At 32.5% G+C, this 230,686-nt stretch carries 203 protein-coding genes, 30 tRNA genes, 3 rRNA genes, 1 pseudogene, 2 riboswitches and 2 other annotated features (2 of these 241 only partly in view); of the genes and pseudogenes, 32 read left to right on the plus strand and 205 right to left on the minus strand.

Annotated elements, in window-relative coordinates:
• The 82 genes and pseudogenes from ACYQ39_RS05305 to ACYQ39_RS05710 form a co-directional block, all read right to left on the minus strand.
• Positions 1-368 carry the beginning of an NGG1p interacting factor NIF3 gene (locus ACYQ39_RS05305; RefSeq protein ID WP_459840937.1) on the minus strand. 583 nt of this gene lie to the left of the window's left edge, so 368 of the gene's 951 nt are visible here — the first part of the coding sequence; it begins with the start codon at positions 366-368; its stop codon lies beyond the left edge, outside the window.
• A 159-nt stretch (positions 369-527) separates the two neighbouring features.
• Positions 528-1,355, minus strand: coding sequence for a CvfB family protein (locus ACYQ39_RS05310; RefSeq protein WP_459840938.1), 828 nt, complete (start codon positions 1,353-1,355; stop codon positions 528-530).
• Positions 1,356-1,407: 52 nt separating this feature from the next.
• Positions 1,408-3,069, minus strand: coding sequence for a DNA polymerase/3'-5' exonuclease PolX (polX, locus tag ACYQ39_RS05315; RefSeq protein ID WP_459840940.1), 1,662 nt, complete (start codon positions 3,067-3,069; stop codon positions 1,408-1,410).
• An 18-nt stretch (positions 3,070-3,087) separates the two neighbouring features.
• Complete coding sequence (locus ACYQ39_RS05320) at positions 3,088-3,585, minus strand: CvpA family protein (RefSeq protein ID WP_459840942.1); 498 nt, start codon at positions 3,583-3,585, stop codon at positions 3,088-3,090.
• 23 nt (positions 3,586-3,608) lie between these two features.
• Entirely contained in the window at positions 3,609-3,956 is a 348-nt protein-coding gene (locus ACYQ39_RS05325; protein ID WP_459840943.1) for a cell division protein ZapA, read from the minus strand.
• Positions 3,957-4,096: 140 nt separating this feature from the next.
• A tRNA-Gly gene (locus tag ACYQ39_RS05330) sits at positions 4,097-4,172 on the minus strand.
• 8 nt (positions 4,173-4,180) lie between these two features.
• Positions 4,181-4,267: transfer RNA gene (locus tag ACYQ39_RS05335), tRNA-Tyr, on the minus strand.
• A gap of 121 nt (positions 4,268-4,388) precedes the next feature.
• Positions 4,389-4,464, minus strand: a tRNA-Glu gene (locus ACYQ39_RS05340).
• Between the two features lie 20 nt (positions 4,465-4,484).
• Positions 4,485-4,559: transfer RNA gene (locus ACYQ39_RS05345), tRNA-Gln, on the minus strand.
• Between the two features lie 89 nt (positions 4,560-4,648).
• A 5S ribosomal RNA gene (gene rrf / locus ACYQ39_RS05350) occupies positions 4,649-4,765 on the minus strand.
• A 43-nt stretch (positions 4,766-4,808) separates the two neighbouring features.
• Positions 4,809-7,770: ribosomal RNA gene (locus ACYQ39_RS05355) — 23S ribosomal RNA — on the minus strand.
• 115 nt (positions 7,771-7,885) lie between these two features.
• A 16S ribosomal RNA gene (locus tag ACYQ39_RS05360) occupies positions 7,886-9,421 on the minus strand.
• The 16S, 23S and 5S rRNA genes sit together here with 4 tRNA genes alongside, the layout of an rRNA operon.
• Positions 9,422-9,789: 368 nt before the next feature.
• Positions 9,790-12,189, minus strand: a complete 2,400-nt coding sequence (pheT, locus tag ACYQ39_RS05365; RefSeq protein WP_459840945.1) for a phenylalanine--tRNA ligase subunit beta — start codon at positions 12,187-12,189, stop codon at positions 9,790-9,792.
• A 14-nt stretch (positions 12,190-12,203) separates the two neighbouring features.
• Entirely contained in the window at positions 12,204-13,226 is a 1,023-nt protein-coding gene (pheS, locus tag ACYQ39_RS05370; protein WP_459840946.1) for a phenylalanine--tRNA ligase subunit alpha, read from the minus strand.
• Positions 13,227-13,591: 365 nt separating this feature from the next.
• Positions 13,592-13,825, minus strand: a binding site (T-box leader).
• 55 nt (positions 13,826-13,880) lie between these two features.
• On the minus strand, positions 13,881-14,678 hold the full coding sequence (locus tag ACYQ39_RS05375; RefSeq protein ID WP_459840948.1) for a TrmH family RNA methyltransferase: 798 nt from the start codon (positions 14,676-14,678) through the stop codon (positions 13,881-13,883).
• A 69-nt stretch (positions 14,679-14,747) separates the two neighbouring features.
• A complete protein-coding gene (locus ACYQ39_RS05380) occupies positions 14,748-15,395 on the minus strand; it encodes a potassium channel family protein (RefSeq protein ID WP_459840950.1) in 648 nt (215 codons plus the stop codon).
• Positions 15,396-15,411: 16 nt separating this feature from the next.
• Complete coding sequence (locus ACYQ39_RS05385) at positions 15,412-16,749, minus strand: TrkH family potassium uptake protein (protein ID WP_459840952.1); 1,338 nt, start codon at positions 16,747-16,749, stop codon at positions 15,412-15,414.
• Between the two features lie 240 nt (positions 16,750-16,989).
• A complete protein-coding gene (locus tag ACYQ39_RS05390) occupies positions 16,990-17,637 on the minus strand; it encodes a potassium channel family protein (RefSeq protein WP_459840954.1) in 648 nt (215 codons plus the stop codon).
• Positions 17,638-17,662: 25 nt separating this feature from the next.
• Positions 17,663-18,997 (minus strand): TrkH family potassium uptake protein, encoded by a 1,335-nt coding sequence (locus tag ACYQ39_RS05395; protein WP_459840956.1) that lies wholly within the window; start codon positions 18,995-18,997, stop codon positions 17,663-17,665.
• Between the two features lie 118 nt (positions 18,998-19,115).
• A riboswitch (cyclic di-AMP (ydaO/yuaA leader) is annotated at positions 19,116-19,340 on the minus strand.
• 152 nt (positions 19,341-19,492) lie between these two features.
• Complete coding sequence (gene rplT / locus ACYQ39_RS05400; RefSeq protein ID WP_459840957.1) at positions 19,493-19,846, minus strand: 50S ribosomal protein L20; 354 nt, start codon at positions 19,844-19,846, stop codon at positions 19,493-19,495.
• 25 nt (positions 19,847-19,871) lie between these two features.
• Positions 19,872-20,069, minus strand: a complete 198-nt coding sequence (rpmI, locus tag ACYQ39_RS05405; protein WP_459840959.1) for a 50S ribosomal protein L35 — start codon at positions 20,067-20,069, stop codon at positions 19,872-19,874.
• Positions 20,070-20,083: 14 nt separating this feature from the next.
• Positions 20,084-20,674 carry a translation initiation factor IF-3 gene (gene infC / locus ACYQ39_RS05410; protein ID WP_459840962.1) on the minus strand — a complete coding sequence of 197 codons (591 nt, stop codon included), beginning with the start codon at positions 20,672-20,674 and terminating at the stop codon, positions 20,084-20,086.
• 241 nt (positions 20,675-20,915) lie between these two features.
• Entirely contained in the window at positions 20,916-22,829 is a 1,914-nt protein-coding gene (thrS, locus tag ACYQ39_RS05415; protein ID WP_459840964.1) for a threonine--tRNA ligase, read from the minus strand.
• 72 nt (positions 22,830-22,901) lie between these two features.
• Positions 22,902-23,133, minus strand: a binding site (T-box leader).
• A 59-nt stretch (positions 23,134-23,192) separates the two neighbouring features.
• On the minus strand, positions 23,193-24,080 hold the full coding sequence (ytxC, locus tag ACYQ39_RS05420; protein ID WP_459840965.1) for a sporulation protein YtxC: 888 nt from the start codon (positions 24,078-24,080) through the stop codon (positions 23,193-23,195).
• Between the two features lie 182 nt (positions 24,081-24,262).
• Complete coding sequence (locus ACYQ39_RS05425) at positions 24,263-25,039, minus strand: inositol monophosphatase family protein (RefSeq protein WP_459840967.1); 777 nt, start codon at positions 25,037-25,039, stop codon at positions 24,263-24,265.
• Between the two features lie 27 nt (positions 25,040-25,066).
• Positions 25,067-26,038 (minus strand): ATP-dependent 6-phosphofructokinase, encoded by a 972-nt coding sequence (locus ACYQ39_RS05430; RefSeq protein ID WP_459840969.1) that lies wholly within the window; start codon positions 26,036-26,038, stop codon positions 25,067-25,069.
• A gap of 17 nt (positions 26,039-26,055) precedes the next feature.
• Positions 26,056-26,682 (minus strand): ribulose-phosphate 3-epimerase, encoded by a 627-nt coding sequence (rpe, locus tag ACYQ39_RS05435; RefSeq protein WP_459840971.1) that lies wholly within the window; start codon positions 26,680-26,682, stop codon positions 26,056-26,058.
• Between the two features lie 14 nt (positions 26,683-26,696).
• Complete coding sequence (locus ACYQ39_RS05440) at positions 26,697-26,909, minus strand: hypothetical protein (protein WP_459840973.1); 213 nt, start codon at positions 26,907-26,909, stop codon at positions 26,697-26,699.
• 26 nt (positions 26,910-26,935) lie between these two features.
• Complete coding sequence (gene rpiB / locus ACYQ39_RS05445; protein WP_459840975.1) at positions 26,936-27,370, minus strand: ribose 5-phosphate isomerase B; 435 nt, start codon at positions 27,368-27,370, stop codon at positions 26,936-26,938.
• Positions 27,371-27,605: 235 nt separating this feature from the next.
• A complete protein-coding gene (locus ACYQ39_RS05450; protein WP_459840977.1) occupies positions 27,606-28,640 on the minus strand; it encodes a zinc-binding dehydrogenase in 1,035 nt (344 codons plus the stop codon).
• Positions 28,641-28,713: 73 nt separating this feature from the next.
• The gene (locus tag ACYQ39_RS05455) at positions 28,714-29,988 is read right to left on the minus strand and encodes a PTS galactitol transporter subunit IIC (RefSeq protein WP_459840978.1); all 1,275 of its coding nucleotides are present in this window, start codon (positions 29,986-29,988) and stop codon (positions 28,714-28,716) included.
• A gap of 23 nt (positions 29,989-30,011) precedes the next feature.
• Positions 30,012-30,299, minus strand: coding sequence for a PTS sugar transporter subunit IIB (locus tag ACYQ39_RS05460; RefSeq protein ID WP_459840980.1), 288 nt, complete (start codon positions 30,297-30,299; stop codon positions 30,012-30,014).
• Positions 30,300-30,377: 78 nt separating this feature from the next.
• The gene (gene tkt / locus ACYQ39_RS05465) at positions 30,378-32,351 is read right to left on the minus strand and encodes a transketolase (protein ID WP_459840982.1); all 1,974 of its coding nucleotides are present in this window, start codon (positions 32,349-32,351) and stop codon (positions 30,378-30,380) included.
• Positions 32,352-32,368: 17 nt separating this feature from the next.
• Positions 32,369-32,842: a PTS sugar transporter subunit IIA gene (locus ACYQ39_RS05470; protein ID WP_459840983.1), complete on the minus strand. Its 474-nt coding sequence runs from the start codon at positions 32,840-32,842 to the stop codon at positions 32,369-32,371.
• A gap of 93 nt (positions 32,843-32,935) precedes the next feature.
• Positions 32,936-34,957: a BglG family transcription antiterminator gene (locus ACYQ39_RS05475; RefSeq protein ID WP_459840985.1), complete on the minus strand. Its 2,022-nt coding sequence runs from the start codon at positions 34,955-34,957 to the stop codon at positions 32,936-32,938.
• A gap of 533 nt (positions 34,958-35,490) precedes the next feature.
• Positions 35,491-36,498, minus strand: a complete 1,008-nt coding sequence (locus tag ACYQ39_RS05480; protein ID WP_459840987.1) for a DUF3231 family protein — start codon at positions 36,496-36,498, stop codon at positions 35,491-35,493.
• 368 nt (positions 36,499-36,866) lie between these two features.
• Positions 36,867-36,942 (minus strand) — tRNA-Val (locus tag ACYQ39_RS05485).
• A 46-nt stretch (positions 36,943-36,988) separates the two neighbouring features.
• Positions 36,989-37,079 (minus strand) — tRNA-Leu (locus tag ACYQ39_RS05490).
• Positions 37,080-37,151: 72 nt separating this feature from the next.
• Positions 37,152-37,227 (minus strand) — tRNA-Cys (locus ACYQ39_RS05495).
• A gap of 3 nt (positions 37,228-37,230) precedes the next feature.
• Positions 37,231-37,306 (minus strand) — tRNA-Gly (locus ACYQ39_RS05500).
• A gap of 11 nt (positions 37,307-37,317) precedes the next feature.
• A tRNA-Phe gene (locus ACYQ39_RS05505) sits at positions 37,318-37,393 on the minus strand.
• A 7-nt stretch (positions 37,394-37,400) separates the two neighbouring features.
• Positions 37,401-37,477 (minus strand) — tRNA-Asp (locus ACYQ39_RS05510).
• 78 nt (positions 37,478-37,555) lie between these two features.
• Positions 37,556-37,631, minus strand: a tRNA-Val gene (locus ACYQ39_RS05515).
• Positions 37,632-37,767: 136 nt separating this feature from the next.
• Entirely contained in the window at positions 37,768-39,204 is a 1,437-nt protein-coding gene (locus ACYQ39_RS05520) for a PepSY1/2 domain-containing protein (protein ID WP_459840988.1), read from the minus strand.
• 17 nt (positions 39,205-39,221) lie between these two features.
• Complete coding sequence (locus ACYQ39_RS05525) at positions 39,222-39,701, minus strand: cell wall hydrolase (RefSeq protein WP_459840989.1); 480 nt, start codon at positions 39,699-39,701, stop codon at positions 39,222-39,224.
• A 72-nt stretch (positions 39,702-39,773) separates the two neighbouring features.
• Complete coding sequence (locus tag ACYQ39_RS05530) at positions 39,774-40,118, minus strand: hypothetical protein (protein WP_459840990.1); 345 nt, start codon at positions 40,116-40,118, stop codon at positions 39,774-39,776.
• Positions 40,119-40,800: 682 nt separating this feature from the next.
• Complete coding sequence (locus tag ACYQ39_RS05535; RefSeq protein ID WP_459840992.1) at positions 40,801-41,847, minus strand: type I phosphomannose isomerase catalytic subunit; 1,047 nt, start codon at positions 41,845-41,847, stop codon at positions 40,801-40,803.
• A 23-nt stretch (positions 41,848-41,870) separates the two neighbouring features.
• A complete protein-coding gene (locus ACYQ39_RS05540) occupies positions 41,871-42,743 on the minus strand; it encodes an aldose 1-epimerase family protein (protein ID WP_459840994.1) in 873 nt (290 codons plus the stop codon).
• Positions 42,744-42,759: 16 nt separating this feature from the next.
• Positions 42,760-43,665 (minus strand): aldo/keto reductase, encoded by a 906-nt coding sequence (locus tag ACYQ39_RS05545; RefSeq protein ID WP_459840996.1) that lies wholly within the window; start codon positions 43,663-43,665, stop codon positions 42,760-42,762.
• Positions 43,666-43,683: 18 nt separating this feature from the next.
• Entirely contained in the window at positions 43,684-44,703 is a 1,020-nt protein-coding gene (locus tag ACYQ39_RS05550) for a LacI family DNA-binding transcriptional regulator (protein ID WP_459840998.1), read from the minus strand.
• A gap of 219 nt (positions 44,704-44,922) precedes the next feature.
• A complete protein-coding gene (locus ACYQ39_RS05555; RefSeq protein WP_459841000.1) occupies positions 44,923-47,406 on the minus strand; it encodes a glycoside hydrolase family 2 protein in 2,484 nt (827 codons plus the stop codon).
• 16 nt (positions 47,407-47,422) lie between these two features.
• Positions 47,423-49,018 carry a methyl-accepting chemotaxis protein gene (locus tag ACYQ39_RS05560; RefSeq protein WP_459841002.1) on the minus strand — a complete coding sequence of 532 codons (1,596 nt, stop codon included), beginning with the start codon at positions 49,016-49,018 and terminating at the stop codon, positions 47,423-47,425.
• Between the two features lie 9 nt (positions 49,019-49,027).
• Entirely contained in the window at positions 49,028-49,867 is an 840-nt protein-coding gene (locus ACYQ39_RS05565) for a formylglycine-generating enzyme family protein (protein ID WP_459841004.1), read from the minus strand.
• Positions 49,868-49,893: 26 nt separating this feature from the next.
• A complete protein-coding gene (locus ACYQ39_RS05570) occupies positions 49,894-51,108 on the minus strand; it encodes a glycoside hydrolase family 130 protein (RefSeq protein WP_459841005.1) in 1,215 nt (404 codons plus the stop codon).
• On the minus strand, positions 51,095-52,324 hold the full coding sequence (locus tag ACYQ39_RS05575) for an AGE family epimerase/isomerase (protein WP_459841007.1): 1,230 nt from the start codon (positions 52,322-52,324) through the stop codon (positions 51,095-51,097). The genes ACYQ39_RS05570 and ACYQ39_RS05575 overlap by 14 nt, the downstream gene beginning before the upstream one ends.
• Positions 52,325-52,353: 29 nt before the next feature.
• Positions 52,354-53,343: a glycoside hydrolase family 130 protein gene (locus tag ACYQ39_RS05580; RefSeq protein ID WP_459841009.1), complete on the minus strand. Its 990-nt coding sequence runs from the start codon at positions 53,341-53,343 to the stop codon at positions 52,354-52,356.
• A 28-nt stretch (positions 53,344-53,371) separates the two neighbouring features.
• On the minus strand, positions 53,372-54,205 hold the full coding sequence (locus tag ACYQ39_RS05585; RefSeq protein WP_459841011.1) for a carbohydrate ABC transporter permease: 834 nt from the start codon (positions 54,203-54,205) through the stop codon (positions 53,372-53,374).
• Between the two features lie 16 nt (positions 54,206-54,221).
• Positions 54,222-55,133, minus strand: a complete 912-nt coding sequence (locus tag ACYQ39_RS05590; RefSeq protein WP_459841013.1) for a carbohydrate ABC transporter permease — start codon at positions 55,131-55,133, stop codon at positions 54,222-54,224.
• Between the two features lie 66 nt (positions 55,134-55,199).
• Positions 55,200-56,504 (minus strand): ABC transporter substrate-binding protein, encoded by a 1,305-nt coding sequence (locus tag ACYQ39_RS05595; protein WP_459841015.1) that lies wholly within the window; start codon positions 56,502-56,504, stop codon positions 55,200-55,202.
• 196 nt (positions 56,505-56,700) lie between these two features.
• The gene (locus tag ACYQ39_RS05600; RefSeq protein ID WP_459841017.1) at positions 56,701-57,747 is read right to left on the minus strand and encodes a LacI family DNA-binding transcriptional regulator; all 1,047 of its coding nucleotides are present in this window, start codon (positions 57,745-57,747) and stop codon (positions 56,701-56,703) included.
• Positions 57,748-58,590: 843 nt separating this feature from the next.
• Positions 58,591-59,664, minus strand: a complete 1,074-nt coding sequence (locus tag ACYQ39_RS05605; protein ID WP_459841019.1) for a PTS fructose transporter subunit EIIC — start codon at positions 59,662-59,664, stop codon at positions 58,591-58,593.
• 87 nt (positions 59,665-59,751) lie between these two features.
• Positions 59,752-60,801: a type I phosphomannose isomerase catalytic subunit gene (locus tag ACYQ39_RS05610; RefSeq protein ID WP_459841021.1), complete on the minus strand. Its 1,050-nt coding sequence runs from the start codon at positions 60,799-60,801 to the stop codon at positions 59,752-59,754.
• Between the two features lie 79 nt (positions 60,802-60,880).
• Positions 60,881-61,924 (minus strand): annotated as a pseudogene (locus tag ACYQ39_RS05615) (PTS fructose transporter subunit EIIC); the annotation flags it as partial.
• Between the two features lie 169 nt (positions 61,925-62,093).
• Positions 62,094-62,405 (minus strand): PTS fructose-like transporter subunit IIB, encoded by a 312-nt coding sequence (locus ACYQ39_RS05620; protein WP_459841023.1) that lies wholly within the window; start codon positions 62,403-62,405, stop codon positions 62,094-62,096.
• Positions 62,406-62,429: 24 nt separating this feature from the next.
• Positions 62,430-62,882 (minus strand): PTS sugar transporter subunit IIA, encoded by a 453-nt coding sequence (locus tag ACYQ39_RS05625; protein ID WP_459841025.1) that lies wholly within the window; start codon positions 62,880-62,882, stop codon positions 62,430-62,432.
• Complete coding sequence (locus ACYQ39_RS05630) at positions 62,875-64,245, minus strand: BglG family transcription antiterminator (RefSeq protein ID WP_459841027.1); 1,371 nt, start codon at positions 64,243-64,245, stop codon at positions 62,875-62,877. Before ACYQ39_RS05630 ends, ACYQ39_RS05625 begins: the two co-directional genes overlap by 8 nt.
• Before the next feature lie 104 nt (positions 64,246-64,349).
• The gene (locus ACYQ39_RS05635; RefSeq protein WP_459841029.1) at positions 64,350-64,895 is read right to left on the minus strand and encodes a BglG family transcription antiterminator; all 546 of its coding nucleotides are present in this window, start codon (positions 64,893-64,895) and stop codon (positions 64,350-64,352) included.
• 259 nt (positions 64,896-65,154) lie between these two features.
• The gene (locus tag ACYQ39_RS05640; protein ID WP_459841031.1) at positions 65,155-65,400 is read right to left on the minus strand and encodes a hypothetical protein; all 246 of its coding nucleotides are present in this window, start codon (positions 65,398-65,400) and stop codon (positions 65,155-65,157) included.
• Positions 65,401-65,565: 165 nt separating this feature from the next.
• Entirely contained in the window at positions 65,566-65,766 is a 201-nt protein-coding gene (locus tag ACYQ39_RS05645) for a hypothetical protein (protein ID WP_459841032.1), read from the minus strand.
• Positions 65,767-65,806: 40 nt separating this feature from the next.
• The gene (locus ACYQ39_RS05650; RefSeq protein WP_459841034.1) at positions 65,807-67,384 is read right to left on the minus strand and encodes a DNA cytosine methyltransferase; all 1,578 of its coding nucleotides are present in this window, start codon (positions 67,382-67,384) and stop codon (positions 65,807-65,809) included.
• A 258-nt stretch (positions 67,385-67,642) separates the two neighbouring features.
• Positions 67,643-68,674, minus strand: coding sequence for a radical SAM protein (locus tag ACYQ39_RS05655; RefSeq protein ID WP_459841036.1), 1,032 nt, complete (start codon positions 68,672-68,674; stop codon positions 67,643-67,645).
• Positions 68,675-68,744: 70 nt separating this feature from the next.
• Positions 68,745-70,481 carry a restriction endonuclease FokI C-terminal domain-containing protein gene (locus ACYQ39_RS05660; protein WP_459841038.1) on the minus strand — a complete coding sequence of 579 codons (1,737 nt, stop codon included), beginning with the start codon at positions 70,479-70,481 and terminating at the stop codon, positions 68,745-68,747.
• Positions 70,482-70,631: 150 nt separating this feature from the next.
• Positions 70,632-70,841 carry a DUF3006 domain-containing protein gene (locus ACYQ39_RS05665; RefSeq protein ID WP_459841040.1) on the minus strand — a complete coding sequence of 70 codons (210 nt, stop codon included), beginning with the start codon at positions 70,839-70,841 and terminating at the stop codon, positions 70,632-70,634.
• 36 nt (positions 70,842-70,877) lie between these two features.
• Positions 70,878-71,231, minus strand: coding sequence for a hypothetical protein (locus tag ACYQ39_RS05670; RefSeq protein ID WP_459841042.1), 354 nt, complete (start codon positions 71,229-71,231; stop codon positions 70,878-70,880).
• 12 nt (positions 71,232-71,243) lie between these two features.
• Positions 71,244-71,753: a glycoside hydrolase family 108 protein gene (locus ACYQ39_RS05675; RefSeq protein ID WP_459841044.1), complete on the minus strand. Its 510-nt coding sequence runs from the start codon at positions 71,751-71,753 to the stop codon at positions 71,244-71,246.
• 1 nt (position 71,754) lies between these two features.
• Complete coding sequence (locus ACYQ39_RS05680) at positions 71,755-72,168, minus strand: phage holin family protein (protein ID WP_459841046.1); 414 nt, start codon at positions 72,166-72,168, stop codon at positions 71,755-71,757.
• Positions 72,169-72,724: 556 nt separating this feature from the next.
• Positions 72,725-73,717, minus strand: coding sequence for a 4-hydroxythreonine-4-phosphate dehydrogenase PdxA (gene pdxA / locus ACYQ39_RS05685; RefSeq protein ID WP_459841048.1), 993 nt, complete (start codon positions 73,715-73,717; stop codon positions 72,725-72,727).
• Between the two features lie 2 nt (positions 73,718-73,719).
• Positions 73,720-75,012, minus strand: a complete 1,293-nt coding sequence (locus tag ACYQ39_RS05690) for a four-carbon acid sugar kinase family protein (RefSeq protein WP_459841050.1) — start codon at positions 75,010-75,012, stop codon at positions 73,720-73,722.
• A 13-nt stretch (positions 75,013-75,025) separates the two neighbouring features.
• Entirely contained in the window at positions 75,026-75,991 is a 966-nt protein-coding gene (locus tag ACYQ39_RS05695; protein WP_459841052.1) for a 2-keto-3-deoxygluconate permease, read from the minus strand.
• 100 nt (positions 75,992-76,091) lie between these two features.
• Positions 76,092-77,249 (minus strand): UxaA family hydrolase, encoded by a 1,158-nt coding sequence (locus ACYQ39_RS05700; protein WP_459841054.1) that lies wholly within the window; start codon positions 77,247-77,249, stop codon positions 76,092-76,094.
• A 17-nt stretch (positions 77,250-77,266) separates the two neighbouring features.
• Positions 77,267-77,554, minus strand: a complete 288-nt coding sequence (locus tag ACYQ39_RS05705; protein ID WP_459841056.1) for a UxaA family hydrolase — start codon at positions 77,552-77,554, stop codon at positions 77,267-77,269.
• Positions 77,555-77,801: 247 nt separating this feature from the next.
• Positions 77,802-78,824, minus strand: a complete 1,023-nt coding sequence (locus ACYQ39_RS05710) for a sigma-54 interaction domain-containing protein (RefSeq protein ID WP_459841058.1) — start codon at positions 78,822-78,824, stop codon at positions 77,802-77,804.
• 303 nt (positions 78,825-79,127) lie between these two features.
• Between ACYQ39_RS05710 and ACYQ39_RS05715 the strand changes: the two genes are divergently transcribed.
• Both ACYQ39_RS05715 and ACYQ39_RS05720 read left to right on the plus strand, forming a co-directional pair.
• Positions 79,128-79,595 (plus strand): ImmA/IrrE family metallo-endopeptidase, encoded by a 468-nt coding sequence (locus ACYQ39_RS05715; protein WP_459841059.1) that lies wholly within the window; start codon positions 79,128-79,130, stop codon positions 79,593-79,595.
• Positions 79,596-79,776: 181 nt separating this feature from the next.
• Positions 79,777-80,925: a tyrosine-type recombinase/integrase gene (locus ACYQ39_RS05720; protein ID WP_459841061.1), complete on the plus strand. Its 1,149-nt coding sequence runs from the start codon at positions 79,777-79,779 to the stop codon at positions 80,923-80,925.
• Positions 80,926-81,015: 90 nt separating this feature from the next.
• On the opposite strand, the gene ACYQ39_RS05725 is transcribed toward ACYQ39_RS05720, so the two are convergent.
• The 3 genes from ACYQ39_RS05725 to selA form a co-directional block, all read right to left on the minus strand.
• Positions 81,016-81,114 (minus strand) — tRNA-Sec (locus ACYQ39_RS05725).
• A 105-nt stretch (positions 81,115-81,219) separates the two neighbouring features.
• On the minus strand, positions 81,220-83,133 hold the full coding sequence (gene selB, locus ACYQ39_RS05730; protein ID WP_459841062.1) for a selenocysteine-specific translation elongation factor: 1,914 nt from the start codon (positions 83,131-83,133) through the stop codon (positions 81,220-81,222).
• A 15-nt stretch (positions 83,134-83,148) separates the two neighbouring features.
• Positions 83,149-84,564, minus strand: coding sequence for an L-seryl-tRNA(Sec) selenium transferase (gene selA / locus ACYQ39_RS05735; RefSeq protein WP_459841064.1), 1,416 nt, complete (start codon positions 84,562-84,564; stop codon positions 83,149-83,151).
• Positions 84,565-84,828: 264 nt separating this feature from the next.
• Between selA and ACYQ39_RS05740 the strand changes: the two genes are divergently transcribed.
• The gene (locus ACYQ39_RS05740) at positions 84,829-85,497 is read left to right on the plus strand and encodes a TetR/AcrR family transcriptional regulator (RefSeq protein ID WP_459841066.1); all 669 of its coding nucleotides are present in this window, start codon (positions 84,829-84,831) and stop codon (positions 85,495-85,497) included.
• On the opposite strand, the gene ACYQ39_RS05745 is transcribed toward ACYQ39_RS05740, so the two are convergent.
• From ACYQ39_RS05745 to ACYQ39_RS05810, 14 genes are all read right to left on the minus strand, one after another.
• Complete coding sequence (locus ACYQ39_RS05745; protein WP_459841068.1) at positions 85,487-86,647, minus strand: aminotransferase class V-fold PLP-dependent enzyme; 1,161 nt, start codon at positions 86,645-86,647, stop codon at positions 85,487-85,489. The two genes, ACYQ39_RS05740 and ACYQ39_RS05745, sit on opposite strands and share 11 nt — an antisense overlap.
• Before the next feature lie 101 nt (positions 86,648-86,748).
• Complete coding sequence (yedF, locus tag ACYQ39_RS05750; RefSeq protein WP_459841070.1) at positions 86,749-87,318, minus strand: sulfurtransferase-like selenium metabolism protein YedF; 570 nt, start codon at positions 87,316-87,318, stop codon at positions 86,749-86,751.
• A gap of 261 nt (positions 87,319-87,579) precedes the next feature.
• A complete protein-coding gene (locus tag ACYQ39_RS05755) occupies positions 87,580-88,530 on the minus strand; it encodes a TDT family transporter (RefSeq protein WP_459841072.1) in 951 nt (316 codons plus the stop codon).
• A gap of 17 nt (positions 88,531-88,547) precedes the next feature.
• The gene (locus ACYQ39_RS05760; RefSeq protein WP_459841073.1) at positions 88,548-89,009 is read right to left on the minus strand and encodes a C-GCAxxG-C-C family protein; all 462 of its coding nucleotides are present in this window, start codon (positions 89,007-89,009) and stop codon (positions 88,548-88,550) included.
• Positions 89,010-89,257: 248 nt separating this feature from the next.
• Entirely contained in the window at positions 89,258-90,409 is a 1,152-nt protein-coding gene (gene grdD, locus ACYQ39_RS05765; RefSeq protein WP_459841075.1) for a glycine/sarcosine/betaine reductase complex component C subunit alpha, read from the minus strand.
• A gap of 21 nt (positions 90,410-90,430) precedes the next feature.
• The gene (gene grdC / locus ACYQ39_RS05770; RefSeq protein ID WP_459841077.1) at positions 90,431-91,966 is read right to left on the minus strand and encodes a glycine/sarcosine/betaine reductase complex component C subunit beta; all 1,536 of its coding nucleotides are present in this window, start codon (positions 91,964-91,966) and stop codon (positions 90,431-90,433) included.
• A gap of 213 nt (positions 91,967-92,179) precedes the next feature.
• Complete coding sequence (trxA, locus tag ACYQ39_RS05775; protein WP_459841079.1) at positions 92,180-92,497, minus strand: thioredoxin TrxA; 318 nt, start codon at positions 92,495-92,497, stop codon at positions 92,180-92,182.
• Between the two features lie 87 nt (positions 92,498-92,584).
• On the minus strand, positions 92,585-93,814 hold the full coding sequence (gene trxB / locus ACYQ39_RS05780; RefSeq protein WP_459841081.1) for a thioredoxin-disulfide reductase: 1,230 nt from the start codon (positions 93,812-93,814) through the stop codon (positions 92,585-92,587).
• A gap of 121 nt (positions 93,815-93,935) precedes the next feature.
• On the minus strand, positions 93,936-95,525 hold the full coding sequence (locus ACYQ39_RS05785; RefSeq protein WP_459841083.1) for a glycine betaine uptake BCCT transporter: 1,590 nt from the start codon (positions 95,523-95,525) through the stop codon (positions 93,936-93,938).
• An 82-nt stretch (positions 95,526-95,607) separates the two neighbouring features.
• Positions 95,608-96,921 carry a betaine reductase selenoprotein B gene (gene grdH / locus ACYQ39_RS05790; protein ID WP_459841085.1) on the minus strand — a complete coding sequence of 438 codons (1,314 nt, stop codon included), beginning with the start codon at positions 96,919-96,921 and terminating at the stop codon, positions 95,608-95,610.
• An 18-nt stretch (positions 96,922-96,939) separates the two neighbouring features.
• Complete coding sequence (locus tag ACYQ39_RS05795) at positions 96,940-98,274, minus strand: glycine/sarcosine/betaine reductase component B subunit (RefSeq protein WP_459841087.1); 1,335 nt, start codon at positions 98,272-98,274, stop codon at positions 96,940-96,942.
• A 238-nt stretch (positions 98,275-98,512) separates the two neighbouring features.
• Positions 98,513-98,980 (minus strand): glycine/sarcosine/betaine reductase complex selenoprotein A, encoded by a 468-nt coding sequence (grdA, locus tag ACYQ39_RS05800; RefSeq protein WP_459841089.1) that lies wholly within the window; start codon positions 98,978-98,980, stop codon positions 98,513-98,515.
• Between the two features lie 147 nt (positions 98,981-99,127).
• Positions 99,128-99,877 carry a sulfite exporter TauE/SafE family protein gene (locus ACYQ39_RS05805; protein WP_459841091.1) on the minus strand — a complete coding sequence of 250 codons (750 nt, stop codon included), beginning with the start codon at positions 99,875-99,877 and terminating at the stop codon, positions 99,128-99,130.
• Between the two features lie 131 nt (positions 99,878-100,008).
• Complete coding sequence (locus ACYQ39_RS05810; protein WP_459841093.1) at positions 100,009-100,431, minus strand: hypothetical protein; 423 nt, start codon at positions 100,429-100,431, stop codon at positions 100,009-100,011.
• A gap of 458 nt (positions 100,432-100,889) precedes the next feature.
• Between ACYQ39_RS05810 and menA the strand changes: the two genes are divergently transcribed.
• Positions 100,890-101,834, plus strand: a complete 945-nt coding sequence (gene menA, locus ACYQ39_RS05815; protein ID WP_459841095.1) for a 1,4-dihydroxy-2-naphthoate polyprenyltransferase — start codon at positions 100,890-100,892, stop codon at positions 101,832-101,834.
• Between the two features lie 229 nt (positions 101,835-102,063).
• On the opposite strand, the gene ACYQ39_RS05820 is transcribed toward menA, so the two are convergent.
• The 20 genes from ACYQ39_RS05820 to ACYQ39_RS05915 form a co-directional block, all read right to left on the minus strand.
• Positions 102,064-102,152, minus strand: a tRNA-Leu gene (locus tag ACYQ39_RS05820).
• Positions 102,153-102,193: 41 nt separating this feature from the next.
• Positions 102,194-102,874: a GntR family transcriptional regulator gene (locus tag ACYQ39_RS05825; protein ID WP_459841097.1), complete on the minus strand. Its 681-nt coding sequence runs from the start codon at positions 102,872-102,874 to the stop codon at positions 102,194-102,196.
• Positions 102,875-103,036: 162 nt separating this feature from the next.
• The gene (locus tag ACYQ39_RS05830; RefSeq protein WP_459841099.1) at positions 103,037-103,717 is read right to left on the minus strand and encodes a hypothetical protein; all 681 of its coding nucleotides are present in this window, start codon (positions 103,715-103,717) and stop codon (positions 103,037-103,039) included.
• A gap of 306 nt (positions 103,718-104,023) precedes the next feature.
• Positions 104,024-105,679, minus strand: a complete 1,656-nt coding sequence (locus ACYQ39_RS05835; RefSeq protein WP_459841101.1) for an ABC transporter substrate-binding protein — start codon at positions 105,677-105,679, stop codon at positions 104,024-104,026.
• 355 nt (positions 105,680-106,034) lie between these two features.
• Positions 106,035-107,690 (minus strand): ABC transporter substrate-binding protein, encoded by a 1,656-nt coding sequence (locus tag ACYQ39_RS05840; RefSeq protein WP_459841103.1) that lies wholly within the window; start codon positions 107,688-107,690, stop codon positions 106,035-106,037.
• 276 nt (positions 107,691-107,966) lie between these two features.
• The gene (locus tag ACYQ39_RS05845; protein ID WP_459841105.1) at positions 107,967-108,935 is read right to left on the minus strand and encodes an ABC transporter ATP-binding protein; all 969 of its coding nucleotides are present in this window, start codon (positions 108,933-108,935) and stop codon (positions 107,967-107,969) included.
• An 11-nt stretch (positions 108,936-108,946) separates the two neighbouring features.
• Positions 108,947-109,936 (minus strand): ABC transporter ATP-binding protein, encoded by a 990-nt coding sequence (locus tag ACYQ39_RS05850; protein ID WP_459841107.1) that lies wholly within the window; start codon positions 109,934-109,936, stop codon positions 108,947-108,949.
• Positions 109,937-109,952: 16 nt separating this feature from the next.
• Complete coding sequence (locus tag ACYQ39_RS05855) at positions 109,953-110,876, minus strand: ABC transporter permease (RefSeq protein WP_459841108.1); 924 nt, start codon at positions 110,874-110,876, stop codon at positions 109,953-109,955.
• Between the two features lie 21 nt (positions 110,877-110,897).
• On the minus strand, positions 110,898-111,821 hold the full coding sequence (nikB, locus tag ACYQ39_RS05860) for a nickel ABC transporter permease (RefSeq protein WP_459841110.1): 924 nt from the start codon (positions 111,819-111,821) through the stop codon (positions 110,898-110,900).
• A 285-nt stretch (positions 111,822-112,106) separates the two neighbouring features.
• Positions 112,107-112,679, minus strand: coding sequence for a lytic transglycosylase domain-containing protein (locus ACYQ39_RS05865; RefSeq protein ID WP_459841111.1), 573 nt, complete (start codon positions 112,677-112,679; stop codon positions 112,107-112,109).
• Positions 112,680-112,738: 59 nt separating this feature from the next.
• Positions 112,739-113,329: a dephospho-CoA kinase gene (gene coaE, locus ACYQ39_RS05870; RefSeq protein WP_459841113.1), complete on the minus strand. Its 591-nt coding sequence runs from the start codon at positions 113,327-113,329 to the stop codon at positions 112,739-112,741.
• A 17-nt stretch (positions 113,330-113,346) separates the two neighbouring features.
• Positions 113,347-113,997: a sporulation membrane protein YtaF gene (ytaF, locus tag ACYQ39_RS05875; RefSeq protein WP_459841115.1), complete on the minus strand. Its 651-nt coding sequence runs from the start codon at positions 113,995-113,997 to the stop codon at positions 113,347-113,349.
• A gap of 61 nt (positions 113,998-114,058) precedes the next feature.
• Positions 114,059-115,930 (minus strand): ABC transporter ATP-binding protein, encoded by a 1,872-nt coding sequence (locus ACYQ39_RS05880; RefSeq protein WP_459841116.1) that lies wholly within the window; start codon positions 115,928-115,930, stop codon positions 114,059-114,061.
• Positions 115,931-115,932: 2 nt separating this feature from the next.
• Positions 115,933-116,757 (minus strand): DNA-formamidopyrimidine glycosylase, encoded by an 825-nt coding sequence (mutM, locus tag ACYQ39_RS05885; protein WP_459841118.1) that lies wholly within the window; start codon positions 116,755-116,757, stop codon positions 115,933-115,935.
• A gap of 94 nt (positions 116,758-116,851) precedes the next feature.
• Positions 116,852-117,259 carry an acyl-CoA thioesterase gene (locus ACYQ39_RS05890; protein ID WP_459841120.1) on the minus strand — a complete coding sequence of 136 codons (408 nt, stop codon included), beginning with the start codon at positions 117,257-117,259 and terminating at the stop codon, positions 116,852-116,854.
• 20 nt (positions 117,260-117,279) lie between these two features.
• Positions 117,280-118,386: a phospholipase D-like domain-containing protein gene (locus ACYQ39_RS05895; RefSeq protein WP_459841121.1), complete on the minus strand. Its 1,107-nt coding sequence runs from the start codon at positions 118,384-118,386 to the stop codon at positions 117,280-117,282.
• Between the two features lie 76 nt (positions 118,387-118,462).
• Positions 118,463-119,812: a TldD/PmbA family protein gene (locus tag ACYQ39_RS05900; RefSeq protein ID WP_459841123.1), complete on the minus strand. Its 1,350-nt coding sequence runs from the start codon at positions 119,810-119,812 to the stop codon at positions 118,463-118,465.
• A 3-nt stretch (positions 119,813-119,815) separates the two neighbouring features.
• Entirely contained in the window at positions 119,816-121,210 is a 1,395-nt protein-coding gene (locus ACYQ39_RS05905; RefSeq protein ID WP_459841125.1) for a TldD/PmbA family protein, read from the minus strand.
• A 241-nt stretch (positions 121,211-121,451) separates the two neighbouring features.
• A complete protein-coding gene (gene polA, locus ACYQ39_RS05910; protein ID WP_459841127.1) occupies positions 121,452-124,028 on the minus strand; it encodes a DNA polymerase I in 2,577 nt (858 codons plus the stop codon).
• Positions 124,029-124,165: 137 nt separating this feature from the next.
• The gene (locus tag ACYQ39_RS05915) at positions 124,166-124,294 is read right to left on the minus strand and encodes a hypothetical protein (RefSeq protein WP_459841129.1); all 129 of its coding nucleotides are present in this window, start codon (positions 124,292-124,294) and stop codon (positions 124,166-124,168) included.
• A gap of 168 nt (positions 124,295-124,462) precedes the next feature.
• Between ACYQ39_RS05915 and ACYQ39_RS05920 the strand changes: the two genes are divergently transcribed.
• Both ACYQ39_RS05920 and ACYQ39_RS05925 read left to right on the plus strand, forming a co-directional pair.
• Positions 124,463-125,659 (plus strand): S-layer homology domain-containing protein, encoded by a 1,197-nt coding sequence (locus ACYQ39_RS05920; protein ID WP_459841131.1) that lies wholly within the window; start codon positions 124,463-124,465, stop codon positions 125,657-125,659.
• 107 nt (positions 125,660-125,766) lie between these two features.
• Positions 125,767-125,854: transfer RNA gene (locus tag ACYQ39_RS05925), tRNA-Leu, on the plus strand.
• 445 nt (positions 125,855-126,299) lie between these two features.
• Here ACYQ39_RS05925 and ACYQ39_RS05930 read toward each other — a convergent pair.
• From ACYQ39_RS05930 to ACYQ39_RS05975, 10 genes are all read right to left on the minus strand, one after another.
• A complete protein-coding gene (locus tag ACYQ39_RS05930) occupies positions 126,300-127,049 on the minus strand; it encodes a hypothetical protein (RefSeq protein WP_459841133.1) in 750 nt (249 codons plus the stop codon).
• Between the two features lie 23 nt (positions 127,050-127,072).
• Positions 127,073-128,308: a flagellin N-terminal helical domain-containing protein gene (locus ACYQ39_RS05935; protein ID WP_459841134.1), complete on the minus strand. Its 1,236-nt coding sequence runs from the start codon at positions 128,306-128,308 to the stop codon at positions 127,073-127,075.
• A gap of 130 nt (positions 128,309-128,438) precedes the next feature.
• Complete coding sequence (locus tag ACYQ39_RS05940; RefSeq protein WP_459841136.1) at positions 128,439-129,260, minus strand: ArdC-like ssDNA-binding domain-containing protein; 822 nt, start codon at positions 129,258-129,260, stop codon at positions 128,439-128,441.
• A 63-nt stretch (positions 129,261-129,323) separates the two neighbouring features.
• A complete protein-coding gene (locus tag ACYQ39_RS05945) occupies positions 129,324-129,953 on the minus strand; it encodes a Rad52/Rad22 family DNA repair protein (protein WP_459841138.1) in 630 nt (209 codons plus the stop codon).
• Positions 129,954-129,989: 36 nt separating this feature from the next.
• Complete coding sequence (locus ACYQ39_RS05950; protein WP_459841140.1) at positions 129,990-130,166, minus strand: hypothetical protein; 177 nt, start codon at positions 130,164-130,166, stop codon at positions 129,990-129,992.
• A gap of 42 nt (positions 130,167-130,208) precedes the next feature.
• The gene (locus tag ACYQ39_RS05955; RefSeq protein ID WP_459841142.1) at positions 130,209-130,415 is read right to left on the minus strand and encodes a hypothetical protein; all 207 of its coding nucleotides are present in this window, start codon (positions 130,413-130,415) and stop codon (positions 130,209-130,211) included.
• A gap of 181 nt (positions 130,416-130,596) precedes the next feature.
• On the minus strand, positions 130,597-130,851 hold the full coding sequence (locus tag ACYQ39_RS05960) for a hypothetical protein (protein WP_459841145.1): 255 nt from the start codon (positions 130,849-130,851) through the stop codon (positions 130,597-130,599).
• Positions 130,852-130,903: 52 nt separating this feature from the next.
• The gene (locus ACYQ39_RS05965) at positions 130,904-131,026 is read right to left on the minus strand and encodes a hypothetical protein (RefSeq protein WP_459841147.1); all 123 of its coding nucleotides are present in this window, start codon (positions 131,024-131,026) and stop codon (positions 130,904-130,906) included.
• Positions 131,027-131,131: 105 nt separating this feature from the next.
• Positions 131,132-131,689, minus strand: coding sequence for a hypothetical protein (locus ACYQ39_RS05970; RefSeq protein ID WP_459841149.1), 558 nt, complete (start codon positions 131,687-131,689; stop codon positions 131,132-131,134).
• 360 nt (positions 131,690-132,049) lie between these two features.
• A complete protein-coding gene (locus ACYQ39_RS05975) occupies positions 132,050-135,544 on the minus strand; it encodes a phage/plasmid primase, P4 family (protein ID WP_459841151.1) in 3,495 nt (1,164 codons plus the stop codon).
• A gap of 450 nt (positions 135,545-135,994) precedes the next feature.
• Between ACYQ39_RS05975 and ACYQ39_RS05980 the strand changes: the two genes are divergently transcribed.
• Entirely contained in the window at positions 135,995-137,002 is a 1,008-nt protein-coding gene (locus ACYQ39_RS05980) for a hypothetical protein (protein ID WP_459841153.1), read from the plus strand.
• Between the two features lie 71 nt (positions 137,003-137,073).
• Here the strand turns inward: ACYQ39_RS05980 and ACYQ39_RS05985 are convergent, their stop codons facing one another.
• The 38 genes from ACYQ39_RS05985 to dnaE form a co-directional block, all read right to left on the minus strand.
• Positions 137,074-137,379, minus strand: a complete 306-nt coding sequence (locus ACYQ39_RS05985; protein ID WP_459841155.1) for a hypothetical protein — start codon at positions 137,377-137,379, stop codon at positions 137,074-137,076.
• Positions 137,369-137,551, minus strand: a complete 183-nt coding sequence (locus ACYQ39_RS05990) for an AbrB/MazE/SpoVT family DNA-binding domain-containing protein (RefSeq protein WP_459841158.1) — start codon at positions 137,549-137,551, stop codon at positions 137,369-137,371. The genes ACYQ39_RS05985 and ACYQ39_RS05990 overlap by 11 nt, the downstream gene beginning before the upstream one ends.
• 361 nt (positions 137,552-137,912) lie before the next feature.
• Positions 137,913-139,856, minus strand: a complete 1,944-nt coding sequence (locus ACYQ39_RS05995; RefSeq protein WP_459841161.1) for an ATP-dependent DNA helicase — start codon at positions 139,854-139,856, stop codon at positions 137,913-137,915.
• A gap of 113 nt (positions 139,857-139,969) precedes the next feature.
• Positions 139,970-141,433, minus strand: coding sequence for a protease Lon-related BREX system protein BrxL (gene brxL / locus ACYQ39_RS06000; RefSeq protein WP_459841162.1), 1,464 nt, complete (start codon positions 141,431-141,433; stop codon positions 139,970-139,972).
• Positions 141,434-141,450: 17 nt separating this feature from the next.
• Entirely contained in the window at positions 141,451-143,901 is a 2,451-nt protein-coding gene (locus ACYQ39_RS06005) for a PglZ domain-containing protein (RefSeq protein ID WP_459841164.1), read from the minus strand.
• A 21-nt stretch (positions 143,902-143,922) separates the two neighbouring features.
• Complete coding sequence (gene pglX, locus ACYQ39_RS06010) at positions 143,923-147,612, minus strand: BREX-1 system adenine-specific DNA-methyltransferase PglX (RefSeq protein ID WP_459841165.1); 3,690 nt, start codon at positions 147,610-147,612, stop codon at positions 143,923-143,925.
• 10 nt (positions 147,613-147,622) lie between these two features.
• Positions 147,623-151,252: a BREX system P-loop protein BrxC gene (gene brxC, locus ACYQ39_RS06015; protein ID WP_459841167.1), complete on the minus strand. Its 3,630-nt coding sequence runs from the start codon at positions 151,250-151,252 to the stop codon at positions 147,623-147,625.
• Positions 151,249-151,836, minus strand: a complete 588-nt coding sequence (locus ACYQ39_RS06020; protein WP_459841169.1) for a hypothetical protein — start codon at positions 151,834-151,836, stop codon at positions 151,249-151,251. Before ACYQ39_RS06020 ends, brxC begins: the two co-directional genes overlap by 4 nt.
• Complete coding sequence (locus ACYQ39_RS06025; RefSeq protein ID WP_459841170.1) at positions 151,823-152,575, minus strand: BrxA family protein; 753 nt, start codon at positions 152,573-152,575, stop codon at positions 151,823-151,825. Before ACYQ39_RS06025 ends, ACYQ39_RS06020 begins: the two co-directional genes overlap by 14 nt.
• Before the next feature lie 279 nt (positions 152,576-152,854).
• Positions 152,855-153,790 carry a tyrosine-type recombinase/integrase gene (locus ACYQ39_RS06030; protein ID WP_459841172.1) on the minus strand — a complete coding sequence of 312 codons (936 nt, stop codon included), beginning with the start codon at positions 153,788-153,790 and terminating at the stop codon, positions 152,855-152,857.
• A 392-nt stretch (positions 153,791-154,182) separates the two neighbouring features.
• Positions 154,183-155,118, minus strand: coding sequence for a 4Fe-4S binding protein (locus ACYQ39_RS06035; protein ID WP_459841174.1), 936 nt, complete (start codon positions 155,116-155,118; stop codon positions 154,183-154,185).
• Positions 155,119-155,173: 55 nt separating this feature from the next.
• Positions 155,174-155,734, minus strand: coding sequence for a TetR/AcrR family transcriptional regulator (locus tag ACYQ39_RS06040; RefSeq protein WP_459841176.1), 561 nt, complete (start codon positions 155,732-155,734; stop codon positions 155,174-155,176).
• Between the two features lie 493 nt (positions 155,735-156,227).
• A complete protein-coding gene (locus tag ACYQ39_RS06045; RefSeq protein ID WP_459841178.1) occupies positions 156,228-157,652 on the minus strand; it encodes a hypothetical protein in 1,425 nt (474 codons plus the stop codon).
• A gap of 437 nt (positions 157,653-158,089) precedes the next feature.
• Positions 158,090-159,574, minus strand: coding sequence for a TrkH family potassium uptake protein (locus ACYQ39_RS06050; protein ID WP_459841179.1), 1,485 nt, complete (start codon positions 159,572-159,574; stop codon positions 158,090-158,092).
• A gap of 11 nt (positions 159,575-159,585) precedes the next feature.
• On the minus strand, positions 159,586-160,245 hold the full coding sequence (locus ACYQ39_RS06055) for a potassium channel family protein (RefSeq protein ID WP_459841181.1): 660 nt from the start codon (positions 160,243-160,245) through the stop codon (positions 159,586-159,588).
• Positions 160,242-160,655 (minus strand): potassium channel family protein, encoded by a 414-nt coding sequence (locus ACYQ39_RS06060; protein ID WP_459841183.1) that lies wholly within the window; start codon positions 160,653-160,655, stop codon positions 160,242-160,244. Before ACYQ39_RS06060 ends, ACYQ39_RS06055 begins: the two co-directional genes overlap by 4 nt.
• 20 nt (positions 160,656-160,675) lie before the next feature.
• Complete coding sequence (locus ACYQ39_RS06065) at positions 160,676-161,356, minus strand: sigma-54-dependent transcriptional regulator (protein ID WP_459841185.1); 681 nt, start codon at positions 161,354-161,356, stop codon at positions 160,676-160,678.
• Between the two features lie 20 nt (positions 161,357-161,376).
• Positions 161,377-161,739, minus strand: a complete 363-nt coding sequence (locus ACYQ39_RS06070) for a response regulator transcription factor (protein WP_459841187.1) — start codon at positions 161,737-161,739, stop codon at positions 161,377-161,379.
• Between the two features lie 13 nt (positions 161,740-161,752).
• The gene (locus ACYQ39_RS06075; RefSeq protein ID WP_459841188.1) at positions 161,753-163,600 is read right to left on the minus strand and encodes a sensor histidine kinase; all 1,848 of its coding nucleotides are present in this window, start codon (positions 163,598-163,600) and stop codon (positions 161,753-161,755) included.
• 152 nt (positions 163,601-163,752) lie between these two features.
• Positions 163,753-163,901, minus strand: a riboswitch (cyclic di-AMP (ydaO/yuaA leader).
• A gap of 97 nt (positions 163,902-163,998) precedes the next feature.
• Positions 163,999-164,469: an FxsA family protein gene (locus ACYQ39_RS06080; protein WP_459841190.1), complete on the minus strand. Its 471-nt coding sequence runs from the start codon at positions 164,467-164,469 to the stop codon at positions 163,999-164,001.
• A 70-nt stretch (positions 164,470-164,539) separates the two neighbouring features.
• Positions 164,540-166,294, minus strand: a complete 1,755-nt coding sequence (gene pyk, locus ACYQ39_RS06085) for a pyruvate kinase (RefSeq protein WP_459841192.1) — start codon at positions 166,292-166,294, stop codon at positions 164,540-164,542.
• A gap of 23 nt (positions 166,295-166,317) precedes the next feature.
• A complete protein-coding gene (gene pfkA, locus ACYQ39_RS06090; protein ID WP_459841194.1) occupies positions 166,318-167,322 on the minus strand; it encodes a 6-phosphofructokinase in 1,005 nt (334 codons plus the stop codon).
• Between the two features lie 18 nt (positions 167,323-167,340).
• Positions 167,341-168,330, minus strand: coding sequence for an acetyl-CoA carboxylase carboxyl transferase subunit alpha (accA, locus tag ACYQ39_RS06095; RefSeq protein ID WP_459841197.1), 990 nt, complete (start codon positions 168,328-168,330; stop codon positions 167,341-167,343).
• On the minus strand, positions 168,330-169,220 hold the full coding sequence (gene accD / locus ACYQ39_RS06100; RefSeq protein ID WP_459841199.1) for an acetyl-CoA carboxylase, carboxyltransferase subunit beta: 891 nt from the start codon (positions 169,218-169,220) through the stop codon (positions 168,330-168,332). The genes accA and accD overlap by 1 nt, the downstream gene beginning before the upstream one ends.
• Before the next feature lie 510 nt (positions 169,221-169,730).
• Positions 169,731-170,537 carry a tryptophan synthase subunit alpha gene (gene trpA, locus ACYQ39_RS06105; RefSeq protein WP_459841201.1) on the minus strand — a complete coding sequence of 269 codons (807 nt, stop codon included), beginning with the start codon at positions 170,535-170,537 and terminating at the stop codon, positions 169,731-169,733.
• Between the two features lie 115 nt (positions 170,538-170,652).
• A complete protein-coding gene (gene trpB / locus ACYQ39_RS06110; protein ID WP_459841660.1) occupies positions 170,653-171,834 on the minus strand; it encodes a tryptophan synthase subunit beta in 1,182 nt (393 codons plus the stop codon).
• Between the two features lie 260 nt (positions 171,835-172,094).
• Positions 172,095-172,706 (minus strand): phosphoribosylanthranilate isomerase, encoded by a 612-nt coding sequence (locus tag ACYQ39_RS06115; RefSeq protein ID WP_459841203.1) that lies wholly within the window; start codon positions 172,704-172,706, stop codon positions 172,095-172,097.
• Positions 172,707-172,870: 164 nt separating this feature from the next.
• Complete coding sequence (gene trpC, locus ACYQ39_RS06120) at positions 172,871-173,641, minus strand: indole-3-glycerol phosphate synthase TrpC (RefSeq protein WP_459841205.1); 771 nt, start codon at positions 173,639-173,641, stop codon at positions 172,871-172,873.
• A 338-nt stretch (positions 173,642-173,979) separates the two neighbouring features.
• The gene (gene trpD / locus ACYQ39_RS06125; protein WP_459841206.1) at positions 173,980-174,990 is read right to left on the minus strand and encodes an anthranilate phosphoribosyltransferase; all 1,011 of its coding nucleotides are present in this window, start codon (positions 174,988-174,990) and stop codon (positions 173,980-173,982) included.
• Positions 174,991-175,224: 234 nt separating this feature from the next.
• Complete coding sequence (locus ACYQ39_RS06130) at positions 175,225-175,800, minus strand: anthranilate synthase component II (RefSeq protein ID WP_459841208.1); 576 nt, start codon at positions 175,798-175,800, stop codon at positions 175,225-175,227.
• The gene (gene trpE / locus ACYQ39_RS06135) at positions 175,781-177,280 is read right to left on the minus strand and encodes an anthranilate synthase component I (protein WP_459841210.1); all 1,500 of its coding nucleotides are present in this window, start codon (positions 177,278-177,280) and stop codon (positions 175,781-175,783) included. The genes ACYQ39_RS06130 and trpE overlap by 20 nt, the downstream gene beginning before the upstream one ends.
• 240 nt (positions 177,281-177,520) lie before the next feature.
• Positions 177,521-177,748 (minus strand): trp RNA-binding attenuation protein MtrB, encoded by a 228-nt coding sequence (gene mtrB / locus ACYQ39_RS06140; RefSeq protein ID WP_459841662.1) that lies wholly within the window; start codon positions 177,746-177,748, stop codon positions 177,521-177,523.
• Between the two features lie 87 nt (positions 177,749-177,835).
• A complete protein-coding gene (locus ACYQ39_RS06145) occupies positions 177,836-178,612 on the minus strand; it encodes a DUF368 domain-containing protein (protein WP_459841212.1) in 777 nt (258 codons plus the stop codon).
• Between the two features lie 248 nt (positions 178,613-178,860).
• Positions 178,861-179,358, minus strand: coding sequence for a phosphatidylglycerophosphatase A family protein (locus ACYQ39_RS06150; protein WP_459841213.1), 498 nt, complete (start codon positions 179,356-179,358; stop codon positions 178,861-178,863).
• A 40-nt stretch (positions 179,359-179,398) separates the two neighbouring features.
• On the minus strand, positions 179,399-180,553 hold the full coding sequence (locus ACYQ39_RS06155) for a DUF655 domain-containing protein (RefSeq protein ID WP_459841215.1): 1,155 nt from the start codon (positions 180,551-180,553) through the stop codon (positions 179,399-179,401).
• 72 nt (positions 180,554-180,625) lie between these two features.
• Positions 180,626-181,774, minus strand: a complete 1,149-nt coding sequence (locus ACYQ39_RS06160) for an LAGLIDADG family homing endonuclease (RefSeq protein ID WP_459841217.1) — start codon at positions 181,772-181,774, stop codon at positions 180,626-180,628.
• Complete coding sequence (locus tag ACYQ39_RS06165; RefSeq protein WP_459841219.1) at positions 181,761-181,910, minus strand: ribbon-helix-helix protein, CopG family; 150 nt, start codon at positions 181,908-181,910, stop codon at positions 181,761-181,763. Before ACYQ39_RS06165 ends, ACYQ39_RS06160 begins: the two co-directional genes overlap by 14 nt.
• A 265-nt stretch (positions 181,911-182,175) precedes the next feature.
• Positions 182,176-184,422 (minus strand): DNA polymerase III subunit alpha, encoded by a 2,247-nt coding sequence (gene dnaE, locus ACYQ39_RS06170; protein WP_459841220.1) that lies wholly within the window; start codon positions 184,420-184,422, stop codon positions 182,176-182,178.
• A 194-nt stretch (positions 184,423-184,616) separates the two neighbouring features.
• On the opposite strand from dnaE, the gene ACYQ39_RS06175 reads away from it, so the two are divergent.
• Together ACYQ39_RS06175 and ACYQ39_RS06180 are read left to right on the plus strand one after the other, a co-directional pair.
• Positions 184,617-184,928 carry a YtrH family sporulation protein gene (locus tag ACYQ39_RS06175; protein WP_459841222.1) on the plus strand — a complete coding sequence of 104 codons (312 nt, stop codon included), beginning with the start codon at positions 184,617-184,619 and terminating at the stop codon, positions 184,926-184,928.
• Position 184,929: 1 nt separating this feature from the next.
• Positions 184,930-185,406 (plus strand): sporulation membrane protein YtrI, encoded by a 477-nt coding sequence (locus ACYQ39_RS06180; protein ID WP_459841223.1) that lies wholly within the window; start codon positions 184,930-184,932, stop codon positions 185,404-185,406.
• A 26-nt stretch (positions 185,407-185,432) separates the two neighbouring features.
• On the opposite strand, the gene ACYQ39_RS06185 is transcribed toward ACYQ39_RS06180, so the two are convergent.
• From ACYQ39_RS06185 to ACYQ39_RS06230, 10 genes are all read right to left on the minus strand, one after another.
• Entirely contained in the window at positions 185,433-186,617 is a 1,185-nt protein-coding gene (locus ACYQ39_RS06185) for a pyridoxal phosphate-dependent aminotransferase (protein ID WP_459841226.1), read from the minus strand.
• A 154-nt stretch (positions 186,618-186,771) separates the two neighbouring features.
• On the minus strand, positions 186,772-188,586 hold the full coding sequence (gene typA / locus ACYQ39_RS06190; protein ID WP_459841228.1) for a translational GTPase TypA: 1,815 nt from the start codon (positions 188,584-188,586) through the stop codon (positions 186,772-186,774).
• Between the two features lie 117 nt (positions 188,587-188,703).
• A complete protein-coding gene (locus ACYQ39_RS06195) occupies positions 188,704-189,756 on the minus strand; it encodes a hypothetical protein (protein WP_459841230.1) in 1,053 nt (350 codons plus the stop codon).
• A 125-nt stretch (positions 189,757-189,881) separates the two neighbouring features.
• Positions 189,882-190,643, minus strand: coding sequence for a histidinol-phosphatase HisJ family protein (locus tag ACYQ39_RS06200; protein WP_459841232.1), 762 nt, complete (start codon positions 190,641-190,643; stop codon positions 189,882-189,884).
• A gap of 84 nt (positions 190,644-190,727) precedes the next feature.
• Positions 190,728-191,129 carry a secondary thiamine-phosphate synthase enzyme YjbQ gene (locus ACYQ39_RS06205; protein WP_459841234.1) on the minus strand — a complete coding sequence of 134 codons (402 nt, stop codon included), beginning with the start codon at positions 191,127-191,129 and terminating at the stop codon, positions 190,728-190,730.
• 229 nt (positions 191,130-191,358) lie between these two features.
• Positions 191,359-193,179 carry an NADH-dependent [FeFe] hydrogenase, group A6 gene (locus ACYQ39_RS06210; RefSeq protein ID WP_459841236.1) on the minus strand — a complete coding sequence of 607 codons (1,821 nt, stop codon included), beginning with the start codon at positions 193,177-193,179 and terminating at the stop codon, positions 191,359-191,361.
• A gap of 23 nt (positions 193,180-193,202) precedes the next feature.
• Positions 193,203-195,005 (minus strand): NADH-ubiquinone oxidoreductase-F iron-sulfur binding region domain-containing protein, encoded by a 1,803-nt coding sequence (locus ACYQ39_RS06215; RefSeq protein ID WP_459841238.1) that lies wholly within the window; start codon positions 195,003-195,005, stop codon positions 193,203-193,205.
• A gap of 13 nt (positions 195,006-195,018) precedes the next feature.
• The gene (locus ACYQ39_RS06220) at positions 195,019-195,504 is read right to left on the minus strand and encodes an NADH-quinone oxidoreductase subunit NuoE family protein (protein ID WP_459841240.1); all 486 of its coding nucleotides are present in this window, start codon (positions 195,502-195,504) and stop codon (positions 195,019-195,021) included.
• Between the two features lie 224 nt (positions 195,505-195,728).
• Positions 195,729-196,646 (minus strand): UV DNA damage repair endonuclease UvsE, encoded by a 918-nt coding sequence (gene uvsE / locus ACYQ39_RS06225; protein ID WP_459841241.1) that lies wholly within the window; start codon positions 196,644-196,646, stop codon positions 195,729-195,731.
• 67 nt (positions 196,647-196,713) lie between these two features.
• Positions 196,714-197,082: a Fur family transcriptional regulator gene (locus ACYQ39_RS06230; RefSeq protein WP_459841665.1), complete on the minus strand. Its 369-nt coding sequence runs from the start codon at positions 197,080-197,082 to the stop codon at positions 196,714-196,716.
• A gap of 186 nt (positions 197,083-197,268) precedes the next feature.
• Between ACYQ39_RS06230 and ACYQ39_RS06235 the strand changes: the two genes are divergently transcribed.
• From ACYQ39_RS06235 to ACYQ39_RS06315, 17 genes are all read left to right on the plus strand, one after another.
• Positions 197,269-198,222 carry an L-lactate dehydrogenase gene (locus ACYQ39_RS06235; RefSeq protein ID WP_459841243.1) on the plus strand — a complete coding sequence of 318 codons (954 nt, stop codon included), beginning with the start codon at positions 197,269-197,271 and terminating at the stop codon, positions 198,220-198,222.
• 57 nt (positions 198,223-198,279) lie between these two features.
• A complete protein-coding gene (locus ACYQ39_RS06240) occupies positions 198,280-198,501 on the plus strand; it encodes a NifU family protein (protein ID WP_459841245.1) in 222 nt (73 codons plus the stop codon).
• A 221-nt stretch (positions 198,502-198,722) separates the two neighbouring features.
• Positions 198,723-198,799: transfer RNA gene (locus ACYQ39_RS06245), tRNA-Pro, on the plus strand.
• Between the two features lie 5 nt (positions 198,800-198,804).
• Positions 198,805-198,881, plus strand: a tRNA-Arg gene (locus ACYQ39_RS06250).
• Between the two features lie 23 nt (positions 198,882-198,904).
• Positions 198,905-198,980: transfer RNA gene (locus ACYQ39_RS06255), tRNA-Lys, on the plus strand.
• A 6-nt stretch (positions 198,981-198,986) separates the two neighbouring features.
• Positions 198,987-199,062 (plus strand) — tRNA-Glu (locus ACYQ39_RS06260).
• Between the two features lie 185 nt (positions 199,063-199,247).
• Positions 199,248-199,323, plus strand: a tRNA-Val gene (locus ACYQ39_RS06265).
• 49 nt (positions 199,324-199,372) lie between these two features.
• Positions 199,373-199,449 (plus strand) — tRNA-Asp (locus ACYQ39_RS06270).
• 4 nt (positions 199,450-199,453) lie between these two features.
• Positions 199,454-199,529, plus strand: a tRNA-Thr gene (locus ACYQ39_RS06275).
• Positions 199,530-199,545: 16 nt separating this feature from the next.
• A tRNA-Tyr gene (locus tag ACYQ39_RS06280) sits at positions 199,546-199,632 on the plus strand.
• 117 nt (positions 199,633-199,749) lie between these two features.
• A tRNA-Pro gene (locus tag ACYQ39_RS06285) sits at positions 199,750-199,826 on the plus strand.
• A 5-nt stretch (positions 199,827-199,831) separates the two neighbouring features.
• Positions 199,832-199,908, plus strand: a tRNA-Arg gene (locus tag ACYQ39_RS06290).
• A 23-nt stretch (positions 199,909-199,931) separates the two neighbouring features.
• Positions 199,932-200,007: transfer RNA gene (locus ACYQ39_RS06295), tRNA-Lys, on the plus strand.
• A 6-nt stretch (positions 200,008-200,013) separates the two neighbouring features.
• Positions 200,014-200,089, plus strand: a tRNA-Glu gene (locus ACYQ39_RS06300).
• 20 nt (positions 200,090-200,109) lie between these two features.
• A tRNA-Asp gene (locus ACYQ39_RS06305) sits at positions 200,110-200,186 on the plus strand.
• A 4-nt stretch (positions 200,187-200,190) separates the two neighbouring features.
• Positions 200,191-200,266, plus strand: a tRNA-Thr gene (locus ACYQ39_RS06310).
• A 16-nt stretch (positions 200,267-200,282) separates the two neighbouring features.
• A tRNA-Tyr gene (locus tag ACYQ39_RS06315) sits at positions 200,283-200,369 on the plus strand.
• Positions 200,370-200,427: 58 nt separating this feature from the next.
• Here the strand turns inward: ACYQ39_RS06315 and ACYQ39_RS06320 are convergent.
• From ACYQ39_RS06320 to ACYQ39_RS06355, 8 genes are all read right to left on the minus strand, one after another.
• The gene (locus ACYQ39_RS06320) at positions 200,428-200,646 is read right to left on the minus strand and encodes a thioredoxin domain-containing protein (RefSeq protein ID WP_459841246.1); all 219 of its coding nucleotides are present in this window, start codon (positions 200,644-200,646) and stop codon (positions 200,428-200,430) included.
• 51 nt (positions 200,647-200,697) lie between these two features.
• Positions 200,698-201,564 (minus strand): D-amino-acid transaminase, encoded by an 867-nt coding sequence (gene dat, locus ACYQ39_RS06325; RefSeq protein WP_459841248.1) that lies wholly within the window; start codon positions 201,562-201,564, stop codon positions 200,698-200,700.
• A gap of 16 nt (positions 201,565-201,580) precedes the next feature.
• Complete coding sequence (trmL, locus tag ACYQ39_RS06330) at positions 201,581-202,039, minus strand: tRNA (uridine(34)/cytosine(34)/5-carboxymethylaminomethyluridine(34)-2'-O)-methyltransferase TrmL (protein ID WP_459841249.1); 459 nt, start codon at positions 202,037-202,039, stop codon at positions 201,581-201,583.
• A 5-nt stretch (positions 202,040-202,044) separates the two neighbouring features.
• Positions 202,045-202,512, minus strand: coding sequence for a 2-thiouracil desulfurase family protein (locus ACYQ39_RS06335; RefSeq protein WP_459841251.1), 468 nt, complete (start codon positions 202,510-202,512; stop codon positions 202,045-202,047).
• A 31-nt stretch (positions 202,513-202,543) separates the two neighbouring features.
• Positions 202,544-202,885 carry a hypothetical protein gene (locus ACYQ39_RS06340; protein WP_459841252.1) on the minus strand — a complete coding sequence of 114 codons (342 nt, stop codon included), beginning with the start codon at positions 202,883-202,885 and terminating at the stop codon, positions 202,544-202,546.
• 93 nt (positions 202,886-202,978) lie between these two features.
• Positions 202,979-203,914, minus strand: coding sequence for a DUF362 domain-containing protein (locus ACYQ39_RS06345; protein ID WP_459841254.1), 936 nt, complete (start codon positions 203,912-203,914; stop codon positions 202,979-202,981).
• 157 nt (positions 203,915-204,071) lie between these two features.
• The gene (locus ACYQ39_RS06350) at positions 204,072-205,154 is read right to left on the minus strand and encodes an NADH:flavin oxidoreductase (RefSeq protein WP_459841256.1); all 1,083 of its coding nucleotides are present in this window, start codon (positions 205,152-205,154) and stop codon (positions 204,072-204,074) included.
• A gap of 121 nt (positions 205,155-205,275) precedes the next feature.
• Positions 205,276-205,770, minus strand: coding sequence for a superoxide dismutase family protein (locus ACYQ39_RS06355; protein WP_459841257.1), 495 nt, complete (start codon positions 205,768-205,770; stop codon positions 205,276-205,278).
• Positions 205,771-205,950: 180 nt separating this feature from the next.
• On the opposite strand from ACYQ39_RS06355, the gene ACYQ39_RS06360 reads away from it, so the two are divergent.
• Positions 205,951-206,027 (plus strand) — tRNA-Ile (locus tag ACYQ39_RS06360).
• Positions 206,028-206,193: 166 nt separating this feature from the next.
• On the opposite strand, the gene ACYQ39_RS06365 is transcribed toward ACYQ39_RS06360, so the two are convergent.
• On the minus strand, positions 206,194-206,520 hold the full coding sequence (locus ACYQ39_RS06365) for a hypothetical protein (protein WP_459841258.1): 327 nt from the start codon (positions 206,518-206,520) through the stop codon (positions 206,194-206,196).
• A 190-nt stretch (positions 206,521-206,710) separates the two neighbouring features.
• Positions 206,711-208,627, minus strand: coding sequence for a methyl-accepting chemotaxis protein (locus ACYQ39_RS06370; protein WP_459841260.1), 1,917 nt, complete (start codon positions 208,625-208,627; stop codon positions 206,711-206,713).
• A gap of 206 nt (positions 208,628-208,833) precedes the next feature.
• On the opposite strand from ACYQ39_RS06370, the gene ACYQ39_RS06375 reads away from it, so the two are divergent.
• A complete protein-coding gene (locus ACYQ39_RS06375) occupies positions 208,834-209,265 on the plus strand; it encodes a MarR family winged helix-turn-helix transcriptional regulator (RefSeq protein ID WP_459841261.1) in 432 nt (143 codons plus the stop codon).
• Between the two features lie 52 nt (positions 209,266-209,317).
• Here the strand turns inward: ACYQ39_RS06375 and ACYQ39_RS06380 are convergent, their stop codons facing one another.
• The 11 genes from ACYQ39_RS06380 to ACYQ39_RS06430 all read right to left on the minus strand — a co-directional run bounded on the left by ACYQ39_RS06380 (position 209,318) and on the right by ACYQ39_RS06430 (position 219,414).
• Positions 209,318-209,821, minus strand: a complete 504-nt coding sequence (locus tag ACYQ39_RS06380; RefSeq protein WP_459841263.1) for a flavin reductase family protein — start codon at positions 209,819-209,821, stop codon at positions 209,318-209,320.
• Positions 209,822-209,942: 121 nt separating this feature from the next.
• Positions 209,943-211,049 (minus strand): DUF362 domain-containing protein, encoded by a 1,107-nt coding sequence (locus ACYQ39_RS06385; protein WP_459841265.1) that lies wholly within the window; start codon positions 211,047-211,049, stop codon positions 209,943-209,945.
• 172 nt (positions 211,050-211,221) lie between these two features.
• Positions 211,222-211,413: a 4-oxalocrotonate tautomerase DmpI gene (gene dmpI / locus ACYQ39_RS06390; protein WP_459841267.1), complete on the minus strand. Its 192-nt coding sequence runs from the start codon at positions 211,411-211,413 to the stop codon at positions 211,222-211,224.
• A gap of 163 nt (positions 211,414-211,576) precedes the next feature.
• Positions 211,577-212,095 carry a nitroreductase family protein gene (locus ACYQ39_RS06395; RefSeq protein ID WP_459841268.1) on the minus strand — a complete coding sequence of 173 codons (519 nt, stop codon included), beginning with the start codon at positions 212,093-212,095 and terminating at the stop codon, positions 211,577-211,579.
• 200 nt (positions 212,096-212,295) lie between these two features.
• A complete protein-coding gene (bioA, locus tag ACYQ39_RS06400) occupies positions 212,296-213,654 on the minus strand; it encodes an adenosylmethionine--8-amino-7-oxononanoate transaminase (RefSeq protein WP_459841270.1) in 1,359 nt (452 codons plus the stop codon).
• Positions 213,655-214,125: 471 nt separating this feature from the next.
• Positions 214,126-214,845, minus strand: coding sequence for a dethiobiotin synthase (gene bioD / locus ACYQ39_RS06405; RefSeq protein WP_459841271.1), 720 nt, complete (start codon positions 214,843-214,845; stop codon positions 214,126-214,128).
• A 38-nt stretch (positions 214,846-214,883) separates the two neighbouring features.
• Positions 214,884-216,050, minus strand: a complete 1,167-nt coding sequence (gene bioF, locus ACYQ39_RS06410; RefSeq protein WP_459841273.1) for an 8-amino-7-oxononanoate synthase — start codon at positions 216,048-216,050, stop codon at positions 214,884-214,886.
• On the minus strand, positions 216,050-216,892 hold the full coding sequence (locus tag ACYQ39_RS06415) for a 6-carboxyhexanoate--CoA ligase (RefSeq protein ID WP_459841275.1): 843 nt from the start codon (positions 216,890-216,892) through the stop codon (positions 216,050-216,052). The genes bioF and ACYQ39_RS06415 overlap by 1 nt, the downstream gene beginning before the upstream one ends.
• Positions 216,893-217,004: 112 nt before the next feature.
• Positions 217,005-217,973: a biotin synthase BioB gene (gene bioB / locus ACYQ39_RS06420; RefSeq protein WP_459841276.1), complete on the minus strand. Its 969-nt coding sequence runs from the start codon at positions 217,971-217,973 to the stop codon at positions 217,005-217,007.
• Between the two features lie 15 nt (positions 217,974-217,988).
• The gene (bioC, locus tag ACYQ39_RS06425) at positions 217,989-218,762 is read right to left on the minus strand and encodes a malonyl-ACP O-methyltransferase BioC (protein WP_459841278.1); all 774 of its coding nucleotides are present in this window, start codon (positions 218,760-218,762) and stop codon (positions 217,989-217,991) included.
• Positions 218,752-219,414 carry an alpha/beta fold hydrolase gene (locus tag ACYQ39_RS06430; protein ID WP_459841280.1) on the minus strand — a complete coding sequence of 221 codons (663 nt, stop codon included), beginning with the start codon at positions 219,412-219,414 and terminating at the stop codon, positions 218,752-218,754. Before ACYQ39_RS06430 ends, bioC begins: the two co-directional genes overlap by 11 nt.
• A 260-nt stretch (positions 219,415-219,674) precedes the next feature.
• Between ACYQ39_RS06430 and ACYQ39_RS06435 the strand changes: the two genes are divergently transcribed.
• Positions 219,675-219,971, plus strand: coding sequence for a hypothetical protein (locus tag ACYQ39_RS06435; protein ID WP_459841282.1), 297 nt, complete (start codon positions 219,675-219,677; stop codon positions 219,969-219,971).
• On the opposite strand, the gene queG is transcribed toward ACYQ39_RS06435, so the two are convergent.
• Positions 219,949-221,082, minus strand: coding sequence for a tRNA epoxyqueuosine(34) reductase QueG (queG, locus tag ACYQ39_RS06440; protein WP_459841284.1), 1,134 nt, complete (start codon positions 221,080-221,082; stop codon positions 219,949-219,951). The genes ACYQ39_RS06435 and queG overlap by 23 nt on opposite strands.
• A 510-nt stretch (positions 221,083-221,592) precedes the next feature.
• On the opposite strand from queG, the gene ACYQ39_RS06445 reads away from it, so the two are divergent.
• On the plus strand, positions 221,593-222,762 hold the full coding sequence (locus tag ACYQ39_RS06445) for an SEC-C metal-binding domain-containing protein (protein WP_459841286.1): 1,170 nt from the start codon (positions 221,593-221,595) through the stop codon (positions 222,760-222,762).
• A gap of 39 nt (positions 222,763-222,801) precedes the next feature.
• Here the strand turns inward: ACYQ39_RS06445 and ACYQ39_RS06450 are convergent, their stop codons facing one another.
• A complete protein-coding gene (locus ACYQ39_RS06450) occupies positions 222,802-222,990 on the minus strand; it encodes a ferredoxin (RefSeq protein ID WP_459841288.1) in 189 nt (62 codons plus the stop codon).
• A 124-nt stretch (positions 222,991-223,114) separates the two neighbouring features.
• Here ACYQ39_RS06450 and ACYQ39_RS06455 point away from each other — a divergent pair, with 124 nt between their 5' ends.
• The gene (locus tag ACYQ39_RS06455; RefSeq protein WP_459841290.1) at positions 223,115-224,530 is read left to right on the plus strand and encodes an aminotransferase class V-fold PLP-dependent enzyme; all 1,416 of its coding nucleotides are present in this window, start codon (positions 223,115-223,117) and stop codon (positions 224,528-224,530) included.
• An 85-nt stretch (positions 224,531-224,615) separates the two neighbouring features.
• Here the strand turns inward: ACYQ39_RS06455 and ACYQ39_RS06460 are convergent, their stop codons facing one another.
• From ACYQ39_RS06460 to ACYQ39_RS06480, 5 genes are all read right to left on the minus strand, one after another.
• Positions 224,616-226,271: a methyl-accepting chemotaxis protein gene (locus ACYQ39_RS06460; RefSeq protein ID WP_459841292.1), complete on the minus strand. Its 1,656-nt coding sequence runs from the start codon at positions 226,269-226,271 to the stop codon at positions 224,616-224,618.
• A gap of 165 nt (positions 226,272-226,436) precedes the next feature.
• A complete protein-coding gene (locus ACYQ39_RS06465) occupies positions 226,437-226,859 on the minus strand; it encodes a CBS domain-containing protein (protein WP_459841293.1) in 423 nt (140 codons plus the stop codon).
• Positions 226,860-226,928: 69 nt separating this feature from the next.
• Positions 226,929-228,113, minus strand: a complete 1,185-nt coding sequence (locus ACYQ39_RS06470; RefSeq protein WP_459841295.1) for an MFS transporter — start codon at positions 228,111-228,113, stop codon at positions 226,929-226,931.
• Between the two features lie 27 nt (positions 228,114-228,140).
• Positions 228,141-228,989, minus strand: coding sequence for a DMT family transporter (locus ACYQ39_RS06475; RefSeq protein ID WP_459841297.1), 849 nt, complete (start codon positions 228,987-228,989; stop codon positions 228,141-228,143).
• Positions 228,990-229,007: 18 nt separating this feature from the next.
• A complete protein-coding gene (locus ACYQ39_RS06480) occupies positions 229,008-229,940 on the minus strand; it encodes an AEC family transporter (RefSeq protein ID WP_459841299.1) in 933 nt (310 codons plus the stop codon).
• Positions 229,941-230,079: 139 nt separating this feature from the next.
• On the opposite strand from ACYQ39_RS06480, the gene ACYQ39_RS06485 reads away from it, so the two are divergent.
• A protein-coding gene (locus tag ACYQ39_RS06485; RefSeq protein ID WP_459841301.1) for a hypothetical protein crosses the window boundary here: on the plus strand, positions 230,080-230,686 show its 5' portion. 344 nt of this gene lie beyond the right edge of the window; only the first 607 of its 951 coding nucleotides appear in the window; its start codon is at positions 230,080-230,082; its stop codon lies beyond the right edge, outside the window.

Here is a 230,686-nt window from a genome sequence, read left to right on the forward strand (position 1 = left end):
ATATCTTCTTGCATATGCATTACTTCATGTAAGGCTGCTAAAGCTTTTCCTTCTGGATGATGAGAGATTACAGCATCAACTTGACGACCTTTCTCAGTCAATCTATCAGCCATTAAAATCTCACTAACATCAATATCTATGCCCATTAATACTCTTTTAATTTCCTTATCTTCATCACCATATAATACTCTAGTATCAGAATAAGGATTCTCTAAACTAGCTTGATCAAAATATTCCTTCTCTTCATCAGATAATTCTTCAAACTTATTCTTACTATCTTCTAGCACCCTCTCAACTTCTTCCTTATCACGAGGGTCAACTTCCATTCCTGTTTTTACTGCTAATTGATAAATATCCTTTAACTTCATTCTAATTCCTCCTATCTTATATAAATAACCATGAGCTATCAGTAGTGAGTTATCAGTTAATTCAAACCTCTATAGGCGTATAAAACTTTATATATTGAATTCGAAGGTTTTGAATTAGCTCATAGCTCATGACACACAACTAATGACAGACTCTATTAATTAATCTTGTACTTTTATACCTTCATCAGTTATGTTAATTATTCGCTCTTTATATAGTCCACCTATTGCCTTTTTAAAAGTACCTTTACTCATCTGTAATCTATCTCTAATAACCTGTGGAGAGCTATTATCATTTAAAGCTAAAAATCCATCTTCTGCTTTAAGTTTTTTAAGAATCTTAGCCTTAGCATCTTCTACTTTACCATATCCTATCTTTCTTAAGCTAACATCTATCTTCTTATCTTCTCTAATCTTCTTAATATATCCTTTAACTTTATCTCCAATTTCTAATTTTTTATAAATATCATCCTCATATATCAAACCATAATACTGATTATTAATTATGACTTTGACACCTAAATCAGTAAACCTATAAACTAAAAGATCTACCTCATCTCCTTGACTAAGATCTATTCTATCAGTTTCTATAAATTTATCAAATTTCTCTGTAGCAAATATTCGATTAGACACTTCATCAAAAGTAACTCTTACAACATACCTCTTACCTTCTCTCATCTTATGAACCTGCTCACTATGAGGCACTAACAAGTCTTTTTCTAATCCCCAGTCTAAAAATGCTCCAATCTTATTAGCATCCTTTACTTCTAAATAGGCATAATCTCCTACTTTAGCTTTTGGCGCTAGAGTAGTTGCAATATTTCTATCTTTTGAATCTTTATAAATAAATACTTCTAAATTGTCACCTACCTTAGCTCCTTCTGGAATATATTTATTAGGCAACAATACTTCTTCCCCATCTACATCTAAATAAACTCCAAACTCTTCTGTTCTAGCTATTTCAGTTTCATTAAACTTTCCTATATCCACTTTATTGACTCCTTCTAAATTTAGTTTTATTTTTTATCTATTATTCCTTAAATCATTGTTTTAATAAATGTTTTAATTGGTTTAAATCAAGGGTATTAATTACATCTTCCTTCTCTAACCAACCTTTACGTGCTACTGCTATCCCATATTCCAAATTATCAAGCTGTTTAATCTTATGAGCATCAGTATTAACTACAAAGTTGGCCCCTAAATCTTGAGCTAATTTAACCTGCTTAGCATTTAAATCCAATCGTTTAGGGGCAGAATTAATCTCTAAAATAGTATTAGTCTCTATGGCTTTATGTACTAACTTTTCAAAATTAATATTATAGGAACTTCTCCCTACTACTAATCTACCAGTAGGATGACCTAAAATATTAACTTCAGGGTTCTCTAAAGCAATAAAAATTCGCTCCATCATCTGCTCCTGACTATCACCAAAACGACTATGTATAGAAGCAATCACAATATCTAATTCCTCTAGAATCTCATTAGAATAATCCAATTTATCAGATAAGATATCAACCTCTGCTCCTTTTAAAATCTCAATCTCTAACTCTTGATTTACCCTTTCTATCTCCGCCCATTGCTCTTTTAATCTATCATAATCTAGACCGTTAGCTACCTTTAATGACTTGGTATGATCTGTAATTGCTATATATTCATAACCTCTTCTTTCGCAAGCTTTGGCCATCTCAGCAATAGACAATCGACCATCACTCCAATTTGAATGCATATGTAAATCGCCTTTAATATCACTTTCTTTAATACTATTAGGTAATTTATCTCTTTCAGCCACAAATAGACTTTCTGTCTGATCTCTTAGTTCAGGAATAATATAAGGCAAACCACTAGAGATAAATAACTCATCTTCAGTCTTAATTTTAGCTAAATCTTCTGGTATAAACTTTTCTAGTCCTTTATTAAAGTCTAAACTACCAGTCAACCAGAACAGCTTTTTAGCAAACTGATCTTTAGTAGCAAAATATAACTTAATAACTACTCCCAATTTAGTTGAAATAGTTAATTCTTTAGAATCAGACTCTACTATTTTAGATACAATAGATAACTTTTTCAAATCATCATTTATTAAGTTTGTATTATCTGTTTCAATTAGCAAGGGAATACTATCTACTAATTCTTCATAGCGCCGTAAAGCTCCTACTTTCTCTATTTGCCGGACTCCCTTAAAATTCATTAAATAATCTATGAGTTTTTCAGCTAATCTATTAGCTGCACCTAAGTCTATGCTTCCTTGATTAGATAATAACTGTTTAGTGCTCTGTAAGATTTTTTCTTCTGTTTTAGCGCCTATACCAGAAATTTCTGTTAAAACTCCATTTTCTGCTTCTTCTTTTAACTCCTTTAGATTTGTAACATTTAATTTAGTATAAAATTTATCAATTTTACTAGGGCCTACTCCTTTAACTTGAAGTAACTGAGTTAAACTAGCAGGATATTGTTCAATCAATTCTTGATACTCATCACAACTTCCTGTAACTAAGATTTGTTCTATCTTATCTGCAATTCCTGCTCCAATCCCATCAATTGTAGTCAACTTACCCTGTTCCCATAATTTTTTAATATCCATTTCTAATTCTGAAATTTCATTACTTGCTTTCTGATAAGCTCTAATCTTATATCTACTGCTTTTATTTAGCTTTAATAAATCAGCTATTTCAGATAAGATCAAACTAACATTTAAATTATTCATCTTTCATCCTCCATGCTATTATTGAAGAAACTGATCTATTCTATCTTCTAATAAAGGATTCATTTTTAAAAACAAAGGAATAAAATAAGACTGATTCATCTGTTGCTGTAATGGCTGCCAAGATATATTATTACCTAACTTAACGAGCATTAAAATGAAAATATAAGCAATCAAACTTCCTTTTATTATGCCAAATAATGCTCCACCTAAATTATCAATAAAAGATAATAATAAAAAATCTAACATCTGATTAAGCAACTGACCTAAATAATTGACCACTCCACCAATAATTAAAATAATCAGGCCAAAAGAAAGTAAATTGGCAATATGTAAGGTAAGATCAAATTTTTGCTGTAAAAATTCTGATACAACAGCATATTGTTGAGCAGCAATATAAATTCCTAAAACAATAGCTACTATTGTCGTTATTTGTTTAATTAAACCAGAGTGATACCCTTTAAGAGAAAAAATAGTAAGTAAAATAAGTACTATTACATCAATCCAGTTAAAAGCCACTTCAATTAGTCCTCCTCTTTAATTTATTTCACTAAATCATCATATTCTGCCTTCAACTTTTCATATTTATCTTCTAATTGGTTATATTCTTCTATCTTTTTTTGATAATCACCAACTACTTGATTATATTTCTCTTGTAAATTTTGATGTTTATCCTGAGTTGTATGTAATCTATCAGCTAAATTCATAGCCCCTAAAATCATAACTCTCATTCTGGAAATAGAAGGGTTATATTCTTTTACCTTCCGTAAATGATTATCTAAAAACGAAGCAATATTACTAATATAATCAGATGATTTATTACCTTTTATAATATATTCTTCACCTAAAATATCCACTTTAACTTCTGACTTATTTTCACTATCCCCCACTATTATTACCTCCACAATACTTAAAATTCCTAATCTATTTATTAATTCCAGAGTACAATAAAAAGTCCTGCTTAATAAATAAAAGAGCTAATACTAGAAAAACCTTGTTATCATAAGATAACAAGGTTTCTGAAATCAATTGGAGCGAAAGACGGGAGTCGAACCCGCGACCTTCTCGTTGGCAACGAGGCGCTCTACCAGCTGAGCTACTTTCGCACATTTATTGGTGGAGGGGAGAGGATTCGAACCTCTGAAGGCATCGCCGGCAGATTTACAGTCTGCTCCCTTTGACCAGACTCGGGAACCCCTCCATATATTTTTATATAATTAACTTAACTAGTTACAATGATAATTATAACTTATTATCAATATAATGTCAACTTATTCTTAGCAAATGAGATAGATCCCATTTGCATTCTAATCATAAATTAATGGTACCCCCAAGGGGATTCGAACCCCTGCCGCCAGGATGAAAACCTGGTATCCTAGGCCACTAGACGATGGGGGCCTATAAGGCAATTAAGCTTTTGGCTGGGGTGGCTGGATTTGAACCAACGAGTGCAGGAGTCAAAGTCCTGTGCCTTACCACTTGGCGACACCCCATTAATAAGTTTGTCTCTTACTCAAGCCGAGAATTATTATATCTCAACTCTTCTAATTTGTCAAGAGAAAAACTTGAAAACTTCAATCAATTCTGGCGGCGACCTACTCTCCCATAGGGCTACCCCTATAGTACCATCAGCGCTGGAGGACTTAACTACTGTGTTCGAGATGGGAACAGGTGTTGCCCCTCCGCAATCACCACCAGAATTATTTATTACACTTTCAAAACTGCACAATAATAACTTTATCTAGATTAAACCCTCGTTCTATTAGTACCAGTCAGCTTAATATGTCACCACACTTATACTCCTGGCCTATCTACCTGATAGTCTATCAGGGAACTTACTGGATTATTCCATGGGATATCTAATCTTGAGATCTGCTTCACGCTTAGATGCTTTCAGCGCTTATCAGTTCCGTACTTAGCTACCCAGCAATGCCATTGGTTGACAACTGGTCCACCAGCGGTACGTCCATCCCGGTCCTCTCGTACTGGGGATAGTTTCCCTCAAATATCCTGCGCCCACGGCGGATAGGGACCGAACTGTCTCACGACGTTCTGAACCCAGCTCGCGTGCCGCTTTAATGGGCGAACAGCCCAACCCTTGGAACCTGCTCCAGCTCCAGGATGCGACGAGCCGACATCGAGGTGCCAAACCTCCCCGTCGATGTGAACTCTTGGGGGAGATAAGCCTGTTATCCCCGGGGTAACTTTTATCCGTTGAGCGACGGCAATTCCATGCTCTACCGTCGGATCACTAAGCCCGACTTTCGTCCCTGCTCGACCTGTATGTCTCGCAGTCAGGCTCCCTTCTGCCTTTACACTCTTCGTGCGATTTCCAACCGCACTGAGGGAACCTTTGGGCGACTCCGTTACTCTTTAGGAGTCGACCGCCCCAGTCAAACTGCCTGTCTGAAACTGTCCTAACACTGGGTTACAGTGCGTAGTTAGAACACCGGCACAATAAGAGTGGTATCCCATTGATGGCTCCATCGACACTAGCGCGCCGATTTCAATGCCTCCCACTTATACTGTACATAGTGTACCAAAGTTCAATATCAGACTGCAGTAAAGCTCCACGGGGTCTTTCCGTCCAGCCGCGGGTAGTCTGCATCTTCACAGACACTTCAATTTCACCGAGTCCTTCGTCGAGACAGTGCTTAGGTCGTTGCGCCATTCGTGCAGGTCGGAACTTACCCGACAAGGAATTTCGCTACCTTAGGACCGTTATAGTTACGGCCGCCGTTCACTGGGGCTTAAGTTCAATGCTTTGGATCTAAGTCCTAACATATCCCCGTGACCTTCCAGCACCGGGCAGGCGTCAGCCCCTATACTTCGACTTGCGTCTTAGCAGAGACCTGTGTTTTTGGTAAACAGTCGCCTAAGCTTCTTTGTTGCAACCTCTTCGAGCATAACTCTATTGAGGCACCCCTTCTCCCAAAGTTACGGGGCTAGTTTGCCGAGTTCCTTGACGAAGGTTCACTCGCTCGCTTTAGAATTCTCATCCAGTCCACCTGTGTCAGTTTGGGGTACGGGTACCTATCACCTTGCTAGAGGTTTTTCTTGGCAGTAGAGAATCAACTTCTTCGTTCCCGTAGGAACTCCTGATCACACTTCAAAGTTATCAATGGTCCGGATTTGCCTAAACCATCCTTCTAAGTGTTTCAACCTGTCATACCGTTGACAGGCAAGTCTATCTTCCTGCGTTACCCCTTCGCTCAAATGCTAATAGGTAGCGTCGGAATTTTGACCGACTATCCATCGCCTACGCCTTTCGGCCTCGGCTTAGGTCCCGGCTTACCCTGAGCGGACGAGCCTTGCTCAGGAAACCTTGGACTTTCAGCGAACAGGATTCTCACCTGTTTCTCGTTACTCATACCGGCATTATCGCTTCTATACAGTCCACAGCTCCTTCCGGTACTGCTTCAGTCCGTATAGAATGCTCCCCTACCATTGGATAACCAATTCGCAGTTTCGGTGGTAGACTTGAGCCCCGGATATTTTAGGCGCAAGACCACTCGACCAGTGAGCTATTACGCACTCTTTAAATGAATGGCTGCTTCTAAGCCAACATCCTGGTTGTCTAGGCAGTCTCACTTCCTTTGCCACTTAGTCTACACTTTGGGACCTTAACTGGCGATCTGGGTTGTTTCCCTCTCGACTATGAAGCTTATCCCACATAGTCTGACTCTTAAGCTTTCTGTATTAGGATTCGGAGTTTGAATGGATTCGGTAGCTTGGGTAAGCCCCTAGTCCAATCAGTGCTCTACACCCAATACAGCCGTCTTAAGGCTAGCCCTAAAGCTATTTCGGGGAGAACCAGCTATCTCCGAGTTCGATTGGCCTTTCACCCCTATCCACAGTTCATCCCATGGCTTTTCAACGCCAACGCGGTTGGGACTTCCACAGGCTGTTACACCTGCTTCATCCTGACCATGGATAGGTCACTCGGTTTCGGGTCTATGCTAAGCGACTTGCGCCCTCTTCAGACTCGCTTTCGCTACGGCTTCACCTTTTAGGCTTAACCTCTGCCACTTCACATAACTCGCCGGTTCGTTAAGCAAAAAGCACGCCATTAGGCTGATATATATACGCCCTCTGACCGCTTGTAAGCATATGGTTTCAAGGTCTATTTCACTCCCCTCTCGGGGTTCTTTTCATCTTTCCCTCACGGTACTGGTTCACTATCGGTCGCCAGATAATATTTAGCCTTAGGAGATGGTCCTCCTTACTTCCCACGAGGTTCCACGTGACTCATGGTACTCAGGTACTATCTAAGCCTCTTTTAACTTTCATCTACAGGACTATTACCTTCTGTGGTGTGGCTTTCCAACCACTTCGACTAGCTAAAAGTCAGCTTATGATACTTCATAGTAGTATCGTGATAGCCCTACGACTCTGTAATAGCAATGCCTATGAGCTTTTACACTATTACAGTTTGGGCTATTCCCCTTCCGCTCGCCGCTACTTAGGGAATCGCTTTTGCTTTCTTTTCCTAGGGTTACTAAGATGTTTCAGTTCACCCGGTTACCTTCCTAGAGTTATTTTAATTCACTCTAAGATGACATGGGTTACCATGTCAGGTACTCCCATTAGGACATCCTTGAGTCATCACTTGTTTGCAGCTCGTCAAGGCTTATCGCAGCTTGCCACGTCCGTCATCGGTTTCTGGCGCCTAGATATCCACCATACGCCCTTACTAGTTTAATCTAGACTCGGTTAATCGTTGTTATTGTGCAGTTTTCAAGGTGCAATTACGAGAGACTCAGTCTCTCAAAACTAAACAATGTAACATTCCAACTACCCTCAGCGTTTAACTCCTTAGAAAGGAGGTGATCCAGCCGCACCTTCCGGTACGGCTACCTTGTTACGACTTCACCCCCCTTATCGGGCACACCTTCGGCGCTTCTCTCACTTGGTTGAGCCAGCGACTTCTGGTGCCCCCAACTCGGGTGGTGTGACGGGCGGTGTGTACAAGGCCCGGGAACGTATTCACCGTGGCATTCTGATCCACGATTACTAGCGACTCCAGCTTCATGCAGATGAGTTGCAATCTGCAATCCGAACTGAGACTCACTTTACAGGATTGGCTCTACCTTGCGGTCTCGCTTCCTTTTGTGTAAGCCATTGTAGCACGTGTGTAGCCCAGAACATAAGGGGCATGATGACTTGACGTCATCCCCACCTTCCTCCGCGTTCTTCCGCGGCAGTCTCCTTAGAGTCCCCATCATTACATGCTGGCAACTAAGAATAAGGGTTACGCTCGTTGCGGGACTTAACCCAACATCTCACGACACGAGCTGACGACAGCCATGCACCACCTGTCATTTCTGTCCCCGAAGGGAACTTCTCTGTTAAAAGAATATCAGAAAGATGTCAAGTTCTGGTAAGGTTCTTCGCGTTGCTTCGAATTAAACCACATGCTCCGCCGCTTGTGCGGGCCCCCGTCAATTCCTTTGAGTTTCAACCTTGCGGTCGTATTCCCCAGGCGGGATACTTAAAGCGTTAACTACGGCACCGAGGGAGTTGAACCCCCAACACCTAGTATCCAGCGTTTACAGCTAGGACTACCGGGGTATCTAATCCCGTTTGATACCCTAGCTTTCGTGCCTCAGCGTCAGAGTCAGACCAGGAGACTGTTTTCACCATTGGTATTCTTCCTAATATCTACGTATTTCACCACTACACTAGGAATTCCATCTCCCTCTTCTACTCTCAAGTCTAACAGTTTCAAAGGACTTTCACTAGTTGAGCTAGTGGCTTTCACCTCTGACTTGCTAGACCGCCTGCGCACCCTTTACGCCCAGTAATTCCGGACAACGCTTGCCCCTTACGTGTTACCGCGGCTGCTGGCACGTAATTAGCCGGGGCTTTCTTTTGAGGTACCGTCATACCTAGCAGTTGTTCACTACTAAGTTGTTCTTCCCTCAAGACAGAGCTTTACGACCCTAAGGCCTTCATCACTCACGCGGCATTGCTCCGTCAGGCTTTCGCCCATTGCGGAAGATTCCCCACTGCAGCCTCCCGTAGGAGTCTGGGCCGTGTCTCAGTCCCAGTGTGGCCGATCGCCCTCTCAGGCCGGCTACCCATCGTTGCCTTGGTAAGCTGTTATCTTACCAACTAGCTAATGGGACGCAAGCTCATCTTTAAACGATAGTAATCCATCTTTCCTCTAAAAAGAGTATATCCAGTATTAGCCACCCTTTCGAGTAGTTATCCCAGATTTAAAGGTAGATAACTTACGCGTTACTCACCCGTTCGCTGCTTTACTCGTTACCCGAAGGTAACTTTCTCGCACAACTTGCATGTGTTAAGCATGCCGCCAGCGTTCGTCCTGAGCCAGGATCAAACTCTCCGAAAAAAGGAAATGAGTTTGACACTGACTTCGGAATAGTCGGATGTTACATTGTTTAGTTTTCAAAGACCGAAATCTCTGTCGCCTTTTCAAGCAACATTTACTATATTATCAAATATTTATCTTTTTGTCAAGAGGTTTTCTGGATTGTTTTTGCTTGTCCAGAAAAAACAACTCTTTCTTTCAAGCGACATTTAATATATTATCAATTGTAAGACTATTTGTCAAGAGATTTTAAAATTAATTCTTTGCTCTCTCAACAACGCAATTAACAATATATCAAATAAGCTATAAGATGTCAATAGTTTTTTATAAATTTTAAAATCTAATAAAAGAAAAGAGCACAACTTAAAAGTTATGCTCTCTTTTTTGTTCTATTCTCTGATTTTAGCTTCTAACCTCTTATCTAATTCTTCTTCTATCTTATTTTGTACTTTATTTACTTCTTTATCTGTTAAAGTTCTATCTGCTACTCTATAACTTAACGAATAAGCTAAACTTTTATATCCATCGGGAATCTGCTCTCCTTGATAAAGATCAAATAATTCAACACCTTCTAAAATTTCTTCTCCAATCTCTTTTATAACATCTTCTATCTGTTGATGAGTAACTTCTTCTTTAACAACTAAAGCAATATCTCGCATTAAAGCTGGATATTTAGGAAACTGAGTATACTTTCGTTTAGCAGTAGCTACTGTTACTATGGAATTAAAATCAATTTCAAAGACAGTTATCCGAGTTTCTAACCCATAATTCTCTTGTACATCAGGATGCACTTCACCTAGATAACCTACTTTTTGACCAGCAATTATAACTTCAGCTGTTCTACCTGGATGTAAATAGCTTACTTGAGCAGCTGAGAATTTAAAGTCTTCAATACCTAAATTAGTAAAGTAATCTTCTAAAATACCTTTTAAATAAAAGAAAGCTGGTGCATCTACTTGCCACTTATCCGGTAATTCCGTACTCATTACTGCAGCTGATAACTTTAATTCTTCTTTAGGCAACTCTTGACTGTCTTGTGGAATAAATACTTTCCCTAATTCAAATACTCTTACATCATCAACCTTTCGACTGGCATTTACAGCTATATTATCCAAGACATCAGACAATAGAGTTGTTCTCATTACTGTATGTTCTTCACTAACTGGATTATTAAGCTGAATTACATCTCTTAATGAATGATCTTTAGAAAGGTTAAGCTGATCAAAAGCTTTAGGATTAGTAAAAGAATAATTTTGAGCCTCAAATAAACCTAAGTTAGTTAAAATAGTTCGTGTCTTATCTGCTAACTTTTGGGCCAACGTCTTCTTTCCTTGCTTAACTTCAGCTTTAGAATTAGCTGGCTCAATCTCATCATAACCATATAATCTAGCTACCTCTTCTATTAAATCAATCTCCTGACTAATATCAACTCTATATGTAGGTACCTTAACTAATAAAGTAGCCCCTTGGTCCTCTACAATAAAGTGTAATCGCTCTAATAAGTTCTTAATATTAATTTTAGCTAATGGAATGCCCAATACCTTTCGTACTCTATCTGGTCTTAGTTTAATCTCTTCTTTAGCTATTGGCTCTGGATAGATATCCTTAATGCCTTTAATTACTTTACCATTTCCTAGTTGAGCAATTAATTCTGCTGCTCTATTTAATGCCAATTTAACTAGATTAACATCAACACCTCGTTCAAATCTATGAGAAGCATCACTATGGATCCCTAGTTTACTAGATGTTTTACGAACTGAACCGGCAGCAAAATTTGCTCCTTCTAAAAAGATAGTTGTAGTCTCTTCAGTTACTTCACTTTCTGCTCCCCCCATTACTCCAGCTATACAAGAAGGTTTATTAGTATCAGCAATTACTAGCATATCTGAATCTAAATCTCGTTCTTCATCATCTAAAGTAACTAAAGTCTCTTCATCTTCCACTCGCCTAACAACAATCTGTTGTTCCTCTAACTGATCATAATCAAAGGCATGTAGTGGTAGACCTAATTCCATTAAAACAAAGTTAGTTACATCAACAACATTATTAACTGGTCTAATTCCTACTGCTTCTAATCTCTTCTTTAACCATAATGGAGACTCTTTAACTTCTAAATCTGTAATTACTCGTCCAGCATAACGAGAACAAATATCTTTAGCTTCTACTTCAATATTAATCCAATCGGTGATCTCTTCTGCTATCTCTTCTACTTCAGGTTCAGGATACTTAACTTGATTACCAGTAATAGCTGCTATTTCTCTAGCCACCCCAATCATACTTAAGCAATGGCTATAGTTAGGAGTTAAATCAAATTCAATAATTATGTCATTTAGACCTAACTCTTCAACTAATTTATTACCTAATGTAGAATCCTCAGGTAGAATAAATAGTCCATCTACTCCATCATCAGGTAAGTTAAGCTCATCTGTAGAACACATCATACCACGAGATTCTACCCCTCTTAACTTAACTTCTTTAATCTCCATTCCATCAGGCATTGTAGTACCTACAGGAGCTACTGGAACTCTATCTCCTTCTTCCATATTATTAGCTCCACAGACAATCTGTAGTTCTTCTTCTCCTACATCTACCTTACAGACAGATAATTTATCTGCATTATCATGATCATTCATTTCTGAAATTTGGCCTACTATAACAGTTTCAATCTCTGCACCTTGGTATTCAATTCCTTCCACTTCCAAACCAGCCATAGTTAATTCTTGAGCTAGTTCTTCTGGCGTATAATCAAAATCAACATACTCTTGTAACCAATTATAAGAAAGTTGCATCTTATATCCTCCTTCTATTTAAATTGTTTTAAAAATCTAATATCATTTTCATATAACAATCTAATATCATCAATATCATACTTTAACATAGCAATTCGTTCTACTCCCATTCCAAAAGCAAATCCAGTATACTTTTCTGAATCAATATCAGACATTTCTAATACATTTGGATGGACCATTCCAGAACCTAAAATTTCTAACCACCCTGTATCAGAGCAGATATTACAACCTTCTCCATCACAGTTAGCACAAGAGACATCAACTTCAGCACTTGGCTCTGTAAATGGGAAATAACTTGGTCTGAATCTAACCTCTCTTTCAGCTCCAAATAACTCATGTACAGCTTTAATTAAGATTTCTTTTAGATTAGCAAAGGAGATATCTTTACCAACCATTAGCCCTTCTACCTGATGGAAAACTGGTGTGTGTGTAGCATCAATTTCATCAGAACGATAAACTCGACCTGGAGCAATAACTCTGATTGGTGGTTCTGTCTCTTCCATTGTTCTAACCTGAACAGAGGAAGTATGAGTTCTTAATAACTTATCATCACCAACATAAAAAGTATCTTGCATATCTCGAGCTGGATGATTAGCTGGGAAGTTTAAGGCTTCAAAGTTGTAATAATCAGTCTCTACTTCTGGGCCCTCAGCAATTTCAAAACCTAATCCTAAAAAGACCTCTTTAATTTCATCAAAAACTAATGTTAAAGGATGTTTAGTAGCTGATTCTGTTTCTGTTCCTGGTAGAGTTACATCAATACTTTCTTCTTTTAACTGTTCTGCTTTAACTGCTTGCTTTAGTTCTTCTTTACGTTGACCAATTACCTGTTGTAATTGACCTTTTACTTGGTTAGCTAACTTTCCAATAACTGGTCTCTGCTCTGGTGGTAGATCACCTACATTACGTAAGATCTGAGTTACTTCACCTTTCTTTCCTAGATACTTAACTCTTAAGTCATCTAACTCTTCTAAATTAGTAGCTCCCTTAATGGAAGTAGTTGCTTCTTGTTTAATATTGTTGAGTCTTTCCTCCATCTTGCAATCCTCCTTCTTTGTTATTGATCAAATATTCTAAATTGAAACTCAATTGATATATTGTGTCACCACAGGTGACACAGTCCTGTGTCGTGTGCTATGAGCTATCAGCAGATTTTCACGGAGAGTCCGTAAGACTCATAGGAATTCAAACCATTTAAATTCAAAATCCAACTCCTGATAATTCCTATGTTTTAAGATGTTGAATTGCGTCTATTTTTTTGAATTTGATTTGGCTCACGACTCACAGCAGATAGCAGACAGCTGTGACACGAAAGTGCCACTTTATCAGCAATTTAAATAATATTTAATTAAATATTATAAAAGTATTATCTCTAAATACAAAAAATCCACTTCTCCCCTCCGCTAAGGACGAAAGATAGTGGATCGCTTCCGTGGTACCACCTTAATTAGCTTAAGTAAATTTAACTTAAGCCCACTCTAACTAATAACGGCAGTCACCGGCTTAATCTACTTATTTCAATTAAGCAGCTCCAGAGTGAATTTATTTAACATTATCTTAGAGATGTTTTCAGTCTAGGACATCTCTTCCCTACAAGATAAGTGGTTAAACTACTTGACTCCTTCTTAGCTATTGTGGTTATTAATTTTAAATCAAGTATATCATAGCTCTTTGATATTAACAAGTCTAGACTAATTCATTCTTTGCCGTAAAGCCTCATAAAGGATTACTCCTGTAGCCATAGCAACATTAAGTGATTCAGCTCCACCTACTAATGGTATCTTAATCAATTCATCAGCTTCATCAATCAAATCTTGTCTTGGACCATGACCCTCATTACCTGCTACTACTGCTACTGATTGAGAATAATCAATATCATAATGGTATGTATCGCCTTGGAGATCAGCAACAACTAGCTCAATCTGATTTTCAATTAGTTTCTTCTTTAATTCTTCTAACTTGTTTTCACGATAGACAGGTAACCTAAATAAAGAACCCATAGTAGCTCTAATTGTTTTTTGATTGTAGAGACTGACAGTTCCTTTAGTAGTAATTACTCCATCAGCTCCAACTCCATCAGCAGTTCTAATAATAGTTCCTAGATTCCCAGGATCTTGTACCTGGTCTGCTATCACAAATAATTTCTGCTTACCAGTCAATAGATCAGTTAGGTTATAATCAACTTGCTTTACAATAGCTAAGATACCTTGTGGAGAAGTAGTATCAGCTACTTTTTGTAGTAAATCATCAGTAATTTGATATACTTGTGTAGAATCCCCTTCTAAATTATGTAAAAGTTCTTTACCTCTTTGATTACGTAAGAGATAATCTGAATAGAATACTTGCTTAATCTCTGTTTCTTCCTTTATTGCTTCTTCTATAATCCTAATTCCTTCTAAAACAAATTCACCTTCTTGACGCCGATATTTCTTCTTATAAAGAGAACGCAAATCTTTAATCTTACTATTAGTAAAACTAGAGATAATCACTTTTAATAACTCCTTTCTGTAGCTTAATACCAGGAGCTATTATATCACCCCCTAGCTAATAGCTCAAATCTATAATCTTCTTAATTCTTCTAAACTTTCGTTATCTCCTACTACAATTAAAGTATCATCAGGTTCAATCTTTAAGTTGGCCCGAGGAGAGACTTCAACCTTTTTACCTCGTTTAATAGCCATTACATTTACTCCAAAACGACTTCTTAACTCTAATTCTTTTAAACTTTTGTTATGCATTTCAGAATTAGGTTTCATCTCAATCACACTATAATCAGGGGCCAACTTAATATACTCTAAGATATTAGCATCGACTAAGTTATTAGCAATTCTAGCCCCCATATCACGTTCTGGATAAACTATCTTATCTGCCCCTACTTTATGTAACACCTTCCCATGTAACTGATTATTAGCTTTAACAACTACTTTGCTAACTCCAAGTTCTTTAAGTAATAAGGTAGCTAAAATATTGGATTGAATATCCTCACCTATACTAACTACTGCTATATCAAAGTCATTCACTCCTAACTCTTGTAACGCTTCTTTATTAGTAGCATCAGCTTGTACAGCATGAGTTACTTCATTACTAATCTCCTGAACTCGATTTTCGTCAACATCTACTGTCAAGACATCACAGTTTTTATCTGCTAGTACCTTAGCTACACTGGTACCAAAACGTCCTAATCCGACTACTATAAATTGTTTCATTAACTTCGCACCTCTTCTACCCAATTAATATCTCTTCTGTTGGATACTTAATCTTATCTGATTCTATCTTCTCTCCTAATGCTACTGCTAGAGTCAACGGGCCAACTCGTCCTGTAAACATTAACAGAACCACCATCAACTTACCTACTGAACTTAAAGCACTAGTAATTCCTGTAGACAGACCTACCGTCCCAAAGGCCGATACAGTTTCAAAGAAGATTTTTATAAATGAAAATTCTTCTGTAATTGTTAAACCCAAAGTAACTAAAATAACAAATAGTATTCCTACAATTGTAACTGCTAAAGCCTTATAGATAATATGTTGCGGAATGGTCCGACCAAATAATTGAGGTCGTTTTTTACCTTTAACCAATGAATAAGCAGTTAATAATAAGACACCTATAGTTGTTGTCTTTAGCCCTCCTCCAGTAGAACCAGGAGAAGCTCCTATTATCATTAACATAATGACTAAAAATAAACCTCCAGAAGTTAAATTACCAAGTGGAACTGTATTAAAACCAGCCGTTCTAGGTGTTACTCCCTGAAAGTATGCAGCTAGCAATTTGTTAGATAAAGATAAATTGCCTAATGTCTTAGGATTAGAAAACTCTAATAAAAAAATTCCACAGACTCCTACCAGAATCAAGACTATTGTAATTAATAATACTATCTTTGTATTTAGAGATAGAGAAGTAAATTCTCGCTTATGATATAAATCAGCAATTACTGCAAAACCAATCCCTCCAACAATAAATAAAGTAGTAATTACTAAATTAATATAGGGATCAGTTACAAAATCCTCTAGACTATTGCCAAAAAGATCAAATCCTGCATTACAGAAAGCAGAAATGGCATGAAAGATAGAAAAATAGACTGCTTTTCCAGTTGAAAATAAAGAATTAAATCTTAAGAATAACAAAACTGCTCCTATAAACTCAACTCCTAAAGTCAATCCAATAATATACTTGACTATCTTAATTAGCCCAGCAAGATTAAAGTGATTTATCTCTTCTTTAACGATAATCCTTTCTCTAAAAGTAATTTCTCTACCTAATAATAAGACTACTAAAGTAGAACTAGTCATTAAACCTAAGCCACCAATTTGAATTAAAAATAAGACTACTAACTGCCCAAATAATGATAAATCATGAGCCGTATTAACTACAATTAATCCTGTCACCGCCGTAGCTGAGGTAGCTGTAAATAAAGAATCTATCAAATTTAATCCCTGGCCTGAAACTGTAGCCCAAGGAAGTGATAATAAGATAGTTCCTAAAATAATCAATATTAAATAGCCTAATACCAAAAACCTGGCTGGCGACAAGGACCTAGCTATAGAAGAAATAATTCTCACCCCCAGGTTAATCGCTTGTATCTTTAATATGTACTAGATACTTTTAGATTATAACCTGAAAGTAGAATTTAATTGATATTAAGCTGTGAGCTATTAGCTATGAGTCATGTGCTACTTCAAATTCAAAATTAAAAAACAGTTCAATTTTTTTAAAACAAAGAATCTAATGAAATTTAAATTTTGAATGTAAATCTTTTGAACTTACTCATAGCTCACGACTCAAAACTCATGGCTAATATGTTAATAATGCTTAAGCTGCTTAAGACTATCTTCTTGGCCCATAACTACTAATACATCACCGGAATTGACTTTATCTGTTGCTTCTGGAGATAGATTAATATCATCATTTGATTTAATAGCCAAAACATTAACACCAAATTTACTCCGTAAATCCAAATCTTTAAGACTTTCACCACTTAACTGCTCTGAAGCAATTAATTCAGCAATACTATAATTTGGAGCCAACTCTATATAGTCTAATACATTAGCTGAAACTAAGTTATTTGCTACTCTAACACCCATATCTCGTTCAGGATAAACTACTTTATCAGCACCTACTTTACTTAATAACTTACCATGTAAATTATCTTGTGCCTTAACTACTACATGAGGTACACCTAACTCCTTTAAAACTAAAGTAGCCAAAATATTAGCATGAATATTAGAGCCAATACCTACAATAGCAATATCAAATTCATCAACTCCTAAAGTATTTAAAGCCTCTTCTGAAGTAGCATCTGCTTGCACAGCATGAGTTACTTCATTAGAAATCTCCTGTACTTTGTCTTCATCTATATCGATTGCCAATACATCATGTTCTTTATTAGCTAAGGTAGTAGCTACACTAGCTCCAAAACGTCCTAAACCTACCACTATAAACTGTTTCATTTCTCATCCTCCTTACTAAAAATCATTACCCAACTAAAATCTTCTCTTTTGGATACCTAATATTAGCCTTATGTCTCTTCTCAGCTACTGCAACTGCAATAGTTAAAGGGCCAACTCGACCAGCAAACATAGTCAGAATAATTACTATTCGACCTATAGTAGATAAATCACCAGTTACTCCAGTTGATAGACCTACTGTTCCAAAAGCTGATACCGCTTCAAAGAAGAGATCAATAAATTGTGCCTGCTCAGTAATCGTCAAAATAATAGTTACTAAAGCTACCAGAACTGAAGCAATAAAGGTAATAGATAAGGCATCAAAAATTACCTCTCTACCCAACCGCCGTTTATATACTTCTACATCATCTCTACCAGTAGCTCGTGAATATAAAACAGCAAGTAAAGCTCCAAAAGTAGTTGTCTTAATTCCACCACCTGTAGAACCAGGTGAAGCACCAATAAACATCAGAATAATTACAAAAAATATAGTTGAATTTCTTAAAGAACCTGTTGGTAAAGTATTGAACCCAGCCGTTCGAGGAGTAATAGATAAAAAGTAAGAAGATATTACCTTATCCTTTAAAGATAAATTCCCCATTGTGGCTGGATTAGAGTATTCTAAAATAAAAGACCCAATAAAACCAACTATAATTAAAACTAATGTTACACTTAAAACTAACTTAGTCTGTAAAGAAAAATTCTTAAATCTTTTACCATCATATACTTCAGCAATTACTGCAAAACCAATCCCACCTAAAATAATCAGACTAGTAATTGTGAAGTTAACTGTTATATCTCCAGTGAAATTTGCTAAACTGTTACCAAAGATATCAAAACCAGCATTATTAAAAGCTGATACTGAATGAAAAATGGCATAATAGATAGCCTTACCTAAAGGCATATCCTGCACAAACCTAGTAAATAACAACACAGCTCCTGTCCCCTCAATTGTAAAAGTAACAGCTACAACATATTTTACTAATTGTAAAATTCCCGATAGTTCAAACTGGTCTAAATCCTGTTGAATCATCAACCTATGTTTTAAGGTCACTTTTTTACCTACCAGAAAGGCAAATAGAGTAGACATACTCATAATTCCTAAACCACCAATCTGAATTAGACACATAATTACAACTTGACCAAAGACAGTAAAGAAAGATGCTGTATTCTCAACAATTAACCCTGTTACTGCTGTAGCAGAGGTAGCAGTAAAAATAGCATCTAAGAGATTCATCCCTTGACCATTTGTAGTAGCTATAGGTAATGTTAATAATAGAGCCCCTAATAAAATCACTGTTGAATATCCTAAAGACAATATTTGAGCAGAACTTAATTCATGCAGATTAAATCTTTTCTTCATCTCTCCACCTCTCTTTCAATTCAATACTATAAGAATTATTCCATTAATTGACTATATTAATACAAAAAGACTACAGCAGGTAGCTGTAGTCCCAAAAAATATAGAATAGACATACTCTCTACCCCCTCTTTACTGCCTACGAAGTTAGCTGTCGGGCTCAGGTTGAAGGGTAACCTTACCAAGTTAAGTTTAAGTCTGAGTCTAAGTTTAAATAGAATTATTAAAAATAGCTATTTACTTAAGCTTAGGCTCAATCTCAATCTTAATACTGGATTCGCCCCAAGAAAAATGGGTCCCCCGCTTCTATACCAGATAATAGTATAAAATTCGGCATCTTTAAAAGTATTCAATTTTCCAGTGCTATTATTATAACTTCTTAATTACTTATTTGTCAAGTTCTTTGTAATTTAATTGCAATTCAAGCAATATTATTCCTATTAAAAAAGCAAAAGAGCCTAAAGTAAATAACTTTAAGCCCTTTATTTATAAGAGATGTTAGATGTTTTCTTTAGCTAAGTCAACTAATTCAGCAAATCCTTCTTCATCATTAATTGCCATATCAGCTAACATTTTGCGGTTAACTTCTACACCAGCTTCTTTTAAGCCATGAATAAACCGACTATAAGGTAGGTCATGCTGTCTAGCAGCAGCATTAATTCGGCTGATCCATAACTTTCTAAAGTCTCTTTTCTTCTGCTTCCTATCACGATAAGCATAATTTAATGACTTCATTACCTGTTCTGTAGCTGGTCTATATAATTTACTCTTAGTTCCAAAATAACCTTTTGCTAATTTAAGAATCTTCTTTCTTCTTTTTCTTCTTCTATTACCTCGTTTAACCCGTGGCATAATTCATACCTCCTTGTATTAAGTTTTACTCATATGGTAATAATTCTTCTACACGTTTCTGATCATCTTCATGAACTACAGCATCTTTACCTAACTTATTCTTACGACTAGAAGTCTTTTTAGTATTTAAGTGGTTCTTAAAACCTTTTTTACGCTTAAACTTACCTTTACCAGTCTTTTTAAAGCGTTTCTTAGCACCTTTATGAGTCTTCATCTTACCCATGTTTATCCCTCCTTCTACTTCTCGCTCTTTGGTGTAATAAACATTAACATGTTTCTGCCTTCCATTGTAGGTTTCTTAGAAACCTTACCTATATCACTAACTTTTTCAGCTAATCTATCCATTAATTCATAACCAAGATCTTTATGAACAATTTCCCGACCTCTAAATCTAAGACTAACTTTAACTTTATTCTTATCATTTAAGAATCTTCTAGCCATCTTGGCTTTAACATTAAAGTCATGGTCTTCAATATTAGCACTTAGCTGAACTTCTTTAGTCTTCATTACATTTTGATTTTGCTTGGCTCTCTTAGCTTTCTTAGCCTGCTCATACTTATACTTACCATAGTCCATAATCTTACAGACAGGCGGTTTAGCTTGAGGAGCAACCTCGACTAAATCTAAATCCTTTTCATCAGCTAAACTTAAGCCTTTCTTAAGTGACATAATACCAACTTGTTCACCATCATTATCTACAATTCTTACTTCTCTAGCTCTAATTTGCTGGTTAACTCTTAAATCTTCGGCACTAATTTTACATACACCTCCTGAAATAAGAAAAAGATGACCTTTAATTAGGCCATCCGCAGTAAAAAAATTAGACATACATACCCCTAGGTATATAAGCTAATTATATTAACCTAAGCTTCTTTGTCTCAGGTGAGAAGCGGATGACTTCTGCTTTATTGTCCTTACTTAGTATAACATATCACTATATAGCAGTCAAGAGAAAAGTTATTAGCTATGAGCCTAGAGCTAATTCAATTTCTTTAAGACAAAACTAAATTTTAAATTTATAGGTTTTGAATTAGCTCACGACACATGACACACAACTCACCACTCACTACTACTCTTTATTCTTAATCTCTTCTACAATATCTGCTTTAAATTGATCAGCATCAACTGCTCCCATATCTCCTTCTCGACGGTGTCGAACTGATACTGTTTCATCTTCTATCTCATTGTCACCTACAATTAACATGTAAGGAATCTGTTGCATCTGAGCTTCTCTAATCTTATAGCCCATCTTTTCTTTTCTAGCATCAACTTCTACTCTAACTCCAGCAGCCTCTAACTCTTCTTTAAGATCATAAGCATAATCTAAGTGATCATCAGTAATTGGAATAATTTCTGCTTGAACTGGCGCCAACCATGTTGGGAATGCACCAGCATAATGTTCAATTAAGATACCCATAAATCGTTCTATACTACCAAGGATAGCTCTATGGATCATTACTGGACGATGCTCATCTCCATCTTCTCCAATATAAGTTAAGTCAAAACGCTCTGGCATCTGGAAATCAAGCTGGATTGTTCCACACTGCCAAGTTCGACCCAAGCTATCTTCAAGCTGAAAGTCAATCTTTGGCCCATAAAAAGCTCCATCTCCTTCATTGACTACATAATCTAATTCATTGTCTTCAATTGCTTCTCTTAAAGCATTAGTAGCTTTGGCCCATAATTCATCAGAACCCATTGATTTATCAGGTCTAGTACTTAATTCCACACTATAATCAAAGTCAAAAGCACTATAAAGCTTATCAACTAACTTAATAACTCCATTCAACTCTTCTTTAATCTGAGTTGGTAGACAATAAATATGGGCATCATCTTGGGTAAAGTTTCTTACTCGCATTAAACCATGCAAAGTTCCAGATAACTCATGGCGATGTACTAATCCTAACTCACCCATTCTAACTGGTAGATCGCGATAGCTATGCATCTTATCATTATAGACTAAGATAGAACCTGGACAGTTCATAGGCTTAATAGCATAGTTTTCTTCATCTATTTCAGTAAAGTACATATCATCACCATAGTGATCCCAGTGTCCAGACTGCTCCCATAGCTGTTGATTTAAAATAACTGGTGTTTTAATCTCGTCATATCCTGCTTTACGATGCTCTTCTTTCCAGAAGTCAATTAATTGGTTTCTAACTACCATACCTTTAGGATGGAAGAATGGAAATCCTGGCCCTTCATCCTGTAAGCTAAATAGATCTAACTCCTGTCCTATCTTTCTATGGTCGCGTTTCTTAGCTTCTTCTAATTTATTTAAATGATCCTCTAATTCAGCCTTTTTATAGAAGGCAGTAGCATAAACTCTCTGTAACATCTTATTATTTTCATCACCACGCCAATAAGCTCCAGCAACATTTAATAGTTTAAAGGCATTTGTCTTTAATTTACCAGTAGAAGGTAAGTGTGGTCCTCGACATAAGTCAATAAAGTCTCCTTGTTTATAAAAGCTGACTGTATCATCATCTAACTCTTCAATTAATTCAACTTTATACTCTTCACCTTCTTCTTTCATCATAGCAATAGCTTCTTCTTTAGCTATCTCTGTACGTTCAATCTCATAATCTGATGTAATGATTTCTTTCATTTCAGATTCAATCTTCTCAAAGTCATTTTCAGAGACTTTAGTATCTAAATCGAAATCATAATAGAAACCATCATCAATAGTTGGCCCGATAGCTAATTTCACATCATCATATACTCTCTTTACTGCTTGAGCTAAAATATGAGCAGCAGTGTGGCGATAAACCTCTAATCCCTCTTCAGAATCAATAGTTATAATTGCTAACTCAACATCTTCATTTAATTCATAACTGATATCAACTGCTTGTCCATCTACCTTTCCTGCTACAGCAGCTTTTCCTAACCTTGGCCCGATATCAAAGGCCACTTCCCTAATAGTAGTCCCTATTTCATATTTACGACTAGATCCATCAGGTAAAGTTATTTTTACTTTACTCATTATTTTGGCCTCCCTTTTATAACCTATGATTTATTATTAACTACAAAAACTAAAAAACCCTCCCTCTCCAAACATAGAGACGAAGGGTTCGCGGTTCCACTCTAATTAAATCTATACTAAAGATAATATAGATATCACTTAAGTAAGATAACGGCTTATACCGGACTCCTCTACTTAGTATAACTATTCAAGGGCCAACTCAGAGGCGGTCTTCAATTAACTATCCTTAGGAGACTTCCAGTTTATAGCCTCCATTCCCTAATAAGAATAAAATTAACCTACTCTTCCTCATCAACGTTGTTGTCATATTAACTTATCATAATTATACTTTCCAACTAAATTAATGTCAAGCTAGTTTTAAAATTATTCTAACTCACTAAAATCACTTAATTCACAATACTGACACCCCAAACAGATTGAAAGTCGATCAGTAAAAACACTTTCCAAAGTTTTAACTACAGATATAGGCTCTTTAAAGTGAAGAATAATCTCCTCAGGTGCAATAGTAATCAAAGAACTGATTAATAAATCTTCAGAGGCTAATTCTTCATCTACCATTTGGAGAATATATTCATCTAAAAAGATATTATCCAATACAATTCCATTATGATCTAATAATTGAAAATTATCATCTTCAATCTTAACTACATTAACTATTTTATTCTTAGGAGCTTGATCATCAATAAAGTTTTTTAGAAGATGAACAAATTCCTTATATTCTTTTTCAACTAAATAATCTTCTACTGCTCCATCAATAGCCACCTCTAACTCAGTTAAATAATTTTTAAGCCGAAATCTAACAAATCCTTCTAAAATAATTTCAGTTTCTAACTCTAAATAATCAATAATTTCTAAAAAGATTCTATTTTTACGCTGAATTTTAGAGACTACTTCTTCATTATCTTGACTGACTAAAAAATTAAGTCTATCATAAGCTGTTTCTAAAACTTGATCTTCTTCTTTAGTAGAGAAATATTTATGTTCATTATACAAAATCTTCCTTAACAAGTTGTCCTCTAGAGAATTAATTATTACATCAGACAAAACATTAGCAATATATTCTTTAAATAGATCAAGTAAATATTCTTCTTTTCTCCCATTATACTGACATTTAAATATTACTGTATCAGATTGGTTTATTTCATCTATTTCAATATCAATCCCATCCTCTTGCAAAAACTGCAATTCAAAAAAGAGTCTTTCTCTCAAAGCATCAGCATAGTTATTAGTACCAATACTTATTACAGACATCCCTCCCCCTCCCCTTTAAGCACAATCTATAATATTATATGTAACTTTAAAAACTTATATACTATTAAAAAAAGGGAAGAAAAATAAAAAACACCCAGATTAGTCCTAGGTGTTTGAAATATTATCTATTATATTATTACAATATTTCACAAATTACTTCTTAAAAAATTTAATTTAAGTTATCATTTTAATTCTAATTCATCTGATATTAAATTTACTATATTATTATTACCAGCTAAAATTGTTATCTCTGTTTCTGTTTCTTTATCTCGAGTGATAACTTTTCCTCCTGCTTCTTTTACAATCAAGTTACCTGCAGCCATATCCCAAATCTTCACCTTTATCTCCCAATATCCATCAAAAGCACCAGTTGCTACACTACATAAATCAAGAGCTGCACTTCCTGTCCTTCTTACTCCTCTAATTTTAGGAACTAACTTGCTAAAATAATCAATATTATTATCAGAACTACTTGCTCGATCATAAGGAAAACCAGTTACTAATAAAGCCTCTCTCAAACAATCAGTAGTTGCTACATTTATTCTTTCTCCATTTAAATATGCCCCTTCTCCTTTAATTGCTGAATATAAAAGAGCTAATTTGGGAGCATAAACAACTCCTAAGATTATTTCTCCTTTAAATTGTAAAGCTATAGAAATACTAAACATAAAAAATCCATTAGCATAATTAGTAGTTCCATCAATTGGGTCTATAATCCATCTATAATTAGAATTTTGTTCTTCTCTTCCACTTTCTTCTGAAAGAATTGAATGTTCTGGATAATTATTTTTTATTTTCTCAAGAATTAATTTTTCTGATAGCCCATCAACTTCAGTTACCAAATCAATCTCATCATCTTTTGTATTAACTTTTAAATTAGAGTTCATTTTTTCAACTTGTATTTTACCAATTTCTCTACACCAATTTTTAACCTGTTCTAAAACTTCTTTTAAGTCCAATAATATCCCCCTTATCTAATTATAGCTTTAATAGCTCAGTCTTTCACTCAATTCAAAAAAATCAGAGTTCCACTCCCTATTATTACTATTGACAATAGATAAATCTATAGCATTAAATTCATTATTTTTTACTCCTACTAAATTATTAATTTCACCTCTTATTAACTGTTCTACTGCTTTAACACCTAATTTACTTGCTAAAACCCTATCAAAAGCAGTGGGCTTCCCCCCTCGTTGCTGATGACCTAATAAAACTGGTTTTACTTCAAAGCCTAATCTCTTTTCTAATTCATTACTTACATCATCAATATCTCCTGCTCCTTCAGACATTAAAATAATAGAATAATTTTTCCCTCTCTTAAACTTTTCTTTTAATTTATTAACCATTTCAATATAAGTAATAAATTCTTCTGGAACTAAAGCTAGATCAATACTACTAGCTAGAGATGACATCATAGCAATTTCACCACAATCTCGACCCATTACCTCAATCAGAAAAACACGAGGATTATCTGCTACTAAAGAAGTTGCTGTATCTAGGATATTATCAACTGCATTAATAACTATACTACAAGCAGTATCAAAACCAATAGAATAATCAGTATCTGCAACATCATTATCAATGGTAGCTGGAATTCCTATTGTTTTTATGCCTGCTTTAGCAAATTTTTCTGCACCTTTTAAAGATCCATTCCCACCAATTACAATTAATCCATCTAATCCTAACTGATTGACATTATTTACAGCTTTCTCAAATCCTGATTTATTTTTAATGTCTTCTGTCCTACCTGATTTAAGAATCGTTCCTCCTCTATGAATAATATTTTCTACATCAGAAATTTTTAATTTTCTATACCTCTTTTCTAATAAACCAATATATCCATATTCGATTCCTATAACTTCTAAGTCATGATAAATTCCAGTTTTAACAATTGCTCGAATGGCTCCATTCATCCCTGGAGCATCTCCGCCACTTGTTAAAACTCCAATTTTCTCCATTCTTCTTCCTCCTTAATTTATCTTAACTTTCTAATAGCTTGACATCTATCACGAGCTTTAAATATAGCCGAGCCAGATACTAAAATATTAGCTCCAGCTTTAACTACCTTATTTGCTATACCCCCAGGTTTAATTCCACCATCAACTTCCAAATTACTATTATTAATTTTCTCTCTTAACTGTTTAATTTTTGGTAGCATTTCTACAATAAAATCTTGTCCTCCAAATCCTGGATTAACAGTCATAACTAATACCATATCTAGTTCATCCAAAACATATTCAATCTCCGATAATGAAGTTGCCGGATTTAACGCTACTGCTGCTTTAATCCCTTGTTCCTTAATCTTTTGAATTGTTCGATGTAAGTGACAACAAGTTTCAGCATGAACTGTAATTATATCTGCCCCTGCTTTGACAAAGGGATAAATATACTGGTCAGGATTTTCAATCATTAAATGAACATCTAATACTTGATCTGTTTTATTTTGAATTGAATCTAATACTATTGGCCCTATAGTAATATTAGGGACAAATTGACCATCCATAATATCAATATGCAAATAATCGGCTTCCTTAACTGTCTTTATCTCTTTTACTAATTGACTAAAATCTGATGATAAAATTGATGCTGCTACTTGAACCATTTTATTTATTCCTCCTAACAATAATTTAATTCTTCTTCAGAAAATGGCTTAGAATCATTATCTTTTTCTTTTTTATTACTAAAATGAGTTAGTAATTTCTTTATTATAACTAATCCTACTACAAGTCCATTAATAATAAATTGATGTTCAAGATAGAAATCTGCCATTGCTCTACCATGAGGTCCTAGGGCTGCTCTTACCATATTTCTAGTAAAACTATCATACATGATTTACACCACCTTTATATTTTAATTTATTCATATTCTTCAATAAAGTTTAATCTTCTTTGGTGTCTTCCCCCATCAAAATCCGTAGTTAACCAAACTTTCGTTATTTCTTTAGCTATTTCCGGGCCAACAACTCTATCTCCCATACATAATATATTTGAATTATTATGAGCACGAGTAGCTTTTGCAGAAAATATATTATGAACTAATGATGCTTTAATTCCTTTTACTTTATTAGCCATAATAGACATTCCAATACCTGTCCCACAGATTAAAATCCCTCTGTCTACTTTTCCATTAGCAACTTTTTCTGCTACTTCTTTAGCAATTGGCCCGTAATCTATTGATTCTTCATTATAAGCTCCTAAATCTTGATAGTCTACTTCTAGTTTTTCCAATACTGTTTTCACTTCTTGTTTTAGTTTAAAACCTCCATGGTCACTTCCAATAGCTATTTTCATATTTTTCCTCCTTAAATATAAAAAACAATCTTTTAATGCTTTAACTTAAATGTTATAATTATTTTGAGTCGCCCCTTTCTAGTAATTTTAATGGTTGGTTGCCTAATATAATACTAGAAAATGAGCGACTTTTCTTTCCTCTTTTTTTGAATTAAATAAAAATTATCAAGGAGTAATAGCACTTGTAATTATTTCTTATATTTTCTTATACTATTAACTTCCTGTCTTATTTAAGTTATTCAATTGGCTTTAAAACAACTTTTATTGCCTCACTATTTTCAATAGCTTCATATGCCTTATCCCATTCATCAATATTAAATTGGTGAGTTACTAGGGATTTTGTATCAACCGCTCCACTATTCATTAATTCTAATGAAGCAGGCCAACAACTAGGTTTTTGACTTCTAGAACCTATAACTTCTATTTCCTTTTGAACAATATCATCAAAATTAACTTTAACTTTATCTTCTGGAAAAATACCTAATTGTACAAATTCTGATTTCTTTCTTAATATATCTAGTCCCATATTACAAGCTGGAACAGCTCCACTACATTCAATTACTACATCAGCCCCATAACCTTTAGTTCTATCTGCTATTACCTCATTAATATCTTCCTGTTCAAGATTAACTATTCTATCAATTCCTAATTCTTCTGCTTTCTTTAATCTATCCTTATCTGCATCTAATCCTGCAATAATAACCTCTGCTCCACAAGTCTTTGCAACTTGAGCTGCCAGCAATCCAATAGGACCTGGCCCTAAAATTGCCACTACATCTCCTTCTTTAATATCTGCTTTCTCTTTAACTGCATGATAAGCACAAGCTAGAGGTTCAGTCAGTGCTGCAGAAATATAATCAACATTCTCAGGTAACTTATGCACACTTTCCTTTCTTGCTATAACATATTTAGCAAAACCTCCATCTTGTTGGCTCCCTAACCCTTTTCTATTTGAACACAAGTTATAATCTTTACTTTTACAATATCTACATTCCCCACAAATATAGAATGTTGTTTCACTAGTAACCTGATCTCCAACTTCAAATTCAGTTACACTCTTCCCTACTTCAACAACTTCACCCGCAAATTCATGTCCCAGAGTTAATGGAGTGGCCACATTATAATTACCCTTATAAGTTTCTAAATCTGTACCACAAACTCCAGCAGCCTTTACTAAAATCTTTATCTGATCAGGCTTTAAACTAGGCTCTTCAACGTCCACTACCTCTAGATTGCCAAACCCTAATTCCTTCTTTTGCAATGCCTTCATATTATACACACTCCTTAACTTATAATTATCAATCTACTTATTTAAATTATTTTAATAATAAAAGGCTTGGTTTTTAAAATAATGCCCAAATCTTATAAATTACCCATTGAATTAAATTACCAGCTTGATCAATTGCAGTAATTAAAGTAGCATTTTGTGCTTCTTTAGGTAAATTAACACTAGCTTCTTGAGCCATCTGAGTAAATTCAGGTGCTAAATCAGTTGCCATATATAAAGACATAGTAATTACTACAACCCCAGAAATTACAGAGTGGAAGATATTACCCTCCGCAGCAGCTACAATTAAACTAACTACAAAAGGAATTGTTGCTAAATCTCCAAATGGTAATACCTGATTCCCTGGCAAAATCACTGCTAGTGCTACAGTAATTGGCACTAAGATTAAAGCAGTAGCAATTACTGACGGATGTCCAATTGATACAGCAGCATCTAAACCAATATAAATATCATCAGCATCTTCAAATTTTTCATTTAAAAAGTCACGAGCAGATTCAGAAACAGGATTTAAACCATCCATTAAGATTCCTACCATTTTAGGCATTAAATACATAACTGCCCCCATTGAAATACCAGTATTAATAATCTTACCTGGAGCATAACCTGCTAAGACAGCCAATATAGCTCCTAAGACTATTCCAATAAACATTGGTTCACCGAAAATTCCAAATTTTTCTTTAACAGTTTTTGTATCTAACTCTATGTCTTTGATCACAGGAATCTTCTGACATAATTTCACTAATGGAATTCCAATTGGAACGTAAGAAACAGTACTTCCAGTTGGAATTGATACACCTGGTAGATCAAAATATTCTTCTAAATAAGGTGCTGTATAATCTGCTATCTTTAATACAATAATTTCAAAGATAACAGATGCTATTACAGCTTGCAAAATACTACCAGTAGTTGCATAAACCATCCCTCCCATAAAAGCAAAATGCCAGTAATTCCAAATATCAACATCCATTGTTTTAGTAGTTTTAGTTACTAACATAATTATATTAACAGCTATTCCTACTGGTATAATTAATCCTGCTATAGGAGATCCCCAAGCAATACTAGCAGAAGTTGGCCAACCAGTATCAATAGCATTTAATTGTAAACCAAATCTTTCTACCATTCCCTTAGCAGCAGGACCTAAATTGCTAACTAACAAATCAACTACTAAGAAAATTCCTACAAATCCAATACCAATTGTTAAACCAGATTTTAATGCTTTAGATGGTTTTTGCCCAAAGAATAATCCTAAAAAGAAAATAGCAACTGGTAAAATAACTGTAGGACCTAGACCAAGAAAAGCCTGCATCATTTGCGTTAGTTGATCTAACATTCTATTACCCCCTATAGTTAATATTATTTGTTTAAGACATCTAGAATTTCTTGAGTCGTTTCTTCTATTCCCACACCTGTTAGAAAATTCTTACCATTAATCACTGGAAATGGATAGTCATCTTCATCTACAACTGTAGTACTAACTAATAAATCTAATTCACCTTCGTCAGTAGGAACCTCCACAATTTTACCCTTACGAATTTTAGCGTCAATACCATTCTTCTCACAAATTTCTTCTACCTTTCCAGTTACGACTGTTGAAGTAGCAACTCCGGCTCCACAAGCCACCATTATTTTTTTCTTAGCCATTAGTATTACCTCCTTGATATTTTATTAAATCTAAACCCTTATATATTATTATAATTCTTATATGGTTTATTATCTTTATCAGTCAAGCTTACTAAGAATATTATTAGCAATTTCATTTGCAGATAAACCAAGCTCTTTAGCAACCTCTGATCCTGGTCCACTAGCTCCAAATCTATTTATATCAATTAAACAATCCTTATCTCTTAATAATTGATACCAGCCTTGACCTACCCCAGCTTCAATTGCTACTCTTAGACCATCCATTGAACCTAATATTTCATTAATATATCTTTGATCTTGATTAGTAAACTCTTCCCTATCTGGTACAGATATCAATCTAGTCTTCTTATTATTCTCTTGAAGTAATTCTGATACTTCATAAGCTAAAGATACTTCACTACCACTTGCTAGTAGTACAACATCTGCATCTTTTTTGCCACTTACTACATAACCACCTTTATAAAAGTAAGGTTCTTGCTCTTTCTCTATATGAGATAAACCTTGTCTGGTTAAGACAATGGCTGTTGGCCCTTCTGTTCTTTCCATAGCTTGCACCCAAGCAGCTTTAGTTTCTTCTTCATCTGCTGGTCTAATTACTTTTAAATTAGGAATTAATCTTAAAGACTCTGTCTGCTCTATTGGCTGATGAGTTGGCCCGTCTTCTCCTACATAAATAGAATCATGAGTTAAAACATAAGTTATTGGTTGTTTCATCAAAGCTGCCATTCGCATTGCTGGTCGCATATAATCACTAAAGATATGGAATGTTGCTACAAATGGTCTTAATCCTCCATGAAGAGAAATTCCATTAGCAATAGCTGCCATAGCATGTTCTCTAACTCCAAATCTAAAGTTACGACCATTATAATTATTCTTTTGGATTTCACCATAGTGCTCAAGATAAGTTCTATTAGATGGGGCTAAATCTGCTGATCCTCCTACTAAATATGGCACCTTGTCAGCTATTTTTCGCAATGTAGCTCCAGAAGCATCTCGAGTAGCAGTTGGTGTTTCAATTTCTACCTCTTCTAACATCTCTCTTAAGTTTTCAGGAAGTTCTAAATTATACGCTTCATCCCACTCAGCTTTCAATTCAGGATAGTTGTTGGCCCATTCTTCAAATTCCCTTTGCCATTCTTTATTTGATTGCTTAAATTTTTCTAATTTATTAGTAGTGAATTCTTTAACTTCTTCTGAAACATAAAATTTTTCATCTGTTGGCAGACCAATATTTTCTTTTAATCCTTTAATTTCTTCTTCACCTAACGGTGCTCCATGAGCTGAACTACTATCTTGCTTAGTAGGAGCCCCATAAGCAATATGAGTATTAGCAATTATAAGAGTTGGTTTTTCTATTTCTTGTTTCCCATCTGCTAAAGCTGCTTTAATTTCATCTATATTATGCCCATCAACATTCTCAATAACATGCCAACCACAAGCTTTAAATCTATCAGCTACTGATTCAGTAAATGTAATATCTGTATTACCAGCAATTGAAATATCATTATCATCATAAATAGCAATTAATTTATTTAAACCTAAATGCCCTGCTAAAGAGGCAGCCTCTTGAACAATCCCTTCCATCATACAACCATCGCCAAGCAGAGTGTATGTATAATGATCTACAATCTGATATTCATCTGTATTATATCTTTCTGCCATCATCTCTTCTGTTACAGCCATTCCAACTGCATTAGCAAACCCTTGGCCTAATGGCCCAGTAGTAGTTTCAATACCTGGTGTATGACCATATTCAGGATGTCCAGGAGTTCTAGAATCTAATTGTCTAAACTCCTTTAAATCATCTAAGCTTAAATCATAACCTGTTAAATGTAACAATGAATACAGTAACATTGAGCCATGTCCTGCGGATAAAACAAATCGGTCTCGATTAGCCCAGTCTGGATTCTCTGGATTATGCTTCATAATTTCACTAAAAAGTACACTTCCTATTTCTGCACATCCAATAGGTAAACCTGGATGACCAGAATTAGCCTTTTCAATTGCATCTGCTGATAGACCTCTAATAGTATTAGCTAACTTTTTTAACATTTTAATCCTCCTTAAATTTATTTTTTAACTTCCAAGCTTTTTACTACATTATTCTCTAAAAGATTCACTATTTCAGTATCATCTTTCGCTGTTAATAAAAGTTTTATTTTTTCTTCATCTTGCATTAATTGCAACAGATTTTGTAAAATAGTTGTTTGCTTAGATCTATCTTTGACTGACAATAAGAAAATAACCTCAACTTCATATTCCTTTTTTGAATCTTCCATACCATTAAATTTAACACCATTCTCTAAAGTTGCCACTGCAATAGCAGATTCATTCACATGGCGAGATTCTGTATGTGGAATTGCAAAATTAATATACTTCCCTTGTAAGCCCGTAGGAAATTCTTCCTCTCTTTTTATCACTGCTTCATAAAAACTTTCTTTTATAATCCCTTTTTTCAATAATAAATTACTTAATGAACAAATCACTTCTTCTTTGGTTTGAACCTGAGGATTTATTTTTACTAAATCAGAATCAACAATCATTATTTCACCTCCTTATTATAAAATTTTATTTTCTTATATTTTCATAATATTATGAAAACTTATAAGTGAAATAAATATTTCAGTATAACCTTTTTATGAATGGCTTAATATTACATTTATTATATTTTCTTCTTGCTCAGCATCTTTAATTTTTGCTAGTAATTCTTCATTTTCAATAATTATTTGAAAATGCTTAAAAAACTGTTTAGCTGCTCCCTCACTTTTAAGAGCAAGTAAAAATACTGTATCTACAACATCATTTTCCCATTGTATCGGCTTGGCTAAAGTAGCTACAGCTACTACAGAATCCAAAACATAATCATCTTCTCCATGTGGAATTGCTACCCCATTCTTCATCTCTGTAGAAGTCAGATCCTCTCTCGCTAAAGCAGATTCAATAAAACCAGAACTAATATATCCTTGTTTCATAACTTGTTCAGATAAAAATTTAATAACCTTTTCTTTACAATCAAGTTCTAAATCAATGTATATTAAATCATCATTAAATAACTTATTATTCTCAGTGTATGATACATTTAACCCTAACTCTTCTTTTTGTTTTTTCTCTATTACCCCATTAACTCTACTTTTAATTAACTCAATATCATTTTTAGTTCCTAAAGGGCCAATCTTTATTACTGGTTTAGAACAATTAGATAAGGGAATAGTACTAATAATAACATCTATATTTTTAAGACTTTCATCATTTAATTTATGGGCTGACATAATACCTACTATTTCAATTCCAGATAATCTTTGCTCCAACCTAGTTGCTACTAATTGAGAAGTCCCAACTCCACTACCACAAACAATCATAGCATTAACTTTATTTTTTATTCTTTCTAAAGCAGCTCCTAAATGTAAAGCAAGATAACCTACTTCTTCTTCAGTAACTGTAACATTTAAATGTTTTTCAAATACAATACTAGAAGCCCAAGCTGCTCCAAAAACATTAGGATAATTATTCTTAATTCTATCTAATAATGGATTTCTAAGACTTAACCCATATCTTAAACGATTTATAGCCGAACGTAAATGTAAAACCAATCCTAACAGTAACTGTGAGTCATTTCTTAGATTAACATCTAAAATTTCTTCTGCTATATCAATAATATCCTCTGCTATATCAAGAACTTTAGGGTCAGCATCATTTAAAACATCTTGTAAATTTTGAGTGTTTATATTTTGTTGTAATTTAGCTCCTAAAATGTGTAAAGAAATATACCCTATTTCAGCCTCAGGAATTTTAATTTCTAAATTATTTTCTATTTTTTCTGCTATAAATCTAGCTACTTTAAATTCTTCTTTCTGTTTTAAATTACTTAATTGTTCCTGATCCATTTCTATATCTTTATTCTTACTTAATCTTTCCATACTAATGGCAATATGGATTATCAAACCAACAAAAGCATCATCAGTAAATAAGAATTTTAATTCTTCTTCTGCTTTAGCTAAGATTTCTTCAATTCTTCTAAAATTAATACTATTAAATAATTCTTTTAATTGATTGTAAGTTTTATTATCTATCCTACTATCAGGATGTAAACTTGTAGTCTTATCTAATATTTCTTTTAACTCTTCGTTATCTTTAAGATCAGCTAATAAATCTGCTACTGCTTTTCTCCAATCCTTTTCTTCACCTCGAATTTGGATACCATAATATCTCTTTCTTTCTAATAACAAATTATATTCACTTAACCATTTTTCTACTTCCTCTAAATCATTATAAATAGTAGTTCTACTAACATATAGTTCATCAGCTAATGATTTCATGGTATATCTTCGATCTTTTAATAAACGTTTTAAAATAAACTTTTGTCTCTGTAATGGGGATAAAGGATTATTATATTCAATTAATTTTTCAACCTTTTGTTTTAATTCTATCCTTCGATTATCACCAATTTCTAACCAAACTCCTACTCTTGGCTTTTTTACTAAATTTATCTCTCTATCTTCTAACCAATTTTCTAACTTATTTAAGTCATTTCTAATTGTTCTGTTAGAAACATTAAATTCTTCAGCTAATTCTTTAGTAACTACTGGATCTCTTTTTTCAAGCAAAATAGATAGAATATTTATACTTCTTTCATTAGCTAAACCTAATATTTTCTTCACCCCTTTATTAAGTATTACCAAAGACTAATTATCAATCTTCAATTATAGCTTACCATACAACCTATTACTATAAAAACAATAGTTAGTTCCACTTTAATCCGGAAATTTAATACTTTCCTCTTTTACCTCTACTATTTAGCATTAGGCTTATCATGCTATTTTAAGTATGGAAGTTCTTATATATTGCCTGTTATTAATATTTTACTAAAGACCAATTCTCAATCTTCAATTACATCTTACTATATAACCTATTATTATAAAAACAACACTTAGTTCCACTTTAATCCGGAAGTTTAACACTTTTCTTTTTCATTTCTACCTCTTAATTTTAAATAATTTTTAATTCATTAACATTTTAAACAAAAATGGTGATCTACCGGATCCTGCGTTTTTGCAGGTTGTAGATCACCATTGAAAATGGAATGAAAACTGTCGTATTTTTTTATAGGATACATGATTATTGACTTTTATAGTGATGTATCCGTTAGATTATGTTGTTAGAAGTTAGCCTGTAACACTTTATTATCTTCTAATTAGTCACCACTTTTTCCTACTTTATACATAGGTATAGGACGTGACCATCCCTTTAGTTTACCATACTTCACTAACTGATTATATAATTTAACTTCTTTCTTTAAAAAATTAATATACATATTACGAATACGATCATTAGTAACATTTTGCTTAAAACCATTAGCATGTAAATTTAACATATTTGAAATACTTGTGAAAACCTCACGAAAGATAAGTTCATCCTCTATTGGTTCAGAATTTATTTTAGCTTTGACACTTTTAGCCGGTCTCATTGGTAAAGGAATTCCAAAATAATTCATTTCCTTTTCAAGAGTATTAATCTGATTTTCTAAGGTACTCTGTAAACCTTTTTTTAATATATACTTGAAATCTGAATCATCGGTTTGATTATGAAAAATTTGCGTAATACCAACTGCATCATATCTTGCTGTAAGGTGATCAAAAAGATGAAATACTTCTCCAGAATCAATTTGTTCATTGGTTCCTTTAGGTAGATTAGGATATTGAGGAGGAATCCCCATCCAACCTTTAGTTTTCAAATATTTAATTACTTTATCATATAATGAAATTGTATCATTCAAAAACTTTTTAAATAATTTTCTAACACTTTCATTTGTAGTTGAAGTTCTAATAGATCTTATATGTAAATCAAGATCTACTTGAATAATCTCTAAAACCTTGATTGCTATAAGACGATCACTTAATACCTCAGTATTTACTGTTGTCCGAACACTTTTTGGCGGTCTATTGGGTAAAGATATCTTATACTTATTAAGCTTAGTTTCAAGCTTATTTATTTGCTCTTCAAATATATTGGATAGAATACTTTGAGTAATAAGCTCAAAATCTAAATCGTGAATAAAACTTTCGTATATCTGTATCTCCTCAATTACATCATATCTAGTTCTAAGACCTTCCCATAAATTATAACTTTCTTGAACATTAACAGAATTTATCTTTTTCTCTTTTGAACTAATAAGATCTGCTATTATCTCTTTAATACTCATTATATAAACACTCCTATGCTGAATTATTACATAATAGTTTCTAAAATTATTTTATCCACTATAATCTTTTCTATTCAACATAGGTAATAATAAACTAACTCCTAATAATAAGATCATTAATACTCACAAAAAACTCTCCTAAATTTCCAGGCCCACAAACTGTAAAAGACAATCTAAATAAACACTTTAAAATAGAAAATTTAATATCCATAGAACAATATTTTTTAATAAATAAGTAGATTCTTTTTTACCTATAGACAGAAAAATAGCCTTAATAAATGACAAAATGGCGACATTATCATCAAAAAAATAAAAATAACCTGTCTTAGTGACAGGTTATAATTCTTTATATATCAATGCTTTATAAGTGGTGGGGATAAGCGGGTTCGAACCACTGACCTCTACGATGTCAACGTAGCGCTCTCCCAACTGAGCTATATCCCCTCAATATTTAATTAGTAATATATAATTTATACAAAAAGTATTTAAATGGTGCCGGGGGTGGGACTCGAACCCACACGGGCACTAAAGGGCCCATCGGATTTTAAGTCCGATGCGTCTGCCAATTCCGCCACCCCGGCATATTTTATTTTCATTAGCCACATTTATTATTATACAAAATATAATGAAAGGTGTCAAGAGCAAAATTTAATTGGAGGTGGCACCCGGACTCGAACCGGGGAATGGAGGATTTGCAGTCCTCTGCCTTACCAACTTAGCTATGCCACCTAATGGAGCGAAAGACGGGAGTCGAACCCGCGACCTTCTCGTTGGCAACGAGGTGCTCTACCAGCTGAGCTACTTTCGCATAATAAAGAATGGTGGCAAGACCCGGATTCGAACCGGGGACACGAGGATTTTCAATCCACTGCTCTACCAACTGAGCTATCTCGCCACTCTTATGGCGGGGACGACGAGATTCGAACTCGCGATCTCCGGCGTGACAGGCCGGCGTGTTAACCAGCTACACCACATCCCCAAAAATCAGTGACTAATAACTAGTAATCCGTAACCAAATAATAAAACTATTCGTTGGTCACTTATTACTGTATTTTAATGGTGGGCGAAACAGGGCTCGAACCTGTGACCCCCTGCTTGTAAGGCAGGTGCTCTCCCAACTGAGCTATTCGCCCTTTTCTCAATTGCACCGTTTAATAGTATATACAAACAGGGGCCAAAGGTCAAGTTGTTAGTGTTTATCATATCCCTAATTAAATCAAATTATATCACCTTAAATAGTTATTACTCTTATATTCTTCAAATTACTTATTAATCATATGTCTTATATATATCATCATCAATATTTTTAATAACTTCTTCTTTTCCATCCATTGCATTAATCTTCACACTGAAGGTCTGTCCTTTTTTCTCCACTTCTCCTACAAACTCATAACATAACTTTTCCTCTCCTCTAATATCAGACAGAACAAGTCGAGGTTTTTTAGTTAGTTGTAAGTTTTTACTTACTCTTTTTTTGGCTTCTTCTAAACTCAACTTAGGTTGTAACTTTTCACTAGATCTTTTTTTATGATTTAAAGCATAATCAATCCCATTAAATCCAGTTATTTCACCATTATCTAATGCTATTTCTACAGTTACTGCATCAGGATTAAGCAATACTCCATTCTGTACTGGAATAAAGGAGGCAATTAATGTTTTATTAAACTTTTTAGTTGAAGAGGCTAACATATTTTCATAACCATTTTGTTCAAGAAAATCTGCTGCCTTATCGCGAGCAGTTTCAAGATTAACCTTCTTTTCACCTACACCCCTTTGGTTAAGCAACCAGATTACTTGTCCTCCATGTTTACTAACATCTACATAAATTACTCTACCTTCATCTTCTTTATGAGTAGCTTTAACAGAGTGAGCAGGTAAATTTGCTTTAACTGTCTTATTCCCTTTTACCTTTACTCGATTTTGGTCGGTAACTTCATAGTTATATTTATTAGGATTTTTAATATATTTTTTAGCTAATTTAATGGCCTTTTTTTGATTTACTTTACCTCCATTTAGTTCAGATAAACCAGTAATTACATCTTTTTTATTAGCATTTATTAAATTTTCTGGTAGTACTGATTCAAGATCGTCTTTAATATCAGTTAATTTAATATTACCATCTAACTTGACCAGTCCTGATAGTGGACTAGCAGAGTATTCTTTTTTATTTTTCTCCACATTGACTCTCTTCTTATCATACCAAGTAAATTCATTCTTCTCCATCTTATTATGGACTATCTCTAATTGTCTATTAGCTGCCTGCATTTGGGTATGAAACTTCTTTAAAACTTGTTTTTCTTTATCATTTAATTCTCTATCAACTACTTTACGATCTAAATGATTAGCATATTGAGATACATTAGCAAGTAATCCTTTCAGATTATCTAAAGTATCACTGTTAAGTGGTAATTGTCCTAAGTCCTCTTGAGCTGAATGTGCAGATCGCCAAGTATTAGAGAGATTAACTGATAGATTATCAGCAGAATCAGATACAACCAAAGCACCTAATTCTCCTTGTAAAGCATCAATATGATCATTTAATCCTTGATAAGATTGCTGATATCTATTATCCAATTGAGTCTGAACTTGAGTTAAAGTTGTATACTGGCCGTATCCCCAATAACCTGTAGCAGCTAATCCTGCTAGCAAAACAAGTGCCAAGACCAGTTTTTCATCTAACCAATCTGATATTCCTTCATTATTCAACTTGATCCCTCCTATCTCTATTTAGCAAAGATATGTTTACCTATTCTACGTGTTACCTGTCTAGAAAATATCCAGTTAGTTTCAACTTTGGCTGGATTATAGTAATAAATAGAACCATAAGTAGGATCCCAACCACGCAAAGCAGATCGAGCTGCTCGAATAGTTGTATCGCTTGGAGTTTCATTCCAGACATGTCCACGTGCTACAGCAGTAAAAGCCCAGGGTTGATGAATAACACCGGCAACTGAATTAGGAAACTTAGAACTGTCTACTCGATTCATAACTACAGCTCCAACTGCAACTTGTCCTACTAAGGGTTCTCCTTTGGCTTCAGCAGAAATTGTTCTGACCAGTAATCTCATCTTAGGAGATAAACTCCAAAAGTTTGAAGCAGCAGCTTTGCTTTCTTCCAAGTTATTGGTTGACCCAGCATAATAAACAAAGGTTCCTGCACCAACTAACAATAAAACTGCTATAAATATTCCTATCTTCTTCATTTTATCCTCCCCTACTAAGTTAATTAATTTCGGTATTATCTTTTACTTTTAACTGTTTTGATATTCAAAAACTTATCTTTTCTCCTCATCACCACGAGGAATTTCAGGTGGTTCAGGCAATTCTCCTTCCCCTTCACCCTCATCAGAAGGTCGATAAGGAGAATGGACAATAGTTATACTGTTGAGCAATATTTCTATCTCTTCTGTTTTATCCCCCTCCTTTAATTTTTTTCTCAATTCAGCCCGAGGAACAACTACAGTAACTTCATGTGGTTTATCATAAGCAAAACAACGTTCCATATCTATCTCTAAACCATCTAAATCAAGATATATCTGATCTTTATTTCTACACTGACAATCGTTTTTCAATAATCTTTTTAACTTTTCTTTTAACTTACTTATTAAAGAAAAAAGCATTTACTATTCACCTCCCTAGTACAGTCTATTCACTCTACCTTTTAGAAGTGAATTAAAAAACTTTAATTTTAAAAATAAGGTCAAAAAATAAAAAAAGACTGTTTTTGGAAAACAGTCCTTAGTCCTTGAAGTAACAGGGCGGGAATGTGTAGGAATCGAACCCACCACAGACAACTTAAGCTGCCTGCCACTGGATTTGAAGTCTGTTGAGAGTGTTCTTCTTTAGTATCAATAACACAGGTAAGTGCTATAAACCTTATAAACTCGTTGGTTATTTGGTAATAATTACATTTAACTAAAATAACAACCTCTAGTCTGGCGACGCCATGGCGACAACTTGGCGCCGTCTTTTTTATTCTTCAATTGTTTTTTGAAGAATTTATCATGCTAATTTTATTATATCACTATTCTCATTTTATGTAAATTGACTAAAATTCCGGGCCAACTACCTCACATAAGAATAATTATTCTTCATATATGCTCAATATAAACCACCTGAAACTGGATGTCGTGAACTCTCATGGTTCACGACGTCCCATTAGTAGCCAAGTTGTTGGCCCACCGACGGTTGTAATGGAATGGAAACTGTCATCTATTAGGATACATGACTATGGGTTTTTATAGTGATGTATCCGTCGGGTGTTGGCCCGTGTATAATATTATCTTACCTTATAAAACCAAATTAAAAACCTTTAATTTGGTTAATTTCTTCTAAAGAATAATCTTTATTTTTTAATTCAAATTTTAATTTATCTAAATCTTTTATATAAGATTTTATTAATTTACAGTTCCCTTTTATCTCATATTCACCTAATGCTGCTGGCAATAATATTGTTTCACCTGCATGTAAATTAATACTACCATCCTTATAAATTATTTTACCTTTACCTTCTAATCCCATTAAGACATAAAAATATTTATTACTAGTATTATTATTATAACTCTCATTTATATCTAAAGTTTCTGTAATAAAATAAGGAGAAGCTACAAGTATGTTTCTTATATAACCTTCCTTTTCTATTTCTAAACCTGTTACTTTTCCTTCAGGCTCTTTACCAAAATTAATTACTTCCAACGCAGAATCTATATGTAAATCACGAGACCTCCCATCTTGACCTAATCGATTCCAATCATAAACTCGATAAGTAGTATCAGAGTTTTGCTGAATTTCAGCCAATAGAATTCCTTCTTGTATAGCATGTACTGTTCCTGAGGGAATATAAATTACATCACCTGCTTCAACATCAAGTTCAATTAAATTTTCTGCTAGCCTACCTTCTCTAACAGACGTTGCAAATTCCTCTTTACTCACATCAGGTTCAACTCCATAGACTAATTTAGCATCTTCTTTAGCATCGATAACATACCACATCTCTGTCTTACCTAATTCTCCATTCTCATATTGTAAAGCATACTCATCATCAGGATGAACCTGTACTGACAATTTATCATTAGCATCTAATATTTTAATCAATAAAGGAAATTTTTCATAATAATCTTCCTTAGCTTCTTTACCTAAGATTTTTTCTCCTTTTTCTTTAATAACTTCCATTAGTGTCTTCCCAACTAACTTTCCGTTACTTACTTTGCTATTACCATTCTTATGAGCTGCTAGCTCCCAACTCTCACCAGTAAAATCACTCGGTATCTTACGGTTAAACTTATCTGCTAAAGATGTTCCACCCCATATTTTTTCCTTATATATTGGTTTGAATTTTAATGGATACATATTTAATCATCCTTTCTAAAATATTATTCAATTTCAATACTATATACACAAGAAAACTCTGCTTGAGGAATTAAAGATATAATTCCCTCTTTTTTCTTTAATTCTCCAGTTGTCTCCTTAAAATCAGCAATTCCATACCATGGTTCAATACAAATAAAAGGAGCCTCTTCTGACTTAGACCAAATCCCTAAGTACGGAAATCCTTCAAATTCAACTGTGACTCTTCGCTTGGATTTTTTACTTTTTAAGCTGATTTTTTCTGATTGTAAATCCTTAAAAATTAAAGCATCATTATTAAATAATTCTCCTACCAAATCTTTAGTTTTACTACTGCTTAAAAACATTTCTTTGTTATCCGTTAATAAACCCTCTTCTAAAAAATAGGAATCCACATTTTCTTTTGTTTCAAATTCTAAATAATAATCATCTTTTTGTTTACCTTTTTCTAAGGGCCAATTAAAAGCCGGGTGCGCACCAATAGAAAAATACATTTTCTTCTCATCTTTATTTTTAACACTATATTTAACCTTAACTCTATTCTTTTCTAACTGATAAGCAATATCTAGCTCAAACTGATAGGGATATTTTTCTAATGTATTTTGATTACTAGCTAAACGATATACAATTTCATCTTCCTTTTCTATAATTAATTCAAATTCATTATCTCTAGCAAAACCATGCTGGGTTAAATCAAAAGTTTCTCCCTCAACCTGATACTGATCATTTTTTAATTTTCCTACAATTGGAAATAAAATAGGAGCATGTCGTCCCCAATATTTTGGATTAGCTTGCCACAAATACTCAGCATTATCTTCTTTTAGCTTTAAGCTTATCATCTGTGCTCCAACAGTATCAATTTTAGCTGTAATTAATTCATTAATTAATGTTGAAATCATAATTTGCACTCCTTTATCAAATTGTTATCTCGTTAGCTTTCTCTATTATTCCAGGTTTTAATTCCCAATCTAAATAAGATAAATTTTTTTCAATATGAGCTAAGTTTTTAGACCCAAGTAGAACAGAAGTTATTCCTCGATATTGATAAAGAAATTGTAAAGCTAAAGCTACCAATTTGTTAGCATCATTATCTACTAATTTAAGTAATTGCTTGATTTTAGCTTGATCTTCTACCTGTTCTAAATAAGGAACTACTCTAGGGGTCAATCTTCCTCCTGCTAAGCCTCTTTTAATTAATACGCCAATTCCTTTTTTTCTACATAACTCTATTAGTTCTTCATTGGTTCTATTTAATAAACTATATTCTAGTTGCAAGACATCAAATTCGCCTGATTCAATACATTGTTTAGCTATTTGATTACTAGTAGAAGCCCCTAAATATTTAATCTTTCCTTCTTGTTTAGCATCTTTTATTGCTACTAACATTTCTCCATTATCTAATACTTGTTGAGGATTTGGCCCAAAATGAATTTGCATTAAATCAATACAATCTACTTCTAATTTATCTAAGCTATCATCAATTGATTTCTTTACAGCTTGATAACTAAAGTCATAATAAGTATCTGGTTCAGCATTATGCTCGCCACACTTAGAAGATAAGAAAAATTCATCTCGGCGATTAGAAAGAGCTTTCCCAATTCGAGATTCACTTTTATGATAAGCACTGGCAGTATCAATTATATTAATCCCTAAATCAAGTACTCCATTTAATACATCTATTGCTTCTTTTTCAGCTGGCCTTTTCTGTTCAGCTTTAGTCCCTATTCCCCAATCTCTTCCTATTTCTAAAGCACCAAATCCTATAAAAGTTAATTTTTCTCCTGTTCTCCCTAAAGTTCTTTTCTCTAATCCTCTGCACATTAGTAAAAACCTCCAAATTTATTTAGTAGAATCCCGAATAATAGACTCTACAGAAACTACTATCTTTATCGGTTTAGAAGATACACCATTAATTAGATCAATTAATCGCTTCCCTGCTTCTATCCCCATTTCTCGTTTAAAAATTCTTACAGTAGTTAACGAAGGCATTGTATATTGAGACATTTCTATATCATCAAAGCCAACTATTGCAATATCTTCTGGTATAGTATAACCCAATTCTTGACTAGCTTTAATTACTCCAATTGCTAATTTATCATTAGCTGCAGTAAAGGCCGTGGGGATTTCTTTCTGCTTAGTTAAAATATCTTTAGCTGCTTGATAACCATCTTGTACTTCAAAACTTGGCTCACAAAAGATATTCCACTTTGAATTAAGTTCTATTTCTGCTTCCTGTAAAGCTTCTTTATATCCCTTATATCTCTTAGCTAAGGAATCGTGAGTTAATGGCCCACCTATAAAACCAATCTTTTTATGCCCAGATTTTATTAGATGATTTACTATTCTTTTACTACCAAAGAAATCATCATTAACTACACAATCAATATTCTCATTCCATAAATTATTATCTACTAATACCATAGGAATTGCTGTTTCTTTTATCTTTAGAATTATATCTTTGTCTATTTCATAACCAGCTAAAATAACTCCTTTAGTATCTGAGTTATTAATTAACTTTTTTATATTTTCCCAATTATCTTCCTCAGCTTCATTAATTGTTTTAAATACTAAGTGATAATTATATTCCTTAAGTATCTCTTCTACTCCTTCCATAACTTGGTTGTAAAAGGTGTTACTACGTAAATCACCTAATAGATTAGTATTAAAAATAATACCTATATTTTTATTTTCATCTGAAGTAGATTTCTTAGTTTTAACCTTATAGCCTAACTTTTCTGCTGCTTTAAATACTTCTTCCTTAGTTTGAGAAGAAATAGATCCTTTATTATTAAATACCCGAGAAACTGTAGAAGGAGCAACTCCTGCTTCATTTGCTACATCTTGAATGGTAACTTTCATATCCAACTTCCTCCTTATATCTATAGTTTAATTAATTGTTTTGACTAGTTACTATATTTCTGTTATTAGTTACTAAATCCCTTATTATTTCTATAATTTATTGGTTGCTATATTTCTCGCTATTTCTACTAGCTCCTCTTCTGTATAAGAAAAAATTATTGATAAACAGAAGAAAAATAATTTATCTTCTCCTCTGACTATGATTTACTTACACTTAAATTAGTAGATTTTTTGCACCATAGTCGTTAAATCGTAAATATCTATATTATCCACCTTCTTTTCAATCTCAATTTCATATTCTTGATTAGGGATTAAGTTCAAACAATTATCAGCTAAACCTAACTCTTTATCTACTCCTACAATAAATACTCCAAAAGCTGGCTTATCTACCTTTAATCTTAATTTATTATTATTAGTTTCTAACTCAAAATTTGGTTGCGCTAAATCTAACTCTCTAAATTTAGCAAAAGTCTTGTAATTACTATACTCCTGCCCTCCCACTTCTACTGTTACATAAATAACTGTATCCAATAACTCCCCATTTACTTCTTGCTGTAAAGTAGTACTTTGATTATCAACAACTGTAATTTGTGGTTGATAGCCAATACTTAAGTCAGATAAATTAAATTTCTTCGTCTGCTCTACTTGACCTTTAGTTAATATTGAACTATATTCTTTAATAGCTTTTAAATCACCAGCTAAACTATAAGCACTTACAGTAATTTCAGCTTCAACATTTCTCATTAAATCATTATCTACATTAATAACAATTTCATCATCTTTTTGTTTTATAATCGGTAAAATCGGTGCATAAAATTGTTTAGTATAATGATATAATCCTTTTTTTCTACCATAATAATCAACACTAGACCAACTAGCTACGGGCCAACAATCATTAAATTGCCAGTAAATAGCTCCTGCTGTCTTATACTTCCTACTACGCCAGTGTTCTACGGCTGTTTTAACAGCTTCTGCTTGATTAAATTGAGTTAAATACACAAAACTCTTAAAATCTTTAGGAAAACCAAGATGTCTAACTAAATATCTAATTAATCGCTCCTGTCCTTCCACCATCTTATTATGACCTAGTACTATTGGATTTAAAATATGTCTATCCTCTAGTTTAGTATAGGACTTAACAGTTTCCCAATTAGGCATGGCCTGAAAACCAAATTCACTAATAAAGCGAGAAGTGTCTTCCTGATAAGCAGTATAATCTTGCCATCTACTCCAAACATTCCAATTGTGACGATTACCTTCCTTCATACTATTTGGTTCTTCAGTTTTACTATAAGGACTAGAAACCCAGTATGGTCTAAAAGGATCATACTCACTACAAACTTGAGGCAATACTTGCTTAAAAATTTTATTTCCGGCAACTTCATCTTTACCCTTTTGTTGACCAAAGATCCAATTAACTTCGTTATTCCCACACCACAACACGATTGATGGATGATTACGCAATTTTTTTACTACTTCAATTGCTTCTTTTTTAGCCTGCTTTCTAAACCAATCTAATTGGTCTGGATATTCTGCACAAGCATACATAAAATCCTGCCAAACTAAAATCCCCCGTTCATCACAGGCCTGATAAAACTCTTTGTTTTCATAAATACCTCCACCCCAGACCCGTAAAATATTCATATTTGCTTCTACAGCTAAATCAAGGTACTCTTCATATTTCTCTTTAGTCATTCTAGGTAGAAAACTATCACCTGGAATCCAATTGGCTCCTTTAGCAAATATCCGTTCTCCATTAACCTCTAGAATAAAACTTTCTCCAATATCATCTTGTTCTTGAAGTAAGTTTACTGTTCTAATCCCTGTTCTTACTTTTTCTTCTGTTATTATTTTATCCTTTTGCCACACAATAAATATAATATCATATAATGGTTGATTACCTCTTCCTTGAGGATACCATAATTTAGGATTATCTATTTTTAATTTAGCTTTAATTTGCTTACCCTTTTCTTCTGGATACAAATCAACTTTAGTTTTGCTTATCTCTTTTCCTTCAAATTCAGTTACTAATTCTACTTCTACCTCTTCCTCACTAAATAAATTTAGTTTCCCACTTACTTCTAAAATAGCCTCTTGATCTGTAATTGAACTCGTAGCTACATATAGATCTTTTAATTTTGCTTTTGTAAGATACTCCAGATAAACAGGCCTCCAGAGGCCTGTCTGTACTAATGTTGGCCCCCAATCCCAACCAAAGGAATACTGAGCCTTTCTAATATAATTTCTAACTGTATCATTTGTAGCATCAATCTTTACTGCATCATTATCTTTAATAGTTTGACTATTTTTTTTAGCAGAAACAAATTTAACTTTTAACTCATTATCACCTTTAATTAAGTTCTCTTTAACATCAAAACTATACTCAATAAACATATTATTAGTTTTACCTAGTAACTGATCATTTAGATAAATCTCTGCTATAGTATCAATACCAGCAAAAACTAAATTGATTTTGCTATATTCAGCTATATTTTTATCCACCGTAAATGTTTTTTTATAAATCCAATTTTTATCTTCTAACTTATAAAATTCACTTTCATTATTTCTATAAAATGGATTATTTAATTCACCTGCTTCTATTAAATCTAACTGTACACATCCTGGCACTTGAGCTGTTAACCATTGGTTACTACCTAACTCTTTAAACTGCCACTCTCCAGTTAAAAACTGTTTTCTATTCATCATTCAGCCTCCTACTTTATAATTGAAATTGTTGAATTAATTCATTCAATTTTTGTGCTGTAGTAGATAAATCATCTGCTGAATTGGAAATTTGTTGCATTGCTATTGACTGTTCTTCAGTAGCATGAGAAATTTCTCCACTACCTTTAGAAACTTGTTGGCTAAACTGATTTATTTTTTCAATCTCTTCTGTAATATGTTCTATATTAGCGACTATCTTAGTAAAAGTATTTTTAGATTGATCTAATTTCTGAGCTCCATCCTTTATCTGGGCATTATTTTTATTAATACTAACTAAAGCTTGATCTGTTCTATTAACTAATTTCTTAATCATTTGTCTAATTCCATCTATTGAATCTTGCGTTTGTGATGCTAAGTTTCTTATTTCTTCTGCTACTACATTAAAGCCTTGACCATGTCTGCCTGCTCTAGCTGCTTCAATAGAAGCATTTAAAGCCAACAAGTTTATTCGTTCTGAAATATTAGAAATGATATTAATTATACTTTCTATTTCCTCACTAGCATCATTTAATTCATCTATTGTTTGACTACTTTCTTCAGATGTCTCTAAAATTTGTTGAATCTCTTGTTCAGTAGCTCTTATCCGTTCAAATCCATCTTCAGCTAAATGATTAATATAGTGAGCCTCAGTTGCTATCTCACCAGATAAACTGGCTAATTCTTCTGTTGTATTGATAAATTCAGTTGCTGAAGCTGAAACTTCTGTTATTGAACTACTTGTTTCTTCACTAGTTGCAGATAATTGTTGACTAGTAGCAGATGTTTTACCAGCAACTTCTATTACTCTTCCTAATACATCTCTTAAATTATCTATCATTCCATTAATCGAAGATGACAACTGACCTATTTCATCATCATAACAGTAATCTAACTTACTTACATCTAAATTACCAGCAGCAATTTGTTTACTAACCTTTATTACCTGCTGTAAGTTACGACTAATATATCTACTAATTAAATAGACTAGTAAAACTCCTAAACTAATAGAAATAAAAATAGAAACTAATAATAGAAAAGTAGTTCGGCTTACACTTCTTTCCGCTTGCTTGATTGCTCTAATTCTCTGCTGCTCGATTATTGTATTAAATTTATTTAATACAATATTTAACTGCTCTATACTAGTAGAGATTTTACTATATGAGCGCCATAAAGCAGCATAACTGGCCTCTTTTTTTATTTGAGAAACTATATCATCATTAAAAATTTGGTTTATATTTTTATCTAATCTAACTATTTCTGTAAATAGATTTTTTAGTTTTTCATTAGATAAATCATGATATATTTCTTCTAATAATACATTCTCCTTTTCTATTTTAGAAATAAAGTTTTCCCGTGCTCTACTATCTTTTCCTTTAGAAACTATATAGCCTGACGCTATATCTTTTTTACTAATAAATAAAGTTTTTAGCTGTTCAATTTTTATTGATAAGTCTCCCTTACTTTTTAAATGCTTAACTTCTTGCTCCATTTCTACTAAAGAATTATAAATTACTACTGTAGAAATTATAAATAATAGACTAATTAAAATTACAGTAGTTACATATTTTGTTCCAATATTTAAATCTTTAAACTTGTCCCTTAATCCTTTCATAACTCTTTTTTAATCCCCCTTGCTAGTCCGCACTATCCGAAAACCATTATCCAAACTACTAATTTCTGGTTGCACACCAATCCGATTATAATAATCTACTTTAGCAGCATATGATTTATAAAACCAAGAACCTCCTCTTAAAATTCTCCTTTTATGTTTAGAGGGGGATTGCCAATCATTACACCATTCCAATACATTACCACTCATATCATAAATTTTAAGTTGATTTCCTTGCTTATCACCAACAACATGAGGGCCGCGGCCTAAAAAAATATCATTTTCAGAATTTTGAGAATTATTCCAGTGCCAAGCTACTTCATTTATCTTATCACTTCCAGCATAGATTGTATCTTGTCCTTGACTACCTCCTCTAGCAGCATATTCCCATTCATCTTCTAAGGGTAGTCTGTATCCTTCTAGATCAGAGGCTTGTTTTTTTAACTTCCAATCTTTACTATAAGTCTTAGCCAAATTATTCTGTTCACTTAACCAGTTACAATAACTAACTGCTCCATACCAAGTAACACCTATTACTGGATAATTTTCTTTATCACTACTAACTGAAAAATCCCCTTGCTTATAACTTATAGGCTGATAGGGGGAATTTATTTTAATCATCAACTTATTATTATAAATACCAGTAGCAGATACATTAGATTGATTTAAAAACTTAACAAACTCTAAATTAGTTACTTCATACTTATTTATATAATAATTATAATCTACTGTAATCTTATTTGTACCTGCTTTTACTTCTACCAGATTTTCTTTAGCATTTATATTATTACAGTTAGTAATTATTATTAACATTATAATAATCACTACCTGATAGCAATTTCTTTGTCTCAAATTATCCCCCCATATTAAATCTAATATTACTTACTAATAAATTCAGCTATAGATTTCCAGTCCTCTTGACTTATTAATTTTAAATTTTGTTCGATTAAATTATTTCTCTGTTTTACACAAGCATAAGAGCGTCGTGGATCTTCAGGAGTATTAGTTACATAATCAACTAACCTATCGACAGTAGTAGTAGCTACATGAATTCTAGTATCACAAGAAGCATAATAGATATAGACTGTGCCATCATCCTCTGTTATAACTCCATTACAGAAGACAACATTACTTACATCACCAACAAATTCTTCACCTTTTGGAGCAATTAAATATCCACCTGGATCATAGGTAACTTTCTTAGGCTGGTCAAGATCAGTCATAAAAGCATATAATACATATCTTAAACCAGCTGCTGTATTTCTAACTCCATGAGCTATATGCAACCAACCCTGATCTGTCTTAATTGGTGCTGGCCCTTGACCATTTTTAACTTCCTTAATAGTATGATAAACTCTAGAATCAATAATTTCTTCTTCTTCAATTACTGCATTCTCAATATCGTCAACTAATCCCCAACCAATTCCACCTCCACTTCCAGCACTAATAAATCCATCTTGAGGACGAGTATAAAAAGCATATTTCCCATTAATAAACTCTGGATGTAAGACAGCATTTCTTTGTTGTGGAGAAGGACTCTTTAAATCAGATAACCGCTCCCAATTTTTTAAATCTTTTGTCCTAGCAATTCCACATTGAGCTATTGCACTAGAAGTATCATTAGCATTAGGATCTTTTCTTTCAGTACAGAATAAACCATAAATCCAACCATCCTCATGTTCAACTAATCTCATATCATAAACATTAGTATCAGGATCATCTGTTTCTGGCATTACAATAGGATAATCCCAAAATTCAAATCCATCAACTCCATTATCACTTTCAGCTACTGCAAAAAATGACTTTCTGTCATTCCCTTCTACTCTAGCTACTAAATAATATCTATCATTTAATTTTATTGCTCCTGGATTAAAAACTGCATTAATCCCTAAACGTTCCATTAAGTAAGGATTAGTTTCATAATTTAAATCATACTTCCAGTGTAAAGGAGTATGTTCTCTAGTAAGTACAGGATTCTGATATCTATTGAATATTCCATTACCTGGTGTTTGTTTTTGATTTTCTCTATTAATTAACTCTTGATATTCTTTATACAATAATTGTAATCTTTGATTAAATTCATCTTTTGTCATACTGTCTCAACTCCTTTTTTATAGTTTGAAGTCTATTTGTAATTTCAAAACAAGCTCTCCCATTATGATAAGGCGCTTTCCAAGGGTTAACCTTAGCAATGCTTAAATCAGGTTCTCCCATCTTAGATACTTTCCAAAACCACTCACCATTTTCCTGATCAATAATCTGCTCTTCAATAAACAGCCAAATCTTATTTGCAATATTAAGAAAATAATTCTGATTACTAAGTTGATAAGCATTTAAAAAACCTACTACTGCTTCAGCTTGAGGCCACCAATGCTTATCAGTATCTATAACGCCCCTATTATTCCCTTCATAAAAAACTCCTCCATCCTGATCAATTCCTTGTTCATAAGTAACTTCAGCCATCTTTAATACAATTTCTTCTACTTGCTCTAAAATCTCTTGTTCTCCTAAAACTTCTGCTGCCTCATATAATAACCAACTCCCTTCAATATCATGGCCATAGGAAACAATATTGGACTTACAGTTCCAATTTTCATCAAAGAATAATTTAAAATGATAAGTGTTAGAGTCTATAATTTGATTAATCATAACTTGAATTAATTCTTTTAGTTGCTTTTTTAGTCTATTATTTTTCCAAACACTATACAAATTAGTATAGGCTTCTAAAATATGAAGGTGAGTATTCATTGACTTTTTTTCATTCATATCCTTTTCACTTAATCGTAAATCATTAGCTACTTCCCAATCTCTAGTACAAGCTTCAATATATCCTTTATTTTGTTGGTCATAACTATAGTCCTCAATTAAATCAAATATTTTAATAGCTAAATCTAATACCTCTTGCTTTTTAGTAATCTTATAATATTCTGTTAAAGCATAAATCATAAAAGCTTGACCATAAATCTGTTTCTTTTTATCAATTGGGTTTCCCTTATAGTCTAACATCCAGTAAAAGCCTAAAAACTCATCATCCCAAAAGTTAGTTAATAAATAATCATATGCTCTATTAGCTATTTTTAAATATTTAGATTTACCTAATTCTCTATAGGCTAAAGCAAAGGTCCAAAGAATTCGACTATTTAAAATTAAACTTTTACCTTTATTTTGAGGAATTAAATCATTACTTACTGCTCCATAAAACCCACCATTTTTATAATCAATAGTATTACTTAACCAAAAATCTAATATATTATTTTCAAGTTCGGCTTTCACTTTAGTTTGTAATTGATCTAATCTTTCAATTTCCATTACCCGTCCCTCCTAACACCTACACCTTTTTAAGAATTATCTTTAAGATGAGTAATTAATTCTTCTACTTGAGTATAAGCTACTGCTACATACGTATCAGCTGCCCCATAATAAATAGCTATTTGACCTGTCTTAGCATCATGTAAAGTAGCACAAGGAAAAGCTACATTAGGTACAAATCCAGTTGTTTCATATTCCTCTTGTGGAGTTAATAAATAATCATTAGTCCTAGCTAATACTTTACTTGGATCATCTAAATCTAATAATGCTGCTCCTATACTGTACACAAAGCCATTACAAGTTTCTGTAACTCCATGATAGAAAATTAACCAGCCTTCTGATGTTTCAATTGGTACTGGGCCAGGGCCAATTTTAGTGTTCTCCCACCAGTTTTCATCACTACTGCCCATGACATATCTATGCTCTCCCCAATGACACATATTAGGACTTTGGCTTAAGAAGATATCACCAAAGGGAGTATGACCATTATCACTTGGTCGATTAAGCATCACATATTTATCATCTATCTTCCTAGGAAATAAAACTCCATTACGGTTAAAAGGAACAAAGGCATTTTCTAATCTATTAAATGTTTCAAAATTTTTAGTCTTACCGACCCCAATTGTTGGCCCGTTAAATTCTGTACACCAAGTAATATAATAAGTATCTTCAATCTTTACCACGCGAGGGTCATAAGCATAACTAGGGTTAACTAAATTACCATCCTCATCTACCCATTGAATCTTTTCTGGGTTAATATCCCAATCAATTCCATCTTTACTTCTTCCTAAATGCAAATGTGGTTTAGTATTTTTATAATCAGCTCTAAACACTCCTATAAACTCACCCTTATACGGAATAACAGCACTATTAAAAATTCTATCTGCACAAGGAATAGGATCTCGTTCAATAATCGGATTTTGTTTCGACCTCCAGAGTACTTCATCATGTCCTTCTGGTTTCTTTTCCCACGGCATATTTGCTACTGAATCACCAATAATAGTTACTTTATTATTCATTTAACACCCTCCTAATATATTAAGATAATTAATCTAATGCTCCACCAGTAACCCCTTTAACAAAGTATTTTTGTAAAAAGATAAATACTATTACTAAAGGTAAAAATGAAATAACATTAGCTGCCATTAATCTAGGATAATTAATAGCCGCTGAATTAACTTGCATCTGAACAATTCCTACTGGAATCGTCCGTAATAAATCATCTTTAATTAAAGTAGTTGCTAATAAAAATTCATTCCAAGTTCCGTGAACTGCCATTACAATGCACGTAGCTAAAATAGGTTTTGTTAAAGGCATAATAATTCTAGAATAAATCTGCCAGTGATTTGCTCCATCAATCTTAGCTGCTTCATCCATTTCAGGCGGTATTTCTTTTAAATAACCTCGCATCAAGAAAATAGACAATGGTAAGACTCCACCTATATAAGGAAGAATTAATCCCATACGACTATTATAAAGTCCTAGATTCTTTAATATTAAGAACAAGGGAATTAAACCTAATTGTGGAGGTAACATCATCATAGCTAAAAATAAATAAAATAATACTTCCCGACCTCTAAATTCTAATCTAGAAAAGGCATAAGCTGCTAAACTAGAAAAAAAGATACCTACAGATACAGCAACCAAAGTTACTATTATACTGTTTAAATAATATTTAGCCATGCCACCCTTTAACCAAGCTTCAATATAATTACCAAACTTCAATGCCCCCTGAGGAAAGAAATGTCCTTGAGTAAACTCTCTTCTACCTTTTAAAGAAGACATCATAACCCAGAAAGCAGGGAAAACAAATATACTAGTTCCAATTGCTAATATCACATATTTTATCTTGGACACAAATTTTCGCCACATAATATTCATAATTTCTTTTCCCTCCTTAATTACTTTTCCGCTGGTGCTGTATATATATATAGCTAAATATAAAAGTTACAAAAGTTAAAGCATATCCAATTGCTGAAGCATAACCAAGATTGGCTTTAGAAAAAGCTTGCTTATAAAGCCAAGTAGTCACTACTTCACTAGCGTGATTTGGTCCACCGGCTGTCATAACCCAAACTAAATCAAATACTTTCAAACCATTAATCATCGTAGTCACAACTACAATTGTAAATATTGAACGTAATTGTGGCACAGTCACAAACATAAATTTCTGCCAAACATTAGCTCCATCAATTTCAGCTGCTTCATATAAATCCATGTCTATTGATTGAATTCCGGCACAAAAGATCAATGCATTCCAACCAATCCATTTCCACATATTAGTAACAATAATTGCTGGCATAACAGTATTCTTATTTCCTAACCACTGAATGCTAGTATTTAATAAATTATTAATTGCTCCATTATGAGGATGAAACATCCAAGAGAAAATTAAAGCTACTATCGAATTAGCAATTAACGCTGGAAACACATAAGAAGTTCTAAAAAAAGTTCTTCCTTTAGAAAATTTAATTTTCTCAATTAATACTGCTGTTCCTAAAGCCAAAAATGTCTGTAAAATTACAGTAAATATAACAAAATAACCAGTATTAAATATTGCTTTATGCAAAATCTCATCCTGAAATAATTGCATATAATTCTGTAAACCTACAAAATCCATATTAGGAGAGAAACCATCCCATTCAAAAAAACTTAGCCGTAAAGAATAAAAAACAGGATATAAACTCACTAACCCAAATATAGCTAAAGCAGGAAAAAGAAACTTATAAGCAGTTATTTCTTCGGCTTTAATATTTAAGAAATTAATTCTTTCTAAAAAATGTTTTTGTTTTGTTTGTGGTTGATTCATCTTATCTAGACCTCCTTAAATATATATCGGCTCTAGCTAACTGCTAGAAACCGATATATGATTTTATTATTCCCTTGCTGCTTCTACTTTTTGTAATGCTTCTTTAGCACTTATATCCCCAGCAATAAAAGATTGAATTTGATTAGCAAGCACATTAGATAATTCACCACTATATAAAGTTCGTGGACAAATATCTCCTTGATAATTATTGAACATTTGTAATAACTTGCTATTAGCTACATCTGTTGTATTTGCATCAGGATTAGCACTAGTTAGTTGGGTAGTTTGTGCAAATATTTTCTGCTGCTTCGTCTTAGTATAGAAGTCTAAGAATTTAATCGCCCATTCAGGATGTTCAGTTCTTTTATTAACTGCATAATTCATACCTACGCCACCTGGTGACACATGCTCTAAATTTCCTTCCATTACAGGAAACTGAATTAAACCTAGTTTAGCTAAAAATTCTTCTGGTGCATTTTTCTGAATATTCGGAATAGCCCAAGTTCCACTGAAATACATAGCTGCTTTGCTTTGGAATAATAACTGAATTGCATCCCAATCTCCCATAGAATTAATTCCTTCAGCAAATACTTTATTATCTTTAAGTTCTTTAATTGCTTTTAGTGCTTTAATAAATTGCTCATCAGTAAATTTAACCTTTCCTCTATCAGCTTGTTGCAATAAGTTAGTACCAAATTGTCCTACAAACTGATAAAAATAATCTTTTCCAGTCCATTTCCATTTATTCCCCCAAGTAATAGGGATAATCCCATTATTCCTCAATTCTTTACTAACTGTGATTAATTCTTCAAAAGTTGTAGGAGATTCTAAATTATACTTATTAAAAATCTTTTTATTGTAATATAGATTCACATTATTTACTGTCACAGGAACACTATATATCTTATCATTGAAAGTAAGTTGCTTAATTGCTGAACTATAAAACCTATCATTCCAATCTCTGTCTTGATATACTTCAGTTAAATCCATAACCCGATCTGCCTTTATATACTTTAAGATTCCTTTAGCTGCTGAAGAAGGTTCAGCACCAAATATATCCGGACCATCTCCACCAATGAAAGAAGTCTTTAAATTTTGTACATAAGGCCCTGATTCGTAAATCTGCCATTCAATTTTTACATTTGGATATTTTTCTTCAAAAGCTTTAATTACTTTTTCAATACCATCTCGCTGCATTCCATACCAACTCCACAGCTTTAATTTTACTTCTTCATCTTTAGATTTGTTATTATTCTTAGCATTTTTATTACTAGTTTCACTTTGACTTCCACCACAACCAGTAGCAATAATTGTAACTCCTACTAATAAAACAAAGATTAGCATTATTGAAATAGACTTTTTAGAAAACATTAAAACTCCCCCTTTTTGATAAATATTAGATAATTAAACAAACATAAGGAGTTTAAATTATAAAGTTATATACTTATATTCCTTATATAAGACTCAACTAATTAATAATTAAATTGGAAATTATAAAAGAAAGGATTATAAACTTATAGGGGTTATCTTCTTATAGATAAAAGTGGTAAGAAAAAGGTTATAATTATTATTTAATAACATCTGTAGAATTTCTTATAATTACCTCTACAGATATTACTATTTTAATTGGCTTAGGTGCTATCCCATCAATCAAATCAATTAATCTTTTTCCTGCTTCTATTCCCATCTCTCTTTTAAAAACTCGAACAGTAGTTAAAGCAGGCATTACATGCTGTGCCATTTCAATATCATCAAATCCTGCAACAGAAATATCCTCTGGTACAGAATAGTTTAACTCTTGACATGCTTTTAAAAAACCAATAGCTAACTTATCATTGGCAGCAAAAATAGCTGTTGGACTATCTTCTATACTAGTTAATAATTCTTTAGCAACTTGATAACCATCACTAATTTCAAAACTAGGAGAACAAAATCTAACTAAATCTTCATCAACTTTTATTTTAGCCTCTTGTAAGGCTTGTTGATATCCTAAATATCTTTCCTTTAGGGAAATATGACTTGTTGGCCCGCCAATAAAAGCAATATCTTTATGACCTAATTTAATTAAATGATTAACAACTTTTCTTGCTCCAGTAATATTATCATTTAATACACAATTAATATTTTCAGTCCATAAATCATTATCAATTAATACTACTGGTATATCACTTTCTTCAATTTTCATAATTATTTCTTGGTCTATTTCATAGCCTGTTAAAATTAGACCACCAGTCTTCTTATCATTAATTAAATCATCAATAGTCTCTAAATCTTGTTCTATTTTACCTGTTATGGTTTTAAATAATAATTGATAATTACTATCTCTTAAGCTCTGTTCTATTCCTCCCATTACTTGACTGTAAAAAGGATTATTAACTATATAATTATTTAATTGGTTGTTGAAAATAATTACTATATTTTTGGCTTTATCATTTTGAGAAAGTTTGTTTTGATACTGATAACCTAATTTATTAGCTACCTTCAAGACACTTTCTCTTGTTTCAGAAGAAATTCTTCCCTTATTATTAAAAACCCTAGATACAGTAGAAGGAGAGACATCTGCTTTTTCAGCTACATCTTGTATTGTTATTTTCATTTTTGCCCTCCTTTGCATTTATTTTTCATCATTTTGCGCAAAATAACTATTTTTATATTACTTATATATGTCATTTAACTTTCTTCTTGTTTTAAAGTATAACAAGAAATGAACTATTGCGCAAGTATTTTCTTTATTTTTCCGAAATAATTTTATTTTATTACATTAAAATTGCACTCCTTGTTATTTTTAAATTATTTAAATTAGTAATCGTTACCTACACAACAACTATTACAATAAACATTATATGAAAATAAAATTAAGCAACTATGAGAGCATAATTTCCTAAAATTACAGCAGAGCCTGTCACAATTGAGTTACTGTTGAAATAAAAAAGGAGGGCTACTGATCCCTGCCAATTTTTAGCAGGTTGTAGCTCTCCTTTGGAAATGCAATGGGAAGCATCGGATATTTTAACTATTGGATTTTATAATAATATATCTGTTGTTGGACCATATAGTCTATTTTTTTGCTTATATTATCTTTTGATATAATTAAAACCTTCTTTTTAAAAATAAATTAAAAACCTGTAATCTGGCTAACTTCTTCTAAAGAATAACCTTTATTTTTTAATTCAAATTTTAATTTATCTATTTTTTTATATAAAATTTTATGAATTTGCAATCTCTATTTATTTTATATTCCCCTAATACTACTGATAATAATACTGTTTCACCTGTATTTAAATTGATGCTCCCATCTTGATCTTGATACATCATTTCACCTTTACCTTCTAACCCCATTAAAACATAAAAGCATTCACATCATTTCTATAATATTATTCAATTTCAATTCTATATAAAACAAATAACCTCCTAGGGCCAATAACCCCAAGAGGTCAAAATATTATTCCTTATCAAATTAACTCATATCAAATTCTAAATCTAGCTCTTCCTCTTCTACTTTTTCTTCAACTACTTCTTCTTCAACCTCTGATTTTAAAGCATTTACCATTAGAGCAGTAATTCCTACACCAACAGCAATTGCTACAATAAACATTAATCTATTATCTATTACTGGTAATACGATTAAACCTCCATGAGGAGCATGATCTCCTACTCCACTTAACATAGCTATTACTGAACCTACAGCAGAACCTGTGACAATGGAAGGAATAACTTTAATTGGATCAGCTGCTGCAAAAGGAATTGCTCCTTCAGTAATTCCTATCAACCCCATAAAGAAGGCTCCTTTACCTGCTTGTCTTTCTTGCTCAGTATATTTTTTAGGAGCTAATGTAGTTGCTAAAGCCATACCTAATGGGGGAATAGCAATTGCTGCTGCAATAGGACCCATTACTGTATAGACACCTTGTTCAATTAATCCTGTCCCAAATAAGAAGGCTGTTTTATTTATTGGCCCGCCCATATCAAAAGCAATCATAGCTCCTAATATAATTCCAAATATCACTTGGCTTCCGTCACTCATAGCTTGTAACCAACCTTTAAGTCCAGCCATAAAGTTACTAATAGGAAGACCAATTACATACTGCATCAGACTCCCAACAATAATTGTAGATAATAGCGGAATCACAAAAATAGGCATTACAGGTTTTAAAATTTCTGGCACAGACCAATTTTTAATCCAATTTGCAACATAACCAGCAATAATACCAGCAACAATTCCACCTAAAAATCCTGCTCCAATTTCTCCAGCTAAATAACCTCCAATCATACCTGGTACTAATCCAGGACGATCAGCAATTGAATAAGCAATATAACCTGCTAAAACTGGAACCATCATTGTAAATCCTGCTACACCTAAATCCAATAAGTTTTTAAGAGCTGGATTAGTTACATCGGCTCCTGTTCCAGCTTTTACACCACTTAACATAATAGAGAAAGCAATTAATACTCCACCAGCAACTACAAAAGGAATCATATGGCTTACTCCAGTCATTAAATGTCCTCTCATCTCTTTTAACTTTTTCTTCATCAAATCCCCCCTAATTTCATGAGTTTTAATTATCTTGCTTATAATCTGATTTGAATACTTACTAGTTCTATATAATAAATTAAATTTCTAGTTTATCCCTTTAATTCGATTAACTTCCGATTTAGAATATCCTTCAGCTCTTAACTCAGCTTTTAATTCATTTAAATCCTTAATATAAGATCTAATCAACTTGCAATCTCCCTCAAATTTATAATCTCCTAGAGAAGCTGGTAATAATACAGTTTCTCCTGCTTCTAAACTAATCTTCCCGTCTTGATAAGTCAAAGTAGCTACTCCTTCAAGTCCCATTAATACATAAAATCTGCTACCATCTGTCTTAGCAGTATATTGCTTATCAATATCTAGAGTCTCTGTAATAAAATAAGGACAAGCAACTAAAATTTCCCTTGTTAGACCTTGACCTTCAACTTCCAAGCCTGTTACCTTAGTTTGTAATTTAGCACCAAAATCAATTACATCTAAAGCAGAATCTATATGCAACTCTCTTGATTTACCATCTTGATCGGTTCTATCCCAATCATAAACTCGATAAGTAGTATCTGAATTCTGTTGTATTTCCGCTAATAAAACTCCCTCTTTAATAGTATGAACTAATCCAGTAGGAATATAAAATACATCGCCAGCTTCTACATTAACCTCATATAACTTATCCTCTAATTCTCCTCTTTCAATTGCAGTAGCAAATTCTTCTTTAGTTACTTTAGGATAGAGACCATAAACTAGCTTAGCATCTTCTTGAGCATCAATTACATACCACATTTCTGTTTTGCCTAGCTCACCATCTTCATGTTCAAAAGCATAATCATCATCAGGATGAACCTGCACTGATAACTTATCATTAACATCTAATAATTTAATCAATAAAGGAAATTTTTCATAATCTTCCCTTTGAGCATCAGTTCCTAAAATCTTTTCTCCCTCTTCTTCTATAGCTTCCATTAACTCTTTTCCTGCTAATCTACCATTACTAATTATACTACTTCCATTCTCATGAGCTGCTATCTCCCAACTCTCACCAGTAAAATCACTTGGTATCTCACGGTTAAAATTATCTGCTAAAGATGTTCCACCCCATATTTTTTCCTTATAAACTGGTTTGAATTTTAATGGATACATATTTAATCATCCTTCCTAAAATATTATTCAATTTCAATTAACTATCTAAGAAAATATCAATTCATTAACTCATATCAAATTCTAAATCTAATTCTTCTTCTGATTCTTCTAATCCATCTGATTCCTCTGTTGAATCTGCTTTTTTAAGAAGATTAACCATAAGTGCTGTAGCAAAAGCACCTAATAAAGTAGCAATTACATACTTTATTCTTCCCTCAACTACTGGAAGGACTATCCAGCCCCCCCAAGGGGCGTGATTTATAATTCCCATCATAAAAGCCGATACATTTCCAATTATTCCTCCTACTACAATGGAAGGAATAACTCTAATTGGGTCTGCTGCAGCAAATGGAATAGCTCCTTCGGTGATTCCAATTAAACCCATAATAATAGCTGCTTTTCCTGATTCTTTTTCTTCATTAGTATAATTACTAGGAGATAAAAAGGTAGCAAGTCCCATTCCAATTGGAGGCGTACAAATAGCAACTCCAACTCCTCCCATTAAATATGGATGTTCTTTTACAAGAGTTTGAGCAAACAAAGTAGCCACTTTATTTATAGGACCTCCCATATCAAAAGCAGTCATACCTCCTAAAATTGTTCCTAAAGTAACCTTTGAAGCTCCCTGCATTGAACTAAGCCATGATTGTAAAGCCTTCATCATACCTGCTATTGGTTGTCCAATAACCCAAATAACAATTCCACTAACAATGAATGTACCAAATAATGGGAAAATAAAGATAGTCTTGACCGATTGCAAATTCTTAGGTAACTTTATTTTCTTTAATAAATTAACAACATATCCAGCAATAAATCCTACAATCATAGCACCTAAAAATCCCATCTTATATTGATTAGCTAAATGAGCTCCTATCATACCTGGAGCCAAACCTGGTCTATCTGCAATAGAATAAGCAATATAACCACCTAATACTGGAATAAATAATTTAAATCCAGCTATCCCCATATCTGCTATATCTTTTAGTACTCCTGATTCTGGTACTGCCCCTTTACCTAATAACATAACAGAGAGAGATAATAATACTCCTCCAGCAACAATAAATGGAATCATATGGCTTGTTCCTGTTAAAAGATGTTTTTTCATATCCGATAATACTTTCTTCATAATTAGTCCCCCTTATATTAATAAATTTTCTGTTAAATTATATAAAAATTGAGACTCTCATCCTTTAGAAAGTATAATAGTTTTAATTCCATTACTAAAACTTCCCAAAAGGAGAAAGTCCCATGAATTATAATAAAAGACAATGTTCAAGATGTTTTTTTAACCTCTATTCTCCAAATTTTTGAATTATTTTATCTATAATTTGATCTGCATGTTTAATTGCTTTTTGAACTTCGAGTTTCAATTTAGGTTTTCCTTCAAACCTTTCTGGCTTAGAAATATTAATATCTGAAGCTATAATAACTACTGTTGCTTCTTCTACTTCTTCTTTAGTAATTTCATTTTCAATTCCAACTGATCCTTGTGTTTCTACTTTAATATTAACTCCTTTTTCCTCAGCACTTTTTTCTAATGATTCAGCTGCTAGATAAGTATGAGCTACTCCAGTAGGACAAGCTGTTACTGCAACTATTTTCATTATCATCACTCCTTATTGATTTTATTATTGAAACATTTGAGTTAAAATTTTATTAACTTCTTTTTTAGTTTGAGCATTTAATAATTGTTTTTTAAAATCATCATTTAGCAAATTACGTGATAAAGCAGATAAAATCTTTAAGTGCCCATCTGTTTTACTTTCTTCAGGGATTGCTAATAAAAATACTAACTTTACTGGTTCATCATCAATAGCTTTCCAATTAACTCCTTCTTTTAATCTAGCAAAGGCCATAGTTGGTTCTTTAACACTATTAGATTTACCATGAGGAATAGCTATTTGATTTCCAATCCCTGTACTGGACTTATCCTCTCTCGCTAATAAACTATCATAATATTGATCTAATGACTCTAACCTCCCACTTTCATTAATTAAACTTGCTAATGATTTAATAACTTCATTTTTATTCTCCCCACTTATATCCAACCGAATTAATCTTTCATTAATTAAATTATTCATCTAACTCACTCCTCTTATAAAATAATTTTCTTATATCTTCTTCAGATTTAGCTTCTTTTAATCTTTTTATTGCTTTTTGATCATCAATAATTCTGTGAAAATATTTAAAAAATAATCTAGAATCCTTATTTCGAAGAGCCAACAAGAAAACAACACTCACAGATTCACTCCCCCATTTAATTGGACTTTCTAAAGTAGCTATTGCTATTTTAGAATTTAACACATATTCTTCTTTTCCATGGGGAATAGCTACTTGCTTACCTACTCCAGTAGAAGTTACCTTTTCTCTATCTAAAGCTGATTTAATGAATTCTTGGTTAATACTATTCTTATCTAATAACTGCTGGCTTAAAAACTTAATAATTTCTTCTTTACTCTTAATATCTAAATTAATAAAAATTAAATCTGACTCCAATAATTGATTAATTTTATTTAGTTCCAAATCTAACTCTAACTTTTCGGTTTCTTTATCCTGCAAAATATAATCAGTCTTTTGTTTTACTAGATTTATGTCATTTTCAGTTACTAAAGGACTTACCTGAATTACTGGTATTTCTAGATCATTTAATGGAATTGTACTAATAATAACATCTATTCCTTCCAAGTTTCTATTTTTAAGCTTATGTGCTGCCATTAAATCCATAATTTCTATTCCAGATAACCTTTTAGCTAATCTACTGGCTAGTAACTGCGAAGTTCCAATTCCACTACTACACACAATAATAGCCTTTATCTTTTTATTTATCCTTTCTAAAGCTGCTCCTAAATGCAAAGCAATATACCCTATCTCCTCTTCATTAACCTTAATCCCTAAATATTTTTCAAATACTATACTGCTAGCCCATGCTGCTCCAAAAACACTAGGATAGTCCTCTTTGATTCTATTTAATAATGGATTTCTTAAACTCATCCCATACTTCAAACGATTAATAGCAGGTCTTAAATGTAACACTAATCCCACTAACAGTTGTTTATCATCTTGGAAATCCACCTCTAATACTTCAGCTGCCAAATTAATAATTTCTTTAGCTACTTTAACTATTTTAGAATCAGTATTTTCTAAAACATCAGTTACACTTTTAGTTTGAATATTTTGCTGCAATTTAGCACCTAAGATATGAAGAGATATATAACCAATTTCATCTTCAGGAATTTTTATTTTTAATTCATTCTCTAATTTAGTAACAATATATTCAGCTACTTCAAATTCTTCTTTAGTTTTTAATTTATCTAATTGTTCTTGTTCCATTTTTATGTCTTTATTTTGTTCTAATCTTTCAATACTAATAGCTATATGAATTACTAATCCAGCAAAAGCTTCATCAGTAAATAAAAAATCTAATTCATTTTCTGCATTTTTCATAATTTTCTCAATTTTGCGAAAGTTTATATCTCCAAACAATGATTTTAACTGTTGATAAGTTTTAGCATCAATCCTACTGTCTGGTTTTAAAGTAGTCTCTTCTTCTAATATTTTTTTAGTTCTTGGTCTCCTTTAAGCTCAGCTAATAAATCTGCTACTGCTTTACGCCAATTTTTTTCATCTCCTCTAACTTCAATCCCACAATTTCTTTTTCTTTCCAAAATTAAGTCATAGTTAGACAACCATGTCTCAACTTTTTTTAAATCCTTATAGATAGTAGATCGACTTACATACAATTCTTCAGCTAATAGTTTCATAGTATATTGTTTATCAGTTTCTAATAAACACTTTAGAATATACTTCTGTCTTCTAGGGGGAGATAGAGGATCATTATTTTTTTGTGCTTTAAATAATTGCCTTTCTAATTCTGCTTTTTGAACGCTATCAGCTTCTATCCAAACTCCTACTCTTGGTTTCTTTATCAAATTAATATTTCTTAACTTTAACCACTCTTCAAGTTTTTTTAAATCACTCCTAACTGTCCGAGCAGAAACATCAAACTCTTTAGCTAATTTTTTAATGATTATAGGTTTTTCATTACTCAACAAAATTCTTAATATTTTTCCGCTTCTTTTATTAGGTAAGTTCATTATCTATACCACCTTATAATTCTAAATTCAGTTATAAATTAATTGTGGAAGTTAACTAACTATCTCTCTTGACTACATGTATATAATAACATAAAATTCCTTGCAATCATAGTATCTGAACGCGACAATAGTTTCCGGTTTAATCCGGAAATGATAAAAAAGACCTCCGTGAGCCAACAATCCTAGGAGGTTTAAATAGTTACTCTTTCATTATTTCATTATAATAACCTACTAGTGATAAAAGAACATTCCATTAAATCTATTTAGAATTTTTTCTCCCGCTATATGTAAATTCATCTTGATTCATATTTACATAATTTGTCCCTCGCCCAGTTTTTATCTTACCTATTATATTAGCACAATTTTGACATATTAATTTATCATTTTTAATCTTACCATAAATTCTTGTTATCTTTTCTTCCCAACATCTTAACACTCTACCTTTTCCTATTTTTTTATACTTCAAAACTTTATCTTTGCATCTAGCACATTTGATTGTTAACATTCTATCCCTCCACTCACTAATAACTGTTCAGTAACAACAGGATTTTTCCTTTCTCCTAGTAAAAATAGAAAAATCCGAGCTGGAAGTTAGCCTAGAGAATTATACTTTACATAGCCAAAAATAAAACCTCTTCCTTTAAAGGAAGAGGTTTTAATACCATATTAATTATTCTTTATCTAACAAATCAATTAACCACTTATTAAGATCTGCTTCAAATTCTTCAAAACTAGGTAAGTAATCAGGATAATTCTCTGCTAATTCATAAAATTCTTCATCATCAAGCTCATCCCAATTCTCAACCACTCGTTTCATCAATCTATCAATTTCACTTAAATCTTCTTTTATCTTCTTAAATTCTTCACTCATTACTATTCCCCCTTTTAGATTAGTCCTATTTAGAGGTGATTTATATTGCTTTCTCTCTTACTACTGAAGATACTTCTTGTTCTCTTTGTTCTACTGAATAATTTGGTTCCAATTTACTTTTCAACTTATCTGCTTTTGTAGACGATATTTTATCTAAAATAGAATATATAACTTTAGCAATCTTTTTAGCTCCTAATGGTGGTACTGCATTACCTATCTGTTTACGAACATCAGATTTATTACCACTAAATTTAAATCTATCAGGAAAAGTTTGTATTCTTGCTCTTTCTCTATTAGTAAGTTGATACTTAGCTCTTTCATAATGATAACCCCATGTTCCTCCCCCACCATTAGCTATAACAGTAGTAGAAGGAACCAATGGATGTAACCGTCTATATATATTACTCATAAGTCCTTTAACGGAATATTCAGTTCCTTTTACAAACACATGATTCTCTCCTGGCGGTATATGCTCTAATCTCCTTTTAGTCTTCTTATGAGAACGTGCTTTTTTATGTGTCCCATCTAAATCTACAAAATCCTCAGCATATAAAGAGTTTTCTAATGCACCAATTTCTCTTAATACTTCTTTGTGATTTTTATAAATTTCATCCCACTTATTATCTAATTTATTTCCATCAAGATCATTTACCTTACAATAATCTTCATAAATGTTTAATGAATAGGTACTCCAAACTTCTTTCCAATATTTCTCAGCTCTTTCAGAATCAAAGTCTTTAATAGAATATTTATAGTCTTGTCCATTTTTATATTCTTTCATTATATTTTTATAATCATTTTCTAATTCATTAAGTAGCTTGCCTTCAAAAAGTTCTATTGGAGTAACTGGATAATAATCTTCTTTAGGAGGTAATAATATATCAGGTATATTATTTATTAATTCCATTATTAAATTATTATTTCTTGATTTTTTCAATAAATCTTGGCGAATACCTATTATGACCAATCGCTCACGATTTTGTGGAACTCCATATTCTGAAAAGTTAACAACATTAGAAAATAAAATCTTATAATTTTCAAAGTTGGATGGCACTTGTGGATCAGTTTCTAAATCTTTTTTAATATCTTCCCAATTTTCATTAAGATTTTGAAAATCATCTATAATTTGTTCAAAAGCTAATCCATCATTAGCTGATTTCAGTCCTTTTACATTTTCAGCTACAAACATTTGAGGTTGTAACTCAACTAATGCTCGTACATATTCAAGATATAATTTACCTCTTTTAACCTTTACACCTTTTCTTTTTTCTTTTCCCCGTAGCATTGAAAAGTCTTGACATGGAAAACCTCCTAGCATTAAATCAATATCTTCCTTATTTAAAATTTTAGAGAAATCTACTTTACGTACGTCTCCTTGATAAACTATTTTTTCGTTCAAATCTGAGTTGTTATACATTTTATCTACATCTTCATATCTTTTAGCTTCGAAATTTTCTTCATAAGTCTTAGTAGCATTTTCATTTATATCACAAGCCCAAACAATATCAAAAACATTATCATTTACTGGTTCATTCAAAGTTCCTTTTAATCTTTCAAATCCTAAATCTAATCCCCCGCATCCTGAAAAAAGTGACACAACATTATATCTTTCTCCCATTAATAGTACCCCCTGCTTACACTAAAGTTATTATTTCAACTAATTATCTTAAACCACTTACAATTATTTGATTGTAGTATATATATTATGTTTAGCTAAAAGAATAAGTAATTATTTCCCTTTGATTATATGTAGATATACTTGTAATAAACTAAACAATGATTTCAATAACTATCTAAATAAAATTATTTCCCCCATAATTACTTATACTATAAAAGAGACAAAAGACCTCCCTAAAAAAGATATACAATTATAGTTTTAACTTGCGATTTCTTTTTCTCCACCTATTTCTATAAACTTTTCAAAACTCATCTTTGAGTAAACTCCATACATCATCCAATAAAATCTAAATTCCCGTACCATATCTTTATCCCAAGCATCTGATACATAATAACTTTGTGGTTTTGTCCAATCTAAAGGAACATACCTCTGAGGGTATACTCTAACATTTAGTTTTTTTATTTCATTTGCTCTATACAATGCTTCTTCTAAATCATCTTTGAAATTAAATAAAACATAAACCATAATATTACTCTTAGCAACCCCATTATTTCTTAATATTTTTACTGCTTTTTGTATTTTACCATCCTGACTCATATCATCAAAAGCTAATCTAACCCCACGACGTTTTAGCCTTAATTTACCTATCAATTCTGCATGCTCTTTAGTTAGATATCTGCAATCAAACCCATTATCAAAACAAACTTTTTTACCTACTTCATTTAATTTATCCATTACCATTTTAAAATGTTCAAATCTACTAGTAGTTAAATTATTATCATAAACTGTGATATTAGGTTTATCAAAGTCAATATGATCTATCCAACTTTGATTTTCTTTATATTCAGGTTCTAATTCATTCACAGCACAAAAATCACAATTATTCCGACATCCTCTTGTAGTAAAAACATATGAGGTATCACTATATTTATGATCTGAAAACAGACTATAATCTGGTGGTAATAATTCTATTTTCTCCCACAGTCCAATATGAGGTTTAATCCCTGTATTTTTCTCTACATGCTCTGGCATTAAACTAGGATATATACCACCAATTTTAATCTCAGCTTTTGGATAAGACTTTTGATATTTATTTATTACTTTAATAGTTTTATTGGCTTTATAAGTAAATAATGCTGACACATATATTATCTCTGGGTCAACCTTTTGTTTAGAAAAACCCTGTTGATAAAAAACTTTATTTCCTTTTTTCTTATGATAAGTACTAATCTTCATTAATGCTAAATTAGGATACTTAATATAGACAGGATCAACTAAAAGTATATTCATATAATATCACCTCTACAAGTTCGCTTTATGGTTAATATTTACAAACATGTAGATTTTATTCTATATAATTCTATGTCCAGAGTTTTTCTAAGTCTGAATTTACAATTTCTCTATTTAATTTAAATAGTTTAGTTAACTCAGCAATGTTTTTGGGATTTTCAATTTGTAATCTTAATAAATCCATTAAAGTAGATGCAGAAATTATACTACCTGGTACACCAGTATCCTGATAAATATTATTTATATTAGTATCAGAAGTATTGGCAGTAGCTCCTGCAACAAATACAAAGAATCCAACATTTAATGATTTACCTTTATATTTTTCATCTCTAAACTTAGTAACATAATCTCTCATAGCTCGCTCATCACTTGAAACTACACTATATTCACCAGAAGTAGCTTTAGCATCAATAAGTCCTACTTGATCACTATCATACATAGCTAATACATCAGGATATCTACCCTTTTGACCTACATGCTCTGATTCAAAACCTAATTTACTAAATACTGCCTGACATAATTTCTCAAACTCTAGATTTTCATCTCCATTTTTTCCTATTTCAATAAAGTATTTAGCAAACTCATTTAAATCAGGTGAAGGACTATTTTTTACTACTTCCGCAATATCTTCTTTTGAATATTGAGTATTATCTTTTATTATTTCTATTGCCTCTAATTTAGAACTAACTACTTTAGTTTTAACAGCCTTTTCATACTCACTCTTCATAGTTCTTTCTTTAACCTTCTGACGAGAAACCACCTTACCTTTAAGACTACTTCGTTGTATGCCAGACTTTGTATTCCATCCTCTTCCATACTTATTTAAAAATCTAAGTTCTAAGAGCTTTTTCTCATCTGGATCTAAATATTGAGAATACCCCTCAAAAGGAATTAAATCTTTAGGAAAATGAGATGTATCTCCTAAAATATTTTGTAATAACTCTCTTAACTCTGGTGTTAATTCAAAATTCTTAGAATCAGAAGATATCAATTCAGCTTCAGTTAGATGAGTCTTCATCGTACTAACTACATCCCATCTGCTTTTATAAGTCGCAGTCCAACGACTATTTGGTCTATAGGTTCTTTCTAATTCAGCTTCTTTTAATAAAATATCTTCAACTTTAGAGACTGGGAGATCTGTTATATTACTTATTTCAGTCACTTCTTCAGAAATTAAATTATTACTATAATCTAAACTAATTCCTCTATGGTCAAATTCATCAAAGTAAGTCTGTAAAACTAATTCAGATTCAGAACCGCGATACTCTAAAATAGATTCTTTAATTAAATCTTTTTCTGAAGGTTCCTGAGCGAATACAATAAATCTTGCTGCTTCTTCTAAGGTTATGTAATCTATTTCATCTGTTAGTAAAAGTTCTAGTAAAAATCTATAAGGTTTTATTTTATAATCTGAAATAATCTTGGCATGTCCCTTTTGAGCATATGGACAAGGAAACTGAAAATTTAGTAATTGCTTACGTAAAATGTTTTTCTTAATTGTTCTAGGAGTCTTAGAATCTATTAACTCTTCTCCTGCTTTAGTCAACTGTACCTTATTATCAAAATCTCGATAGACAAGACCAAAAGCTTTTAAAGTAGTAAAATTACCTCTTAAACTACCTGGATTATCATCTATTTTCATTCTTTCTCTTTTTAAATCTTCTTCAACTAAAAACTGATCTATTTCTTTTTGTAATTCTTTACTCCACACTCTACCTTTTATTTTTGGTTCAATAGTTTTTAATACCTCTATAGAAACTACCAAACTTCTTTTTCCTCTAGGAACTCCCCAAAACTTTCTTGGCATAATTTAACCTCCTGATGATAATGTTATCTTCTATATATAATATTACTATAAAATATAGTTATTTCCTTTGATTCAGCTTCAGTTTTCTTAATTATAAAAATTGTAATAAAAAGACCTCCTAGGGCCAACAACCCCAGGAGGTTTAAATCACTACTCTTCTATTAAATCATCTAACATCTCTTCTATTTTCTCTCTTCTTTCTTGAGTATACTTCTTATCAGGTATAAACTTTAATTTCATCCAATCTCCTTCTTCAGTATTTTTAGGCAATTCACCTTTTGGGACAATCAACTTAAACTCCTCCTGCCCTACTATCACCACACCAAAGCCACTTACAAATCTATCAACTACTCCTCTCATAGTTATTCCTCCTTTATTCTTACGGGCCAACTACCACTACTTATACTCCAACTTTAACTCTCCATTTTCCCAAAATACTTTAGCCCTAAAATCTCTTTTAATCTTACCTTTTACTCTACTTGCGATCTTAGCTTTGGTAGTCTGATTAATCTTATAGCCTGACTTTTCTAACTGCTTAAGTAATAGACCAATTACATCATCAACTGTATTCAAAGTAGGATTATCTGGATATTCTAATAGTATGCTGTCTAAAATATCGTCTACTTCCGATAAAACAAAACTCCCCGATCTAAAATAAGCATCTAACTTTTTTTGATCCTTCTTTAATATAATCAACAAGATACTAAGCAATGGTACATTGGCTGCTATAAATTTAATCACATTTTCCATTCTATCAACTCCTTATAAGCTATAAACTCTCTTTAACCAGCCTCTAATAAACTTCTTCTGTGATTTATCACTTTCAACAATCTTAATATACTTATACCCTTGGAGAATATTAAGCAGTTTAATTAACTCTAGTTTATAACTACAATTCACTACTGCTTCTAGAATAGCAGGACCAACAATTCCATCAACTGCAATTTCATCTTTGATTAGTAAATTACAAGCTCGTTGCAAATGACAATTAGCAGTCTGCGGGCCAAGGTTAACAGCCTGATCGAACATTTCCAGAGCAATGTTACTATCATTAATCAGATTGTACTGTAAGTTGGCCCAGTAATTATCATAATACATCTGAGCTACCTCTTCTTTACTCAGCTTACTTATCTCTTCATTATAACCTAATCGTCTAGCAGTAGCTTTAGTGATCCCAAACTTAGTTGGCCCGCCTCTGTCATCTTCATCATTAGAATAGCCACCTTCATATTCTAAAACTAATTCTAAAGCTTGTTGAAAGTTTTCATCCATCTTAATTTCCCCTACCTTCCTCCTGAATTTGATTAAGAGATTTCTTTAAAACTTTAGGAATTGGAACTCCCATTTGACCTAAGTTCTCTAAAGCACTAATCCCTTCTTTGGAAATATAAAACCAGATTGCCATTGATCTGATCATTCCCCCACTACCTAAGATCTGATCAGCTAAATGAGCTACAGCAACAGTTAATAACATCCCTATTTTTTGAGCTACTCCTTTTTTACCTATTTGGCTATCAATATCTTGTAAAACATAAGCTGATAATAAACCAGTTAGATAATCTACTACTACCATTGCTAATAAAATCTCTAAGGCTCGATCATAACCACCTAACCAATAACAACATAAACCACCAACCAACCCAACAATATAATCTAGATACTCCACTACTCTTTCGGGCCAACTCACTTTAACCCTCCTCCTTACTATAAGGAATTGTCATGCTAGAAATCAGCATCACAATTCCTAACTACAACGCCCAGTTCCAGTCATTTCGAGTACTATATCTACAAACTGACTAAAGGTCAGTATCCAGTATCTATATCACTCTCCATTCCTTCCACTCGGCTAAAAGCAATCCCTCCAGCAACCACATGGTATCCCTCATTCCCTTTCCCCCAAACCCCCTAAACCCTTTCCTTCAAGTCCTATCGGACTTTTCGTACTCTAAAATCGTCACTCCCTTCCCGACAGATCGGCACGAACCAGCCGATCAATAAGGTTGCATTAATATGGGGGACAGGGAAGATTGAGGGACACGATTTGACGCGATGAGAAATGACGCATCAGTTTCTCCTCTGTCGTCAGGTTGCTTACGGGATTTACAAAAAAACAAAAAACACCCAGATAAGTTCTAGGTGTTAAGATAATTAATTATTCTATTGTTAGCGTATCATATTTTTAGTAGGAGTAACTCCCAAGATTGTTTCATTGTTGGCCCGTTATATGTGCTTTTATATTAATTTTATGCTAATTTGCAAGCTGCTTTAACTGCCTCTACCAAACTAGTATCATAAGCTTTGCCCTGCCAAGCAATATCAAAAGCTGTTCCATGGTCAACAGAAGTCCTAATAATAGGAAGACCTGTCGTAATATTTACTCCACTATCAAAACCTAATAATTTGACTGGAATATGTCCTTGGTCATGATACATAACCACTACTATATCATATTCACCATCAACTGCTCTTACAAAGACTGTATCTGGAGATATTGGTCCATCAACATTAATTCCTTTTTCTTTACTTTCTTTAACAGCTGGTTTTATCTCTTTTATTTCTTTATCCCCAAAAATACCATCTTCTCCTGCATGGGGATTGATTCCAGCTACTGCAATTTTAGGATTCCCTATCCCCATCATTTGTAATGTTTCATCTGCTAATTTAATTACTTTCTTTACTCTTTGCTTACTTATTGTTTGACAAGCTTCTTCAAGAGCCATATGAGTAGTCACATGAATTACATTTAATTTTTCTGAATATAACATCATGGCAAAATCAGTAGTTCCCGTTTGTTCTGCTAATATCTCTGTATGTCCAGGATATTTAAATCCTGCCTTATGAATTGATGCTTTATTGAGTGGAGCTGTTACAATAGCATCAATTTTATTATTAAGCGCTAAATCAATTGCCTTCTTGACATACTCCACTGCAGCCTTCCCAGCAGTCTTCTGTACTACTCCTGGTTTAAGATTCTCTAATTCAATATTATCTAAATCTAATACATTAACTATTTGCTTATCACTACTTACTGTTTCTATAGAATCTATTACATTTATTTGTAAATTATAATCTAATTTCTGATTTACAGCCTTTAGTACCGAAGCATCTCCAATAACTACATTTTCCCCTAAATCTTGTATTCTTTTCTCCCTAATAGACTTCAAAATAATTTCCGGGCCAACTCCTGCTGGGTCACCCATTGTTATACCAATTCTTATCTGCTTATTAGGTTCCAAATCTAACCCCTCCTTTTTAAATTTTCAATAATCTTTACTATTGCTTCTTCTTCTCCAAAAGCCCCAGCTTTAGTAACTATAGGTTTTTGGGGTAAATTATTCCCTTTAAAATAACCTACTGGAATCCCAGGTAAAACCTCACCTTCAATAATAGTTGCTCGGGCTCCAAGTAAAGAAGCTGATTTAACTGCGATATCTCCACCAGTAAGTAATAAACCACCTATTGATTTGTTTAAATAAATTTCACCTGCTATAGCACCTAAAAACTTAGCAATTTTTTCACTAACCTCAACACTACTTAGCCCTTGTTTAGAACCTAATTGCCTAGCTTTCTTAACTAATTTTCTATCTTTAGCTGACCTAATAATAATATCATGTCTTTGATTTAAAAATTGACTAACTAAATCCACTATTCTATTTAATTCTTCCTGATAATCATTCTGTAATACCTTCTCAATTTCTACATCTAATACTTCCAAGTTAGTTAGCTTCTCCTGAGCATAATTAATCTGCTCTCTAGTTACATCACTAACACTACCAGCAATTCCTACTACTGAACCTTGTTGATTAGTTACTTGTTTACTAACTAAATTTAAAGCAATGGGTAAGCTTTCTGCAAATCCTGCTGAACCCACTAGCAGACATTTCTGAGATATAAGCCCTAAGGTATTAGCTATTATATCTAAATCCTGATTAGTAATAGAATCAAGTACTAAAATTTTACTCCCCGATTTAATTTCTTTCTTGATTAAGTTAGCTAATTTTTTTGACCCTTTAATGACATCCTTAATATTTATAACAGCTAACTCTTTCTCTGTCTGTTCTCTAATAATATCAGCTACATAAGAATGTTTAACAGGAGTTACCGGATCTTGAGCAATTTCTGTTTTCTCAAGAGGTACACTATGTACCAGTTGGTTTCCTCCAATAGTTTCTCTACCAGCAGCTGGAAGAGCAGGAGCGACAATTGCTATCTCATATCCTCCTCCTTTCATAGCAGCCTCTATTTCTGTTCCTATATTACCCCTTAAAGTTGAATCTAACTTTTTATAGATATAATTTATTCCCATAGTTTTTAAACTTTTAGCTGCTTTAAAAACTTTATCATAAGCATCATTTTGCTTATCAGCTCTACTATCTGTATCAACAACAATTATATCTGCTTGATAATCTATCTCCTTAATACTATCTATATCTGATACAACTAATGTTTTTAACTCTTTTTTGCTAAATTGAACCCCTGTATCGTTGGCCCCTGTAAAATCATCTGCAATTATTCCTAATTCAATTGGCATACACTCCCCCCTATTATGCAGTTACACTTTCTTCCTCAATCCCTTCTTTAACTTCTTCATCATTTGCTTTCTTAGCTATATATGCTGTAATTGCTGGAGTCACAAGTGCAGTAGTTATAGTGGATGCTGCTACTTGTGGAGTTGCAATAGTTGCTAATGATTTTAATGCAGGGTCAGCAACAGCTACAGCTTGAGGAGTTGCTACTGCATTACCTGCTGTACTAGATGCAGCTGCTCCAGCTATGCCGGATCCTCCTGTAGTTTTATCAGCCATAATATTAAAGAAACCACCTATAATACTAGTCATTAAACCTAATAACACACCAGGAAGTCCTGCTTTAATTAACATACCAAAGTTAATACCTGCTCCTAAAGCAAAAGCAAAGAAAGGAATTAATACAGCCCCTCCCTTAGTTAAGAATTCTTTTAATTCCTCATCAAGATTACCTAAAATCATTCCAACAATAATTGGTAATACTACTGCTACTAAAGTCATAAATGGTATTTTGGCAATTCCGGCAGTACCTAATGCAATCATAGTTAAGAAAGGCCCGTCATTAACAGATATAAGAGCGATCGCACCTACATCTGTTTCATTCCCAAACTCTCCTGCCAAAGCAGCATATAACCCACCATTTGTATTAGTCATTGCAGCTATAACAGCTAAAGATGATAATCCAAATAAATTATCTCCCATAAATTTAGAAACTATCAATCCCATAATTACACCAACTAAAAATTTAGTTGCTGTTATAACTAAACCTTTTTTTGCAGCCTTAGGTGCTGCTTTCACACTAAGACCAGCTCCCATACAAACTAAAAATACTCCAATTAAAGGTAATGCACCATCAGCAATAGCAGTTGTAAATCCACCTATCTTTAATAATTGAGGAAAAAAAGTATTAACAAGAGCTCCAATAATCAATGGGACTACCATCATTCCACCAGGTATTTTTTCAATAGATTTCTTAATTTCCATTATAATCCCCCTCTAATCTAATGATTAAGAATTATTAATAATGACTCTTTTGTAGGTGACGGTCTCTATCGTCACCTACCTTATCTTAAATAAATTAATACTAAAATGTCGGTGCTATCTTATGAATCCCAAATTCTTTATGACCTAATAATTCAGCCTTTGTCTTTTTACCATTACAAACCTCAACCATAGATTCAAAGATCTCATCAGCAAGGTTATCTATTGTTAACCCTTCATCAATAATCTTACCTGCATTAATATCAATATTGTCTATCATATTTTGATAAGTACTAGAATTACCAGTCACCTTAATTACTGGAGCTAGTGGTGACCCAGTTGGTGTTCCTCTACCGGTAGTGAAAATTACTACTTGTGCCCCCCCTGCTAACATTCCAGTAATTGATTCTATATCCTGACCAGGAGTATCCATAATATGAAACCCTTTATCTGTAGGTACTTCAGCATACTCTAAAACACCTTCAATAGTAGCTGATCCAGCCTTATAAATACAGCCTAAAGACTTTTCTTCAATTGTAGTAACCCCGCCTTCCATATTTCCTGGAGTTGGTTGCCCACCTCTAATATCAACACCTAATTCCATAGCTCTATCTTCAATCTTATTTACAGTATTTAATAGTTTTTCCTCTACTTCTTCATTAACTGCTCTTTTAGCCAGCACATGTTCTGCACCAATTAATTCTGTTGTTTCAGATAGCATAGCTGTTCCACCTAACTCTATAAGCTTATCAGAAGCTCCTCCTACCGCAGGATTTGCTGCAATACCAGAAGTTGAATCAGTACCTCCACATTCAATAGCTAATGTAATCTTACTGATATCTACCTCTTCTTTTTCCATCAATGCAATTTCATTAGCAAATTCTCTAGCTATTCTAGTACCTTCTTCAATTGCCTTTAATGTTCCACCACACTCTTGAATAGTTATTTTTTTAACTGGTTTTCCTGTTTCTTTAATTCTTTCCGCTACCTCTGATGGCTCTGCTCCTTCACAACCTAATCCAACTACTAATACTGATGCAACATTAGGATTTTTACCTAATCCTACTAATGTATCAACTGTTTGATCAGCATCTGCTCCTACTTGGCAACATCCATGTTGATGAGGTAATGCTACTGCTTCACTAATATGTTCCGCTATCCTGACTGCTGTTTCACTTGAACAAACAGATGTAGGTAATATTAATAAATGATTTCTAATACCAACCTTTCCATTTTCTCGTTTATAGCCTTGTATCTTCATACTTACCCCTCCTCTTTTTATAAATCTCCTCTTCCTCTCTTACTTTCTAAGTTGTGTACGTGAACATAATCACCTAATTTAATATTCTTACTTGCAGCTCCTAAACTCTCTCCATATTTAATTACATCATCACCTTTTTCAATCGAATCTAAAGCAAATTTATGGCCAAAAGGAATGTCTTGATTAATTTCAATTCTTTTCACCTCTCCATCAATCTCAACATTAATCTCTTCACCTTTTTCGATTTCTTCCACAACAGTAGCGACATTATCTCCTGATTTCATAACAAGACCTTTTTTACTCATAATTTTCCCCCTTTCCCTTGATTAATTTTTCCTTTCGCCAATATAATATTGCAATTACTATTCCAAAATCTTATAATTTTATAAAAATATTTAATTATTCATATTAAAACTACCATGAACCCCTATTACATCAACAAACTAATCTTTTGAATTTATTTTCTTATAACAATTTATAGAAACTAATTATTTTAAGATTTTAAAATAAGAAAAAACGTTATGTTTAAAAAATAAACATAACGTTTAATTATTAATCGTTTTTTAGTTTTCTCCATAAAGTCGTTCTAGTAATTCCTAACTTTTTAGCTGCTTTAGTTTTACTCTCTTCTTTTTCTACCATTTTAGTTATAACTTTCTTCTCTATCTCTTCCAAACTAGAATCTAAATCTATAGAATGTGTATTATGCTTAAAATTATATTCTTTCTTATCTCTTATATTAAGTTTAGCCAATATAAAATCTATATCTTTTTTCTTAACTACTTGTGAATCAGAAATAACAATTATCCTTTCTATTATATTTTCTAACTCCCTTACATTTCCTGGCCAATCATAGTTAACTAAAGATTCTATTACTTCAGTATCTATTCGCTTTATATTCATATTTAATTGTTGACATTTTTTCTTTAATAAAAATTCTAATAATATCATTATATCACCTTTCCTTTTACGTAAAGGTGGAATTTCAAGTTCCAGTACATTCAATCTATAATATAAATCTTCTCTAAAGTTCCCTTCACTAACTTCCTTATTTAAATCTCTATTAGTAGCAGCTATAATTCGAACATCTATAGGAATAATTTTTTCACTTCCTAACCTCATTACTCTTTTTTCTTGAATAACTCGAAGTAACCTAGCCTGTAAAGATTTTTCCATTTCACCTATTTCATCTAAAAAAATTGTCCCCTTATGAGCTAACTCAAATAATCCTTTCTTTCCACCTTTCTTAGCCCCTGTAAAAGTACCTTCTTCATAACCAAATAATTCACTTTCTAATAAATTAGTAGGTAATGCTGCACAGTTAATAGCAACAAAAGGGCCTAGCTTACGTCGACTACAATTATGAATCCCTTGAGCAAATAACTCCTTTCCCGTCCCACTCTCACCTCTAATCAAAACCGTAGAATTTACTTTACCATATTTCCTAGCTAACTCTTTTCTTTTTATTATCTCTTCACTATCCCCAATAATATCTTGAAGGTCATACTGAGCAACAAGCCCTTTTTTATGTAATTCCTGTCTTATTTTCTGCTCTAACTCTTGAACTTTAGTCACATCTTGAAAAGTAGCAACTGCTCCTGTTATCTTTTCTCCAACTACAATAGGAACTCTATTAGTAACAATCTTTGTATTATTAATATTTTGAATACTTCCTATATCTTTATCACCATTTTTAATTACTTCAATTAATCTAGTATTTGGAATTACTTGATCTACTTTATTACCTATTACCTCATTTGCTTTCTTTTTAAAAAGCTCTTCTGCTGTAGGATTAAAAACTGTTACAGAATTTGCTAAAGAAGATGATATTCCCGAATAATAATTTTACAATTATATAAGTAGAGAAGGAGAGTACAAATGAAACTAAAAGATGGTCAAAAAGTAGCTAAAAACTTTTTAGATGAATATAACCTTACAAGCCCTATCAAGATCAAAAAAGTTACCGATATTTTGAACATCAAATTAGCTTATTTAGAATTAGATTCAAATAAAACTTCAGTTGGTCTTCTTGATGGTAAATTTAAAAATTTAATTGTTTTAGATCCTGAACTACCAATAAAAAAGAAACGCTTTTTAATTTGTCATAAAGTAGGACATATCTTACTGGAAGATCAAGAACAAGTGCCTGAAAAAATAATCAATGCTTTTGCTAGAGAATTACTTATGCCCTCTGCTCAGATTACTAAACAAGTTGTAAAATGTGATTATAACTTAGATAAGTTATCAGAATTTTTTAAAGTCCCAAAATCGGAGATAATTACTAAACTAAAAACTGAAGACATCTATCATCATTGCCATGATGAGAATTATGGCAACTTTTTTTAACCACATTAATTAATTTTTAACAATCTTGTTCTATATATCATAATCTTAAATAATAATTAAATTATGTAATTATTATTTATAATTATAAAATTAATGGATATTTTAAAATAACTTACTCTTCTTTTATTTTGCTGTCTAAATTATAATAATCATAATACTCTATAAGAAGGAGGATTTAGCAATGGCACACTTAAGAAAACGTGGTAAGAATAAGTGGCAAATTTGTGTAGAAAATGGACGAGATCCTGTAACAGGTAAAAGAAATAGGATTTACGAAACTATTAATGGCACTAAAAAAGAAGCAGAAAAGAGGATGTATGAATTAGCACACAAGCAAGATACGGGCCAATATATCGAACCATCAGAATTAACAGTTAAAGATTTTTTATTACAGTGGATAGAAGATTATTGTGAGAGTAATTTGGCCCCTTCTACTCTCGAAAGTTATACACTAATTATTAAAAAGCATTTAATCCCTACTTTAGGTAATATTAAAATTAGTGATTTAGAACCAATGCATATTAAAAGATATCAGACTCATAAGCTCAAAAATGGCCGTAAAGATGGTAAGGAGGGAGGATTATCAAAACGAACTGTGCAATATCACCATCGAGTATTATCAAAAGCTTTAAAGCATGCTGTGAAATGGAGAGTACTTGATAATAATCCAGCTGAGGTTATACAAGCCCCTAGTCCTGATAGACCAGAGATTAAAGCACTAACCCCTGAGCAAATAGAAAAACTACTTGAAGTAGCTAATGACTGGGTCTATGACTTAATCTATATAGCAGTTTACACTGGTATGAGACGAGGAGAAATATTAGCTTTACGATGGCAAGATGTAAATTTTACAGAAAAGAAATTACAAGTTAAGCAGGGAGTTACTAATCCCGTTGGGAAAGGATTAATCTTTAGAAAACCTAAAACTCCTTCTAGTATTAGACCAATTGATGTAGATGAAGATGTAATTAAAGTTTTAAAACGAAGAAAAAAGGAACAACAAGAAAATCAATTAAGACTTGCAGATAAATATAATAACCAATACAATCTTGTTTTCTGTAAAGAGACTGGAGAAGCTATACGTCCTCAAACTGCTACTAGAAATTTTAATCGTGTTGCTAAAAAAGCTGAACTATCTAAATTTAGATTACATGATCTAAGGCATACTCATGCAACACTTATGCTTCAAGCTGAAGTTCATCCTAAAATAGTCCAAGAACGACTCGGACACTCAACTATTAATCAAACTTTAGATACTTATTCCCATGTTATTCCTTCTATGCAAAAAGAAGCAGTCCAAAAACTAAAAAACAGCCTTAAAAATAAATAATGGCGTCAAGATGGCGACATTTAAAAATAATCCCTCCAAAAAATAAAAAAGAACTGTTTTAAAAACAGCCATAAAGCCCAACAAATCAATTGGCGGGAATATGTGGGAATCGAACCCACCACAGACGACTTAAGCCGCCTGCCACTGGATTTGAAGTCCAGGGCATCCACCATGGATGCAGCCATTCCCTTAATTTTTCAGTTTTTATCTTACTTCGCTAATTATTATAACATATTATACTTTAATTGTAAACAATAATATTATTTATTATTTATTGTATTTAATAGCAAATTATTATTCATCTGCCAAAAATCTTATGTTCTCTTCTCTTCTAGTAACACCTTGTTTATCAAAATACTCTAATAAAGGTAGGGCATACTTCCGACTACTATCTAATAGATCTCTGAACTGGGCCAACTTTATCTGCCCCTCTTTAACTAAATAATCTTTTAACAACTTCTTAGCATTATCTAAAGCTTGTTGATGAAAATATAAACCTTCTTTTATCTTAACCAACTCTCCACTAGCCACTAAAGCATTAGTAACTTCTGTAGCTAAATCTTCTCTAGTAAAACTATCTATAACTTTCTTCAATTCATGTGGTTTAAAGCTATGTTGTCTAAATAAAGTGGATATTTCTTCTTTTATTTTTTGCTCTTGAGGATTAAACTCAACCTCAAAGCTTTCTAGACTTAATTTAGCATCCTCTTCCTTAATCTCATTATTCTGCTTTAAATCATCTAATAATAGGTTATACTCATTAGCATCTAACTCTAGTTCTAACTTAGTTCTCACTTCTTCTTTATCCCGACCTAATCTTAAATGATACTGCTGATGGTAGTCTGCTAATAAATCAATTACTTTCTCTTTTAAAGCTTGATAATGGCTATAGTGTAGCCAATTAGAGCTATGTCCTGTATCTAATTCAACAACTTCCTCTTGAGCAGATAATTCAGTCAACACCTCTGTTAATTGAGATTGAGACAAGTTAGTGGCTTGTACTAAATCTTCTCTTGCTAACGGTCTTTCTGTAGCCATCTTTAATTCTACTTTAACTCTTTCTTCTATACTACCTCTTTCTTTTGTTTCTAAAACTGATATAACCTCTTTATCCTGGCGATGATGGCGCTTAGGATTAGTTTCTAAAATTTGTCCTCCTCCTATGGTAGTCATTGGAGAATAACGACGCATAACAAATCTTTCTTTGAAGTTAGCCACTACTGTCTCCTCTAATCTAAATTGCACTAAGCCCTTTTGGCCTGGATAAAGCTCTTCTTTATCTAATAAATAAACTCGCCCCAATACTTCCTTGGCCCCTAAATGTAATCTAATTCTATCACCATGTTGTAAAACCATTGGAGCAGAAGATAATAATTCTAAGCAAGCATCAAGATACTGAGTATTAACTAAACTATCTTTAGTAGCTAAAACATCTCCTCTTTCTACTTCTTCTGTATCTATATTGGCTAAATTAACTCCTACTCGTTGACCAGGATAAGCAGTCTCTACTGATTTTTCATGAACCTGTAGACTACGTACACGAACCTCAATCTGAGAAGGATAAATCTCTAGCTTGTCCCCTACTTCAATCTTACCATTAATTAAAGTTCCAGTCACAATAGTTCCATGACCAGAGATAGAAAAGACACGATCAATTGGAAAATAAGTATTAGCTGTTTCATCCTTGGCAGGAATATCCTCTACTACTTCTGTTATCTCCTTCTTCAATCTATCTATTCCAGTTCCTTCTACTCCAGAGACAGGTATAATAGGTACATCAGCTAGAAAGTTATCTGCCATTGACTCTCTAACTTCTTCTATTACTAACTCTAGCCATTCCTCATCTACTAAATCACTTTTAGTAATAGCTATCAACCCTTGCTCAACATCTAATAATTCTAAAATAGATAGGTGCTCCTTAGTCTGAGGCATAATTGTTTCATCAGCAGCCACAACTAATAATCCAATATCTACTCCTCCAGCTCCAGCTAACATATTCTTAATAAACTTCTCATGCCCTGGTACATCAATAATTCCTACTTGCAAACCAGAAGTTAATTCTAACTTACTAAAACCAAGATCAATAGAAACACCACGTTCTTTTTCTTCATCTAATCTATCAGTATCTTTTCCAGTTAAAGCTTTAATTAAGGTTGTCTTACCGTGATCAACATGGCCAGCTGTCCCAATAATTAGATTTTTATCCACCCTTGCTCCTCCTTCTTAAGCCAAATTCTGTAGTGCTTTCACTAAATAAGTTTCATCTCCTTCTTGTAGAGTTCTTACATCTAATAAAACTACTCCATCAGATATTCTAGTGAAGATAGGAGGATCATTAAGTCGTAATTCTTCTCCAATCTGGTGAGCACTTAACTGCTGATGGGCCAACTCTATAACATAAGTGGGTAATTCTTCTAAAGGATAAGAACCTCCTCCAACTCGAGAAATTCCTTCTTTAACTCTTAATTCTAAGTCTCGAACATCTATCTTTTTAAGTCTTTCCATCAGTTTCTCAGCTTTATCTTTTAACTTATCCTGTGACTGAGTCAACATCTGTAAAGTTGGAATCTCTTTTTTAGCCTTTTTTAACTCTCTATACTGCTGTAAAGTTGCCTCTAAAGCAGCCAAAGTAAATTTATCAACTCTTAAAGCTCGATTCAAAGGATGTTCTTTCATTTGATCAATATACTCTTTACTACCTACAATAATTCCTGCTTGAGGACCACCTAACAACTTATCACCACTGAAAGTTACTATATCTGCTCCAGCTTGAATACTATCTTGAACAGTAGGCTCATAACTCAAACCCCAAGGAGTTAGATCAATTAAGACACCACTACCTAAGTCCTCTACTACCGGTAGATTATATTGATTACCTAAATTAACTAACTCTTCAAGTTCAACTTCTTTATTGAAACCCATTACTCTATAATTACTAGTATGTACCTTTAATAAAATACCTGTCTCTTCACTAATTGCTTCTTCATAATCTGAAAGATGAACTCGATTAGTAGCCCCTACCTCTTTTAACTTAGCTCCACTTCTCTCCATTACTTCTGGAATTCTAAAGGAACCTCCTATTTCTACTAACTGTCCTCGAGCAATAATAGCTTCTTGTCCTTCACTTAAACTACTTAATGCTAATAAGACAGCTGCTGCATTATTATTGACTACCAAAGCTGCTTGGGCACCAGTTAGTTGAACTAATAAATCTTCTACAATTTCATAACGTGAACCTCGCTCTCCAGTATCACAATCAATCTCTAAAGTCGAATAACTACTAGCTACTTGTTCTAACTTCTCTATAGCAGAATCACATAATAGAGATCGTCCTAGATTTGTATGAATTACAACTCCAGTAGCATTAACTGCTGTAACTAACTGGTCACTAGTCCTATTATTTAAATAATCTGTTACCTGTTGTAAAATTTCTTCAGCAGTTACTTCAATTCCACTTGATTCTAGCTCTTCTAATTTATAATTTAAAATCTTATTCCTTAACCTTTCTGTAACTTCTCTAATAGATTCTACTACTAACTCTCGAGAGTATCTTTCAACTAATTCCTTTCCTAAATCTATTGTTAATAAGTCATTAACTGCTGGAATCTGCCTTAAATAAGCCTGCTTTTGTTGATTCATTGTTAGTTAATACCCCTTTTTATCTATCTTTTATTATAATCACCCTTCATAATTAACATATCTAAACTTCAATTATATAACATTACAAATTATTTATTTTTTAAAATAGTTATAATATATTTAGATTAATCCAAAATATAATAAAAAATTATTCTACATAACCAAGAAAGCTTTAGTCTAGTTCAAGTTCTTGACTTAACAGGAAAATTTATTATATACTTTAACAAAGATTAATAATCTATATAATTTAAGGAGTTGATATTAATGATCAATATCGAACAATGTAGTCTTAAAAAGAAACATATATTGAAGATATTTATTAAAGCTACTACTCAAATTATTGAAGAAGAAGGAATTGAAGCAGTTACTATCAGAAAAGTAGCTGATATTGCTGGTTATAATAGCGCTACCATTTATAATTATTTTGATAATAGTAATCAACTAGTATCTTTAGCAGCTGTAAAGTTTATTAATAATTACATAAAAGCATTGCCAGATTATATAAAGAATGCTGATAATACTTTAGATAGATTCATATTAATTTGGAAGTGTTTCTGTGAATACTGTTTCAAACAGCCTAAACTTTATTATGCTGTCTTTACTGAAAATATTGGTAATCAACCTGAAAATTTAATGCGTAATTACTATTCTATCTTTCCAAATAAGGTAAATAATCATCCACAAGAATTAGTTCCTATGCTTATGGAAGCTGATTTTGCTAAAAGATGTGAAATTGCTATCCAACCTTGTATTGATAAAGATTATTTTACAGAAAAAGAAGCTGCAGAAATTAATGAGATAATCAGATTAATCTATCAAGGAATGTTATCTCTATTAATCAATAATCGAGTCAATTACTCAGCAGAAGAAGCTACCAATAAAACTATTAGTCATATTAAAAGAACTGTTTATACTACAGCTTCTACTGAATAAAAGAGGAGCTGTTGTTAATTATTTCTTGTAATGCTTTTAAAAACTTATCTATCTCTTCTAGAGTATTAAAATAACTAAAACTAACTCTAACTGTGCCTGAATTATAAGTTCCAATACTCTGATGGGCCAACGGAGCACAATGAATTCCAGTCCGCACTACAATATCATATTTACTATTCAAAATATGTCCAATAGTAGCGGGCTCAATTCCTTCTACTCTAAAGGAAGTTACTCCTACCCTGGCTTGACCAATTTGAGAAGTAAGAACCTCTACTTTCTCTAACTTCTCTAATCCTAGCATTAATTGCTCTACTAAATTATCTTCATGTTTTCTTATACTTTCTAAAGTTATATCTTCAATAAATTCTATTCCTGCCCTCATCCCTGCAATCCCAGAGGTGTTTAAAGTGCCACTTTCATATTTATCTGGTCTGATATTTGGATTCAACTCTTCTTTAGAACTACCTCCAGTTCCTCCCTCTAATAAAGGCATAAACTCAATACTAGAGTTAAAATAAAATCCTCCTACACCTTGCGGGCCAAATAATCCTTTATGGCCTGTAAAAACAAGAAAGTCTACATTTAATTCTTGCAGATCTATAGGCAGAATTCCTGCTGTCTGAGCTGCATCTATTAAAAAGTGAACATCTTGTTGTTTAGCAATCTCTGCTACTTCTTTAATCGGTAAAATATTACCTGTTACATTAGAAGCATGAGTCATAGCAATTAATTTAGTTTGATCAGTAATAGCAGTCTTAACATTCTTTAAGAAAGTTTCTCTCCCCTGTTCAGTATCAACTACTGTTAAATCAATTCCTTTTGTCTCTTTTAAACGATGTAAAGGGCGCAAAATAGCATTATGCTCTAAACTACTAATTATTACATGATCTCCAGCAGTCAATAAACCTTTAAAGACAAGATTAGTTGCTTCAGTAGCATTTTTAGTAAAAGCAATTTGACTGCTATCTGTAACATTAAAAAAGTTAGCTACTTTATTTCTAGCTTTAAAAATAACTCTACTAGCATCTAAAGCAACCTGATGGCTACCTCGACTAGGATTTCCACTTTTATTACGTAAAACCCGATCTGCTGTCTGATAAACTATTTCTGGTTTCTGCCACGTAGTTGCTGCATTATCAAAGTAAATCATCTTTACCTCCTCATTGAATTAATTAAATAGTTAATAAAGTAAAAAGTCATCACTTGCTACTGAATCTCATATTAATATTACTACATCCTAAAATCATATAACTATATTTCAACTACTCTACCTGAATTAAGAGAATCGAGTATTTCATACATATTGCTAACACTACCAACTTCTAAATCAGATTCTACTCCATAATACTCTAAGCAAGTACCACAAGATAAGATAGTGACTCCTTTATCCTCTAATTCTTTTAAATGCTCTTTAGCTTCTTGATTTAAAGTTGGAACTTTAACTCCACTATTTATGAAAATAATCTTTTCTGGTAGTGGAGTCACATTTAATAGAGTACTAATAAATCCTTTCATTAATATATTACCTAATTCTTCTTCTCCTTCTCCTAAAGTATCACTTGTAAAAAAATAAACCTTTCCTCGATTATCTTTGTTAGATTCTACTGTTCTATCATCTTGCTTATCAATTGTTAACTTATAATATTTATCTTCCTCTAAAGTACTAACACTACAATTCATATTCTTAGCTAACTTAGTTACATTCTCTGCTTGAACTTCGTCATCAACAGTTACAACTACCTTATTCTCCTCCTGTAAAGCTTGTTTCGTCTTAATCACCGGTTTTGGACAATCAAGTCCTCTAGCATCTAATTCTTTCATCACTACCACTCCTTTATAAAATAGTTTCAATTAATTTTTTCTCTTAATCAATTATAAACAACTCTAAAGTGGAACAATATTGATACTATTGAGTTTGAGGTTGAGATTAAGTCAACCACTAAAATCACTGGCTTTATGGTTTGCTCACCTTCGGGTCTAAAAACTAGACCGCTTCGTGATAGATCTACTTAAACTCAAACTTAGGCTTTATATCAATTAACTTTCATTCTAAAATCAAATTACTGTATAGTGCTAATAACCTTATTGAGCCACTTTACTTGTCTGACTTTGTTGTCTACTCCAAATTGGTTGAAAATAACCTAAATATTTAATTAAAACAAATAAAACTAAAATAACTGATAAGAGTTCCATTATATGAGCAGGATAACTGAGTAAAGAATTACCAAACTGCTCTTCTAAAAATTTTGTAGTTAACTTTAATCCTATAGCCGTTATAACAAAAGGAAAAGTAAAACCAGAAAAACTAGGGTAAAATCCAACTCTAATCATTTTAGGCAGATAAATTACAACTCCTGTTGCCATTATTAAAGTCAATAATGTTAACCAGCCCACTAACAGTAAACTTTTTTCTGGAAATGAACTTATATATCCAGCCAGACAAAGTCCTGCTGGAGCTATAAAGATAGAAATAGTAGGTAATGCTGGGTCTTTAATCTCTCTAATCCAGAAAACCCGGTAAATAACTACTGGTAGTAAAATCATATAAGTAATAAATCCAAACCAGAAAATTGATTGCCCAAGATGGAGATGATTAAATACAGGAGCTGTTACACTAGCAACTACTATCCCCACATAGACTATAAAATAACTAGGAAATACTTTCTTAATATCAAAGTTTAAAATAAAATACCTGGAAAATAAAATAATTAGCAAACCATGAAGAATAATTCCACCATACCAGCTATATAGAGCTAATAGATAAGAGAACTCAACAATATAACTAGCTAAAATCATAATTCCCATAGAAAAAGTAAGAGCTACACTTGCTACTATAGGATTTTCTAATTCCTTAAAAAAACTTTTACGATCAATAATAAATCGTCCAACTAAAAGCAAAACTATTAATGTAGCTAATATTCCAGCTATGTAACGATACTGACTACCATAAGAACCAATCAGATTACCTAACCCAGCCAGTCCAAGCATCAAGCCTGCTATCGGAATCGGAGTTTCTTCAAAGATCTTAGTCATATTAACCTCCTTTTGGTCTACTTTAGTTGTCCATCCTCAATAAATCTTTCCATTACCCAAGCAGCTACTTCTCCTGTTATTTGGATACAATGATTAGCTCGCTCTTGGCTTTTAAAGTCAGCAAAATCTTTAGTAAGCACTCGACAACATGTAGAACCATACTCTTCTTTAATATAATCATGTAAGTCAGCATTGGCTGGAAAACATTCTGCTGGCATATCAGCTCCTGGTTCTGTCCGACCATATTTAAGTCCTAAAGCCATAACTCCACCACTAACTGCTCCACATAAACATTTAGACTTACCAATCCCCACTGGGAATCCAGAAGCTAACTTAACAATTTTTGCTGGTAACTCTTCATCTAACAGCTCATTAATTGTAGTTAAGACAGATTCAGAACAATAAAAGTCTCCTCTTCTAAAATAATCTTCTGCTCTTTCTCTTGCTTGTTGAATCAAATTTTCTTTTACTTTTTCCACAACATTAGATCCTCCTTAATAGTTTTAAATTTACTTGTAACATTACTAAAAAAAAGAATTTAACTTATATTAGTTACAAAACTATTAATGCTAACTAGAATTTAACACAATCATAATTATTTGTAAAGTGTTGTAGTCTGCTAGTTGAGCTCGTCTATTTAAGTTTCAGTTTATTGCTTTATTGAGGCTTTGATATAGCCGCCTCTCCACTAGATATAGATTTAGAAGCGGCCTTTTTAATTATTAAATTATGCTACAAATCCATTTTCCTTAAGAAGATCCATAGCTTCTTCTTTATCTTCACTAGCTACCATTATTACAGGCCCTGTACAGCCCATTCCACTTTCAGCATAAATATCTTTTTCCCATAGAGTCTGGACAGCATCATCTAAAGTTAAGATATCAATACCAGAGATTTCTTCATCTACTGTTTTAGATGGCGGAGCAGAAAACTCCTGGTTAGAAACAGTATTATTGCTTTCTAAATCATCAATGATTCCTTCTAAGCCTGCCTTATTTACAGCAGTAAACTCGTCTTTAGCAAGCTTAGTTATTTCTCCTTGAGCTACATCAGCAGCATATCTAATTGCTCCTGCAATTACTGGCGCACCTGAAGCTCGAGATACAATATTAATAACTTGATCATAGCCTTCACCTATTCCTGGACCATAGCCATAACCTAAAGCTTCATAGCTACCTCCAGTAGTAAAAGCAGAAAATACTTTCATAAGCAAGTTACCAGTCAAAGTATCAGTTACCATTACATCGGCTGAAGCCTGCAATAAGTCATTACCTCGCATGACACAGCCACCATCAGACCGAACTGTTTTAGCAAAACTAATATCATAACTATTTTCCTGTAACTCCTTGAGTGCTTGTTCTACTTGCCGTGCACCATCAACATTTAAGATTCCTACTGCTGGTTCTTTAATACCTAAAGACTTAGCAGCAATAATACCATGAATAGCATTCCGAATCATAGCAGTAATGCGATTAGTAGCTGAAGTACCAGTAGAAGTGGCCAACAACATCTCTCTTCCTTGCCCTGGAGTTACTACTCGACCTACTGTAGAGACACCAATTGGAAAATTAAAGTGGTTAGTTACACAAGCATCTAACTCTCCTGCTTGTAAAAATTCTTCCATTTTATTATGTGCTTCCTCTTCACAAGTTGTTTCATAGATTAGAGGTAGTTCAGTCTCAGCTTTAGGGCCAACTAACTGAACTTCAATATCTGAAGACTCTTTAGCTGCTAATTCAGCCCCTTTAATAACTTCCTTTATACCATGCTCACTACCTAAAGTAGTAATTCCTACTTTAGTCTTAGCCCCATACTCACCTGTTTCAAGAGCATCAGCTACTTGACTAAATATTTGTGCAACCTTCTGTTTAGAAGACATCATTTCACCTCCTATAATCATTTACTCATCTAATAAGTTATCTGCTAAGTTACGCATTGCTTCAGCTACAATACCTTTAATTTCATCTTTACTAACTCCTGTTTCATTAACTTTTTGACCTGTATTCTCTTCTATAATAAAAGATATCCCATCAAATAGATTGGTCATTCTACCTAAGAATAGACTACCTTTACCAATAATCATAGCTCGTTTAATCTTATCCTTTTCCATCAATTCTTGCGCATGCCCAATAAAGGGAACTCCAGATGGAATATGTCCCTGAGTAGGAGCAAAACCTGGCATACCATGCTGCTCTACAAAGTTCATTAAATCTTTTCTCTCTAAGTCTCCACGCTTAACTCCTAATGCAGCTATCATCTTATAGTTAGATGTAGGTACATCTCCAGCCCCTGCAGGTTCAGTAATCTCTGGATTCTGCATCTCTACAGAGTACTTATCCACATCAGTAATACTTAAACCTATCTCATCTAATGGATCAGTAACTAAAGAGGAGATTACTGCCTGAGGTGAAGAACCAGTATCTACTTTATGGCGTCCTACAGCATCAGTTCTTAAGATAGGACTTTCTCCATCATCTTGGCTGACTAAAACAGCAAAGCCACCTAAGCAGTCCTCTAAAACTGGCATATCTTTACCTACATGATCTTTCCCATTCATTCCTAATTTGGCAGTAGAACCACCTGCTACTACTACTACATTATCAAAAACACCTGATTTAACTAATCCAGCAGCATGAACTAATCCATGTGCCGGGCCAGCACAGAAACTTCGAGTATCTGAACCTGTTGCCTGACTACAACCAACTAGCTCAGCAATTGACTTAGCAAAGTTACCTCCACCACGTTGATTTACGTCACCACATGCTTCTTCTGATACTTCAATTACATAGTCAACTTCTTCTAAATCAATTCCTTCCTGCTTGCCTAAATGCAGCATAGATAATATCCCAGAGGCCTTAACTACTGTATTTTCTAACATAGTATGAGCAGACAGGTTTACATCTGTATCATGAGCTTGCTTAACACAACCTACTAATTGGTCATCTAAATAAAGTCCTTCAGCAGTATCTTCAGCTACTAAATCTGCTATCTCTTCCTTATCAGTACCATCAATCTGGGCCAAATAATCTTTAGTAATTAAATTATGGTCAGCCAACTTATCCTTTATTCGTCCTGCAAAATCAGTAGCTAATTTAACTAAATCGAAACTATCTGCTATCTTCATTAAACCATAAAACTCATCTTCAGGCATAATTTCGCCCCAATCACTGAAACGATTAGCCTCTGTAACTTGATTATCATACCAAGGTCTCTCTATATCGTCTAAATCTTTTACTGACATATTTCCAATATAAGATTGATTTGGGCCATAACTTACTACCTCTTCATAACTTCTTAAAAATTCAGGTAATTGCTTTAAGTATTCACTATTAGGATTCTGAGCCCTCTCTGATGTTTGTGTAGATCCATGTTTTAATAAAGTATTAGTAGCATGCGCTAGTACATAACTACTCCCCTTCAGAACTGCTTCATTCATATTTGACACCTCCGCTATTTTATTAATTGACAATTAACAATGTACAATTTACAGTTAAAATCATAAAATAAAACCTTTTTAACCCAATAGTATATAAGGCATTATAGAGATTTTGACTTTAGTTTTGAATTTAATTGTAAACCGTACACTGTAAACTAAGTAAGCAACCCCACCCTATTCTATGAGTGAAGTTGCTCTTTATCTTGTTAGCCACTAAATATGATTCTTAATCTCTTCTTCAATCTCTTCAGCTGTTAAATCATCGCCACTTAAGTGTTCTATCTTTTCTCCATCAACATAAAAGACCATAGATGGTAGTCCCATAACCTGTTGGCCCATGGCTAAACGTCGATTCCCTTTAATATTTAATTTACAGAACTTCATGTCATCTCCATACTCTGCAGCTAACTCCTCAACTTTAGGCATTAACTCCATACACCGGTCACAACCTTCACCCCAATAATCAACCATAACTGACCCTTCTACTTCTAATACTTCCTCTTCATAATTCTTCTTATCAACTTCAATCATCACTTTCAACTCCTTTCAATTATTTATAAGTTTTAGTATGAGTATTAAATACCAACTTCCATTAGTCATACTTATTAAGACTATAATCTATATAGCTTCTTCAATCTCAGGCTCCACAAGTTGCTCTACTTCACTCTCTGTAGGTTGGATAAGTTTCTCTAGAACTTCACCATCTCTTAACTTAATTAAAGTTGGAATCTCAGTTACATCATAGCGATTAGAGATTCGTCTATTCTTATAGGTATCTATCTTAACCAACTTAATTCCTTTATCCTCTAGATCGAGATTCTCTAACTTATTAGTCATTTCCATACTGAGTTCATTTGTTGGACTCCAAAAGGCAACCAAGACATCTTTATCAGTTTCAATTACATTTTCTTGCCAATATTCTTCTTCTTCAATATATGACCCTGCAGCAGCAGCAGTTGTGGCACCATCAGCAGCAGCAGTTATAACCTGGCGTAAATATTTCTCTCTTACATCACCAGCAGCATAAACTCCTGGCTGACTTGTTTCTAATTTATCATCAGTCTTAATGTAGCCATTATCTGTCATATCTACTATACCCTCTAAAAAATCAGTTCGAGGTACTCGACCAATAAAGATAAAGATACCATCACAAGAGAAATCAGTCGTATCTCCTGTCTTGATATTCTTTAGTACAGCTGTATCAACTAGGCCATCCCCCTTAACTTCTTCTAAAGTAGAATTCCAGATGAATTCAATTTTATCATTGGCATAAGCTCGTTCTTGGTAGATCTTATCAGCATCCATAGTTCCCTCTTCATGGATAACAACAACATTTACTTTACTAGCAAACTTAGTCAAGTAAAGTGCTTCTTCTATAGCTGAGTTACCATTTCCAACTACTACAACTTCTAAGTCAACAAAGAAGTCAGCATCACAGGTTGCACAGTAAGAGACACCTTTGCCTTTAAATTCATCTTCACCTGCAACTCCTAATCTTCTTGGTTCAGCTCCAGTAGAGACTATCACACTTTTAGCCTTATACTCGGCACCATCTTTAGTCTTTATAGTCTTGATAAAGCCATCTACTTCAACCTCTTTAACTTCCTCTTGTTCAATTTTAGTACCAAATTTCTCAGCATGTACTCTAAAGTTATCCATTAGTCCTGGAGCATTAGTTTCAGGTACACCTGGATAATTCTCCATCTCTTCATAAGTAGAAACTTGGCCACCTACTTTGCTATTTGCTTCTAATAATAAAGTATCTAGTTTAGATCGAGAAGCATATAATCCAGCTGCTAATCCAGATGGGCCCCCACCAATTATTGCCACGTCATACTGCTTACTCATTGGACAACCCCCTCATATCATTTTATAATCACGATAAAAATATAATCATGATTATTATAAAACTAAAAAAGAATTTTATTTTATCCCCCCACTATAGAAAGTGGGAGGACTAATTATTAATCTAACCCATTTGAACTTCTGCTCTAGCTTCAGCTTCCGCCTGTTCTTTCTTATCTAAATCTTCTAGCTCTCCGTCTATAATAGCACGATCATGTTTAAATGCTTTGAGCATAGAAACCATACCAAATAACATTACAAAGGCAAATGGAAATGCCGTAGCAATGGAAATGGTCTGTAACATCTTCAGTCCACCAGCTAACATTAAGGCTAATGCTAGACCAGACTGAACAAAGCCCCAAGTTACTCTTCGTTTAACTGTTGGATTTAAATCACCATTAGAAGACATTGTTCCTAGTACAAAAGTAGCTGAATCTGCTGATGTAACAAAGAATGTTGATAATAATACTACAGCAATAAAGGAGACAAGACCTCCCAGTGGATAATTCTGCATTACTGCAAAGAAGGCAGTAGAAGTAGTCTTAATTGCTTCTTGGGCTACTCCTAAACCAGTCTCCATGCCCAAAGTACCAAAGATAGTAAACCAGACAAAGGAAGCTAGAGTAGGTGCAAATAAAACTCCACCTATAAATTCTCTAATCGTTCTCCCTCTAGAGATTCGAGCAATAAAAGTGGAAACAAATGGAGCCCAAGCAATCCACCAAGCCCAATAAAAGATAGTCCAAGCACCATACCAAGAATTTTTTGTAATCCTTAAACTATCTCTTACTAAAGAGCTAAAATACATTCCTAAGCCATTAGTTAAATTATTCATAATTACTACTGTTGGCCCTAAAATCAACCCTAATATCATTAGGACTCCACATAAAGTCACATTAACATTTGATAAGATCTTAATTCCTTTATCTAGACCAGAGATTGCAGAGATCATAAATAAACAAGTTACAACAGTAATCACAATGATTCTGACTAAATCAGTCTGGGGAATTCCAAATAAAAAGTTAAAGCCACTTGTCATCTGTAAAGTTGCTAAGCCTAAAGAAGTTGCAACTCCACCTACTGTAGCAAAGATAGCTAGAATATCAATAAATTTACCTATAGATCCTCTAGCTTTCTCTTCCCCAATTAGAGGAATAAAGATACTACTTATTAAACCTGGCTTATCTCTTCTAAACTGCATATAAGCTAAAGCTAAAGCCAGTACAGAATAGTTGGCCCAAGGGTGTAGTCCCCAGTGAAAAAAAGACTTTTTAAGTGCAAAATCAACTGCAGCAGTTGAACCACCTTCAGCACCTAAAGGATTTACAAAGTGATTTAATGGTTCAGCTACTCCCCAAAATACTAATCCAACTCCCATACCAGCACTAAATAACATTGCAAACCAAGATATAGTACTATATTCTGCTTCTTCATCAGGCTTACCAAGTTTAATTTTTCCATACTTACTAAAAGCAAGCCAAATTGAAAAGACTACAAAAGTGGACATTGTTATTAGATAGAACCAACCAAAATTACTAACTAAAAAGTTGAATATACCATTTCCAACACTTTCAAATTGTTCTGGTAGGAAAAGCCCCCAGGCAACTACAACAAAAGTAATCATTAAAGAAATATAAAATACTTTATTTGATTTATGCTGTAACTTCTCAGTATTACTTTCTCTCATATCTGAAGTAGTTTCTTTAGTTTCCATCTTATACCTCCTGGTCCTCTTTTAAATTGAAATACTCCTACCCCACTACCATTTTTTGATAGAGGGGTAAGTTTAAAAAGAGTTAAACACTAAATACTGTCTGTTCCTCAATATCTGTTTCTAAAGCATCTAAGGCAACTCCTACCCTATAATAACGTAACTTCCACTGCTCTTCTTCAGAATCAGCAGGATTTCCTAATGGATAAGGAATGGATACAGTAGGCACCATTCTATTTGCTCCTACAGTTCTAGCTACAGGAATCAAATTAGCCATCTGAACAACATTAATACCAGTTCTTTCAATTTCTTTTGTCATCGTTGCACCGCAACGAGTACATGTTCCTCATGTAGATGTTAATACAACTGCCTGAACGCCATCCTCCTGTAGGTCTTTTGCTATTTCTTGGCCCATTCTAGCAGCTTCAGCTTCTGTCGTACCAGTTCCTACAGTAGCATAGAAATAATCATGTAATTCCTTAATTCTACCTTCTTTTTCATATTGACGCATAGCATCAACTGGGACCACTCTATCAGGGTCAGCATCAGCTGCTGCTGGATCATATCCCGCATGAATAGTTCTAAACCCATCTTCTTCTCTATTATATAATTTATCTAAATCAGAGATATCATATCTACCCCATCTAGTAGCAGAAGCAGATTGAATATTATCAGGGTTATCTACAGGAACAATACCACCAGAAGTTACAAGAGCCACCTTTGATTCACTTAAATCAATTGGATCAGCAATTTCTACTCTATCCATATCAGGCATAGGTAACTCAGACTTAAACTCGTTATCATTGATCTTCTTAAGTAACATATCAATTGCTCGATCAGCTGCTGGATTTTCATCTTCTAACCAAACTTGATGTCTCTTTCCTCGAATAAAGTATCCTTCCTCTTCAGCTGAACCTAACTCTTCATCATTTAAGATTTTATTACCATAGTCAGCCATATCTTTCATATCATCTCTCATTTTAGCTGCACTTTGTCCACCTGGGAAAATAATCATATCTTTTTTATACATATCAACACCAGGGTTTTCATCATTCATAGATGTAATCACAGGTACTCCAAATTCTTCTTTAACTGCTTTACAAATAGCACCACAGGCATTACCATACCTACCTGCCTGAAAAGCCGGCCCAGCAAAGAAGATATCAAATTCTTCACCCTTTAAAAACTTTAAAATTCTCTCAATAGCCTTTTCTTCATTAGAGCCCATATAATTATCGCCACAAACAATAGTGTTTGTAACTTCAGCATTATCAAGTAACTGATCTAATAACATAGCCGGGCCAACTTTACCTTCTTCTAATGTTGGTTCATAATCGGCTTGATCTTCACCACCAATCTGCCCAAAAAACTGATTCAAGTATAAAATCGCCTTCTTCATATCTTTTGCACCCCCTTATTAAAATTCTTTCATTGTCTTAGGTGACCAGCCAAGCACCTGGTCGCCACAGAACATTGAGTTATTCTCCATAATAATCGAACCATCTTCTTTAACTGATGATCCTAATTCATCATCATCAGCCCAACCACCTGATAATCCATCACGAGCTAAAGCCTCTAACTCTCCAATTACTGTCTCCATCGGTGGTAGTTCAATTAAAGAAGAAACATTTCCACAAGAAACAATAGCATCCGCAGCTTCATCTAAAGTTACAAGTGGTTGAGATTCTCCATCTCTACCAGTACATTCATTAGTCATTCCTACCGTCTTTACTCCAGCATCTTCTAATGCCTTAAAGCAAGCAATAAAGTCCGCATCTGGATTACCATAACCCTCTTCTGCTAAAATAGCTGCATCTGCACCTAAAGATTTAGCTATTTGCTGTACAAATAATACTGATCTCTCTTTCTCTTCTAAATTAACATTTAAGTTAGACATCACTACTCCTAAAAAATTAATTGTTTCACCATGTTCTTGATATAAATTCTTAATTGTAGGACAGTTCTGAAAATCATAAGTTGACCACTTAGAAGAGCAAGGCATAAAACTACCAGAAATCATAGCTCCATCTAGAATTTCATTAGGATGCATTAAAGTTGGTACCACATGATTCATATCCCAACCATAGACCAAATCATTATAGCCTATCTCTTCCATCTGGGATTGGGCCTGCATGACATAAATAACTGATGGTAAATCATTCACTTCAGCAGAACGTTTAGTAATTGGTTCTAATTCAAATTCTTCTATCTCTTCTTCAGCTGGTTCTTGTTCTACTAAAGCTTTAGTAGCTAAATATTTAGCCAATCTATGTCCAGCCCACCTTAAGGCATGATTCTTTTTCTGTTGCTCATGACGTTCAAATTCTTCATCTGTATCTGCTACTAAACAAATATTGACTAACTGGGAAAAATAAGTGTAGTTGGCCCCTTCACCACTCATATCAATTAATCCATCACCAAAACTACCCCAATGTTTACCTACAGCTAATACACTACAACCTTTCAAAGCCAAAGTTTCCCCTTCACCAACAGCTTCTACATCATCTATTACTCCAGGAAAGACTGCTCCTCCATCGACTTTACATCGTGGCTCAATTGCTTCTTTAACAGGAAGAATCCGTTTATCTTCACCTGGTCTAGCAATCTTTATATCTACTTCAGTAATATGATCATCTTCTTTAACTACTTCTAGAGCCTCATCTTTATTAATAACTAACATTCCATCTTGGTAAGATGTTTTATCTCCAAAAGTAACATCTTCAACATTAAAATTACCTATCTTTAAACGCACTAGTACTACACCCCTTTCTATTCTAACTCATAATCTTTTTAAACACTTACAACTATTTTTAATCTTCTGACTATTTATTTTTTGTAATAATGTAAATAATCTATACTAATATAATCAGATTAGATTCAATACTAGAGCCAGGTTAGTATGACTCTAGTATTGTGAAATTTAGCACAAATTAAATAAATTTATTTTTAGTCCTTAGGGTAGCAAACATAAGCCACCCGCAGTGGACTAATTAATTAAACTTACAATATTTACCTCTATATAAGGCAACTTCATCAACAATATCTTCTACTTCCAATACCATTTCCATCATACTTATTTGCTCTTCATATACATCATCATCAATCTCATCCTTAACTTCTGGTTCTAAAACGTGATAAACTCTGAGTCCTAACTGGACTCCTGCTAATGGACCTGCAAATGTTGGATCGCCATTAGTAACTGTTTCAGCAGCTAAGCCAGAAGCTTCTGCCTCTGCTCCACCTAAAACAACTACTACATTTTCTTCACCATATTCTTCAGCGATCTCTTTAACTCTCTTTTGATTTTCCAGATCCATAGCGCCTGCAGCCGTTCACACAAAACATTCTGTAGAACTGAAGACTACTTCAGCGCCTGTAGTTTCAACACACTCTTGAATAGCAGGACCTGGAATGCCATCACGATCACCAATGATCACTACCTTCTTATCTTTTAACATAGTTGCACCTCCAGTTCAATTATTTGTAATATCTTTCACTATTTATATTACCATAATCATGATTATTTGGCAACCATGTTTATTTAAAAATGTAATTTTCTTTTAATTAATAACGTGATTAAGTAAGATTTATACTAAATATCATATTCAATGTCCTAGTAGTAGTTTTATAGCCATAATTAACAATACTACTACCAATATCCTACGAATCCATTCATCTCCTTTTTCTATAGCAAAATTACTTCCTAAATATGCTCCTAAGCTATTTCCAACCGCTAAAATTAATCCTAATAGCCAATTTATCTTTCCATTAATTATAAATATAGCTAAAGAAGATATAGTATAAAGGGCTATTACAAATACTTTGATACTATTAATTTTAACTAAAGAAAAACCTGTAATTAAAGATAAAGTAACAATAAATATAAATCCAACTCCAGCTTGAATAAAACCACCATATAATCCAACTAAAAAGGAAGCTATCATTGCCATTAATTGACGACTTAGACTTAATTTTTCTACCTTCTCTCCTATATCCTTAGTTGGATCATAAATAATCAATCCTAAAACTACAACCATTATCCCAGCTAAAATATTATTAAATACTTCTTCAGATAGATTTACAGCTAAATTAGAACCTATAATTGAACCTATTACTGCTGGAATACCTAATTTAAAACTAAATTTTAGATCAAAAAAACCTTGTCGACGAAAGTTAGTAACTGCTACAATATTCTGAACTAAAACTGCAATTCTATTAGTCCCATTGGCTACTGCCGAAGGCAAACCTAAGAAAATTAAAGTTGAGACAGCAATTAGAGATCCTCCACCGGCTAGAGTATTAATAAAACCTGCTACTGTACCAGCAAATAAAATTAAAAATACTTTAATAACCATTAAATCTCTCCTTTATATTAGTCTTCTTCTATTCTATACTAATTGGCTAATTACTATTTTATAACTTAATTTTAATTATATAAAAATGATAAAATAAAACCTCGCAGCTAAAATAGCTCCGAGGTGAAAAATTATTCTTCTTCAGTTTGGTTTTGCATCTTTTCTGTTAATTGTTTCTCAGAAGCTTCAATTATATCTTTTAATCCACTTCGACCAATAGCTTGATCTTCAGTTTCAGCAGCTGGCGATCCTACCACCACTTGATCACTAAATCTACCTACTTGCTCAGCAACATCGGCCTTAAAACTTGTCCAGTGGCCTGTCTCTATTTCAGTTTCAGGAAAGTTAAAACCTTCTCCTTTTTCTTGCAAGCTGATAAAATCTTCTTCATGTTCTTCTTTAGGAGTTACTTCGTTCATAAGTCCTTCATTATTTGCTCCTCGATTTATTTCATCTTTAACATTTACTAAGTTATCACTTTCTTCCTCTAGTTCATCCCGTTCAGGAATATAGTTTTCTTCATCAACTTCACTTCTAACATCCTCTTCTTCCATCTTAACTACCACCTCCTTAAGGTTAGTTTGTAATTAACTACTAAAATAAATGCTAGGACTTTTTGTTAATTCATAGTTAAGCCGCTTAACCTAAAAAGATTAAACGGCTTATAATTTCTTTAAATTAATATTCTCCTCCCATACCAAAGTCGCCACCTAAGAGTAATAAAATAAGAAGTAAAAAGATTAACATCATATTATCATCATAACCATACTCACCCATTATGTATCCCTCCTTTTTAAGTTCACTATATAATATACATGAGGGCTCAAATTGTTAATGTTAGTTTATGCCATCTGGATGAGATTTAAGAATTAATTCTTCAGCTACTATGAAGAATTCCATAAATAAACCCTTTTTTTATTAATGAATGCATAGCAAAAACTTATCTGAACAGAAGGAAACAAATAAATCATGTCGAAATTAAAAAAGAGATATAAAAAATAGGAGGGAAAGTATGTCTATCAGTAGCTTTCTAAAATTAGTAGAGATCCAAACTAAAGTAGCCAGCATAATTCCTTTTTCTTTAGGGACATTATATACCTTATATCATTTTAATAAATTCAACTTAAAAAATTTTATTTTTATGTTAGTATCTCTATTGGCAATTGATATGGCTACTACAGCCATCAATAATTACTATGACTACAAAAATGCAATTAAGCAACATGGCTATAATTATGAAAGTCATAACTCTATTGTTAAGAATGATTTAGAAGAGAGTACAGTTAAAACTATTATATTCGTTTTATTAACAATTGCATCTTTATTTGGAATTATCTTAGTTTTTAATACTAACTTTGTGGTTCTAGTTCTAGGGACTATTTCATTTTTAGTAGGAATTCTTTATTCTTTTGGCCCAGTTCCTATCTCTCGTACACCACTAGGCGAAATTTTTTCTGGATTATTTATGGGCTTATTAATAACTTTTATCTCAATCTATATTCACGTCTTTGATCAAAATATCATCACTTCAACCTATAAAAATGGATTAATAAGTATTAGTCTGAACCCTATTGAGTTGATCTATGTTTTTCTAATTTCCATCCCATTAATAATTGGTATTGCTAATATTATGCTTGCTAATAATATCTGTGATATTAAAGATGATATAGAAAATAATCGCTATACATTACCAATCTATATTGGTAAAAATAAAGCGCTACAACTATTCAGACTACTATATTATCTTGCTTACCTTGATATAATTATTTTATTAGCTTTAAGAGTGTTACCACTTGTTTGCTCAATTACATTATTGACATTTATTCCTGTAAAGAAAAATATTATATTATTCTTTAAAAAACAGACTAAAAAAAAGACCTTTGTATTATCTGTAAAAAACTTTGTCCTAATAAATATAGTACAAATATTAGCATTAGGATTAAAGCTATTCATTTAAAATATTATATGCCCTAATATTTATAAAGATATTTCAAAAACAAAAACATACTCCTGATGATGGAGTATGTTTGTCAACATTATCTATAGAATTTTTAGTCGACGACCAGTAGCTCAACTGACGCCTAAAAATATACAGTTATTCAATATTAAGCAAACACCTTGCTATTCAAAACTTTGCTCAGTTTTTATGTGATAATACAAGGAACTCAATTATTAACTAAAATTATTGGTGCCGAGAGTGGGACTTGAACCCACACAGACAAAGATGTCTATAGCGCCCTCAACGCTACGCGTCTGCCAATTCCGCCACCTCGGCATTCAATTAATATTATATCAAATTACTTATAAAAGTCAAGATTAAACAACCAGCTCACCTGGTAATATCAATTGTACACTCTCAGCATCAAAATAATAATTTTCAATACCTATTGGTAACTTATCGATAAAGATTATACGCTGGCTCTTAAAGATAGAACTATCAGAATCAAGATCAAGCTGACATTTCAAGAAACTATTTGCTTGCTCTACCTGAATTACATTATTTCTAAATTTCAAATTATTAACTCCCTTATTACCAAATAACTCATATAATGAATCTAAATCACAAATTCTATCTTGATTAATATCAGAACTTAAATAAGTAATAATCTCCTGTAAGCCATAGGCTCTATCATCAATCATTCTGGTCTGCACTATCTTATATAACTCTTCTTCTGGCTTAGTCTGTACTAATTCTTCAAATTCAAAATCATCGATTTGTTGTAACTTGATATCACTAGCTTCTACTTCACCTTCTTCTCTTAACAGCTGAACAGTTGCTTTCTGCAGATCATCATGCTTACCAGCTAATCGATCTTCCATATTCCGAGCATATTTTTCTCGTAATTCCATTAAAGAAATATTTGCTTCAGATAAAATTGTCCTAACATATCTAGGAGTTGTCTCTACACGTTCAGCAATATCACTAATCTTTAAGAAAGGATCATGTCTAGCAAAATTAATAATCTGTTCTTTTTTGGTTAATTCTTCTACTTTCATCACTATCACCTCTTAAATTTTTGTCACTATCTATTATCCCTAACTCATGCCATTTTATACGCCAAAAAATAAAAAAACAGCCAGTAAATACTGACTGTTTTAAAATGACTACTATTAATAGAATAATTGACAAACATAAGTGATTAAATAACTAAAAAATATCTAATTATTAGGAATTAACTTAAAACCATTCTCTCTACTCTCTCCTTCTAATACTAATTGTAATTTATCAGCATTACAATAAACTATATCTACACCAGACATCTCATTATCAATAACAATTTCCTTCTTTAAAATCAATAATGGATATCCTTTTGACACACCTAATAAATCAGATAGACTTTGAGAAGCCTTACTAATACTAAATTCAGTTGGACGGAATTCCACATCATCTCTAATTTGAAATTGAAATAAACTCCCTTGAGAATTTTTAGTTGTTAGTAATCTAGTATTTAATAAGCTAGGTTGATTATCATATTGAAATAGCATTGTTTTAGCTAACTGATAATCCGAACTATTCTTAAGGTAGTTATAATTATCATCTATTAAAGCTTCATCAAGCTCTAACTCTAATGTTAGATCATCTAACTCTTCTATATTCAATAACTCCTTTAAGAAGAATTTCTCCTTATCTAATCTACGTTTATTTTCAGCATACTCTTTTCTCAACTTAGTCAATGACAAATTAGCTTCTGAAAGAACTGTCCTTACATAATGGGAACTCGTCTCTGCTAGCTCAGCTATTCTCTCTACTTTTAAAAAAGGATCTCTTTTAGCCAAATAGATTACTCGCTCCTTTTTAGTCCAGTTATACAAAGTAAACTTATCTGCTCTAATACTCATCTTTTCCCCCTCCAAAAAATAATACTCTAAACTGATAGAGTTTAGAGTAGTAGATAAAACAAGGAAGATATAGTTAACCTATAGCATAAATATATAAAAGATTGGTTCCTTGTAAAATATTCTACTCTCCTACTCTACTTCTATGTCTTATTCTGATCAAACCATTTCTACTATTCTACTCATTTTATAATTATACTATTTATTTAATAATTATAAAACGACTCTTACATATTGTCAAGATTTTTTAGTTCCTGATACTAAAAAACAGTCGACTTAGTTTCAGCCGACTGCTTTAAAAAATTAATTCTACTGATGATTTGGTTCCAACCAAACATTTGTTAACTCTAATGGAGTTTGAGCTGTAAACTCATAATTATGAACAAATGGTTGAACCAAATTAGGTGTAGTATAATAATAGACTGGAACCCAAGGTGCATCAGCCATAATCTGCTTTTCTATCTTTTGATATAACTTAAGTCTCTCTTGTCCTGGTTTCATACCCCGAGCCTTATCTAACATTTTATCAATTTCTGGATTTTTATAAAATGCTCCATTTCCACCTGGGCCAACATTATCAGAGTGGAATAATGTATATAAGAAGTTATCTGGATCTGGGTAATCAGCAATCCAAGCTAATCTAAAGATTTGAGTATCTCCATTATCTACCTTCTGGATATAAGTTCCCCAATCCATATTGGTTAACTTAACATCTACTCCTACCTTCTTTAAGTTACTCTGTACTGCTTCTGCAATTCTCTGGTGACCTTTACTTGTATTATAAACTAATTCATATTCTCCAGGTAGACCTTCTGGATAACCAGCTTCTTTTAACAACTGTTTAGCCTTTTCAATATCATATGAATAACCTTTTAACTCTGGATTGTAACCAGGCATTCCTGGTGGTAAAATTCCTTTAGCCGGTTTTACAAGTCCATTCTTAAGCACTTGAGCAATAACTTGCTTATTAACAGCATAATTAATAGCTTTTCTAACTTTCTTATTAGTAAATGGTTCCTTTTGAGTATTGAAACCAAAGTAATAAGTTCCTAATCTAGGTACTTTAGAGAAATCATCAGAGAATTCTCCATTAGCTTTCATTACTCTCTTCATCTGTCCATCTGGAATATCTGAATCCATCTGATAAATACTTCCCTGCTCATAACTAGCAAAAGCAGAAGTACCTTCAGTAATCACATTATAGACAACTTTATCTAAATAAGGACGGCCATCTGCATAATAATCAGCATTCTTTTCTAAAACAACTTTACTATCATGTTTCCAATCAGCAAACTTAAATGGTCCCGTACCTACTGGATGTTGAGCAAACTGTTCACCATGCTTTTGAATAGTTTCTTTTGGAACAATAGAAGCATTCTCCATTGCTAACACCGATAGGAATGGAGTAAATGGCTCTGCTAACTCAATCTGTACTTTATAATCATTAAGTGCTTTAAAACCAGATACTTTATCAGCTTCACCTTCTTGAAAAGCTGTAGCTCCTTTAACTGAATCAAATAACCAAGCACGTTCAGACTTAGTTTCTGGATCTAATATTCTAGTAAAAGAGTAAACTACATCGCTAGCTTTTACTTCTCGACCATTATGAAACTTAACTCCTTCTTTTAAATCAAAAGTCCAAGTTAATCCATCTTCACTTACTTTCCAATCCTTTGCAATTGCTGGTACTACTTTTAAATTCTTATCATACTGTACTAATCCATCAAAAATATTTCTGATTACTCGACTTGATGTAGTATCAGTTGAGTGAGCTGGATCTAATGTCGGAGGATCAGACCTTAATCTTCCTTGGAAAGCACCTCCATACTTCTCTTTCTCAGCTACTTTCTTAGTTTCTTGTTTCTCCTGTTTAGCATCTTGATTAGTTTGATTACCTCCACAACCAACTGCTGCAAATAGAACTAATCCTAAAACTAACAATAAACTAATTCTCTTCTTCCACATACTTACTTCTACCTCCTCAAGTTTATTGAATAACTAAAATTATTAACTTATATTCACACACAAACATAAGTCAGTTATCAAAAAAATAAAAAAGACTCTAACCTAGTAGAGTTTAGAGCTGTAAGATAGTAAGGATATTCTTAATTAGGTATAGATATCCCCTACTTCTCCTTACTTTATATTCTTCTCTACTACTAAATTATTTATCTTCTCTTATTATACGCTATTCTTAGTTTTTTAATTATCTATATACTACAAAAAAAGTATATTACAATTCAAAAGATTTGTCAAGGAGCTTATAGACATAAAAAGCAGCCGACTAAAGATAGTCAACTGCTTAGAAAATATAATGATTTTATTGCTGACTTGGATTTAACCAAACATTTGTCAATGCTAATGGAGCCTGCCCTGTCATTACATAATTATGAACAAATGGTTTAGTTAGAACAGGTGTAGCATAATAATATACTGGGATCCATGGTGCATCATTTACAATTTGCTCTTCTATCTTCTGATATAACTTAATTCTTTCTTGCCCTGGTTCCATCTGTTGAGCTTTATTTAACATTTTATCAACTTTTTTACTCTCATAAAAGACATAGTTACCACCAGTTCCTAAGTTATCAGAATGGAATAATACATGCAAGAAGTTATCTGGATCTGGATAGTCTGCTAACCAAGACATTCGGAACATTTGAGTATTTCCATTATCCACCTTTTGAATATAAGTACCCCAATCGACATTAACTAGCTTAACATCAACACCAATCTTCTTGAAACTAGCTTGAACTGCCTCAGCAATTCTCTGGTGCCCTTTACCAGTATTATAAGATAACTCATATTCACCAGGTAATCCATTTGGAAAACCTGCTTCTTTTAGCAACTGCTTGGCTTTTTCTAAATTATAATCATATCCTTTTAAATCTGGATTATAACCAGGCATTCCTGGTGGTAAGATTCCTTTAGCAGGCTTTACTAATCCATTCTTAAGTACACTAGCAATTACTTTTCTGTTAACAGCATAATTAAGAGCTTGTCTCACTTTCTTCTTATTAAATGGTTTCTTCTTCATATTAAAACCAAAATAATAAGTTCCTAATCTTGATACTGTATTAAATTCATCGGCAAATTCTCCTGTAGAATCCATAACCCTCTTCATCTGGCCATCTGGAATATCTGAATCCATCTGATAGATATTTCCTTGTTCATATTCAGCAAAAGCAGAAGTACCCTCTGTAATTACTCGATAAACTACTCTATCTAAATAAGGTCTACCTTCTTCATAATAGTCTTTATTTTTCTTTAATACTATCTTACTATCGTGTTTCCATTTTACAAATTCAAATGGTCCAGCACCGACTGGATTCTGACTAAAGTCACCATTAGACTTATTAATTGCCTCTTTAGAAACAATAGCTGCATTCTCCATTGCTAATACAGATAAGAATGGAGTAAATGGTTGAGATAATTTGATCTGTACCTTGTAATCATTAAGTGCCTTAAAAGCAGATACTTTATCAGCTTTACCTTCTTGAAAGGCTTGAGCCCCTACAACTCGATCAAATAACCAAGCTCTTTCCGACTTAGTTTCTGGATTTAATATTCTAGTAAAAGAATAAATAACATCATCGGCAGTTATCTTGTTGCCATTATGGAATTTAGCATTCTTCCTTAAAGTAAAAGTCCAAGTTAATCCATCTTCACTTACTTTCCAATCCTTTGCAATTGCTGGTACTACTTCTAAGTCTTTATTAAACTTAACTAGTCCATCAAAGATGTTATTAATAATTAAACTAGAAGTACTATCAGTAGAATGAGCTGGGTCAAGTGTTGGTGGGTCAGATGGAGCACGACCATAATAAGTTCCACCATACTTCTCCTCTTCTGTTATCTGTTGCTGTTGTTTTTGATCTGTCTTAAGCTCTTCTCCAGCTTGATTACCACCACAACCAACTGCTGCAAATAAAACTACAGTTAAAATCATTAATAAACTGACTATCTTTTTTAACATTTTATCTCCTCCTTTAGACTTATATGTAAAGCAATATTATAATAAATTAAAGTTTATCTACTACTATATACTTGATTAATACCATCTTTTATATATTATTCATCTACTAACTACAAACAAGCATTTATGATTTGATAGTTAAGGTTACTTACATATGTCATCTGCACAAGAAAAAAATCATATATATTAATTCTACTCACATATTGTAATATAAAATACTTCTATTGTTAAAAATTGAATAAAAAAGCAGCTGCATAATTGCAGCTACTCACTATTCTATTCACTTAAATGACAAGCTACAAAGTGTTTATCACCTTTATCTGTAAATTCCGGTTCTTTTTTCTTACAGATATCTTCTGCAAATGGACATCTAGTATGGAAACTACAACCACTTGGTGGATTAATTGGGCTTGGAACATCACCTTCCAAAATAATTCTTTCACGATCAACTTCTGGATTAGGAACAGGAATAGCTGATAATAAGGACTTAGTATAAGGGTGTTGCGGATTATCATATAATTCATCTTTATCAGCTAACTCCATTATCTTACCTAAATACATCACTGCCACCCGATCACTAATATGACGAACTACACTCAAATTATGAGCAATGAATATATAAGTCAAATTCATCTCTTCTTGTAAATCTTCTAGGAGATTTAGTACCTGCGCCTGAATAGATACATCTAAAGCAGATACTGGTTCATCACAAACAATAACTTTTGGATTAACTGCTAAAGCTCTAGCAATACCAATTCTTTGCCGTTGTCCACCACTAAACTCATGTGGATATCTATTGGCATAGTTAGCCTGTAAGCCTACCTTAGTTAATAGTTCTCTAACTCTTCTTTCTTTTTCTTGACCAGCAGCTAAACCATGAATCTCTAATGGCTCACCAATAATCTCCCCTACTGTCATCCGTGGATTTAAAGAGGCATAAGGATCTTGGAAAATCATCTGCATCTCACGTCGTAAACTACGCATTTCTCTTTTTCCTAAATCATAAATATTATGCCCTTCAAAAACTACTTCCCCTTCTGTGGCACTTAATAAATTTAATAATACTTTACCTGTTGTTGATTTACCACAACCTGATTCACCTACTAGACCTAATGTTTCGCCTCGTTTTACTTCAAAATCTAATCCATCAACAGCTTTAACTGAATTAATCTGTTTATTAAATAACCCACCTTTAATTGGAAAATGTTTCTTTAACCCTTTTATCTTTAAGATACTATCTGCCATTATTTCACCTCCTATTCACTTTTTAAATCCAATTCTCTCCATCTCCAGCATCTTACTATATGGTCTGTATCTACTTCTTCTAACTTTGGTTCTTCTTTCCAACACTTATCAGTAGCATAATCACATCTATTAGCAAATCTACAACCTGCTGGAAAACTAAATGGATCCGGTACAATCCCTTTAATTGGTTCTAATTTATTATCTCTACCAGTTACTTTTGGAATTGAATTGATTAATCCTTTAGTATATGGATGTTCTGGGTCTTTAAATAGAGTTTTAACATCTGTCTGTTCTACAACTCGTCCACCATACATAACAGCTACTCTATCTGCTACCTCAGCAATTACACCTAAGTTATGCGTAATTAACATAATGGCAGTATTAAATTCATCTCTTAATTCCTGCATTAACTCTAAAATTTGAGCCTGAATTGTTACATCTAAAGCAGTAGTTGGTTCATCTGCAATCAATAATTCTGGATTACAAGCCAAAGCCATAGCAATCATAACTCTCTGTCTCATACCACCACTTAACTGATGAGGATGTTCATTTACCCTTTCTTCAGGTGATGGAATTCCTACTTTCTCTAACATTTCTACTGCCTTTTCTAAAGCTTCTTCTTTATTTATATCTTCGTGTAGTTGCAATGTTTCTGCAATCTGATCTCCAACTGTATAAACAGGATTAAGAGATGTCATTGGCTCCTGGAAGATCATTGAAATTTCATTACCTCTTATCTCTCGTAAATCTTTAATTGGCTTTTCTAATAAATTTTGACCTTTAAATAAAATTTCCCCGCCAGCAATATCTCCAGGTGGAGTAGGAATCAATTGCATAACTGAAGCAGCTGTTACACTCTTTCCAGAGCCTGACTCTCCTACTACTCCTAAAGTCTCTCCTTGCTTAATATCTAAACTAACTCCATCAACTGCTTTAACTGTTCCACGATCTGTATGAAAATAAGTTCTTAAATCATTTATTTCTAAAATTTTATCTGACATCTTCTCACCTCCAATGCTACTCATTCATCTCTGGGTCTAGAGCATCTCGTAAACCATCACCAAATAGATTAAATCCTAATACTGTTAACATAATTGCACCACCTGGGAATAACATCATACGTGGCTCAGATCTTAGATAAGATTTTCCTGTACTTAACATTAATCCCCAACTTGGATTTGGAGGTTGACTTCCTAATCCTAAGAAACTCAGTCCAGCCTCAGCTAAAATAGCACTTGCTACACCTAATGTAACAGTTACAATAATTGGTGCTAAACAATTTGGAATTAAGTGTTTAAAGATAATTCGAAAATCACTAGCTCCTAAAGCTTGAGCAGCTTCAATATACTCTTCCTCTTTTAAAGACATAACTTGTCCACGTACAATTCTCGCTAATCCTGGCCAACTAACTAATCCTAAAGCAATAAATACTTTATCTACACCTGGGTCTTGAAAGACAGCCATAATAGCAATTGCAAATAACAGGAATGGGAAGGCTAAGAAAACCTGAATTAAATAAGAAATAATATCATCAACTACCCCACCATAATATCCTGCTACAGCACCTAAAGTAATCCCAATAACTAATGCAATTACTTGTGTAACAAAACCTACCATCAGCGAAATTCGTGCACCATAAATTATTCGACTAAAGATATCACGACCTAATTTATCTGTACCAAAAGGATGTGCCAAACTTGGACCTTGCATAGATAGCTCTACCTTACCATCTTCCATTACTGGAGAGTAATAAGGGCTATAAGGAGCAATCCAAGGAGCAAAAATAGCTACTATAATCAAAGTAATAGTAACACCTAAACCAAACATTGCTAATTTATTTCTCTTTAATCTTCCCCAAGCATCTTTCCAAGGACTATGTGTCTCTACTTCTTCTTGATTTTCAGTCTCTTGGGAATTCTGCTCTAACCCAACTTGGGCCATAACCAATCCCTCCTTTTTCTTTTAATCATATCTAATTCGTGGATCTAAGAAACCATAACTAATATCAACAAGTAAATTAACAACAATAAAAATAGCAGCTAAAAATAGTACTGTTCCTTGAATTAATGGAAAATCTCTCTTCATTACTGCATCAACTGCTAAACGACCAACACCAGGCCAAGAGAAAGTCTTCTCTGTTAGCACTGTACCACCTAGTAAGTAACCCATTTGAGTTCCAATTACTGTAATAACTGGAATTAAAGCATTTCTTAATCCGTGTTTAATAACTACTACCTTCTCAGATAATCCTTTTGCTCTAGCTGTCTTAATATACTCTTTATTAATTACTTCTAGCATACTTGATCTTGTCATTCTAGCAATCTTAGCAGCTTGTCTACTTCCTAAAGCAAACGCAGGTAAAATTAGATTCTGCCAACTACCATAACCACCTACTGGTAAGATATCGAAATTTAAAGCAAAAATCCAGATTAAGATTAATCCTAACCAATAGACAGGCATTGAAACTCCTACCATTGCTAAAGTCATAAATAGATAATCCCAAATAGAGTTAGGTAAGACTGCAGAGATAACACCAGCAGTTACTCCTATAACAATTGCTATTCCCATAGCTGAACCTGCTAGTTTAGCTGTTGCCGGTAATCTTTCTAGAATCATATCTACTACTGGACGATTAGAAGTAAAGGAATTTCCTAAATCTCCTTGGAATAATCTAAAGATAAATCGTTTGTATTGAACAGGTAAAGGATCGTTTAACCCCATTTCTTCTCTAATCATTTCTACTGTTTCTGGGTCGGCATTTTGGCCCATAGCAATCCGAACTGGATCACCTGGAACAAAAACAAAGTTAAGCAAAAAAGTTAGTGTAGCAATTCCAATTAAAATAGGTATTGCCATGAAACTCTTTCGTGCTATATATGTCAGCATATTATCACCTCTCTTTATATTTTGTTACTTTCAACTTTATCACTTTAATCTGCTAAAGACAAATAGATGCTTTTATAGAAGGTTACTTATCTAAGTCACTTATAAGATAATAAAACAACTTAAGCTACCATAAAACAAGAATTAATCTGTCACCTCCTCAAAATTCGAACAAATGTTGCCTAAATATACAATTATAGATATAAAACTGCAACACTCTAATTTTATCCTAGTTTTTTTATTTTGTCAAACAAATCTTAAGATACATCCTTTGTTCTTTCTAGAATTTTATTTATTCTCCTGTTTTGAACTATAAATAAATTTATATTTTCTATAAACTTTAATTACTTTATTAACATAGCCTCTAGTCTGAGCAAAAGGAATTTTATGAACATTTTCATGCTTTCCATCCCACTGATTACTATTAAGCCATTTATTAACATTACCAAAACCACCATTATAAGCAGCTAAGGTGACAGCTAATTCTCCTTTAAACTTATTTTGCAACCAACTTAAATACCAACAACCATATTTAATATTTATTTCAGGTTTATATAAATCACCTGTTATAAAATCTTCCTCTAACATATCAGAAATCCATATTCCTGTCTTAGGCATAATCTGCATTAAACCTCTAGCTCCTTTATTAGAAGTTGCCCAAGGATCAAATTTACTCTCCACATAAATAACAGCAGCTACCAAATAGGGGTCTAGATCATTCTTAATTGCTTGATTAAATATTAAATCTTGATATAAAAAAGGATATACTAATTTTAAAATTAATTTGTACTGTGAAAAAATCAAACCAAATAATAATAAAATCAAACAGAAGATAATAACTTTCTTAAAGTCCCAGTACACTAATAACACTCCTATAAGGAATCCAGTTTTAACTATATTTATGTAATCAGTTATATATTTTATACCTTCTTATTTGCTGCAGAATAGATCTGTTTAACTCTTTTCTTTATTTCTAACTGATTTCCACTATTGTCAATAATCCGATCTGCATAATCTTTCTTATCTTCTAATGGCATTTGTGATTTTATTCTAGCTAAAGCTTCTTCTTGATCAAGATCTCCTCTAGCCATTAATCTCTCTACTTGTATTTTCTGAGGTACATATACTAACCAAATTTCATCAAATAATTCCATCATATTAGCTTCAATTAATAAAGGAACCTCTACAACTACTAGTTCTTCTACTCTCAGTTCTTCTAATCTATTCTTAATCTCAGCAATAATAAAAGGATGTGTTATTTCATCTAACTTCTCTTTAGCATAATTATTATTAAAGATTATATCTCCTAGCTTTTTACGATCAATTTCATTACTAGATAATAAAATATCTTTTCCAAATTCTTCAACTATCAACTCCCAGACTTCTGTTCCTGGCTCCATTAACTGATGGGCAATCTTATCTGCGTCAAGAACTTCAACTCCTAATTCACTTAATAATTGAGCAACTGTACTTTTGCCACTAGCTATACCACCAGTTAATCCTATATTCAATATTATCGCTCCTTTTATTAAAATAATTTAGTTAAACCTAATATAATTAAAATTAATCCAGGTAGTAATCTAATAGTAGAATTGATTCTATTACCAGTTATCTTCTTTCCTAGATATATTCCACCACTTAACAACCCAAATTTACAACCTATTACTAATAAAGCGCTAACTAAAGGTTGATATCCTACCATAGCTGCCCCAATTCCAGCTCCAAAAGCATCTAAAGCTAAAGCAATACCTAGAAATAGAGCTTCTTGTTTACTAATTACCCCTGAATAGTCAAGATCTGCCTTGACTGGTTTATGTAAAATGTTAATAATTAAACCTAGAGATTCAATCTTAAAAGTAAATACCTCACGAGGATCTGGATCACTTTTAACTACTTTTTCATCCACTACTAATAAGCTATGCACAGAGTCATAAAATAACCAACAACCTATTAAAATTAAAATTATTCCACCAATCCTGGTAGCCCAAATAGGAGCTAAAAAATTAGTTAATAGATTACCTAAACTCATAGCTAATAAAATAGTAATTCCAGAAGCAATACTAATAATTAATATTGACCCATAATTCATCTTAATCCCTTTTAATCCATAAGTAATACCTACTACAAAACCATCTAAACTAATTGCTAAAGCTAAAATAAAGATAGCTAATAAATCCATCAGCCTTCCCCCCTCTATTTATACCTATAACTAACATATGACAAAGGGGAAGGGTCTGTTACTAAATAGCTTGTTCCCACAAATTATAATAATGATTTAATTCTTCTTTAGTAGATTCATATTTTTTAGTTAGATCTGCTAATTTAGATTGATCTTCATATAAGTCTTGTTGCTCAAATTTTTCTTCTAATTGCTCAATTTGAGATTCTAATTCTAAAATCTTTAGTTCTAATTCTTCTAAATCAACTACTTCTTCTTGCGACTGTCTCTGAGTTTGATGTTGACTATTTTTTTCTTTTTTCTTTTCTTGGGCAACTCTTTTTTGCCGGGCCAACTTCTCTTGATACTGCTTATAGTATTCAGAGTAGTTACCTTTATACTCTATTAAACTATTATCCTCTAACGCAAAAATATTATCGACTAATTTATCTAAAAAATAACGATCATGAGAGATAACTAAGATAGTACCAGGATAGTTCTGAAGGGCTTCTTCTAAAATCTCTTTTGATTTAATATCTAGATGGTTAGTAGGTTCATCTAATAATAACAGGTTAAAATCTTGTACTGATAACTTAGCTAAAGATACTCTAGCCTTTTCTCCACCACTTAAAGTAGCTACCTTCTTAAAGACATCATCTCCTTGAAATAAGAATCGGGCCAATATATCTCTCGCCTGAGATTCTGGCATCTTCTTATCTACTTTCTGTAGTTCTTCAACTAAATTATAGTCGGGATTTAAGCTAGTATGCTCCTGGTCATAATAACCGACCTTTACTCTAGTACCTACGTTAAACTGACCACTATCAGCCTCTTCTTTACCTACTAACAACTTAAATAAAGTAGATTTCCCACTACCATTCGAGCCAACTAAAGCTACCTTCTGTCCACGATACAACTTAAATTCCACATCTTTAAAGATTAACTCATCATCATATGACTTACTTAAATCTTCTACTTGTAGTACCTGCTCGCCACTGACAGTCTCTGACTTGAAATCAATCTTTGGATTCTGCAAACTAGGTGGCGATGGAATCTTCTCCATTCTATCTAACTTTTTTTGGCGTCCGCGAGCCTGTTTAGAGTCTACTCCAGCCTTATTCTTTCTGATATAGGCTTTCATCTTCTTAATCTTCTTCTGTTGTTTTTCATACTGGCGTTTCCAAGTCAGTAATCTATGCTCTTTCTCCTCTAAATAAAAAGAATAATTTCCTTTATACTCTTCAAAACGTGCCTTCTCTAACTCCCAAATTCGATTAACTACTTTATCTAAGAAATAACGATCATGAGAGATAATAACTACTGCTCCTGGATAATCATTTAAGTATTCCTCTAGCCATTCTTTGGCTGCTAAATCAAGATGGTTAGTTGGCTCATCTAACAATAGTAAGTCAGGCTGCTGTAATAATAACTTAGCTAAAGCTGCCCTTGTCTTTTGGCCACCACTAAAGTTTGTTAATTGAGCTTTAAAATCTGTTTCACTAAAGCCCAGTCCTTTTAAGACACCTTTAATCTGACTCTCTACTTGATAGCCATCCTTTTCTTCAAACTCTTGACGTAAACGACTATAGCGTTTCATTATCTTATCTAATTCTGGCCCAGAGAGTTGGCCCATCTTACCCTCTAACTCTCGTAACTCTTCTTCTAGAGCAAATACATCAGCAAAAACACTTAACATCTCCTGATATAAAGTTGTCTCTAGATTAACAGCAAAGTCTTGGGCCAAATACCCAATATCTAGATCATTACTAGTTAAGATTTCTCCTTTATCTAAATGCTCCTGACCTGTTAAAACCTTCATCAAAGTCGATTTACCAGTACCATTGGCCCCAATTAATCCAATCCGACTATCTTTCTGTATCTGTAATGAAATATCTCGAAAAACCACTTGTTCTGGGTATCGCTTACTTCCTTTTCGCATCTGTAATAAAGCCATCTTTACTCCTCCTGTTGACAATTCGGACAGAAATAAGAACTACGTCCTCCTACTTTAATTCTTTCTAACTTTGTACCACATCTATTACATTCTTCATCCTCTCGACCATAAGCACGAAGATAATTTTGATATTCACCAGCTTCTCCACTGGCATCAACATAATCCCACTTAGTTGTGCCACGATGTTCAATTCCTTCTTGTAGAACTTGCTTAATTGCCTTAAATAATCTCTTTATTTCTGCTTCGGTCAAGGTATCTGCTGTTCTTAAAGGATGAATTTTAGAAATAAAGAGTGCCTCGTCTACATAAATGTTCCCTAATCCAGCTAAAAACTTCTGATTTAATAATAACGGTTTAATTCTACCACGTCGAGTCGACATCATCTCCTTAAATTTCTCTAGAGTAAACTCAGCAGATAATGGTTCAGGACCTAGCTTAGTCAAACTTCCTGCATCCTTAAGGTCTGTAACTAAATAAGTTCGCGTAAACTGTCGCTTACTACCTAATCTTAGTTCATCATCACCAGCAAATTTAAAGAAGATATAATCATACTTATCTATTTCATCTTTCTGCTTAGTATAAACAAATCTACCTGTCATTCGCAGATGAGTAACTAAATAATAATCATTATCTAATTCTATAATAATATATTTACCTCTTCTTCTAACCTTCTCTATCTTACTATCAGATAATACCTTTTTAAACTCTTCTACTTCAGGATAAGCTATCAACTTCTCCTTCTCTACATCAACATCAACAATTTCTTTATCCAACACAAAGTCACTTAAAGTATCAACTACTGTCTGAACTTCTGGCAACTCTGGCATTTTAACACCTCACTTTTGTAGTTTATAGTATATAGTTTACAGTTGACATCAGGTAAGGGTTCAATATATTAAACCCTTACTTACTCACCACTCATTACTCATCACCAAAGATTTTGTCCCACAACTCAGAGTGTTTCTTACGCAGAGGAATAGGTTTAAAGTCTTGATTAACAAAAGGATGCGTGGTAGTTCCTGTCATTAATAATTCATCCTCTAACTTAACTTGATACTCAAAACTTATTTTAACCTGTTTTAGCTCTTTAATTTTAACAATTATTGTTACTAGATCATCATATTTAGCTGGCCGATGATAATTGCAGTTCACCTCTAATACTGGCAGTAAAACTCCTACTTCTTCTAACTCTTTATAACTGCAACCTTTATCTCGAAAATATTCTGTTCTAGCCACTTCAAACCAATGTAAGTAATTAGCATGATGGACTACTCCCATTTGATCTGTCTCATGATACTCAACTCGTCGCTGACATTTATATCCTGACATTAGCTCCCCTCTTTCTATAATTAACAGAATACTCTCTCAGTCAAAGCAATTAACTTATTATAATTTAAATTTGTTTCTCTAGAAATTAGAGTACACTCTTGTAGGTGTTCTTGTCTCCAAGTCTTCCATTTACTATATATATTATCCCCATTTTTAACTAGAACATTCAATTCTGATAACTTACTCATACCCAACTTATGAAAGTTAGCAGATCCTAAAAAGAAATTATTTCTATCTACACACATAAATTTAGAATGGACCATTCTATCTGATAAATAAACCTTTATCTCTGAATTTGATCTGCTTATTATCTTCTCTAATACCATTTGATTTAATGCTTGTTGGACATTAGAATCTTTAGAAGTTATGACAGTAATATTAACCCCTCTTTGAGCAGCCTCAATAATTTTATCTGTTATATCTGGATCTCCAAAATAGGCCATCTCTATATCTATTCTATATTTTGCTTCTTCTAATAGCTTTAATATTTTAGGTTTAATTTCAAATATATCTTGTTCTCTTAAATTAAGAGAAAACTCAATATCTTGATAACCAACATTAGATAGATTACCAGCTAATCTATCTAAAAAATGAGTTACTAGCTCAGAGTCAACAAACTTAATCATATAATCTGCATATTCCTCTTTTAATTCATCTACTGTTTTGTTTCCAATATTAATACCACCTAAAATCAATACCCTATTATCAAAGATATAAAACTTAGAATGATCATTTCTTTCTTCATCAGACCTAATCGTAATATTCTTATGCTCTAACATTCTATTTAATTTTTTATTTGTATACTGCCTCTTAGAACGTTTGTTATCTCTATAATATAATAAGGAAATAACACACTCTTTAATTGATGAACAAATATCTCTATTCTTATGGAAGAAACTCTGTTTATATTGTTCAACTCTTTCAAATACAGAAGCTGCCTTATCTTTTACAATTTCTATTTCAACTCCTCTATCTGCAGCAGCAAGTAGTTCCTTAGCTATTAAATTTCCAATTTCATCATCTCTCCAGATATACATACAAATATAAATAGATTCTTTAGCTTGTCTTATCTGTTGAATTATTTCATTATAAGATTCGGTTTCATTTATTAACAGTTCTCTCTCCATAATTTACGTCGCTTAAAAACCAATGGTTATAAACCATTGGGAGGAAAAGCGACTATATCCCCCCTTTTTTACTTGATCAACTTCCACTAATTACCAACTCTTTCACTTTAAAAGTTGGACTAGCAAAAGATCCAATTGTAGGATTAAAAGTCAAGTCATCTCCTAGCTCCTCTATATCCTGTAGAAAGTCAATTAAATTTCCTGCAATTGTAATCTCACTAACTGGCTGCTTAATCTCACCATTTTCAATCCACTGACCAGTAGCACCTACTGAAAAATCACCTGAAATAGGATTAGCTCCTCCAGTTACTAATCCAGATACCTTATGGACATAAAATCCATTCTTAATATCTTGGATAATTTCCTCTTGTTTTTTATTACCAGGAGCCAAATAGAGGTTACTAGCTGAAACACTAGGAATTCCCTTATAACCTCCTCGACTACCATTACCTGTAGATTCAACTTGATCCTTATTAGCAGTATAAGTGTCATATAAGTAGTTAGTCAAGATGCCATCTTTGATCAATTCTGTAGCAGAACATGGAACACCTTCATCATCAAAAGGAGCTGTTGCCAACCCTGCTTCTAAAGTACCATCATCAATAATACTAACTTCTTTAGATGCTACCTTTTCGTCTAATTTATCAGCAAATAAAGAACGACCTTTCTGTACTGCCTCAGCCGTTAAAGCTTGGGCCAATACATACATAAACATACTACCTATCTCTGGAGTAAAGACTACAGGTGCTTTCTGTGACTTAACAGGTTGGCCACCTAATAGCTTAATAGCATTTTGAGCAGCTTCTTCTGCTTTTTGAACTGGTTTCAACTCTTCTAAAGAATCACCATAGGCTATAGCCTGACCAGTCTGTTGATCTTCTCCTTCTTTAGCTAAAACATAAAGATAAGCATAACATCCATTACTACGATAACTTTCATCTAGTCCCTTTGAATTAACAATTCTAATTTGAGAGTCATAATCACCATAATTGACTCCAATAACCGACTCAACCTTGTCGTTATAATCTACAGCTACCTGCTCCATCTCTAAAGCTAAATCAATCTTATCTTCAATACTGATATCTTGTAATTTGGGATTATAAATATCAAGTTTTGGGTATTTAAACTCTCCTTCTGGCAATTTCCTATATTTATCTGCAGTAGCTAATTTAGCATTAGCAATAGCTTCTGTAATTACTTCTTCTAAAGCATCTGGCTTAAAATTAGCAGTATAGGCAAAGCCCATTTTATCTCCAACAAAGGTGCGAATACCTAACCCTTTGGCATGAGAAGATTCTAAGGAATCAACCTGATTATCATAAACCTCTATATCATTATTATTAGATTTTTGGTAATATAACTCAACTTCATCTGCACCTTGTCTTTGAGCTTTAGCTACTAACTCTTTTAAGTCTAGCTCAGACATAGTCTACTCACCTTTCCTTTCTGTACCACCAACAGTAATCTGGTCAACTAATAAAGTAGGCTGTCCAACTGCAGCAGGAATACTTTGACCAGCTTTACCACACATACCTGGGGCCAACTCTAGATCATCTCCCACCATAGATATCTTCTTTAAGACATCAATACCTCGACCAACTAAAGTAGCTCCTCGAACTGGCCTATCTAACTTACCATTCTTAATCATATAACCTTCAGCTACTGTAAAGACAAATTCTCCAGTAGCAGGTTCAACCTGACCTCCACTTAGTTTCTTAGCATATAACCCATCATCAACTGTACCAATAATATCATCTGGCTTATGCTCTCCTGGAGCAATGAAGGTATTAGTCATTCTTGGTAACGGGATAGAACGATAAGAGCTTCTTCTACCATTGCCTGTTGATTTTCTATTATCTTTTCTAGCAGCTTTGAAATCATACATATAATCCTGTAAGATTCCATCTTTAATTAAGACAGTTCTCTGGGCTGGATTTCCTTCATCATCAACATTAAAAGAGCCCCAAGCATTAGCTACAGTAGCATCATCTACAGCAGTTACAACTGAAGAAGTAACCTCTTCTCCTACTTTACCAGCAAAGACAGATGAACCTTTTTGTACAGCATCAGCCTCTAGTCCATGGCCACATGCTTCATGGAATAAAACCCCTCCAAAACCATTATTGATAACTACTGGCATCTGACCTGACGGCGCCGGATCAGCCTTCAACATTGCCACTGCTTCTCTAGCAGCCTCTTGTCCTATAGTTTCTGGCTTATAATCATCAAAAATCTCAAACCCTTGGTGTAACCCTGGCCCTTCAGTACCTGTCTGTATCTTTTCTCCATCACTAGCTACTGCCTTGACTCTCATTCTTGTTCTAGTCCGCTCATCTTCTACAAATAAACCTTCTGAATTAGCAATTGTAACCTGTTGAATATAATCAAAATAACTGACTTGCACCTGTTTAATACTTTCATCATAGGCTAAAGCAGCTTGATTAGCCTCTTTAACAAAATCCACCTTCTTCTTCTTGGCAACTTCATTAGGTCTAATCTTAATTGGATGAGCCTGGTTAATATTCTCTTTAGTTAGATCATTAACAGTTATTTTATTATCTCCTTGGTTAGCTGCTCCAGCGACCTTAGCTGTCTTAAGAAGAGAACTTCTACTTAAATCATCAGTATAAGCATAAGAAACTTGGTCATCTGTCAGAACTCTGATCCCAACTCCTAAGTCATACCCAGTCTTTACCCGTTCTAACTTAGAATTTTCTAAACTTAAAACATTACTCTTTTTATCTTCACAAAAAACTTCAGCAAAGTCACCGCCACCTTCTAGAGCAGTAGATAAAATATCTTGAATTAACTTCTTCGATAACATTAATCAAAACCTCCTTCTAGCTAGTCGTGTGTCGTGAGTTATGAGTCATGAGCTATGAGTTAATTCAAAACCTTAACATTCAAAATCTAACATTCATAATTCCCTTTCTTTTAAATAATTTAAACTATTTTGTGGTTTTGAACTTGAACTGGCTCATGACGCACAGCTCATAGCTAATAACACTTAATATCTATTCTCTTTCACTTTAAGTTTTGTCACCTATAAAACAACAACTTCTCAATTATCTATTATTAACTTCCTGCATCTTGTTCCAATTATCTCCAACCTTAGCATCGACCTCTAGAGGAACATCTAATTCTACTGTATTCTCCATCTCTGCTGTGACTAGTTTAGTTACCTCTTCAATCTCTTCTTCTGGTACTTCTAAGACTAGTTCATCATGGACCTGAAGTAAAATATCACTCTCAAATTCCTCTTTTCTTAAAGCTTGAGCTACATCAATCATTGCCAGTTTCATAATATCAGCAGCACTACCTTGAATTGGAGTATTAATTGCTGTTCGTTTAGCAAAGTTACGCTTATGATAATTACGACTATTAAGTTCTGGTAAATATCTACGCCGATCAAAAATTGTCTTTACATAGCCTTGCTTTTTAGCTTGTACAATTGTCTTATCAATATACTCTTTAACTTGAGGATAACGATCAAAATAAAGATCAATATACTCTTCAGCCTCACGCTGACTAATCTTTAACCGATCTGCTAAGCCCCAATCACTGATACCATAAGCAATTCCAAAATTAACTGCCTTAGCTTTACGCCGAGTCTGATCTGTGGCCATACCAAATAACTCTTTAGCCGTCTGGGTATGAATATCCAATCCTTCTTTATAGGCCTGCTTCAATCCTTCATCCTGAGAAATATGGGCCAACACCCTAAGCTCGACTTGAGAGTAATCAGCTGCTAATAATTTCTTACCTTCCTCGGCTACAAATACTTGCCTAATCTTACGCCCTTCTTCAGTTCTGATTGGGATATTCTGCAGATTAGGTTCAGTACTACTTAAGCGTCCAGTAGCAGTAATCCGTTGATTAAAACTAGTATGTATCCTTTTAGTATCTTCATTAATATAGTCTTCTAAAGGATCAACATAAGTAGATTTTAATTTAGTAAAGGTTCTATACTGTGAGATTAAAGGAATAATTTCATGTTTTCCTTCTAACTTCTCTAACACCTTAGCACTTGTAGAGTAATTTCCAGTACTAGTTCGCTTAACAACTGGCAAGTCTAACTTCTCAAATAGAATCTTTCCTAACTGTTGTGGTGAATTAAGATTAAACTCTTCACCTGCTAGCTGATAAGCCTGCTCTTCCAGTCCAGTAATCTTTTCTTGTAACCAACTTGATAAGTCATCTAACTGCTTCTTACTAACTTTAATCCCATTCAATTCTAACTGGGCTAAAATTTTAATTAAAGGTAGTTCCATATCAGCAAATAACTCTAGTAGTTCTTTCTCCTCTAGTTGCTTGACCAATTCTTCTTCTAACTCAAATAAAATATCGGTCTTAAGGACTAATAACTCTCTATCTTCTACTTCTGGTAAAGCCCTTTGTAGTTCTTTCTCTACCACTTCAGTCAGACTATTAGGATCCTGACTAGGGTGTAATAAGTAATCAGCTAATAATGGTTCAAAACTTAAGTTAATATCTTTAATTTCCTGCTGTAATAAATATCTTAGCTGCTCTTTAGCCTGATACATTAATAATTCTTTATCAGATAATAACTCTTTTAAGTCTTCTAAGATCTCTTCTACATCTAAATCAAGGTAGTAAACTTCTTCTCCAGTAGCAATTACTACTCCAGCTAATTGCTGGCTTAATTTGGCCCCTTCTAAATCAAGAGTTATAGCTAACTTAGTAGGTAAATCAAGTCCTTTTAATTCTTCAACACTATTAAGTTCTTGATAATCAACCTGATCTAGACTCTTCTGTCCTCCTAAGTGTGCAATTAAAGTATTAAATTCTAGCTCATTGAATAACTGATAAGCCTCTTCAGTACCTAACTCAGATAAAACCAATTCTTCAAAATCAATCTCTAATGGACAATCCACCTTAATAGTGGCCAGTCTTTTACTAAGCTCTGCTCTATCTCCTTGCTCTCTTAACCGCTGTTTCCGTTTCTTACCACCAACTTGATCAATATTATCTAACACACCTTCTAAAGTATTAAACTCCTTTAACAACTTAGTAGATGTCTTATCTCCAATCCCATCAACACCAGGAATGTTATCAGATTTATCTCCCATTAAAGCCTTCTTATCAATTAACTGCTTAGGCTCTAATTCATAGTCTGCTCTAAATTTATCTAAATCATAATCTACTATATCAGTAATTCCCTGTTTAGTATACATCACTCTAATATTCTCACTAATTAATTGTAAAGCATCACGATCACCTGTAACAATAGTTACTTGATACCCTTCCCTCTCTGCTTCTTTAGCTAATGTACCAATTAAGTCATCAGCCTCTAACCCTTCTACTTCAAAGGTTGGAACCTGTAAAGACTCTAATACTTCTTTAACTAAACTAAATTGATGCTTTAATTTATCTGGCGTCTCTTTACGATTAGCTTTATAGTCTTCATAATCTTCATGTCTAAAAGTATCACCTTTGACATCAAAAGCTACCCCTAATAAATCTGGATCTTGATTATCAATTAAACTAAGTAACATTCTAGTAAACCCAAAAACTGCATTAGTAACTGTTCCATCAGACTTAGTTAATGTATCTGGCAAAGCATAAAATGCTCGATAAGTAAGACTATTTCCATCTAATAAGTATAACTCCTGTTTTGACATATTATTCCTCCTTAAATCTTCTCTTACCTCTCTATAACTTCCGTGCACTATTTTATTTCCTTAAAAAGATTAAAAAATCCTTTATTACAACTGAGTTTAAGCCTGACTACACAGACTTAAACTCAATATCTTAAACTCTATTGATGATTAAAAGCTAATAAAATCACTTCACTATCAGCATCTTGATTAATCTCACCTTCTAACTTTTTTATCCTATCTAATTGCTCCTGATTCAAATGAGAAAATTCATAACCTTTAATTGACATTTATCTTCCCCCTTATCTTTAAGATTTCAATTTATCGACTTAAGTATTAATTCCATAAACTGTAAAAGTTATTTTATAGAAAAAAGATCTATTATATGTTAATATCTTATGTAGGTAATCAAAATAGACAATAAAATCTCACCTATAAACTGGAAAGGAGCAATTATCATGCGAAAGTTAGTAACAATAATGATCTTAACTTCATTACTAGTAGTCAATCTAACAGTTCCTGCTTTAGCTTATCAGCCACAAGATGTTACACAGGATCACTGGGCATTAGAGTATATTAGCCCCCTTCTAGATAAAGGAATTATGTATGTATATCAAGATGGAAGTTTTGAACCTAATCAACCAATTACTAGAGGGGAATTTGCTTACTCTTTAGCTAAAGCACTAGAATTACAACCAGCAATTGTCTCTCAGTTAACAGACATTGCTAATCATCAAGCAAAAGGTTACATCTCTGCTTTAGTAAATAAAGAAATTATTACTGGTTACCCAGATCAGACATTTAGACCAGAAAAAAGAATCACTCGAGCAGAGATTATTACTATGTTAGCCAGAAGTTTAAAACTTAACCAAGACCAGAAACAGATCAACCTTGATAGTAACTTCTATTCTGATTTAAAGGATACACACTGGGCTCGTAACTTTATCACTTTAAGTACACGACTAGGAATTATTAATGGTTATCCTAATGGAGAGTTTAAACCTAATAATTATGTTACTAGAGCAGAAAGTGCTAAATTATTAGTTAAATTAATGAATCTAGAAACAGTTGCAGGAGAAATTGTAGAGACTTATCCTATCTCTAAATTGGTTAAAGTTAAGGTAGATAATGAAATCAAAACGTTTAGATTAACTAACAACAACTTAATCGGTAGAAATAATCGACAAGTAGGCTTAGACGAAATGCTTGTCTCTGATAATGCATTCTTAATTTTAAATAAAGATAATAAAGTAGCTTACCTTAAAGCATATGGCTTAATTAAAGAAAAAGATGTAGCTGAAAAAGTAAGTGATATGACTAATGACTTATTTACTGCAGAGCAATTAGTGGATATTGCTAATCAAAACTGGAATGAAGTTACTCCAGAATTAAAAAATAAATTAGCTATGAATTTACTAGAGCAAGGATTAACTGCTCAAGAAGTACAAGCTATTCTATCTAAAGATTGGAATACACTAAAAGAAACAAGTAAATCTCGTCTAATTGAAGCCATTTCACTAAATACAAATATTCCTCGAAATATTGTTAAAGCAGTTGCTAATGGTAACTTAGACGCAGCTAAAGAATCTGCTAAAACTAATCTTATTAATACTGGTTTAAGAAAACTTATGAGCAATAGTAGTCTACTCTCTTAATAACACAGGCTCGTGTCAAACACGAGCCTTTCATCATAAAAATTAAAGTTTAGTCTTGCATTACAATTAATAATATGTTATTATATTAGATGTCAAATAGGAAACAAGCCGAAGTGGCGGAACTGGCAGACGCGTTGGATTCAAAATCCAATGGTCCTTGTGGCCTTGTGGGTTCGAACCCCACCTTCGGCACCAAACCTTTATGATCCCCGGTAATTCGGGGATTGTATTATTTTTTGGAGGAAGATAAAGGAAGGAAAAGGCATTGGATTTTTAGCCGTTTTTAGGGTAATCCAGTGCGGCAACTTCATTTAAATCCTGCCTTTTTTCTTTTTATTATTCACAAGTAATGATACTTATTAATGAACAAAAACAGCTATTAAATAATTTACCTTTATTTCATTTTATTAACTCTATGAGTGCTACAGATTAGGAGTCTGCCGCTCTGTCCGCCTGAGCTATAGCCCCGCCAGAATAGGAAGGACGACAGATTTTTTAGTGTATAGAAAGACAGACTACTTTAACTCCTGAAATTTATTTTTAACCTTTATTCAACTTAATAATCACTATATTGAACTTAAACCGCTTTTTAAGGTAATACAGAATAACGATCTCATTTATTAATTCTGCCTTAATATAATTAACTGATAAACTTTTCTTTAAGTTCTGCTAACTTACTTTTATAATCTTCTTCAGAAATATAACCTCTTTTATATGCCTTTTCTATTTGCTCCTTTTTATCATGATAATCATTTACTTCCTGATCCATATTTTCTCGTTCTTTAATTATAGAATTAATATAATTAATTTCATTATCTAAACATTCTTCTATCTTTTCTAAATTATTTACTGCTTCAGTATAATTCTTCTCTGAAATTACTTCTTCTTTTTTTAAAGTGCTTAATTCTTCTTTTCTATAGTCTATTAACTTTGGAATTTTATTTTTTAAGATTCCTAAAGTGTATTTTAAGCTCCCCTTTTCCTCTGAAGCTTTTTTTGCCCCTTCAAGTTTGATTTCTTTATAATCCTCTAAATTATTTATATATCCTTCTATTCTTAATTTCCCACCTTGTCCTCTCCATTTTGAACTGTTAATAAGTTCTTTTGCTCCTTGAGCTAAAATAGCTATAGGCCCAAAAACAGCTGTTCCAACTCCAGCTAACCAACTGGTATCTTTTCCTTCGGATTCAGACATCTCAGCTTGTTCTTGTAAAAAATTGATTATCTGATCAACATCTTCTGTATTAATAATTTCAATTGAGTCATCCATATTTTCGTTTTTCCATTTTTTCTTTAAATTCTTCCTTGAATCTTCTTTGCTATCATTCTTTTTATTAACCATTAATACGATAATATAGATCGCTATAAAAACTCCTATCATATACGCCATACTATCATCCCCCTCTTTTGATTTTATTCAATTAGCGAAAGAACATTTGAAGGCATAGTATTAGCCTGTGATAAAACAGACCGAGCTGCATTCATTAAAATATCACTTTTAGTTTTTTTCATTGTCTCTTTTGCCATATCTGCATCTAAAATACGAGATTTAGCTGCAGTTAAATTTTGATTATAATTAGTAGTATTATTCAATGAATGTTCTAATCTGTTTTGATAAGATCCTAAATCAGTTCTAACTTCTGATACTTTTGCTATAGCATTATCCACTTTATCTATTGAACTTGAAGCACTAGAATGATCTGTAACATCAATTTGATTTAAATCTAAAGCAGAAGTAGTTATGCTTGGTATATTTATTCCTAAATCATTCCCGCTATTAGGCCCTGTCTGTAAATTGATTCCCCCATTTGGATTATCATATTCAACTGTAAGTTCTGCTGGACTTCCTGATAAATATTGTTTCCCTTCTATTCCTTTGGAAGGATCATGTGTCATAGTAAAAGGATCTTCAGAAGTAATAACTACTTTATTACCTACTATGTGCATATCCATATTAGCAATTGCCGATTGATTAGAAGCTGATCCTTCAGAACCAGATTTAACTGCATAAAATTTATCTTTTAAATTAGCTAGTGATTCTTCACGAGTATTTCCAATATCTACTTCTAGCCAGGTACCATCTTTATCAGAAGGCTTTACAAATTCAAATTGTGCATGAGTCATAGTATCATCATTACTAATTCCTAACATCCCTTCAGAAGAAGGATTAGAAGTTATTTCAAATTCACCAATGTAAGGAGCAGTAAAAGTTTTTTCTTTTATCTCCGCTTGTGAACCTTCTAAAAGTTTTATATTATTAAATTCAGTATTTTCAGCTATATTATCTACTTCATTTTTTAATGAATTTATTTCCTTGCTAATATGTTCTCTTTCTTTATTAGTTAAAGTATCATTGGCTGCTTGTACAGATAATTCTCTCATCCGCTGTAGAATACTTTGAATTTCTTTTCCTCCAGCTTCAGCAGTTTGAAGTAAAGAGATGCCATCCTCAATATTTCTTTGAGCTTGATTTAAACCACCAATTTGAGATTTCATTTTTTGAGCTATCGCTAATCCAGCAGCATCATCAGCTGCACTATTAATTCTAGAACCGGAAGATAACCGTTCCATACTTTCCTTAGCTTTTTTATTCTTCTTTTTTAAGTTATTTAAAGCATTTAAAGCCGGCAGATTACTATTAATGATCATAAATGCTCTCTCCTTATTAAGTGAACCAATTTATATCTTATATTACAAATAAATAACTTTTTATTCTATATTATTTATTTGGTCTATCAGATCTAAAATCCTGCATTAATTCCCAAAAATATACTATTTTTTAATCTGAATTAAGATAATCCAGTATTTCTGTGGAAACTTCATGAATTCGCTTTAGACTATCCTGTAAATCATATGATTCTTTATATAGGGCAAGATATTTATCTGATTTAGTTTCTACTCCATAGTGGTTTAAAATCACAAAAGATATTGCTTCAGCTTCCATTTCCTTTATCTCCTTAGTTAACTCAAATCGCTTCTCTACATTATCATGTAGCAGTTCATGGCCTAACTCATGAACTAAAGTACTTGCCTGCTCTGTTTTATTCAATTCATCATTAATCACAATCTTTCCCATCTTTGAATATCCTTTAAAACTTTCTTTATCAAAACTTTTAAATTCCAATTCTATATCTTTACTAGCGGTAAATTCTTTTAAAGGCTCTAGTAATTCACCAAAACTATCTTCAATACTAATATCAAGTTCAGGAATAGGTTCTCCTTCAGTTTGGCTAATATCAAATACATACACTGTCTTAAAATAAGTTTTAGTTACTTCCTTCTCTACTTCTTTTTCCTTTACTGTACCATCCTGTTTTTCTACTTCAATCACTTCAGTTTCAGTAGTTGTATAAGTTTGAGGAGCAAGGATAGCTATTCCCTCTTCACCTTTTTTAACATGACGATCAAACTTTTCTTGCCACTGCTTATAGCCTGCTACATAAGTTGCATCCGGTTTCTGCATTTCTATTAAAGCTTGATTTCTAAAACTATACTGATGAAACCTAGAGAAAAACTCAAGCATCTTCTTAAAGTCCTCTGAACTTTTAATATTCTCAATCCGTTCATCCAACTTCTGAAGTAACTTTTTAGTTTTCTTCATTAGTCAACTCCCCCTTCTATTAAAAGTAAGGAACCTGCTCCCGAAAAAGGAAGCAGGTTTTATCTAAGCAGCTTGTTGTAGTTTAGTTGCTAACTTCTTTATTTTATCTATCTCTAACTTACTGATATTAGATAGATCATCAGCATCTTCAATTCCTACTTCTGATAAAAAGCTAGTAATTGTTTCTCCGGCTTGGCCTGGATCTTGCTGATAGATTCTTCTTATTTTTTCTACATAATGTTTCTTATCTTGCTCTTCGGCCGGTAAAAATTCTAACGGCAGCTTAGGATCATCTTTAATGATATAGCTGTTACCTTTCTGTTCAATATCAACCCAGATTTGTGGTAGTTGATAAAGATATCGACCGATCCCCCAACAAACACCTGCTCGTTTAAAAGCATCACTCAAACCACCTTTAATTGCTTCAAAATTAGTTTGACCAGCACCACCAGATTTCCAGACCCATTCATCTTCTAGTTGGATTCCGATTGAACATATAATCTCCCCGTTATTACCAAAACTATATTTCTTCTGCCAGTTTTCACTTCCACATATATCATCTAATCGCTCCATTACTACTCTACTATCTACATAAGCAAGAGCTAATCCTCTAGTCTTGTCCTGATTAGTTGCTCCTACTCTCCATTTTATCTTATTAGAAGGAAACGGTTTCTTTAAATCCTCTAAGTTCATTTTGATCACCTCTCTAAAAAGGTAAATTGATTTTTTCTATCTCTTGCCATCAACAATTTCCTTTGAATTATCAGTATAACCCAGTCGTTTCAGCATTTCTTTATCATTTTCTTCTAAAGCTTTATCAATTAATTTTTCATAATACTTTCGTTCTTCTTCTAAATCCCTGTAGTATTCTTCAATTGCTATCTCAGGTGGCGCAAAACCATACATTCTGATCCCTCCTTTAATAGAGAAAAGCCGCCTACAGCATAACTACAGGCGGCTTTCAAATGGCTTTTCCCTAACAATAATTTCTTCTTTTAATTCCTCAAACTCAGACTTAGTCAATCCTAAATCTTTAGCAACATTGACTGAAAACCTAACTACATCTCGCTTGTTCAAAAAAGATAAATATCCTAGCTCATCACCAACCTCTATCCGCAGATTATCCTGATCTGGCTTCCATCCTAATCTATTCATAAAATCACCTCTTAAAATATGCTACCAACTCGATTTATTGAATCAGTAAGAAAATCTATCTCATGCCGGCCGGTTCGGCCACATTCTGAGCATACATATAGTTCTATCACGCCGTCATCGCCTTCAATCACTTTATCAACTTCCAGTGAACTGTTACAAAATCGACAAGTTAGCATAGCAACTACTCCTTTCTAATATAACCATCTTCTAAAATCACAGGCTTGGTTTGGCCTTGTTCTACAGTTGGCCCGTATTGTAAAAGCAGTAATAACACTTCAGTTACATTTAGTTCCGGATTTCGATCTAAAATCTCATTTCTGATCTCATCAATCTTAGTTTTATTTACTTTTACCTTTCGGCAATCAATCTTTTCATCTTCATCTAATTCAGCAAAATCAATTCCACAGTTCCCGTAAATAATCTCTTCAACTTTCATCGGCTTAATCATCCTCTCAAAAATAGTAAAACTCCACTTTGAAGTGGAGAGTTTAATCAAATATCTTATCTGCTAATCTATCAATAGCATCTGAAATTTTACCTGCCACTGCTTTTCCCGGCTTCTTCAACGGATTAACTCTTCTTAATTTATCTTTATCTGGTAATTTACTCATCATTTTGCTCCTTTCTACCGCTTAATAGTTCCTCTGATATAGCTAATCCAAGTAAACCTAATGATCCCTTAACTAACTTCTTAAATAGTTCCTTATTATTATCCACTAGCTTACCTCCTTTAACGACTTATCCATAATTAACTCAGATATACTTTCACTTAAAGGCTGATCAGTATCTCGAATCGGCATTATTGCTGCTTTAAACTTTTCATCCTTTAACACAAATAATGGTCTTGTTTTTTCTTCTGTTTTAAGAACATCTCCTACATCCAACAAGAATTGATATTTATCATTAATCATTGATAGCTGATCTCCTAATTTATAAATTCTGGCTAATCGATCATCCACTTGTTTATAAAAATTAGTCAATTCAACCTCATAATTTACTTCTTCTAGTTGATTTAATATAAAGGAAACATCCAGGTTATCCTCTAAAAACTGATTACCATCAGTTGAACAAATACCTTGGTTATCAGAAAAGTCAAAGGGAATATTCGCTGTGGATTTATAACTGTTATATTTAGCAAAAAACTCTTCAAATTCCGCTTCTGTTAATTTAACAAGAATATAAGTGTCAGTAAGAAAATAATGATTGTCTGTCTTTTCAATATATAACTTCCGGCTCGGCCTAACAATTTGAGCAAGCTTCTTTCCACTTAACATATTATTAACCTCCTCTTTACTCATTTTTTTAAAATCGCCAACTTCAGCTAATGCTATATACCATTGTTCTTAAATCATTTTTCTTGATTCCTCCCTTCTTTAAAAAGTAACTTTCTCTTGCCTTCATTATACTTATACAATAATTTACAGTGTAAATTTCAAAATATTAGAAAATAATTATTATTACTTCATCTGTTCTTACAGTTATTACAGCTATATAAAAACTTCTTTTCATTAAATAAAAAACTAATCAAATTATTTTTATATATCAAAAAAATTTTTTCTATGATGTAATAACCGTAAGGAATATAAAAAAAGAGCTATCACCTCACAATTGAGATGATAGCCTAATACTAAAAACTATATATTTTGATCCCAGCAACCTGTTTCATTATCCTTGAATTTTAAATCTATATTTGTCCAAATTCGTGTGGTTTTTCCACCAAGGAATTTTAAATCCTGACCAACTTTAATAATAGGGTTTTTAGCTACTCTTTTGCCAAAGGTTTTCTTAGTCATTTTTCGATAGCCATTCTTTTCTGACCAATCTTTAAATTCTTGATAAAGTTTTTCTTTAGTAATATATTCATCTGGTGTCTCTTCACAAGTTTCCTTTAAAAAGGCTACTACAGAGTTTGCTTCGGCAATATAATTACTGATTAACTCTTCTGAACTCTTACATCTCGTGAACTGCCAGTCATTATCTTCTAATCTTTTAATCCCTTCTAGAGCTTTATTTAAAGCATGACTTTTAGCAACTTCAGTAGTGATCTTTTCACCAATTTTAGGATCATATTTTGAAGAATCCTTAGTAAAAGTATTTGGCGTTTCTAAAATTATAAGCCGATTAAAGTAAGCTTTTGAATAATCCTTTACTTTCGGAAGATTATTTAAAGCAAAGATAAAAGTAGCTCGATTTTTAAATTCAAGTCTATCTTTATATTTTTGATCAACACTCACAATGTCTCCACCAGTTAACTGCTTAATCAAAGAAGTATCCTGAATGTCATTACTATCTAGATCCCCATTTATATTAGCCAGTTTTCCAAAAAGGTTAGCAGCAGCAAAGTCATTTTCAGCAATCGTCTGCAACTTCAAAGAAGAATAATTCTGACCTCCAAGCAATGAAGTTATAACTTTAAGTAGTTCGCTTTTCCCGTTATTTCCATCACCTAATAGAAATAACATCTTCTTCATGTTAACATCTCCAGAATATATCGTCCAACCTATAAATTCCCAGAAGACATCTATTTTACTATAATCAGGATTAGGGTCATCTGAGTCTATCAATACATCTTTCATAAATTCATCTAGTATTTGTGATTCAACTTCCGGTCTATACTCCACATCTAATTGATTTAAGCTGTTATATACTGGATCATGATCTGATAAACTATTATTTTTCAAATCAATCATCCCATTTTTTACATTAATCAAATGTGGTCTCTTATTAGTATTTTCTTTAATTACATCCCTATGACTTTTATAGCAATTTCGTTTAATATAAGCTACTGTATCATCAGCATTTCTTTTTTTCCACCTATCACCTAAATAATTATCTTGCTGTATTATTTTCTGCAATTTAGTTTCTCCATTATTCTTATATACTCCCTTAGCATAGTAATATAAAGTTGCTCGATCCGGCGAGCCACCTTGACCTCCTAAAGCTAAAAAATAATGATTTTCCATTAAGCAATCTCCTAATAAAGCTGGTTTAAAATTATCTCCTGAAAACCAAGGTTTAGGATTAGAATCTTTTGCTTGAGCTGCTTTCTCTATCTTCTCCTGTAAATCACTTTTAGTTAAAGTATTTTTACTACCAGTTACTTCTTTAACTGCTTCTCTAATCTGTCTTATTTCATTTTTATGATAACCTTCATCTAAACTAGCTAAAAATTCACATATTTTATCTACCTTATCTATTGCCTTTCGGCCATTTTCTGAATTCTTAATTTCTTCATACTTTTGCTGTAAAAAACCTTCAGCTTCATCCAAAAGATCATATATATTCTCTTTATAATTAAGATGTTCTCCAATTGTTTTTCCATCAGGAATAGTTTTAAACTTAGGGAATAAATTTTCTTGTAATAGGGAATCAGCAATATCTTCATTTCCATTAAGAATAACAATATCTTCATATCTCTTTAACTGTTCAGGAACAAGAGTCTTAGCACAAACACAGTCATATCCATATTGTTTTAAAGCTAAAACTTCTAACTCATTTTTAACAACCACTATAGTATCTTCATTAGTAAATTGACCAAAAGCAAAGCTAGGAGTTAATTTCCTAGGACTACTAATTTTGTTATTAGTTACCCCTCTTATATAGTCTATTTTCCCTTTGCTATTAATATAAGGTACTATATAGCAGTTTTTTAGTGTCGGTTTAACCTCTTCTTCAGCCATTATAGCTAATCCTAATTCTTTAAGTCTAAAAAAATCTAAATCTTTATATGTGCATTCTCCTAAATATCCTACATTTGCTTCCTTAATAGTTTCTTCTGAAAGACCAAATTTAGTTTTTAATCTTTCTCTATGACCATTCCTTAAAAGTTTTTTTCCTTTTTCAACAATCTCACTAAGAAGTTCTTGTGTTTTTTCTCTTTCTCTCTCTTCCTTTTCTACTCTTCTCTTAGTTTGATAAGAAGAGCTTATATCAATATCAAGATTAAATTCTTCATTAATCATTTTAGCAGCTTCCAAAGCAGAAACATTTTCTAATTCTTTAACCAATTCTAATGGGCCGCCGCCAGCTTCACATCCAAAACAATTAAAATAATTTTCCTCTTCTTTGAACCCCATAGACGGAGTATTATCGTCATGAAACGGACAACAAACATTACCATTAACCTCTTGCCCATCACCAAACACATCCCAAACATCTATAATATTCACTGAATTCTTAATTTTTTCGAATATATTCACTGGAACTCCCTCCTGATTGATTCTATATTCTAAGGCTTGATTTAACAAATCCTTTAGATCTTTGGCTGAATGTTCTGTTAAAAAATCAGCCAGATCAACTTTTTCTATTCCTTCTGGTCTAGGCAATTCAACTATTCTAACTTCTATCCCTTTCTTAGCCAAATATTTAGCAGTTTTTTCAGCCCCTTTACGCCCCTGTTCATTTTCTTCGCTATCATTAGCAATATATACCTTTTTAGCTTTCTGGGCAATTTTATATAACTTAGGGAAGTCTTCTTCTCTAAAAGTAGTAGTTACTGGAGAAATACAGGCAAAGCCTTCTCCAATAGCTCGATAACAATCGGTAATCCCTTCTGTTATCAATAATGGTTCTCCTTCTTTTACACTATCTATTCCGGCTAAAAATTTGTTTTCTACTGTTTGACTAATATACTCTCTTTTATTCTTTTGGTAAGTAAGCAGCTTAATATATTTTCCCTGTTCATACTCATCATCTGGAGTATATTCTGTCTTTCGACCAATAAAGGAGACTACATTACCATCGTTCCAATAGGGAAAAATTATTCGACCTTGAAAATGGTCATATTCAAACTTATTAATTAAACCACTTCTTTTTAACAACTTCATACTTACCTCAGCGTCTTTAACCCATTCAACTAATCCTTGACCTACTGGCGGCATATATCCAATCTTAAAATTATCTATTTGATCTTTTGTAAATCCCCACTTCTCTTTTATTAAGTTCTTAATGTCTTCATACTCAAGAAGATTTAATAAGCCGTTACAGTGGTCTGCTACTTTATAATAAAGGTCTTCAATTTGTTTTCGTTCCTTTCTTAATTCTTCTTTAGTTTCCGGTCTATCTTCCTCAATAATAGACCAGTCTTCATTTGTATCATCTGCTGAATCTTTAATAAGTTTATTGCTCATGATTTATCTCTCCCCTATCTTCAACTTAATAATTTTATTTCTCGTTGTTAATTTTCTCTTAACAAACACTAAAGCTGCTTCCAATGAACAATATAGAATTTCGTAAAAATTGTTTTCTTTATTTTCATTTGATATACTGATAACAGGTTGAAAAATATTTTTGATTGAGCATCTGCTGTTGTCTCAGCAGGTGCTTTTTATTTATACAGCCATATTTTCACCTCCTGTATTTTTTAGTTCATCAAGAAATTAAAGTTAGATTTAAATCAAAAATTCCCCCTTTCTTGATTTTTAATCTACTTAAAATTATATATCCTTAATCTTTTAAAAATAAGTGAGAAGTAAATTAATCTAATTCTCACGATTACTCTTGATTTATATTATTGATTTAAATATACTAAAGGTAAAATAATACTTCCACAATAATAATAAAACCAAAGGAGAAAAAATATGTTTGAATATGTAAAAAAGAGTTTAGAGCTTTTACATAATGAAAAATTTAAAAAAGATATAAAGAGTTTTAGATCTAAATGGAAAAAAGAATTAAAAAAGCAATTTCCAAACTTAAATCCTCCCCCTCCAGTAAACTTTAAAGAAATAAATAACTACTTGTACTCCGACGAGATTTTAGGATTTGAAAATATTGATAACCAATTATCTTTTGAAAATACTAAAATAAAGAATAATATGTTTTATTCAAAAGATAAAAATATAGAAAAATGTGAAAATGGAATAAAAATGAAAAGTTTGATTGCAGGATATAAAGATAATAATGATAATAACATCTATGTAGATTCTACTACTTCTAATAAAGAACTATGGGAAAATTTTAAATTATTACTAGATAAATGGCAATTTGATTTTATAAATTCACAAAATGATCTATTAGCTCTTGATTTTATGGCTATATCTAATAGTATGTATTATTTTATTAATGCTTGTTGTGTATTTGAAATTGATACAATAATAGATCCAAGAAACTTTTTTATATCAGATAAATTTAGTATTCTAGAAAAACAAGAAATCAAGTCAATAAAGAAAGACTTAAAAAAATTAAAAATAATTGAAACAATGATAGATGACCCTAATGTTGATAAAGAGGATATAAAAGATAAAATAAAAAATTCTTCAGTAAAAGTATCTGAACCCAATGCTCCTATTTTTTTATACTATGGTAAATTACCTATAAAAGATCAATGGATTCGAATATATGATTCTTTGAAAGATCAATATAAAATTGAAGGAACAAATAAAACTATTGAATCGTTACTAAAAGATAGAAAAATATATGTTCTAAGAAAAAGTACTCAAAAAACATATAAGGAAATTGCAAAAGAAATATTAAAAGAAGAAATGGAAGAAAAAAGAATTACAGAGAAAGATATTATAGGCAAAGAAAACAGCATAAAAAAGAGAATTGAATATTATCGTGAAAATTTTATAGCAGATAATAACTAAAATCATAATTTCTCGCTAAATATTTGTTACCTCCTACTGCTGAAAATCCAGCAGTAGGAGTATTAAGTACATTAGTCATCTTTTAGCATCTTCTCTACCTCTTTTACTTTTGTTCCTTCAAGCCTTTTAAATTCTCTTCCTTCACTATCATAAAATATAACTTTCCATCGGCTATCCCTTATGGCAGTTACATAACCTCTAGGTGGACTTCCGGTCAAAGAATAATGAATACTCCCTACTTTACCATGATTATCATGAAAGACTCTTCTAATAAGTTCCCGATTTTCTAGATAATCCTCCTTATCTTTTTTATAATCAACTTGCTTGTCAACCAATATTTCTTTAATTTGCTTTTCAGAAATAATTTTAATTTTCATTATTATCACCTCCCTCAATAATTTTAAATAATATAGCCTTTTCTTCTTGATTGACTAAAACTTTCATTGGTTGGCCGGTACCAATATTTAAATTCTTTCTTATTCCCTTTGGAATATAGGCTCGTCCAGATTGATCAATCTTAGTTTTTGGATCTATAGAGTTGAATTCCATAAATTAACACATCCCTTCTATTAATAACTAATATTTTCCCTTTCTAGTATTATAATCCCCAACTGAGATTGGACTATTACATATATAGAGAAAAAATTCGATTTTTTCTTATTAATTTGCCATTAATATAATATAATTTTACATAATATAACAAATATATAATTATAAGTGATTTGTATTTACTATATTCAGAGCTAATTCAAAATTAAGACCTAAACTAATTTCAACTTTTATACTATGCTAAAACTCACTATTATTTATTCAGGTTTTCTAATACTTATTTAAAAAAAACTGCAAAAAATAAAAAACTCTAGCCTAAAGTAGACTAGAGAAAATCATATATTTAATATTCTCTAAACCATTAATACTGTGTTAATATATTCGAAGAAACAAAATCATTAACTTCTTTCAGAGAATCAAGTTTATTATTTATAGGAAGAGAATTTATAACTTTTTCTTTATAACTTCTGTCATATTTTGAACTAATCCTAGAATCTAATATGCTCAAAATACCTTTATCTTCTTTTGACCTAATTAATCTTCCAGCTCCTTGTCTTAACCGCATTATCATTTCAGGTAATAAAATCTCAAATCGATCTTCAACTTGAGAAATCTTATACTCAATTATTGCATCTGGAGGTGGAAAGGGAAGCCGTGCTATTATCAATGAAGATAAATCAGAGCCCTTAATATCTACCCCTTCCCAAAACACACCACTGCCCAATATAACTCCTTTAGTTTCTCTAAACTCAGAAATTATTGAACCTTGAGAGGAACCGGACTGTTGCTTCAAAACATTACAACTTAAATCACTTGAATCAAACTTCTTATAAACAAAGTTTAAATCAGATTTAGCTGTAAATAATACTAATGTTCTTCCATGTGTAATCTTAATTAATCTTTTTATCCTATCGGAGATTTGATTTAAATACTTCTCTCTATTCTCATGAGGGGCAACTAAATCATTCGGTATGTATAACCTAGCATTTTCATTATAAGGAAATGGGGAAGGTTTAGGCTCAGGAAAAGGAGCTTCTTTTTTAAAACCTAAGGCTTTCTTTTGATAAAGATATTTTTCTTTAGTATTATTCCCAGGTTCACAAAGAGTAGCTGAAGTTAAAATTACTGGAATTTCACTTTGAAATAACATATCTCTTAGCTTTTTATTAATATGCTTAGGAGCAAACGAAATACATATTTCACCATACGATTTTTCTCCCCATAATAAATATGACGACTCTTTCATGTTAGATAAACCATTCATCATTTTTTTAATAGTTTCTAATTTACCTATAAATTCATCCTGCTTTCTTCCTGATAAATCATCTTTTACTTGTAATTTTAAAGATAAATTTTCAAGTTCTTTGATCAATTTATTAAAGTTAACTTCATCTGGAGAAGAAATAGAAAATCTATATATTTCAATTCCTTCTCTTCGTCTCTTCTGTTTATTCTTTTCTGCTTGCTTTTCTAGCTGCTTAAATAAAAGTATTATTGTATCTTTAACACTTCTTATCATCTCTTCACTATCAGATAAAGTTCCTATTAGTTGATTTAAAAAATTTAATATATTGTTTTTAGTCAATGAATTAGTTAAACCATTTCTTGTTTTCTCTTCTAAATTATGAGCCTCATCAATTACAATTGCTTCTGCATTACTATCTAAAAATCCTCTACCTTGATTTTCTTTTTTTAAAAGATGAGCCAAAAGTAAATCTTGATTAACAATAATTATATCTGCTCTCCCACGATCATCAATATTATTTCTAATTTCATAATAATCACACTCTGAATACCAAGGACAATCATGAAACTTACACCTGTCTATATTTACATAAGACCAAGAACTATCTGTTACAGATTCAGGCAAGTTAGAACGGTCTGAATTCGTTTCTATCCAGTCCCATAACCAGTCAGGAACTTTTAATAAATTTCTTTCCCAGTTTCCATCTACAACTTTTCTTTGCTTTAGCTTCCTATATTTTCTTTTGTTTCTTTTCGCTTTTTTTCTACAAACATAATTCCGCATCCCTTTTGCCAATTCTGAATTAACTTTTATATCTGTAATATCCTCTGCTAATTTTATATCTTCCATAAGTTGTTCAGAAAGTGAAATAGTTGAGGTAGCAATAATAATTGAAGATTTACCAAACGAGTAATCTATTGTATATAAACTAGGAATTAAATAAGCCAATGACTTCCCTATTCCTACCCCTGCTTCTACCATCAAATTAGTTTCGTCTTTAAGACTTTCAGCTACATCTAAAGCCATATTCATCTGTCCAATACGCTTTTCAAAACCCATATCTTCAATGTTTTCAAAAGTGTTCCAGGTAGAGCCAACTATTCTTTTATCTTTATTGCGAGTGAATTTATTTAAAATATTTATTCTCCTTTCTTTTAATTTTATTCCCCAAATTAATATTCAGGTAGGACAACCTCTTCAGTAAAATCATTTTCTTTATCTCTATATTTAAATTCAACTTCGGAGTACTCTTTATCTTTACTTATAATATTTAACTGTTCTTTAACCCTTCTTCTCAACTCAAGGGCTAATTCTACATAATCCCTCATCTCTTCTTTAGTACATTCACCATTTATATGTAAAAGCTTCACTAAGCCTGAAATAGTTTTCTTTACTGCTTTAAGATCACGAGAATTTAATTCAGAAGAGAATTCAAAATAATCATCTACTAAATTAGTATAGTTAAATTTTCTGCTTTCTCTAAATACTTCAGTAATATAATCTACTACAAAACCATAATGGTCAGTAAAATATTCACTTTGTGTTTTTAGCATCTCCCATCCTGGTAAATAAGCGTGAATTCGGTCTAAAAATGCTAAATCTTCTCCCATCACATCAGGTAAGGAAATAAACTCATGGTTCTCTTCAACTAAAGTTTTTATTGGAACATCATGATTACCAATGAACACCATTGAAGCTTGAGCACTTTGCGTATTGCCTCCTCGAGAAAAGCTTCCATCTTCCATATAGTCTTTTGAAATATTAACTACTTCTTGAGCCATTTTTATTCCACTAATTTCATCAAAAGCAACCACATCCCAATTACCTACTAACCCAATAGTACCATGTCCCCTATTATCATAATATAATTTCGCTGGGGTAACTTTTGTTCCCGAAACTAAAATTGAATAAGGGGATAGTTGTCTATATATATAACTTTTACCTGTAGAACGGGGCCCTAATTCAACTAAATTATAATTACTCTCTACTAAAGGAATTAATCTAGTTAATAATAATAATTTTATTCTTTTATCAATTTTAGAACAATTTGGTTCAAAGCCTATCGTTCTTATTAAAATATCTAACCATTCTTCAGTAGTAAATTCTTTTCTTAATTCTTTGAATTCTTCAAAATCTAATTTTGCTATTTGAATTGGTTTAATACTATCTAATACAAACGGCCTTAAAGTTCCTGTATCTTCTCTAGTTTCATCATATCTTAATTCTAATATTGCCCAAATTCCTCCTTGTAACATTTTTTCATTCTTTTGGACTGTATAGCTACTAACATTAATATGATCAATCCCGGAATTAGTCAAACGCCCCCAATATTTATCCTGAGTTTCTTGTAATTCAACCGTTATATGATCAATTAATTTATATCTTCTATTTTCTCTTATTTTAGATTTTATTTTATTTCCTTCATCAGCTCGTACAAAATGACGCGATAAAGTTTTTCTTACATAATCCATACCTTCTTTTATTACTTCTTCATCAGGAGAAGCACAATATTTCCCTATTAAATACTCTAAAACATATCTAGGTACATTTTGACTAGATTTTATTGAATTAATTAAATCTTTTCTTACTACTTTTCCCTTGAAATGATCAAATAATTTTTTATCAAGTGAATCCACAATTATTAACCTCCTCCTTATAATCCAAATCCATCAAACTCTTTCTGAGCAATTATATTCTTAGAAGCTACAGTTTCTCCAGTTTTAGACTTTTGTACTATCAACTCCAATTCTTCTCCTTTATGAATTACTTCATCTGAACTAATTGCCAAACTTAACTTAATCTTTTTACCTTTATATTCGGTGCTTTCTACTGCTGTCAATTTATCTTTACCATCTTTTCTTTTTATATAATATTGTAAGTTAACTCCTTTATCAACTTCATTCTCAGAAATCAACTTAAACGCAAAGAGATTCATAGCTAATTCATCATCAGCTTTTATATTAAATAATATATTCTGTTCTGAATTATCTTTAGGAGTTAATTTAATATAAGGAATTACTAATTCTTGCAGTGAAATCCCTCCATGAAAATAATTGTTATATCCTCCTTTGGTTCTAAAGATATTTATCCCTTCTGGAAAAGTGACAAATAAATCATCATTTAATTTCTTATAAGGAAGAGAGCTATCACATATATCTTCTGATAACAAAAATCGATCGCTAACCTTTAAAGTATCATAACTATTAGCAGGCAAACGATCATTTTCTGTAATTCCTTCTACATATAAAAATCCGTGATCAGTCATAATATGAATTTCATATTTATTATCTATTAATATATTTATCACTTCTTCTAATCTGCTTAACCTCTGTTCCATATAATCAAAAATATTAGATGTATTTTCTCCTAGCCGATCAATTTCTAAAGAAGAAATTATTAAATTTTTTCCTTCTTTTATGTAATCTTCATATCGAATATCTTTTAAAAACTTATCTTTAGTATTATTGGTAAAACCATTTAAATGATTCTTCAAATAGTTAATCCGCTTCTGCTTTACTGATAAATCTAATCCTTCTTTATAAAGTTTTAACGCATCATTTTCATAAATATATTTTAACTCATTACTAACTAAATTAGCCATACCTACACTGGTTTTAGACGGTAAAGAGCTGATAACCACTTCTGATGTTTTATTAACATTCCCAAATTGATAATCTTCCATAAATTCTCTAGCTAATTCATATCGGAAGGCATCTAAAAAAATAAGAGCTGTTTTATTAGTATCTGCTGAAAAAGAAGACAATATCTCAGATTGATTTTTAAATTGTTTATTTTGTATTTTAAAATTTTCATTAACTAAAAAATTATTAAATTTAGCATTATAATCATGAAGAAACTCTTTATAAAAACTTGATACTTTATCTTTTAGTTCTCTTAAATTTTTATCATCAAGTTTTACTTGATTTACTATTTCTCTAAATAAAGAATCTACTTCATAACCTTTAGTATAGTAATTATTAATAAATTCATCTGCTTCGTTTAAATGACCAATATCATCTTGTAAATTTATCATTAACTCTAATAAAGTATGAATATTCTTAATTGATTTCCATTTATTTATTAAATTAGAGTAAGGACTCTTATTCACTTCTCGATATATTAGTTCATTATAATCATCAATCGTTTCATAAATATTTCTGATATTATTTAAATTATTTATTTCTTCCAGTAATTTCTCGTATCGATATAAAGAAAACTCTTCCGCAGCTAATGAAGGATTCATATCTTGTTGAATAAATTCTTTTAAGTTATATTCTTGTATTATCTGCTCTTGATATTTTTGATAATATTCACTTCGAGATTTGCTATCTAACCAATTATCAAGTAAATTAATATAATTATTAAAATAACTTCTATCAGGTATAACTTCCTTATAATTAAATTGCTCTTTTATAGTAGAATTTTGATACACATCAATCAAAATTAAATTTCTTATTAATTTATTCTTATACTTCCTTACAGTATCTTTTTCTAAACTATCAAGGTTGATTCCAAATTTCTCCTTACATTTTTCTTTAAATACATTTAATAATCCTTTGCTATCTAATTCATCAGCTTTCTGTGAAGGGCTACTAGTAATTAGCATATCAAAGAAATGTTGTTGGAAATTAGGGATCACACTATTCCCGTTACTGAAAAGTCTCTGCCAATATTCTCTACCCCGTCCTAATGATTCTTTTAGTTTACTGGGAATAGTCTTTTGAAGTTGGTTTAATTCTTTTTTATCTGTTGGTATAGTTAAATTTTCATCTCGCAAAATTTCTAAAACCTCTTCATCATAAACAGCTTCTGTATATTTGAATTCTAGCAACTCTGGTTTTATCTTTTGATTAAGATCCCCTTCAATATATATAATAGCTTCATTTCTATCTCCTTCATAAGCTCCAGTTTTATCAAAAAGCTCTTTCTTTTTCTTTAAAGGAAAGTCATTTTCTCTACAAATAATTACTGGTTTAGAATACTGATCAGCAAATTCATCAATAATTCGAGTGAACTCTTTCTGCTTATCATGCCAAACTATATAAAAAGTGCGTTCCCTATTTAACATATCATCAAATTTTTCTATCAAATAATCTAAAATCAAATTATCCCTCCTTACTCTTAACTATATCTTTTTCTTATATGAAAACAAACCTGCTTTCCTAAACGGCTTAGCATTTTTTCTAATTCCCTTATCTATTTCTAATTCAAAACCATCCTCTATTACTTGATCTAATTTTTGTTCAAAATCATTAATATCTTCTAACCTATCAACCACCTCATCCAATTCTTCTCGTTCATCTTTGGTTAACTCTTCTTTTTGATTTAATTCCCGTTTCCTTCTTCTAGCATTATCTCTTAATTCCCATAAATAATTTGCTTTTAATTTATTTAAAGTATCCTGGTTTAATTTATGGTAATATAGATATACACCAAAATATTTGTTCTTACTTCTAAAATGCCAAACTAATGGTGCCTTCTTAAACTGTTTAGAATGAAACTTAAAAAAGTTAATATCAAGCCAATTATTAATAGTCTTTCTTTTTTTATTTCCCAATATTTTTTCTGTTTCGTCAATTAAATTATATTCATTTTCTTGTCCAAATAACTTTCTATATTCTTCTCTTATTTTTTCCCTTAGTGGTTCATCACCAGCATCTTTAACTAAAGGGATAATACCATCCTCATCTTCTTTTAGCAGTTTTAAAATAAGATGACTTAAAAATTGCTTAACCTCAAATTCTAACTCCGCCTGACAGATTAAATCTTTTTCTAAAATAATATTGTATAAACTAATTGGATTAATCTCATATTCGGAGCATAATTCAGCTAAAGAGTCATCTTGATTTTTATTACAATAAGCATTTCCTATCTCTACTATTTGTTCATTTGATAGAGTTATAACATCTAATTCTTTTATATATTTATTAATATCTTGATCTTCAGTTTCAAATTCCGTATATCCCTCTACTAACGGATACCATCCTATCGGTTTTCCTTCTGATTTTAAAATTGCTTCTAAATCTTTAGATTCGATATTATATAAATCAAAAATTTTTTTATCTATTATAGCCTCAAACAAATAAAATTTAACATTGTTTTCTTCTTTATAATTTCTGTATCTCTTAAACAATTTTTTTATACTTTTTACCTTATCAATTTTATCATTAGCCCATTCTACAGAAGTTTTTTTAAATTCACTATCTTTAATTATAAATTTCAATCTTCTTTTTTTTATATTAATACATTTATTAGATAATCTACAAACTTTATTATTTGTACTTTCATCGGGAGTTTTAAAGGGGATTCTCTTTAAATCACCAGGTTGAAAATTATTAGTTGGATTTAATAAACCTAAAATATATTCTACATAAGTAGAATTTAAAAATGCTAATCCATACTTATAATTAAAACTAATTGGCAACGTCAAATTTGCTGCCATATCAACCATGAATTCTCCCTTAGCATATATTCCAGTATGTGCTTTAGAAGAATATAAACCAGTCGCAATTGCATTTTTATGCCAATATTTTTCATTATATAATTGAGCTGACCTATAATTTTTATAATGATTTATTGCTTCTTTACTCCAATCAATATACCTATCAAAAGATTTATAATACTTATAACCTGATACACTTTTAAAATATCTTTTCCATTGTTTATCACTTTTTTCTAACTTTATTTCCCATGGATATCTTAAGTATTTACTATTTTTTGCTGTTTTCATACCTGAAATAGAATTAGCATTTTTATTTCCTAAACTATCTATATTTTCAAGAATATTTAATGCTTTAGGAGTAGCCCAATAAATAAAAGGATTACCAGTTATTCTTTCAAAGTTTTTTTGGTTCATATAATATTTGCATTCATCATTAGAATTAATTTCATTAAAAAATTTAATTCCAGGATTTTTATCTCTACAAAATTTAAAATAATTATTATTTTGTTTTAAATTATAATATATTCCCCTTCGATTCTTATCGGAAGTTAATTCAAATATAAACAAAGAAGTTTCTGCTTTTGCATAATCCATAGCATCTAATCCAAAATGTACATATTTTTCAATCCAAGAAGTATTTAGAATTATATCTCTTAAATCTTTCCATGTTGAGGTAAACATATAAGTATGGATTGTTATCATTGCTAATTTGCCATTTTGTTTTAATAAGTCTATATTTCTTTCAATAAAAGCACCATATAAATTTTCATAAGTCTCTGGATAAATACTCTTAAGAATATCTTTAAGTGATGGACTATAATTCCTGTTACTTAAATATGGTGGATTAGTAATTACAATATCATACTTTTGATCTAATAAAGTTAACAAGTTAATACCTTTCAATGCTTCATTAGCAAATAATTGTTCATTTACATCAAAGCTTTCTAAAGAATCACTTAATAATTTTTTTAAATCACTAAGTATATTTTTTAGTCTCTTTTCTCTACTAACTTTGAGTTTTTCTTGTTTAGGATTATCAAAATCACTCATTAATTTTAATTGTTCATTATTTTCATCTACTAATTTTTTCTCTCTAACTAATTCTTCTAAATCTTCCTCTACTTTTAACAAAGATCCTAGTTTGCGTACATTATTTAATCTATCCCAAATTTCTTCAATAACTTCAACTACATCAGGGGAATTTTGTAACCCATTCCTTTCTATAAAATTTTCTAGGCGTTCACTATTTAATAAAATAGCGTCAGCAGCAACTAAATTTACACTAAATTCTGCTTCTAAACCTGTAGTTTGCTTAACTTTCATATATAAAGATAAAGCAGTTAATTGAACAGCTCTACGATCCACATCAATTCCATATAAATTATTTTTTACAATTTCATAAGGAATTTTTTCTTCCGCTACTTGACCTTCTTCTAAATACATTTCATATAGTAAATCAAAAGCATAAATTAAAAAATGTCCACTTCCACACGCCGGATCTAAAACTTTTATATCTTTTACTGACTTCTTCTTCCTAGTTCCTAACTTATGATCAGGTGAAAATTCTAAATCTAATTCATCTATTAATGTAGTTTCTGAATGCATTTCTGCCCAATAAGTCCCAAGAGAATTGTCTACCATATATTTAACAATCCAATCTGGAGTATAAACTTGAGTAGCCACTGGTAAATCATTAGCATTAGCTTTTCTGCTAGAATCCTTAAATTCTTCTCTCTCTTCTTCATTAAAATATTGATATACCCAACCTAAAATATCATCTCGCTTCCAATCTTCATAATCTAACTTTTTATTAATCATTGCTATAGCATTAGATACCACTGTGAAATCCGGAAAAAGATAAGAAAACTCATTATTAGGATTAAACAACACCTTGATTTCCTTAGTTATTTCCTGAAAATTATTTATTAATAACTCCTTTAGTCCCGAATCATTCTTCTCTCTATATTCAGGATTCTGTTCTAAAAAGTTTCGATGCTGTTCTGATAGCCCACCATACTCTTGTCGAATCGTAATTACTTCATCAATAATATCTCTAACTTCTAAACATTTTAATCCAATTAATCGATTAATATATGTATAAGCTACTTCTTTGATATAATAATCAACAGCTTCTCCTCTATCTTCAGTCTCTTTTGCCTCTTTATCAATTACACTTTTTACAGCTATTCTTGTTTCCTTTAAATCTTCTTGTTTTTCTTTATCTAACATTTTTATCTGTTCATTAAATTCTGAAGTAGTCATCCACTCTTTATCAGAATAAATTCCAAATTTATTTAATTCAGTTCTAAATTCATCTTCAAACATTTCTCTCAATGAAAGTATTAAATCCTTTAAATCTTTTTTATATGACATTATATCCCCCTTATCTTAATTTTAGGATTGAATTTTCACTTAACTTGCCAGATAAATTATTTCTAAATTCCTGTACAATTTTCTCTACATCATTTTGATTCTTAACCTCTTTTGTTGAAATTAAATCTTCCAGATCAACAAATTCAGTTTTTACATTATCATTTTCATTACCTTTATCATTATCCTCATTACTTTTCTGCTCTGCTTTAATTATTTTTTCTTCTAACTCTTCTTTTTTATCTTCAACTCTTTCAATATTAACTAGAATTCTATCACTAGTATACAAATTCCCTATTTCCTTTTGTTCAGTATATTTATTTAATTCCTTTCTTATCATATCTTCATAATTTGGATACTCTGAAATAAGATCTTCTTGAAGTGATTTATACAATTCCTTCTTTGTCTCTACTAACACTTGATTATAATCATCCTCAATTTCTTTCATTTCTTTATAATTGGACAAAATATCGTCCCATCTTTTCATTACTGATTTGCTTTCATAAATTGCTTTAATATTTTTTTTACAATCTTCAAATCGACCTATATCTACTCCAGAAAAATCTACTTTTGTAGTATCAGTATCTAGGCTTTTGTTTAGCATAGGTTTTATTTCACTGCTAAATTTTTTTGCTTTATCTTTGCCTCCATTTTCTCCAATGAATTCTAATAAATTATTTATATAAGAATTAATATCAGCTATTTTTTCTTCATAACCTAGAAATTCATTAATTATATCCTCTGGTTCTTCTAAACCTTTAATGATTTTAATTAATCTTTTAGCTTCTTCAAAAGTATCTTTAAAATTAATTTCTTCTTTATAATAGCTTAAAGTTCTACAATCACTGTGTAATTCATCAATGTATTCTTCAATTTTATTAGAGATTTGGACTACTTTATCAATTACAGAATTCCCCGTTAAATTTTCAATCAATTCTCTTGCTATTCTTCTTCGTTCAGGTGAAATTCTATCTCCAGTAATATATTTTAACTCTAATCTTTTAATCTTTCTTTTTCCTTTAAATAGATCTTGAGCCGAAGAATTAGTATAATCCCTATAAGTTTTACCTTGATATTTGAATCTAACTTTACCTTCTCTAAATAAAACTGCTATAATTAATTTAATAACTTCTTCCGGCCAACCATAGTCTGGAGTAGTAAACTTATCCATTACATTCTGGACTTCGGTCTTTCCATGCGAGAGATTAGATAAATAATTCTGGACTTCTGCAATAGCTTGATTAGTACTATCAATTTTTTCATCTTTAGTATAAATGTTAAATTTATCATTTTTATCTAAAAAGTATTCATTAATTTGTTCCCGGCTTTTAAAATTAAATATCTTCTTAATATCATCATCAGTAACTTTTAATTTTCCCCAACTAAATTTAGGATACATTCGTGGAACAAAATCTTCAAAATAATCTTGGCATATTTTTTCGATATCACCATTAAAAGTTTTTTCAAGCTCTGTAACATTGCCATTATATATAATTTCTCCATTAACTAGAGCTTCTTCTAACTGTTCAATTAATTTATCTTCTAATTTACCTGCCTCTCTACTCTTTTCTCTAATAATCATTTTTACCTCAGGATTATCATTTTTCTTATGTTTATCTATTATTTTATTTATTGAAAGATAGCGTTCAACTTTTTCTCTGAATCCTGCCAGAACATTAGTGATCCAATAATTATATGTTTCATCAAAATTAGTACTAGTTACTACTTCATCCTTAGTTTTTTCTTCTAAATTCATATAAAGCGGAGAATAAACTTTTAATTTCAAAGGAGATTCAACATTTTTTATATCCTTTCCATCAAGTTCTAAATCAATATCAAAAACTCGAATCCCTTTATAATTGATTCTATCTGCATTTTTAAATAAATTTTCTAGCCAGCTAGTTACCTTAGACCTAATATCAGAAATATGGACATGAAAATCATCTATTTCTCGTTCTATATTTTTCTCAGTACTACTTAAAAATTTATATTCATCAGCTTCTTTTATTACATATTTACGATTTTGTAATAATTGTAATCCCTCTTCTACCCGTTGCTTTAATTTATTGATATTAGTGTCCAAATTATTAACTAATAAATAAGTTATATTTTTTGAATTTTTCTTTACATCCTCATTATGTTTTAGAACATATACAACTTTTAAAATTCGTTTTAGAAATTTATTCTTATCCGCTTTATCAGCTTCATTAAAATCTCGAATGATTCTAATGTCATCATCAGGCATATCTTCAGCCATTTGCTCAAATATTTCATCTAAAGGAACTAATCGGCCTAAATTACTTGTTTGATAATTGTTCTCCTCTGTCTTAATTACCCCTTGAGTAATACTAATCAAACTCCTAGCATTTCCACTGGAAGCTCCTATATTAGTATAATCAGTTCTAATATTTAAAAAAGTATTTTGAATAATAGAAATATAAAATGGAAAATAAGGATAAAATTCTGTAAAAGTTTCTTCATTAAAATTATAATTTATATATGTTTGTTTATGTACTTCTAATCCATTATTAATTAAATTTAAATTACCAGAGTTTTGGTTGTATAATTTCTTTAACTCGGGTTCAAAACGAGCTTCTTTATCCAATACCCTCTCTCTAATTATCGTTTCAATATTATCTGAAGTTAGATGCATTTTTATCTTAAACCTATCTATTATTTTAGCTAATCTATTACTTTGTTTCCGTAATCTACTTTTTACTTTTCTAATTTGCTCCTGAGCAAGAGCTACAAACCAAATATTTCCTTTTCCTTGTTCTTCAAATTCTTCTTCTAATGTTTGAATTTCAATTAAACGCTCAGTATTCTCTCCAACATACATTCCAATTTCATCTACAACAAAAAGAACTCTTTTATGTGGAGCATTATCTTGTTTCTTTCTTAATTCTATATATTCATTAACTATTTTAGCAGTAGTTTCTGGAGAAATCACTCGTTCTCTAAGAGTTTGAATCCCATCTTCAGCATCTTCTATCGTTTTATATTCTTCAATAACTTCTACCAGAACTTTTTTTATATTCTTTTTTACAAATAATGTACTCTGTTCTTCAATAGAACTACCAGTTTGATTTTTATATTCATCTAAAAAATTGTTTAATTTCTCTTTTTTATATAGTTCCCATTCCAATAAACCAATCCATAATGGTTCAACTGAAAAACCTAAATGTTGAAAAAAGTTTTGTAAAAAAACTTCTGCCGGACTTCTTTCATTTACTGAACTTTGCCCCAATCCACTATTTATATTAAATGGTATGTATTCAGTATCAATATTTTTTAATTGAAAAAAAAGTTCATCTAAATCATATTTATAGTTATAAAGCTTATCTAAAATTCTTTCTCTAGCAGAAGTATCTCCATAGGTAAACCCTGCTGCTAAATAGCCTATCATCTTAGCAAAATAAGATTTACCAGTTCCAAAATCCCCTGATAGCCAAGCACTTACAACTTCAGTCTCACCAGGCTCAGCATAATTATTGAAAAATTTATATAACTTTTCTTCTAATGAATCAGTTAAAATAAACTCTTCTACATCTCTTTTTATATCTCGTTCCGTTATATGTTCAACTGGATTGATTTCTCTTGTAACCTTATTCTTAAAAATATCAGTAACTTTAGTTCTAGTCACTTTATATCGCCTCCATTTATTGTATGACATCTTTGGAAAACTCTTTCTTTTAAAATTCTACTATCGTTTAAAAACCAAGCTCTAGAATTGCTTCTTCCTGTAAAAACTCCCGGATAAAAAACAACTACTATATATTCTTGATTGAATTTCTGAAAGAAATCATCATTGAAAATGCTTAATGGTTTAGAATAAGGATAAAGAGAAGCCACTTCATTTATAATTAACAACCTTTTATTTCTTAAATCAGAATTTAAAATATAAGGTATTAATTTTTCAGATAACTCCTGACTAATTATCCTACGGGTTTCTTTTATATCCCCATTCTCATAACTTTCACAAATTAACTTTAATTTTTCTTCAGAATATATTTCAAAAAAATACTTATTTAACCTAAACTCTTTATTTTCTATTCCTTTAGATTCTAATTTCCTTTTAAATGATGGAAGTACATCATATAATTTATACTTTTTCTTCGGCGGATAAGAAAAAGCAATTAAAGTAGTTTCAGGCTGAGAACTAAAATTATCATTTATGTTTAAAATTTTTTTCTCTAATTTATTAATTTTTTTCTTAAATGCTTGCATTCAAATACCCCCTAACCTTTTTTAAATTAGGTTCAATATTATAATGTTCATTATTATATGTAACCTCTACTAAACCTTCCCCCTCTGCTTCAGAGAAGATCATTTCTACATCTTTTTTATTTAATAAAAACAACTTAAAAAGATCACTATTAATTTTAATATCTTTATCTTGCTTATCCATCAACACATAACTTAACAAATTTAAACTAAAATAAGGTTTTTTCAATTTGTTATTTTCTGCTAGTCCAAACTTATGTAATAAGGTAACAACTTTCCTTCCTATTTTCTTTTTAGTTGAAGTAGCCCAATTTTTAATTTCTGGATGTGTCTTTTCCTGCATAACCAAAAAATCAAGTACTACTGAAGTATTTATATCATTCAAATCCGGATTTCTATTAATTTCTGGTTGTAAAAAGTTAATAGCTATATCATATAGAATTTGCTCTTTTTCGGTAAAATGATACCATAGAATTTGCTTTTTTTCACTAATACCAATTTCATTACTACCTAAAAATTTTATAAATATATCATCTTTTTGTTTATCATTTAAATTGTAGCGATTAATAGTAGATATAACAATTTTTTCTTTTATTGATTTGGATTTCTTTTTAAAAAGATTTTCATTAATTATTTTATCTTTAATTTCTTTAATTTTAAATCCACCTTTATATAATTCAATTATTTTTAAAGTTTCTTCAATGTAAGCATTTATACCTGTTAAAGTAGTTGTATACTTCATAATAACTATTCTCCTTCTATCTTTGGTTTCATTTTTTCTATTTAATCATTCCCACTATTAATTGTACTACCACGAAAAGATATTTTTTCCTCCAAAAAAATAAAAAAATTAAAGTCACTATTACACCTATTACAGTAATATATAAAAACTATATATATAATTTGAATCTTCTATTAACTTTTCCTCTAAAATAAAGTTTGTTTTTTATTAATCTGTAATATCCGTAAGAATAATTATAAATAAAAAAATAAGCCGAAGGCAGAGCCTCCGGCTTCATTATCATTTCATTTCTATAGGGTCATAATTATCTGCAACCTGATCAAGTGGGTTAAACTTATCGAATTCTTTCTTTAGATCATTCCCAAACATATTAACATACTCCTTCACTACATCCATAGTAGAATGACCTAATATCTTTTGCAACCTAAACACATCACCACCAGCTAATATCCACTTTTTTGCAAAGGTATGACGGAATAAATGAATAGAAGTTTTATCTACTCCTCTTTTTAGATTATACTTGCGAATAGCTGATTTAGTAGTACTTTCCTTTAGTTTCTTTCCATATATATTACAGAATAGATAATCTTCTGGTTCTCCCTCTCTATACTCTAAATACTCCATTAATATTTTAGACAACTGCTTCGAAAGGGGAATTACCTGCTGTTTTTTATTTTTAGTTTTCTTTAATGTAACATATCCACTATCAAAATCAACATCTTTAATTTTTACATTAATCAAAGTCTTTAATCGATTTCCTGTCCCCAGAAGATAATTTACAATTACCCAGTTTCTATATTGAGCAAAACTACATTCATCTAAATCAGGTTTTTCCAGTAAAAGCTCTAACTCTTCATCACTATAAGTTTTCTTGATTTTCTTTTCGGACTTAATCATTTCTATTTTAAATTCTTTAGTATAACCTAGCTTCATAAAATAATAAAGAATTGCTCTTAATCCTCGTAGCCTACTATTTACTGAAGTATTACTCATATCTCTTTCTTTCAGATGCAGAATAAAGTCATTTACAGTTTCTCTGGTAATGTTTTTAGTTAAATGATCTTCAGAATAAAATTTGATAAAATAATTATAACTCGTCTTATAATACTCAATAGTTGATTCAGATAAACTCTTTACTTTACAATATTTTAAAAACTCTTCAAAGGCTTCTCCAACTGTCTTATCCTCTGCTTCTTTCTGCATTTTAATCTCCATAATAAAAATTCCTCCCTAATGTGATAGTTAGGCAGGATTTAAATGATCCAATGCGTTATATTAAGTTAATCCTTTATCATCCCCGGCATGATAGGCTTCAAGCGGAACTGGCAGACGCGTTGGATTCAAAATCCAATGGTCCTTGTGGCCTTGTGGGTTCGAACCCCACCTTCGGTACCAATTTACATATTAATAAAAACAAAGAACCCTGTCCTCCCTTATTACTGCTGGGATTACAGGGATTTTATATTTTTTGAAGTTTTTCATAAAATTCTAGCTCGCCGACATTTCGACAACGAACTATAAAACACTTAAAAATATAATAAATAGAATATACATTTTTCTTAAAGCAAACAATCATTTAGATTAATGATAAAAAACATTTTACTAGTTTATTTAAATATTTTTTTTATTTTTTCATAGTCTGTTTTATTAAATGTACACTCTTTAATACAAATTGAACACCCCCACATATCTGAAAATGATTCAGCACACTTTTTATAATCTATGTGCTTTTCAGTATCATAAATATCTTCCTGTGGTTCGTCATAAATTGCTTGGGAAGGACATTCTTTCACACATTTTTTACATTCTTTACAAAAATCTTTAATCCAAATATGATCATTTTTTTCTTTTATAGGTGAATTTTCGATACTCGTATATACTGCTGCAATCCTTTGTCTAGGGCCAACCTTCGGAGATATTAATAATCCATGGTTTCCGATAGCCCCAAGCCCAGCTTTTTCTGCTAATAAAGTATAATTAACATCCCCCCCTAAAGCTGGCCCAGCCTGAGCACTATAACCATTTTCCCTCAGAAATTCAGCAATTTTATTCACAATAATTCCTAGTTCACGATAAGTTCTATGAACCTCATGCCCCGTCTCTTTAGATGGTGCCTTTTCAATCACAGATTTATCCATCTCCTGGGTAACTACAATAGCATTTTCATATAATACTGTGGAATTTTTAAAAATATCTTTCCGATCTAATTTAACAAATGCCACATTTAAAGCACCTATATCGTTGGCATATTCAACTAATTCTTCAATAAATTCCTGCGGAGCTTTTGTTTTGGGGGTTATAGGATTATTATTAACATCTGTATAACTCTTTCTTGCATTTTTAATCGTGGACATCATAGTAAGCATTGTCTTTAATTTAAATTTAGGTATGCCGCTACCATATTTTATCACTAATTCAGGAATACAATAACCAGTTTTTGATTTTTCTGAAGCATGAACCAATGAAGTCTCATCTTCTACAAAATGTTTAATTCCTTCTTCAGGCTGCATGAATTCTTCTAGTTTGGGTATTATTTTTTTCATTTCTTCTATTACTCCTTTTTTATAGTAAGTAGTTACTTGCATTAAAGTTAAAAAATTATTCTAATAAGTCACTAATAAGCTTTTCAAGACAAACATCAAATTCAGGAACTGACTTAAAAGGCTGAATAATATAAATATTCATAAATAACCCCCAGACTGACGATAGAAAATTAACTGCAAAAATCTCTGGATTATCAATCTTAACCTCTGAACTTTTATTTAAATAATCAATTACAATTTCCTTTATTTCATTAGCAAACTTATCTAAGGGAACTTTCATATTATCAATAGTACTCCGCTCATTTTTTAATTCAATCTTTATTAATGAAGAGTTATATTCAAATATTTCATATAATGAATTACCCATACTTATCAAAAATTCCTTGGGCTCTTTTTGATATAACTCCTCCTTATCTGTTATATTAGGTTCAAAAATATAGTGTTCAAATACTGCTTCAAAAAGATTTCGTTTAGAATTAAAATGTCTAAATAAAGTAACTTCATTTATTTCTGCTTTATCAGCTATTTCTTTTGTAGTTACACTACTATATCCTTTAGCTGAAAAAAGATTAAGTGCTGCTTTTAGTATAGTTTGAGAAGTTTTCTTTTTTGTCATCTAATCACCTCATGTAAGTACTTACTTTCAATTTGTTTATAGTATATTATATTTTCTTGTTTTTGTCAATAGCTTTTCAATTAAAGATAGTATCAAATTTTATAGCTTAAAGTTCTAAAAGAGTTAATGCTATTATTTTTACTTTGTAATTACAATTTAGTATATATCACTTCCCTTAAAATCAGATTAAAATTTGATTAAAAAAATTAAAATTTAAATATAGAATTACTCAAACTACTTAACACAATCTATCATTCAAAACCTACTTATTTCCATATAAAACAGCAGAACTCACCACTTTTTAATATCGTTTAACATAACATTATAAACCACTGAAATGCACCCCACCTTCGGTACCATTAATATAACAGAAATAATAACACCTGCCATAAAGGCAGGGTTTTTTGTTTTTAGCAAATAAGAAAAAGAGTAACCCATTAATGGGTTACTCTTTTTCTTATTATTAACTATCAATATTACATGTAACTATATGTTATTTTACTTCAGTAACACCAGTTACTTTACCGCCTTCTTCAGTAACAAAATTAGACTTATACTCTTCTTTTGCAAAGTATACATTTCCTTTTACTTTTGCATCGTCAATAGTAAACCCTTTAGCTTGCACATATACATCACCAGCAAAAATTCCACCTTGTAATTTAGTGTTTGGACTCTTAATAGTTAATTTTGGTGCTGTTATTGTATATCTTTCAGTTACATTATGACTATCATCTTGTGCATAAGGAGCCAACTTACGATACACTTCATTACTAGCCTTACCTTTATCATGGAATTTACCTTCTACTACTAACTCTTTATCAAATGTTAAATCATTTAATGCTGCTACAATCCAAGTACCTTCTTCACTTACAGCTTTTCTAAATACTTCTTCATCACCTGTTATTGAAGCTGCTGTTACTACATCAGTTTCTGCTTTTACCTTAACATCTCCAGTTACTTTACCGCCTTCTTCAGTAACGAAACTAGACTTATACTCTTCTTTTGCAAAGTATACATTTCCTTTTACTTTTGCATCATCAACAGTAAATCCTTTAGCTTGCACATATACATCACCAGCAAAAATTCCACCTTGTAATTTAGTGTTTGGACTCTTAACAGTTAATTTTGGTGCTGTTATTGTATATCTTTCAGTTACATTATGACTATCATCTTGTGCATAAGGAGCCAACTTACGATACACTTCATTACTAGCCTTACCTTTATCATGGAATTTACCTTCTACTACTAACTCTTTATCAAATGTTAAATCATTTAATGCTGCTACAATCCAAGTACCTTCTTCACTTACAGCTTTTCTAAATACTTCTTCATCACCTGTTATTGAAGCTGCTGTTACTACATCAGTTTCTGCTTTTACCTTAACATCTCCAGTTACTTTACCGCCTTCTTCAGTAACGAAACTAGACTTATACTCTTCTTTTGCAAAGTATACATTTCCTTTTACTTTTGCATCATCAATAGTAAACCCTTTAGCTTGCACATATACATCACCAGCAAAAATTCCACCTTGCAATTTAGTGTTTGGACTCTTAATAGTTAATTTTGGTGCTGTTATTGTATATCTTTCAGTTACATTATGACTATCATCTTGTGCATAAGGAGCCAACTTACGATACACTTCATTACTAGCCTTACCTTTATCATGGAATTTACCTTCTACTACTAACTCTTTATCAAATGTTAAATCATTTAATGCTGCTACAATCCAAGTACCTTCTTCACTTACAGCTTTTCTAAATACTTCTTCATCACCTGTTATTGAAGCTGCTGTTACTACATCAGTTTCTGCTTTTTCTTTTGGTTGTTCTTCATTTGTAGCTGCTTGATTTCCTGCGCATCCTGCTAATACTACAAGTGATAGTAAAACAACTAGACTTAAACTTAAAAATTTCTTCATATTTATTTCCCCCTTTTAAATTATAAATGATAATTAATCTCATTTATATATTATTAGTATAGCATGCTAATAATAATCAATCAATTTTTTCACTTACTAATAAAAGATATCTTTATAATAAGAAGTCATAATAATAGTAGCTGTAATAAAACTTTTATGTATAAATAATGAAAAGTGAAAGTCTTATTTTTCACTAAGTTACTTATATCTCTAATGAGCGTGAAGGAATTTCATTTTATAATTTAGAAATGATTTATTATATTGGTAGTATACTGTACTTTAATCATACTATTTTCATATGATTTTGTCAAATTAGCTATTCTAAAGATTCATCCAATTTATGCAAACAAATAATCACAACTTTTCAATTAAATAATTTTTTATATCAAAGTTCCCTGAAATCATATTAAAAGAATTTCAGGGATTACAAATATATATTATTCAGATTCTAATGCTAAAAAATTAGCATCTTTAATTATCTTAATAATAGCAAAGAAAATAACCAAAAATTCTAATCTTCCTAATAACATACCAATTGTTTCTGTCCATAAAATTCCTACTGGTGCATCAGGAGCTGTAACTCCAACTGATAAACCAACTGTCCCTAAAGAGGAAGCAAATTCAAACATAGAGTCAGATAAATTATAACCATAAGCTAAATAGATTAATACTCCAATAAAGTATGTAGTTAAATATAAGAAGATATAATTAGCCGCCTCCCGAATATACTCTGGTTCAATATATAGTTTCTTTTCTCCTCGCCAGATAAAATTCTGAGTTACAGCATTTTTAGGTAGGAAATAACTCTTCATTTCCCAGAAAATTGATTTAAACATTAGATAAATTCTATATAGCTTAATTCCACCTGCAGTTGACCCTGTTCCTCCACCAATAATCATCAATCCAACCATACTTATAATCCCAAAAGAGTTCCAAGTTGCAAAAGTATCTAAAGAAAAACCTGTTGTAGAGATAGCACTTATAACTTCAAAGATACTTCTTCTTAGTATAGTAGGTAACTTAGTATATATCTCTGTTAGAGAGAAATATCCAATAACTGGAGTGAAAATAGTAACTAATAACATTAATAATCTAACTTCACCATTCTTAAGAACAATTTTAAACTTCCCTTTTAATAGAGCAAAGTGGGTAGCAAAATTAGTAGTTCCCAATAACATTAAAATCCAAGTTATCAATTCTATAGATAAACTATCCCAATGACCAATACTATCTGCTTTAGTAGAAAATCCTCCTGTTGATAAAGCAGCAATAGAATGGTTTATCGCATCAAAGACCCCCATTCCAGCTATTACATAAAGAAGAATACCTCCAATAATATAACCAGAATAGATTAACATAATTGCTTTAGTTGATCTCTTAATATGAGGTAACAACTGATCACTTCTCCCTTCAGCATTATATAACCCAAAACCATAAGGATGTAATACTGAGGATAACATAACAACAATCAATCCAGCTCCACCAAAGAACTGCATAATACTTCTCCACAATAAGAATATATGAGCGGTCTTAGTTACATCTACTACTGATAGTCCTGTTGTAGTCCAACCACTAGTTGCCTCAAAGACTGCTTGAGTAATATTTAGCTTACCAGCAACAATAAAAGGCATTGCTGATGCAATAATAGCAACTATCCAAGAAATCAAGACAATAATGCCACCTTCTTTTAATGATAAGGTAACATCTTCTTCTTTATGTTGAGTCAACTTCCAGATTATAAAACCCAGACCTAAAAAAATGAAAGCTGGTAATAAAAATGACTTTAAATGTACTATATCTTCTGGATAAAATGGTAGGATCAACAAAGGCAATAATAAAAAAGATCCAATTGCCATAGTTAAGATACCAATATATTTAAATATCAATTCATATCTTTCTTTCATAATTCTCTTATATCTCATAGCTACTCCTCCTATTCACCAGTCAAAACACTAAAGGTCTCAGCTTGTTTCTCAGGCAAGGTAATAATTAAGGCTTTATCTCCTTCTAACAACTTAGTATTTCCTTTAGGAATTAAGACCTCTTCATCTCTAATAATACACCCAAAAACAATATCCTCAGGTAGATCAATCTCTCTTAAGCTCTTGCCTAAGACTGGAGAGTGATCCTGTAAGACAACTTGCGAAATACTAAGTTTTCCTTCTTCAATAGATAATAGATTACTAACATCGGATACTTCTACCCGCTGTTCAATCAATATAGAGATTAGTTTGGTAGTATTAAATATAGTCTCTATTCCTAACTCCTTAAATATCTCCTCGTTATCTGGATTATTCACTACAGAAAAAGTTTTAGGTATCCCAAATTGTTTTTGGGCCAACTGACAGATAAATAAGTTATCAGGGTCATTATCAGTCAAGGCTAAGATTATATCAGCCTTTCTTGCTTCTGCTTGAGCTAAAGCATCTGGTTGAGAAGCATCTCCATTAATCACTAATGCATTAGACTGTCTAGCTAATAGCCTACAATATTCCTTATCTTTATTAACAACAGATACCTGATATCCTTTAGCAATAAATTTCTTAGTTAAATGATAAACAACTTTGCCGCCGCCTACAATAATAATCCTCATCTTCTATCCTCCTTACCAGTTAGTAGTGACTTAAAATTATCTACTAGTAAATTAGTAGGACTCATTGTTATAACATCTAAGTCTTGATAAATAACTTCCTTGGCTGGATCTATTAGTCTAACTACTACCTTAGGAATTTCATATAATTCACTAGCTATCTGGGCTATCATAGAATTAACATTATCATCATTAGTAGTCACTATAATCACATCTGCTTTATCAAGTTTAGCTTCTTTTAATACTTCTATTTCAGCAGCATCACCTATTATTGTAAAACCAGTAAATTCAGCTGATAAGTGATTAAAAGATTCTTCATCTCTATCTACAACTACCACATCTTCTCCTTCTTTAGATAATAGATTGGCAATTGCAGAACCAGTTCGACCACAACCTACAACTAAAACATACATACTTGCTCCCTCTCTTTCTCTTAAGATTCCTCACCTAGATTGATATCATCTTTATTATAATTAAACTGACTTGTTCGTTCTAAGTTCTGTTGAGCTGGATCATAAGATGGGTCTAGCGCTAAAGCAGCTCGATATTTCTTTTGCGCTTCTAAAACCTCATCCTTTAATTCTAAAACTACCCCTAATAAATTAAAGGCCTCTGGTTTAGAAGTATCTAAACTGACTGCTTCTTGTAGATATTCATATCCTTTATCAAGCTCTTGTCTATTAATACAAGCTTTAGCATAATTTAAATAGTCTTTATAACTATCCAGTTCATCTTCTTCTAACTCTAAATTATTTCTTTCAATTACCTCTGCTACAATCTCTTTAATTTCATCAGGAGTAAATGGCTTTCTTAAATAATCTATAGCCCCTAACTTCATTGTTTCTACAGCAGTCTTGACTGAACCAAAACCAGTAATCATAATTACATTAGCCTGTTTATTAAAATCTTTAATCTGTCGTAGTACTTCAAGTCCATCCATACCAGGTAATTTCATATCTAATAAAACTACACTAAAGTCATCTTCCTTAAATTTCTCAACTCCATCTTCTCCATTAACAGCTGTTACAACTTCATATTCTTCTGTTAAACATTGTTTTAAAGTAATTCGAATATTCTTTTCATCATCAACAACTAAAATCTTGTCTTGTACCATAATTTATCTCTCCTTTTAATTTAATTTAAATGCTTAGCAACTTGCTCTAATAAATCATTTGGTTCAATTGGCTTAGTAATATACTCTTCAGCGCCTAAATCATAGGCTCTTTTAATATCTTCCTCTTCTGCTTTAGCACTCAACATTATAATTGGTGTTTCAGCAGTTATTTCATCCTCTTTTAGTGTTTCGCAGACTAAAAAACCATTCATCTTAGGAATTTTAATATCTAATAAAATCAAGTCAGGCTCCCAATCAAAAGCTGTATCTACTGCATCAACACCATTAGAAACAACTTTAACTTTATATCCAGCATTTTCTAAACATAATTTAAGCACAGTAATAATATTTTTATTATCCTCCACAACTAATATCTTATTCATCATCTCACCTACCTTACTTAGGCAATTTTAACGTAAAGGTAAAGGTACTGCCTACCCCCTCTTCACTCTCAACCCAGATTCTGCCTCCATGAGCTTCAATTATCTCCTTAGAAATAGCCAGGCCTAAACCAGTTCCTGTTCCCTTATCTTTGTCTGCCCCTGCTCTAACAAACTTATCAAAAATTTTATGCTGATACTCTTTAGGAATTCCTGAACCAGTATCTGCTACTGAAATATGAACCTTATGACCCTTTCTCTGGGCAGATAATCTTATTTCATCATCTACTTCAGTATACCGCAAAGCATTACCAATTAGATTAGTAACTACCCAAGTAACCTTATTCAAGTCCGCATAAACTGCTAAGTTATCTACCTCTTCAGTGATTAGCTTTATCCCTTGGTTTTTTGCTTGTTCAACAAAGGGCTGAATCGATGTCTCAAAGATTTTAGTCACTTGAATAGTTCCAAAGTCTAAATCTATTCTTCCAGATTCTATCTTTGATAAATCCAGTAAATCATCTACTAAGTTATTCAGGTGTTCACAATCCTCTTTAGCTACCTCTAATAACTCCTCTTGTTGGTCATTAACTTCTCCTATATTTTCTTCTAATAACATATTAATTCCCATATTCATTGATGTTAAAGGAGTTCTAAACTCATGAGAAACCATTGATACAAACTCAGACTTCATCTTATCTACTTCTTTAAGATGGGTAATATCCTCTAATAAAGTAACAACTAACGTAGTTGTATTATCCTTATCCTTTACAGGAGTAGTGGTAATTCTAAAATATAACTCTTTATCATCTTCAGCCATAAATTTAATGACCTGATTATCATTACCAAACTTTACTTCACCTGATTTTAGAGTTTCAGTAATAGAATCAAAAATCTTATCTTCCTTGATTGATTCTAAGAAGTGAGTTCCTAATATCTTATGTTCAGTTAAATCAAATAGCTTTTCTGCTCTAGGATTCATTAATAAAATTTTATTCTCTTGATCAGTTACCAGCAAAGGATTAGATATACTCTTAACAATTGCTTCAGACTTATTCTTTTCTTCAACTAATTTACTAACATTCATTGTTTCATATTCTTTAAGACGATAGGTCATTCTATTAAATTCACCAGCTAATTGTCCAATCTCATCTTTAGTATCAATCTCAATAACCTGATCTAAATTTCCTCCTGCAATCTCTTTGATCTTAGCAGTCAACTCTTTAATTGGTTTGATAATCAGATTAGAAATATAAATACCAAAGGATAAAGCCAAAATAAGTGCTACTATAGAGAAGATAACTGTTGAGTAAATTGCCTGAGTTGCATTATCATTAGCTCTCTGTTGAGCCTGTTTCATATGTTCTTGATTAACCATTAATAAATCCCTAGAATGTTTCTTTACCTTCTCAAAATGAGGCATAATCTGCTGTAAGTAATATTTTTGAACTTGACTAAAACTCTTTTGACCAGCCATCTTTCGTAATCTCATAAATTTCCCTAAATATTCTTGATAGTCTTGGTTAAGACTCTTAATAATCTTCTTCTCTTCTGGAATTGTTATATTGTCTTCAGCCCTAGATAGATACTTCATAAACTGCATTTGGTTCTCTTGAAATATATTTAGAGCCTTATCTTGTTGTCCAAAAATGAATATTAACTCTGCACTATCCTGTCTTTCTAAGGCCTCCATCATCTCCTCTGAAGCAATAACACTTCTATAATTTTCAACCATAATATCATGGATTGATTCATTTAAAGAGACAAAATTATAGATTGACCAACTAGCTAATCCAATTAAGACTATAATTACTGCCATATAACCCAATAATATTTTGGCTCGCAAGCTTAAATCTTTAGTCATTTAACCACCTCACATAATTAATTTAAGCAATCTTCTACTATAAAATACAAAAAAGACTACAGCAGGTAGCCGTAGTCTTTTTACGTATGTGTATACCTATAGATATAGCTATACATAGACATAGGTATAGCTATATCTATAGGTACACATATTCTACCCCCTTAAATCGCCTACGAGGTTAGCTGGCGGGCTCAGGTTAAAGGGAAACCTTACTAAATCCATTGTACAATGGATTTAGATTCGCCCCAAAAATGGGTCCCCCGCTTTTATATAAAAATATAAAATTCGGCGCTTAACTTAATATTCGATTTTATCTTTTCAGTAGTTTTATTATATCTAATAGGCTTTAATCCTGTCAAGAAAATATTCATATTAGAAATGAAATATAACTACTCCACTTAATCTTCATCTATTTCTTCATAGTCCTCTATATCAATAACATTATCCTCTTTTTCTTCTTTTGATTGAGATTTATTATTCTGTTGAAAATCATAATTATAGCCTTTCATAACTACTTTATCTTTAATCTGACTCTTAACTACCCTTCTAATAGCTCTTCTAGTTACTGGGATAATTAAAGAAAAACCAGTTATATCAGTTAGCAAACCAGGAGTTAATAACATTACCCCACCAATTAAAATCAATAGTCCATCTAACAAACTATCTTTAGGTAATTTAGCACTACTTAAATTACTCTTCACTTTTGAAATTACAGCTAAACCTTGCTGCCTAGCCAGTGATACTCCTATTATACCTGTTCCAGCTACCAACAAAACAGTTAGTGGTAAACCCATATACTCTCCTATTTTAATTAAGAAAGCCAATTCAATTAGTGGAACTAAAGAAAAGAGTAAAAACAATTTCAACATATTTTCTCACCTTCTTTCTATAAAAATAAAAAAGTGCGCAGCTTAATGCTACGCACTTTTAGAATTTAAATTATAAAATCTTAGCTTCTCCACGATAGATTAAACCACGAATACTATCAATTGTTACTACATCACCATCTGCTAACTTATCAGCAGCATTATTAACTCCTACAATTACAGGAAGATCTAGTTTTAGACCTTTGATAGCTGCATGAGAAGTTAAACCAGGATTTTCAGTAATGATTCCGGCTGCTTTCTTAAGAACAGGTAAATAATCATCATCTGTTTCTGGAGCTACTACAATGTCACCTCGTTTAACCTTCTCTTTAGCTTCAGCAGCATTATTAACTATACAGACTTCGCCACTTGCTGCCTTATTACCAACACCTACTCCACGTAGAGCAACTTCTCCTACAATCTCTACTCTTAATAGGTTAGTAGTTCCTGGGATACCAGCTGGTGCTCCAGCAGTAATTACTACTAAATCACCATCATCTACGTATTCAGCTTCCTTAGCAGCAGCAACTGATTCAGAAATCATCTCATCTGTAGATTCAGTAATATCTGCTAATACTGGCTTAACACCCCAAGATAAAATCAACTTATTAAAGACTCGCTTATTAGGAGTTACAGCTACTACTGGTGCATAAGGTCTATGTTTAGATACCATTCTAGCTGTATATCCAGAACGAGTAGAAGTAATAATTGCAGACGCTCCTAATTCATAGGCAGTCTTGCAAGTATCATAACTGATTGAATCAGTTATTGTTCTAGCTGGATTTAATGCTTCTCGATCTAATAACTGACGATATTTTAATGATTTCTCAGTCTCGGTTGCAATATTAGCCATTGTCTCAACTGCTTCAACAGGATAGTCGCCTTTAGCAGTCTCACCAGATAACATTGTTGCATCAGTACCATCATAAATTGCATTAGCTACGTCACTAGCCTCTGCTCTTGTTGGTCGTGGATTATGAATCATTGATTCTAACATTTGTGTAGCAGTAATAACTGGCTTACCAGCTCGATTACACTTATTAATCATCATCTTCTGAGCTGCTGGTACCTTTTCAGCTGGGATTTCCACACCTAAGTCACCACGAGCTACCATTAATCCATCAGCTACTTCTAAAATTTCATCAACATTCTCTACACCTTCTTGGTTCTCAATCTTAGCAATAATATGTATATCAGCATTATGCTCTTCTAAGATTTCTCTAATAGCTAACACATCAGAAGCTTTACGCACAAAAGAAGCTGCAATAAAGTCTACACCCTGCTCAATACCAAACTTAATATCATTTCTATCCTTCTCAGTAATAGCTGGTAATTGTACAGGTACACCTGGTAGATTAACACCTTTTGTAGAACCTAATTCTCCACCATTAATTACCTTACAGATAACATCTGTTTCAGTAATTTCTTTTACCTCTAAACCAATTAATCCATCATCAATTAAGATGGTATCTCCAATAGACATATCCTCTGGTAAACTCTTATAAGAAACAGATACTCTCTCATTGTCTCCGGCAATATCTTCAGTAGTTAAAGCAAAATCTTGCCCATCTTCTAAGACTACATCTTCATCATTCTCTAAGTCTCCAGTTCTAATCTCTGGTCCCTTAGTGTCTAATAATAGAGCTACTGACTTCTCTTTTTCAGCAGATAACTCTCTAATCTTATCTACCTTAGCTCCATGCTCCTCAAAATCACCATGTGAAAAGTTAAGTCGAGCTACATTCATCCCAGCATCAATTAACTGCGATAATGTTTCCTTATCATCACTAGCTGGACCAATAGTACATACTATTTTTGTTTTTCTCATTAACAATTCCCCCTTATATAAGATTAAGTTAAAATATTAGCTAATTTATATAGATTTCTATCTAATTCTTTATTACCTTCAATTGCTTCTTCAATTGGAGATATCTCTACCTTATTATGAATTAAGCCAACCATTTTATTACTTTCACCAGCTAATAACTGATCTACTGCAGCAGCCCCTAATCTACTAGCTAGTAATCTATCACGACCAGTTGGAGCACCACCACGCTGGATATGGCCTAAAATACTTACTCTAGTTTCAAATCCTGTTCGTCCATTAATCTCTCGCCCTAACACAAAAGCTGGACTTTCCCCAGGATTTCTATCAGTTTCAAATTCTATATCACCAAATTCTACTCCTTCTGCTACTAATACAATACTATGAATTTTACCTTCTTCATAATCTTCTTGAATTTGTTCACAAACTTCATCAATATCAAATTCAACTTCAGGTACTAAAATAGATTCTGCTCCTCCAGCTAATCCAGCAGCCAAAGTCAAGAATCCTGCGTGACGACCCATTGCCTCAATTACAAAAGCTCTTTCATGAGAACTAGCTGTATCACGAATTTTAGTAATTGCATCGATAATTGTATTCATAGCAGTATCATAACCAATACTATCATCTGTACAAGCAATATCATTATCAATAGTTGCCGGAACACCAATAGTTTGAATTCCAGTCTCTTGGCTTAATAACATAGCCCCAGTAAAGGAACCATCACCTCCAACAACTACTAATGCTTCAATCCCTTCTTCTTTTAACTTCTTGGCTGCTCTTTGACGTCCTTCTTTTGTTCTAAACTCTTCACAACGAGCAGAGCGTAAGAAAGTACCACCACGCTGGATAATATCACTAACTGAGCTACGATCTAACTTAATAAAATCACCTTCAATGACTCCAGCGTATCCTCTTTTAACACCTACTACTTCCAAACCCTCACTAATGGCTTTACGAACTACTGCTCTAACAGCAGCATTCATACCAGGAGCATCTCCACCACTAGTTAAGACACCTATCTTCTTCATTCTTTTCCCTCCTTAAAATTAAGCTTCTTGTTCTGTATTTACTACTTCCTTTACTTGCTCTTTAATATAACCCATCTGTCTAAATTTATTGTATCTATTATCTAATAGTACTTCTTTATCTAAAGCTTGTAACTCCTTTATTTCTCTTAAAATTCTTTCTTTTAGTAATTGGGCACTACGTTGATAATTCTTATGTGCTCCTCCAGGTGGCTCAGCAATTGTATCATCTATAATTCCTAATTCCAGTAAATCTTGTGCAGTTATCTTTAGTGCCTTAGCTGCTTCTTTAGCTTTATCAGCATCCTTCCAAAGAATAGCAGCACAAGCTTCTGGTGAACAAACAGAGTAATATGTGTATTCTAACATCAATACTTTATCACCTACACCAATACCTAAAGCTCCACCACTACCTCCTTCTCCTGTAATGATTACAATAATCGGTACTGAAATCCCTGCCATCTCCATCATGTTTTTAGCAACTGCCTCAGCTTGTCCTCTTTCTTCAGCTCCAATACCTGGATAAGCTCCAGGAGTATTAATTAAGGAGATAATAGGTCGTCCAAATTTTTCAGCTTGTTTCATCAAACGTAAGGCTTTACGATAACCTTCTGGATGAGCCATACCAAAGTTACGTTCAATATTATCTTTAGTAGTTTTTCCTTTTTGGTGACCAATAATAGTAACAGGTGTATTATCTATCTTTCCAATACCTCCTACTAAAGCTTGATCATCGCCAAAAGTTCTATCACCATGTAACTCAATAAAATCATCACAAATTGAATCAATATAGTCTAAGGTTGTTGGTCTTTCAGCATGACGAGCAATCTTCAAAATTTCCCATGGTTCTAACTCAGTAAAGATCTCCTGACGTAAATTATCAGCTCTCTTCTCTAGCCTTTCAACTTCATCAGTTAAATCTATATCTTTCTCTCTCATAAAACTATTTAACTCATTAATCTTCTCTTCTAACTCAATAAGAGGTTTTTCAAAATCTAAGTATTCACTCATTACTTGTCACCTCTAGGATAATGAATCTCTAAAATTTTACCTATTGTATTTTTTAATTCAGATCTATCAATTACTTTATCTAACATACCATGCTCCTCTAAAAACTCAGCTGTCTGAAATCCTTCTGGTAAGTCGCGATTAATTGTCTGTTTAATTACTCTTGGGCCAGCAAAACCAATTTTAGAACCAGTCTCACCAATATTAATATCACCTAAAGAGGCAAAACTAGCTGAAATACCACCATAAGTTGGATCAGTTAAGACAGAAATATACAACCCTCCAGCTTCATCAAATCTCTTTAAAGCAGCACTTGTCTTAGCCATCTGCATTAAAGATAACATACCTTCATACATTCTAGCACCACCGCCACCACCAGCTACAATAACTAATGGTAACTCTCTTTCTAAAGCTCTTTCAATAGTTCGAGTTACCTTCTCTCCTACAACTGAATTCATACTTCCCATTAAAAAACGAGAGTCTAATGCGGCTACAGAAACTTGATAGCCATTTATTTGACCAATACCAGAAATTACTGCTTCTTTAAGACCTGTCTTTCCTTGATACTTATCAATTTTATCTTCATAATCAGGGAAATTCAAAGGGTTTTCTGCCTCTAAATCAGCATCATACTCTTCAAAAATACCTTCATCTACCAATAAAGAAACTCTCTCTGTTGCAGTTAATCTGAAATGATTTCCACATTCAGGGCAGACTTTTAAATTTTTAGCCAATTTTTTATTAAAAATTATTTCTTCGCATTCTTGACACTTAGTCCATAGATCCTCTGGCATATCTTTTTTATCTGTATCCTCACCTTCTTGTCGACGAGGACGTCTTTTCTGTTCTACAGTTACGTACTTTGATTTATTGCCGAAAAGATCTTTTAGCAAACCTAACACCCCACTCCTTATGCTTCTTGATTAACTCTAATATTATTATTAGCAAAATACTTATTAAAAACACACTACTCTAAAAAAAATAACCAGCACGACGAACTGCTGGTCATATTATAACACAAAATACGCAAAATGCAACTGACTTAACATTATTTTCAAAATATTATAGACAATTTTATTTAATTAGTAATTGGTAAAAATAAGAGTCCTTTTTAATTCGATTACAAAATGATACTTAATTGATATAAAGTGGCACTTTCATGCCACAGCTATCTGTCGTCTGCTATGAGTAGATGGTCTTTATCACGAAGAGTTTCTATGAAACTCGTAGGGTGAGCCAAATCAAATTCAAAACCACAGATATATTTTGACTCTTTAGAATATTGGAATTGTAAGAATTTATTTTTTGAATTTAAAGATTTTGAACTCCTATGAGTCCTATGGACTCTACGTGAAGATCTGCTGATAGCACACAGCAGACAGCAGATAGCTGACGACTTACCATCAACTCTTCAACGGAACTTTTAATTGAGCAATAAACTGACCAACTTGCTGAACTAAATCATAATTATTTTCTGGAACTAGATCTAAGTTAGCCTCTATTTCTTTAATAATAGCACTACCAACAATTATACCATCAGCAAACTGAGCTATATTTTCTACATGCTCTGGAGTGGAGATACCAAAGCCAACAGCTACTGGAGTAGTAGTCAATTCCTTTACCTGCTTAACTACTTCTTCTACTTGATTAGAAACCTCTCTTCTTGTCCCTGTCGTTCCTAAGGTAGAAACAGCATAAATAAATCCTTCAGATGCTTGAGCCACCTCTTTAATTCGCTGTTGATTACTACTTGGGGCTACTAGCAAGATAATATCTAACTCATTACTAACAGCTCTTAACTCTTTATCTTCTCCTAATGGTAGATCTGGAATTATTACTCCATCAACTCCGACCTCTTCACTTTTTTGCACAAATTTTTCTAAGCCATAATTAAAGACAGAGTTGTAATAACCCATTAAGATAATAGGGATTTCACTTTCTACTCTGATTTCTGCTACTAATTTAAAGATATCATCTAAGTTAATATTATGTCTTAAACTACGTTGCCCTGCTTGTTTGATTGTTGGCCCGTCAGCTAAGGGGGTAGAATAAGGGATACCTAATTCAATTATATCTGCTCCTTGTTTTTCAGCTTCTAAAACCATTTCTTTAGTTAACTCTATAGTAGGGTCTCCAGCCATTAAAAAAGGGATAAATGGTTTCTCTTCTTCTTTTCTTAGCTTAATAAAAGCGTCTTTGATTTTACTCATTTTTTCAGCTCCTAACTTCCTTAAAATTTTGATAGATTAGTGTGACTTAACCGATATCTTTTTCCAGTTCTTATGGACTCTCATTGAAGTTTAAAACTTTACTTTTAATTATTATCTATATTTGTACGCCCAATTTTTCTGCTACTGTATAAACATCTTTATCTCCCCGTCCAGATACATTAACAATAATTATTTCTTCTTGATCTAATTGAGGGGCCAACTTTTGAGCATAAGCCAAAGCATGAGAACTTTCTAGAGCTGGTATAATTCCTTCTACTTCTGATAATAGTTGAAAAGCCTCTACTGCTTCTTGGTCAGTAACTCCTTTATAATCAGCTCTACCTAATTCTTTTAGATGACTATGTTCTGGGCCAACTCCTGGATAATCAAGTCCTGCTGAAATAGAATGAGCTGGCTGAATCTGTCCATAATCATCCTGTAAAACATAGCTTTTAGCACCATGTAAAATTCCTGGACTACCTTGTGATATAGTAGCAGCATGTTTATCAGTATCAACACCTTCTCCTGCTGCTTCTGCTCCTATCATTTTCACCTCTTGATCATCTATGAATTCATGGAATAAACCAATAGCATTACTTCCACCACCAACACAAGCTACTAAGTAATCCGGTAGACAACCCTCTGCTTCTAAAATCTGTTCTCTAGCTTCTCGGCCAATTACAGACTGAAAATCTCTTACAATTGTTGGATAAGGATGAGGGCCAGCTGCTGTTCCAAATAAGTAAAAAGTATCTTCTAAGTTTTCAATCCAATCTTGAATTGCTATATCAATAGCATCACTTAAAGTAGCTGTTCCTGAAGTTACTGGCGTAACCTTGGCCCCTAACAATCTCATTTTAAATACATTTAAGCGTTGTCGTTCAATATCCTCAGCACCCATAAATATCTCACATTCTAGACCAAACATTGCTGCTGCAGTAGCAGTAGCTACCCCATGTTGTCCTGCTCCTGTTTCTGCTATGATTCTTTCTTTGCCCATCTTATCTGCCAATAAGATCTGACCTAGTGTATTATTAATTTTATGAGCTCCCATATGATTTAAATCTTCTCGTTTTAAATAAATCTTGGCTCCACCTAACTTCTTAGTCAATCTTTCTGCATAATACAAAGGACTAGGACGTCCTACATAATCCTTTAGATAATACTCAAATTCTTCTTTAAACTCTGGATCATCTTTATATTTATCATAAGCTTCTTCTAATTCTTCTAAAGCTGGAATCAATAATTCTGGTACATACTTTCCACCAAATTGACCAAATTTATCATTACCCTTAATTTCCTTTGCCATTATCTTCAACTCCCTTTTTATTAGTGTACAATTTACAGTTGACAGTTTACAGTTAAAATCAAGAACAAACCCAAGGTCAAGGACAAGGTTAAGGACAAAATTAAGAACTCCTTATAGTTTATGGATTTAAGTCTCCTCAATCTGAAACTTTTCTAAGCTGATAACTCATAGCTCACAACTCACACTATTTCCTCAGCCTCGACCTCATCCTCAACCTTGAAATCTTTAATTTCATTACTCACTACCCACTACTCACAACTTATAGCTCTCTCAATAAACTCTCTAACTTTCTTTTGGTCTTTCTTCCCTGGCTCTAACTCTACTCCGCTACTAACGTCTATTCCCCAAGGATTTATCTCTTTGATTACTTGAGCTACATTACTAGGCTTTAATCCCCCAGCTACAATTATGTCACCATACCTCTTGGCTTCTTTAGCCAACTCCCAATTAAAGGTCTTGCCTGTTCCTCCTAATTGATCCGGCAGATAAGTATCAAGTAAATATTTATCTACTTGGTATTCTTTTAATTGGTTAAGAGAAGATTTATCCTTAACTCGAAAAGCCTTGATCACAGGTAAGTCAAATTGACTACAAAAGGTAGGAGTCTCATCACCATGTAACTGAATATAATCAAGGCTACAGTTAGCAATTACTTCTTTAATCTCTTCTGCTGACTGATTGGCAAAGACTCCTACCTTCTTAGTATCTACTGGTAGCTGTTTACTAATTCTAATTACATCTTCATTGATTACCTGTCTTGGACTCTCTGCAAAGATAAAACCTACTAAATCAGCTCCACATCTAACTACTTGCCTAGCATCCTCTAAATTAGTTAAACCACAGATTTTAACTCTAGTCATCTTCTCCTCCTTAGATTCAATTGAGATTAAGCTTAAGTTTAAGTTTGAGCAATCCTTAAACCCTTAGTTCTTAGTGTTTTACTTAATCTCAACCTCAAATTAAATAGTTAGGCTTTATATCAACTTTAGACGTTAACTCTCAATTTTCCATTCTCAATTGTCAATTACCCAACAAGTTCCTTCACTTTAGATTTAATATCATTACTTTTCACTAAAGCTTCTCCTACCAAAACACCATCAATATTATGTTTCTCTAATAGACTAATATCTGATCCATCCTTAATACCACTTTCACTAATAATCACCTTATTATCAGGTACTAACCTTTGTAGACCTAAAGTCGTTGCTAAATCAACTTCAAAGACTTTAAGATTACGATTATTAATCCCAATTATATCAGAATCAACTTCTAGAGCCTGTTGTAACTCTTGTCGATTATGGACTTCTAATAAAACATCTAATCCTAAATCAGTAGCTAACTGTAGATAATCTGCTAGCTCTTGTTCAGTCAAAATAGCAGCAATCAATAAGATCGCATCTGCTCCATAAGCTCTAGCTTGATAAATTTGATAAGGATCAATAATAAAATCTTTTCTTAATATAGGTAGACTAACTTTATCCTTTATCTGCTGTAGATAATTTAGTTGACCTTGGAAAAACTCTTGGTCAGTTAAAACAGATATGGCTTTAGCTCCAGCCACTTCATATTGACTAGCAGTTTTTACAGGCTCAAATTCTTCTTTAATTACTCCTTTAGACGGCGATGCTTTCTTTACTTCTGCAATCAGACTCATCCCAGAGTCTTTTAAAGCTGATTTAAAATCACGAGTATCATCTAATCTATTAATTTGAGACTTTAATTCACTTACTGACTTATCTTCTTTCTGCTGCTTTACTTCTTCTCTCTTATGCTTAACTATTTTATCTAAAATCATCTTCTCGCCTCCTCAAATGACAAATTTATATTGTGTCACTATAGGTGACACAGTCGTGAGCTATCTGCAAATAGTTTCTATTACGAAAGGTCTTGGTTTCTAGATCTGAAGGATATGCCATCAGCAGATTTTCACTGAGAGTCCGCAGGACTCATAGGAATTCAAAACCTTCAAATTCAAAATCTAACTCCCTATAAATCCTATATTCTAAAGTTTTAAATGATTTTGACTTTGATTTAGCTCACAGCTCACAGCTCACAGCTCACAGCACATAGCTGATAGCTGATAGCTGTGGCACTAAAGTGCCACTTTAGTTACACTTTTAAATCTTGTTACTCCTAATACTGATTACTAACCTCCACTAACTGCTCTAACTTCTCTAAAGCCAATCCATCATCAATTACCTGAGCAGCAAGCTCTACTCCCTGCTTTAATTCTTCTGCTTTACCTGCTGCCACTAAAGCTGCTGCTGCATTCAAGAGAACAATATCTCGTCTAGAGCCAACTTTTCCAGCCAATATATCCTTAGTAATCTGGGCATTTTCAGTTGGCCCTCCACCTGTTAACTCTTCTGGAGTTGCTTCTGTAAGGCCTAAATCTTCAGGAACTAGGTGGTAGGTTTCTACCTTTCCGCCTTGAAGTTGACTTACCTTTGTCTGACCTACTGTCGATAGTTCATCTAAGCCAGCAAGACCATGAACTACAAAGGCAGCTTCAACACCTAAATTATTCAAAGTATAGGCAATTGGCTCAGTTAGTTCTGGGTCATAAACTCCTAACAATTGGACTTGCGCACTGGCAGGATTAGTTAATGGACCTAACATATTAAAGATAGTTCTAACTCCAATCTCTTTGCGTGGGCCAATAGCATGTTTCATAGCTCGATGGAAGGTTGGAGCATATAAAAAGCCAATTCCTATCCGATCAATACAGTCTCCTACCTCTTCTGGCGTCAGATCTAGATTTACTCCTAACTCTTCTAGTACATCAGCACTACCACTTTTACTAGAGACTGAACGATTACCATGTTTAGCTACAGGAATATCTGCTCCAGCTACTACAAAAGATGTTGTTGTAGAGATATTAAAAGTATCTAAACTGTCACCACCTGTCCCACAGACATCTACTAATAAGTCCTGCTCAGTAACAATTGGTTCTGCCTTATTTCGCATTACCTGAGCTGCTCCTGTAATCTCTGCAATTGTTTCACCTTTTGTTCGTAAAGCAGTAATAAAACTGCCAATCTGAGCATCAGTTGCTTCTCCATCCATAATATTATTCATAGCTCTTCTACTCTCATCTACTGATAAGTCACTACCATTGACTACCTTCTCAATTACTCTTCTCATCTCTTCTCAACCTCCCGAAGTTATAATTTACAATTTAGAATTGATAATTGACAGTTAAAAAACAACTTCAAAACCATTTATAAATTTAGTTTAAGATTAAGTCTGAGCTTAAGTCGATTACTAAATCTATTAGTTTCATGGGTTACTTATGTTTCAACTTAAACTAAAACTCAAGCTTAGACTTAAACTCAATCTAACTTTTGATCTTAACTGTCAACTATAGACTGTTAACTCTTAATAATTTTCTAAAGTTAGAAAATTATCAAGCATCTTCTTCCCTGCTTCTGTCATAATTGACTCAGGATGAAACTGTAGACCATATAACTTACTCTCTTGGTCTCGAATCCCCATAATTAACTCATCTTCTGTCTTTGCTGTTACTTCAAATCTATCAGGTAACGTAGTTGGCTCAATAATTAAAGAGTGATAGCGAGTAGCCTTAAAATCACCAAGACCAGCTAATATATCTCTTTCTAAATCATAATTAATAACTTTAGCCGTCTTGCCATGGACTAACTCAGGTGCTTGCCTAATCTCAGCTCCAAAAGCAGAACCAATTGTTTGATGGCCTAAACAGATACCTAAAATAGGAATCTCTCCTACAAATTCTTTAACTACTTCCAGAGAAATTCCAGCATCTTCAGGTCGACCAGGCCCTGGAGAAATAACAATCTGGTCAGGATTCAAATCTCTAATCTCTCTAATAGTCAGCTCATCATTCCGTCTAACCTCAATTGAATAGCCTAACTCACCAATGAACTGGACTAAATTATAGGTAAAAGAATCATAGTTATCGATTACTAGTACCATTAGAGCCACCTCCTTGAGCCAACTGAACTGCCTCTAGCAAGGCTTGAGCCTTATTTAGAGTCTCTTGATACTCAGCCTCAGGATCAGAATCAGCTACAATTCCCGCTCCTGCTTGCACATATGCTTGATCATCTTTAACTAAGATAGTCCGAATAGTAATACAACTATCTAAGTTACCAGAATAACTAAAATAACCAATACTCCCAGCATAAGGGCCACGTCTAGTAGGCTCTAACTGATCTATTAATTCCATAGCCCTAATCTTTGGTGCTCCAGAAACAGTTCCAGCCGGAAAACAGGCCTCTAGAGCAGAATAGATATCTTCATCTTCGCTAAGTTGGCCCTGTACATTAGAAACTAAGTGCATTACATGAGAATAATACTCTACCTCCATCAACTCTGTAACCTCTACTGTTCCATACTGACTAACACGCCCTACATCATTACGACCTAGATCAACAAGCATAGTATGTTCAGCCCGCTCTTTTTCATCAGATAATAAATCTTGGGCCAACTCTTGATCCTCTTTAGGATTAGCGCCTCTCCTTCTTGTCCCAGCAATTGGTCTATTCTCTACAGTATCATCTTGGGCTCTAACTAATAACTCTGGTGAAGAGCCAACTAATTGAAAGTCACCAAAATTAAGATAATAAAGGTAAGGAGATGGATTTAACCTCCTTAACTGTCGATAAATAGTAAAAGAATCAGTAGTAATTGGCATCTTTAAGCGCTGTGATAAGACTATTTGAAATATATCTCCTTGCGCAATATATTCTTTAGCCTGTTTAACACTATCCATAAACTCTTGTTTGCTATAATTTGATGTATACTCTATCTCTGATTCAGTTTCTTCTTTCAACTTCTCATTCTGCTCTTCTAATGGTTGCTGTAATTTAGTTATTATATCTTCAATCTTCTTTTGAGCTATCTGATAATCTTGACTTGGATCATCTCCTATTTTAACATTAGTTACTACTTTTAAAGTATGGTAGAGATGATCAAAGATTAGAACTGTATCACTGACTACAAATAGCATCTCAGGTAATTCTAAATCATCTTTAGTCTGTTGGGGAATATCTTCAAAATACTTAACAACATCATAACCTAAATAGCCAACTGCCCCTCCATAGAACATAGGCAGATCATCTACTTCATGAGCTTGATAATCTTTTAGTAAAGCCTTTAAATCATCTAAAGGATTATCTGTTTCTCTTTCTTCTATTATTTCTCCAGATTTATCTTCAAGAGTTACCAATCCGTCTTTACAACTGATTAAGGCATGATAATCAAGACCAATAAAAGAGTAACGTCCTAAATTTTGGCCCTGTTCTACACTCTCTAATAAATAAGAATAAGCTCCTTGGTCCAACTTCTTAAAAGCCGAAACTGGTGTCTCTAAATCGGCCATTAATTCCTTATAAACAGGAACCAACTTTCCTTTTTCACTTAGACTTATAAATTCTTCTTTATTAGGATACAAACTTGACCTCTCCTCTCTGCTCAGCTCAACTTTTGTTGTAAATAATTCAAAAAATAAAAGAAGGCCAACAGATTTGAGTCTGCTGGCCCTGATAAATAGATATAGGTATACCACTCCCTAAATTAGATATACCTATCCCTAGGCTCTGCTTAACTTGACTCACCTCAACTCAACTCTGCTCTACTCAGCTAAAATATGTTATTTTTCTCAACTCATCTCATCATCTATTCTAATCTCTATCTATTCTGACTCTACTTCACCGTGCTTTGTCATCATCTTTGCTTTACCTCTAATCTTAATTGCAGAAGTATGTTGTGTAAATTGAGCAACCATTACTTCTCCTTCATCTAACTTCTCTGTATGATGAAACTTTGTCTGTTGACCACGAGTTAAACCGATAATTGTTACGCCATCTTCTAAGGCTTTTACAATTATATAATCTTCATTATTATTTGTATTCTCAGACATTTCCATTTATATCCACCTCATTATTTACTCTAACAATATCGACTTATTATTAATAATAAACTATCTTCCTTTTCTTGTCAAGAAAAACTATTCTCCTAAGTTAGATAAGAGATAAATAGTTGCTATTCCTAAAACAAAAGATATTACTGCTCCTATTCCAAGTTGAAAACCAATTACACTACGCATTGATCCTAAGATTAAACCTGTTAAAAAAGCCATTAACAACATTCGAAAGTTATCCAATAAGTAGGATAGAACCCAAGAAAAGGCTAGTAAACCACTTCCTACTCCTAAACCGAAGATAGCCATAACTGATAGGTTAAAAGCACTAATGGCCTCTAAAACTCCTTGGTATAGTCCTAACATAATCAGTATTGTTCCACCACTAACTCCAGGTAGAATCATAGCTACACTACCAACTGCTCCACCAAAAAATAATTTAGTTCCAGAAATAGCAGTAACTCCTCCTGTTCCTTCTAACTCTACTGAATAAAATAAGGCTAATACTAGACCTAAACTACCTAACAAGATTGTTTTTAAATTAAACTCTTTAACTTCAGCAAAGGTTACCTTACTAGAGGCAAAAATCAACCCTAATAAAAAAGCCTTAACTAAGCTAGGATGGCTTTCTAGTAAAGAGGTAATTACTTTCGAACTGGCTAAGACTCCTGCTACAGCTCCTAAGAATATTGGCCCTAAAATCCAGACTCTAATTCTCTTAATTCCGCTAATTAAAAGATCATAGATACCTAAGACTAAGGCCATAGTGCCTCCACTAATTCCAGGCAAAGTATTAGACATTCCAATTGGAATACCCTTAATGAATAATTCTATTAACTGTTGTATTCTACTTTCCTTATCCACTACTAGTCCCTCCACTTATAAACACAGGATTAATAACTGCTAAAAAAATTAATTTATTATCTAATTTTAATTACAAAGTGACATAGTTATTAGCCATGTGTTGTGTGTCATGAGTCAAATCAAAACCATTACATTCAAAGCCTAACCCTCACAAAAGCTCTTACTTTAAAAATTTGAACTGTTTTATAATTTTGGTTTTGAATTAGCCCATAGCTCAAAGCTCATAGCCCATGACTCACAGCTCATTACTACGATACTTCACTCTCTTCTAACTCTTCATTTCTCTTCTGATGAGCAATTCTAGCTGACGCTGCTGATGCAATCCCTGCTACTAAATCATCTAGGAAGGTATTTACTTTATCTTTTGTAGTATCTAACTCCTTCATAATTCCAATTTTATCTTTATCTAGATAACCAAAGCTAGTAAATCCTACACTACCATAAATATTAGCTATTGCTAAAGCTAGGCTTTCATCAACACCATACAATGGTTCATCACTCTTAATGATCTCTGCTAAAGAACCTTCTATCTGCCCCTCTTCTACCAATTTATCTAACTCTATTCCTGTCAATAATGTATATTGTACTTCCCGTTTGTTTAATACTTGCTCTACTGAGTAAAAACATTCTTCTAATGTTAAATCTTTACTATAAGGCTTCTGTAACTGATAAACTACCTCTGCAATATCAGATAATTCTACTCCTCGATTTTGCAACTTCTCGATTATCTCTTTTTTTAACTTCATAGTTATCTCCCTCCTGATATATATATTATATGCATCTTGATTAAAATAAGTGCTTAGCTCCTAGTTTGTCTAACTCATGACTCAATTGACTACTAGCCTGTAATTGATACTGATTATCTAATTTGATACTTACTCTCTGTTTATCAATTACTAAATGTAGATAGACTATTCTATTTCCAGAATAAGCAGTTAATACTTCTTTTAAATCAGATAGCTTATCCTCAGTTGGTTCTTTTAACTGTAGATGTACTATTTGTTCAGAACCTTTATCGACAGTTATATCAGTAATTTCTTTAGCAACTATTTTTCTTTCGTCATTAAGTTGGCCCTTAATAAGTACTCCTTTATCTTCAGCAATTAACTCTTGAGATTCTTTATAAATATCAGGAAATACTATTACATCTATCTCTTCTGTCTCATCTTCTAAAGTTAAAAAGGCCATCTCACGTTTATTCTTAGTTATTACTTCTCGCTTAGATACTATTAGTCCTCCAATAATTACCTTTTCTTGTTCTGAATCTAAATCTACAATCTTCTTATTCCGTTGTTGCTTAATTCGGGGTAAGATCTGCTCTAAAGGGTTACCAGATAAATAAAGACCTAACATCTCCTTTTCTAAAGCTAACAGTTTCTCCTCGGTAAACTCTTCTATCTCTGGTATCTCTACTTTACTTGCTACAAATTGATTATCATCTGCAAATAAATCAGAAAAACTAGTCTGACCATTACTCTGCTCTTTTTGTACCTTTTGAGCTTGTTTAAATACTTTAGGTAATACCTCTAATAGCTGAGAACGATAATAACCTACAGAGTCAAAGGCACCAGCTTTGATTAAACTCTCTACTACCCGTTGGTTAACACTTCTTAAATCAATTCTCTGGCAAAAGTCAGTTAAACTTTCAAATCCTTTTTCCTCTCTAGCAGAAATGATCTCTTCAATTGCTTTATGGCCTACATGTTTAATTCCTTGCAAACCAAATCTAATCTTATCTTCTTCTACACTAAAACCAAAACGACTATAGTTGACATCAGGAGGCAACACTTCAATTCCTAATTGCTCTACTTCAGTAATATACTCTGCTACCTTATCACTATTTCCAATATGGCTAGTTAATAAAGCAGCCATAAATTCAACTGGATAGTAGGTCTTAAGGTAAGCAGTATAGTAAGACACATGGGCATAAGCTGCACTCATACTACTCTTGTTTTCACAAGCCGATTTTATTAATCGTTGTAGTCTGGACTATATCATACACTCTCTTCTATTTTAGAGGTTCTTTATTATAGTCTCTGAAGGTCCTTCTTTTAATCTTCCATATTTTCTATTCATCTCAAATGGTTTATCATAGATGAATTTATTAAGTATCTTTATATTATCTTGAATAGCCGTTCTTATTAAATAAATACCATTCCATTCATTATCTTTAAATTTAATTTTTAAATCTTTAAAGCCAAGTGACTCAAGGGATTTCAAGCACCATTTTATAAAATCTTTAGATGCAGAACATATAAAAAACTCTTTACCATCTTTTCTAACCCAACCGTCCCCATCAATGATACCTCTTAATATGTATGGTATATATTTATATTCATTTTCTTTTAGATTTGGTCCTTTGCATTTATGAGTTTTATCTTGTACCATTCCATATCTTTTTGTCTGCTTACAATAATAATGACCATACAGATGCAATCTAAACTTTTTCTTAATATTTTCTCCCTTTCTCTTTACTTCTGCATAATCCATACCAATATAATCAGCTAAAAAAGATATGCAATCTTCATCTGCCAAAGACAGCCCTATACCTTTATCTTTTTCTATTAGGTAACCATCAGTAATCATTAATCCAATTAAATAAGCTTTTTCTTCTGAATCTATTATAGTTAAATCAAAACTATAATAATCAGTTAATAAAGTACATGATTTCTTATAACTCCTTCTTTTAACATTATGCTTATTTAAAATATCAGAAATTGATTTACCAGTTTTATAGCCAAACTTTACTCTTATTTCCTCCAATGATTTTCCTCTTTTATATAGTTTTATTATTTCCTTCTCTTGAGCTCTTGAAGTATAAGATTGACTATATCGGTTTCTTGTTTTCTTTTTAATATTATTTTTATGAGCTAAATTCATTAATGCTCTTTTGGTTGTATTTATTCCAAATCTCTTCTTTAAATACCATACAACTTTATCAGTATCATAGAATTCTGAATATAGTTTAAGAATAACCCTTTTTTGATATGACGTATATTTAAACCTATTATCATAGTTTACAGATTTTAATATTTTTCTTATTTTTACATTAGTTATTTTATCGCCATACATTGTTTTGATTTTCTTTTCTATCACTCTATGTGTTAAACCTTCATATTCGAATTTTACTATTCTCTTGATAATATTTTTATTCATTGCCATCATTTTCTTTCGTTTTTTCAATATGAAGATCAAGCACTCTTCTTATATATTCAGCTCTTGAAATTCCCTTTTTCTTTGATAAATTATCAAGATCTTCAATCATGACTTTTGATAAATGAATATTTGTTCTTTTCATATTTTCATCCTTTCTTTATTTCATATGTATATAATATACAACTTAGTATGTATATTATACACACCTCCTTAGAAATTTTTCATTAATAAAGGATGAATTATAATAAATTAAAAGAAGTTTCCCTGCGAATTGCCCAATCCTTAAATTTATTACCATATCATTGTGATTAACAACACCCTCTCAACTGTTACCAGTTGAGGTTGGTATTTAAGGCTCTAAGGGGTTTCTCGCAATTTAAAAAATTTGTCCATAGTAAGTCACCTTACTAGGCCACAATATATTTATGGGCCTTATTAAAGCCATACCCACTAAAATATTCAATTAACTCAAATAACTCTTCAGCTAAATCTTGACTATAACCATTGTTTATTGTGCCTGCAACAAACTCTTTCTGTTGCTGTTTCATGGCTTTTTCTTTCTTCTTACTAATGACGCGCCGCAAGATATCTGCCTCGCCAAGAGAATAGCCAGCTATCTGCTGAACAATCTGCATTACCTGTTCTTGATAAAGAATTACTCCATAAGTTGGTTCAAGAATCTCCTCCAAATCAGGATGAGGATACTCTATCTCCTCTTCACCAGGGCGCCTAGCAATAAAGTCATCTACCATGCCACTACCTAATGGTCCTGGTCGATAAAGGGCCAACAAGGCAATAATATCCTCTATCTCTTCTGGTTTCAGCTTAGCAATTAAATGTTGCATTCCTTCACTCTCTAACTGAAAAACACCTAGAGTATCACCAGTACTCAACATTTCAAAGACCTGTTGGTCATTAAAAGGAATATCTTCTAATTCAAGATCTACTCTCTGAGTCTCTGCAATCAAATCTAAAGTCTTATTAAGGACTGTTAAAGTCCTCAGTCCTAAAAAGTCCATCTTTAGTAGTCCTAGTTCTTCTAAATCTCCCATAGCATACTGAGTAGTAACTTCACCATCATTCTGATAAAGTGGAGTATAATTAGTCAACTCCTCTTTAGTAATTACTACTCCAGCAGCATGGGTAGAAGCATGGCGTGGTAATCCTTCAATACCATGAGCATAATCAATGATTTCTTTAACTCCATCATCTGACTGATATAACTTCTCTAACTCTTCTGATTCAGATAAAGCTTCTTTAATATCTATTCCTAAATTATTAGGAATTGCTTTAGCCACCTGATCAATCTTATCATAATTAATTCCTAAGACTCGTCCTACATCACGAATTGCTGCCTTAGCAGCCATTGTTCCAAAGGTAATAATCTGAGCTACCTTATCTTGTCCATACTTTTCGGTTACATAATCTATTACTTCATCCCGCCGTTCATAACAGAAATCAATGTCAATATCTGGCATTGAAACTCGAGCAGGATTTAAAAAGCGTTCAAATAATAGATCATACTCTAAAGGATCAATATCTGTAATATCTAAAGCATAAGATACTAAACTAGAAGCTGCACTACCACGACCTGGGCCAACTATAATACCATTCTCTTTAGCATAGCGAACAAAATCACGAACAATTAAAAAGTAAGCTGGATAGCCCATCTGATTAATCACTTCTAACTCATACTCTAGCCTATCTTCAATCTTAACTGTCATATGATCATACTTCTCTTCTATACCTTGATAGGCCAGTTTACGAAGATAAGACTCTAAGCTCTCACCTGCTGGAATCTCATAATCAGGTAATAAGGTCTTATCAAAGTCTAAATCTAGATTACACCTGTTAGCAATCTGAATAGTATTTTCAACTGCCTCTGGATAATCTATAAAAGTTTCTTCCATCTCTTCTGCTGACTTAAAATAAAATTGATCATTAGGAAATTGCAGACGATCTTCATCATCCACATCTTTACCAGTCTGAATAGCTAATAAGACATCATGGATCTGAGCATCATCTTGGTTGAGATAATGCACATCATTAGTAGCTACTAAAGGAATCTCTAACTCCTGACTTAACTTAACTAACTCAGTATTAACCTGTCTCTCTTCAGCTAAACCATGATCTTGTATCTCTAAAAAGAAGTTAGTTGGCCCAAAAATATTTCTATAATCTAAAATTACATCTTGGGCCTGTTCAAACTGTCTATTTTGAATTAAAGTAGCTACTTCACCTGCTAGACAACTACTTAAACAGATCAACCCATCATTATATTCTCTTAATAACTTTTTATCTACACGTGGTTTATAATAAAAACCATCTAAAAAGCTTTTAGATACCAGCTGTAACAGGTTATGATAGCCTTGGTTATTCTCAGCTAGTAAGACTAAATGGTGTAATTGATTATTACGTGCATCTTTCTGCTGATGGTTATCTGTTACATATACTTCACAACCAATAATTGGCTTAACTCCTGCTTCTTTCAGTTGGCGATAAAACTTAATAGCGCCATACATTACTCCATGATCAGTTAAAGCAACAGCAGGCATGTCATATTCCTTGGCCTGTTTAGCTAATTCATCTATTCTTACTGCTCCATCTAACAAGCTATATTCAGTATGTAGATGAAGATGGACAAAATCAGACATTTATTCACCTCCCTGTTAAGTGTCAATAAAACTAATTACCTATGCTAGTAAGAAACTCTAGCATAAATAGTACTGTTATATATTATTATAACATTCTTTCTAACTAAAGCATAATTCCAGTTTAAGTTAAGTAATTATATTCAATATAGTGTTAGACGAATAACGAGTAATATAGAGAATTAGTAGGTGATACTGTGAAACGGCTCCTTATTGTATTTTTTACCTCTTTAGGAGTAGTCTTAGGCGGATCAATACTTGGTAGTATTGGGGCTACTTTAGCCCAAACATCACCACTAAAAGCCATGCTAGAATTAGCTGAAGAGATCAAACTCTGGGCTGTAGTTACTGCTATTGGTGGAACCTTCTCTAATTTAAAACTATTTGAAGGTGGTATTCTACAAGGAGAGTTTCTAATTATAATTAAACAGTTTATTCTATTAGTAACTGCTTTTTTAGGAGCTCAATTAGGTATTTGGCTGATCTCAATTTTAACTGGAGGAAGTTAAGATGAAGACCAACTTCTTAGCTTTAACTAAACAAGATCTATTACGATCATTGGCTATCTTTATGTTAGGTATAATTATTGGTAGTAGCTTAATTAATATTTGGATTGGCAGAGAGCTAGATCAGTTGATTTATGAAAAGAAACAATTAGTAGCTACTATCAATACTCAACAGACTGAGCTTAAGAGATTAAAGGAGAGTTTAAAAGAAGAAAAACGAACAGTAATTCAAGAGTTAGAGATTAATATTGAAACAGAGCTAGATAAGCATCTTAAACAAGAACTAAAAGAAAAAACCTTTAAGTTGCTTAATAGTCTAATTGGGCGTAATATATCAGAAACTGATGGTAAACTAATAGCCGAAACTATTAATGAGAGAATTATTATTGTAGAAGAAACAAGTTATAAGCTCCAACTAGTCTGGTTAGTAATTCAACCTCAATCTGTAGTTACTGTTGAAGTATTAGAAAAAGACAATTAAAAAAGGCAGCCTAAGCTGCCTTAAAACTAATCAGAAAGTAGATTATCTATTCGTTTAATTGCCTCTTTAAGTTCTTGTTCACTAGTAGCATAAGATAACCTTAAATAGCCTGCTTTACCAAAGAATGAACCAGGTATAGTAGCTACCCCAGCTTCTTGTAGTAATACAGTAGCTAATTCTTTATCATCTGTTATTTTTTGACCTGCTATTTCTTCTCCTAAAGTATCTTCTACATTAACAAAGAGATAGAAAGCACCTGCTGGCTTGTTAACCTTTAAACCAGAAACATTATTTACAGTTTCTACAACTAGATCTCTTCTTTTTCTAAAGGAGTCTCTCATATTCTGCGTTGGTTTTTGAGAACCTGTCAAAGCAGCCACACTAGCCTTCTGTGCTATTGAATTGGCATTGGAAGTACTATGACTCTGTAGACAACCCATAGCTTCAATAACCTCTTGTGGGCCAACTGCATAACCAATTCGCCAACCAGTCATAGCATACGCCTTAGAAACTCCATCAATAACTACTGTCTGTTCTTTGATCTTAGCACCTAGAGAAGCTATACTGACAGCTTCCTCCTCATAAGTAACCTTATGATAAATCTCATCAGAAATAATCATAACTTCTTCCTCTAAAGCTACTTGAGCAATCTCTTCTAACTCTTCTCGAGTATAGACAGCTCCTGTAGGGTTACTAGGACTATTTAAAATTAAGACTTTTGTCTGAGAAGTGATTGCCTCTTTAAACTCTTGTGCAGTCAGTTTAAAATCATTCTCTTCTTTCGTCTCAACTGCTTTAGTCTTCCCTCCAGCAAACTTAATCTGTTCTGGATAACTAACCCAGTAGGGAGCAGGTAAAATAACCTCATCTCCCTCATCAACTAAAGTCTGTAGTGCCAAAAACAAAGCATACTTGGCCCCTGGAGAAACTATTACTTGATTATTATTATAATCAAGCTCTTTCTCCTCTTTAAACTGTTTAACAACTGCCTCTCTTAAATCTTCAATTCCTGGTGTAGCTGTATAAGTAGTAAAACCTTCTTCAATAGCCTCTTGGGCTGCTTGATTAATATGTTGGGGAGTAGCAAAATCTGGTTCACCTGCTCCTAAACTGATTACATCCTCACCTTGCTGACTCAACTCTTTAGCTTGAGCACTAATTGCTAATGTTGGCGAAGCATTAATCTGACTAACCTGCGACGATATTTCCATTCCCACGGCTCCTTTCTTTATTATAATTGACAATTTACAGTTAGATTCAAAATATTATTGATATAAAGTGGCATAAAATGCCACTTTATATCAATTAAATTTCATTTTAAATAATCATTTCGACTTTCAATTAGCAATTATCAATGGGCAATTACTAATCGTTTTTCTGTGCCTTAATCCTTGTCTTTTTATTTAAAATTCTCTTTCTTAACCTAATATTTTCTGGTGTTATCTCTACTAATTCATCACTAGCAATATACTCTAAAGCTTCTTCTAAACTTAGTTCAGTTGCTGGCGTTAAAACCATTGCTTCATCTGAACCAGAAGCACGCATATTATCTAGCTTCTTATTCTTACAAATATTGATATTTAAGTCCTGATCTCGAGCATTGGAACCAACAATCATTCCTTCATAGGCTTTAGTTCCTGGCTCAACAAAGATATCTCCTCTCTCTTGAGCTGTAAAGATACCATATCTAGTTACTTCTCCTTTTCTATCTGCTACAATAGATCCTGTATTAATATCTGGAATTTCACCACAGTAACTATCATAATGAGAGAAACTATGATTTAAAATTCCTTCACCTTTAGTCTTTGTCATAAACTGAGATCTGAAACCAATTAATCCTCGGGCAGGAACTTCAAAAGTTAATCTTAATCTACTCTGGCTAAGATGGGTCATATTCTGCATTTGACCTTTTCTTTCACCTAGTTGCTCCATTACTGAACCCATAAATTCTTCTGGAACATCAATAATAACTTCTTCAATTGGTTCTAATTTCTCTCCATCTTCTTCTTTAAAGATTACTTCTGGTTTAGAAACCTGAAATTCATATCCTTCTCGACGCATTGTTTCAATTAAAATAGCTAAATGTAGTTCACCACGACCAGATACTTTAAAAGTATCTGGATCTAATTCTTCTACTCTTAAAGCTACATTCTGTTCTAACTCATTCATTAGTCTATCTTTTAAATGGCGAGAAGTGACAAATTCTCCTTCTTGGCCAGATAAAGGACTGTCATTGGTAGTAAAAGTCATACTAACAGTTGGCTCTTCAATTTCAATGAAAGGAAGTGCTTCTGGACTCTCTTTATCAGCAATTGTCTCACCAATATTAATTCCTTCCATTCCAGCAAAAGCTATAATATCTCCTACTTTAGCCTCGGATACTTCTTGTCTACCTAATCCTTGATAAGCATATAATTTACTAATCTTTCTATTTTCTATTGAGCCATCTCTTTTACAGATAGCAACTTTTTCTCCTTCTGATACTCGACCACGATTAACCTTTCCTAAAGCCATCCGCCCTACATAATCATTATATTCAATAGTCGTTACAACTGTCTGTAAAGGCTTATCTACTTCTCCTTCTGGTCCAGGAATATGATCAATAATTGACTTAAATAATGGTTCTAAGTCATCATTATCAGAATTTAAATCTTCACGAGCATAACCTTCTAAGGCTGAAGCATAAATAACTGGAAAATCTATCTGCTCCTCTGTAGCACCTAAATCAATAAATAAATCTAACACTTGATCAACTACTTCATCTGGTCGAGCTTCATCACGATCAATCTTATTAACTACTACTACAGGTTTTAAATCCAGCTCTAGCGCCTTAGTCAGAACAAATTTGGTCTGAGGCATTGGCCCTTCAAAAGCATCTACTACTAATAAAACTCCATCTACCATCTTTAAAATTCGTTCTACTTCACCACCAAAATCAGCGTGACCTGGTGTATCAACAATATTTATCTTAGTATCTTTATAATTGACTGATGTATTCTTAGATAAAATAGTAATTCCTCGTTCTCGTTCTAGGTCATTATCATCCATTACTCGTTCTTGTACCTCTTGTTTAGAGTGAAAAATACCACTCTGCTTTAACATTCCATCTACTAAAGTTGTCTTACCATGGTCTACGTGAGCAATAATTGCTATATTACGAATATCATCTCTGACTATCATTAATTTCCTCCTTATTTTTAACCAAAATTCCAAGTTAAGGTTATAATATATAATACCAATTGTCAATAAAACTATTAAATAAGAAAAGAGCACCTAATTAGGTGCTCTTAACTACTTTTATAAAATCCCCTTATTATGTAAAACTTCTGTCAGACTTTTATCTTCAGGACTAGTAAGGTCACTATTGATTTCAACTTCATATGCTATACCATGTCCAGCCGAATTACTATGATAATCAGTAATCTCTTGTTTTGTCGGATAACCATTTGGAGCATCAAAATCTTGTGTGTCAACTACATTGTTAGTCCCATCTGTTTTAAATGCACCTGATTTAATTGGAGATTGATTATACGGACCACTTGTAATTTCACCACTTACATTGTTTATAGTATCCTGCCAAGCATAAGATGAAGATGGAGTTGACATTCCAACTTTCATATAAAGTCCTCCAGTTGTATTACCAGAACTTTTATTCTCTATCCCAGAAAAATCCAATATAAATGGCTGAGTATCATTATCTATAACTGCAACAGTCTTCACCTTTCGGGTAGAATTATCTTCTCTAATTCCAACTATACTACTTATATCACTTGTTAAATCTGTTGCTGAAATCTTTTGATACAGATAGGCTTTCTTTTCTAATCCCGCATCATATACAAATTGTACAATACGATTATCATTAGGAGCTCTAAATGTAAAACTTACCTTAGTTGCTGATAAGTTTTTATATAAAATTCCAAATACACTTGTACCTCCTGAAACCTTTAAAACATATTTAACATCATAAAAACTATCATATTTATTAGGAATATTTGTAGAACGCACTATATCATATTTAGTACCAAATATCTTATAATCAGACTTATTCTCATCTAATTTAATAACTTTATTAACTCCAGTAACTATACCTGGATTTCCATAAAGTACCTCTTGATATAAAGTAGGCACTTGATAACAAAGATTAAATATTGAATCATAAATAGTACTCGACTGTGTTGAAACGCCAAGAGATTGTGTACTACTACTACTCTGTAAACTTTCTGGTGTTTCTGGTGGATCAATCTCATCATTTGTACTACTAATTGGATTGCTACTTGAATCATCTGAACAACCTACAATTGCAAAAGTTAACGTCACTACCAACAATAATACGCCTAATTTCTTCTTCACAATATCCCTCCAGTATTTGATTGGTAAATATAACCATGATTATTATAGCATATATTTATTAATAATCAAATAAATTCATAAAAGTCTTAAACCTTAAATAAGAAAAGCACCTAAAATTAGGTGCTTTACAATTTAACCATCTTTCTTTTTTTATTCTCAAAGGTAGCAATCTTGTTATAACCTATATCCTGTAACAATTCTTTAACCATACCAAAGCTTTCTCCTACTCGTCCTGCACTATGAGCATCAGATCCTAATGTTACTTTGACTCCTAATTCATAAGCCTTTTCTAAAATAATTGGACTGGGATAAATCTCACCAACTGGTTTATTTAAACCATTAGTATTTACTCCAATTATAATATCTTCCTGAGCAATTGTCTTTAAAACTGGAGTAACAATTTCTAAAATATCAGTTTCAGGCTTGTATCCAAACACCTTAATCAAATCTAAGTGGCCCAATATTTGAAATAAATCTGCTTTAGCAGCCTGCTCAACATAAGAAAAATATTTCCGATATAACTCAGTTAAGTCCCAAGCCTGATACTCATCTTGATAATCAGGGTGATCAAACATCCAGTCATCAAGAAAATGAATAGATCCAATAACATAATCCAGCTCAAATTGGCTTAAAAAATCAGTGATTTGATCTTCTTCGCCTGGTGTAAAGTCCATTTCAATTCCTTTTTTCACCTTTAAGTTTGAAAATTCTTGGGCTACTTCTGAAATCAAATCGAAGTCAAATTCCTGATAATAGCGATTATGGTCAGTAAATCCTATCTCTGCTATATCATTGGCTACTGCCTGTTCCAAAAACTCCCTAATCTCATCAGCTGTTCCGGATCGATCCTGATGTCCTAATAAATGAGTATGATAATCTACTAACATCTTCTCACTCCCTTTTATTTCAATTGACAATTTACAGTTAAATTCAAATAATAATTAATAAAGAATACATTATTAAATTATCACTTATTTACTATTCACTAATTTCACTTGCACTTTTCGGGATCTTGGCCCATCAAATTCAGCTAAATAAATACCTTGCCAAGTACCTAAGGTCAGTTCTCCTTCCTTAATAATTATCTGTTCAGAACTACCTAATAAACTGGTCTTCAAATGGGCTGCTGAATTACCTTCTAAATGATCATAATTATCCTGCCAAGGAATCAGATCCTCTAATTTTCTTAATATATCACTTCTAACTGTAGGGTCAGCCGCTTCATTAATTGTCACGGCAGCCGTAGTATGAGGAATAAAGACTGTACAAAAACCATCTTTAACCTCAGATTGATCTACTATATTTTGAATTTCAGATGTAATATCAATTAATGTAGCATGATCTTTAGTATCTAATTTAATTTGTTTAAGCATACTATCACCTCACTCCAGACTTTTAATAGTATTTCTAACTGAAATAAGTAATTCCTGCTTAAATAGAAATTAGCTCTTGATAATTAAAATTAAAGAAATAATTAAGGCAGCTCCTAATAAAGAAATAACCAAATTCATAATAATCCTCCTAGTTTTTAATTAAAGTTAAGGCTAAGGTTAAGAGATACTATTTATACTTAACCTCAACCTTAAACTAAATCTTATAATTCTATACTTGTTCTCCCTGTCTACAATCATCTATCTCTTCTTCATTACACTCTTTACCACCATATAATCTATCTCGAGTATATAACTTACGATCAATGTATTCTGTATGCAACAATTTCTGTGACTTCTCACCATGTGGTTCTCCCAAAAACTCATCATATAACTTCTTAACAAAAGGATTAGTATGAGAACGTCGATGCTCTTTCTCTTCATCGGCTTTGAATAATCCTTCAGCCCGCTTTACATATGTTTCGCCCATCTTAGTCCACCTTTCATATCCTGCGTAAACTGGCTGGCCGCCTCCACCAACACAACCGCCATTGGGACAGGCCATTACTTCCACAAAATCATATTCTCTCTCCCCTGTCTGTAACTTATGCAGTAATTTCCTTGCATTTCCTGTTCCCCTAACAACTGCTGCCTTAATTTCTCTGTCATCTCCTAAATCAACAGTACCCTCTTTTAGCTCTTTTCCTCTAACTTGTTCAAGCTCAACTTCACCTAATTCTTCTCCTGTCAACTTTTCATAAACTGTACGTAGGGTAGCTTCACAAACACCACCAGTAGAACCAAAGATAACTCCTGCTCCTGAGGCGTAACCCATCGGTTCATCATATTCCTCTTCAGGCAGATTATTTAAATCAAGTCCTGCTTCTCTAATCATCTCTCCTAACTCCCGTGTCGTTAAATTAACATCCACATCTCTATCTTGACCGCTATCATTCATTTCTGGACGAGCTGCTTCATACTTTTTAGCTACACAAGGCATTACTGATACAGAAAAAATATTCTCTGGGTCAATATCTGCCTGCTCAGCATAATAAGTCTTAACTAAAGCTCCAAATACTTGTTGAGGTGACTTACAAGAGGAGAGATGGGGAATTAATTCTGGATAAAAACTTTCACAAAATCTAACCCACCCTGGACAACAAGAGGTAAACTGAGGTAGTCGTTCATCACTTTCTAACCTTTCCATTAATTCATGACCTTCTTCCATAACTACTACATCTGCACCAAAACAGTCATCAAATACTTTATCAAATTCTAACCTCTTTAAAGCAGCTACTAACTCTCCTGTTACTAAACTTCCTGGCTCCATATCAAACATTTCACCAATAGTCACTCGAATTGCAGGAGCTGTCTGAATAACTACATGTTTTTTAGGATCACTTAAAGCATCCCAAACTTTCTGTTTATTATCTTTAGTATGCAAAGCTCCTGTAGGACAGACTAAAATACATTGACCACAAGTAATGCATGGTGTATCTAATAAACTATCATTAAAGCCTGGACCAGCAACTGCAGGAAATCCTCTCTCTAAGACATCATAGATATGTACCTCTTGTATATTATCACAGACTCTAATACATCTGCGACACATAATACATTTACTTGGTTCCCTAACCAAAGCAGGCGATAAATCATCAATTGGATACTCATTCTTTTCACCTTGCATTGAAATATCTCGAATATTAAATTTATCAGCTAATTCTTGCAATTCACAATTTAAGTTAGCCTCACAAGTTAAGCAGTCAAAAGGATGATCAGATAATAATAACTCTAAAACAGTCTTTCTAGCATTTAAAACTTCAGGTGTATTAGTTCTAACTACCATATCATCTTTGACCTTATACTCACAGGCTGGCTGTAGATTATTCTCTCCTTCTACTTCTACTACACAGACACGACAAGCACCTGGTTCATTTACTCCTTCTAAATAACAGAGAGTTGGAATATCTATATTTAATTTTTCAGCAGCATCAAGCACATTACTTCCTTCCTCTATTTCAACTTCCTGTCCATCCACTGTTAAATTTACCATCTTCTTCCCTCCTTTATCACTAATTATCCTTTAGAAATTACATCAAATGGACACTTTTCTTCACAAATTCCACAAGCTTCACAAGCAGCAGGATCAATCTCGTAACTCTCACCTTGCTCACTATTAATTGCTTCTACAGGACATTCTTCTTTACAAACTCCACAGGCTTTACAAGCATCCATATCTATTTTGTAGCTAGCTAACTCTTGGCAGACACCTGTAGGGCAATACTTATCCTCTACATGGGCCAAATACTCATCTTCAAAGTGCTCAAGAGTACTTAAAACAGGATTAGGTGCTGATTTACAGAGACCACAGAGAGCAGTATTCTTGATCTCATGGGATACTTCTTCTAGTAAATCAAGATCCTCTTTAGTTCCATCTCCTTCTGTAATCCGATTTAATATCTCTAACATTCTCTTAGTTCCAATTCTACCTGGAGTACACTTTCCACAGGCTTCATCTTGAGTAAAGTCAAGATAAAAACGTGCCACATCCACCATACAACTTGTCTCATCTAGAATAATTAAACCACCAGACCCCATCATAGATCCTTCTTCTATCAGTGTGTCATACTCTAGAGAAATATCTAACTTATCTTCAGGTAAGCAACCACCAGAAGGACCTCCAGTCTGGGCCGCTTTAAACTCTTTTCCGTCAGGAATTCCTCCCCCCAAATCAAATACTACATCACGTAAACTAGTACCCATGGGTACCTCAATCAGTCCTATATTATTAATGTCTCCAGCTAAAGCAAAGACTTTCGTACCGGTACTATTTTCAGTCCCAATCTGACTATACCAGTCACCACCTTTAGCAATAATAACTGGAATATTAGCTAAAGTCTCCACATTATTAATCAATGTTGGCTGATCAAAGAGTCCATTTTGAGCTGGAAATGGTGGCTTAGGTTGAGGATCACCACGATATCCTTCTACAGAAGTAATTAAAGCTGTCTCTTCACCACAGACAAAAGCACCAGCTCCAATCTTAACTTCTAAATCAAAATCAAAACCACTTCCAAAGATATCCTTTCCTAACATTCCAGTTTCTCTAGCATTTTCAATAGCACCCTGTAACCTCTCTACTGCTAGAGGATACTCAGCTCGTACATAGACATAACCATGATTAGCACCAATAGCATAAGCACCAATAGTCATGCCTTCAATTACACTATAAGGATCTCCCTCTAGGATACTACGATCCATAAAAGCTCCAGGATCACCTTCATCAGCATTACAGATAATATACTTAGGACTCTCTTCACTTTCAGCAGTCAATTCCCACTTAACACCAGTTGGAAATCCTCCTCCTCCTCGGCCACGTAACTTAGAAGTCTTAATTTCAGCAATAACTTCTTGAGGTTCCATCTGATTTAAAACTTTTTCTAAAGCTACATAACCCTCATTTTCTTTATAATCATCAATATGCATTGGATCTATCTGTCCACAATTACTTAAAGCAATACGTTTTTGATACTGATAAAAATCAATTGTTTTATATCCTGGAATCTTTTCATCAGTCTTAGGGTCTATATAGAGTAGATCATCTATTATTTCACCATTGATTAAATGTTGCTCTACAATCTGTTGGGCATCTTCTGATGCTACTTGACAATAAAAAGTACCTTCTGTATCCTCTCCATCATAGACTACAACAATTGGCCCTTGATCACAAAAACCAAAACAACCAGTTTCTACTACTCTAGTCTTATCATCTAAATTATTTGTTTCTAATTCTTCTAATAAATTACGATATATCTCTGGCCCTTCTGAAGAATCACAACTTGTTCCAGCACAGACCAGAATTTTATTTTCAGTCTCCATAGGCACCACCTTCCTATTTGTATTCTTCTAGTAATTCAGAAACTCCATCTACAGTCAAACCTCCATGAATATCTTCTCCAGCAACAATTACTGGTGCTCTACCACAAGCCCCTATACAGCGAGTAGTCTCTAACCCAAATTTTCCATCTTCAGTTACTTCACCTGGTTCAATATTTAGTTCCTCACCAAATTTATCTAAAATCTCTTGACTACCTTTCACATAACAGGCTGTTCCCATACAGATCTCAATTGTATTTTCAGCTCGAGGAGTAGTAGAAAATAAAGAATAAAAACTGACTACACTATATATCTCACTCAATGGCACTCCTAAACCTTCAGCTATTCTAATCTGAATATCTCGCGAAACATGCCCAAATATTTCTTGGGCTTGATGCAGAATATTAACTAAATTTTTATCTTCACTATTACGAGCTTCTTCTAATACTTCTTCTAACTGATTAAATTCTTCTTCCAATTCTGCTGATACTTCAGTTGCCATAGTACACCTCCTGTTTCTTACCTTGACACATCTTAAACCCTTAAAATATAGGAATTGTAAGGCCTTATTTTTTGGAGAGTAAGGTTTTGAATTCCTATTAATCCTATGGACTCTCCGTGAAAATCTGCTGATAGCACACGACACACAAATCATAACTATTTCATCTCTATTATTCGTTCAATTAACTATTTTTATGTCCTCAAAAAATAAAAAAAGATGGGAAATTAATCCCATCTAATATCTAATTCTTCTCTTAATTTAAACAATGCCTTATCTTTATTTTTACACTCTAACATAATATCAAAATCTTTATCTGTTATATCTGTCACTAAATCAATAAACTTCTTAAAATCATGTGCATTAATATTATCAGCATGACTAGCATATTTATCTTCACTTTTAGGAGAAGAAAAATGCATTTTGGGCTTTTCATCCTCCCAGGTTGCAAATATATCTGGTATTAACTCTTCTAACTCTTCATCTGAACTATGGTTACAATTAAAATGATGAATATCAAAAACCATTGGAATATTCAAATCTTGGGCTATCTTTAATAATTCTGTAGCTTGATAGGATTTATCATCATTTTCAATAACTAATCTCTTTTTAACATCACTAGATAACCGATTAAAATTCTCTTTAAATCTGGCTATAGCTGATTCTTTATCACCATAAACCCCACCAATATGCAAAATTAGTTTATGCTTTGTATCAAGTTTCATTGCTTGCAAGACTTGAGAATGGTATTCTAAATCTGCAATAGCTCTATCTACTACATCCTCTTTATTACTATTAAGAACTGTATATTGGCCTGGATGCATACTCACTCTTAGATTATTACTTTTAATAAATTCTCCAATCTCTATAAACTGCTCTTTACCAGTAGTAATATAATCCCAATCTTTAGTAATTGGATGCGTAGCTAGAGGCACAATATCAGAAGATAAGCGATATAAATTTACATTATGAGCTATATTAAATTTTAAAATTCGTAGAGTATTAGTTAAGTTTTCACGTAATAAAGAATTTAATTTAGCAAGTTGGCCCTCTGAATCTAATTTTTTTAGATAACCTACAGTTGTTCTGCGATTTGGTTTGCAGTCTTCTAAACTACAATTTAGACAAGCATATCCTAATTCCATATTTGATATTCCCCCTCTTTAACCTCAATAATTAAAATAAGGCCTCCAATAGTTGGAGGCCTTTAATCTATTCTTTACAACTTTTACAATACCCAAAAAACTCAGTTCGATGATATTCAACTTTTCCATCAGTTAGATCAGTAACTTGTTGATCTAATTCCTGTTTAACCTTTAATTCAACATCCATCACTTCTCCACAATCCAAACAAGTAAAGTGATAGTGATTAGCTGGATTACCATCAAACCGACTATATTCACTACCATAATTCAACTCTTGGATCTTACCCATTTCTTGTAAAACATTCAAGTTTCTATAAATGGTTCCTAGGCTAATATTAGGAATCTCTTCCTTTACTTCTTTATAGATCCAATCGGCTGTAGGATGACAGTCTGTACTTTGCAGGACCTCCAAAATTTTCTTTCGCTGTTTAGTCATTCTACGTTGCTTTTGGCTCACTTATCTCATTCCTTTTTATTGATAATAGTTATTATTTATGTTTGTTTATAGTATAACATCAATCCAAAAAAGTGTCAATCTATAAAGGATAATAGTTATTATTACTGAATTATAAATAATAAGAAAATAATCTTTAGTCCATAATATATTTAGGGGGGATAACTTATGCAACAAGAAAAAGAAATTAATAAAGTAGCTATTATTGGAGCTGGTGGGGTAGGTGCTACTACTGCTTATGCTTTAATGATTAAAGGAGTTGCTTCAGAAATTGCTTTAATTGATATTGATAAAGAAAAAGCTGAAGGAGAAGCAATGGACATTACTCATGGTGCTTCCTTTGTTCAACCAGTTGAAGTCTATGCTGGAGACTATTCAGACTGTAAAGATGCTGACATTGTTATTGTAACTGCTGGAGCTAATCAACAACCAGATGAAACTAGGCTTGATTTAGTTAAAAGGAATACAGAAATTTTTAAGGATATTATTCCTTCTATAACTAAATATAATCAAGATGGTATTCTATTAATTGTATCAAATCCAGTTGATATATTAACTTATGTAACTCTTAAGCTATCTGGTTTCCCTAAAGAGCGAGTAATTGGTTCAGGAACTGTACTAGATAGTTCTCGTTTTAGAACTTTAATAAGTAAAAACTGTGGTGTAGCAGCTAACAATGTACATGGCTATATTATTGGTGAACATGGAGATAGTGAAGTTCCTGTCTGGAGTCTAGCAAATATTGCTGGAACTAAGATTGACAACTACTGTCCTGTTTGTACTAAAGACTGTGAGAATAATAGTCGTCCAAAAATATCCGAGAAAGTTAAAAATGCAGCCTATGAAATCATTGAACGTAAAGGATCAACTTATTACGCTGTCGCTTTAGCTGTAACTCGAATTGTTCGCAGCATTCTTAGGGATGAAAACTCTATCCTAACTGTCTCTAGTCTTATGGAAGATAAATATGGTATCAATGATGTCTGTCTTAGTCTACCAACTGTAATAAATGGCTCTGGTGTAGAAAGAGTACTTAATTTACCTCTTAATGAAGAAGAAACAACAGCATTTAAAGAATCTGCTAAGACACTAGAAAAAACAATAAATAAACTAGATTTATAAAGGTAATTTTTACTTAAGCAAGAAATAGTATAGAGTGTTTTGAGGGAGGTGACAATCTTGAAAGAAAGAGTTAAAGAGGTATTAAATAAAATTAGACCTTCTTTACAAGCTGATGGTGGAGATGTAGAATTAATAGAAGTCACTGATGATGGCATAGTAAAAGTCGAATTGCAGGGTGCATGTGCTGGATGCCCTATGTCTGAAATGACTCTTAAAATGGGAATTGAAAAGCAACTAAAAAAAGAAATTGAAGAGGTTAAAGAAGTAGCAGCAGTTTAGAAAATAAGGCGGAATATTCCGCCTTATTTATTATTAAAATAAAATTCTCTTTTCAAAAAATATTGACAAAATAAAAATAACATGTTATATTATTAATCGTTGCAATTGAAAAACAATACTCAATTTCATTAAATTATTTTTTCTATTTTTTTCTTGACAAATTTCGATAGTTTTTTTATAATAGTAATCGTCGCAATTAAGCGACATCCACAAACAATTATCGGAGCATGGCTCAGCTTGGCAGAGCACCTGGTTTGGGACCAGGGGGTCGCAGGTTCAAATCCTGCTGCTCCGACCATATATGCGCCTGTAGCTCAACTGGATAGAGTTACAGACTTCGAATCTGGAGGTTGGAGGTTCGACTCCTCCCAGGCGCGCCATAATATTATCTAATAACTAACATGGGCCATTAGCTCAGCTGGCAGAGCACCAGACTTTTAATCTGGGTGTCGGAGGTTCGAATCCTCCATGGCTCACCACAATAGGCCCCCATCGTCTAGTGGCCTAGGATACCAGGTTTTCATCCTGGCGGCAGGGGTTCGAATCCCCTTGGGGGTACCACTCTTTAACAATAAAAATGAAAAGTTAGTTTGTAATAACTCTTTCAAAGAAGAAATGAATTATCAATATCCACAGAGAGTCTTGAATTTTAGACTCGAAGGGGACTAAAATACAGTTTACAATTAAGTTCAAAGTCAAAAACTTAGATTTTTAACTGTACACTATACACTGTCAACTAAAAACATGGGCGAATAGCTCAGCTGGGAGAGCACCTGCCTTACAAGCAGGGGGTCACAGGTTCGAGCCCTGTTTCGCCCACCAATTAAAAGCAATTGACAATGTAGAATTGAAAATTGACTATTATTATCGTGGGGACGTGGTGTAGCTGGTTAACACGCCGGCCTGTCACGCCGGAGATCGCGAGTTCGACTCTCGTCGTCCCCGCCACTGTGCTGACGTAGCTCAATTGGCAGAGCAGCTGACTTGTAATCAGCAGGTTACCGGTTCAAGTCCGGTCGTCAGCTCCATTAAATCAATTTATGTGGAGGGGTTCCCGAGTCTGGTCAAAGGGAGCAGACTGTAAATCTGCCGGCGATGCCTTCAGAGGTTCGAATCCTCTCCCCTCCACCATTAACTTATCTGGTAACTAACCAGATTTTTTATTTGAATTTTTATATTTTTTCTTGACAATCCTTTATAAATATCTTATAATAGTAATTGTCGCAATTGAGCGGCACCAAAAAACATCGGAGCATGGCTCAGCTTGGCAGAGCACCTGGTTTGGGACCAGGGGGTCGCAGGTTCAAATCCTGCTGCTCCGACCATATATGCGCCCGTAGCTCAACTGGATAGAGTTACAGACTTCGAATCTGGAGGTTGGAGGTTCGACTCCTCCCGGGCGCGCCATAATATTATCTAATAACTAACATGGGCCATTAGCTCAGCTGGCAGAGCACCAGACTTTTAATCTGGGTGTCGGAGGTTCGAATCCTCCATGGCTCACCACAATAGGCCCCCATCGTCTAGTGGCCTAGGATACCAGGTTTTCATCCTGGCGGCAGGGGTTCGAATCCCCTTGGGGGTACCATTAATTTAAAACTAATATACGGGGACGTGGTGTAGCTGGTTAACACGCCGGCCTGTCACGCCGGAGATCGCGAGTTCGACTCTCGTCGTCCCCGCCACTGTGCTGACGTAGCTCAATTGGCAGAGCAGCTGACTTGTAATCAGCAGGTTACCGGTTCAAGTCCGGTCGTCAGCTCCATTAAATCAATTTATGCGGAGGGGTTCCCGAGTCTGGTCAAAGGGAGCAGACTGTAAATCTGCCGGCGATGCCTTCAGAGGTTCGAATCCTCTCCCCTCCACCATTAACTATCTGGCAATTAGCCAGAATTTTTTGTTTTTTGTTTATAAAAATCTATACTCCTATAGAAATGAACTCAACTGATAATATAAATCATTACTTTCTCTTACTCCAAAGCCAGTATAGACTACTTCTCCTTCTTTAAAAAGCTTAAAAACTGGTACACTAGTAACTTTATATTTGTCTTTACTTTCTTGACTAGAAAAAATAATTAATACATTTTCATGTCCTGTAATAACTTCTATAAAATTATTATCACTAACTTGAGCTAACTCTTTCATTACATTACTCCTTTCTTTTAATAAATAATAGGACAGACTGATATCTGCCCTTCAATCTACCTTAAAATCTGCTATATAATTTTTATACTCCTTATGTAATATATTAGTCATTTCTCCTATCTGTCCATTACTAATCTCTATATCATCAACTTCAACAACACCTAATACCTCTTTAGTTGTACTTGTAATAAATACTTCATCTGCTTGATATAAGTCTTCTTTATCAAATGGAATTTCTTTTACTTTAAACTGATTTCGAGCCAATTCTAATACTAGTTCTCTAGTAATTCCGCCTAAAATAGATTTATTGGCTGGATGCGTATATATTACTCCATCTTGAACTAGAAATATATTGCTACTAGTACCTTCTGTTACTTTGTCTTCATTATTAACAAAGATTGACTCATATACCTCTTCTTCCTTAGCTTTTTGTTTTCCTAAAATATTAGGCAATAGATTAGTAGTCTTAATATTACAATAATCCCATCTAGTATCAGGAATAGTAATTACACTAACTCCTCTTTTTCTTAAATCTTCTGGCAATGATTTAGCAGGTAATAAATAAATAATTAAATTTGGTTCTAAATCATCAGAAAAACTATGGCTTCTAGGAGCTGTTCCTCGAGTTATCTGTAAATAAAGACTACCTGATTCTCTACGAGGATTATCTTTATTTTGGGCCAACACCTGCTTACATAATTCCTTTAACTCGGCTAAACTATAATCTAACTCTAATTTAATCTGACCAGTGCTAGCCAATAATCGTTTTAAATGATCTTCTAACTTAAATAGTTTTCCAGCATATAACTTAATCACTTCATATACTCCATCACCAAATAAAAAACCTCTATCTTGAATAGAAATAGTAGCCTGTTCTAACCCAACAAATTCTCCATTAACATAAGCTATATTCTTCATTTTCTCCTCCTTTATATCAGACCAAATCGACAAAGCCAGTCTGTCTTAAGGCTTCATATAAAACAATACTTACTGAATTGGCCAGATTAAGTGATCTTATATTATCGCCCATTGGAATTCTAATACACTGCTTAGAGTATTCCTCTAAAATATAGTCAGGTAGACCTGCTGTTTCTTTACCAAAAACTAAAAAGTCATCTAGCTGATAATCTATTTCAGTATGATAATTATCAGTAAAGTTAGTAGCAAAATAAAAATTATTGGTTGGATACTTTTCAAATAATTCTTCTAAACTATCATAATAATATATATCTAATTTATCCCAATAATCTAATCCAGCTCTTTTAACTGCCTTTTCATCAGTAGAAAAACCTAATGGTCTAATTAAATGTAAACTAGCTCCTGTACAAGCACAAGTACGAGCAATATTTCCTGTATTTGGTGGAATTTCTGGTTGGTATAAGACAATATTCATTTTCATCACTCCTTAACTTTTTCAATTTTATCTAATTCTTCTTCATTAATTACTTTAATCCCTTCTCTAGCCAATAAAGCTGTTGTTACTCCTTGTCCTTCTTGCTTCTCTTCAGTAAAACTACCATTATAAATTCTTGCACTACCACACGAAGGACTTCTAGCTTTTAGAATAGCCAATTGACAATTATTTTCTCGGGCCAACTGCAAAGCATTCTTGGCTCCTTTAATAAATTCCCCAGTAACATCTTTACCAAATTTATCTACTACCTTAGCTTCTCCAGCTAATACATCAACTCCTGTTCCTCCTTTAATTTCAGCTGAAGGTCTAGGAATTGATAATCCTCCATCCCTTTCAGGACAGACAGGAATAATCTCTTCTTTAGCCAATAACTTTTTTAACTTAGGATTATTGTTATGGCCACCATTGTACTTACAATTCTGGCCTAACAGACAAGCACTAACTAAAATCATAACTTCTACTCCTTTATATTAGTTTACAATTTCAATTATCTCTTAACCACTCTTGAGCTTTATACAGGATATTAAATTGTTTAATAGTTACATAGTTTTGGTACCTTCTTTTCCATAATTTAAATTTAAATCCAGAGATTAAATCTTCTAAGACCAGAGCAATCTTGTCTACCTCTAATTTAGATAAATACTGAACACAGATATCAAAATTACTATCTGCTAAATTTACCTGTCTTACATCAAATAATAAGTTCTTACTATTAGAATTAACTACTTTAATTATTTCTTTACATAACTCCTTCGATTCCACTTCATTTATTATATCACTTCCTCTAATAACTATAAAATCCTTCTTCTCCTCTAAATCATACATAGTTACCCCTCCTTGTTATATAATACTATTTCATAATTAATCTTGTGCATAAGAACAAAAAAGAGCAGCTATAGCTGCTCTTTTGTTATACTGTTATTTACTTTTACTCCTTAAATGAAGAGGTTTTAATTGCTTTTTATCTACTACTATTTTATGATCATAAGCTGCTTGGCTAAACTTTTCTTCAGCTTGATTAAGTGGCATTCCTTTAAGATTAATCTTTCTTATATCTCCTTCTCCTATTCCATCTTTAATTAGATTATGTAAATAATGAACTGCTTGTTGTCTAAAGCCTAACAACCTAGCTCCAACTACATCAGTGGCTACTGGATCAGTACCTGTTACTACTAAATCAGCATTAACAGGCTTACCATTTGATGGCCCAGTACCTACCATTCCTTGATCGCCACTTAAGATAGTTAAATCGATAGGAATTAATTTTCCCATTTCAATAATAAATCTATGTAAGTCTTCATGAATACCATGATCTGCTTTCGGAAATCCATGTATCTCTGCAGGAGGCCAAGAGAGAGCAATATTCTTAATTCCTAATGAAACAGTTGCCTCTTCATGATGTTTAATCTGGGTATAAGAGATCATAAAATCTGTTTCTGTCACTAGCTTATTTAGTTTTAGTGTATTAATCTGTGGATGGTTAATCTCAAATTCTTCATATGGACCATAATTTAGATCAACAAACTCGATTCCTTCTTGATCAATAATCTCTTTATAACCTGTCTGTTTAAATACCTCTTTCGTCTCAGCTCCTCCCGAGCCAGCTGCTATTACAATTTTGGCTGATGATAAATCTTTAATATACTTAATTAACTGTTGTAAAGAATCTGGGCCAACTACTGTACCTGTCTTGGGAGCATTAGTATTTACCCAGTTGGGTATAATGGTAACCTGATCTTGATCTGTAATTGTATCTGCTAGAGATATTTGATCTAATGACCATTTAATAACATCACCTTCTAATCCTTCACCTAATACTACAGTTGGATTTTTTATTCTTCTTTCCCGTAACATATTATCCCTCCAAAATTAGATTTTACTTATTAATTAGTATATCCAACTTGAGGGATAGGTTATAAGTAACTAAAAAAGTAATTTTACTATTTAATATCAACTATATATAAAATGAAACTTAATTAATATAAAGTAGTATTTTCAGTAACACACTATTTTAATAAACTACACAATTATTATTTGATCCAGAAAAACACTGATTACAAGATATACACTTAGCTTTTGATTTATCTTCTGATTTCCATCTGTTTATTAAATTAGGTTCTGCCAATAGAGGTCTAGACAGAGAAAAATAATCTATTTCTGTATTCTCCAAAATATCATTCATTACTTCAAACGATCTATTGCCCCCAACTAAAATAATAGGCACATCTACTTCTGATGCTACTTGAGCAGCATAGTCTCTAAAGTAGGATTCATCCTCTGAAGTCTTTATTTTAGTTCTACTTGCTCCTTTACCATCTCTAGCCGAACCACTACCACCACTTATCTCTATAGCATCTACTCCTTTCTTAGCTAATTCTTCACAGACATACTTACTTTCAGTAAAAGTTAGGCCTTCTTCCATAAAATCATCACAATTAATTTTAATCAAAATTGGATAATCCTTTCCTACCTTTTCTCTTATGGCCTCATACACTTCAAAAATAATTCGAGCTCTATTCTCTATAGAGCCTCCATATTCATCTCCTCTTCTATTATAATAGGGAGTTAAAAATTGACTAAGTAAGTAACCATGAGCACCATGAAACTCCACCCCATCAAAACCAGCTTGCTTGGCTCTTAACCCCGCTTTAGCAAAAGCATCTACAAGTTCTTGAATATTTTCTTTAGTCATTTTAGTAGGAGTAACACCTGTAGCTAAATTCTCTACTGCTGAAGGTCCCCAGATTTCTCTATTATCAGGTTGATAAGTAGTTTGTGATCCACCATAAGCTATCTGTAAAATAATATTACTATCTTCGTTATGTACTAATTCAGTTAACTCTCTATATTCATCAATAAATGAATCATTATAAATTCCCAACATCCCTGGATTAGGCTGTTCATCTTCAATTACAAAAGCATAACCAGTAATTATTGTTCCTACTCCACCTTGGGCCAAATTCTGATAAACCTCAACTAATTCACCAGTCAAATATCCCTCTTGACTAGCTATATTCTCCCAAGTTGCTGATCGCATAAATCTATTTTTCAATTCAACTCCACTTAACTCTGTTGTATTAAACAAATTTTTCATTATTTAAATTCCCTCCATATAGTTTAGATATTTAATTAGATAACTAACTAACTTTTAAAAGAATAATACCATAAACTATTTTTAATTACAAGAAAGAATATTAACTAAATCTAAACTTACCTTAACACCACTTTATAAGTCCACAAGCTAATCTTTTGCCTGCATCTCCAGCTGGTTGAGTCCGAAAGTCATCTGGATTTTGATGAATAATAACTGATCTTCCCACTATATCAGCTGGCTGAAATTCATTGGTAAAAACCTGCATTCTAGCTAATCCATTATTAGAAAATAGATTAGGTAAGTCACCTGCATGATTACCATGTGGCTCATTATAAGGGTTATAATGTCCTCCAGCAGACTGAAATGGATCATCTGAATCACCAATTTCGCAGTTACCATTCTCATGAATATGAAAGCCATATGGCCCAATAGGATCATTAGATTCTCCTGCTGGCTGATAAGAAGGTAGACCTGACACACTAACTATGACAATAGTCCCCCCTGAAATCTCTCTAAAATAAACTATCCCTTCTAGTTCAGGTGCTAGTGGCCCTCCTATGACCTCAGCATAAGCTACTCTACCTAACCCTGGGAATAGCCTCCTTAATAAGCCCATATTGTCCCCCCTCTATAACAACATAACCTTAATAATATCAATATGATACTCTATCAATTAATGTGCTTAACTTCAGATTTATTTTCCAATAAAAAAGTTTTAATTTTTTATTGACATATACGGTTTTTTCTTATACAATAATAAACGTCGCAGATAAGAGAGAGGTAAAATCAATTACATGGACCTGTAGCTCAGTTGGCTAGAGCAGTCGGCTCATAACCGATCGGTCGGGGGTTCAAATCCTCCCAGGTCCACCATTTTATTTTTTGTAAGAAGAAGAGCTCCTTTTAAAAGGGGCTCTTTTTTTATTTTAAAAGAAATTAAATTTTAAATAGTCACTGATGGAAATATAAATATAAAAACTAGAAAGTGATACTGATAAAGGGAAGAAACTTGCGGGAAAATGGTAGTAGGATTAGACTATTAACCTAAGTAAACAGCTGGTTCAGTTCTAATACTATCTCTACCTATTTCTCTATCGCTAATAGTAATGACTCCTTCTACTACTTGATCAGTAAATTGATCTTTTTTTACCAACTCTTCTATATCAAACCAAGCAATTATATCTCGACCATACTTCTTAACTTCTGTAGCAGTCACCCCTACTCCTGAAATATAACCTCCAAATTCATTAACCCCAAAAAATTTAACTTGTTGTAATTCAAGATTACAATTAGCTATTTTAACCGATAAGTAGCCTGGAGTATTTTCTTTAGCCAAAATAATCACTTCAGCACCAATATTTTTCATAATACTCTCCTCCTTTTAACTTAATTGTTTAATTCATATCCCATTAAATGTTAATAATTCCATTTAATTATATTTTATTGTATCTATTTTTCCTTGTCAATACATATACTATAAATTATATTCACTTATTAATAAAAAAGTCGCCTATTCTAAGAAGTAGAATAGACGACTTTGTCTTGCTATTATAAATTTATCTTTGAATTTTGAACTTAGCAATTAATCTCCGTAAGTCTTGAGCCATATTAGCCAGCTCTTGGGCAGAATCAGTTATCTCATCAGACATATTATCAATATCTTCAGTAGATGACATAATCTTATCACTATTTTGGGCCAACTCTTGAGTAGCACTAGCAGTCTGCTGAATCTGAACTGATGTCTCCTCACTTGCTGTCTCTATCTCTTCAAATACTTCCCCTGTCTCTTGAGTAATCTCTTCACCTAATTCAACTTTCTTCCTAACCTGCTTAATTGCTTTTAAGCCAGCCTCAGACTTATCTTGTGTATCTTCAATCAATGCAGCAATCTCTTCTGTAGCTTGATGAGTATCAGTAGCTAACTCTCTAATCTCATCGGCTACTACCGCAAATCCTTGGCCATGCTCATTTGCCCGAGCAGCTTCAATTGCTGCATTTAAAGCCAATAGATTAGTCTGCTCTGCTATATTATTAATCAGATCTACAATCTCGCCTATCTGCTGAGAATTATTGTCTAATTCATTTATGATTGTTACTGTTTCTCCTACTGCTTGACCAATTTTTTGCATACTAGTAACAGTTCTAGTAATATTTTGACTGCCAACTTCTGTTTTAGACGTAGATTCTTGTGCAAAACTAGTTACTTCCTGAGTACTAGCAGAAATCTGCTCTATACTAGCTGACATATCTTCTATTAATTCACTAGTCTGCTCTATAGCTACATTTCCTTCTTCAGCTGAAGCTGATAATTCTTCACTATAAGCTGATAAATTCTCAATATTATCTAATAAGCTAGATATTAAATTACGCTGCTCTTTTATTGCTTGATTAAAAGATCTAGCTAACTTACCAAATTCATTATCATTATCTTCATCTAACCTAATAGTTAAATCACCATCACCAAACTTCTTTATCTTAGCAGTTAATTGATTAATCGGTTTTACTATGTCTTTACTTAACATATAAGCTCCTAAAACAGAAACTATTATTCCTACTAAAAAGATAGCTAAATTTATTATCCCTTGTCGCTTTAACATATTAACTAAGCTCTCTTTACTAAAGACTATCTGTAAAATTCTATTTCGATCTCGACTCTTTAACTTAACTAACTTATAAACATAATGCTTATTATCTTTTTCTAATTTTAATTTATTTTTCTCAGAGTTATTTTCAATTAATTGACGAGTGATTTTTTCTTTATGATCTTCTGGTACTTCATAATTATTATCACCTAAAGCTCTTAATCCATTAACATCGAATAATCTGATTTCAGAAATCAAGTCATCTTCTTGTTTCATTTGATTGACTACTTCTCTAAAACTAGTCTTATTAATCTGTTGATTATAATCTTTAACATACCAACCAAGGTTAATTATATACTTATGATCAGGTGTAGGCTGATAAGTAAACTTCTTTAGTTTACCTGTTCCTAACTCAACTGACAAATCATCAGCTACAACTTTATTTCCTTTTCTTACTCTATCTAAAAAATTTCCAAACTCTTCTCCTACAATTTCAACAAGATTCAACCCTTTATTCTCTTTTAAAGTTGACTTTTCCAGTACTCCCTGCTTATTAATTAAATAAATATCTGATACCTTATACTTCTTATTTAGTTCTTTTAAATATTCATCTGAAAAGTTGCCTCCCTTTTGTTGATATTCTTTAACCAACTTATGAGAGATATTTTTCATTTTTTCTTCCATATTCTGATTTACAATTTGGTAGCCTACATCAATCTGTTTCAAAGTAGATACAGATCTCGAAACTGCTTTTTGTTGGGTCTTATAATATTCCTTATATAAATTATCCCTACTAATATAAAAATTAGCTCCAATTACTACAATTAAAATAATTATAGCAGCCATAACCAGCTTAATACTCAATTCCTGCTTATAAGATTTAAATTTCATATTCTACCTCCTGGTTTGATTAATTTAGAAAGACCCATTCTATTTCTTACTTCTGCAGTCGTCAGACGAATTCCTGCATCTGTAGATTTATATCTTAATCTATCATTTTATCTTGCTAAATAATAGAATTTTAAATAGTAGAATTATTTTTAATTAATCTAATTTATGATATAATGAAGATATCAAAATTAGGAGGCTAAATAATAATGAAAGCAATCTGTCCTATAGATATTTCAATTATTATCTCTCAACTTAATAAAATTCTAACTAAAGAAATAAAGAAAGAGAATAAAAATAGAGATATTGCTGATCTTCATCCAACACAAGCAAAAGCTTTATTCGTATTACAAGAGAAAGGTTCACTACGACTAAGTGATCTAGCTAAAGAATTATCACTTACAAAACCTACTGTAACTGTTTTAGTGCAAAAACTAGAAGAAGAGAGATATATTACTCGAATTGACTGTCAACATGATAAACGTTGTAGTAGAATTGAATTGACTGAAACTGGAGAGAAAGTACTGAATACTTTTTTAGAGGTTGGAAAGAAGATTAAGAAGAAGTTATTTGCAGGGTTAAGTGAAGAAGAGATTAAAGACTGTGCTACTACTCTAAAAAAAATGATTAATAATTACTAAAAAAGCTCTAAACTGAAGGGCCAACTGCCCTCCAATTTAGAGCTTTAAGTTACTATTCATCTAAGTAACAAGATACAATCTCACCAAAGTAGAGAGTATGATATCCTTCTTCTGAATACCACTTGCTATTAACTGATTCTTCTAAGTTAGATTCATCCATAGGTTGTTTAAACTTAATCTTACATTCGTAATGTAACTCACAGCCTTCAATTACTGGAGTAGCAACTTCTTTTCCATCTAAAGCAGTTAAATCACATTCAGCAAACTTATCATAGTCTCGACCTGATTTACTACCACAGAACTTTAATTCCTCTTGCATTCCACCATTTAATGGAATACTGACTGTGAATTCATCAGTCTCTTCAATTAGTTGATATGTATATCTAGAATCTCTAACCATGACCATAAAGACAGGTTGACCCCAAATATAGCCGATACTGCCCCAGCCAATAGTCATAGTATTTACTTCATCATTTGTTTTTACAGTTAAAAAAGCTCCATTGCTCAAGGCTTGAGTAGCCTCTTGCATATACTCATCATAAGATACTTCTTTCATATTTAGCCTCCTCTTAATAATTTACAGTTCTATTAAACTATACATTAAAATTATATGATACTAATATTCACTTCTATAACCTTAAATTATGATTTATCTATTCCTTAACCTTAGCCTCAACCTAGACTTCAATTAAATTATATTCTCTACTTCCTAAACTAATCTTCTCACCATGAGCTAATTGGGCTTCCCAATCTACATTAGGGTGGACACCTCTAAATTTATCTTCACCTGGCTCATAATTAGACTTTAAAGCACTATTTTTATTACCTGGTTGTTGATTGACTAAATCAGCACAAGCTTGATCTAAAGCAACAGGATCTTTTGAAGCTAAAATTCCTATATCACCAACAATTGGTTGATCAGACCAAGGAGTACAGTCACAAAGTGGAGAGACATCCATTACAAAGTTCACATATCCCATTTTATCCTCTTTACCTTTAACAGCACCTAAAGTAAATTCAGCCATCCGTTCCTGAACAGCTACTGGAGCTTCATCCCACTGAGTAGAAATAGCATCAGTTGGACAGCTAACTAAACATTCACCACAACCAACACAGTCTTCTAAATCAATCTCACTTACTTCTTCTACTAAGATTGCATCATGGTTACACCATTCTTCACACTTACCACAAGCAATACAGTCTTCAATAGTTACTTCAGGTTCTACTGTAGCATGCATCATCTGCTTACCACTACGGCTACCTAGACCCATTCCTACATTCTTAATAGCTCCACCAAATCCAGTCAATTCATGTCCTTTAAAGTGGGCCATGCTGATCATACCATCAGCTCGAATAGCTTCAGCACCTATCTTAACAGAATCAAAATGATCTCCTTCTATCTCAATCTCTGCAAAGTTTTTACCATGCATTCCATCAGCAATTACTAATGGTGCTAATACTGTAGAATAACCAAAACCATTAGCAATAGCTGTATTTAAATGATCAACAGAATTAGATCGAGCTCCAGAGTATAAAGTATTTGCATCAGTTAGAAATGGTTTTCCCTGTTGCCTTTTAATCTCTTCTACCATTCTACGAGCAAACATTGGCCGGATAAAGGCATTACCACCTTTTTCACCAAAGTGCATCTTAATAGCCCATAGATCATCCTCATCAACCATTTCATCAAATCCTGCTTTTTTAAATAATTTTGATAGTTTATTGACTAAATTATTCTGTTGGTTATTAGTTCTCATATTTGAATAATAAACGTCACTAGCCATTACTTGTTCCCCCTTTTATAGTTTAAATATTCTTTAAGTAACTAAATTGATATAAAGTGGTTTTTTAGATTGAGGTTAAGGTCGAGGAACTCATAAACTATTAGATTAAAAGAGGTTACTATGTTCTTCCTTAACCTCAATCTCTACCTTAATCCTGAATATTTAACTCTAGTTACTTATCTTCTCGTTCAGATAATAATTTTCCTCCAACTCCAACATTCTCAGCTGGCATTTCATTAATTTCAACTACAAAAGCTTGCTCAGGAATTTCTGTTACTTCACTAGCTACTTCAGTAAACCTCTTAACTAACTCCTTCTTCTGTTCCTTATTTAACTTTGGCCCATCAATATTAATAATTGGCATCTAAATCCCTCCAGTTTTATTTATAATGTCAATAATTAGTGTGAGTGAAATCAAAATCTAACATAACAAATTACCAATAAATCATCTATAAAACTTTACATAATCTCCTTAATAATTTACTATTCACACCCATTACTCATAACTCACACTCACAACTCATAACTTAAAACTGATTTCTATGTACTTTCTCTTCTAAATATCTATCATTAGCTTCCTTCTCTTCATTAGTATACCCAACAACTATTAGAGAAATAGGCACAACCTTATCTGGTAAGTTTAATAATTGCTGTACATTATTTCTTCTTTCTTCCCTAGGATAAACGCCTAACCAGACAGAACCTAACCCTTTTTCTTGAGCAGCTAATAAAATATTTTGAGTAGCAGCAGAACAATCCTGTACCATATAATCATTCGCTACTTCTAGATTATCTGCCTTTAAATCTTCTTTGTTACCGCAGACAGCAATTACCACTGGAGCTTCCTTAACCATCTGAGCATAATTATGAAACTCTGGAATTTGATCTAAGATTTCTCTATCATCAATTACTACAAACTCCCATGGTTGTTGATTCATAGCTGACGGAGCAGCCATTCCTGCTTGTAATAAATACTCTATCTCTTCTTCAGAGACTGGCTCTGAAGTATAACTACGAATACTTCTTCGCTCAAAAATAATACTCATCTTATACCTCCTTTAATTTAATTAGATGTCTAATCAATCTCTAATTAAAGATTAACATAATTTAGGATTAATGGCAAGTCAATTACTAGAATATCTATAACCATATTTTTTAATAATTCTAATAAAAAATACTACTAATAAAAAAACGCTTTTTCTAGACTTAAATTTAAGGACTAGAAAAAGCGTTTAACTACACTTTATTATTCGGTTATTTCTGCAATACATCCATAAATTATATCTAACATCTCTATAAGTTCATCTTGAGTACTACATAGTGGAGGCATAAAAACTACTACGTTACCTAATGGCCGAATAATCATACCTTTATCTCTAGCTTTCATACAGACTTGAACTCCTATTTTTTCTTGCCAAGGATAAGGTTCTTTAGTCTCTTTATCCTCTACTAACTCGATACCAACCATTAAACCTTGTTGACGAATATCTCCTACATGCTCTAACTCTTCAAACTCATCTAACTTATCTGTTACTGATTCAATCTTAGGCGGCATCTGTCCTAAAATATCTTCTTCTTCAAACAACTCTAAATTAGTTACTGAAACTGCTGCTGCTAATGGATTTCCAGTATAGGAATGGCCATGGAAAAATGTCTTTTGGGTTTCATAATCATCATAAAATGCATCATAGATCTCATCTGTTGTTAAGGTAGCAGAGATAGGTAAGTATCCACCACTAATACCTTTAGCTACAGACATAATATCTGGTCTAACATCTTCATGCTCACAAGCAAACATCTTTCCTGTACGACCAAATCCAACAGCAACCTCATCAGCAATCATCAATACATTATATTCATCACATAACTCTCTAACTTTAGCTAAATAACCTTCAGGAGCTGCAATCATTCCTCCAGCACCTTGCATTAATGGCTCAATAATTAAAGCTGCTACTTCCTGATGATGTTCTTGCATCATCTTCTCTAACTCTTTAATACAAGTGAAATTACATTCTTCTTTTTCTTCATCAAAAGGACAACGGTAACAATAAGGAGAAGGCGTCTTTAAGCTATTAAATAACATTGGCTTATAAATTTCATGGAATAAATCAATACCTCCTACACTGACTGAACCAATAGTATCACCATGATAAGCATTAGTTAATGTAATAAATTTATCCTTCGGGCCAAAATCCTTCTCAAGTTGTTGCCAGTATTGAAAAGCCATCTTAAGTCCAATCTCTACTGCTGTAGAACCACTATCTGAATAAAAGACTTTATTTAAGCCTTGCAGACTAATCTCAACTAACTTCTCTGCTAAATTTGTAGCTGGCTCATTAGCTAAACCTAACATGGTAGAATGGGCTATCTTACCTAACTGATCCTTAATAGCTTGATCTAATTCTTCTTTTTGATGACCATGAACATTAAGCCAGATAGAAGAAACACCATCATAATACTCATTACCCTCAGTATCATATAACTTTATTCCTTCACCTCGTTCAATAATCAACTGTTCATCTTTTTCAACCCATTCTTTCATCTGAGTAAAAGGATGCCAGACATATTCTTTATCTTTTTCTATTAAAGACATTTCTTCTGCCATATTAAACCACCCCTTGTTTTTTTATTAACAATTGAGAATGTACAATTTACAGTTGAACTTCTAAAATCAACTTTCTATCAATTAATTCTCATTCTAAAGTTAAACAATATTGACACAATAGTGAGTCGTGTGCTGTGTGCTATGAGCAAATTCAAAACCACAAAACAGTTTAATCTCCGCAGAAACTTAGTAACCAGAAATCTTCCTGCTGTCTAGTTATTATCAAAGATGATATGATCTTTTTATGTTTTGAACCTTAGAGAAATATTGTTTGAACGAATCGATTATAAAGTATGAATATTTATTTAAAAATCTATAAATGCTTTAATATAATATAATATTTTTTAACCTATTCCAATTAGCTATAAGTGAGTTTTATTTCTCCTAAAAAAACTTTTGATTACTTTTGTTTTTAAACAAAAGTAATTCGGAAGGAAGGCTGATAAGCCTTTCCGAAATAGCTTTTTAACTTTAATTATCAATTGTCAATTCTACATTGTCAATTATCTCTTCTAAGTCTACACTGTCTGCAATTACCTCACCTAAATCCACTTCTTCTAAATCATCTATGTAAGGTACAATGCCTAAGATAGGAACTTCTGCTAACTCTGAAATTATATCTGGATTTGTCTCTTCTACAACTCCAGTTTCTTCTGGATAGCCATTAATAATTACTCCTAATACATCTAAACCTAACTGACGGGCCAACTTGACTGTGAGGACTGTATGATTAATCGTTCCTAAATTAGGTCTAGCTACTATAACAACTGGTAAATCTAGCATTTTAACTAGATCAGGGATTAAAAATTCTTCAGCTAAAGGAACCATTAATCCGCCAGCCCCTTCAACAACTAAACCTTGATACTTTCTTTGTAACTGCTGATAAGCTGACGTAACTTGCTTGAGGTCTATCTTCACGTCTTCTTCTTTAGCTGCTACACTAGGAGCTAAAGGATGTTTTAATCTAATTGGATTCATTAGATCATAATCGGCCTCTAAAGATATATGTTCTAGTACAAATTCAATATCAGGAGCTAACAACTTATTATCTTCTTCAATGGCTCCACTTTGAAATGGTTTCATTACTCCTAAATCATAACCCTGTTGACGTAAAGCAGCAGTCAAACCAGTAGTAACTACTGTCTTACCTATATCAGTATCTGTTCCTGTAATAAAAATTCCTCTACTCACTATTACACCTCCAGAATAAATTCATTATCTTATTGAAACTAAATCAGGTCTAACTCCTTACCTGCCTTAGAAAAAGAAGTTAAAGATCTTTCTAAATCTTGAACTTGATGATTGGCCATTACTGTTACTCTAATTCTACTAGTCCCTTCTGGAACTGTTGGCGGTCTAATACCTGGGGCCAATATCCCCTCTTCCAATAAGCTACGACTTAACTTCATGGTTTCTTCTTCATCGCCAATCATAATAGGAATAATTGCACTATTGCTAGGTAATAATTGATATCCTAAATCCTGTAAACCAGTCTTTAATAATTTAATATTTCTCCATAATCGTTCTAAAACTTGAGGATTATCTTGTAAATACTGCAAAGATGCTAAACTAGCTGCTATTGTTCCTGGAGCTAGAGCTGTCGAATAGATAAATGATCTAGCTTTATTACATAAGAGATCAATTAACTCTTGGCTCCCTGCTACAAAACCACCTTCAGCAGCTAAAGCTTTACTTAAAGTACCTACCTGAATATCTACCTCATCTTGTAAATTAAAATATTGACTGCTACCAGCACCATTTTCACCTAACACACCAGTCCCATGAGCATCATCAACCATTACTAGAGCATTATACTCTTGGGCCAACTCTACAATTGCTGGTAAAGGAGCTAGATCTCCATCCATACTAAAGACACCATCTGTCACAATCAATCTTCGGTTATAGTTCTGTCCTGCTTCTAATTTAGCTCTTAAATCATCTAGATTGGCATGTTGATAAATAGCTACTTCAGCTTTACTTAACCGACAAGCATCAATAATACTAGCATGATTTAATTCATCACTAATGATTAAATCTTCATCACCAACTACTGTAGTTAACACACCTAAATTAGTCATATAACCTGTATTAAAGACTATCGCTGCTTCAGATTTCTTAAAATTAGCCAGTTTTTCTTCTAACTCTTGGTGTAAGTCATAATTACCAGTAGTTAATCTAGAACCTCCTGAGCTTGTTCCATAGTCCTCTACAATTTTAATAACTTCATCCTTTACTTTAGGATTTACTGATAACCCTAAATAATTATTTGAAGCTAACATAATTATTTCTTGACCATCAACTATTGTTTGCGGGGCTTGGGCATCTTCTAAAACGCTCAACTCTCGATATAAGCCTACTTCTTTTAATCTATCTAATTCTCCAACCCAATCTTTCATTAACTATCACCTCTAGCCCTTAAAAAGCTAGCTACTGAATTATAACTAACTATTCTCTCATCTAGGTTATTAATTAAAACTGGTCTTTCTTCTAAGTATGTTATCAACTTTTCTAAATCGGTTGACAATCTTGAGAAAAAAATACGCCCTCCTTTATCTAAACCACTAGGCTTAAGATAAGGAAATCGACAATAACCAAATTCTTTGCTAGCTACATAGCCAGCTGTATAATTAGGATCATCAGACCAACATAATTCAGCTACTATATCTGAATGGGAAACAACTTTAGTAGCTAGAGCTAAAGCCTCTGGCAAATGACTTCGGTTAAGGCTATTTTGACTCAATAGATTAGTTAATCTATCTTTAGCCTCTCTAGTATAATCCATTTTACTAGCTCGTAGGCCACGATATTGATCAGGCTCTAATCTTTCTCCTGTATCCACATCCATTATAATAGCCCCGCGCATATTATCTCCATCTGGATTAGCACCTTCTGCTAATCGTTTTGACGCTTTAGTTACTATGCTTCTATTAATCCTTAATTCAATTAATAATTTCTTAACTTCTTCTCTTCCTCTTTTATAGTCATTAACATCTATTGTAGTAATCGGCAATGCTGGCATCTCAATAATATCTCTTGCATTTAATGATTCTAAGGTTAAATTTATATAATCTACACTACCTTGCGTATGGGTTCTAGCTCGTTTAATTAGTTTATTTACTTGCTTATCTATCTCTGATTCAGTAATAATTCTTTCTGCACCAGAAATATGTCTTCCATCTTCTTGATGGCTTCCTCCCTGAGCTGCCCTCATTCGCAAGCTAAAGAGTTTAGGCGACATAAACAACTACCTCCTCATCCACTTGACTAATAACCATTTTTAAGGTAACTACTAGAGGATAAGATACTATAGCAGTAAAGATAAGTCCTGGGACAGCTGATATTAACAAGTATTATTCTTCACTCAATCCTAGATCATGAATCATCTGAATATCTTCTTCTACAGCTCTACCTTCAGTAGTTAAATAGTTACCAGTTAATAATCCATTGATTCCTGATAACAGACTTAAAGATTGTAAATCACGTAAGTTATCTTCCCTGCCACCACATAACTTAATTACCTTAGTAGGTAGAATAAATCTAAAAATAGCCGCTGTCTTTAGAACCTCCATTGGTGGTACAGATTCATTACTTTCTACAGGAGTTCCTGCTACTGGATTTAAGATATTAATTGGTACTGAATCAACATCTAATTCTCGTAAAGTAAAAGCTAATTCTACTCGATCTGCAAAGTCTTCACCTAATCCTATAATTCCACCACAACAGACCTCTATATCTCTATCCTTTAAGAACTTAACAGTTTTAACTCTATCTTCATAACTATGTGTAGTACAGATCTCAGGAAAATGACTTTTAGAAGTTTCTAAATTATGATTATATCTCTTTAAACCTATGCCTGATAATTTTTCAGCCCGTTCTTGATCTAAAGTTCCTAAAGAAGCACAGACTTCTAACTCTGTTTCTTCCTTAATTGTCTTCATAGTCTCTAAAATCTGCTCAAATTCTTGGTCACTAACTACTCCTCGACCACTAGTTACAATGCCAAAGTGCTCTGCTCCACTATCTTCTATTTCTTTGGCCCTAGCTAAAATCTCTTCTCTATCCAATAAATCATAACTACTGACTCCTGTATCATAATGAGTAGATTGAGCACAGAAGGTACAGTCTTCTGAACAGCTTCCTGATTTAGCATTTACAATTGAACATAAATCTACTTTCTTACCAATAAACTGATTCTTAATCTGATTGGCTGCTGCTAATAACTCCATTGTTCTACCTGCCTCTAAGTCAACTAACTTTATCGCCTCTTCTTTAGTAATCTTTTCACCTGATAATACTTTTTTCTTTAACTCAGTTAACATAATACTCCCCCATTTCTACTTTTTCAATCTTACAAATAATAAATGATGAGTTACAACTATCTGTCCTTCTTTGCTAAATTCATCTCTATATTTATGTTCTAATTTCTTTAATAAACCTGGAGTCATAGTCGGTTTATCTTCTTTAGCACTGTTGGCCCCAATTTTTTTCGTTGCTTTTAAAAAATCTCTTACTCGATTAAACTCTTCAATATACTCTTCTTCTTCTATATAAACTTCTTTAAACTCTTGACTTAATAGTTCTTTCAAGTCATCTTTACTATAAAATTCTTGTGAATAATTATACTTTGGTGAGATTTCATATAAACAAGACCTTAATTCATGAAAATTTCTGGCTCCAAAAGTGGAAAAGTATATTTTCCCTTGCTGCTTTAAACTATCTTTAAAATTCTTAACAGCTTTTTTTAGATCTTGAAACCATTGAAAAGTAGCATTAGAAGTTATTAGATCAAATTTTCTCTCTAAATCTAACTCTTCAGCATCTGTAATTAAATAATCAATATTCTGCTGATCTTTAAATTTTTCTTTACTTCTTTTAATCATCTCAGGTGAAATATCTATCAATAGATAATTACTATTAGAAAAACTATTGACTAAAAGTTCTGTAAAAACTCCAGTTCCAACTCCAACCTCTAATATATCAGCTAGCTTTTCTTCAGCATTTAACCAGTTTCTTAACTTTAAAGCCATATGCTTTTGTACAATAGCATACTCTTCATAACTATTAGCAGCTTTTGAAAAATTATTTTTAACCAGTTCCTTATCTATCATATAAATAACCCCTTATTAATTTATTTACCCTATCTGGCGTTTCGTAAATTAGATTATGTCCTACTTCCTCCAACTCATAAAAATAATAATTATTAAATTTATTTAATATCTGCTTTGAACTTGAATTTTTTATTATCTGGTCACTATTAGAAATTATCATAAGAGGTGTTATGGTTTCAGTTTCTTCTATATCATTTAAGTCTTCCTTTAGTAAAAAGTTTAATCCTGTCTCTAAATAATCTATGTCTAATTCTGTTAATTGCTCTTTATAGTCCTCTATATAAGTTCTAAAGTTACTAACATCATAAAAATTAAGTCTACTAAAATTCAATAGAGTCTTTAATTTATTTCGCTTGAGATTTCTCATCATCTTTTCTACTATTATTCGTGGTTGGTTATCTAAAAAATTAAGAGTTGGTGCTAAAAGTATAAGTTTATCAACATTAAAGGATTTAAAATACTTTAGGGCCATCATAGCTCCTAAAGACCAGCCTACAAAAACAACCTTCTTAGGATTTCTTTTGTTAATCTCCTGTTTCAATCTATCTAAATCAAAAAAATCAACAAATAGAGTCTTATACTCTATAAAATCTATTTTTTTATATAAATCTTTAGGAGTTCCCCAACCAGGAAATAATACTACAAGTTTCATGAGCTACCCCCTTATTTCTATTATGCAAACGAATAAATACTAAGGTTTACAATTAATTTCAGTTTAAATTGTATAACAAGCTATGATTATTGTCAACTTTTCATTTTATAAGTTAACAATTATTTTGTTACTAAAGTAATATTGATATAAAGTTTATCTTTTAATCAAAAAAATTAATAAAAAATTATGCATTCATCATACTTTCATCAAAATTAACTGCTATAATTGTTAGTAAGAAAGAAGAAGGAGGAGGAAAATTTATGGAAGGAATACCAACAACCTATTATAGCAAAGATATGATCTTAGATAATCAAAACTTTGATTTCAAAATATCAAAAGCTAAAATCATTGAAGATATTATGGATTTGAAAAGAAAGGGAGCTAAAATTGAAATAAAGCCTAATTCTATAACAGATTATCTCAACAGAAAGATAAATAAGGTAGAATATTGGCTTAATGCCTTAGGACGCCAAAAAATAATTCTAATTATAGAAAAAGGCTATAAAGTAATTGTTGAAGAACCCAAAAAAAGTACTAATTCTTCTGCAGTCGATTAAGGGCTGCTTTAATCTCTTTTTTGACTTCTTTATCTCTTTCTTTGGCTAACATCTTCCTTAAATCATCTACTATACTATCATCACCAATCTCTGCTAAAGCCCAAGCAGCATGAGCACGTACAATTGGTTTTGGATCCTCTAAGGTTTCGACTAAATAAGGAATTGCTTTCTTATCACCTAAATTACCTAAGATAATAGCTGCATTACGTTGAATAGGCCTCTTACCTCTCCAGTTCATAGGAGTTGGCCCGAACTTATCTCTATACTCACTTTTAGTCAAGCTTAATAATTCTGGTACTTTAGGATAAGCAGCCAACTTTTGGGGTCTAAATTCTTTATGATCTCCAATCTCTACTTCTTGGTTATGAGGGCAGACTTCTTGACAAGTATCACAGCCCCATAATCTAGTATCGAATTTCTTACGATTATCTGGATCTATATAACCACGCTTGAGAGTAAGGTAACCTAAACATTTTCTACTATCTAAAGTATAAGGATCTGTTAGAGCATTAGTAGGACAAGCTTCTAAGCATCTTCTACATTTACCACATCTATCTTCTATAGGTTGATCAGCTTCCAACTCTATATTGGTAATAATACCCCCTATAAAGATCCAAGACCCATAATCTGCATTAATGATACTACAGTTCTTACCCTGCCAACCAATACCAGCCCTTCTAGCTAAAGCTCTATCTATAGTTGGCCCAGTATCAACAAAAGCTTCTGCTTTTAAATCCTCTTCTCTCTTCTGTAAAAACTGCACTAGTTTATCTAATCTGTCACCTAATATATGATGATAATCTTGGCCCCAAGCAAATCTAGATAACTTACCTCTTAACTCTTTTGCTGCTTTTTCTCTACTTTCGGCTATATGACCATCAGCCACCTGATAAGAAATAGCACAGACTATTACTGATTTAGCTTCTCCTAATACTTGCTTAGGATCAGTAATTAATTCTAAATCATTCTTTATAAACTTTGATAATAACCCCTCTTCTTTTAATTGTGATAAAAAGTCTCTTAACTCAACAAAAGCATCAGCAGTTGTAATTCCTACTACATCTATTCCTATTTGAGATGCATAATCCTTAATTTCAGTAGATAAATTCATCTGTTAACTCCTTTCTCATTTATTAAGTAAAATAACTTTACTATCTAGTCTTAATTACAAAAGTAGTTTAAAAAGTTTAATTTCAAAAGCTATTTCGGAACGGTTTATTAGCCTTCTTCCAAATTACTTTTATCAAAAAATAAAAGTAATTAAAAATTTTTTTAGAAAAACAAGTTATGCTTTCTATCATTAAAATATTACTAAATCATGCTCAATAATTTTAATTCATATATTAACAGCTATTTCTAATAAAAAGGTTGCATTGTTTTTCTATTAAATTCAAAATCTTTAGATCTTAATTGCTTTTGATTTTAACTATCAATCCTCAATTTTCAATTGTCAATTATAAAGTGACACACTATATCAATAATATTCTACTAATAAAAATAAATCCACTAAATAATCTAATTATTTAACAAATTATTTTAACAAAATCCCAAAAATTTAGACAAACTAAATTGATTATGATAAAATAACTTTGCTATAATACGATAGATGGAGGGAAAAAGTATGTCTAAAGTAGGTAGAAATGAGCCCTGCCCTTGTGGTAGTGGACAAAAGTACAAAAAATGTTGCTTGCCTGAGGAGACGACACAACGACTCTATAATAATGCTAAACAAAAAGTAATCAGAAAAGCAATAAATTTCTCTAAAAAATTCAAAAGAGAAACTAGAGATTTAAAAAAGGATTATCGGAAACTAATGAGTTACGGTCGCAACCGAGAGTTGGCCCAAGGCGAAGCAGCTAACTTAACTAATATTATGTTATTCGATAATGTTGTTAAAGAAGATAAGACCTTAATCCAGTTATTTGCTGACAGATCAGAAAATGGACTACGTCGTAGAGAGAAGAAAGTTTTAAATGAATTAGTCGACCTAAACCTAGGAGTTTATGAAGTTAAAGAGGTAGCTGAAACTACTTATCATTTAGAAGACTTACTAAAAGATAAGGAATTGAAAGTTGCTAAAACAGAAGTTCTAGTTGATATGGCTAATGAAGATGATATCATCTTCACTCGAGTAGCTAAAATCAATAATGAATACCAAATTGTAGGTACTTTAGGTAAAGTAGTTAATGATTTTAAAGAACAGATTATAAATATTGTTAACTATTTATTAGCAGCCTACGAAAAAGAGAATAATAGTTCAAAACTAGAAGATTTCTTACAAGATTATAGTTTATTTATCTCTTTAATTCCAAGTAAAATTCAACAACTAAAGTTAAGACAGAATAATGATAATAATTATGACCAACAGATTATTGAATTACTACAAGATTACCTTGGTATTGATGTAGAAACTGATTCTGTAACTGATGAAGTAGAAGAAAATGCTGACTTACATAATTCATTAGTTGAAATTAAAGAAGAACTTAACTTACAAACAGACAATTTAGAACCGACAGATGAAACTGAAGAAGTAATAGCTAAAACTATGGCAGATAAATTTAATCATGTCGAAGTTAATATCGGTCTTAGTCTATGGCGTAAGTTTAATCAAGTAGCTGACTCAGTACGAGGCAACGCTGAAAGCTGGGGAGCTGGAGTAGAATATCTAATCAATCGCTTAGCTGATAATAATTTAACCCAAGGTGATGTTGGTAATAGATATGATGTTAGTTCTTCAACAGTAGCTAGAAAGTATAAAACCATTAGTAAAGAATTACAAATTGAATTATAGATTAATAAAAAAAGGTACCCTAGGGTACCTTTTTTTAACTTAAACTTCTTTTATAGCATCAGTTGGACATCCTTCTACTGCTGCAGTAGCATCTGCCTCTAAATTATTAGGTACTTCATCATCAATAGCTACTGCTTTCTCATTATCATCCCAACTAAATACTTCTCCTACACTATTAACACATAGCCCACAACTAATACATGCACCCTTATCAACTTCAACTTTCATACTATTACCTCCTTTTTTATCCATGTTTAGTATTGCCAATCTTTAATTATTTATTCAACTATTACACAATAACTAGAGCAATATCATACATTAAAAGTAAGCACAATAAGGAGGTAGATAGACTATGTTTAAAAGTTCATTTAATTCTTCAATTAGAAAAGAAATAGTTGGTTTAAATACTAAAGTTCCTTTAATTACAGGAGGATATGCAAACTATATAAATTTTGATAATGCTGCCAGCACTCCTAGTTTTAAAGCAGTTTATTATAAGGTAAGGACTTTTTTAAACTGGTATTCTAACGTTCATCGAGGAGCTGGATTTAAGTCACAAGTAGCAACTGAGATATATGAAGAGGTACATAATAAAGTAGCTGAGTTTGTAGGAGCAAATAAAGAGGAAAATACTATTATTTTTGTTAAGAACACTACTGAGGCAATCAATAAGTTGGCCTCTAGTCTAAATTTAAACCAAGATGATATTATAGTTACTACTTTAATGGAGCATCACTCTAATATTCTACCTTGGAGAGATAAAGCAAATCTTCTCTATACCAAATTAGATAAATCAGGAAGACTGGATTTAACAGATTTGAGAGATAAATTAGAAGAACATCACGATAAAGTCAAACTGGTAACTATTAGCGGGGCTTCTAATGTTACAGGTTACATAAATCCTATACATAAAATAGCCCGTCTAGTCCATAAATATAACTGTAAGTTGTTAGTCGATGCTGCTCAGCTTATACCTCATCGTCTAATAGATATGAAACCTGATAATGACCCAGAGCATATTGATTACCTAGCTTTTTCCGCCCATAAAATGTATGCTCCCTTTGGAACTGGAGTTCTAGTTGGCCCTAAAGAAGACTTCTTAGAGCAGAGCCCAGACTATAGTGGGGGAGGGACTATTAAAGCAGTCACTCTAAATGATACAACTTGGGCCAACTTACCAGACAAAGAAGAAGCAGGAACACCTAATATAATCGGAGCTGTAGCTTTAGGAGCTAGTATTAACTTTTTAGAAAAGATAGGTTTTGAAAGGATAATTAAACATGAAACTAAACTTCTTAACTATACTCTCCACCAGCTAAAACAACTAAAAGAAGTTGAACTCTATGGAGATATGAAGACTGATTCTGTTAAAAAACAAGTTGGTGTTATTCCTTTTAATATCAAATCAATTCCTCATACCTTAGTAGCTGCTATCTTAGCCAATGAAGCTGGGATTGGAGTTAGAAATGGTTGTTTCTGTGCTCATCCTTATCTTCATTTTCTCTTAGACCTAAGCCCAGAAGAAGTTAAACATCTAAAGAGAAAAATTAGTCAGGATGATTATTCTTATTATCCCGGATTAGTTAGAATCAGTTTTGGTTGTTATAATAATCAAGCTGAAGTAAACAGGCTAATTAAAGTAATTGAATCAATTATTAACAAACAAAAAAAAGGAATCGATTTAGAAACTAACTATAATTTCAACTCATCAACTGGAGAATACAGACCTAAAAATAATTTTAACTATAATAAATACTTCAGACTGTAAACTACAAAGTATAATAATTACTTTCATTTTAAAATTAATATTACATAAAAAAGACATACCATCACTGGTATGTCTAAATCTAGCATTAACTACTCTTTAACTTTTCATTAGCTTGCTTTACCTCTTTCATTAATTCTAACTGCTCTTGTGAACTCTCAACCTGCTGTTTGATTTTAAAGTATAAATCAGTATTATAAACAGTAACTTCTTCCATTAGCTCTTTAATCTCTTCAGTAGAAGAAAGAGAAGATTGACTTTGAGCTGATACTTCTTGACTAGAAGCAGAAATCTGTTGGGCCAACGCCCCTACTTCTTCACTAGCTGCCACCTGATCATTAGCTGCTTCTTTAACCTGCTCCATTTTAGATGTAACTTTGGTAGACATCTGATTGATTTCATCAAAAATACCAACAATACTATCATCATCTCCTTCTTCTTCTGCCACCATAGCCTCAACAGCTTCTTCAGCTGCTACTTCTACTTCTTTGACTATTTCTTGTACTTCTTTAGTAGCTTCCATACTTTCATCAGCTAAATCTTTAATCTCTTCTGCTACTACAGTAAAACCTTGTCCATGTTCACCAGCCCGGGCAGCTTCAATTGCAGCATTTAAAGCCAACAAGTTTGTCTGATCTGTTATCTGCATAATCTGATTAGAAATTTGACCAATCTGATTAACACTCTGCTGTAACTTCTCCATTGTATCAGCAGCATTATGAGCAAATTCATTTCCTTGCTCGATTCTCTGGTCAGCTTGTTGTAATGCTTGATAGGTCTCTTCACCAATCTCTGATATATTCTCTGCTTGAGTAGATAAATTCTCTACTCCAACTGAAACTTCTTGAATTGCTACAGAAACTTCTTCTACTGCATTGGCTACTTCATTATTACCAGTTGTCAATTCTTGAATAGAACTAAATGAAGCAGTCAACTTCTCATCTACATGATCAGCTATTTCTTTTATCTCATCAGAAATTTCAGATATTGCATTAGCCTTATCAGATACTTCTTCTGTCTTCCCTTTAATATCTACAGTAACATTTTTAACTCCTCTAATAATAACAATTCCTAAAAACAAAGAAAAAGCTAAAACGAATAGTCCAATTAATTTAATTCTCTCCCTAATCTTTTTACTATAATTAGATATCTGTCTTATATTCTTGTTTAATCGTTTTATATTATACTTACTTAAAGATGCATTAGCTAATCTAATTTTAAAAGTAGTTTGATCTATTTTAGAAGATATTGCCCTTCTTTCATAAGAGTCAGGATCTGTTTCTTTCAACTTAGTACCTTGTTCGGTTAACTGATTATTTAATCTTTCCAACTTATCTAGTCGTTTAATTCCTTCATCACCCTTAATAAAAGATCTCATTGCTTTAATCCCACCACTAACTACATTATTGCCATCAGGATTAAAATTACCTAAGTCAGCTAACCAACTATAGGTTCTAATCACTCTACTATCAACATCACGTAAGATACTTTCATTAAGTCTAACAGCAGGTACTATCCTATGTTGAACAGATTTAATTTCTTGTGTAATCTGATAAGTATTATAAGAAACTACCCCTACAACTATTAAAATAATCATTAAAATTAAAGCAAATCCTATCTGTAAACTACCAGTAATACTAATTCTATCCAATAACTTGTCTAAACCTACCTTTTCTAGCCCCCATTTAAAAGCTTCATTTATCTTCTTCTTACCTACTCTAAAAAGTTTCTTCAGCCTTTCCATATTATTATCACCCCATCTATTAAATAAAATTAATTCCTTAATTATAGTTTTCTATTATTTTACTAAAACTCCTTTTAAAATCTAAAATCAAACAATTTACTTATTACTAATAGATGAGGCGCCTAAAAAAACCCTCTACTTAAAAGTAGAGGGTTTTACTTGCAACTATTCAGGTTTACTAGGAGTAGAAATGTAAGTTAAAGCACTACCAGCTTCCATCTCTAGACGATTATTAACTGCTAAATCACCTAAAGCAACCATCCCAACTAACTCTTCATTCTCTACTATTGGCAATCGTCTGACTTGATTAGATGCCATTACATCTGCAGCTCTCTGAGCATCCATCTCTGGTGTTCCACAGACTACTTCATCAGACATAATCTCCTTTACTTGAGCATTAGCATCTCCATCATTAGCAACATTTCGAATAGTAATATCTCTATCAGTAAGAATTCCTACCGCCTTTCCATTTTCACAGACTGGTACAGACCCTACATTCAAATTCTTCATTACTTGAGCAGCTTCATTAACAGTAGTATCAGGGCCAACTACTGAAACATCATCAGTCATAACCTCTCTAAGTCTCATAGTTGATATCCTCCTCCTTTTCAAGATTAGGATATACAACTAGCCAAAATTTAAACATAACAAATTTAACTAAATTTGCTGTACTGATAATTCTTCTTGCTTAAGACATTTATACCTTAAATAAACTGTTGCACTAAATAAAATCAATAGATAAATGAGAACGATACCAAATCCAAGTTCAACTCCTAATAAATCATTAAGAAATCCAATCAACCAATTAGCAAAAACTACATTACCCATTCCTCCAGCAGTTAAAGTTAAACCTAAAATTGCTGCTATATCATCATCAAACACCTCAAACATAGCAGCTTGCATAGTAGGAAAGTTAATGGCTAAAAATAGACCTGAGACAGAAAAAGCAAGAGCAAAAGAATCAGGCCCTACTAATCCTAATAAAATAGAAATCATAGCTCCTAATACACTACATAACACTAAACGTAAATATCCTACTTTCTCTACTATAATACTGGCTAAAAACCTTCCTATAGTAAATAATGCAAAAAAAGTAGAGAGATAAAAACTAATTTCTGCCTTACTTTTGCCTTGCACATCATCCAAATAGACTCCTAACCAACTACTGACTCCTAATTCAGAACCTACATGGAATAAAAACATAATTATAAATAAGATAACTTTAGGATGGGTCAGTAACTCTTTGGTTGAAACTTTAGATTCTTTATCTTCTGTTTCTTCCTGTGGGAATTCACAAGTCAAACTATATAAGAAGAGAACTATAACTATTAATATTCCAAAAGAATAAGTTCCTTCCCAACCAAAACCTAATTTAAATACTTGATTAGCATAAATTGGAGCTAAGAAACTACCTACCCCAAAAAAGAGATGGAATAAATTCATCATTCGGCCTTTATTTTCTGTAAAGATACGAGAAGCTAGAGAATTAGATGATATATTTATAACTCCTAAACCAACTCCCATAACTGTCATAACCAATACTAGAAGATAATAATTATCTACATAACTAATAGTCAACAGCCCACAACTAGCTATTAATAAACCAGCCCAAAATACTTTCTTAAGACTGAACCTTTGAATTAGTATACCACTAGAAGAGGTAGCTAAGATACTTCCCATAGAAAAAAAGACTAACACAAAACCTAATTGAGAATAATTAATCTTGTAGTCCTGTTGAATTAAAGGATTAACTACTCCTCTTAAGTTCATAAAGATACCAAAGACTAAAATCATACTAAAAGCTAAGGCTGACAAACGCTTATAACTTGAACTCTTCTTCACAATTTTCCCTCCTACCCCATACTAACACTAATCACTAACTACTAAGTAACTACCAACTAATATCAGACTACCACCAAGCAACGTAACTCCAGTAGGAACTTCACCTAAAAATATAAAAGCCAATAAAATAGCACTAACAGGATCTAAATAACTTAAAACGCCTACATCCTGTACTTTACTCAACTTTAAACCTTTTAGATAAAGAACTAAAGCTAGCGCAGTATGTATAACTCCTAATATAATTAATAACAATAATGATTCTTTATCTGGTTGTTGATAGTTCCAGATTATCGGTAACAAAATTACCATTGTTACTCCTGTCTGTACTAAAGTTAATAAGTAGGATTTAATCTCAGTGATGAACTTATTAACAACTGTAAAGATTGCATAAAAGAAGGCTGCTACTAAACCATAGCCAATGCCCTGCCAACTACTAAATTCTAAATTATGCCCTCCTTGAGAAAACATAATACCAATACCTAAAAAACTTAAGACTAAAGCTACTATACCTCGACTAGTAAGATCTTCCTTTAAAAACAGAACAGATAATATAGTAACAATAATAGGAGCTGTATAATAACTTAAAGTAGCATTAGCAATTGTAGTTACCTTAACAGCTTGAAAGAAGAAGATCCAATTTAAGGCTAAAGCTACTCCACTACTAAATAAGATCCATTTATGACTCTTTAACTTATCTAATTCTAACTCCTTCTTCTGCAAAAAAACAAAGCCAACTAAAAATAGAAAAGCAAACAAAACCCTATAAAAAACTATCAGTTGAGAGACATAAGGAATCAAGCGCACTATAATTCCAATACTACCCCAGATTAACATTGTACAAACAACTAACAAATAACCTATCTTCTCTTCATTCATTACTATTCCTCCTGACAACTATAATAAATAAACGATTAATGGAATAGTTAGTACAGATGATAAGGTAGTTAAAAATACTCCTTCTGAAGCTAGAGCTTCATCTCCTCCAAACTCCTGGGCAAAGATGGCTGTATTAGCTGCTGCTGGCATAGCTGTTAAAATAACTACTACTCCTAAAACCAATGGATCTAAAGCAAGGTTACTTAAGATTAAAAGGGTTAAAATAGGTAATACTAGTAATCTAACTATAGCTACTCCCCATAATTTAAAGTTAGAAAAAATCTCACTTAAACTTACTTGGGCCAAGATAGATCCTACTACAATCATTGACAAAGGAGTTGTAGTCTCTCCTAACATCTTTAGGGTATGAGAAATAGGTTCTGGTAATTTAATTGAAAATAGAAATAAGAAAAAACCAATACCAATAGAAATAATACCAGGATTTATTAAATTCTGAAAGCTAAATCCATGACTATCCTCTTGGCTGCGAGTCATAATTATGACTCCTAGACTCCAAAGTAGAACATTAAAGACCAAGTTATATATAGCAGCTAAAAAGACGACCTCTGAAGTACCATAGATAACTTTGACCATTGGATACCCCATAAAACCAGCATTTGCAAAGATTAAAATGAATTGATAAATATCCTTAGCTGAACCTTTGGCAGATAATATATTAACTGTTAAATAAGATACTACTATCATTAATAAATAGACACCAAGAGCAGTAATAAAGACAGTACCTAATTGGGTTAATCGTTCTAGACTGAATTCATAATTCATAGAATCAATTAGCAAGGCTGGTAGAGTCACATAAATAATTAAATTAGTTAGATTTTGACTAAGATTGTCATCTACAATTCTTAATCTCTTAATTACAAAACCAACCATCAACAATAGAAATAAAATCAATGTTTGGTTAAAAACAGTTAAAAAATTAATTATTATCATCCTTTCTTAACACTATTAAATCTAAATTATCATATTAATCACTGACAACTAAGCTAAAAAATAATATAATAAAAAGAAGTCTATTTAACTTGAAGTTTAATTATTAACTACTATAATATTTATAAAGGAGGGAAGAAGCATGAGTAAAGCTTTTACCATTCAAAACTTAACTAACTTTTTTAATTTAGAACAACATGAGATCCAAGCAGAATTACAACAGTTTGCTAATCAGAATCAGAATTCAGTCCACTATAAAGATAATCAGTATCTAATCACTGAACCTGGTATCAAGAAATTTAGAAATTTTTTAAATCAAGAGATTATGATTACTAACCATAACTTACTAGAATATATTATCTGCTATGCCATTGAAGAACTTAGCTTTAAAGAAGAGAATAACTTCATATTCCAGTATACTAAACGAACTAGAGTTGAACAACAGAGAGACTATAATGAATTTCAGAAGTTACCTGATATTGTACAACAAAAGTACTATGGTTTTGCTGATAATATTTTGACTTGGCTTAAAGAAGATTATATCTCTGACAAACTAACAAAAATGATTGTAGATCGATTACCAGAAGATAAAAGACAAGACAATCATATTAACCTACGAATAACTTTATATGAGGGCAACCATTTATCTGATCTTAATCTTAAAATAACAAATAGAGTTAATAATTTAAAGCAGATAAGTTCTCAACAGCTAGTTAACAATCTACAGACAATACCTGAAGTTAAATCAG

It is taken from the genome of Halanaerocella petrolearia, assembly GCF_054657875.1.

Excerpts from the sequence above, each read along its gene's own strand:
- polX (WP_459840940.1), bottom strand. The coding sequence starts at position 3,069 with ATGAATAATTTAAATGTTAGTTTGATCTTATCTGAAATAGCTGATTTA.
- pheT (WP_459840945.1), bottom strand. The coding sequence starts at position 12,189 with ATGCAACTTTCTTATAATTGGTTACAAGAGTATGTTGATTTTGATTAT.
- pheS (WP_459840946.1), bottom strand. The coding sequence starts at position 13,226 with ATGGAGGAAAGACTCAACAATATTAAACAAGAAGCAACTACTTCCATT.
- ACYQ39_RS05380 (WP_459840950.1), bottom strand. The coding sequence starts at position 15,395 with ATGAAACAATTTATAGTAGTCGGATTAGGACGTTTTGGTACCAGTGTA.
- ACYQ39_RS05390 (WP_459840954.1), bottom strand. The coding sequence starts at position 17,637 with ATGAAACAGTTTATAGTGGTAGGTTTAGGACGTTTTGGAGCTAGTGTA.
- ACYQ39_RS05395 (WP_459840956.1), bottom strand. The coding sequence starts at position 18,997 with ATGAAGAAAAGATTTAATCTGCATGAATTAAGTTCTGCTCAAATATTG.
- rplT (WP_459840957.1), bottom strand. The coding sequence starts at position 19,846 with ATGCCACGGGTTAAACGAGGTAATAGAAGAAGAAAAAGAAGAAAGAAG.
- rpmI (WP_459840959.1), bottom strand. The coding sequence starts at position 20,069 with ATGGGTAAGATGAAGACTCATAAAGGTGCTAAGAAACGCTTTAAAAAG.
- infC (WP_459840962.1), bottom strand. The coding sequence starts at position 20,674 with ATGTCTAATTTTTTTACTGCGGATGGCCTAATTAAAGGTCATCTTTTT.
- thrS (WP_459840964.1), bottom strand. The coding sequence starts at position 22,829 with ATGAGTAAAGTAAAAATAACTTTACCTGATGGATCTAGTCGTAAATAT.
- ytxC (WP_459840965.1), bottom strand. The coding sequence starts at position 24,080 with ATGTCTGTAATAAGTATTGGTACTAATAACTATGCTGATGCTTTGAGA.
- ACYQ39_RS05430 (WP_459840969.1), bottom strand. The coding sequence starts at position 26,038 with ATGGAGAAAATTGGAGTTTTAACAAGTGGCGGAGATGCTCCAGGGATG.
- rpe (WP_459840971.1), bottom strand. The coding sequence starts at position 26,682 with ATGGTTCAAGTAGCAGCATCAATTTTATCATCAGATTTTAGTCAATTA.
- ACYQ39_RS05440 (WP_459840973.1), bottom strand. The coding sequence starts at position 26,909 with ATGTATGATAGTTTTACTAGAAATATGGTAAGAGCAGCCCTAGGACCT.
- rpiB (WP_459840975.1), bottom strand. The coding sequence starts at position 27,370 with ATGAAAATAGCTATTGGAAGTGACCATGGAGGTTTTAAACTAAAACAA.
- ACYQ39_RS05450 (WP_459840977.1), bottom strand. The coding sequence starts at position 28,640 with ATGAAGGCATTGCAAAAGAAGGAATTAGGGTTTGGCAATCTAGAGGTA.
- ACYQ39_RS05455 (WP_459840978.1), bottom strand. The coding sequence starts at position 29,988 with ATGTTAGATCAACTAACGCAAATGATGCAGGCTTTTCTTGGTCTAGGT.
- ACYQ39_RS05460 (WP_459840980.1), bottom strand. The coding sequence starts at position 30,299 with ATGGCTAAGAAAAAAATAATGGTGGCTTGTGGAGCCGGAGTTGCTACT.
- tkt (WP_459840982.1), bottom strand. The coding sequence starts at position 32,351 with ATGTTAAAAAAGTTAGCTAATACTATTAGAGGTCTATCAGCAGATGCA.
- ACYQ39_RS05470 (WP_459840983.1), bottom strand. The coding sequence starts at position 32,842 with ATGATTGTTGATTCTGATTTAGTAAAAATAAATCCTCAGGTTCAAACC.
- ACYQ39_RS05480 (WP_459840987.1), bottom strand. The coding sequence starts at position 36,498 with ATGAGTATTAAAGAGATAATAGCAGATCTTATTAGTTCAAAAGAGAAA.
- ACYQ39_RS05525 (WP_459840989.1), bottom strand. The coding sequence starts at position 39,701 with ATGAAGAAGATAGGAATATTTATAGCAGTTTTATTGTTAGTTGGTGCA.
- ACYQ39_RS05530 (WP_459840990.1), bottom strand. The coding sequence starts at position 40,118 with ATGCTTTTTTCTTTAATAAGTAAGTTAAAAGAAAAGTTAAAAAGATTA.
- ACYQ39_RS05535 (WP_459840992.1), bottom strand. The coding sequence starts at position 41,847 with ATGTATCCATTAAAATTCAAACCAATATATAAGGAAAAAATATGGGGT.
- ACYQ39_RS05540 (WP_459840994.1), bottom strand. The coding sequence starts at position 42,743 with ATGATTTCAACATTAATTAATGAATTAATTACAGCTAAAATTGATACT.
- ACYQ39_RS05545 (WP_459840996.1), bottom strand. The coding sequence starts at position 43,665 with ATGTGCAGAGGATTAGAGAAAAGAACTTTAGGGAGAACAGGAGAAAAA.
- ACYQ39_RS05550 (WP_459840998.1), bottom strand. The coding sequence starts at position 44,703 with ATGAAAGTTACCATTCAAGATGTAGCAAATGAAGCAGGAGTTGCTCCT.
- ACYQ39_RS05555 (WP_459841000.1), bottom strand. The coding sequence starts at position 47,406 with ATGAATAGAAAACAGTTTTTAACTGGAGAGTGGCAGTTTAAAGAGTTA.
- ACYQ39_RS05560 (WP_459841002.1), bottom strand. The coding sequence starts at position 49,018 with ATGAAAGGATTAAGGGACAAGTTTAAAGATTTAAATATTGGAACAAAA.
- ACYQ39_RS05570 (WP_459841005.1), bottom strand. The coding sequence starts at position 51,108 with ATGACAAAAGATGAATTTAATCAAAGATTACAATTATTGTATAAAGAA.
- ACYQ39_RS05575 (WP_459841007.1), bottom strand. The coding sequence starts at position 52,324 with ATGGAAATTGAAAGATTAGATCAATTACAAACTAAAGTGAAAGCCGAA.
- ACYQ39_RS05580 (WP_459841009.1), bottom strand. The coding sequence starts at position 53,343 with ATGAATAATAAAGTAACTATTATTGGTGATTCAGTAGCAAATATGCCG.
- ACYQ39_RS05585 (WP_459841011.1), bottom strand. The coding sequence starts at position 54,205 with ATGAATATTATGTGGCGAAAATTTGTGTCCAAGATAAAATATGTGATA.
- ACYQ39_RS05590 (WP_459841013.1), bottom strand. The coding sequence starts at position 55,133 with ATGAATCAACCACAAACAAAACAAAAACATTTTTTAGAAAGAATTAAT.
- ACYQ39_RS05595 (WP_459841015.1), bottom strand. The coding sequence starts at position 56,504 with ATGTTTTCTAAAAAGTCTATTTCAATAATGCTAATCTTTGTTTTATTA.
- ACYQ39_RS05600 (WP_459841017.1), bottom strand. The coding sequence starts at position 57,747 with ATGCAAAGGAGGGCAAAAATGAAAATAACAATACAAGATGTAGCTGAA.
- ACYQ39_RS05605 (WP_459841019.1), bottom strand. The coding sequence starts at position 59,664 with ATGAAGAAAAAGTTAAAAGAGATGAGAGGACATTTAATGACTGGAGTA.
- ACYQ39_RS05610 (WP_459841021.1), bottom strand. The coding sequence starts at position 60,801 with ATGTATCCATTAAAATTCAAACCAGTTTATAAGGAAAAAATATGGGGT.
- ACYQ39_RS05620 (WP_459841023.1), bottom strand. The coding sequence starts at position 62,405 with ATGAAAATAGTTGCAGTAACAGCTTGTCCTACTGGAGTAGCTCATACT.
- ACYQ39_RS05625 (WP_459841025.1), bottom strand. The coding sequence starts at position 62,882 with ATGAATAATTTAATTAATGAAAGATTAATTCGGTTGGATATAAGTGGG.
- ACYQ39_RS05630 (WP_459841027.1), bottom strand. The coding sequence starts at position 64,245 with ATGAAAAATGCAGAAAATGAATTAGATTTTTTATTTACTGATGAAGCT.
- ACYQ39_RS05635 (WP_459841029.1), bottom strand. The coding sequence starts at position 64,895 with ATGAACTTACCTAATAAAAGAAGCGGAAAAATATTAAGAATTTTGTTG.
- ACYQ39_RS05640 (WP_459841031.1), bottom strand. The coding sequence starts at position 65,400 with ATGTTAACAATCAAATGTGCTAGATGCAAAGATAAAGTTTTGAAGTAT.
- ACYQ39_RS05645 (WP_459841032.1), bottom strand. The coding sequence starts at position 65,766 with ATGAGTGAAGAATTTAAGAAGATAAAAGAAGATTTAAGTGAAATTGAT.
- ACYQ39_RS05650 (WP_459841034.1), bottom strand. The coding sequence starts at position 67,384 with ATGGGAGAAAGATATAATGTTGTGTCACTTTTTTCAGGATGCGGGGGA.
- ACYQ39_RS05655 (WP_459841036.1), bottom strand. The coding sequence starts at position 68,674 with ATGAATATACTTTTAGTTGATCCTGTCTATATTAAGTATCCTAATTTA.
- ACYQ39_RS05660 (WP_459841038.1), bottom strand. The coding sequence starts at position 70,481 with ATGCCAAGAAAGTTTTGGGGAGTTCCTAGAGGAAAAAGAAGTTTGGTA.
- ACYQ39_RS05665 (WP_459841040.1), bottom strand. The coding sequence starts at position 70,841 with ATGAGAGGAGTAGTTGATAGATTTGTAAGTGGCTTTGGTGTGGTGATA.
- ACYQ39_RS05670 (WP_459841042.1), bottom strand. The coding sequence starts at position 71,231 with ATGGAAAATGTGATTAAATTTATAGCAGCCAATGTACCATTGCTTAGT.
- ACYQ39_RS05675 (WP_459841044.1), bottom strand. The coding sequence starts at position 71,753 with ATGGATGAAAACTTTCAACAAGCTTTAGAATTAGTTTTAGAATATGAA.
- ACYQ39_RS05690 (WP_459841050.1), bottom strand. The coding sequence starts at position 75,012 with ATGCCAATTGAATTAGGAATAATTGCAGATGATTTTACAGGGGCCAAC.
- ACYQ39_RS05695 (WP_459841052.1), bottom strand. The coding sequence starts at position 75,991 with ATGGAAATTAAGAAATCTATTGAAAAAATACCTGGTGGAATGATGGTA.
- ACYQ39_RS05700 (WP_459841054.1), bottom strand. The coding sequence starts at position 77,249 with ATGAAGATACAAGGCTATAAACGAGAAAATGGAAAGGTTGGTATTAGA.
- ACYQ39_RS05705 (WP_459841056.1), bottom strand. The coding sequence starts at position 77,554 with ATGAGTAAAAAAGGTCTTGTTATGAAATCAGGAGATAATGTCGCTACT.
- ACYQ39_RS05715 (WP_459841059.1), top strand. The coding sequence starts at position 79,128 with ATGAAACTAAAAGATGGTCAAAAAGTAGCTAAAAACTTTTTAGATGAA.
- ACYQ39_RS05720 (WP_459841061.1), top strand. The coding sequence starts at position 79,777 with ATGGCACACTTAAGAAAACGTGGTAAGAATAAGTGGCAAATTTGTGTA.
- selA (WP_459841064.1), bottom strand. The coding sequence starts at position 84,564 with ATGAATCAACAAAAGCAGGCTTATTTAAGGCAGATTCCAGCAGTTAAT.
- ACYQ39_RS05740 (WP_459841066.1), top strand. The coding sequence starts at position 84,829 with ATGATCAATATCGAACAATGTAGTCTTAAAAAGAAACATATATTGAAG.
- ACYQ39_RS05745 (WP_459841068.1), bottom strand. The coding sequence starts at position 86,647 with ATGATTTACTTTGATAATGCAGCAACTACGTGGCAGAAACCAGAAATA.
- yedF (WP_459841070.1), bottom strand. The coding sequence starts at position 87,318 with ATGAAAGAATTAGATGCTAGAGGACTTGATTGTCCAAAACCGGTGATT.
- ACYQ39_RS05755 (WP_459841072.1), bottom strand. The coding sequence starts at position 88,530 with ATGACTAAGATCTTTGAAGAAACTCCGATTCCGATAGCAGGCTTGATG.
- grdD (WP_459841075.1), bottom strand. The coding sequence starts at position 90,409 with ATGTCTTCTAAACAGAAGGTTGCACAAATATTTAGTCAAGTAGCTGAT.
- grdC (WP_459841077.1), bottom strand. The coding sequence starts at position 91,966 with ATGAATGAAGCAGTTCTGAAGGGGAGTAGTTATGTACTAGCGCATGCT.
- trxA (WP_459841079.1), bottom strand. The coding sequence starts at position 92,497 with ATGATTGAAGTTGATAAGAAGAATTATGAAGAGGAAGTATTAGAAGTA.
- trxB (WP_459841081.1), bottom strand. The coding sequence starts at position 93,814 with ATGAGTAAGCAGTATGACGTGGCAATAATTGGTGGGGGCCCATCTGGA.
- ACYQ39_RS05785 (WP_459841083.1), bottom strand. The coding sequence starts at position 95,525 with ATGGAAACTAAAGAAACTACTTCAGATATGAGAGAAAGTAATACTGAG.
- ACYQ39_RS05805 (WP_459841091.1), bottom strand. The coding sequence starts at position 99,877 with ATGGTTATTAAAGTATTTTTAATTTTATTTGCTGGTACAGTAGCAGGT.
- ACYQ39_RS05810 (WP_459841093.1), bottom strand. The coding sequence starts at position 100,431 with ATGGAAGAAGAGGATGTTAGAAGTGAAGTTGATGAAGAAAACTATATT.
- menA (WP_459841095.1), top strand. The coding sequence starts at position 100,890 with ATGTCTATCAGTAGCTTTCTAAAATTAGTAGAGATCCAAACTAAAGTA.
- ACYQ39_RS05825 (WP_459841097.1), bottom strand. The coding sequence starts at position 102,874 with ATGAAAGTAGAAGAATTAACCAAAAAAGAACAGATTATTAATTTTGCT.
- ACYQ39_RS05830 (WP_459841099.1), bottom strand. The coding sequence starts at position 103,717 with ATGAGTATTAGAGCAGATAAGTTTACTTTGTATAACTGGACTAAAAAG.
- ACYQ39_RS05835 (WP_459841101.1), bottom strand. The coding sequence starts at position 105,679 with ATGTGGAAGAAGAGAATTAGTTTATTGTTAGTTTTAGGATTAGTTCTA.
- ACYQ39_RS05840 (WP_459841103.1), bottom strand. The coding sequence starts at position 107,690 with ATGTTAAAAAAGATAGTCAGTTTATTAATGATTTTAACTGTAGTTTTA.
- ACYQ39_RS05845 (WP_459841105.1), bottom strand. The coding sequence starts at position 108,935 with ATGGCAGATAGTATCTTAAAGATAAAAGGGTTAAAGAAACATTTTCCA.
- ACYQ39_RS05850 (WP_459841107.1), bottom strand. The coding sequence starts at position 109,936 with ATGTCAGATAAAATTTTAGAAATAAATGATTTAAGAACTTATTTTCAT.
- ACYQ39_RS05855 (WP_459841108.1), bottom strand. The coding sequence starts at position 110,876 with ATGGCCCAAGTTGGGTTAGAGCAGAATTCCCAAGAGACTGAAAATCAA.
- nikB (WP_459841110.1), bottom strand. The coding sequence starts at position 111,821 with ATGCTGACATATATAGCACGAAAGAGTTTCATGGCAATACCTATTTTA.
- ytaF (WP_459841115.1), bottom strand. The coding sequence starts at position 113,997 with ATGGATTTATTAGCTATCTTTATTTTAGCTTTAGCAATTAGTTTAGAT.
- ACYQ39_RS05880 (WP_459841116.1), bottom strand. The coding sequence starts at position 115,930 with ATGGCTTTATTACAGATGCGAAAAGGAAGTAAGCGATACCCAGAACAA.
- mutM (WP_459841118.1), bottom strand. The coding sequence starts at position 116,757 with ATGCCAGAGTTGCCAGAAGTTCAGACAGTAGTTGATACTTTAAGTGAC.
- ACYQ39_RS05890 (WP_459841120.1), bottom strand. The coding sequence starts at position 117,259 with ATGTCAGGATATAAATGTCAGCGACGAGTTGAGTATCATGAGACAGAT.
- ACYQ39_RS05895 (WP_459841121.1), bottom strand. The coding sequence starts at position 118,386 with ATGGAGAGAGAACTGTTAATAAATGAAACCGAATCTTATAATGAAATA.
- ACYQ39_RS05900 (WP_459841123.1), bottom strand. The coding sequence starts at position 119,812 with ATGTCTGAGCTAGACTTAAAAGAGTTAGTAGCTAAAGCTCAAAGACAA.
- ACYQ39_RS05905 (WP_459841125.1), bottom strand. The coding sequence starts at position 121,210 with ATGTTATCGAAGAAGTTAATTCAAGATATTTTATCTACTGCTCTAGAA.
- polA (WP_459841127.1), bottom strand. The coding sequence starts at position 124,028 with ATGTCAAAACAGGAGTTATACTTATTAGATGGAAATAGTCTTACTTAT.
- ACYQ39_RS05915 (WP_459841129.1), bottom strand. The coding sequence starts at position 124,294 with ATGTCAATTAAAGGTTATGAATTTTCTCATTTGAATCAGGAGCAATTA.
- ACYQ39_RS05920 (WP_459841131.1), top strand. The coding sequence starts at position 124,463 with ATGCGAAAGTTAGTAACAATAATGATCTTAACTTCATTACTAGTAGTC.
- ACYQ39_RS05930 (WP_459841133.1), bottom strand. The coding sequence starts at position 127,049 with ATGGCGTATATGATAGGAGTTTTTATAGCGATCTATATTATCGTATTA.
- ACYQ39_RS05935 (WP_459841134.1), bottom strand. The coding sequence starts at position 128,308 with ATGATCATTAATAGTAATCTGCCGGCTTTAAATGCTTTAAATAACTTA.
- ACYQ39_RS05940 (WP_459841136.1), bottom strand. The coding sequence starts at position 129,260 with ATGAAGAAAACTAAAAAGTTACTTCAGAAGTTGGATGAACGGATTGAG.
- ACYQ39_RS05945 (WP_459841138.1), bottom strand. The coding sequence starts at position 129,953 with ATGAACTTAGAGGATTTAAAGAAACCGTTTCCTTCTAATAAGATAAAA.
- ACYQ39_RS05950 (WP_459841140.1), bottom strand. The coding sequence starts at position 130,166 with ATGTATGGTTTTGCGCCACCTGAGATAGCAATTGAAGAATACTACAGG.
- ACYQ39_RS05955 (WP_459841142.1), bottom strand. The coding sequence starts at position 130,415 with ATGAATAGATTAGGATGGAAGCCAGATCAGGATAATCTGCGGATAGAG.
- ACYQ39_RS05960 (WP_459841145.1), bottom strand. The coding sequence starts at position 130,851 with ATGAAAGTTGAAGAGATTATTTACGGGAACTGTGGAATTGATTTTGCT.
- ACYQ39_RS05965 (WP_459841147.1), bottom strand. The coding sequence starts at position 131,026 with ATGAGTAAATTACCAGATAAAGATAAATTAAGAAGAGTTAATCCGTTG.
- ACYQ39_RS05970 (WP_459841149.1), bottom strand. The coding sequence starts at position 131,689 with ATGTTAAGTGGAAAGAAGCTTGCTCAAATTGTTAGGCCGAGCCGGAAG.
- ACYQ39_RS05975 (WP_459841151.1), bottom strand. The coding sequence starts at position 135,544 with ATGAGCAATAAACTTATTAAAGATTCAGCAGATGATACAAATGAAGAC.
- ACYQ39_RS05980 (WP_459841153.1), top strand. The coding sequence starts at position 135,995 with ATGTTTGAATATGTAAAAAAGAGTTTAGAGCTTTTACATAATGAAAAA.
- ACYQ39_RS05985 (WP_459841155.1), bottom strand. The coding sequence starts at position 137,379 with ATGAAAATTAAAATTATTTCTGAAAAGCAAATTAAAGAAATATTGGTT.
- ACYQ39_RS05990 (WP_459841158.1), bottom strand. The coding sequence starts at position 137,551 with ATGGAATTCAACTCTATAGATCCAAAAACTAAGATTGATCAATCTGGA.
- ACYQ39_RS05995 (WP_459841161.1), bottom strand. The coding sequence starts at position 139,856 with ATGGGTTTTGAAAAGCGTATTGGACAGATGAATATGGCTTTAGATGTA.
- pglX (WP_459841165.1), bottom strand. The coding sequence starts at position 147,612 with ATGTCATATAAAAAAGATTTAAAGGATTTAATACTTTCATTGAGAGAA.
- ACYQ39_RS06020 (WP_459841169.1), bottom strand. The coding sequence starts at position 151,836 with ATGCAAGCATTTAAGAAAAAAATTAATAAATTAGAGAAAAAAATTTTA.
- ACYQ39_RS06025 (WP_459841170.1), bottom strand. The coding sequence starts at position 152,575 with ATGAAGTATACAACTACTTTAACAGGTATAAATGCTTACATTGAAGAA.
- ACYQ39_RS06030 (WP_459841172.1), bottom strand. The coding sequence starts at position 153,790 with ATGGAGATTAAAATGCAGAAAGAAGCAGAGGATAAGACAGTTGGAGAA.
- ACYQ39_RS06035 (WP_459841174.1), bottom strand. The coding sequence starts at position 155,118 with ATGAAAAAAATAATACCCAAACTAGAAGAATTCATGCAGCCTGAAGAA.
- ACYQ39_RS06040 (WP_459841176.1), bottom strand. The coding sequence starts at position 155,734 with ATGACAAAAAAGAAAACTTCTCAAACTATACTAAAAGCAGCACTTAAT.
- ACYQ39_RS06045 (WP_459841178.1), bottom strand. The coding sequence starts at position 157,652 with ATGAAGAAATTTTTAAGTTTAAGTCTAGTTGTTTTACTATCACTTGTA.
- ACYQ39_RS06050 (WP_459841179.1), bottom strand. The coding sequence starts at position 159,574 with ATGAGATATAAGAGAATTATGAAAGAAAGATATGAATTGATATTTAAA.
- ACYQ39_RS06055 (WP_459841181.1), bottom strand. The coding sequence starts at position 160,245 with ATGAGGATTATTATTGTAGGCGGCGGCAAAGTTGTTTATCATTTAACT.
- ACYQ39_RS06060 (WP_459841183.1), bottom strand. The coding sequence starts at position 160,655 with ATGTATGTTTTAGTTGTAGGTTGTGGTCGAACTGGTTCTGCAATTGCC.
- ACYQ39_RS06065 (WP_459841185.1), bottom strand. The coding sequence starts at position 161,356 with ATGGTACAAGACAAGATTTTAGTTGTTGATGATGAAAAGAATATTCGA.
- ACYQ39_RS06070 (WP_459841187.1), bottom strand. The coding sequence starts at position 161,739 with ATGAATAAGATATTAGTTGTGGAGGATAATAAAAATATTATTACTGTG.
- ACYQ39_RS06075 (WP_459841188.1), bottom strand. The coding sequence starts at position 163,600 with ATGACTAAAGATTTAAGCTTGCGAGCCAAAATATTATTGGGTTATATG.
- ACYQ39_RS06080 (WP_459841190.1), bottom strand. The coding sequence starts at position 164,469 with ATGTTGAAATTGTTTTTACTCTTTTCTTTAGTTCCACTAATTGAATTG.
- pyk (WP_459841192.1), bottom strand. The coding sequence starts at position 166,294 with ATGAGAAAAACAAAAATAGTATGTACTATTGGTCCAGCTAGTGATGAT.
- pfkA (WP_459841194.1), bottom strand. The coding sequence starts at position 167,322 with ATGAAGAAGATAGGTGTCTTAACTAGTGGTGGAGATGCTCCTGGTATG.
- accA (WP_459841197.1), bottom strand. The coding sequence starts at position 168,330 with ATGAGTGAATACTTAGATTTTGAAAAACCTCTTATTGAGTTAGAAGAG.
- trpA (WP_459841201.1), bottom strand. The coding sequence starts at position 170,537 with ATGAGTAAAATCAAAGACGCTTTTATTAAGCTAAGAAAAGAAGAAGAG.
- ACYQ39_RS06115 (WP_459841203.1), bottom strand. The coding sequence starts at position 172,706 with ATGACTAGAGTTAAAATCTGTGGTTTAACTAATTTAGAGGATGCTAGG.
- trpC (WP_459841205.1), bottom strand. The coding sequence starts at position 173,641 with ATGATTTTAGATAAAATAGTTAAGCATAAGAGAGAAGAAGTAAAGCAG.
- trpD (WP_459841206.1), bottom strand. The coding sequence starts at position 174,990 with ATGAGAAGAGTAATTGAGAAGGTAGTCAATGGTAGTGACTTATCAGTA.
- ACYQ39_RS06130 (WP_459841208.1), bottom strand. The coding sequence starts at position 175,800 with ATGGTACTAGTAATCGATAACTATGATTCTTTTACCTATAATTTAGTC.
- mtrB (WP_459841662.1), bottom strand. The coding sequence starts at position 177,748 with ATGTCTGAGAATACAAATAATAATGAAGATTATATAATTGTAAAAGCC.
- ACYQ39_RS06150 (WP_459841213.1), bottom strand. The coding sequence starts at position 179,358 with ATGAAGTTAAAAAAAGAGATAATCGAGAAGTTGCAAAATCGAGGAGTA.
- ACYQ39_RS06155 (WP_459841215.1), bottom strand. The coding sequence starts at position 180,553 with ATGAGTGCAGCTTATGCCCATGTGTCTTACTATACTGCTTACCTTAAG.
- ACYQ39_RS06160 (WP_459841217.1), bottom strand. The coding sequence starts at position 181,774 with ATGGCAATGAATAAAAATATTATCAAGAGAATAGTAAAATTCGAATAT.
- ACYQ39_RS06165 (WP_459841219.1), bottom strand. The coding sequence starts at position 181,910 with ATGAAAAGAACAAATATTCATTTATCAAAAGTCATGATTGAAGATCTT.
- dnaE (WP_459841220.1), bottom strand. The coding sequence starts at position 184,422 with ATGTCTGATTTTGTCCATCTTCATCTACATACTGAATATAGCTTGTTA.
- ACYQ39_RS06180 (WP_459841223.1), top strand. The coding sequence starts at position 184,930 with ATGAAGACCAACTTCTTAGCTTTAACTAAACAAGATCTATTACGATCA.
- ACYQ39_RS06185 (WP_459841226.1), bottom strand. The coding sequence starts at position 186,617 with ATGGAAATATCGTCGCAGGTTAGTCAGATTAATGCTTCGCCAACATTA.
- typA (WP_459841228.1), bottom strand. The coding sequence starts at position 188,586 with ATGATAGTCAGAGATGATATTCGTAATATAGCAATTATTGCTCACGTA.
- ACYQ39_RS06200 (WP_459841232.1), bottom strand. The coding sequence starts at position 190,643 with ATGTTAGTAGATTATCATACTCATTTATTAGGACATCAGGATCGATCC.
- ACYQ39_RS06205 (WP_459841234.1), bottom strand. The coding sequence starts at position 191,129 with ATGCTTAAACAAATTAAATTAGATACTAAAGATCATGCTACATTAATT.
- ACYQ39_RS06210 (WP_459841236.1), bottom strand. The coding sequence starts at position 193,179 with ATGGTAAATTTAACAGTGGATGGACAGGAAGTTGAAATAGAGGAAGGA.
- ACYQ39_RS06215 (WP_459841238.1), bottom strand. The coding sequence starts at position 195,005 with ATGGAGACTGAAAATAAAATTCTGGTCTGTGCTGGAACAAGTTGTGAT.
- ACYQ39_RS06220 (WP_459841240.1), bottom strand. The coding sequence starts at position 195,504 with ATGGCAACTGAAGTATCAGCAGAATTGGAAGAAGAATTTAATCAGTTA.
- uvsE (WP_459841241.1), bottom strand. The coding sequence starts at position 196,646 with ATGGAATTAGGATATGCTTGTCTAAATTGTAGTTTAGAAGACTGCAAA.
- ACYQ39_RS06230 (WP_459841665.1), bottom strand. The coding sequence starts at position 197,082 with ATGACTAAACAGCGAAAGAAAATTTTGGAGGTCCTGCAAAGTACAGAC.
- ACYQ39_RS06235 (WP_459841243.1), top strand. The coding sequence starts at position 197,269 with ATGCAACAAGAAAAAGAAATTAATAAAGTAGCTATTATTGGAGCTGGT.
- ACYQ39_RS06320 (WP_459841246.1), bottom strand. The coding sequence starts at position 200,646 with ATGAAAGAGTTAGCTCAAGTTAGTGATAATAATTTTATAGAAGTTATT.
- dat (WP_459841248.1), bottom strand. The coding sequence starts at position 201,564 with ATGAAGAATATAGCTTATGTTAATGGAGAATTTGTTGGGTTAGAACAG.
- trmL (WP_459841249.1), bottom strand. The coding sequence starts at position 202,039 with ATGAATATTGTCTTATACCAACCAGAAATTCCACCAAATACAGGAAAT.
- ACYQ39_RS06335 (WP_459841251.1), bottom strand. The coding sequence starts at position 202,512 with ATGATTTTAGTTAGTGCTTGTCTGTTAGGCCAGAATTGTAAGTACAAT.
- ACYQ39_RS06340 (WP_459841252.1), bottom strand. The coding sequence starts at position 202,885 with ATGTATGATTTAGAGGAGAAGAAGGATTTTATAGTTATTAGAGGAAGT.
- ACYQ39_RS06345 (WP_459841254.1), bottom strand. The coding sequence starts at position 203,914 with ATGTTACGGGAAAGAAGAATAAAAAATCCAACTGTAGTATTAGGTGAA.
- ACYQ39_RS06350 (WP_459841256.1), bottom strand. The coding sequence starts at position 205,154 with ATGAAAAATTTGTTTAATACAACAGAGTTAAGTGGAGTTGAATTGAAA.
- ACYQ39_RS06355 (WP_459841257.1), bottom strand. The coding sequence starts at position 205,770 with ATGGGCTTATTAAGGAGGCTATTCCCAGGGTTAGGTAGAGTAGCTTAT.
- ACYQ39_RS06365 (WP_459841258.1), bottom strand. The coding sequence starts at position 206,520 with ATGAAAAATATTGGTGCTGAAGTGATTATTTTGGCTAAAGAAAATACT.
- ACYQ39_RS06370 (WP_459841260.1), bottom strand. The coding sequence starts at position 208,627 with ATGAAATTTAAATCTTATAAGCAGGAATTGAGTATTAAGCTGGTTATG.
- ACYQ39_RS06375 (WP_459841261.1), top strand. The coding sequence starts at position 208,834 with ATGAAAGCAATCTGTCCTATAGATATTTCAATTATTATCTCTCAACTT.
- ACYQ39_RS06380 (WP_459841263.1), bottom strand. The coding sequence starts at position 209,821 with ATGAAAGAAGTATCTTATGATGAGTATATGCAAGAGGCTACTCAAGCC.
- ACYQ39_RS06385 (WP_459841265.1), bottom strand. The coding sequence starts at position 211,049 with ATGGCTAGTGACGTTTATTATTCAAATATGAGAACTAATAACCAACAG.
- dmpI (WP_459841267.1), bottom strand. The coding sequence starts at position 211,413 with ATGCCAATTATTAATATTGATGGGCCAAAGTTAAATAAGGAACAGAAG.
- ACYQ39_RS06395 (WP_459841268.1), bottom strand. The coding sequence starts at position 212,095 with ATGAGTATTATTTTTGAGCGAAGAAGTATTCGTAGTTATACTTCAGAG.
- bioA (WP_459841270.1), bottom strand. The coding sequence starts at position 213,654 with ATGGCAGAAGAAATGTCTTTAATAGAAAAAGATAAAGAATATGTCTGG.
- bioF (WP_459841273.1), bottom strand. The coding sequence starts at position 216,050 with ATGAAAGATTGGGTTGGAGAATTAGATAGATTAAAAGAAGTAGGCTTA.
- ACYQ39_RS06415 (WP_459841275.1), bottom strand. The coding sequence starts at position 216,892 with ATGTCGCCTAAACTCTTTAGCTTGCGAATGAGGGCAGCTCAGGGAGGA.
- bioB (WP_459841276.1), bottom strand. The coding sequence starts at position 217,973 with ATGTTAACTGAGTTAAAGAAAAAAGTATTATCAGGTGAAAAGATTACT.
- bioC (WP_459841278.1), bottom strand. The coding sequence starts at position 218,762 with ATGATAGATAAGGAACTGGTTAAAAATAATTTTTCAAAAGCTGCTAAT.
- ACYQ39_RS06430 (WP_459841280.1), bottom strand. The coding sequence starts at position 219,414 with ATGAAACTTGTAGTATTATTTCCTGGTTGGGGAACTCCTAAAGATTTA.
- ACYQ39_RS06435 (WP_459841282.1), top strand. The coding sequence starts at position 219,675 with ATGGAAGGAATACCAACAACCTATTATAGCAAAGATATGATCTTAGAT.
- queG (WP_459841284.1), bottom strand. The coding sequence starts at position 221,082 with ATGAATTTATCTACTGAAATTAAGGATTATGCATCTCAAATAGGAATA.
- ACYQ39_RS06445 (WP_459841286.1), top strand. The coding sequence starts at position 221,593 with ATGTCTAAAGTAGGTAGAAATGAGCCCTGCCCTTGTGGTAGTGGACAA.
- ACYQ39_RS06450 (WP_459841288.1), bottom strand. The coding sequence starts at position 222,990 with ATGAAAGTTGAAGTTGATAAGGGTGCATGTATTAGTTGTGGGCTATGT.
- ACYQ39_RS06455 (WP_459841290.1), top strand. The coding sequence starts at position 223,115 with ATGTTTAAAAGTTCATTTAATTCTTCAATTAGAAAAGAAATAGTTGGT.
- ACYQ39_RS06460 (WP_459841292.1), bottom strand. The coding sequence starts at position 226,271 with ATGGAAAGGCTGAAGAAACTTTTTAGAGTAGGTAAGAAGAAGATAAAT.
- ACYQ39_RS06465 (WP_459841293.1), bottom strand. The coding sequence starts at position 226,859 with ATGAGACTTAGAGAGGTTATGACTGATGATGTTTCAGTAGTTGGCCCT.
- ACYQ39_RS06475 (WP_459841297.1), bottom strand. The coding sequence starts at position 228,989 with ATGAATGAAGAGAAGATAGGTTATTTGTTAGTTGTTTGTACAATGTTA.
- ACYQ39_RS06480 (WP_459841299.1), bottom strand. The coding sequence starts at position 229,940 with ATGATAATAATTAATTTTTTAACTGTTTTTAACCAAACATTGATTTTA.